This is a genomic window from Nocardia sp. NPDC049737 (assembly GCF_040674755.1).
Classification (GTDB): domain Bacteria; phylum Actinomycetota; class Actinomycetes; order Mycobacteriales; family Mycobacteriaceae; genus Nocardia.
This window is the reverse complement of record NZ_JBFANH010000001.1, coordinates 401,704-588,675: the sequence shown is the minus strand read 5'-3', so window position 1 is coordinate 588,675 and position 186,972 is coordinate 401,704. Positions and strand designations below refer to the sequence as shown.

186 protein-coding genes, 1 tRNA gene and 3 pseudogenes (1 of these 190 only partly in view) are annotated in these 186,972 nt (G+C 64.7%); 83 read left to right on the top strand and 107 right to left on the bottom strand.

Features of this window, described 5'->3' with window-relative positions; genetic code table 11:
* Positions 1–347: 347 nt before the first annotated feature.
* Positions 348–1,739 (bottom strand): amidase, encoded by a 1,392-nt coding sequence (locus tag AB0J47_RS02845; RefSeq protein WP_364339738.1) that lies wholly within the window; start codon positions 1,737–1,739, stop codon positions 348–350.
* A gap of 89 nt (positions 1,740–1,828) precedes the next feature.
* On the bottom strand, positions 1,829–2,794 hold the full coding sequence (locus tag AB0J47_RS02840; protein ID WP_364339736.1) for a D-2-hydroxyacid dehydrogenase: 966 nt from the start codon (positions 2,792–2,794) through the stop codon (positions 1,829–1,831).
* Between the two features lie 85 nt (positions 2,795–2,879).
* Between AB0J47_RS02840 and AB0J47_RS02835 the strand changes: the two genes are divergently transcribed.
* From AB0J47_RS02835 to AB0J47_RS02815, 5 genes are all read left to right on the top strand, one after another.
* Positions 2,880–3,620 carry an Asp/Glu/hydantoin racemase gene (locus AB0J47_RS02835; RefSeq protein WP_364339734.1) on the top strand — a complete coding sequence of 247 codons (741 nt, stop codon included), beginning with the start codon at positions 2,880–2,882 and terminating at the stop codon, positions 3,618–3,620.
* Between the two features lie 10 nt (positions 3,621–3,630).
* Entirely contained in the window at positions 3,631–4,362 is a 732-nt protein-coding gene (locus tag AB0J47_RS02830) for a maleate cis-trans isomerase (RefSeq protein ID WP_364339732.1), read from the top strand.
* A complete protein-coding gene (locus tag AB0J47_RS02825; protein ID WP_364339730.1) occupies positions 4,349–5,029 on the top strand; it encodes a GntR family transcriptional regulator in 681 nt (226 codons plus the stop codon). The genes AB0J47_RS02830 and AB0J47_RS02825 overlap by 14 nt, the downstream gene beginning before the upstream one ends.
* 561 nt (positions 5,030–5,590) lie before the next feature.
* Positions 5,591–6,994: a cellulase family glycosylhydrolase gene (locus tag AB0J47_RS02820; protein ID WP_364339727.1), complete on the top strand. Its 1,404-nt coding sequence runs from the start codon at positions 5,591–5,593 to the stop codon at positions 6,992–6,994.
* A gap of 198 nt (positions 6,995–7,192) precedes the next feature.
* Complete coding sequence (locus AB0J47_RS02815) at positions 7,193–8,083, top strand: MurR/RpiR family transcriptional regulator (protein WP_364339725.1); 891 nt, start codon at positions 7,193–7,195, stop codon at positions 8,081–8,083.
* 13 nt (positions 8,084–8,096) lie between these two features.
* Here AB0J47_RS02815 and AB0J47_RS02810 read toward each other — a convergent pair whose 3' ends face one another.
* Complete coding sequence (locus AB0J47_RS02810; RefSeq protein WP_364339723.1) at positions 8,097–9,476, bottom strand: amino acid permease; 1,380 nt, start codon at positions 9,474–9,476, stop codon at positions 8,097–8,099.
* Positions 9,477–9,635: 159 nt separating this feature from the next.
* On the opposite strand from AB0J47_RS02810, the gene AB0J47_RS02805 reads away from it, so the two are divergent.
* Genes AB0J47_RS02805 through AB0J47_RS02795 form a run of 3 tightly spaced genes read left to right on the top strand, consistent with a single transcriptional unit; the run spans position 9,636 to position 13,361 of the window.
* Entirely contained in the window at positions 9,636–10,397 is a 762-nt protein-coding gene (locus AB0J47_RS02805) for an enoyl-CoA hydratase/isomerase family protein (RefSeq protein WP_364339721.1), read from the top strand.
* A gap of 2 nt (positions 10,398–10,399) precedes the next feature.
* On the top strand, positions 10,400–12,568 hold the full coding sequence (locus tag AB0J47_RS02800) for an acetate--CoA ligase family protein (RefSeq protein ID WP_364339719.1): 2,169 nt from the start codon (positions 10,400–10,402) through the stop codon (positions 12,566–12,568).
* Positions 12,561–13,361, top strand: coding sequence for a crotonase/enoyl-CoA hydratase family protein (locus AB0J47_RS02795; protein ID WP_364339717.1), 801 nt, complete (start codon positions 12,561–12,563; stop codon positions 13,359–13,361). Before AB0J47_RS02800 ends, AB0J47_RS02795 begins: the two co-directional genes overlap by 8 nt.
* Before the next feature lie 41 nt (positions 13,362–13,402).
* Here the strand turns inward: AB0J47_RS02795 and AB0J47_RS02790 are convergent, their stop codons facing one another.
* Complete coding sequence (locus AB0J47_RS02790; RefSeq protein WP_364339715.1) at positions 13,403–14,065, bottom strand: response regulator transcription factor; 663 nt, start codon at positions 14,063–14,065, stop codon at positions 13,403–13,405.
* 573 nt (positions 14,066–14,638) lie between these two features.
* Entirely contained in the window at positions 14,639–15,727 is a 1,089-nt protein-coding gene (locus AB0J47_RS02785) for a histidine kinase (RefSeq protein WP_364339713.1), read from the bottom strand.
* A 305-nt stretch (positions 15,728–16,032) separates the two neighbouring features.
* Here AB0J47_RS02785 and AB0J47_RS02780 point away from each other — a divergent pair, with 305 nt between their 5' ends.
* The gene (locus AB0J47_RS02780) at positions 16,033–16,371 is read left to right on the top strand and encodes a MazG nucleotide pyrophosphohydrolase domain-containing protein (protein WP_364339711.1); all 339 of its coding nucleotides are present in this window, start codon (positions 16,033–16,035) and stop codon (positions 16,369–16,371) included.
* Positions 16,372–16,573: 202 nt separating this feature from the next.
* Here the strand turns inward: AB0J47_RS02780 and AB0J47_RS02775 are convergent, their stop codons facing one another.
* A complete protein-coding gene (locus AB0J47_RS02775; RefSeq protein WP_364339709.1) occupies positions 16,574–16,891 on the bottom strand; it encodes a hypothetical protein in 318 nt (105 codons plus the stop codon).
* 203 nt (positions 16,892–17,094) lie between these two features.
* Positions 17,095–18,492, bottom strand: a complete 1,398-nt coding sequence (locus AB0J47_RS02770; RefSeq protein ID WP_364339707.1) for a nucleobase:cation symporter-2 family protein — start codon at positions 18,490–18,492, stop codon at positions 17,095–17,097.
* Positions 18,493–19,800: 1,308 nt separating this feature from the next.
* Here AB0J47_RS02770 and AB0J47_RS02765 point away from each other — a divergent pair.
* The gene (locus AB0J47_RS02765) at positions 19,801–20,604 is read left to right on the top strand and encodes an SAM-dependent methyltransferase (protein ID WP_364339705.1); all 804 of its coding nucleotides are present in this window, start codon (positions 19,801–19,803) and stop codon (positions 20,602–20,604) included.
* A 208-nt stretch (positions 20,605–20,812) separates the two neighbouring features.
* Here AB0J47_RS02765 and AB0J47_RS02760 read toward each other — a convergent pair whose 3' ends face one another.
* Both AB0J47_RS02760 and AB0J47_RS02755 read right to left on the bottom strand, forming a co-directional pair.
* The gene (locus AB0J47_RS02760; protein WP_364339703.1) at positions 20,813–20,968 is read right to left on the bottom strand and encodes a hypothetical protein; all 156 of its coding nucleotides are present in this window, start codon (positions 20,966–20,968) and stop codon (positions 20,813–20,815) included.
* A 720-nt stretch (positions 20,969–21,688) separates the two neighbouring features.
* Entirely contained in the window at positions 21,689–21,922 is a 234-nt protein-coding gene (locus AB0J47_RS02755) for a hypothetical protein (RefSeq protein WP_364339701.1), read from the bottom strand.
* An 818-nt stretch (positions 21,923–22,740) separates the two neighbouring features.
* Here AB0J47_RS02755 and AB0J47_RS02750 point away from each other — a divergent pair.
* The 5 genes from AB0J47_RS02750 to AB0J47_RS02730 all read left to right on the top strand — a co-directional run bounded on the left by AB0J47_RS02750 (position 22,741) and on the right by AB0J47_RS02730 (position 27,164).
* Positions 22,741–22,998 (top strand): YbaB/EbfC family nucleoid-associated protein, encoded by a 258-nt coding sequence (locus AB0J47_RS02750; RefSeq protein ID WP_364339699.1) that lies wholly within the window; start codon positions 22,741–22,743, stop codon positions 22,996–22,998.
* A complete protein-coding gene (locus AB0J47_RS02745) occupies positions 22,995–23,288 on the top strand; it encodes a type VII secretion target (protein ID WP_364339697.1) in 294 nt (97 codons plus the stop codon). The genes AB0J47_RS02750 and AB0J47_RS02745 overlap by 4 nt, the downstream gene beginning before the upstream one ends.
* A gap of 2 nt (positions 23,289–23,290) precedes the next feature.
* A complete protein-coding gene (locus AB0J47_RS02740) occupies positions 23,291–24,508 on the top strand; it encodes a hypothetical protein (RefSeq protein ID WP_364339695.1) in 1,218 nt (405 codons plus the stop codon).
* Positions 24,509–24,728: 220 nt separating this feature from the next.
* Positions 24,729–25,070: a hypothetical protein gene (locus tag AB0J47_RS02735; RefSeq protein ID WP_364339693.1), complete on the top strand. Its 342-nt coding sequence runs from the start codon at positions 24,729–24,731 to the stop codon at positions 25,068–25,070.
* Between the two features lie 720 nt (positions 25,071–25,790).
* Positions 25,791–27,164: a DEAD/DEAH box helicase gene (locus AB0J47_RS02730; protein ID WP_327096571.1), complete on the top strand. Its 1,374-nt coding sequence runs from the start codon at positions 25,791–25,793 to the stop codon at positions 27,162–27,164.
* A 599-nt stretch (positions 27,165–27,763) separates the two neighbouring features.
* On the opposite strand, the gene AB0J47_RS02725 is transcribed toward AB0J47_RS02730, so the two are convergent.
* Together AB0J47_RS02725 and AB0J47_RS02720 are read right to left on the bottom strand one after the other, a co-directional pair.
* Positions 27,764–28,531 (bottom strand): tetratricopeptide repeat protein, encoded by a 768-nt coding sequence (locus tag AB0J47_RS02725; RefSeq protein WP_364339690.1) that lies wholly within the window; start codon positions 28,529–28,531, stop codon positions 27,764–27,766.
* Between the two features lie 468 nt (positions 28,532–28,999).
* Positions 29,000–29,359, bottom strand: coding sequence for a hypothetical protein (locus AB0J47_RS02720; protein WP_364339688.1), 360 nt, complete (start codon positions 29,357–29,359; stop codon positions 29,000–29,002).
* A 465-nt stretch (positions 29,360–29,824) separates the two neighbouring features.
* Between AB0J47_RS02720 and AB0J47_RS02715 the strand changes: the two genes are divergently transcribed.
* The 3 genes from AB0J47_RS02715 (at position 29,825) to AB0J47_RS02705 (ending at position 32,552) form a co-directional block, all read left to right on the top strand.
* Positions 29,825–30,742 carry an aminoglycoside phosphotransferase family protein gene (locus AB0J47_RS02715; protein ID WP_364339686.1) on the top strand — a complete coding sequence of 306 codons (918 nt, stop codon included), beginning with the start codon at positions 29,825–29,827 and terminating at the stop codon, positions 30,740–30,742.
* A gap of 590 nt (positions 30,743–31,332) precedes the next feature.
* Positions 31,333–31,695: a hypothetical protein gene (locus tag AB0J47_RS02710; protein ID WP_364339684.1), complete on the top strand. Its 363-nt coding sequence runs from the start codon at positions 31,333–31,335 to the stop codon at positions 31,693–31,695.
* Between the two features lie 212 nt (positions 31,696–31,907).
* Positions 31,908–32,552 (top strand): tyrosine-type recombinase/integrase, encoded by a 645-nt coding sequence (locus AB0J47_RS02705; RefSeq protein WP_364339682.1) that lies wholly within the window; start codon positions 31,908–31,910, stop codon positions 32,550–32,552.
* A 533-nt stretch (positions 32,553–33,085) separates the two neighbouring features.
* Here the strand turns inward: AB0J47_RS02705 and AB0J47_RS02700 are convergent.
* The 3 genes from AB0J47_RS02700 to AB0J47_RS02690 form a co-directional block, all read right to left on the bottom strand.
* Positions 33,086–33,742, bottom strand: a complete 657-nt coding sequence (locus AB0J47_RS02700) for an RloB family protein (protein ID WP_364339680.1) — start codon at positions 33,740–33,742, stop codon at positions 33,086–33,088.
* Positions 33,739–35,019, bottom strand: a complete 1,281-nt coding sequence (locus AB0J47_RS02695; protein ID WP_364339678.1) for an AAA family ATPase — start codon at positions 35,017–35,019, stop codon at positions 33,739–33,741. The genes AB0J47_RS02700 and AB0J47_RS02695 overlap by 4 nt, the downstream gene beginning before the upstream one ends.
* A gap of 209 nt (positions 35,020–35,228) precedes the next feature.
* A complete protein-coding gene (locus AB0J47_RS02690; RefSeq protein WP_364339676.1) occupies positions 35,229–35,852 on the bottom strand; it encodes a hypothetical protein in 624 nt (207 codons plus the stop codon).
* Positions 35,853–36,219: 367 nt separating this feature from the next.
* On the opposite strand from AB0J47_RS02690, the gene AB0J47_RS02685 reads away from it, so the two are divergent.
* From AB0J47_RS02685 to AB0J47_RS02665, 5 genes are all read left to right on the top strand, one after another.
* Entirely contained in the window at positions 36,220–36,855 is a 636-nt protein-coding gene (locus tag AB0J47_RS02685; protein WP_364339674.1) for an XF1762 family protein, read from the top strand.
* A complete protein-coding gene (locus AB0J47_RS02680; RefSeq protein WP_364339672.1) occupies positions 36,852–37,346 on the top strand; it encodes a DNA adenine methylase in 495 nt (164 codons plus the stop codon). Before AB0J47_RS02685 ends, AB0J47_RS02680 begins: the two co-directional genes overlap by 4 nt.
* Positions 37,250–37,840, top strand: a complete 591-nt coding sequence (locus AB0J47_RS02675) for a hypothetical protein (RefSeq protein WP_364339670.1) — start codon at positions 37,250–37,252, stop codon at positions 37,838–37,840. Before AB0J47_RS02680 ends, AB0J47_RS02675 begins: the two co-directional genes overlap by 97 nt.
* A gap of 186 nt (positions 37,841–38,026) precedes the next feature.
* Positions 38,027–38,851 carry a DUF6082 family protein gene (locus AB0J47_RS02670; protein WP_364339668.1) on the top strand — a complete coding sequence of 275 codons (825 nt, stop codon included), beginning with the start codon at positions 38,027–38,029 and terminating at the stop codon, positions 38,849–38,851.
* Positions 38,852–39,333: 482 nt separating this feature from the next.
* The gene (locus AB0J47_RS02665; RefSeq protein ID WP_364339667.1) at positions 39,334–40,740 is read left to right on the top strand and encodes a hypothetical protein; all 1,407 of its coding nucleotides are present in this window, start codon (positions 39,334–39,336) and stop codon (positions 40,738–40,740) included.
* A gap of 164 nt (positions 40,741–40,904) precedes the next feature.
* Here AB0J47_RS02665 and AB0J47_RS02660 read toward each other — a convergent pair whose 3' ends face one another.
* Positions 40,905–41,060: a hypothetical protein gene (locus tag AB0J47_RS02660; RefSeq protein WP_364339666.1), complete on the bottom strand. Its 156-nt coding sequence runs from the start codon at positions 41,058–41,060 to the stop codon at positions 40,905–40,907.
* Between the two features lie 127 nt (positions 41,061–41,187).
* On the opposite strand from AB0J47_RS02660, the gene AB0J47_RS02655 reads away from it, so the two are divergent.
* Both AB0J47_RS02655 and AB0J47_RS02650 read left to right on the top strand, forming a co-directional pair.
* Positions 41,188–42,177 (top strand): DNA adenine methylase, encoded by a 990-nt coding sequence (locus tag AB0J47_RS02655; RefSeq protein WP_364339663.1) that lies wholly within the window; start codon positions 41,188–41,190, stop codon positions 42,175–42,177.
* A gap of 82 nt (positions 42,178–42,259) precedes the next feature.
* A complete protein-coding gene (locus tag AB0J47_RS02650) occupies positions 42,260–42,763 on the top strand; it encodes a GNAT family N-acetyltransferase (protein ID WP_364339661.1) in 504 nt (167 codons plus the stop codon).
* Between the two features lie 1,319 nt (positions 42,764–44,082).
* On the opposite strand, the gene AB0J47_RS02645 is transcribed toward AB0J47_RS02650, so the two are convergent.
* The 18 genes from AB0J47_RS02645 to AB0J47_RS02560 all read right to left on the bottom strand — a co-directional run bounded on the left by AB0J47_RS02645 (position 44,083) and on the right by AB0J47_RS02560 (position 55,313).
* Complete coding sequence (locus tag AB0J47_RS02645) at positions 44,083–44,532, bottom strand: hypothetical protein (protein WP_364339659.1); 450 nt, start codon at positions 44,530–44,532, stop codon at positions 44,083–44,085.
* A 199-nt stretch (positions 44,533–44,731) separates the two neighbouring features.
* Complete coding sequence (locus AB0J47_RS02640) at positions 44,732–45,526, bottom strand: DUF2637 domain-containing protein (RefSeq protein ID WP_364339657.1); 795 nt, start codon at positions 45,524–45,526, stop codon at positions 44,732–44,734.
* Complete coding sequence (locus AB0J47_RS02635; RefSeq protein WP_364339655.1) at positions 45,523–45,957, bottom strand: hypothetical protein; 435 nt, start codon at positions 45,955–45,957, stop codon at positions 45,523–45,525. The genes AB0J47_RS02640 and AB0J47_RS02635 overlap by 4 nt, the downstream gene beginning before the upstream one ends.
* Positions 45,954–47,078, bottom strand: a complete 1,125-nt coding sequence (locus tag AB0J47_RS02630) for a hypothetical protein (protein ID WP_364339653.1) — start codon at positions 47,076–47,078, stop codon at positions 45,954–45,956. The genes AB0J47_RS02635 and AB0J47_RS02630 overlap by 4 nt, the downstream gene beginning before the upstream one ends.
* The gene (locus tag AB0J47_RS02625) at positions 47,075–47,578 is read right to left on the bottom strand and encodes a hypothetical protein (protein WP_364339651.1); all 504 of its coding nucleotides are present in this window, start codon (positions 47,576–47,578) and stop codon (positions 47,075–47,077) included. The genes AB0J47_RS02630 and AB0J47_RS02625 overlap by 4 nt, the downstream gene beginning before the upstream one ends.
* Positions 47,575–49,029, bottom strand: a complete 1,455-nt coding sequence (locus AB0J47_RS02620) for a hypothetical protein (protein WP_364339649.1) — start codon at positions 49,027–49,029, stop codon at positions 47,575–47,577. The genes AB0J47_RS02625 and AB0J47_RS02620 overlap by 4 nt, the downstream gene beginning before the upstream one ends.
* Before the next feature lie 2 nt (positions 49,030–49,031).
* Positions 49,032–49,355 carry a hypothetical protein gene (locus tag AB0J47_RS02615; protein WP_364339647.1) on the bottom strand — a complete coding sequence of 108 codons (324 nt, stop codon included), beginning with the start codon at positions 49,353–49,355 and terminating at the stop codon, positions 49,032–49,034.
* A 60-nt stretch (positions 49,356–49,415) separates the two neighbouring features.
* Positions 49,416–49,934 (bottom strand): hypothetical protein, encoded by a 519-nt coding sequence (locus AB0J47_RS02610; protein ID WP_364339645.1) that lies wholly within the window; start codon positions 49,932–49,934, stop codon positions 49,416–49,418.
* A gap of 28 nt (positions 49,935–49,962) precedes the next feature.
* Positions 49,963–52,047, bottom strand: a complete 2,085-nt coding sequence (locus AB0J47_RS02605) for a hypothetical protein (protein ID WP_364339643.1) — start codon at positions 52,045–52,047, stop codon at positions 49,963–49,965.
* Positions 52,048–52,049: 2 nt separating this feature from the next.
* Positions 52,050–52,817: a hypothetical protein gene (locus AB0J47_RS02600; RefSeq protein WP_364339641.1), complete on the bottom strand. Its 768-nt coding sequence runs from the start codon at positions 52,815–52,817 to the stop codon at positions 52,050–52,052.
* Positions 52,814–53,239 (bottom strand): RRQRL motif-containing zinc-binding protein, encoded by a 426-nt coding sequence (locus tag AB0J47_RS02595; protein WP_364339639.1) that lies wholly within the window; start codon positions 53,237–53,239, stop codon positions 52,814–52,816. The genes AB0J47_RS02600 and AB0J47_RS02595 overlap by 4 nt, the downstream gene beginning before the upstream one ends.
* Positions 53,236–53,499 (bottom strand): hypothetical protein, encoded by a 264-nt coding sequence (locus AB0J47_RS02590; RefSeq protein WP_364339637.1) that lies wholly within the window; start codon positions 53,497–53,499, stop codon positions 53,236–53,238. The genes AB0J47_RS02595 and AB0J47_RS02590 overlap by 4 nt, the downstream gene beginning before the upstream one ends.
* Positions 53,496–53,930, bottom strand: coding sequence for a hypothetical protein (locus tag AB0J47_RS02585; RefSeq protein ID WP_364339635.1), 435 nt, complete (start codon positions 53,928–53,930; stop codon positions 53,496–53,498). The genes AB0J47_RS02590 and AB0J47_RS02585 overlap by 4 nt, the downstream gene beginning before the upstream one ends.
* Positions 53,927–54,076, bottom strand: coding sequence for a hypothetical protein (locus AB0J47_RS02580; protein ID WP_364339633.1), 150 nt, complete (start codon positions 54,074–54,076; stop codon positions 53,927–53,929). Before AB0J47_RS02580 ends, AB0J47_RS02585 begins: the two co-directional genes overlap by 4 nt.
* The gene (locus tag AB0J47_RS02575; RefSeq protein WP_364339630.1) at positions 54,073–54,576 is read right to left on the bottom strand and encodes a hypothetical protein; all 504 of its coding nucleotides are present in this window, start codon (positions 54,574–54,576) and stop codon (positions 54,073–54,075) included. The genes AB0J47_RS02580 and AB0J47_RS02575 overlap by 4 nt, the downstream gene beginning before the upstream one ends.
* Complete coding sequence (locus AB0J47_RS02570; RefSeq protein WP_364339628.1) at positions 54,569–54,817, bottom strand: hypothetical protein; 249 nt, start codon at positions 54,815–54,817, stop codon at positions 54,569–54,571. Before AB0J47_RS02570 ends, AB0J47_RS02575 begins: the two co-directional genes overlap by 8 nt.
* On the bottom strand, positions 54,814–55,086 hold the full coding sequence (locus tag AB0J47_RS02565; RefSeq protein ID WP_364339626.1) for a hypothetical protein: 273 nt from the start codon (positions 55,084–55,086) through the stop codon (positions 54,814–54,816). The genes AB0J47_RS02570 and AB0J47_RS02565 overlap by 4 nt, the downstream gene beginning before the upstream one ends.
* A complete protein-coding gene (locus AB0J47_RS02560; RefSeq protein WP_364339624.1) occupies positions 55,083–55,313 on the bottom strand; it encodes a helix-turn-helix domain-containing protein in 231 nt (76 codons plus the stop codon). Before AB0J47_RS02560 ends, AB0J47_RS02565 begins: the two co-directional genes overlap by 4 nt.
* Before the next feature lie 149 nt (positions 55,314–55,462).
* Between AB0J47_RS02560 and AB0J47_RS02555 the strand changes: the two genes are divergently transcribed.
* Positions 55,463–56,731, top strand: coding sequence for an XRE family transcriptional regulator (locus tag AB0J47_RS02555; protein WP_364339621.1), 1,269 nt, complete (start codon positions 55,463–55,465; stop codon positions 56,729–56,731).
* Between the two features lie 6 nt (positions 56,732–56,737).
* Here the strand turns inward: AB0J47_RS02555 and AB0J47_RS02550 are convergent, their stop codons facing one another.
* Together AB0J47_RS02550 and AB0J47_RS02545 are read right to left on the bottom strand one after the other, a co-directional pair.
* Entirely contained in the window at positions 56,738–57,394 is a 657-nt protein-coding gene (locus AB0J47_RS02550; protein ID WP_364339619.1) for an HAD family hydrolase, read from the bottom strand.
* A 45-nt stretch (positions 57,395–57,439) separates the two neighbouring features.
* Positions 57,440–57,913 carry an HD domain-containing protein gene (locus AB0J47_RS02545; RefSeq protein ID WP_364339805.1) on the bottom strand — a complete coding sequence of 158 codons (474 nt, stop codon included), beginning with the start codon at positions 57,911–57,913 and terminating at the stop codon, positions 57,440–57,442.
* On the opposite strand from AB0J47_RS02545, the gene AB0J47_RS02540 reads away from it, so the two are divergent.
* Positions 57,827–58,018 carry a hypothetical protein gene (locus AB0J47_RS02540; protein ID WP_364339807.1) on the top strand — a complete coding sequence of 64 codons (192 nt, stop codon included), beginning with the start codon at positions 57,827–57,829 and terminating at the stop codon, positions 58,016–58,018. The genes AB0J47_RS02545 and AB0J47_RS02540 overlap by 87 nt on opposite strands.
* Positions 58,019–58,104: 86 nt before the next feature.
* Here AB0J47_RS02540 and AB0J47_RS02535 read toward each other — a convergent pair whose 3' ends face one another.
* Positions 58,105–59,037 carry a tyrosine-type recombinase/integrase gene (locus AB0J47_RS02535; RefSeq protein ID WP_364339617.1) on the bottom strand — a complete coding sequence of 311 codons (933 nt, stop codon included), beginning with the start codon at positions 59,035–59,037 and terminating at the stop codon, positions 58,105–58,107.
* Between the two features lie 99 nt (positions 59,038–59,136).
* Positions 59,137–59,210 (bottom strand) — tRNA-Ile (locus tag AB0J47_RS02530).
* Between the two features lie 148 nt (positions 59,211–59,358).
* Here AB0J47_RS02530 and AB0J47_RS02525 point away from each other — a divergent pair.
* Positions 59,359–59,790 (top strand): nitroreductase family deazaflavin-dependent oxidoreductase, encoded by a 432-nt coding sequence (locus AB0J47_RS02525; protein ID WP_364339615.1) that lies wholly within the window; start codon positions 59,359–59,361, stop codon positions 59,788–59,790.
* A 2-nt stretch (positions 59,791–59,792) separates the two neighbouring features.
* On the opposite strand, the gene AB0J47_RS02520 is transcribed toward AB0J47_RS02525, so the two are convergent.
* Together AB0J47_RS02520 and AB0J47_RS02515 are read right to left on the bottom strand one after the other, a co-directional pair.
* On the bottom strand, positions 59,793–59,942 hold the full coding sequence (locus AB0J47_RS02520; protein WP_364339613.1) for a hypothetical protein: 150 nt from the start codon (positions 59,940–59,942) through the stop codon (positions 59,793–59,795).
* A 67-nt stretch (positions 59,943–60,009) separates the two neighbouring features.
* Positions 60,010–61,008, bottom strand: a complete 999-nt coding sequence (locus AB0J47_RS02515; protein ID WP_364339611.1) for a zinc-binding dehydrogenase — start codon at positions 61,006–61,008, stop codon at positions 60,010–60,012.
* Between the two features lie 1,493 nt (positions 61,009–62,501).
* Between AB0J47_RS02515 and AB0J47_RS02510 the strand changes: the two genes are divergently transcribed.
* A complete protein-coding gene (locus AB0J47_RS02510; protein ID WP_364339609.1) occupies positions 62,502–63,017 on the top strand; it encodes a hypothetical protein in 516 nt (171 codons plus the stop codon).
* Here AB0J47_RS02510 and AB0J47_RS02505 read toward each other — a convergent pair.
* Genes AB0J47_RS02505 through AB0J47_RS02495 form a run of 3 tightly spaced genes read right to left on the bottom strand, consistent with a single transcriptional unit; the run spans position 63,010 to position 66,813 of the window.
* Positions 63,010–64,782: an SDR family oxidoreductase gene (locus tag AB0J47_RS02505; protein WP_364339607.1), complete on the bottom strand. Its 1,773-nt coding sequence runs from the start codon at positions 64,780–64,782 to the stop codon at positions 63,010–63,012. The two genes, AB0J47_RS02510 and AB0J47_RS02505, sit on opposite strands and share 8 nt — an antisense overlap.
* A 25-nt stretch (positions 64,783–64,807) precedes the next feature.
* Entirely contained in the window at positions 64,808–65,899 is a 1,092-nt protein-coding gene (locus AB0J47_RS02500) for a PDR/VanB family oxidoreductase (protein WP_364339605.1), read from the bottom strand.
* 11 nt (positions 65,900–65,910) lie between these two features.
* Positions 65,911–66,813: a metal-dependent hydrolase gene (locus AB0J47_RS02495; protein WP_364339603.1), complete on the bottom strand. Its 903-nt coding sequence runs from the start codon at positions 66,811–66,813 to the stop codon at positions 65,911–65,913.
* A gap of 226 nt (positions 66,814–67,039) precedes the next feature.
* Between AB0J47_RS02495 and AB0J47_RS02490 the strand changes: the two genes are divergently transcribed.
* The gene (locus AB0J47_RS02490) at positions 67,040–68,437 is read left to right on the top strand and encodes a wax ester/triacylglycerol synthase family O-acyltransferase (RefSeq protein ID WP_364339601.1); all 1,398 of its coding nucleotides are present in this window, start codon (positions 67,040–67,042) and stop codon (positions 68,435–68,437) included.
* On the opposite strand, the gene AB0J47_RS02485 is transcribed toward AB0J47_RS02490, so the two are convergent.
* The gene (locus AB0J47_RS02485) at positions 68,434–69,399 is read right to left on the bottom strand and encodes an alpha/beta hydrolase (protein ID WP_364339599.1); all 966 of its coding nucleotides are present in this window, start codon (positions 69,397–69,399) and stop codon (positions 68,434–68,436) included. The genes AB0J47_RS02490 and AB0J47_RS02485 overlap by 4 nt on opposite strands.
* 326 nt (positions 69,400–69,725) lie before the next feature.
* Here AB0J47_RS02485 and AB0J47_RS02480 point away from each other — a divergent pair, with 326 nt between their 5' ends.
* Positions 69,726–69,917 (top strand): hypothetical protein, encoded by a 192-nt coding sequence (locus AB0J47_RS02480; RefSeq protein WP_364339597.1) that lies wholly within the window; start codon positions 69,726–69,728, stop codon positions 69,915–69,917.
* A gap of 105 nt (positions 69,918–70,022) precedes the next feature.
* Positions 70,023–70,766, top strand: coding sequence for a glucose 1-dehydrogenase (locus AB0J47_RS02475; RefSeq protein WP_364339595.1), 744 nt, complete (start codon positions 70,023–70,025; stop codon positions 70,764–70,766).
* Between the two features lie 162 nt (positions 70,767–70,928).
* On the opposite strand, the gene AB0J47_RS02470 is transcribed toward AB0J47_RS02475, so the two are convergent.
* Genes AB0J47_RS02470 through AB0J47_RS02460 form a run of 3 tightly spaced genes read right to left on the bottom strand, consistent with a single transcriptional unit; the run spans position 70,929 to position 71,962 of the window.
* Positions 70,929–71,264: a hypothetical protein gene (locus AB0J47_RS02470; RefSeq protein ID WP_364339593.1), complete on the bottom strand. Its 336-nt coding sequence runs from the start codon at positions 71,262–71,264 to the stop codon at positions 70,929–70,931.
* 6 nt (positions 71,265–71,270) lie between these two features.
* Positions 71,271–71,609, bottom strand: a complete 339-nt coding sequence (locus AB0J47_RS02465; protein WP_364339591.1) for a hypothetical protein — start codon at positions 71,607–71,609, stop codon at positions 71,271–71,273.
* Positions 71,609–71,962: a hypothetical protein gene (locus AB0J47_RS02460; protein WP_364339588.1), complete on the bottom strand. Its 354-nt coding sequence runs from the start codon at positions 71,960–71,962 to the stop codon at positions 71,609–71,611. The genes AB0J47_RS02465 and AB0J47_RS02460 overlap by 1 nt, the downstream gene beginning before the upstream one ends.
* A gap of 325 nt (positions 71,963–72,287) precedes the next feature.
* Between AB0J47_RS02460 and AB0J47_RS02455 the strand changes: the two genes are divergently transcribed.
* From AB0J47_RS02455 to AB0J47_RS02440, 4 genes are all read left to right on the top strand, one after another.
* Positions 72,288–73,178 carry a helix-turn-helix transcriptional regulator gene (locus AB0J47_RS02455; protein ID WP_364339586.1) on the top strand — a complete coding sequence of 297 codons (891 nt, stop codon included), beginning with the start codon at positions 72,288–72,290 and terminating at the stop codon, positions 73,176–73,178.
* On the top strand, positions 73,175–73,384 hold the full coding sequence (locus AB0J47_RS02450) for a DUF397 domain-containing protein (RefSeq protein WP_364339584.1): 210 nt from the start codon (positions 73,175–73,177) through the stop codon (positions 73,382–73,384). The genes AB0J47_RS02455 and AB0J47_RS02450 overlap by 4 nt, the downstream gene beginning before the upstream one ends.
* 607 nt (positions 73,385–73,991) lie before the next feature.
* Positions 73,992–74,846 (top strand): NAD(P)H-binding protein, encoded by an 855-nt coding sequence (locus tag AB0J47_RS02445; protein ID WP_364339582.1) that lies wholly within the window; start codon positions 73,992–73,994, stop codon positions 74,844–74,846.
* 9 nt (positions 74,847–74,855) lie between these two features.
* Positions 74,856–75,437: a DUF1772 domain-containing protein gene (locus AB0J47_RS02440; protein WP_364339580.1), complete on the top strand. Its 582-nt coding sequence runs from the start codon at positions 74,856–74,858 to the stop codon at positions 75,435–75,437.
* On the opposite strand, the gene AB0J47_RS02435 is transcribed toward AB0J47_RS02440, so the two are convergent.
* Positions 75,434–75,637 (bottom strand): hypothetical protein, encoded by a 204-nt coding sequence (locus AB0J47_RS02435; RefSeq protein ID WP_364339578.1) that lies wholly within the window; start codon positions 75,635–75,637, stop codon positions 75,434–75,436. The two genes, AB0J47_RS02440 and AB0J47_RS02435, sit on opposite strands and share 4 nt — an antisense overlap.
* A gap of 304 nt (positions 75,638–75,941) precedes the next feature.
* Here AB0J47_RS02435 and AB0J47_RS02430 point away from each other — a divergent pair, with 304 nt between their 5' ends.
* Genes AB0J47_RS02430 through AB0J47_RS02415 form a run of 4 tightly spaced genes read left to right on the top strand, consistent with a single transcriptional unit; the run spans position 75,942 to position 78,715 of the window.
* Complete coding sequence (locus AB0J47_RS02430; protein WP_364339576.1) at positions 75,942–76,292, top strand: WXG100 family type VII secretion target; 351 nt, start codon at positions 75,942–75,944, stop codon at positions 76,290–76,292.
* Positions 76,289–76,591 carry a WXG100 family type VII secretion target gene (locus AB0J47_RS02425; protein WP_364339574.1) on the top strand — a complete coding sequence of 101 codons (303 nt, stop codon included), beginning with the start codon at positions 76,289–76,291 and terminating at the stop codon, positions 76,589–76,591. Before AB0J47_RS02430 ends, AB0J47_RS02425 begins: the two co-directional genes overlap by 4 nt.
* Entirely contained in the window at positions 76,592–77,857 is a 1,266-nt protein-coding gene (locus AB0J47_RS02420) for a polymorphic toxin type 34 domain-containing protein (protein WP_364339572.1), read from the top strand. It abuts the gene before it with no gap.
* 30 nt (positions 77,858–77,887) lie between these two features.
* Positions 77,888–78,715, top strand: a complete 828-nt coding sequence (locus AB0J47_RS02415; protein WP_364339570.1) for a HEAT repeat domain-containing protein — start codon at positions 77,888–77,890, stop codon at positions 78,713–78,715.
* A 118-nt stretch (positions 78,716–78,833) separates the two neighbouring features.
* On the opposite strand, the gene AB0J47_RS02410 is transcribed toward AB0J47_RS02415, so the two are convergent.
* The 5 genes from AB0J47_RS02410 to AB0J47_RS02390 form a co-directional block, all read right to left on the bottom strand.
* The gene (locus AB0J47_RS02410; protein ID WP_364339568.1) at positions 78,834–79,514 is read right to left on the bottom strand and encodes a TetR/AcrR family transcriptional regulator; all 681 of its coding nucleotides are present in this window, start codon (positions 79,512–79,514) and stop codon (positions 78,834–78,836) included.
* The gene (locus tag AB0J47_RS02405) at positions 79,511–81,775 is read right to left on the bottom strand and encodes an MMPL family transporter (protein ID WP_364339566.1); all 2,265 of its coding nucleotides are present in this window, start codon (positions 81,773–81,775) and stop codon (positions 79,511–79,513) included. Before AB0J47_RS02405 ends, AB0J47_RS02410 begins: the two co-directional genes overlap by 4 nt.
* A 115-nt stretch (positions 81,776–81,890) precedes the next feature.
* Positions 81,891–82,688: an N-acetylmuramoyl-L-alanine amidase gene (locus AB0J47_RS02400; protein ID WP_364339564.1), complete on the bottom strand. Its 798-nt coding sequence runs from the start codon at positions 82,686–82,688 to the stop codon at positions 81,891–81,893.
* 44 nt (positions 82,689–82,732) lie between these two features.
* Positions 82,733–83,533, bottom strand: a complete 801-nt coding sequence (locus tag AB0J47_RS02395; RefSeq protein WP_364339562.1) for a hypothetical protein — start codon at positions 83,531–83,533, stop codon at positions 82,733–82,735.
* 86 nt (positions 83,534–83,619) lie between these two features.
* Positions 83,620–84,243, bottom strand: a complete 624-nt coding sequence (locus AB0J47_RS02390; protein ID WP_364339560.1) for a LysE/ArgO family amino acid transporter — start codon at positions 84,241–84,243, stop codon at positions 83,620–83,622.
* Between the two features lie 71 nt (positions 84,244–84,314).
* On the opposite strand from AB0J47_RS02390, the gene AB0J47_RS02385 reads away from it, so the two are divergent.
* Positions 84,315–85,208, top strand: a complete 894-nt coding sequence (locus AB0J47_RS02385; RefSeq protein WP_364339558.1) for a LysR family transcriptional regulator ArgP — start codon at positions 84,315–84,317, stop codon at positions 85,206–85,208.
* On the opposite strand, the pseudogene AB0J47_RS02380 reads toward AB0J47_RS02385, so the two are convergent.
* A pseudogene (locus AB0J47_RS02380) lies at positions 85,188–85,321 on the bottom strand (cytochrome P450); the annotation flags it as partial. The gene AB0J47_RS02385 and the pseudogene AB0J47_RS02380 sit on opposite strands and share 21 nt — an antisense overlap.
* Before the next feature lie 31 nt (positions 85,322–85,352).
* On the bottom strand, positions 85,353–86,324 hold the full coding sequence (locus tag AB0J47_RS02375; RefSeq protein ID WP_364339556.1) for a DMT family transporter: 972 nt from the start codon (positions 86,322–86,324) through the stop codon (positions 85,353–85,355).
* Positions 86,325–86,362: 38 nt separating this feature from the next.
* Between AB0J47_RS02375 and AB0J47_RS02370 the strand changes: the two genes are divergently transcribed.
* The 3 genes from AB0J47_RS02370 (at position 86,363) to AB0J47_RS02360 (ending at position 88,443) form a co-directional block, all read left to right on the top strand.
* Positions 86,363–86,893: a CGNR zinc finger domain-containing protein gene (locus AB0J47_RS02370; RefSeq protein WP_364339554.1), complete on the top strand. Its 531-nt coding sequence runs from the start codon at positions 86,363–86,365 to the stop codon at positions 86,891–86,893.
* An 83-nt stretch (positions 86,894–86,976) separates the two neighbouring features.
* Positions 86,977–88,182: a lipase family protein gene (locus AB0J47_RS02365; RefSeq protein ID WP_364339552.1), complete on the top strand. Its 1,206-nt coding sequence runs from the start codon at positions 86,977–86,979 to the stop codon at positions 88,180–88,182.
* A 51-nt stretch (positions 88,183–88,233) separates the two neighbouring features.
* Positions 88,234–88,443, top strand: a complete 210-nt coding sequence (locus AB0J47_RS02360) for a DUF2510 domain-containing protein (protein WP_364339550.1) — start codon at positions 88,234–88,236, stop codon at positions 88,441–88,443.
* 20 nt (positions 88,444–88,463) lie between these two features.
* Here AB0J47_RS02360 and dgoD read toward each other — a convergent pair whose 3' ends face one another.
* The 8 genes from dgoD to AB0J47_RS02320 are packed head-to-tail and all read right to left on the bottom strand — an operon-like array spanning position 88,464 to position 96,479.
* Positions 88,464–89,609: a galactonate dehydratase gene (gene dgoD / locus AB0J47_RS02355; protein ID WP_364339547.1), complete on the bottom strand. Its 1,146-nt coding sequence runs from the start codon at positions 89,607–89,609 to the stop codon at positions 88,464–88,466.
* Positions 89,606–90,361 carry an SDR family oxidoreductase gene (locus tag AB0J47_RS02350; RefSeq protein ID WP_364339545.1) on the bottom strand — a complete coding sequence of 252 codons (756 nt, stop codon included), beginning with the start codon at positions 90,359–90,361 and terminating at the stop codon, positions 89,606–89,608. Before AB0J47_RS02350 ends, dgoD begins: the two co-directional genes overlap by 4 nt.
* An 8-nt stretch (positions 90,362–90,369) precedes the next feature.
* Positions 90,370–91,314 (bottom strand): sugar kinase, encoded by a 945-nt coding sequence (locus AB0J47_RS02345; RefSeq protein ID WP_364339543.1) that lies wholly within the window; start codon positions 91,312–91,314, stop codon positions 90,370–90,372.
* A gap of 55 nt (positions 91,315–91,369) precedes the next feature.
* On the bottom strand, positions 91,370–91,984 hold the full coding sequence (locus AB0J47_RS02340) for a bifunctional 4-hydroxy-2-oxoglutarate aldolase/2-dehydro-3-deoxy-phosphogluconate aldolase (protein WP_364339541.1): 615 nt from the start codon (positions 91,982–91,984) through the stop codon (positions 91,370–91,372).
* Positions 91,981–92,865, bottom strand: a complete 885-nt coding sequence (locus AB0J47_RS02335; protein ID WP_364339539.1) for an SMP-30/gluconolactonase/LRE family protein — start codon at positions 92,863–92,865, stop codon at positions 91,981–91,983. The genes AB0J47_RS02340 and AB0J47_RS02335 overlap by 4 nt, the downstream gene beginning before the upstream one ends.
* 19 nt (positions 92,866–92,884) lie before the next feature.
* Complete coding sequence (locus AB0J47_RS02330; protein WP_364339537.1) at positions 92,885–93,925, bottom strand: ABC transporter permease; 1,041 nt, start codon at positions 93,923–93,925, stop codon at positions 92,885–92,887.
* A complete protein-coding gene (locus AB0J47_RS02325) occupies positions 93,922–95,442 on the bottom strand; it encodes a sugar ABC transporter ATP-binding protein (RefSeq protein WP_364339535.1) in 1,521 nt (506 codons plus the stop codon). Before AB0J47_RS02325 ends, AB0J47_RS02330 begins: the two co-directional genes overlap by 4 nt.
* The gene (locus tag AB0J47_RS02320; RefSeq protein ID WP_364339533.1) at positions 95,433–96,479 is read right to left on the bottom strand and encodes a substrate-binding domain-containing protein; all 1,047 of its coding nucleotides are present in this window, start codon (positions 96,477–96,479) and stop codon (positions 95,433–95,435) included. Before AB0J47_RS02320 ends, AB0J47_RS02325 begins: the two co-directional genes overlap by 10 nt.
* A 148-nt stretch (positions 96,480–96,627) precedes the next feature.
* Between AB0J47_RS02320 and AB0J47_RS02315 the strand changes: the two genes are divergently transcribed.
* Positions 96,628–97,848 (top strand): ROK family protein, encoded by a 1,221-nt coding sequence (locus tag AB0J47_RS02315; RefSeq protein WP_364339531.1) that lies wholly within the window; start codon positions 96,628–96,630, stop codon positions 97,846–97,848.
* Between the two features lie 8 nt (positions 97,849–97,856).
* Here AB0J47_RS02315 and AB0J47_RS02310 read toward each other — a convergent pair whose 3' ends face one another.
* The 3 genes from AB0J47_RS02310 to AB0J47_RS02300 all read right to left on the bottom strand — a co-directional run bounded on the left by AB0J47_RS02310 (position 97,857) and on the right by AB0J47_RS02300 (position 100,625).
* Positions 97,857–98,633 (bottom strand): DUF4913 domain-containing protein, encoded by a 777-nt coding sequence (locus AB0J47_RS02310; RefSeq protein ID WP_364339529.1) that lies wholly within the window; start codon positions 98,631–98,633, stop codon positions 97,857–97,859.
* Positions 98,634–98,834: 201 nt separating this feature from the next.
* Positions 98,835–99,533: a hypothetical protein gene (locus AB0J47_RS02305; RefSeq protein WP_364339527.1), complete on the bottom strand. Its 699-nt coding sequence runs from the start codon at positions 99,531–99,533 to the stop codon at positions 98,835–98,837.
* Between the two features lie 159 nt (positions 99,534–99,692).
* Positions 99,693–100,625 carry a PDR/VanB family oxidoreductase gene (locus AB0J47_RS02300; protein WP_364339525.1) on the bottom strand — a complete coding sequence of 311 codons (933 nt, stop codon included), beginning with the start codon at positions 100,623–100,625 and terminating at the stop codon, positions 99,693–99,695.
* 144 nt (positions 100,626–100,769) lie between these two features.
* Between AB0J47_RS02300 and AB0J47_RS02295 the strand changes: the two genes are divergently transcribed.
* The 8 genes from AB0J47_RS02295 to AB0J47_RS02260 are packed head-to-tail and all read left to right on the top strand — an operon-like array spanning position 100,770 to position 108,543.
* Entirely contained in the window at positions 100,770–101,927 is a 1,158-nt protein-coding gene (locus AB0J47_RS02295; protein ID WP_364339523.1) for an acyl-CoA dehydrogenase family protein, read from the top strand.
* Between the two features lie 9 nt (positions 101,928–101,936).
* Positions 101,937–102,515, top strand: coding sequence for a YiiD C-terminal domain-containing protein (locus tag AB0J47_RS02290; protein ID WP_364339521.1), 579 nt, complete (start codon positions 101,937–101,939; stop codon positions 102,513–102,515).
* Complete coding sequence (locus AB0J47_RS02285; protein WP_364339519.1) at positions 102,512–103,405, top strand: alpha/beta fold hydrolase; 894 nt, start codon at positions 102,512–102,514, stop codon at positions 103,403–103,405. Before AB0J47_RS02290 ends, AB0J47_RS02285 begins: the two co-directional genes overlap by 4 nt.
* Before the next feature lie 8 nt (positions 103,406–103,413).
* On the top strand, positions 103,414–104,541 hold the full coding sequence (locus tag AB0J47_RS02280; protein ID WP_364339517.1) for an ABC transporter ATP-binding protein: 1,128 nt from the start codon (positions 103,414–103,416) through the stop codon (positions 104,539–104,541).
* A gap of 36 nt (positions 104,542–104,577) precedes the next feature.
* A complete protein-coding gene (locus tag AB0J47_RS02275; protein ID WP_364339515.1) occupies positions 104,578–105,951 on the top strand; it encodes an ABC transporter substrate-binding protein in 1,374 nt (457 codons plus the stop codon).
* Complete coding sequence (locus tag AB0J47_RS02270; RefSeq protein WP_364339513.1) at positions 105,948–106,799, top strand: metallophosphoesterase; 852 nt, start codon at positions 105,948–105,950, stop codon at positions 106,797–106,799. Before AB0J47_RS02275 ends, AB0J47_RS02270 begins: the two co-directional genes overlap by 4 nt.
* Positions 106,800–107,741, top strand: coding sequence for a sugar ABC transporter permease (locus tag AB0J47_RS02265; RefSeq protein ID WP_364339511.1), 942 nt, complete (start codon positions 106,800–106,802; stop codon positions 107,739–107,741).
* Positions 107,731–108,543: a carbohydrate ABC transporter permease gene (locus AB0J47_RS02260; protein ID WP_364339509.1), complete on the top strand. Its 813-nt coding sequence runs from the start codon at positions 107,731–107,733 to the stop codon at positions 108,541–108,543. The genes AB0J47_RS02265 and AB0J47_RS02260 overlap by 11 nt, the downstream gene beginning before the upstream one ends.
* Positions 108,544–108,646: 103 nt before the next feature.
* Here AB0J47_RS02260 and AB0J47_RS02255 read toward each other — a convergent pair whose 3' ends face one another.
* The 12 genes from AB0J47_RS02255 to AB0J47_RS02200 form a co-directional block, all read right to left on the bottom strand.
* The gene (locus AB0J47_RS02255; RefSeq protein WP_364339507.1) at positions 108,647–109,459 is read right to left on the bottom strand and encodes an SDR family oxidoreductase; all 813 of its coding nucleotides are present in this window, start codon (positions 109,457–109,459) and stop codon (positions 108,647–108,649) included.
* A 292-nt stretch (positions 109,460–109,751) separates the two neighbouring features.
* A complete protein-coding gene (locus AB0J47_RS02250) occupies positions 109,752–111,314 on the bottom strand; it encodes a PfaD family polyunsaturated fatty acid/polyketide biosynthesis protein (protein ID WP_364339505.1) in 1,563 nt (520 codons plus the stop codon).
* Complete coding sequence (locus AB0J47_RS02245) at positions 111,311–113,662, bottom strand: beta-hydroxydecanoyl-ACP dehydratase (protein ID WP_364339503.1); 2,352 nt, start codon at positions 113,660–113,662, stop codon at positions 111,311–111,313. Before AB0J47_RS02245 ends, AB0J47_RS02250 begins: the two co-directional genes overlap by 4 nt.
* Positions 113,659–120,174 (bottom strand): SDR family NAD(P)-dependent oxidoreductase, encoded by a 6,516-nt coding sequence (locus tag AB0J47_RS02240; protein WP_364339501.1) that lies wholly within the window; start codon positions 120,172–120,174, stop codon positions 113,659–113,661. The genes AB0J47_RS02245 and AB0J47_RS02240 overlap by 4 nt, the downstream gene beginning before the upstream one ends.
* Before the next feature lie 29 nt (positions 120,175–120,203).
* Complete coding sequence (locus AB0J47_RS02235; protein WP_364339499.1) at positions 120,204–120,803, bottom strand: SGNH/GDSL hydrolase family protein; 600 nt, start codon at positions 120,801–120,803, stop codon at positions 120,204–120,206.
* Positions 120,800–122,050 carry an NAD(P)/FAD-dependent oxidoreductase gene (locus AB0J47_RS02230; protein ID WP_364339497.1) on the bottom strand — a complete coding sequence of 417 codons (1,251 nt, stop codon included), beginning with the start codon at positions 122,048–122,050 and terminating at the stop codon, positions 120,800–120,802. Before AB0J47_RS02230 ends, AB0J47_RS02235 begins: the two co-directional genes overlap by 4 nt.
* Before the next feature lie 50 nt (positions 122,051–122,100).
* Positions 122,101–123,777 (bottom strand): AMP-dependent synthetase/ligase, encoded by a 1,677-nt coding sequence (locus tag AB0J47_RS02225; RefSeq protein ID WP_364339495.1) that lies wholly within the window; start codon positions 123,775–123,777, stop codon positions 122,101–122,103.
* An 88-nt stretch (positions 123,778–123,865) separates the two neighbouring features.
* On the bottom strand, positions 123,866–124,798 hold the full coding sequence (locus AB0J47_RS02220) for a LysR substrate-binding domain-containing protein (protein ID WP_364339493.1): 933 nt from the start codon (positions 124,796–124,798) through the stop codon (positions 123,866–123,868).
* A 238-nt stretch (positions 124,799–125,036) separates the two neighbouring features.
* The gene (locus AB0J47_RS02215) at positions 125,037–126,299 is read right to left on the bottom strand and encodes a cytochrome P450 (RefSeq protein ID WP_364339491.1); all 1,263 of its coding nucleotides are present in this window, start codon (positions 126,297–126,299) and stop codon (positions 125,037–125,039) included.
* Between the two features lie 91 nt (positions 126,300–126,390).
* Positions 126,391–127,743 carry an NAD(P)-binding protein gene (locus AB0J47_RS02210; protein WP_364339489.1) on the bottom strand — a complete coding sequence of 451 codons (1,353 nt, stop codon included), beginning with the start codon at positions 127,741–127,743 and terminating at the stop codon, positions 126,391–126,393.
* 153 nt (positions 127,744–127,896) lie between these two features.
* Positions 127,897–129,156 (bottom strand): cytochrome P450, encoded by a 1,260-nt coding sequence (locus AB0J47_RS02205; RefSeq protein ID WP_364339487.1) that lies wholly within the window; start codon positions 129,154–129,156, stop codon positions 127,897–127,899.
* Positions 129,153–130,391 (bottom strand): cytochrome P450, encoded by a 1,239-nt coding sequence (locus tag AB0J47_RS02200; protein WP_364339485.1) that lies wholly within the window; start codon positions 130,389–130,391, stop codon positions 129,153–129,155. Before AB0J47_RS02200 ends, AB0J47_RS02205 begins: the two co-directional genes overlap by 4 nt.
* A 225-nt stretch (positions 130,392–130,616) precedes the next feature.
* On the opposite strand from AB0J47_RS02200, the gene AB0J47_RS02195 reads away from it, so the two are divergent.
* The 6 genes from AB0J47_RS02195 (at position 130,617) to AB0J47_RS02170 (ending at position 135,665) form a co-directional block, all read left to right on the top strand.
* Positions 130,617–132,266 carry an AMP-binding protein gene (locus tag AB0J47_RS02195; protein WP_364339482.1) on the top strand — a complete coding sequence of 550 codons (1,650 nt, stop codon included), beginning with the start codon at positions 130,617–130,619 and terminating at the stop codon, positions 132,264–132,266.
* Between the two features lie 30 nt (positions 132,267–132,296).
* Positions 132,297–133,085: a ferritin-like domain-containing protein gene (locus tag AB0J47_RS02190; RefSeq protein WP_364339480.1), complete on the top strand. Its 789-nt coding sequence runs from the start codon at positions 132,297–132,299 to the stop codon at positions 133,083–133,085.
* A gap of 3 nt (positions 133,086–133,088) precedes the next feature.
* Entirely contained in the window at positions 133,089–133,616 is a 528-nt protein-coding gene (locus tag AB0J47_RS02185) for a PaaI family thioesterase (RefSeq protein WP_364339478.1), read from the top strand.
* Entirely contained in the window at positions 133,613–133,873 is a 261-nt protein-coding gene (locus AB0J47_RS02180) for an acyl carrier protein (protein WP_364339476.1), read from the top strand. Before AB0J47_RS02185 ends, AB0J47_RS02180 begins: the two co-directional genes overlap by 4 nt.
* A gap of 64 nt (positions 133,874–133,937) precedes the next feature.
* Positions 133,938–134,813: a class I SAM-dependent methyltransferase gene (locus AB0J47_RS02175; RefSeq protein WP_364339474.1), complete on the top strand. Its 876-nt coding sequence runs from the start codon at positions 133,938–133,940 to the stop codon at positions 134,811–134,813.
* A 9-nt stretch (positions 134,814–134,822) separates the two neighbouring features.
* The gene (locus AB0J47_RS02170) at positions 134,823–135,665 is read left to right on the top strand and encodes an acyl-ACP desaturase (protein WP_364339472.1); all 843 of its coding nucleotides are present in this window, start codon (positions 134,823–134,825) and stop codon (positions 135,663–135,665) included.
* Positions 135,666–135,709: 44 nt separating this feature from the next.
* On the opposite strand, the gene AB0J47_RS02165 is transcribed toward AB0J47_RS02170, so the two are convergent.
* The 7 genes from AB0J47_RS02165 to AB0J47_RS02135 form a co-directional block, all read right to left on the bottom strand.
* Complete coding sequence (locus AB0J47_RS02165) at positions 135,710–136,168, bottom strand: PaaI family thioesterase (protein ID WP_364339470.1); 459 nt, start codon at positions 136,166–136,168, stop codon at positions 135,710–135,712.
* Positions 136,169–136,274: 106 nt separating this feature from the next.
* Positions 136,275–137,141, bottom strand: coding sequence for an LLM class F420-dependent oxidoreductase (locus AB0J47_RS02160; RefSeq protein WP_364339467.1), 867 nt, complete (start codon positions 137,139–137,141; stop codon positions 136,275–136,277).
* A 48-nt stretch (positions 137,142–137,189) separates the two neighbouring features.
* On the bottom strand, positions 137,190–138,431 hold the full coding sequence (locus AB0J47_RS02155; protein WP_364339465.1) for a cytochrome P450: 1,242 nt from the start codon (positions 138,429–138,431) through the stop codon (positions 137,190–137,192).
* Positions 138,432–138,571: 140 nt separating this feature from the next.
* Positions 138,572–139,726: an HEXXH motif-containing putative peptide modification protein gene (locus AB0J47_RS02150; protein ID WP_364339463.1), complete on the bottom strand. Its 1,155-nt coding sequence runs from the start codon at positions 139,724–139,726 to the stop codon at positions 138,572–138,574.
* Positions 139,713–142,106 (bottom strand): FxsB family cyclophane-forming radical SAM/SPASM peptide maturase, encoded by a 2,394-nt coding sequence (locus AB0J47_RS02145; protein WP_364339460.1) that lies wholly within the window; start codon positions 142,104–142,106, stop codon positions 139,713–139,715. Before AB0J47_RS02145 ends, AB0J47_RS02150 begins: the two co-directional genes overlap by 14 nt.
* Positions 142,107–142,175: 69 nt before the next feature.
* Positions 142,176–142,328: a hypothetical protein gene (locus tag AB0J47_RS02140; RefSeq protein ID WP_364339458.1), complete on the bottom strand. Its 153-nt coding sequence runs from the start codon at positions 142,326–142,328 to the stop codon at positions 142,176–142,178.
* Positions 142,329–142,497: 169 nt separating this feature from the next.
* On the bottom strand, positions 142,498–145,524 hold the full coding sequence (locus AB0J47_RS02135; protein ID WP_364339456.1) for a glycoside hydrolase family 38 C-terminal domain-containing protein: 3,027 nt from the start codon (positions 145,522–145,524) through the stop codon (positions 142,498–142,500).
* Positions 145,525–145,750: 226 nt separating this feature from the next.
* On the opposite strand from AB0J47_RS02135, the gene AB0J47_RS02130 reads away from it, so the two are divergent.
* From AB0J47_RS02130 to AB0J47_RS02110, 5 genes are all read left to right on the top strand, one after another.
* Positions 145,751–146,176 carry an SRPBCC family protein gene (locus AB0J47_RS02130; RefSeq protein WP_364339454.1) on the top strand — a complete coding sequence of 142 codons (426 nt, stop codon included), beginning with the start codon at positions 145,751–145,753 and terminating at the stop codon, positions 146,174–146,176.
* 276 nt (positions 146,177–146,452) lie between these two features.
* Positions 146,453–146,689, top strand: a complete 237-nt coding sequence (locus AB0J47_RS02125) for a hypothetical protein (protein WP_364339452.1) — start codon at positions 146,453–146,455, stop codon at positions 146,687–146,689.
* Between the two features lie 12 nt (positions 146,690–146,701).
* Positions 146,702–147,397, top strand: a complete 696-nt coding sequence (locus AB0J47_RS02120; RefSeq protein WP_364339450.1) for an NAD(P)H-binding protein — start codon at positions 146,702–146,704, stop codon at positions 147,395–147,397.
* A gap of 606 nt (positions 147,398–148,003) precedes the next feature.
* Positions 148,004–148,870, top strand: coding sequence for a class II glutamine amidotransferase (locus AB0J47_RS02115; RefSeq protein WP_364339448.1), 867 nt, complete (start codon positions 148,004–148,006; stop codon positions 148,868–148,870).
* A 117-nt stretch (positions 148,871–148,987) separates the two neighbouring features.
* A complete protein-coding gene (locus tag AB0J47_RS02110) occupies positions 148,988–150,637 on the top strand; it encodes a bifunctional 3'-5' exonuclease/DNA polymerase (protein WP_364339446.1) in 1,650 nt (549 codons plus the stop codon).
* Here the strand turns inward: AB0J47_RS02110 and AB0J47_RS02105 are convergent.
* The 5 genes from AB0J47_RS02105 to AB0J47_RS02085 all read right to left on the bottom strand — a co-directional run bounded on the left by AB0J47_RS02105 (position 150,619) and on the right by AB0J47_RS02085 (position 153,428).
* Positions 150,619–151,257, bottom strand: a complete 639-nt coding sequence (locus AB0J47_RS02105) for a glyoxalase (protein WP_364339444.1) — start codon at positions 151,255–151,257, stop codon at positions 150,619–150,621. The two genes, AB0J47_RS02110 and AB0J47_RS02105, sit on opposite strands and share 19 nt — an antisense overlap.
* A 203-nt stretch (positions 151,258–151,460) precedes the next feature.
* A complete protein-coding gene (locus tag AB0J47_RS02100; protein WP_364339442.1) occupies positions 151,461–152,105 on the bottom strand; it encodes a DUF1109 domain-containing protein in 645 nt (214 codons plus the stop codon).
* 77 nt (positions 152,106–152,182) lie between these two features.
* Positions 152,183–152,440 (bottom strand): hypothetical protein, encoded by a 258-nt coding sequence (locus AB0J47_RS02095; protein WP_364339440.1) that lies wholly within the window; start codon positions 152,438–152,440, stop codon positions 152,183–152,185.
* A gap of 413 nt (positions 152,441–152,853) precedes the next feature.
* Positions 152,854–153,111 (bottom strand): hypothetical protein, encoded by a 258-nt coding sequence (locus tag AB0J47_RS02090; protein WP_364339438.1) that lies wholly within the window; start codon positions 153,109–153,111, stop codon positions 152,854–152,856.
* Positions 153,112–153,116: 5 nt separating this feature from the next.
* Positions 153,117–153,428, bottom strand: coding sequence for a hypothetical protein (locus AB0J47_RS02085; protein ID WP_364339436.1), 312 nt, complete (start codon positions 153,426–153,428; stop codon positions 153,117–153,119).
* Positions 153,429–154,244: 816 nt separating this feature from the next.
* On the opposite strand from AB0J47_RS02085, the gene AB0J47_RS02080 reads away from it, so the two are divergent.
* The 6 genes from AB0J47_RS02080 (at position 154,245) to AB0J47_RS02055 (ending at position 158,048) form a co-directional block, all read left to right on the top strand.
* Positions 154,245–154,817, top strand: a complete 573-nt coding sequence (locus AB0J47_RS02080) for a 2'-5' RNA ligase family protein (protein WP_364339434.1) — start codon at positions 154,245–154,247, stop codon at positions 154,815–154,817.
* A gap of 114 nt (positions 154,818–154,931) precedes the next feature.
* A complete protein-coding gene (locus tag AB0J47_RS02075) occupies positions 154,932–155,309 on the top strand; it encodes a hypothetical protein (protein WP_364339432.1) in 378 nt (125 codons plus the stop codon).
* Positions 155,310–155,381: 72 nt separating this feature from the next.
* On the top strand, positions 155,382–155,804 hold the full coding sequence (locus AB0J47_RS02070; protein WP_364339430.1) for an NUDIX domain-containing protein: 423 nt from the start codon (positions 155,382–155,384) through the stop codon (positions 155,802–155,804).
* Between the two features lie 78 nt (positions 155,805–155,882).
* The gene (locus AB0J47_RS02065; RefSeq protein WP_364339428.1) at positions 155,883–157,226 is read left to right on the top strand and encodes a family 1 glycosylhydrolase; all 1,344 of its coding nucleotides are present in this window, start codon (positions 155,883–155,885) and stop codon (positions 157,224–157,226) included.
* A gap of 26 nt (positions 157,227–157,252) precedes the next feature.
* Positions 157,253–157,822, top strand: a complete 570-nt coding sequence (locus tag AB0J47_RS02060) for a putative glycolipid-binding domain-containing protein (RefSeq protein WP_364339426.1) — start codon at positions 157,253–157,255, stop codon at positions 157,820–157,822.
* A gap of 46 nt (positions 157,823–157,868) precedes the next feature.
* On the top strand, positions 157,869–158,048 hold the full coding sequence (locus AB0J47_RS02055) for a hypothetical protein (RefSeq protein ID WP_364339424.1): 180 nt from the start codon (positions 157,869–157,871) through the stop codon (positions 158,046–158,048).
* Positions 158,049–158,131: 83 nt separating this feature from the next.
* Here the strand turns inward: AB0J47_RS02055 and AB0J47_RS02050 are convergent, their stop codons facing one another.
* Positions 158,132–158,782, bottom strand: coding sequence for a hypothetical protein (locus AB0J47_RS02050; protein ID WP_364339422.1), 651 nt, complete (start codon positions 158,780–158,782; stop codon positions 158,132–158,134).
* Positions 158,783–159,230: 448 nt separating this feature from the next.
* Here AB0J47_RS02050 and AB0J47_RS02045 point away from each other — a divergent pair, with 448 nt between their 5' ends.
* The 3 genes from AB0J47_RS02045 to AB0J47_RS02035 all read left to right on the top strand — a co-directional run bounded on the left by AB0J47_RS02045 (position 159,231) and on the right by AB0J47_RS02035 (position 162,568).
* A complete protein-coding gene (locus AB0J47_RS02045; RefSeq protein WP_364339420.1) occupies positions 159,231–159,650 on the top strand; it encodes a YciI family protein in 420 nt (139 codons plus the stop codon).
* 15 nt (positions 159,651–159,665) lie between these two features.
* Positions 159,666–160,943 (top strand): DUF6596 domain-containing protein, encoded by a 1,278-nt coding sequence (locus tag AB0J47_RS02040; protein ID WP_364339418.1) that lies wholly within the window; start codon positions 159,666–159,668, stop codon positions 160,941–160,943.
* Positions 160,944–161,104: 161 nt separating this feature from the next.
* On the top strand, positions 161,105–162,568 hold the full coding sequence (locus tag AB0J47_RS02035) for a TIGR00366 family protein (RefSeq protein WP_364339416.1): 1,464 nt from the start codon (positions 161,105–161,107) through the stop codon (positions 162,566–162,568).
* 76 nt (positions 162,569–162,644) lie between these two features.
* Here AB0J47_RS02035 and AB0J47_RS02030 read toward each other — a convergent pair whose 3' ends face one another.
* From AB0J47_RS02030 to AB0J47_RS02005, 6 genes are all read right to left on the bottom strand, one after another.
* Positions 162,645–164,018, bottom strand: coding sequence for an MFS transporter (locus AB0J47_RS02030; protein ID WP_364339414.1), 1,374 nt, complete (start codon positions 164,016–164,018; stop codon positions 162,645–162,647).
* Complete coding sequence (locus AB0J47_RS02025; protein ID WP_364339412.1) at positions 164,015–165,145, bottom strand: PLP-dependent cysteine synthase family protein; 1,131 nt, start codon at positions 165,143–165,145, stop codon at positions 164,015–164,017. Before AB0J47_RS02025 ends, AB0J47_RS02030 begins: the two co-directional genes overlap by 4 nt.
* A gap of 101 nt (positions 165,146–165,246) precedes the next feature.
* Positions 165,247–165,666, bottom strand: coding sequence for a hypothetical protein (locus tag AB0J47_RS02020; RefSeq protein WP_364339410.1), 420 nt, complete (start codon positions 165,664–165,666; stop codon positions 165,247–165,249).
* A 288-nt stretch (positions 165,667–165,954) separates the two neighbouring features.
* Positions 165,955–166,155, bottom strand: a complete 201-nt coding sequence (locus tag AB0J47_RS02015; RefSeq protein ID WP_364339408.1) for a DUF6186 family protein — start codon at positions 166,153–166,155, stop codon at positions 165,955–165,957.
* Positions 166,152–166,565, bottom strand: coding sequence for a hypothetical protein (locus AB0J47_RS02010; RefSeq protein ID WP_364339406.1), 414 nt, complete (start codon positions 166,563–166,565; stop codon positions 166,152–166,154). Before AB0J47_RS02010 ends, AB0J47_RS02015 begins: the two co-directional genes overlap by 4 nt.
* A gap of 244 nt (positions 166,566–166,809) precedes the next feature.
* Positions 166,810–167,652 (bottom strand): MerR family transcriptional regulator, encoded by an 843-nt coding sequence (locus AB0J47_RS02005; RefSeq protein ID WP_364339404.1) that lies wholly within the window; start codon positions 167,650–167,652, stop codon positions 166,810–166,812.
* Positions 167,653–167,829: 177 nt separating this feature from the next.
* Between AB0J47_RS02005 and AB0J47_RS02000 the strand changes: the two genes are divergently transcribed.
* Positions 167,830–168,432, top strand: a complete 603-nt coding sequence (locus tag AB0J47_RS02000) for a lipocalin family protein (protein ID WP_364339402.1) — start codon at positions 167,830–167,832, stop codon at positions 168,430–168,432.
* Between the two features lie 15 nt (positions 168,433–168,447).
* Positions 168,448–169,770 carry a deoxyribodipyrimidine photo-lyase gene (locus AB0J47_RS01995; RefSeq protein ID WP_364339400.1) on the top strand — a complete coding sequence of 441 codons (1,323 nt, stop codon included), beginning with the start codon at positions 168,448–168,450 and terminating at the stop codon, positions 169,768–169,770.
* Positions 169,771–169,906: 136 nt separating this feature from the next.
* Here the strand turns inward: AB0J47_RS01995 and AB0J47_RS01990 are convergent, their stop codons facing one another.
* Positions 169,907–170,599 carry a MerR family transcriptional regulator gene (locus AB0J47_RS01990; protein WP_364339803.1) on the bottom strand — a complete coding sequence of 231 codons (693 nt, stop codon included), beginning with the start codon at positions 170,597–170,599 and terminating at the stop codon, positions 169,907–169,909.
* A 112-nt stretch (positions 170,600–170,711) separates the two neighbouring features.
* Between AB0J47_RS01990 and AB0J47_RS01985 the strand changes: the two genes are divergently transcribed.
* The gene (locus AB0J47_RS01985; RefSeq protein WP_364339398.1) at positions 170,712–171,914 is read left to right on the top strand and encodes an erythromycin esterase family protein; all 1,203 of its coding nucleotides are present in this window, start codon (positions 170,712–170,714) and stop codon (positions 171,912–171,914) included.
* Between the two features lie 9 nt (positions 171,915–171,923).
* Here the strand turns inward: AB0J47_RS01985 and AB0J47_RS01980 are convergent, their stop codons facing one another.
* Positions 171,924–172,598 carry a helix-turn-helix domain-containing protein gene (locus tag AB0J47_RS01980; RefSeq protein WP_364339396.1) on the bottom strand — a complete coding sequence of 225 codons (675 nt, stop codon included), beginning with the start codon at positions 172,596–172,598 and terminating at the stop codon, positions 171,924–171,926.
* Between the two features lie 82 nt (positions 172,599–172,680).
* Here AB0J47_RS01980 and AB0J47_RS01975 point away from each other — a divergent pair, with 82 nt between their 5' ends.
* The 3 genes from AB0J47_RS01975 (at position 172,681) to AB0J47_RS01965 (ending at position 174,664) form a co-directional block, all read left to right on the top strand.
* Positions 172,681–173,817, top strand: a complete 1,137-nt coding sequence (locus AB0J47_RS01975) for an NAD(P)/FAD-dependent oxidoreductase (protein ID WP_364339394.1) — start codon at positions 172,681–172,683, stop codon at positions 173,815–173,817.
* A 206-nt stretch (positions 173,818–174,023) separates the two neighbouring features.
* Positions 174,024–174,257 (top strand): hypothetical protein, encoded by a 234-nt coding sequence (locus AB0J47_RS01970; RefSeq protein WP_364339392.1) that lies wholly within the window; start codon positions 174,024–174,026, stop codon positions 174,255–174,257.
* A gap of 119 nt (positions 174,258–174,376) precedes the next feature.
* A complete protein-coding gene (locus tag AB0J47_RS01965) occupies positions 174,377–174,664 on the top strand; it encodes a putative quinol monooxygenase (protein ID WP_364339390.1) in 288 nt (95 codons plus the stop codon).
* Between the two features lie 65 nt (positions 174,665–174,729).
* Here the strand turns inward: AB0J47_RS01965 and AB0J47_RS01960 are convergent, their stop codons facing one another.
* The 5 genes from AB0J47_RS01960 to AB0J47_RS01940 all read right to left on the bottom strand — a co-directional run bounded on the left by AB0J47_RS01960 (position 174,730) and on the right by AB0J47_RS01940 (position 179,121).
* Positions 174,730–175,779, bottom strand: a complete 1,050-nt coding sequence (locus tag AB0J47_RS01960) for an ABC transporter ATP-binding protein (RefSeq protein ID WP_364339388.1) — start codon at positions 175,777–175,779, stop codon at positions 174,730–174,732.
* Entirely contained in the window at positions 175,776–176,588 is an 813-nt protein-coding gene (modB, locus tag AB0J47_RS01955; protein ID WP_364339801.1) for a molybdate ABC transporter permease subunit, read from the bottom strand. Before modB ends, AB0J47_RS01960 begins: the two co-directional genes overlap by 4 nt.
* Positions 176,588–177,367 (bottom strand): molybdate ABC transporter substrate-binding protein, encoded by a 780-nt coding sequence (gene modA, locus AB0J47_RS01950; protein ID WP_364339386.1) that lies wholly within the window; start codon positions 177,365–177,367, stop codon positions 176,588–176,590. The genes modB and modA overlap by 1 nt, the downstream gene beginning before the upstream one ends.
* 5 nt (positions 177,368–177,372) lie before the next feature.
* Positions 177,373–177,771, bottom strand: coding sequence for a TOBE domain-containing protein (locus AB0J47_RS01945; RefSeq protein ID WP_364339797.1), 399 nt, complete (start codon positions 177,769–177,771; stop codon positions 177,373–177,375).
* Positions 177,772–178,107: 336 nt separating this feature from the next.
* Positions 178,108–179,121, bottom strand: coding sequence for an alcohol dehydrogenase catalytic domain-containing protein (locus AB0J47_RS01940; RefSeq protein WP_364339384.1), 1,014 nt, complete (start codon positions 179,119–179,121; stop codon positions 178,108–178,110).
* Positions 179,122–179,623: 502 nt separating this feature from the next.
* On the opposite strand from AB0J47_RS01940, the gene AB0J47_RS01935 reads away from it, so the two are divergent.
* Positions 179,624–180,088 carry a hypothetical protein gene (locus AB0J47_RS01935; RefSeq protein WP_364339382.1) on the top strand — a complete coding sequence of 155 codons (465 nt, stop codon included), beginning with the start codon at positions 179,624–179,626 and terminating at the stop codon, positions 180,086–180,088.
* Between the two features lie 621 nt (positions 180,089–180,709).
* Complete coding sequence (locus tag AB0J47_RS01930; RefSeq protein WP_364339379.1) at positions 180,710–181,381, top strand: MspA family porin; 672 nt, start codon at positions 180,710–180,712, stop codon at positions 181,379–181,381.
* 363 nt (positions 181,382–181,744) lie between these two features.
* On the opposite strand, the gene AB0J47_RS01925 is transcribed toward AB0J47_RS01930, so the two are convergent.
* Genes AB0J47_RS01925 through AB0J47_RS01915 form a run of 3 tightly spaced genes read right to left on the bottom strand, consistent with a single transcriptional unit; the run spans position 181,745 to position 183,519 of the window.
* Positions 181,745–181,942 carry a ferredoxin gene (locus AB0J47_RS01925; protein ID WP_364339377.1) on the bottom strand — a complete coding sequence of 66 codons (198 nt, stop codon included), beginning with the start codon at positions 181,940–181,942 and terminating at the stop codon, positions 181,745–181,747.
* Positions 181,943–181,954: 12 nt separating this feature from the next.
* Positions 181,955–183,142 (bottom strand): cytochrome P450, encoded by a 1,188-nt coding sequence (locus tag AB0J47_RS01920; protein ID WP_364339375.1) that lies wholly within the window; start codon positions 183,140–183,142, stop codon positions 181,955–181,957.
* Between the two features lie 20 nt (positions 183,143–183,162).
* Positions 183,163–183,519 carry a DoxX family protein gene (locus tag AB0J47_RS01915; protein ID WP_364339373.1) on the bottom strand — a complete coding sequence of 119 codons (357 nt, stop codon included), beginning with the start codon at positions 183,517–183,519 and terminating at the stop codon, positions 183,163–183,165.
* 1,791 nt (positions 183,520–185,310) lie between these two features.
* Here AB0J47_RS01915 and AB0J47_RS01910 point away from each other — a divergent pair.
* Positions 185,311–185,406: pseudogene (locus AB0J47_RS01910) on the top strand (hypothetical protein); the annotation flags it as partial.
* Positions 185,407–185,562: 156 nt separating this feature from the next.
* Here the strand turns inward: AB0J47_RS01910 and AB0J47_RS01905 are convergent.
* Entirely contained in the window at positions 185,563–186,675 is a 1,113-nt protein-coding gene (locus AB0J47_RS01905; protein WP_364339371.1) for a hypothetical protein, read from the bottom strand.
* Positions 186,676–186,884: 209 nt separating this feature from the next.
* Between AB0J47_RS01905 and AB0J47_RS01900 the strand changes: the two are divergent.
* Positions 186,885–186,972 (top strand): annotated as a pseudogene (locus AB0J47_RS01900) (hypothetical protein); its annotated part runs 14 nt beyond the window's last position; the annotation flags it as partial.

Sequence of the window (186,972 nt, the reverse complement as noted above, 5' to 3'; positions counted from 1 at the left end):
CGGGGGCGTTCGGCTCCCGGTGCGCGCGTGCCGCAAGGTCGAGACTCGCGCCGGCGGCGCATGCACTTCGACGACTCGGCTGAGTCGATGGCCGCGCCTCCGCGCGGACGCGAGACGGGCCGCGAACGTCGCTCGTAAGACTCGCTCCGTGGTGGTTGGTGATGGCGGGGGCGTTCGGCACCCGGTGCGCGCGTGCCGCAAGGTCGAGACTCGCGCCGGCGGCGCATGCACTTCGACGACTCGGCTGAGTCGATGGCCGCCCCTTCGCGCGGACGCGAGACGGGCCGCGAACGTCGCTCGTAAGACTCGCTCTGTCGGGGGTGGGAGAGGCTTGAAATGGGAATTGGCTAACCCAGCACGTACTCGGCGTAGCGCGCGACCGCGAGGACCAGATCATCGGAATGGCGCGGTCCGATGATCTGCAGGCCGACCGGCAGTCCTGCCGCGGTGGTGCCCGCGGGGATGCTGATCGCGGGTTGCTGGGTCATGTTGAACGGATAGGTGAACGGCGTCCACTGCGGCCAGCTATCGAGCCCGCTGCCCGGCGGGACATCGTGACCCGCCTCGAATGCGGTGATCGGCATCGTCGGGGTGATCAACAGGTCATAGGTGGTGTGGAAGGCACCCATGGTGATACCGAGTTGGGCAGCCACCGCACGGGCGTCGAGATAGTCGACGGCACTGACGGTTTCGCCACGTTCCCAGACCGCGCGCAGCCCTTGATCCACATTTTCGCGCGCACCATCCGGGAATTTCGCCAACATCGTGGCAGCACCGGCGGCCCACAGCACTTCGAATGCGTCGCGCGGATCTTCGAAGCCCGGATCGGTCGCGATGACCCGTAGCTCGGCATCGGCCAGCCGCCGCACCGCCGCATCCACGATCGCGGCGACCTCCGGGTCGACCTTCGCATAACCGAGCGTCGGCGAGTAAGCGACGGTGAGTCCGCGCACCTCGCGCGACATCTGGCCGCGGAAGGTCGTCACCGTCGGCGGCAACGCGGTCGGATCGCGTGGATCCGGCAGCGACAGGATGTCCATGAGCAGCGCGGCGTCCTCGACGGTCCTGGTCATCGGCCCGGCGTGCGCCAGCGGACCGAACGGACTCGCCGGGTACAGCGGGACCCGACCGTGCGTCGGCTTGAAGCCGACGATGCCGCAGAACGCGGCGGGAATGCGAATGCTCCCACCGCCGTCCGTGCCGACCGACACCGGACCCATCCCGGCGGCCACCGCCGCCGCGCTGCCACCGGAGGAGCCGCCCGCGGTTGTCGTGGGATCGACCGGGTTGCGGGTGATGCCGGTCAGCGGGCTGTCGGTGACCGCCTTCCAAGCGATTTCGGGTGTTGTCGTCTTCCCGAGGAACACCATGCCGTCCTCGCGCAGCCGGGCGGCGACCGGGCTGTCGACCTGCCAGGGACCGCTCGGATCGATCGAGGTGCTACCGCGCCGGGTGGGCCAGCCCTCGGTCAGGAAGATGTCCTTGATCGAGATCGGCACACCGTCGAGCAGTCCGCGGGCATAACCCGAATGCCAGCGCGCCTCCGAATCTTTGGCCTGCACCAGTGCGCGATCCGGATCGACCAGACAGTAGGCGTTCACCGCACCGTCGCGCGCCACAATGGCTTCCAGAATCGCCTCGGTCGCCTCGACCGGCGACAGAGTGCCCGCCGCGTAGGCCGAGACCAATTCGACGGCGGTCATCGCGGCCGGTTGAGTATTGACGTCCGGGTAGCTCATGCCTTCGCCTCGCTGACGCTCGGCTCCGGCATGCGCACTGCGCGCTGGCACATGATTCGCTCACTTCGTTCGCTCATGGCAGGGCTCCTTCAGCCGGGCACGTACCCCAGCTCTTTATCGACCACGTTGTCCAAAGTCCGGCCGGCGATCCAATTATCGAAATTGCGGGTGAACGCCGTGACGACCTCGGCTCGCCAGCCGCTGAAATCACCCGAATTGTGCGGAGTAATAAGCACATTCGGCAGATCCCACAGCGGATGCCGCGCCGGTAGCGGTTCCGGATCCACCACATCGAGTGCCGCCCCGGCTATCGATCCGGTGCTGACTGCGGCGAGAAGGTCGTCGGTCACAACGAGTTCCCCACGACCGACATTGACAAACCTGGCATGTGGTTTCATCGCGGCAAATGCCTTGGCATCGAACATTTCCCGGGTCTGCGGCGTCAGCGGTGCGACCGCGACGACATAATCGGCAATGGGAAGTTCAGCGTGCAGGTCGCTATTCACGGTGCCGAAATCCGGGTCGGTGGCCCGCGCGCGCCGGCCCACTGCCCGCACGGTCATCCCGGCAGCGCGCAATAACCGCGCGATGGCGCGGCCGATCGAGCCCGTTCCGACTATCAGGACGGTGGCGCCCGCAATGCGTTCGGATTCGCGATGTCGCCATTCGTGCTGTTGCTGCAACCGAAGCGATCCGGACAGATCCTTGGCAAAGCCGAGAATCTGTCCCAATACGTATTCCGCGATGGCCGTATCGAATACGCCACGTGTATTGGTGACCACGACCTCGCTTTCTCGCAGTGCGGGGAACATCACCGGATCCACGCCGGTCGAACCCATATGCAGCCAGCGCAAACGATCGGCCGCATGCCAGGCGCCGGGGAGCGCGCGAGTCAGGAAGTCGTAGACGAATAACGCGTCGGCGCCGCGCAGTGCGTCGGCGAGTCCGGGCGCTTGCGTGTACCGCACTTCTGCTCGATCGGCCACCGGGGCCATGAGGTCCGCCTCGGGCACACTGTCACTGTGCAGGACGGTGACAATCGGGCCCTGTTCCACATTGACACACTAAAATCGCATCGTATGATTGTCAACAATCCGATCGTTCTCGGAGGTCTAACGGCTGAGCGCGAGAGGGGCCGCATTGGAACTCGGCTTTCCCGATATCGAAGGGCCCGTAGCACAACGGGGGATCGGGATCATCGCACCGTTCGACCTCGCGCTCGAACGCGAACTCTGGCGCTGGGCGCCGCTGGATGTGAGCCTGCACCTGGCCCGCACGCCGTATGAACCGGTCCCGGTTTCGATGGCGATGGCCGAGCTGGTCTCCAATCCCGTACATCTGACGGCGGCGACCCGCGATGTGATGCACGTCGAGCCGGAAGTCGTTGCCTACCTGTGCACTTCGGGCAGTTTCATCAGGGGTCTCGCCTACGAGAAGTCACTGCGCGACACCATTTGTCAGGCCGGAGCGCTGGACGCCGTCACCACCTCCGGCGCACTGGTGGAGGCGATCCGGCACCTGGATATCAGCAGAGTCTCGGTGCTCACCCCATACGACGAAATCCTCACCCACAAACTGCACGACTTCCTCGGCGAGGCCGGCTGCACCGTAATCCGTTCGGACCACCTGGGTTTGGGCGGTGGCATCTGGAAGGTCAACTACCGCACCATCGCCGAACGCATCATCGGCGCGGACGACCCGCAGGCGCAGGCCATCTTCGTCAGCTGTACCAACCTGCCCACCTACGACGTCATCGAGCCACTCGAACAGGCACTCGGCAAACCCGTACTCACCGCGAATCAGCTCACCATGTGGGCCTGCCTGGGCCGGATGAAACTGCCGATGACCGGTCCGGGAAAGTGGCTACTCAACGTTTTCTGATTGGACGAACATGCAGGCACCCACCGTCGGTTTCATCTACCCGGACCACGCGGCCGAGGACGACTACCCGCTCGCCGCGTCGCTGCTCGGCGTGCGGTTTCCGGTGGCTCACATCTACGGCACCGATCTGCACGCCATTCCTGAGCTGCTCGATCTGGGCAGTCCGGACAAGCTGCGCCACGGTGCCTCCTTGCTCGCACCGGACAAGCCCGACGCCGTCGTCTGGGCATGCACCTCAGGGAGTTTCGTATACGGACCGCAGGGTGCGCGCGAGCAGGTGCAAGCGCTGGCTTCGGCAGCTGAGGTACCGGCCTCGAGCACCAGCCTGGCCTTCGTCGCGGCCGCGCAGACGCTCGACGTGCGCCGGGTCGCGGTCGCCGCAAGCTACCCGGACGATGTCGCGCAGCTGTTCGTGGAATTCCTGGCCGATGCCGGAATCGAAGTGGTCGCCTTCTCCAGCGCCGGTATAGACACCGCAGCGGAGGTCGGCACTTTGACCGCCGCACAGGTGCGCGAACTGGCTGTGGCGAATGACCATCCCGACGCGCAGGCGCTGCTGATTCCGGATACCGCCATGCACACCCTCGGGGTGTTGCCGGAACTCGAGGCGCGCTTGGGCAAGATCGTATTGACGGCCAATCAGGTCACCATCTGGGAGGGCCTGCGGCTCACCGGCACCGCTGTGGCATCCGCCGTGCTCGGTTCCCTCTTCTCGGAAAGGCATATCCATGTCGGTCGTTGACTTCGAGCCGGTGAATCGGCAGTCGACCGCGGAAATGATCGCCGACCGGCTGCGCGATGCGATCATGCACGGCAACATGGCCCCCGGCGCCCAACTCGGCGAAGCCGACCTCGCAACCCGATTCGGCGTATCGCGCGGCCCGGTCCGCGAGGCTTTGCAACGCCTGCTCACCGAGGGCCTGCTGTACAGCATCCGCAACCGTGGCATCTTCGTCATCGAGTTGACCATCGACGACGTCGTCGACATCTACCGCGCCAGAACCGCCATCGAAGGCGGCGCCCTCGCACTCATCCTCGACGGCCGCCGAGATATCGCCTACGCGGCTTTGGAACCCAGCGTCACCGCCATGTGCGCGTGCGCCGAAAACGGTGATGCCGCAGGCGTTTCCGATGCCGACCAAGCTTTCCACGAGGCGCTGGTCGACAGCGCGGGCAGCCCCCGCTTGGTCCGAGCGGCCCGCACTTTGTTGATCGAAACCCGAATGTGCTTGGGGGCGTTACAGACAACGTATCCCGACTTGCGCGAGCAGGCCCGAGAGCATGTCGAACTGCGCGATGCGATCGGATCGGGACCGGCGCGCCGGGCGCGCACGTTGCTCGTCGAGCACATGGACGACGCGGTTCAGCGCCTGCACCGCCAGTACAGCCTCGGCGAACAGGCGACCTGACACACTGCGTCGCTCACCGCTCGCGACAGTCGATCAACCCTCGGCAGCAGGGATTCGGCCAGCTCGTCGTCTGGAGAATCGACGACGAGAGATCATGCAGCACAACGGTTCCCGATCCGCCGATGCGTGAATCACATCAACCTCTGGGCGCCTGCCCAATGGCGCGCGAAGGAGGTGGTTCTCGCATACGTACATCTAAACGCATGCCCCCGAAGAATTCAGGCCTGGCCAGACCCAAGTCAATGGCGGCCACCACCTCCTGGTCGCGTACGCCGAAGCAGTCTGTCCGACCGGCAGATTCATGCTATCAACGGGCCCGAACCGTCCACTCCCAAGGTGGTGAGTACAACCGGCTGCCGTCCGACGCGCAACGACACGGTAAGGCCGGGAGCCCCGCCGTCCCGGATGTGCCACGGAGTGTCGTGATCGAATCGGGTCAGCGATATATAGCATTTCCACATCAGAGCCCTCGCCTCGACCGCCTCGTGCACGGATCGATCCACCGCAGTCGTCAGCGCCGTAACAATGCCGTCGGCGCATACTCCTCGAAAGGTTTGCGCGATGACCATCATGGCCTCGACAGCGCGGTGCCTCGGATTGGTCGTGTTACTGCTGGGACTGACCACACCGGCCGCGGCGACACCGACGGCTACCGAACTGGGGCACGCGGGCCGCTGGCTCACCGACGACCAGGGCCGGGTGGTCACCTTGCACGGGGTAAATTTGGTCTACAAGTACCCGCCGTACTTCCCCGCAGCGGGAGGTTTCGGTGAGAACGACGCCAAGTTCCTGGCGGAGAACGGTTTCAACGCAGTGCGTTTGGGTTTCGCATGGAACGCCGTCGAACCGCGGCCCGGCGTTTACGACGATAACTACATCGCGCAAATCGAGCAGACCCAGCAGTTGCTGGCCGGGTACAACATCTACAGCCTTGTCGATTCCCATCAGGACGCGTTCAACGAATCGGTGGGCGCGAGTTGGAGCGGGTTCCCCGAGTGGGCGACGATCACCGACGGGTTCCCCTTGCAGCCCGATCCCGGCTTTCCGCTGGTCTACTTCACGAGCCCCGCGCAAAACCAAACGTGGGCGAACTTCTACCACAACCGCGCCGCGTCCGATGGTGTCGGACTGCAGGACCACTATGCGGCCATGTGGGCGCATGTCGCGCAGCACTTCGCAGACGAGCCGTACGTGCTGGGCTACGACCTGATCAATGAGCCGTGGCCCGGTTGGGAATACCCGACCTGCTTTCCGCAGGGCTGCCCCCAGTTCGAGCGCGGTGTGCTCGCGCCGGCCGAAGCCAAAGCGATGAACGCTATCCGCCGAGCCGACCCGAAACACATGCTGTTCTATGAGCCGTCGGTAACCAACGACCTCGGTACGCCGGACTGGATGCCGAATCCCACCGGCGATCCGAACGCGGGGTTGAGCTTTCACGACTACTGCTTCGGCCCGGTCGACACCTGCGTGAGTAACGGCTTGTATCGCGCCAACGCCGACGGCGTTGTCGGGCTGATTACCGAGTTCGGCGCGACCAAAGATTCGGCGAAGCTGACTCGTCTCACCGACGCATTCGACGACAACATGGCTTCTTGGCTGTTCTGGTCCCAACCGCAGGACCAAACACCCGGTCATCCCCAGGAGCCCCCGACCGGCCCCAACCTGATGGACCCGGCGATCGTCCGCCCATATCCACAGGCAATCGCGGGCACCCCTCAGCAGTGGCACTACGACAGCGCGACCGGGACGTTCACCATCCAATACAGTGCCCGCCGAGCCGATTCCGGACAATCGTTCCCACCTGGAGTCCGCACCGTGGTGTATCTGCCGCAGAGCACCTACCCCAACGGCTACCAGGTCCAAATCCAGGGCGCCGACATCGTGTCGGCACCCGATGCTCAGCTACTTCAACTCACCACCAGCCCCGGACAGGACACCGTGCAGGTGACCGTGACGCGTCGGTGATTCCAGTACCTACCTCAGGATGGGCACTCGGCTTACCGGACGACCAGCTGTCTCGTGGGTAGACCACATGACATGAACGCGCCGTTGTCGGTGCCCCCAGCCGCTATTGCACCTGGTGATCGGCCATCAGCGGGATCGGCTAACTTGGCAGACAACCGTGCGGCAAGGCACGCGGTGCGAGGTTGCGGAGGAGGTTCGGTGGATACGAACGCGGAGACGACGGGTACCGCGAGTTTCGACGAGCTGGCCGTCGAGATACGTCGCCGGATGGATTCGCTGTCCACCGCGCACAAGAAGTTGGCTCAGCGAGTGCTGTCGGATCCCGAAGCCGTGGCGTTCATGACTGTTTCCGAACTCGCCGGCGCGGTCAATGTCAATGAGGCCACGGTCGTGCGCTTTGCCAATGCTCTGGGTCTGAAGGGATATCCGGGGCTGACGCGACTGTGCCGCGAACGGTTGCAGGAACAAGCGCAACTGTTGCGCCGCTTCGACAATCTCGAGCACCTCACGGCCGAAGGTATCGGGCTGCGCGAACAGACCGTGGGGCTGGATCAAGCGAATATCGCCCGCACGTTCGCGCGTATCGACGACGCGATGTGGGATTCGACCGTCGATCGGCTGGCCCACGCTCCACGGGTGCATGTGATGGGCCTGCGCAAATGCCACGCCCCGGCGTATCTGCTGACCTACCTGTTGCGGATGCTGCGCGAGGATGTGTCGGCGATCGATGCCAGTGTGGGAACGCTGACCGATGAACTGCGTCGGGTGCGTGCGGGCGATTGTTTCGTGGCGATGTCGATCCATCGATACAGCCTCGACACTGTGCGCGCCGCGCAGTGGGCTCGACAGCGCGGTGCCCACGTCATCGCATTGACCGATACCGCCGTCTCGCCGCTGGCGGTCTCGGCGCACGATACGTTTTACGTCGATGCGTCCAGCGCCAGCATCCTGCGATCGATGACCGCCTTCACCTCCCTCGCCCAGGCAATGACGGGTGCCGTCGCACAACTCCTGGGGCATGAAGTGCGCTCGACACTGCTCGAGGAGGAAAAGCTGTTGAGCGAGTTCGGCGTCTACGCACCCGATTGATCGGCGCGGTCGGCTACTCCGCCGTAGCCAGCTGTGCCGCACCGGCCCGGCGCTGATGAATCAGGCCGGCAGTGACCGCGGTCGCGGTGACCAGGAGGGTCAGCGCGAGCGGCGTACGGGTACCGGAATTCAAAGCCATTCCACCGACGATGGCCAGCAGGACGACTCCGACCGCGTAGGACAGGTACGGGGCACCCCACATTTTCACAGGCAGTGCGGTGATCTGCGCCGCGGTCTTATGGCGACGCCCGACGATCTGGGTGGCACAGATGCACAGGTAGACCACGACCGCGACCGCACCCGAGGAGCTGAGCAGGAAGGTGAAAACCGCTCCGGTGGGCAGGAAGTAGTTCGCCACGACCGCCAGGAATCCGGCACTGGAGGCGGCGAGAACACCGGCGACCGGCACCCCGGAGCGGGCGGTCCTGCCCAGCACGCGTGGGCCTTCACCGCGGCGCGAGAGCGAGAACAGCATCCGCGATGACGAGTAGAGACCCGAGTTCAGGCAAGACAGCACGGCCGTGAGTATGACCAGATTCATGGTGGTCCGCGCACCGGGAACGCCGAGCTGGTCCAGCACCGCGGTGTACGGGCTCTGCGTGACTTGCGTTGCGTTCCAGGGCAATAGCGTGACGACAACAAGTACCGAGCCGACGTAGAAGATCAGGATGCGTCCAGCGACGCTGCGCATACTCGCGCGCACCGCGCTGACCGGATCTTGCGCCTCACCCGCGGCGATCGTTACCAGCTCGGTGCCGAAGTAGGAGAAGAACACCGTCAACGACGCCACGAGCAAAGGTGTCGCGCCATTCGGGAACAGGCCGCCGTGCCCGAGCAGGTTGGCCGTTCCCGGCGCCTGGTAGTGCGGAAGCAGGCCACAGATGGCTGCGATGCCGATTGCGATGAAGGCGACGATCGCGACGACCTTGATCATGGCGAACCAGAACTCGAAACGCGCGAAAGACGTTACCGCCGCGAGGTTTACGGCGGTCAAGGCGCTCATGAAGATCAGCGAATACAGCCAGGTCGGCACCGACGGCAGGAGTTGATTGGCGACCGCCGCGCCGGCAATGGCCTCGAAAGCGACTGTGACACACCAGTGATAGGCGTAGACCCAGCCCACCGACAGTCCTGCCCAGGTACCGAGTTCGCGGGAGGCGTAGCTCGAGAACGATCCCGTTTCGGGGCTGGCCGTCGCCAGCTCGGCGAGCATGCGCATAACCAGAATGATCACCAGGCCGGTGAGTAGGTAGACGATGACGATGCCCGGACCTGCTGCGGAGATCGCTTTGCCGCTGCCGACGAACAACCCGGCGCCGATCACTCCACCGATACCGATCATCGTCAGCTGCCGAGTGTTGATGCTGTGCTTCAGATTTCCCGAGCTAGGCACGATGCCTTCTTCCATAAACCGTGGGCCGGTGCCCGATGCAAGTAGTGACATAGAACACGCCCTGCCGATTCGACGCAATAGTAATTGCAAACTGTGTGATGTCTGCAAATTCTATGGCATAGTGCTGACATAGAACCCGCCGAGGAAGAAGTGAGGCCCATGTCCACCGTGCTGGTGAGCAGATCCGGTTCCATCGCAACGCTCGTTCTCAACCGCCCCGAACGGCTCAATGCCGTCAGTGAAGAGCTGTACCGGACGCTGGTCGACGAACTGAATGCCGCCGACTCCGATCCCAGAATCCGCTGCGTCGTCCTCACCGGTGCCGGGCGGGCGTTCTGCGTGGGGGCCGACCTGAAAGCGCACAAGTCCGGCACGAGGACTCCCGCGGAGCAGGCGCGCTACGTCGATTTGGGCCAGCGTGCCTGCGAGCAGATCCAGACGATGGGCACCCCGGTGGTGGCGGCGGTCAACGGATATGCCCTCGGTGCCGGTGCGGAACTAGCGATCAGCGCGGACTTCATGGTCATAGCCGAGGACGCGCAGATGGGGTTTCCCGAGGTGAGCATCGGCACCTTCGTCGGTGGTGGTGTAACCAACCGGCTGCCACGTCTGGTCGGTCTGCGTAGAGCCACGGACATGCTGATCCTCGGAGAGCGATTCACCGGTCGGCAGGCACTCGATTGGGGGTTGGCCCATTCCGCGGTAACCAGTGATCTTCTGCTAGGGCTGGCCGAAACCCTCGCAGCGAAGGCGCCACTCGCACTGGCCCGGATGAAGGCGGCACTGCGCCGCGATGACCCCCTCGACGTCGCGTTCGCCACTGAGCAGCACGAGCTCCTGGCATTGATGGCCACCCGGGATTGGGCAGAAGGCGTCGCCGCATTCGCCGAACGCCGCACCCCCGTCTTCGAAGGAAGGTAGAGATGACCAGCATCGACGACCGCACGTCCGGCCTCGGCGCGCCCGCCCGCACCGCACTCGAGCGGCTGTTCGACCCACATTCCGTCGCCATCGTCGGCGCATCCGCCAATCCGGCCAAGCGCGGCTTCCAGGCCATCCGCGCCCTGCAACAGTCCGGCTACGCACATCCCATCTACCCGGTCCACCCGACGGCACTGCAGATCCTCGGCCTCGGCGTGTACTCCTCGGTCGATCGGCTCCCCCACGGCGTCGACGTCGCGCTGATCGCTTTACCCGCCGCCGCCGTCCCCGACATGCTGCGCCGTTGCGCCGCCGCCGGTATCGCAGGAGCCGTCGTGCTCGCCAACGGTTTCGGAGAGATCGGGGGAACCGGCGCCGAACTCGCCGCCGCGCTCGCAGTGGCGATCGCCGAGACCGGCATTCGGGTCATCGGGCCCAACACCTCCGGCCTGCTCAACGTCGCCTCGGGCGCGAATCTCGTTGGCCTCGAGCATGTTCCGTGCGGCCCGATCAGTGTGATCACGCAGAGCGGAAATATGCTGCTGTCGCTGGTCAACGATGATCGGGCGACCAAAGGCCCCGGTTTCCACATCTGTGTGGGGCTGGGTAACCAGGCCGATATCCGGTACGACGAGTGCCTCACCGAATTCGTCCGCGATCCGGGTACGGGCGTCGTGGCCATTCATTCCGAGGGGTTTACCGACGGACGGTCGTTCCTGATCGCCGCCGCTCGTGCCATTCCGGAAAAACCGGTTGCCGTATTGCGCGGTGGCCGTTCGGAAGGGGGGCGCCGCGCCGCGCGGTCGCACACCGGCTCGATCGCCGGACTCGACGCCGTGGCGACGGCCGTGCTGCGGCAGGCCGGGGTGGAACTGGTCGACCGCTCCGACGAGCTCGCGGTCGTCGCCGGCGCCCTTGCCGACTCCGCCCCGATCGCGCCAGGGCGCAAGGTCGCGATCCTCAGCGACGGTGGGGGCCACGCCACGCTGGCCGCCGACGCCCTCGCCGCCAACGGCATCGAACTAGCCCAACTCGGCGATCGGACACAGAAACGGCTGCGGCATCTACTCGGCGCTAATGCGGCCGTGGCTGATCCAGTCGACGTGGCGGGCGCCACCGACGCCGACCCATTGGTGTTCGCCGAGGCCGCCGAGATCCTCATGGGCGATCCCGATGTCGGTCTCGTGCTGGTCATCGGTCTCTATGGCGGCTACCACCTGCGCTTCGACCCACGGCTGCGCACGATCGAGGATGCCGCCGCCGGAGTGTTGCTCACACTCGTCGCCGAACACGATGTCCCCCTGGTGATCCAGAGCTGCTACGCCGGCCTCGACATCGCCAACCACGACCGCCTGCGGGCCGGCGGCGTACCGGTGATCACCTCCATCGATCACGCCGTACGGGTCGTAGCGGCCCTGGAGCGGCGTGGTCGCCTGCTGGCGACTACCCCGCAACGCTCCACACTTGTACTTCCACCGCCAGCCGCCGCCATCCCCGGATCGGGACTTCTCGATGAACCCACCGCACGGCGGGTGGTCGCCGCCGCCGGAATCGACCTCGGCGCATGGACTTTCGCACGCACCGTCAAGGATGTGGCCGCGGCTGTCGCCGACTATCAGCGACCGTGCGCGCTGAAAGTTGTTTCCCCGCAGGTCATCCACAAATCCGAGGTGGGCGGGGTCAGGGTCGGCGTGCCGGCCGCCCAGGCGGCCGAGCAGGCACAGGCGATCATCGACTCCGTCCATGCGCATGTGCCAGACGCCCACATCGATGGGATGATCGTCGCCCCAATGGCCGATGCCGGAATCGAACTGTTGGTCGGCGCCACTCGCGATCCGATTTTCGGGCCGGTGGTGGCCTTCGGTAGCGGTGGCGTGATGGTAGAGGCATTGCGCGACGTCACATTTCGTGCTGCGCCCTTCACCGAGTTCGAGGCCCGCGAAATGATCGACGAGACGATCGCCGCCCGCATGCTCGACGGCTACCGTCATCTCCCCGCAGTCGACCGGCACCAGCTTGCCCGATTTCTGGTCCGCGTCGGCGATTTCGTAGCCGCGCACCCGGAGATATCCGAACTCGATCTCAATCCGGTGATCGCATCCGGTTCCGACCTAGTCCCGGTCGATATTCGAATTGTATTGCGCGAGAATTCCGGAGACGATGATGACTGAGCCGATCCGCGTCGACCGTGTCGGCCATGTCGTCGTCTGGACACTGAACCGCCCGGCGGCGCGCAACCCGATATCCGCGCAAGACACGATTACCGCCCTCGAGGACGCGGTGACGGCGGCCAATCACGACCACAGCGTGCGGGCGGCGATTCTCACCGGCGCAGGGACAGCCTTCTCCTCCGGCGGCGACCTGAAACAGATGCGCGATCGTGCCGGAATGTTCGGTGGTGCACCGGCGCAGCTGCGCCAAGGGTACCGGCAGGGTATCCAGCGTATTCCAAAAGCGTTGTACGACTGTGAGATCCCCACGATCGCCGCCGTCAATGGTCCGGCCATCGGCGCGGGGTGTGATCTGGCGCTGCTGTGTGATCTGCGGATCGCCGCACGCACTGCGGTATTCGCCGAGAGCTTCGTCCGGGTCGGACTTGTGCCCGGCGACGGTGGCTCATGGCTGTTGCCGAAGGCAATCGGTATGGCCCGAGCGTGCGAGATGGCCTTCACCGGTGAACCGATCGACGCGCACACCGCGCTCGATTGGGGCCTGATCTCCGATGTCGTCGAACCCGACGCCCTGCTCGATACTGCCCACCGCCTCGCCGCCCGCATATCCACCAACCCACCGCACGTACTCCGGATGACGAAGCGATTACTGCGCGAGGGCCGACACCAGAGCCTCGACAGCCACCTCGAGCTGGCCGCCGCGATGCAGGCGGCCGCTCACCACACCGAAGATCACCGCGAGGCCGTCACAGCCATGCTGGAGCGTAGACCGGCCGCCTTCAACGGCCGATGAGCGGTCGGGCATGGCTGACCTCCCCCTATGCGCGTTGCGTCCTAGAAATGCCGAGGCCGGACCAGCCCGATGTCGTAGGCGAGCACCACCGCCTGCACTCGATCCCGCAGCCCGAGTTTGCGCAGAATCGCCGAAACATGGCTTTTTACAGTGCCTTCGGTGACATCCAGTTTCGTCGCTATCTCGGCGTTGGAGGCAGCTTGCGCGATGAGTGTGAGGACCTCGACCTCTCGATTCGTGAGATCGGCGAGATCCGGCATTGCCGCCGTTTCGGGGCGCATGTCGGCGACGAACCGATCCAGCAGCCGGCGCGTCACCCGCGGCGCGAGCAGCGCCTCTCCGCTGGCCACCACACGTATCGCCTCGACCAGTTCGGCGGGCCGGGTGTCCTTCAGCAAAAATCCGCCCGCACCGGCGCGCAGGGCCGCGTACAGCAGTTCGTCCTCGTCGAAGGTGGTCAGGATGATGACCGAGGGCCGGGGCTGGAATGCGGAAAGTCGTTGCGTCGCCTGCACACCGTCGACACGAGGCATCCGCAGATCCATCAGCACGATATCCGGCTGTGTCTGTGCTGCCAGGTGCACCGCCTCCGCCCCGTCCCCGGCCTCGCCGACGACCCGGATATCCTCGCGTGCCTCCAGGATCATCCGAATCCCGGTGCGGACCAAGGCCTGATCATCGGCGACCAGCACACTGACTGTCATCCCCGCCTCCGTGTGATCTGCCGCGCGCACGCGCGTCGCGGCGGCCGGCCCATCGCGAGCATCCAATCATCCGAGTGTCCGGATCCGGACCTGCGGGCATGTCAGTCCTTCACCGGATCCGCTCCCAGGTGCTTGGTAACTGAATCACCGGCTTCCACCGTATTCCATAGTGCCCGGTTCACCCGGAGCTTCACGGTACTGCCGTCCTCTAGCCGGACTATCAAGCGCCGGTACAGATTTGCCCCGTCGAACAACCCACGCGACTTCTTGATAACCGTCCCCCGCCATTCCTGCTGTACCACTGATCGACTCCTTCCTCCGCCAGGCGTTCATGCCGCAGGTTCCTTGCGGCGTACCTCCAGTGTTTCTTGTCGCCGAGCCGAGAACATCAACTTGCAGGCTTGTATTTGTCTCTGTCGAAAGTTGGAGACCAGCCTCGGATGGCCGGCGGTCAGCGGCGATGACATCAGGCGGGAGATGATCGGCGTCCGTGCCGAGCTGCTGCGTGGGAACGGATTCCGGGTGGTGAGGTAGCGCCGTTCGGGTGGGCGTGAGGCCCGATTCGAAACTTGCTCATCGTGGTTGCGACCGGACCGGAAGCCATGCCGCGACGCGGAAGCCACCGGCAGCGTTAGGGCCGGCTTCGAATCGTCCGCCCAGCTCTGTGACACGTCGCCGCATCCCGTCCAGGCCCCGACCACTACCGTGACCGAGTCGGCTACCGCCGCCGTTATCGGTAATCGCCACCACGAGTTGCCCCGCGGCGATCCGGACGTCGACCTCGGCTCGTTCGGCTCCCGCGTGCCGCAGGACGTTGGTCAGCGACTCTTGCACGATCCGGTAGGCAGCTTCGGCAACTCTCGACGCGACAGCGATGCCATCTGTCCCGTGCCGGTTCACGACCACCTCGACTCCGACCTGTGACATCGACTCCACCAGCCTGTCCAGATCCCCCAGTCCAGGCGAAACGCTCGAGTCGCGGTCGATCACCTCGAGCAGTCGACGTACTTCGCCGAGGGCTTGTCGGCCAACGGACTCCAATGCGGCAACGGCATCCCGGGCCTTGTCGGGGTGAGTGTCGAAAACATCGTTGGCCGCTGCGGCTTGCAGCACCATCAGCGACACCGTGTGCGCGAGCACATCGTGTAGCTCACGCGTGATACGGGCACGTTCCTGCTGGACCATACGCCGGGCTTCGGAGTCGCGCTGGGCGGATCTCGCGCGTCCCAATGCGCCCCAGGTCCAGGCCAGCAGAGCGGCACCAGACCACAGCAAGGCTTGCAACCCTCGCCCGGTGGTTCCCAGCGCGAGCACGAAGAACAACACCGCCGCGGCAAGACCCAACAACGACGTGCGCGCGGGACGCAGCCACGAAAAGGTCGTCAACACGATCAAGGCGACGCCCGACCCCACCGGAACGTGCAGCAGTTCCAACGTTGCTCCCACGAGCAGGGAGGAAATCGTGACGAAAACAGGCCGACGGTCCATCCACCAAACGACGACCGCCTGGCACACCACCAACCCGATCACGACGACGCGGCCCGTCGCCATGGGCACCGCCTGAGGAACGAACAACCCTACCGGCAACAACGTGGCAATGGTGCAGGCGACCAGCAGCACCCTCCAACGCCGCGACAGCCCCGTCTCGAACTGATCCCGCACGTCACCGACGCTACCGGCTCCGACACCTCGACCGCCGCATCTCCCACCGGGCCGTCGGCTACTCCATCGACTCGCGCATGACGTCGGGAGATCGGGAACTCCTTGCGCCAGTTGACACCCCACGCAGCGGCGAGAAACTGGTAGTGGGTGGCGCCCGATTGGTGCGGCCTGGCCCTCTACGCGACATGGGCCTTTTCGAGTGGTCGACATGCTCGGAATGCTCGCGGACGAGACCAACGACTGATCAAACGCGAAATCCGGCCTGCGTGCACCGATGTTTTGAAAGATGTTGGTAGACAAGGGACATGGACATTCAGGAACTTCAGACCCGCGCGATCGCGATTCACGACCTCTACGACGTCCTGAACCTCGCCGAGCGAGGCCGCACATGGACTCGCCAGGACTTCATGCTCGGGTTCGTCGGCGATGTCGGTGATCTCGCGAAGCTGGTTATGGCGGCCGAAGGCACCCGGTCGATGCCCGGGGGCCGCGCTGCATTGGAACACGAACTCGCCGACTGCCTTTGGTCAGTGCTGATCCTGGCTCACCGATACGAGATAGATCTCGAAACCGTCTTCACCAAGACAATGGGCGAGCTCGAGGAGACCATCCAAGCCCGGCTGGTCAATCATCCTCCTGCATAGCGACATGGCGAAGGATGGCATCCCTGTACGCAGACGACGTAGGCTCTTGGGGTATCGCTGGCCTGACCAGTCGAAACGCTGGCCAGGACAGAGCATTCGAGCGAAATACATCGCTGTCGAGCCGCCCATCCAGCGATCTTGACGAGCCTCGAAATTACATAGCTATAGCCCCATCAGCTCACCAACTCAGGCCCAGTAGCGGTCAGGCGCAGACGCGATTGAGCTCGTCGGTGTAGGGGTCGAGGCTGGCGACGTTCTCATCTACCAGCGCGTCGGCGTAGGCGGTGATGGCATCCTTCTCCGTGCCCTGGGCCAGATCGGCCAGGCCGCTCAGCCTGTCGGACAGTGCTGTCGCTGTCGACTCATCCAGGGTGCCGCCGCTCGTGTCGATCGCGATATTGATCAGCTCAATGGCCTTGGCGCAGTGGGGGGACTGCGCGTGCGCGGGTCCGGCGGGCAGGAAGAGTACAGCGGCAGCGGCCGCACAGAGCACAGCGGCGAAGGCCGTCGACTTGGTCATGATTTCCTCTCAGAACGTTGGTCTGATCGTAGTGCCACAGCGTGAGACCCTGATCGCCTGCCTACCCAGGACAGCCCTCTTCGGAGGTGGGCAGGTCCCCCCCAAATCGGCGCCGTCACACTGGGAAAGAAGTTTCTTCACTATGGGCCGGGTGAGTAGATCCTCGATGTGGGCGCGAGTGATGTCGGGCGAGGACCGGGTGCTCATGGCTTGACGTCGTTTTCGAGCCGGTCCCGCTCGTCGACGGCTGCGGTGAGGACGGAGGAACCCGGTCGTTTGCCGAATTTCCATTCGTTGAAGGCCAAGTTGAGCAGGACGGCGGCGACTGCGGCGGCGCTGATTCCGGAGTTGAGGACCACTGCGATTCTTTCGGGGAGGGCGTCCCAGAATTCCGGTGCCGCAACGGGTATGAGGCCGAAGCCGATCCCGACCGCGACGATGATCATGTTGAGGTTGTCCTGGTAGTCCACCCGGGACAGAGTTCGAATCCCGCTCGCCGCAACCGATCCGAATAGCACGAGTCCGGCGCCGCCGAGTACCGGGTACGGAATTCCGGCGACTATCGCGCCGACCACCGGGAGCAGGCCGAGCAGCAGGAGAATCAGGCCGCCGGTTGCCACTACGAACCTGCTTTTGATTCCGGTCAGTGCGACCAGGCCGACGTTTTGCGCGAATGCGCTGCAGGTGAAGGATCCGAAGACCGGCGCAACCGTCGTCGACAGCATGTCGGCTCGCAACCCGTCCGCCACGCGCCTGGCATCGACGTCGGTTCCGACGATTTCGCCGATCGTGAGGATGTCGGCCGTGGTTTCGATCAGGGTCACCAGGATCACGATTGTCATCGCGACTATGGCCCCGACTTCGAAGGTCGGCGCCCCGAAGTGCAGCAGCTGCGGCGGCGCGACCAGGCGGGAGTTGCCCACCTCGGAGAAATCGACCTTGCCTGCGCACCCCGCGATGACGGTGCCGAGCACGAGCCCGATAAGAATCGACAGTCGCGACAGCGCGCCCTGGAACAGGCGACTGATCACCAGGATGATCAGCAGCGTCAGGCCGGCGAATCCGATGTTGGCCAGGGAACCGTAGTCGGGTGCGGCGGAGTTGTTGCCCATTGCCCAGTTGAAGGCGACCGGCATCAATGAAAGGCCGATCACGGTGATGATCGTGCCCGTCACCACCGCGGGGAACATTCGCACCAGTTGCGCGAAGAACGATGACAGCACCAATCCGATTACCCCGGCGACGATGATGGAGCCGAATACCGGACGTAACCCGCCGGTGGTGGCAATCGCCACCATGGTCGATACGCCGGCGAAGGAAACCCCCTGCACGATGGGCAATCGGCTGCCGAACGGTCCGATTCCGAGGGTTTGCAGCAGCGTGGCGAGGCCCGATACGAATAGGGCCGCCGTCACCAGTAATCCGATCTCGGCGGCGGACAGCCCGGCCGCGCCGCCGACGATCAGCGGTGGCGCGATCACACCCCCGTACATCGTCAGAATGTGCTGGGCTCCGTAGGCGGCCAACTGTCCCGGCGAGTGTCTTGCGTCCTCCGGTCGTCCACTGTCCGCCCGGCCGCGACGCCAAGTCGACTTCCCCATACCCTCATCCTCTCCGAACGCGGAAATCATGTTCCGCACCACGGAAATGTGACAGGCATCACTCGAGTGTGGCTACGGTAGGTATGTCCAGTCTTCGGTCCCGCGGCGGCACACCGCATTGTTGGTTCGGCTAGTTGCCCCTGTCTCTACTATCGCCCCAGGCCTATTGCGAGTCGACGTGATGCAACCAGGTGACGCTCCGTCCATCCGCTGTTCTGCACCCCCGACCGAGGGCCCTCTGAGAACTCAGGTGTCTTGGCCCGCGGTGCGGACCTTGATACCGTGAAGGCTCATCGCATCACCGCGGAGGATCACGTGCACCGTCTCATGCCGAAAATCATTGCTGCCGCAGCGATCTCGCTGGCACTCGGTCTGCAGCCGACGATCGCGGCCGCAGCCCCGGACGGCACGCCGCCGGAGCCTGCACTCACAGCCCGAACCCCCACGACAGCTCCTTTCGACCCCATCTGCCCCCTCTGTTTCCTGCGAGAACTGATCGAGAGCGGCTCCAGCCACCAGTAACATTCTCGCGGTCCGCTGATGAGAACTCGGTGGTAGTCCGACCTCGAAGCCACGAAACCCCCGTGTCCTGATCGAGGGCACCGTCGTATAGCTGCGCCCTGTCATTCGTACGGTCGGTAGATCCATTCTCCGACATTCCTCATATCCAGCGCATACGGAATCGATTCGCGCACAACCACTCACAAGCAACCTGCACGTGTCGAAGGGTGAGCCCGCGTCATTCCAACCGCCGCTCAGTTGCAACCAGCCGCCGGGCAGCCCGATCTTCGAGTCGACCGCGACGTTGCATTTTGGTTCGGGGTGCTCGTCGCGCCAGCGGATGTAGGCGGCGATGGCGTCGTCCTGCTCGCCGCAGCTGCGGTGATCGGTGCCGTTAGGAGCGAAGTACCGCAGTGCGGCAAACTCGGACCCGATCGAGTCCAGCAACGAGCAGTAAGTCGGCAGGAACACCAACTCGACGTCGTTGACCGGGCACCACTTTCGTGCATCTCGCGGCGTTTGTGCGGGGAGAGGTTATCAACGATCACATACAACTTCTCGCCCGGCCAGCGGTGACGCAATGACTGCAGAAGGGACCCGAAACTCGGTCCAGCGCTTTCGATCTCAGGTCCGACAGTAGAGCTGACCGGTAAATCCAAGGCGCCCAGTAGATTAGCGTGGCAAGCATGGAATCAGTTCTCGTCGCACGCTTGTAGTGGGCTGCAAGGTGCAACCCTCCCAACAAGATTGAAACAACACGCCCGCTTGCTACCTTGACGTTGCCTCGACTCCGAAAGGACTCCGACCGTGAAACCCGGCCCTCCTGTCGACCTGCGGCAGAATCAGCCCCACACCGCCCGAATGTATGACTACTACCTCGGCGGCAAGGACCATTACAGCGCGGACGAGGAAGCGGCTGAACAGGTCGTGACCATCTGGCCAGGAGTGCGGGTGGCCGCGCAGAAGAACAGGGCGTTCATACACCGCGTGACACGGTTCCTCGCAAACGCGGGCATACGTCAATTCCTCGATGTCGGAACCGGTATCCCGACCGAGCCGAATCTGCATCAGGTGGCCCAACAGATTGCGCCCGACGCGCGAGTCGTCTACGTCGACAACGATCCGATCGTGCTCGTCCACGCCAGGGCATTGATGGTCAGCTCACTGGAGGGTCGTACCAACTACGTCTCCGCCGACGTCACGACACCCGAAAAGATTCTCAACGCCCCGGGATTGCGCGAGACACTGGACCTGACCCAACCGGTCGCGCTCAGTCTCAACGCGCTGATGCATTTCATCCCCGACGAGCAGGACCCCTACGGAATTGTCGACACTCTGATGGACGAGCTCGTTCCTGGCTCGTATCTAGTGATGACACACGTCACGCCAGACTTCGACCCGACGGCAATAGGAACCGTGGTCGACATCTACCGCCGCAGCGGCTTGCCATGCCAAGTCCGAAGCCGAGACGAATTCATGCGGTTCTTCCAGGGACTACAGTTGGTCGATCCCGGTGTAGAGGTGCCGCACCGCTGGCGCCCGGACGGTGTCGAACCCCCGAAGACAATGGACGCACAAGTGTCCGCCTACGCGGGCGTTGCACGCAAGTAATGCAACCCCCGCACCCAGGAGACTGCCCCGTTACGAAGTCGAAATCCAGTCCCTGCAACACCTTTCGATGCTGAGGTCGCAACCACCACTCGTACCTCGAGGTCGATGGGCGAAGAGCTCGACAAGCGAAGCCGGTCCGACACTGTGATTTGCGAGCCGAGCAGTACGGGTGCATATGAAACGAGCCCCCGTCCGCCGGTCCGGGAATTCAGAACTTGTCCGGGAACTGGGTGATGATGCCCTGGCTGAGGATGTCGGCGACATCCATCATGTGTGCCTTGGCCTCGTCGAACTTGGCGGTCGCGTCGCTGTACTTGCCGCCGATGACGGCGGCTGCGTAGGCGACGGTCTGGTCGATGTGCATGCTCATCGCCTCACGCATGTCCTGCTGCGACCAGTGGGTTGATCGAGGCGACCGCCGACCGCAAAGCCACCAGCACGCGCACGGCGCACGCCCGCGGCGATCGCACGCTGCATATCGTGATCCAGCGTGATCGAACGCAGACCTTCGTCGTAGGAGTCGAGCGGCGGGCCGCTTTGAGAGGCTCGTTGCAACGGACCTCGTGAAGTAGTTGCAGGCGTATGGGTTTGCGGCCTATAGCCATGAAGGTCGGCTCGTCACAGACGCATTCGATCAGCAGCCATTACCCGGACTGAACGTTGGCGTTGGCCATATGGGGTTGGACGCGACGCCGCAATGCCCCGTCCGAACCTGCGCGGTCCCCCTCACTCGGCCTGGGGGAACGCTAGGGGTCGACAGCCTGATCGGCACCGAATTCGAAGGCTGGACCCGCGACGCGAACTGCCGTGGTACGACAAGGACGGCCACCCCACCAGCCACGACCGCGACGCCAACCCCGGCAACTGAGCCGCAATCAGCGCCGAGCACAGAACGGCGGGCCGTTCGGCCCGCCGTTTTCGCATCCTGACCAGGGCCTCCGTAGCGGCGCTGCCGTTGAACATGATCCGCCGCCCGGACGTGCACAGCCGCAGCCCAGCGAGACGGTACCGCGGCGAGTTCATCGCCCCGACACCGAGCGGCTGGAACTCCATGCGACTGACCGGTTCCGGGACGACCTCGCTCTCACACGTGGTCGACCAAGCCTTTGGCACCCTCGGACACGGCGCAGTGCACGCAGCAGAAGAATCGGCCGTCCGACTCCACACCGTGGCCGATGATCTTGCAATTGCAGTGCTCGCAGATGGGTGCCATGCGGTGGATCGCACATTCGAAGCAGTCGAAGACATGCCGCATTCCCTGAGCCTCGACGACGATCGGCATAGCGTAATCGTTACCGCAAACCTCGCATGCGCTCATGGACCGTAGGCTACTCCGCGACACCGGCACCATATAGCTAATTTCGGGTTATCTGCGCATGACCACGTCGAACTGCGCAGTGGACGTCACCGCCTCGAGTTCGGCACCAATGTCCGGGCCGTCGACTTACCCTGGCGGCTGCCATCGCGACGGCTCCGGCGGCCGTACCGGCCGCCGTCGTGAAGGTCACCATTGTCCTTTACGCACTGAGAGGTGTTCCGCTGGGCGAGCGCCCCGCAGTGATCCGTGCGCTGACACCGCTACTCGCGCCCCACAGAAACAAGGGGTCGTAGGTTACGCTCGCCTCCGACCATCGGATCGCCGACTTCAGAGTTCGCGACTGTCCACCGCAATAGGGGCATGGCTAGCGCTAAAAACGCCGCAGTAGACGCAGCCCGTCCTTGCCCTCACATATCAACCCCACCGCCACAGCGCGGGGACGAGTCGACTCCAACCCACCCCTGCGGGGAACCCCTGCAATACTCCGACAACCACTCTGCGCCTCACCCACCGAAAACGCCTCCCGAGCCGATACCTCAATGTCAGAACTTCTGCTTCTGGCACAACAGGATTCAGCTCTCTGCGACCTCCTTCGCTTACATACTCCTACAAGTATGAATAGCCCATGGCTATCTTCTATTGAATCATGCTGCGCCGCATCGTATTCGGGCGGATTCGGCTGAAAATAAGGAGCAAATACGGAGTGCCGTACCGTCCATGCCGCGACCTTTGCGAGGCGCCTTGAAGGCACCTCCGGGCAGTAGCCGAGGCCCGATCTAGGTAGGCTCTCGGGGAGCGCCACTCGACGGGGGACAGTGATGAATAGCGATGAGCGAATGCTCGAGATCCAGCGGATCAATGAGCGACTCGCGGCGGTGCGCGGCTCCGCGCGTTCCCGAGACGGCAGCGTGAGCATCGAGACGGATGCCGGCGGTCGGATCACCGACCTCTATATCGCCGACTATGCGATGGACAACGGCCCTCAGCACCTGGCCAACCTCATTATCGACCGTCACCGTGCCGCACTCGGCAACGCCGAAGCCGCAGCCGTGCAACTGTTCGAGGAGTCCAGGTGAACGTCGACCCCGTGAAGATGCGCGCACTCGCGGCGTCCGTACGGATGAACGCGGGCAGGATCACGACGAAGACCCCGATCGCGAAGGTGAGCCGTGATCTGGCCCGGGAACGGATGGCGAATTCGAACCTCGCTGTCAAAGTCGAGGAATCACTGAAGGCGCTGGACACCGTGCTGGCATACCACAATCGCCGCCTGAGCAGCTTTTGCGACAGCGTGGAGACCGCCGCGGGTGTCTATGAGCAGACAGATGCCGACTGGGCTACTGAACTCAAGCAGCTGGGGGGCTAGCGATGGCAGATGGACAGGCGCTGACCATATCGAAGGTGCTCGGCTGGGATCTGCGCTATCTCGGTCAGGTTGTCGACATGATGAACGAGACCTACAAGTTCATCGAGACCGAGGCCACCGCAGCGGGAAACGCGATAGAGCAGTCCGACGACTACTTCGACAGTTCGGCGGGTGACGCGGCACGACGGCGCGGCCAGGAGGATCGCACCGACACGATTCAGACCTCGGACGTCATCGAACAGATGGCGTCGAAGCTCAGCTCCCTGGTCTCGACCCTGGAAACCAATATTTCGACGATCCGCACCCGCAAAGCCGAAGCCGAGGACTCGAGATGGGATCTGTTCGTCACCGAGGACGGCCACGTCAAGTCCCGCACATCGAACGCCGAAACCTACAGCGATTACTTCCCATTCGGTGATGTCGCAGTAGTTGCGAAGGAAATCGTCACCCGGCGTCTGGACAACTTCATCTCCGCCGCCTTCACGCTCGTGCAAAGAGCAGATCAGGAAGGCGCGGAGATCTACATCAAGGAAATCGAGAAGCTGTCCGACCGGGTGAAGCAGGGCCTGGTTGTCAAGCCGGACGATCCGGAACTCGCGAAAATCCTCGAGGACTATCAAACAGAGGTCTCCACCGGGCTGCCGAGACTCTGGCCGGTCGGGTGGCCAGCCGACATCCTCAAGGATCACGGCATAGAAGTGAGCCCTTCGCTGATGACCGCCGAAGAAATCTCGGCCATGGAGAACCTGCTGCAGAACCAGGGCGTCGACGCGGTCGCAAAAGCCCTCACCCTCCCCGACCTGGCCAGGAACGCCGCCTTAGCGGAGTATCCGGACTCCGTAGCCGATGGCCAAGGCGATGCCTATCGGCACATGTACTGGAACGCCCTCATGTCGCAACAATTCGGCGAGGACTGGGCGCAAACATACGCCACAGCACACGAAAAGACCGGCGGCAATACGCCGCAACGTGAAGCAATGGACCTCTACAACAACGAAATCGGGCGCGCGATCGGGGCAGCCAACCCCAAAGCCAGCCCCGAAGAACTGGCCGCGCTGGTCGGACAGCAGATCAAAGATGGCAAAGCAGTAGTCATCCAGACTTCGAATACCGATGGCAGTCAACTGCCCGCCCCGCAGATCACCTGGAGCAATCGGGTGACCGAGGCGATGACGGGATCGCCAGCTGGCGTTGGCATTCCACTACCCGGGAGCAAGTGATCATCAGATGAGAGTCGGAGCCCTTGCGGTCGCCACCGGTTTGGTACCGGTGCTGCTCGCTGCCGGATGTGGGCCGGACCAGTCTCCTGGTAATCGGGAGGCCGCGAGTACCGACTGTCGTGCTTCGTTCGATGTGCGGTCGGGCGGATCATCGCCGAGCGGCGGTTTCACTCTTCTGACTGCCGCGAGGCATGCGGCTTCCGGTGAGGTGCCGGTCAAGATGGTGGAAATCACCCGAGCCGCCGGTCTCCAGGACGAGTGGGACACCATGGTGGTCCTTACGCCGGGCATGAAAGCCGACAAGTTGAACGAACTCGCGAATACCCCCGGAATGTGCTGGCAGAACTTGCCCGGTCCATACAACGACGACAAGCCGACGACGGCCTACTACCTGTTTCTTCGTGGCGGGAACCCCTTGCGGGCTGCGACCTGGTGGTTCCCCACCGATGACGAACTGGACTTCCGTTGGACCAGTACGAAAGTGGTGTACCCGGATACCATGCTCACCCCGCTCCACTCACCCGGCGCCGATCCCAAACTCCGTGTGGCTCCGGCGAATTGAGTTGAATCGTGGATAGCGTCCTCGGCGCAATCGGAAGTGCCAGATCAGGCGCAGCTTGGGGCGCAAGCATGCGTGCCACTACGGCAACCTCTAGGGCTTCAGCTCAAACCTTGCACCGACGAAGGATGGACGATCAACTCCAAAACTTCGACCACTTGGCCGGTCCCCGATGCGTGGTTCGGATCGCGATGAACTGATGGAACCGAACGTGCGTGGTCCGCGTCTAACCTACTGAGACCAAGAGGATGGGATGGTCCTCGTCGGACGGCCAAGTACCAGAAGTCCAGGAACCATCCCACAACGGGTCTCGCTTTCGGTCTACCAAACTGAGCAATGTCGCACTGGTAACCGCGATAGCCCGGGGGCCAGTTGCAGATCATGCGCCGAAGTCTGACCTCGCACTCTGTTCCCTTACCGCCGACCAATACGGTTCCGGCCTAGAAACACGAGCCTGGCGGCCCATCCCTGGCCAGAGGCGAGAAACCTCACCCGATGAGTACGAACCGCCCATCACAGGCTATTGTTGATCAAGTGCGTGACATGTCACGCCAAGCGTCGTAGATCGCATTCGCTTCGCAACCAGCGCTTGCCGTATCCGCTCTTCTTACGGCGATCGATTTTGCCCATTGGCAATCTCGCCATTTCGTGCCCCGGCGCGGACCCGGAAGGTCCACAGACGGCTCGGGCACCACCTGATGCCCGAAAGGCACCGCAACACCTATGAGTTCTGCTGACATTTCTTTTGCCGCGCTCGGCGTGAGCGCACCGCTGGTGAAGGCGTTGACTCGCGCCGGGATCACCGAACCTTTTCCGATCCAGACCGACACCCTGCCTGATTCGCTGGCCGGACGCGACGTGCTGGGCCGTGGCCGGACCGGCAGCGGCAAGACGCTCGCCTTCGCCATCCCGATGGTCAACCGTCTCGGCGGCGGTCTCGCCGGTAGGCGCGCACCGAGCCGCCCGACCGGCCTGGTGCTGGCGCCGACTCGGGAATTGGCCACCCAGATCACGGCCGCGCTGGAACCCCTCGCCGCGGCCTATCGCATGACCGTCACCACGATTTTCGGTGGGGTCCCGCAGAACCGGCAGGTCCGGGCGCTGCGCGCCGGTGTCGACATTGTCGTCGCCTGCCCCGGCCGGCTCGAGGATCTGATGAACCAACGTCTGATCTCGCTGGATGCCGTCGAGGTCACCGTGATCGACGAGGCCGACCACATGGCCGACCTCGGGTTCCTGCCAGGCGTGACCCGCATTCTCGCGGCCACCCCGAATGACGGTCAGCGCCTGCTGTTCTCAGCCACCCTGGATAACGGCGTCAACAAGCTGGTCAGCCGCTTCCTGCCGGATGCCAAGCTGCATTCCGTCGATGAGGCGAACTCCCCGGTCGCCGCCATGACCCATCACGTTTTCGAAACCGCGAGCGTCGAAGCCAAGCGCGAGGTCGTACACCGGCTCGCCTCCGGCTCGGGTCGGCGAATCCTGTTCATGCGCACCAAACATCAGGCTCGCAAACTGGCCAAGCAACTGACCCTCGCCGGAATTCCGGCCGTCGATCTGCACGGCAACCTCTCGCAGGGCGCCCGCGACCGCAACCTCGCGGTCTTCGCCGCCGGTGATGCCCTGGTGCTGGTGGCGACCGATGTGGCCGCGCGCGGCGTGCACGTCGACGGTGTCGAGCTGGTCGTGCACGTTGATCCGCCCGCCGAACACAAGGCGTACCTGCACCGTTCGGGCCGTACCGCGCGGGCTGGCAACTCCGGTGAAGTGATCACCCTGGTGCTGCCCGGCGAACGACGCGACCTGGCCGACATCATGCGCAAGGCCAAGATCACTGTGACCCCGCAACGGGTCACCGCCGATTCGCCCGTGGTGGCCGAACTCGTCGGCACGATTGCCCCATTCGTCGCGCCCTCCTACAGCGAGCGGGCGGCACGTGAAGACGACCGCCGCAGCAGCAGCGGACCGTACCGTAGCAGTGGCGGAGCGCGAAGGGGCAGCGGCGGACCGCGCCAAGGCAGCGGTCGTCGCAACGCGGCGCATGGTCAGTCGCGCGCCAAGCCGCGCGCTCACTCCGCGCGCGGAACGGCCGCATAAGGCCCGTTTTCGGTCGCTCCCCCAGACAAGCCCATGCCGAGATCGCCGAATCGCTGAGCATCGCCGGCCAACTGCCAGGCATCGAATGCTGGTGAACGTGGCTGATGACGCCGGTACTGACGGGCAACCCATCGAGTGCGAGGCAGTCGCGCCTGATGGGTTGCCGTGCGATTGCGTAGCCGGGAAATCTGCGGGCGTGGCCAAGAGGAACACGCCGGGACACGACACTTGGACCTTTCCGATCCAACCCGGCCATCTACCCCACGCCCGGCCCCGCGGCTTCGACCGCGCGAACGGCCACCGATCCTCCCACACAGCGAATCCAACTCCGCCGCAACAACATCCAACACCGCCCCCAGCACACTACCGAACCGAGTGCCGTTGCAGTACTAGCCCCGAGAGAATGCACGGCCATGCCGTTGAGCGGTCGGTGAGAGGCTTCTGAACTATTGTCCCGCAACGGAACTCGACCTGTGGCCGAACGCGCCCACATGCCGATTCCGAGTCTTCGCATGCGCCAACGACGAACACTCCGGACGTGCACGTAGTGCGGAAAGTCTCGACGTGCCGCACCGCCCCCGTGCAAGTTCGAGATGCCGTCACTCCTGTGTCGACGAGGGCCGTCGGTGCGGTCCTGCTTCGGACAAGGCGGCAGCCTCGTCGGGTCGGTCCGCCGACCGGTACACGCGAACGAGGTCGTCGCGGGCGCGCTGTGCGAAGGGATCATTGTGCCCGACAAGCTGTTCCCGGTAAGTCAGGAGCTCTTCATACAACGGGATCGCCTGATCCCAGCGACCCGCAGCCTCATAGGCGGCAGCGAGATTGCAACGATCTTCGTAGGTCTCGGCGCCGCCTCTGTCGACGTACGTCAGGTTCCGTTCGAACAACGCGACAGCCTCGGCATATCGGCACGCCCGGTAGCACGCCACGCCAAGCACGCGGCGAGCGCCCACGACGGAATACACCTCGGGCCCGAACATTTTCTCGCGATACGCGAGAAGTTGTTCGAAGTGCGGAATGGCTTCGTCCCATCGACTCAGCGACATATAGGTGCCGCCGAGTCGATTGTGAACGGCGTTGGTGTCGTGGTGATCGTGACCGAGGACCCGCTCCCGGTACGCCAGAAGCTGCTTCAAAAGCGGAACTTCGTCATCCTCCCGCCCTGCCCGGTGATAAGCGTCGGCGAGACGATCGCGCGTCTCGTTGGTGTCCGGGTGGTCGTGACCGAGGCTTTGCTCCTGCAGTGGCAGAAGTTCTTCCATCAGCGAGATGGGATCGGCCTCACCAGATGTGGCGGCGGTCCCACTCGACGTGGCCTTCAAGCGCCGGCTCAGAGCGGCCGCTGCCCGTTTGATCGGTTCCAACACGCTGGCCCCTCCTGGTCCAACTGGCGAGCGGGAACCTCACCGCTCCAGCCTAGAAAACCTATCTCACTCGAAGTCACGACACCCACGAAGACAACGAGCCGATGCTTCACTGACGATCCGTGCGGCAGGCCCACGGAAACGGAACTGGGGCGGCGGCAGCCTCACTCATCAAAGGAAAGCGATACGAGGTCATGAAGCGACACCGATGCTGCAATCCGAAACACGCGGTAATAGCCGATTACAGGATCCCTCTCGGCCTCGACACCGCCCGCTCCTGACCGCCGATAGACGTGCCTGTCGGATGCTGCCGCTACACGGCACCACAGGGATTTCGCCAGACCCATCGCAGGTCAAAGCGCCCGGCCAAGACCGCGGTTCGCAATGTTCATTTCCGAGCATCACTCGGCTCGAAGTCCCGGTGTCGGTCGGCGGACGTTATCGACGGCCAGAGGCACCCAGTGACCGCCCTTATTCGCCGGCGCTCTCGTCTTTACCTTTACCTTTACCTTTACCTTTGCCTTTACCCTTGCCTTTGCCTTTGCCTTTACTACCTTTGCCCCCGCCCTTGTCCTCGTTCCCGGCACCGCCCGTGCTGCCGCCATCGTCGGAACTCGGCGGCGCAGAGGGCCCGAAGACCTGCACGGGTTCGACAGCACCGGCCTGATTCCCGAAGTCGATGCCCGTGCCCGTGGCACCACTTCCGGGGATCGGCTCCCCCGCCTGCCCTTCTCCCGGTCCCGGGTCCAGCGCCTGGGCGGTGGCGACGCCTGCGGACAGGAAGACAGACAGGATGCCGACCGCGGCGGCGGTCGCGATTTTGTGAGTCACCGTATAGCCCCTTCTCGTGCCGGAAGTGGTACATGTCTGATCAACCGATCCAGCCTAAAAGCGGGCAGGAGCCACGTTCCTGATCCTCAGTCCTGCGGCGATTCCCGCTACCGGTCTGCTGTGCTGTCCGGCGGGGAAAGCGTCGCGAGCCTGGTCGGGTTGAACATCCGCCCTCGGGAAGGGAACCGCCAGTCCAGTCCCGCCGAAGCGGTGTCGATAAAACGTGTCGAAGGGTATGGAGCTGCGAGGTGGCATCCCGCCCGAACGAACGTCCCGAAATGCCGCTGGTCGCGCTTTCCGTATACGAGATGGATTGCAGCTCGCGCCGTCCTGTCATATCCGACTGTGCGCTTTGCGCTGAAAGGTGCTGGAAGGCATGCGAAGTCCAGGCGCCTGAGTCTTCGTGACCCTGTCCCCTCCAGCAGTCGGAGCGGGTCGGCTGCCCTCTGGCTACTGTTGATCCGCATGACGCACACCGGGATCGAGATCACCGCGGAGTTGGTGCGGGATCTGCTGCGTGAGCAGCACCCCGACCTCGCTGACTACCCTGTGCGGCTCGGCGCACGCGGCTGGGACAACCAGCTGTGGCGGCTCGGCGATGACCTCGCCGTCCGGTTGCCCTGGGCGACCGAGTCCGCAGATGCGCTGCTGCGCAAAGAGCACACCTGGCTGCCTGTCCTCGCCCCACACCTTCCTCTGCCGGTTCCCGTTCCCCAGCGGCTCGGTGAGCCCTCCGAGCGGTTTCCGCGCCCCTGGATCGTCACCACCTGGGTGCCGGGCACGCCTGCCGACCACGCCCCCGTCACCCACGCCATGGAAGCGGCCACCACCCTGGCCGCCTTCCTTACCGCACTTCACCACCCCGCCCCCGAACAAGCACCCACCGGCCGGAACCGCGGAGGGCCGCTGGCCGAGTACTCCGTAGGGTTCGCCAAGCAGCTAGCCTCGGCCACCGAGCTGGGGCTGATCCCCGATCCAGACGCCGTCCGCGCGGTCTTCGAAGACGCCGCCGCCGCGCCCGACTGGGCCGGTCCGGCGCTATGGCTCCACGGCGACCTGCATCCAGCAAACGTCCTGACCGCGGAGGGCACGATCTGCGGCGTGATCGACTTCGGCGACCTCTTCGCGGGCGATCCGGCTTGCGACCTCGCTGCCGCTTGGCTTCTGCTGCCCGACGGCGCCGCCGAACACTTCCATGCCGCCTACCAGCCGAACCCGGACACCGCGACCCTGCGTCGCGCCCTCGGATGGGCGGTGCTGCGCGCCCTCAGCGGCATCTTCATCGCGGACGCCGGTGTCCACGGCCGCCCCGGCGGCAAGCCCACATGGGGCCCACCCGCCCACGCCGCACTGCGACGCCTCACCGCATCGACTCACCGCTGATCAATCGCTTCCGTGCAGAAGGGAGCGGATTCCATCGGTCAGGCCATAAACGGACAATCTCGAACACCCAGTGATGCCACGATCCGCGCGTTCGGCGGCGCACAGTCCTTGGCCAGCAGTCGATCTCGCGAACACGACTATCGAGCGTCTGCTCCGGATGCAGACTCAGCCGGGGTTTCCGCAGTACTCGGTTGTTCGGGACCATCGCCCGACTTGGGGTTCGATTCCGCAGTATTGGTCTGTCCGGTGCCATCCGCCCGGCTTGCGTCACAGCGGTGCCGATGGCAGGACGCGGGCCAGATGGCGCCCGCCACGGATCCATCCGAGGTTGGCTTGTCCAATCGGGCTGGGCCAGGTGCCGATGAGCGCGCCGTCAGCACAGCGTCCAGAAGAGGACCGTCCGAGCGAAGGGTGACGCCCCGAACGGTCCACCCGAATCCAATGACTTGGTCGCGCTGGCGGATTCTCCGTAAAACGCTGTGGCCCAGTAGAATTGGAATGCACAAGACCGGCTGGCACCGGGAATTGATGTCTACGGGAGTACAAATGAATAATCGCGCTGTCGCGCGCGCGGTCGGCGGGGATGCCTGATGCCGCGCGAACGAATCAAGCCCGGACGGCACGGGAAGATCACCGCTACAGTCGTTCGGGATGCAGCCGGAAAACCGATCCGGCACATAGCAAAGACCAGACTTCGCGACCTCGACGGCGCCCTGCGGCAAGTGGAGGCGGTCGGACAATCTAAGCCCAAGGCCATAGCGGCACTCGAGGAAAAGCTGGCCCGGCGGGTCGCACCCTCGAAGTCCGAAATCACGGCGGATACGCTCGTGCACCGCCTCGTCGAGCGATGGCAGATAAAGGTCGAGCGCTCCAAGCTGTCTGCGAACACCAAACGCCGATACGGGGAGATACTGGACTGGACCTTCACATCGTCCCCAGAATCGGCAAGCTGACCATCGCTGAGTGCACCACTCAGGTGCTGGAAGGGTTGCTCGAAGACATCGCCGATCAGGTGGGCAGGCCGACCGCGAAACTCGCGAAGACGTGCTTGTCCGGAATGTGGACGCTAGCAAGCCGATACGGCGCCAGTGCCGGAAATATCATCAAGCTGCTCGCACCGATCCAGGTCGAAGACAAACCGGTTGTGGCGTAGTCGCTCAACGAGGTGCAACGCATCCGAAGCGGGCTGCGTAGCGACAAGCGCGCCGTCGCGAACGGTATCGCCGATCTGGTCGATCTCCTGTTGGCCACCGGATGCCGCATTGGCGAGACGATGGCGTTGAAGTGGAAGCATCTCGATCTCGACGCCACCAAGCCCACTGTGCTCGTTGAGGGGACCGTCGTGCGTATACGCGGCGGCAGGATGATCATCCAACCGCATCCCAAGGGCGGCCCGAACGGCAAACGCCGACTGCTGCTGCCCGAGTGGGCCGTAGAGAGACTGACCGCCCGCCGTGACTTGATACCGCATGAGCCCAACGATCTCGTTTTCCCATCCCGAGGAGGGACCTTGCGCGATCCTCGCAATGCCCGCAAGCAACTACAGCGGGCACTCGACCGCATCGGCGTCACGGGAATCCCCCAGAACCCTCATGCGGCGCGCAAGACCGTCGGCACGCATCTGGCCGAAGACGCCGATGGCGGGCAATCCGATATCGGTGTCGCGGCCGCCCAACTCGGCAACACCGAAGCGGTGACACGAAGGCACTACGTCCAACGCACCCATCAAGGCCCGGACGCCCGGAATCGCTTCGCGGCCTTCGCTCTGCCGGATGAGCAAGACGGGACTGCCACGACGAGGCGAACATGACCCTTGAGGGTGACCAGCGATGCCCAGCGTCGGTCATCATTTGCTAGCAAACAACCAGCTCCCGATGCCCTGGCGGGCAGGGTGTCGGGAGCTGGAGGGAGCAGCATGTGCCCGCAATTTGAAAAAGGTGAGTAAGTGGTGACCTGGGTGGTTAAGGCACGACCCAAACACCGACTGCAATCCCCCTGACCAGGGGGTTTGTGGGGCGGGCGGGGCTCGAACCCGCGACCAATGGATTATGAGATCAAACCCTCTCGGCACTGTGCTAACCAGCAAAGAACCTGCATGTCACAGAGCATTTCACCATAATCTATTGGTGCGAGAGCGACGATATCTCCTACCCGAAATCCCGGTGCTCTTCGGGTGCCTCTTGAAGGATGGTTTGACCGAATGTCTCCCTGGGCGCTGAGATAAGAGACTTGGTGCGTGGTGCCGCGGCAGATGGCCAGGTCTTCCACATCACTCGCGATTATGCACTTACCGACGACGCCAAGCGCCTCACGAAGCTGATCTTCCTAACACTGCGTACTCCGCTATCGGTTCACGACAACCTTCGAGGCGGACTTCACCACGTCACGGATGTGTGTCACGAACTCGTCGACAGAGGATGAGGGATTGTCCTCCGGGAAGCGCGTGCCGTCCTGCTGGTGTCTTTTGCGGAGGGCTTGCGCGTGTCGGATGGCGTTGTGCGCAAGCGGCATGTAACGAGAGCCATCAAGGTGTTTGCCGCCAGACCCATCGAGCTTACGCCTGAGTTGAATTGCCTCATCGGTGGACAGGTGGCCTGCGTGTAGTCGATGGTGAAGGATGAGCCAGATCTCGAAGCAGGGGTTACTGATCGCCAAGTGGACGCCGTTGTCTCTCGCCATCTGTCTTGCGCGGTCAAGATATGGATGACGTTGCGGGAACTCCACGTCGAACACGCACCAGTAGAAATCGACATCCAGGTCGGCGCGGCGTTTGTCGGCGCACGCACTTTCCACGAGGTGCATCGGCGTCGCCCCTGCCTCTTCGATAGAGACATCCACCGAAACCACGTCAGTGAGCTCAGGAAGCCGTTTGAGGGCATCGATGTACTCGGGTTCAGTCGAAATGCCCTCCGCGTAGACGCGGAAGGTCGTTCGGACTGGCGTGGTTTCTGTTGTGCGCTTGAGGTTCTTTCCCTTCTTGCCACGGTCTTTGGCGCTCATCCAATCAAGCCCAGGTCGCGCAGAACCTCAAGATGGGACACGTCGGGCAGCGCACCGAAACGGCCGCTAAGGTAGCCGCTCTCAAGGTTCGCCGATCGGCGAACCCGTTCGCCTGCGAAGTCCGACAGCGCTGCAAAGCGAGTCGACCCGTTCGACGCCTTCTCCGTCAGCCATACTTCGTCCCGGTTGAGGTGATTCAAGAGGTTAGTGTCATGTGAGGTGAACAGAAGCTGGGCGCCGTGTGGGTTGGACTTTCTTCCCTTGAAGAGTTTGACGAGCTGTGCGGTGAGTGTCGGATGCAGGCTCGCATCGAGTTCGTCAAAAAGGATGATGGTGCCGCGCCGCAGGGCGTTAAGCACCGGTCCGATCAGATCGAACCATGCCCGAGTTCCAGCCGACTCGTCACGGTACTCGAATGGCAGTCGTTCGCTATTGGCGACGTGGACAAGTTGAACAGTACGGCGGGTGATGGGCTCGCCTCGGACAGATTCGATTTGTGTTTCCTCGATCTCTACATCCGCCACCCCAAGATCAGCGAGTTGTAGCAATGCCATCGCTTGTTGGCGAGTCGATCGCCAATCGGGCTCATCGTAGAGCGAGTCATCCTGGTTCAGGTCAGGCTCTTCATCTTGAGGCATATCGAAGAGACGGAGCGTCGATTGCCTCGGGCCGATTGGTAGGACGCGCCGATACCTATTCAACGGCTGCCCTAAAGCCACAAGACGAACTAGGGCTCGTGAGAATGAAGAGGTGGTTGGCTCGTCAAAGCGTCGCATGATGGACAGAGCTAGTGACCGATCGGTCAGGAGCGTTCGAGTGCCAGAAAGTTCCCCTAGTCCGCGCTGCAGGATCAGCTCGTTCGCTTCGCGTTCGAAGACGCGCCGACGCCGCCCTTCGGGATAGTGGAAGAGCGCCTCGTAGCTAACTCGATGTCTGCCAACATCGAGGAGGTACTCGAAGCGGACCCCGTCAATCTCCAGTTCAAGCACGAACGACGAATCCCGGCTCTTTGCGTCCCCGAAAGCGAATGGATCGACTGGGATCTCGTCGTCCCACGCGCGCAAGGAGTTCTGAACTGCTGTGCGAAGCCAGGCCAGCGCCGCCAGCACGTTCGATTTCCCCGAGGCGTTAGGGCCAAAGATGCCTGCGACCGGCACAAGGGAGACTCCGAACTTCGGATAGGACCGCACTTCCGGTCGGTCGTCAACTGCAACCATCGACAGCTCTGCAGGCTCAAGTATCGAGCGGAAGTTCTCCACTTCGAACCGAATCAGCATAGGGCACCTCGCTGCACTTAGATGGGCATCTTCGTCAAAACCGTACCAAACAGGGGCTTTATCAGCGCCCCTGCAGCGTTCTGACTGATTGATCGTGTCCCGTGCGCGCACACCGGGTGGCTGTCACGGCAGGCTCCCGCAGCCCGAGTATCACCAGCCCGGTTCTTGCCGGGGGTGACTGGCTGTGGTCCGTACCTGGAATCCGATCATTACGGGTGAGCATCGCCCGATTGTTCTAACCGCCGGAGCGCCTCCAGTACAACAGTCTCGTCATCCCACGATCTTTTCAACGGAGGCTCCGGGTACATCGCTTCCCACGCCCAGCGCAGGCGATCTCCTTCGCCCAAGGCGGCATCTATCTCTTGTCCCAACGTACGAACCTGGTCCGCCAACAACTCAACGTCAACGACAGCGACTTCCCGCACCTCGGACGCCCGCTGTAGACGACTACGGGCGACATAGAAAATCCGGTGATCAGCAGGCTTGCCGCTGGGGCGGCGCTCACATTCGTCGTCGTAACACCGCGTGCTCCAGTCGCCGTGAACAAAGAAGTTGCGCTCCTGATTCAGGGCTTTGGCCTGGCTCAGCGCATTCTCGAACCGCTTCACGTCCTGGAGTGCGAAGTTCTCAGCATTCTGACACTCACGGAGCATCGCCTTACCAGTCCTAACCAGCCAGTCAACAGACTGTCCGTCAAAGACGATCCCCGCCGCATCCACCCTCGCGAGCCATGCGACGAGCATCCTGACACGAGACTCCAGGAAGCTACTGTTGACAACCAACCTGCCCATCGCAGGGTAGACATCGTCGAAGTCAGAATGCCGTTCATTCACAAAACCACAATGCCCCAATGAAAACGGTGTCGCAGCTGAGTATTGGGGTTCGCGACCTCCGGCCGCGTGGCCCTGCTAGGAATCAGATTGACTCCTAGATGTGCCATCTCATTAGGTTGGTGCCGCGGGCCGTGTCGGCAATTCGTCGGTCTCGTGTACGAGCCAGCGCATGAACGCTACTACGTGAGCATTCAGGTTCGAATCTACTTCGGCGACTGCGGCTTTCGCGCGCTCTTGTAGATCGGGATCCGCCCGGACGGTTATGACCGGAAATCGGTGCTGACTAGGCATTTTCCCATTATCTCATAGGTGGACGTCCACCTATGAGGAGGGGGAATGCTGCGTGACATCACATCGGGGACCGCGGATGACGACGAAGGTCATCACCCTGCGACCGGCAGCCGAGTTCATCGACCTTCACCATCGTCATCACAAGCGTCCGGTCGGTCACAAATTCTCCATCGGCGTCCGCGTCGACGGCACAGATCATCTCGTCGGCGTGGCGGTAATCGCCCGCCCGAGCGCGCGGTTGCTCGACGACGGCGGCGACACCCTCGAAGTGGTCCGCTCCTGCACGGATGGCACCCGCAACGCGAACTCCGCGCTCTACGGTGCAGCGCGGCGGGTCTGCAAGGCACTCGGTGCCCGTCGACTGATCACCTACACCCAGGACGGGGAGACCGGTACCTCGCTCAAGGCCGCGGGATTCACTCCGATCGCTCATCGCCGCCCGCATTCAGGCTGGAACCGGCCCGGTCGAGCCCGCACGGACGCGCATCCCACCCAGATCGGGCGCACGCTGTGGCTGCGCGGCGAATCGCTCCCGGAGCGTCACAAAACCCGCGAATGTCACGAAACCCTCAAGCCTCAGCAGTGCTCGCAGTGCGGCACGCCGATTGAACAGCCGGCCACCGGACGTCCCCGCCGGACATGTTCGGCCCCCTGCCGAACAAGAGCATCGCGACAGCGCCGAGTCGCCACGAGCAAAGGAAGCCACCGATGAAACCGCCGATGGCGTACTACGGGGGAAAGACCACGATCGCGGCCAGGATCGCCGCCATGCTCCCCGAACACGGGCACTACGTGGAACCGTTCGCGGGATCGTTGGCGGTGCTACTAACCAAGCCCACAGTGCGGATGGAGACGGTCAACGACATCGACGGCGACCTGATGACCTTCTGGCGGGTGCTACGTGACCGACCGGCGGATCTGGCGCGAGTGTGTCCGCTGACCCCGCATTCGCGGGCTGAGCACGAGGCCTCGCATGGTGACTTGTCTGGCCTGGACGAGTTGGAGCGGGCCCGCCAGGTGTGGGTGAAGATCACCCAGTCCCGCACGGGAACCCTGCGCCGCACCGGCTGGCGCCACCACGTCAATCCGCAGGGCTCGGGGTGTCGATGCCCGGGTACCTGGCCGCCTACCTGGAACGCATGTGGCCCGCGGCCGAGCGGCTGGCAGCGGTGTCGCTGGAATCGCGCCCGGCGTTGGATCTGATCGGCGTCCACGGCCGCCACCGGTCCACGCTTCTATATGTGGATCCGCCTTATCTGGGCACGACCCGGGACCGGAACTACCGGCACGAGATGGGTGGCGATGCCGAGCATCGCGAGCTGGCGGCCGCGCTGCACGCCTGCCAGGCCACGGTGGTGCTGTCCGGCTACGCCAGCGACCTCTACGATCGCGAACTGTATCGGCACTGGCACCGCTACGAACTCGCGTCGTTCACCACCCAGGGCGGCACCCACCGGGCTCGGACAGAGGTCCTGTGGTCCAACCACCCTCTCCGCGTTCCGGACGCAGATACCTTGCCCCTGCCGGAGTTTCGTAACAGCGATGCTCCCGGCGCGGGTGCATGTTACGAAACCCGATGCCAGGCACCGGGATGCGAGAAGGTCCTCACCCGCCGCGGCACCGGCCGCCCGGGCCGCTTCTGCTCTACCGCCTGCCGGATGCGCGCACACCGCGCACCAGCACAGCCGACACCCTGAGCTTCTAGTCCTGTGCGGCGTCGTCGATGATGAGCCCTGTACGAATTGACCAACGTCCGACCCAGCCGACCGGCTCTCGTCCCGTCGATGTCGCCGGATCTTTCGCCAGCACGCACGAAACTCCTGCGATAGCCTCTAGATTCGGAATCCGCGAGCAACCGCGGTCGGTAGTTGGGGGATCTACAGATGAGCATCAGTTCCCGTAGACCAGTGTCGCTTCACTGGAGTGCCGGTTGGCTCGGTCACAGGATCACTCGACATGTCGCCTTCGGCGTGGCAGTCGTCACCGGCGTGGTTGTGGTGCTCTTGTCGCCCTTTCTGCTTCTGCTGCTGCCAACGGCAAACATCGACTGGGGCCGACTGCGCGAAGTCAGCCAAACCTACGGGGCGACATCGACAATCGTGTCGGCACTCGCTCTCTGCGGGGTCGCGACTTCCCTCTTCATACAGACCCAACAGTTCAAGGCATCCCGATACGAGACAGTTCGTCGCTACCATCTGGACTTGAACCGTATTGCGCTGGAGGACCCGACGATTTACGGGCCGTGCATCGGGAGGCTAGTCGAACCACCCGGCATCGAGGCTCGCCAGTTCTATTACACCGCTTCGTGGATGCGGTATGGACTGATGGCCTATGAGTCTGGCGTGGTCAGCGAACGGTCGCTGCGCGAGGATCTGTTTGACGTTGTATTCCGTAGCGAGATCGGCCGAGACTACTGGAGTCAGACCGGGTCGCTGTGGGGGGAGACGATGGCGAGCTACAACCACCGGACCTGGGCATTCAAACGCATCGCAGACGAGGAATACCGAAAAGCCATAGCTGCCGGACCGGCGCCGATCACATGGGATGCGATCCGCGCGTCACAGCAGATAGCCGGACCCCAGGAGCTGTCCAACTCCCGTGAACAAACGAAGTGGCTGACGTCTGGTGTAGTCGCCCTCACTATCAGCGCTGGCGTCGCACTCGGCGTCGCGATCGGAAAGTCAAACCTCAGCCACTTCGACCGGTAACTTACAAGGTCAAGCCGCATGAACGCTGTGCCGACGATGAAAGATCCACCATATCGGCGAGCGCAGATCCGCAAGTTTAGTGTTGTTCAAAGAGCCTGGTCAGCGTCATTATTCCCGGCTTTGCACCATACGGCCGCGCGGGCTGAGCCAAGTGGCGGTTGAACAGGTCTCCGGATTCCAAAGCGGTACGGCCGCCAGAAGTCCCGACCTCTTCGCCGCAAGATTGCCCGCGTAATTGAATGATGTTCTATACCGCCGGTCACGCAGCCGGGGTCGCCCAACTGCCGCTATTCGGCGAGGGCGACCCCTGCGACACCGCTGGCCCTGCTACTCCCACGGCCGGGACTCGCCGCGCGCCCGTGCGGTGGGAGCCGATCTGGATAAAAGATCCATCGCTGGCGGGACCGTCATCCGGGGTAACACAGCGGCGCAGCGAGCGATACGTCCACTACCTCCGCCCAACCAATCTTCGGGGAGAACGAGTGGCTGACATCACGGCATTCGGCGGTACCTTTTGGGAGCCTGGAGTGGACCGCCAATCGGCTGGAAAACTCACGCTCTCGTCTGATGGCAAACCAGAGCTGCGCGTGGACAATATGATCACTAACGAGACGACGGTGGTGATTCAGCAGCATGCCAACGGCGAGACTCATGTGTATCGCAACGAGAAAAACGCCCAAGCCGTCGTGCGCGACCAGCTTGCGCGCACCCTGCACGGTATGACAGTCGACCATATCCCGATGACGTTACTCGAATCGCATGGCGGGAATACCACCTGGGCGGGGCTAGGGCAAGAGTTCACGTGCCGATTTGTAATTATCGGTGGGCATTTCAGGCAACACCAGGGATACCAACGCGTCCGCTTCTCTACTATACGGGCAATAGCCGAACCCATGAGCCGCGAGGACGCGACATTCGAAGCTTACGGCGGAGGTACAATAAGCGCCTACGAGGAATCGGATAAATGGTGGATTGAATTCTCGCTCAACGCCTCCGCAACAGTGAGGATGATCGGTAGCCACCTGCTTCTTCCATGCAATACCCTTACATCTATCGCGTTGCGGCGACCCTTCCCTCTCATGGAAAGTCAGCTACGCACAGCAGCTGACTCGGCTTGGCTGACTTACTTTTCACATAGGAGCACTCGGACCAATCCTACTCTCGCGACGGGACAAAAACTTCTGCCGCACGGATCAATAACGGCTGGCCGACTGGCAGACTGGACAGACCTAAGCGCAAAGGCAGAGGCCCTCGTTGACGCGCTAGCAGGTCACGACGACGCTGCGCCAATCGAAGCCCAAATTATTACACTGACGTCGATATGCGAAGGAGTGGATCGGCGGGTCTACGGCGAGCAGCCATTCTTTGAGAGCCTAAGCGCGAGCGCCTTAAACAATGTCAAAAAAGCTGCTCGAAAAGCAGTGCGGGAGAAACTTGCCACTTACTCCATACTTGAAACCGAGCCTGTCCAAAAGCATATAGCGGACGTGATGGTAATGCTCGGAAAGATGCCATTCACGAATAGACTAGCCAGGCTTGCAGCAGTCGCATCCGCAGTAGACCCCGCCATGCTGCGAAGCTTCAAGAATTGGCCCGCATCGGTCCATTCCGTACGCAATAAGATCGTGCATCAGTACGATATAAGTGCATACCAGAAGCCTCTGGATGTTGACGAAACAGAACGCGATGAGAAGGAGTTCGACCTCAGAATATCGGTTGCATTCTCGTTGATTTGGGTCCTGAAGTTGACATTTTTATCAGCGGCGAACTTCCCATTGGAGATAATTCGCGAAGGACTCTCTGATCATGAACCATACGAGTACGCTTTGGCGAATATCGCAGTATTGATGGAGAACCACCCAGAGGGACTTCCGCTTCAGCAGCAATAGCAATTGTAATTCAGAAGAAGATCCCAAACCGCGTCCCATCTCCAACGCCGAGCATGTGTCGCCGTCAGTCTGGCTCGCAGTTCCGCCGCAACCCGTGCCGAAAATCTCGCTCCACCGTCACGCCCGGGTTCGTTGCGCTCTCTGCCTCAACAAGGTGTGCTATCTCACGAGGTCGGTACTTCCGTCCGTGTCGGCAGTTCGTCGGTGTCGTGCACCAGCCAGTGCAGGAACGCGATCACGTGCGCGTTCAGGTTCGAATCAGCCTGGGCAACGGCGGTTTTCGCGCGTTCGTGAAGTTCGGGGTCGACTCGGACTGTCATAACCGGAAATCGGTGCTGACTAGGCATTTTTCGATTATCTCACGGTGGACGTCCACCCGTGCATAACGGTAGAATTGGGGGTGGACGTCCACCCTTGACCTGGGTAAATGAGTAGGGAGAACCGGGGATGAAACCGCCGATGGCGTACTACGGAGGCAAGACCACGATCGCGGCCCGGATCGCGGGCATGCTGCCCGCCCACGGCCACTACGTGGAACCATTCGCCGGATCGCTGGCGGTGCTGCTGACCAAACCAGCGGTGAGGATGGAGACCGTCAACGACATCGACGGCGACCTGATGACGTTCTGGCGAGTGCTGCGCGACCGCCCGACTGAGCTGGCGCGGGTATGCGCGCTGACGCCGCATTCGCGGGCCGAGCACGATGCCTCGCACGGCGACCTGTCCGGCCTGGACGATCTGGAGCGGGCCCGCCGGGTGTGGGTGCGGATCACCCAGTCCCGCACCGGAACCCTGCGCCGCACCGGCTGGCGCCACCACGTCGACCCGAACGGATCCGGAGTCTCGATGCCCGGCTACCTGGCCGCCTACCTCGAGCGGATGCTGCCCGCCGCGGAGCGACTGGCCGCGGTCTCGCTGGAATCCCGACCGGCGCTCGATCTGATCGGCGCGTACGGCCGCCACCGCACCGTGCTGCTGTATGTGGATCCGCCGTACCTGGGCACGACCCGGGACCGCAACTACCGCCACGAGATGACCAGCGAGGCCTCCCATCGGGAGCTGGCGTCCGCCCTGCACGCCTGCCAGGCCACCGTGGTGCTGTCCGGGTACGCCAGCGAACTGTACGACCGCGAGCTGTATCTGCACTGGCACCGCTACGAGCTGGCATCGTTCACCACCCAGGGCGGTGCACACCGAGCCCGCACCGAAGTGCTGTGGTCCAACCACCCCCTGCGCACCCCCAACGCCGATACCCTGCCGCTCTCGGAGTTTCGTAACAGCGACGTCCCAGCTGAGGATGCAGGTTACGAAACCCGATGCCAGGCACCAGGATGCGAGAAGGTCCTCACTCGTCGCAGCACTGGCCGCCCGGGCCGCTTTTGCTCCACCGCCTGCCGAATGCGCGCCCATCGTGCATCAGCTCAGCCCGCATCATGAGCCGGGCCTACCTCACACCTTCGGGTATGACGTAAGCGGCGTCGTGTCGGGCACACACCCCCGTCCGGTACGGTGTGCCGCTATGGTGCGACTGCGCTACTTCACCGACTGCGACGAAACAGTCCAAGCGAAAGTCCGCGGCTGGACACATACCAAAGAATTCGTCGAACGAATCGGGATGTCCGACAGCAATCTTGGGTGCGCACCCGGCGCCGAAACCGGCATCGGCCGAATCCACAACTGGGTCATCTTCGCTGATGAGCAACCGGTGGGATTGGTATCGGCGATGGTCCAGGACCGGCCGCTCAACCAGCTCGAGACGGAACCCGACGATCCTGCCGACTACCCGTCGCTCGGGACGGTGACCTATATCGACCGAGAGCACCGCGGCCGCGGATACGCGTCAGCGTCCAAACGTGCCATCAGCGAACACGATGCCGCGAACGGAGTACGTTCCTTCGGTTGCGCCATCGCCGCTGACAACACAACAAGCCTGAAATCGATCAAGAAAGCCGGATACGAGAGCGTCCGTGTCGAGAAGCGCGACGGCAAGCCGGATAACCTTCATTTCCGGCTGCGGCGGTAATCGCATCAGCGTTCTGTGTAGAGCTGGGGCGTGATCGAGGCTGAATCCCCCATTCCCCGCAGCCACAAGTGACACGTTCCGATTTCTGCCCCTACCAGTGTGTTCGAGTAGTCCGAGTCGCAGGTTTTTCGCCGCGCATTGGCGGCCATATCTACAATGATTCGCCTCCAGCTGCGATCTATCGCCGAGTGATCGCTATCTCAATGCTGTTGCGTTGCTGGCTGATTCGCTGCCCGGCTTGGCGGCCGAAACGCCTTGCCCTCCTGCGGTAGGCCAACTGGCCGCCCGAGCCTTCGGACCACGTCCCTTGCTTTTGGCCCTGGTGTGGGTCGGGTTGCACAGATAGGCGGGCAGGCACCGCCTGCCCGATAAGGCCTGCCTTTTTCGCGTAGAGGCTCCAGGGTCAAGGGTGGCCGTCAGGCCATCGGCGCAGCCGACGCCGCCAGGCGCCCTTGACGCTGGAGGGGCGCGGAAACACAATGCAGGCCGACCCACCACCAGGGCCACGCGACCGGAGGCCGCGGAAGTTCTTCCACGAGCATCGCTCGTGCACGCGGGCGCCCAACGCCTGCGCACCAACCACCGCATCGCGATCCGTCGTCCGATGACTCACGCCGTGCAGTAGTCGCGGATCTGTAGACCGCCACCGATGCAGACGAGTCGACCTGCTGGAAGCGACACCGCCAGGTGTCGATACGTATGCCAACGGAACCAACCAGCTAACGCACCGATACGCACCCAACGCAACCACTTCTCTTTCTCTCAACCACCACCCCAACCTCCCTCTTTTGATCTTTTGATTTCTGATTGCTCCCCCACCCCCACCCAGTCCGACATCTCATTGACCACGAAGTGGGTGATGAGATGTCGGACTGGGTGGGGGTGGGGGAGTGAGCAGAAATCCCGCCCTTTGCCCAGCTCACGGGAGGGTTGGGGTGGTGGTTGAGCCCGCGAAAAGCTAGCACGACACAGGTGCTGGGTTTTCGCTAGAAAGTCGCGCGCTTTTCGCCCACCGATCGGCACCAAGATCGACTCCTGAAATGCTGTCGACGCGACACGAGATGACCCCTTCCTCAGCCGGATAGTGTGAGTCCGGCTCGTCGGTTGTTCAAGGGCGCTCCTATCGTCGCGTCGGCTGCGCCGATGGCCTGGCGGCCACCCTTGAGCAACCGCCGCTCCGGACTCGTTTTGCCTGCGGAGGAAGGGGCCGGGGAACAGTCAGTGCAAAGCACAACCACGGGTACTCAGGTGGCTGACCGGCTGTGAATACGACGTAGCCCCGGCCGAAATCTCGGCCGGGGCTTCGTGGGTGGTGCGGTTTAGTCGGTGGGCGGGATGTAGGCCACCAGTTCGTAGACGCGGCCGTAGCCGCCTCCCTCGACCGGGCCGACGTAGACCAGTTGATCGAGGCGACCGCCAAGCGCGAATCCACCGGCGCGAGCACGCCGCACGCCCGCGGCGATCGCGCGCTGCATATCGCGATCCAGCGTGATCGAACGCAGACCTTCGTCGTCGGAGTCGGCACGCTCGCCGGTCTCCAGGATCAGTGCGGAGTCGATGACCGGGTCCCCGGCCTGGGCGACCATCGGCTTGCGGTTGACCCAGTACAGCGGCTGCCCCTGGCTGTTGTGGCGGTGGCGCCGCACCACGGCCACGATCTCACCGGAGATCGTTGTGTTCGGTTCGACGTCGCGTCCGAACGGGTTGCGGGCGCCTTGGCTCATCAGCTCGGCGTTGATCTGGTCCAGGTCGGTCATTGCGTTGGTCATGAGAATTTCCTTCATGGTTGAGGTGGTGAAAGGGGGATTGAGGGGCAGGCTCACTGCCTGCCCTCGAAGGGCTCTGCCCGTGTGGCGGTGGAGGCTCGCGGGTCCAGGGTGGCCGCCAGGTCATCGGCATCGCCGATGCTGTGCGCCCTTGACGCGGGAGAGACCGCCGCACACCCTCCCGCACCACCAGGGCTATCGATCAGCGAATCAAGCTCAGCACCTCCCCACCGGGGTCCTGTGTGTGGGCGGCGGCGATGATCTGCGCGACCCGCGACTTCGACAACCCGACCGCGGCACCGATCCGGCGCGTCGACTCGCCCGCCGCCACACGGCGAAGGATCTCCGCGTCGCGGTCGGCGAGTGCGTCACTGTCCACCGTGACGGCCGCGACGGTCTGCCCGCTGTCCAGCTCCGGCGCGGCGTTGTCCAGTGGTGGACGGTCGCTGTCCAGTCCTGTCCGGTCGGTGTCCAGCCGTGTCGAGTCGGCGTAGATCGGCGTCAACTCGGGATCCGCGCTCGGGTCGGGGATTCGCGGGACTTCGATCAGCGCGGTCAGGCCGTGCGTGGCGGCCAGGCCGAACAGCGGCGCCGCGCCAGCCACGCACGCCGCGATGGTGGCGGGCAGGATGCGTTGCCCGGATTCCGCAGCGTGCAGGCCATTTCCGACCACCGAAATCAGTTCGGCGGCGAACAACTCACCCCAGAAGAAGAACACCGTCGAGTTCTTGACTCGGACACCGGTTCGTTCGCGGCGCTGCAGCGAGACCAGGGCGACAACGGACTGGACAATCGCGCCGTCGACGAAAATCGGACCGGCCCACGCTAGACGCCGTGTGATCCCGGCCATCTGGCTCAGTTCGGTCAGCGCGGCGAACGACCATGCGAACGCACCCAAGCCGATAATGATCGTCATTGCCAGTGCGGTCAGCTCGGCCAGGTCGAACCGGCCGGTGGACGGCTGGTGGACAGGGTGGACGGTGGTTGTCGAGTTCATCGGTCGTATCCCTCTCGATCGGTGGACGCGGTCCACGGGCTCCACGCAGGTGTACGGATCAGGCGTTCCTGCTCGGCGTGCAGGGCGTGCCCGGCCAGCTGATCCAGGGCGTTGTCCAGGTCGCTGGCCAACTCCCGGTTACGGTCTTCCAGCTGCGCGGCTTCGTGTTCGGCGGCGTCACGGGCCGCGACCGCTGCGGCGAGCTGCTCCTCCAGCTCGGCGGTGCGCTGATGCGCCGCGATCAGCCGCTGCGCCAACTCCTTAGCGCTCAGGCCTGCCACCGGCTCCGCCACCGAACTGGCCTGCACCTGCGGCACGGGTGCCGGGGATCCGGTCGGGGCGGACTCCCGCATCGGTGCCGGCAGGGCCGGGATCGCCCAGATCTGTGCTGCGGAGGCGGGCATGGTCGCCTCGATGGCCGGGGCGCTCACCGCTCGGCTCCGTCACGCTCAGCATTTGCCATAGACATGGCCAGTGCGTTGCCCGGCTGGTAGTTCGCCAACGGCGACACACTGCTGGCCAGCTCGCGGGTACGAGCCGCGGCGAAGGCCGAAGACACCGGAACCGGTGCGCTGGTTCGGATTTCGGCGGCATTCGCCCACGGCATATCCCGAGCGGGCTCGTTTCGCCGTCCCGCCTCGGCGTTCCAGGTGCCGTGGCCGGTCAGCTCGGCGGCCTGCTGCAAGCTGCGCCACCGGATCGGTTCCATCCACTCCGGATCGCGGCCCTGACGCTCCACGATCACCTCAGTAGCGCGACGCATCGCGTCCGGTGCGGCTTCCCATGTTGTGACCGCTTCATCCAGGTGGTTCCACACATCCCGCCAATACCGCGACTCGTGCTTTTCCCACCGGGCGGCGATATCGTCGGCGGCATCGGAGTGACCCTCAGCCACGGGACCGTCACCAGCCGGGTCGTCAAGGTCGATGGTGAGCGCCGCGTTGTTCAGTTCATCGACGTGGCGGACGTAATCCGCGCGCAGCTGGCGTTCGTCATCCGATTCGGCGGTGCTGTAGTACTGCGGATCGGTCATCGGAATGAACCGGTCATCCGAAGCCGATACGGCCCGGTTGTCCACGCGGGTCACATAGTGGGAGGTCAGCAGACCGGACTGGTCGCGCTCGATACCGTGTTCGGCGATCCAGCGGGCCTGCTCCTCGCTGCGTACCTCGATCGGTGACAGGGCGCGCTGATGCATGGCAAGCATGCGCTCGGCGTAGGCGTGGTCATCGCGCCACCGCTGCGTCGCGTCCGACAGGTACATCCAGTGGTCGGCCCACTCGTCGTTGCGGTCCAGCCATGGCGAGGCGTACTCGCGGTAGTCCAGCTCGTCGGCCGGGTCGTAGTCTTCCGAGTCCCGCGAGCTGTACAGCTCGGCGTGCATGAAATCGCTGCGCATCACCTGCTCGAGACCGGTCACCAGGTACTGGTGTGCGGCGGCGGTAGTGTCGGTCATTGGTTCGGCTTCCTTCTCGATCTGGTAGTTGGGGTTGGTGTCGGGCCGATCCATGCCGGGCGGTCGCACGCCCGGCATGGCTGTTTCGGTACTCACCGCTCGGCCCCGTCCCGCTGGGAACCATTGCGGGCCACGGCATCGGCCAACGCGTGGCCGGGCTGGTAGTCCGCCAGCGCCGACTCGGATGCGGACTCGGCGGCCTGCTCCCAGGAACCGTGGCCGGTCATCTCCCGCGCCTGCAGCTGACTGCGCCATTCCATGTCGCTGATCGCGTCGACGCCTTGGTCCTGGTCGTGGCGGAACTGGTCATAGAAGCGGCGCATATAGTCCGGTTCGCACTTCCAGTCGTGAAGCGCGAAATCCAAGTAGCACCAGGCTTCGCCGAGGTCGTCGGCGCGGCCATGCCATCGCGCGTCAACCCCGCGGGCCTGGCTCAACAGCAGAACCCTTTGCTCCTCGGTTTCGGCATACACAGAGGTTCGCCGCAGCTCTTCGGCGCGAGCGAAGTCCGCGCGCATCAACACCTCCTCCGGGTCGGTGACCTTGTCGGCGTACTGGTTGATGAACGGGTCATCGAGATCGTCGGCGCGGCTCATCGCTCCATCCCTTCCCGATCGCGTCCGTTACGGGCCACGGCATCGGCCAACGCGTGACCGGGCTGGTAATCCGCCAGCGGGGACCGCGGTCCGGACTCGCTGGCCGCTTCGGTGGCCTCGCGGGTTTGGTTGCGTGCCTGCTCGGCTTGGCGTTCGGGGCTGCCGTAGCGCTGCTCGGCCGGGGTGCGTTCGGCGAGCTTGCGTACCGCCTCGTCCCGCTCCGACAGCAGCTGATCCCGCTCGGCGCTCAACGCGGTCAGCTGCCGCGTCAGCTGGGCATTGCTATCGGCCAGTTCGCTGTTGTGCTCGATCGACAGATTCAGCCGGGCCTTCAGCGAATCCCGTTCCGCGGCAAGATCCTGCCGATCGCGGCCGGTGCTACGAGCCGGGCGTCCGTTGCGGTCCGGATCTCCGAACGGAGTGTGATCAGTCCGATCCTCGTCAGTGTCCATCCCGAGCGGGCCGTCGACCCTCTCGGCGCTGTCGCGCCGATCGGACTCGCGGGATGCCGCATGGGTGTGTTCCTGCTCGGCCGTTCGGCGGTCGGTCAGGACCTCGATCCGATCGTTCAGCTTGTCGGTCAACGCCTGCGGCTCGCCGTAGCTCCAATGCGTAATGCGGTCGTGTACCGAGCTGGCCTGGTTGTCGGCAATATGCGTGGAAAGGCTGGTACCCGTCGGCCACCGCCCTTCGGCCACAGCGTGTTTGAGCCACTGCGTGGCTGCCTCCTCGCTCGCGAACTCGCGCCGCTCGACAGCCACCGGACGCCACGACACAGGTCGGCCGGTCCGAGCCGCGCGGGCACGGTCAGCGGCGGGGCTGTTCCAGCCGAGTTCAGCGACGAACCGCAGGGGTTCACCCTCACGGCTGAGCTGGGCCGTCTGCTCGCTCGTCCTCGCGGTTCGCTGCGCCGACTCTCGCCCGACCCCCTGGGTGTTCTGCTGGTACGAGACTTCACGGGCAACCTGAGCCCGATAACGCAAGGCCTCAATACCTTTCACCTTGTGGGCGCGGTTGAACAACTTGCCCGTCTCGAACTCCGGGAACGCTGTCGCCGCGTCCAGACCGTCGAGCCCGATACCTTTCTCGACCTCGGTCAGGTGCGGGTTGCGCAGCACCAGATCCCGCATATCGGCCCGATGCCGGGCCAGCACCTGCTGATCACGGAAACGGCGGGTGTGGTCGACGGTCGGATCGTTCGCGCGCTGGTTCACCGCCAGCGCGTGCACCCGGTACTTGTCGACGGCCTGCTCGGAATACACCAGGTTCCGTTGACGGGCGGCCTGCTGCTCGCGCGCCTCCTGGCGGGTGATCAGGCTGACCTCACGCCGTGCGCGGCGGCGCTCCAACCAATTCGAGGCCTGCGCGTAGTGGCGCATCGCCGCCCGCATCGAGGCACTGAATTTCCTTGCCTCGGCCGCTAATTCGTCTTCGACACTGCGATCGGACATGATCAATTTCCTTCCTTCTTGGTGGCCGCGGTCGCGGCCTGTTCGGCTTCATAGGCGCGGATATCGCTGGCGAAGTACTCGCAGAAATGGGTCCAGCCCTCCGGCCACAGCCGCAGCGCGCGCTCGATGACGACATCGGCGGCCATGGCATCAACCTCGGCGGTGTGAGCCTCGGTCCAGCGCGGCGCCATCTCGACACAGGCACGCAGATAGCCGCGGGCGGCATCGATCTCGGCGAGGTTCGGCGACGACGGCACCTCGATGCCTCGCAGCCGCGGTATGCCGCCCATTTCCTCGACTACTTCGTCAATGGCGTTGTCACACATCAGTTCTCACTCTGTTTCTCTCGGTGGGACGGCCGGTTATGCCGACTTCTTCGGGACCCGTTACTCGGCGTTGGGTTCGGTGTTCGCACGGGTGCGGCGCTGCTCGTAGCGGGCGCGACGGCCAGCCACCTGCTCGACGTGACGCTTGATCCAGGCGCCGGCATCAGCGAGGGCGTAGACGAGCATCCGCACGCTCTCGATCGCTCCCGGTCGTCCGGCGCAGTGCCACCACGCGAACGCGGCCAAAGCGAGCACGTACAGCGCCAGCGGACCGGGCAGCGGCAGCACCGCGACCGCGGTTGTCCCCGCCGCCGTGGCCGCGACGGCCGGTCCCCAAATCCGTGCCCAACCACGAATTTTCGTGAGCCGGTCGATATGGGGTGTGACGGTGCGCCCGACCGATCCGCCGTCGGGAACGACCGGAACCAGCTGCTGGGCGAGCTTCTCGGCGGCGGTGCCTTCCATGTCGGCGGTGAGCGCTTCGAGGATCTGCTGCTCGCGGGCCTGCTCGGCGCCGCGACGGCCACCCAGTTCCTCGCCGTGGTCTTCCGGATCAACCGGAGGGTTGGGCATAGTCATGATCTGAATCTCCTTGCGGTAAACGGGATTACGCCGGACGACGCTTGGGCAGGTCGATCACCGACGCCAGAGCATCGGCGTTGGTGTCGGGGTCGGGGTCGGTGAAGCGGTCCAGGCCCGGCAGCGGGCGCATACGCTCGCGCTCGTCGTCATCGAGCGGCGAGATGAACCCCCAACGGGCTCGTCCGCCCGAGACCTGCACCACGTCGCCTTTCTTCATGGCGCGCAACCGGTTCGGTGGAATCAGGAACTGATCCGAGGACTGGACGTTGCCCTCGTCGCCGTCGCGGTTACCGCTGATCAACTTGCGCGACAGCTCGAACTTCGGGCGGGTGCCGTACTTCTTGGCCAACGTCTCCGGATCCGGAGACCGCATCAGCAGCGAACCACCGGAGGCAGCGGAGACCAGGGCGTCGCGGTTGTCGTCGTCGTGGCCCAAGCCCTGCCAGGACTGCGCAATCCACCACGACCCGATACCCGCCTTACGCAGCCGCTCAACCCACTTCACCGCGCGGGTCTTCCCATCAGAAACCGCGCTGAACTCGTCCACCGCCATCAGCGCGGTACGTCCGTGCTGCTTGTCGGCCAACTGCTCGAACATCGTGCCGAGCGCACCGAACTGAGCACGGGCACGATCAGGGGTTTTCACGCCTTCGAGCACGATGTAGATCAGGTCGAAATCGGTCAACGACTTGTCGCCGTCGAACGCATCGCCCAACGACCGGTACAGGTTCGCGAACTCGGCACGCGCGGAGTTCATGACCGGCTGTTTGCCATCGAGGGTTGAGGCGATCTCCATGTCCACGCCCATGACACCGGTCCACGGCGTCGCCCCGAGCTCACCGCCCCACAGCCGCGCCAGTTTGTCCGGATTGAGCCGCGACAGGAACTCGATCCAGGAGCGGGGCGGGTTCTCACCGATCGGAGTCGGGATCCCGTTGATCAGCTCGACACGGGCCGGGGCGTCCACAACCAGATGGATCAGGGTCTCGCGGATCTCGTGGAAGTACTTCTCGGTGTCGGTGGTCGGGGTCGATCCGCCGGAGATCATCGCCGACAGGATCGAACGCAGGTCATCGACACTGGCGTTCCACAGTCCCAGTGACACGTCATCGGGGAACACGCCGATGCGATCGGCGGGAACACCCAACGCGCGGAACCACTTCCGCAGACTGGCCGCGATCTTGCGCGACTCCGGTCCGCCGTTGCAGTCGACCACGATCGCGAGCGGTCGGCCGGGACGGTCCAGCCGCCACCACTGCCGATGCCGCGTCCACGTGGTGACGAACCACGACACCAGCACCCGCTTGAGCAGCGTCGTCTTACCCGAACCGCTAGACGCGACGGTGCTGAAGTGCTCGGCGACGTTGATCCACGGCAGGATCAGCCGGGTCTCGGTGCGCCCGGTCAGCGACCGCAGCGTCGAACGCGGTGGCGCCTGGTCGCACTCGACCGCCAGGCGCCCGATCACCAACTCCGGGTTCAGTCCGCCCGTCGTAAACGGCAAACGCCGACGCGACAACCGGGTAGCCGCACGCTGCTCACGCTGGGCCTGCATAAACAGCGCCCGCTCGGTGCGGGCCGGGGACGCCAAACCCACCGTTGCCAGCTGCACACGCTTACGGGTGTAGGTGATGGTCGCGGTCAACCACGCGGCCGGGACCAGCAGCGACGCCATACCCAACAACCCGCCGACGTAATGCCCCGCCATGAACTCGGTTGCGGCCTGGGCGAAGTCGCGAGCGGGCGCGAACACATCCCACGCCCACAACGCCGCCGCACCCGGCATCACCAACACGGCACCGAACAACCAATTCCGCAGCCGCTGCGGCTTCCAACCCAACAAAGTCGCCGGAACCAGAATCGCCAACGTGCCGATCAGGACCGTCACCAGGACCGCCGCACCCAACAGGGCACCATCGCCCACGCTGTCCCAGCTCCACGACGAAAAATCGGGCAGCCAACCGAGCGGGTCGTGCTTGAGCCCGACCGGCGGCATCGTCGGATGGACATCGATCCGCGGCACCTCGGTCGGCGTCGGAACCGGTGTGGCCGCTGGAGTCGGCGCATACGGCGCGCAATCGGCCGGGGTGATCATCGGAGTGCAGGTCATGATCAGACCGCCTTTCCATCGTTGTGGTCTGTGACCTGGGTGTCTTCGTGATCAGCGGCACCGCCCGCGATCACCCGTAGCCCGGGTCGCGGAACAGGCGAGGACTCGGCAGGCTTGCCGGCCAGCACTGTGTCCAAATCCTTGAGGGTCAAACTCGGCGCGCCCGACAGATCCAGACCGGCCGCAACAGTTCGGATCACGTTTTTGGTCGCCTCACCACGGCAGTAGAAGGTCAAGCCCGCACAGTCGGCGCGGTCAGCGACCTGCAACGCTTGGGCCACCGAACTACGTGCCGCAGCAATGCTTTTCGCGGTCAGCTCAACCTCGACCGCCCACCATTCACCGTCGTTGGTGAGGTACCGGCCGTCATGGATATGCGGACGCTGCTGCCCGGCCTTCAACAGACCGACCTCGGCGCGCAGCTGCCGCTCAGAAATCCAGCGATCCAGATCCATCCCGGTCAGCGTCAGGCGCAGCTGGAATACAGCTTTCGTGTGAGCGGCCATCTTCGGAGTGGGCACCCAGTAGCGGACCGGCCGTCCCAACAGCGCTTCCGCTGACGACTTCGTCGGAAAGATCCACGCTGGCCCCAACACAGGACGCAGCCGCTTGTCACTGATCATGCCGGCAGCGGCCCATTTCGACACGATGCGATAGGTCCGCGAGCTACTCACGCCTAGCATCTCGGCAACCACATCCATTGGTGCGCCGTACATCTCGGCCAAGATCGTCAGCCCAGCCATGTCGCGCGGCGAAAATCGAATGCTCATCGATCCATCCCCTCTCGGTCGGCGCCACGCGCGAGCGAGTCAGCCAAGGCATTGCCTGTGGCCTTGTAGCCCGCGAGAGCGCTGGTGGATGTGTTCCAGCCCGGACCCGGATCCCCGACCTGCTCGAACTCGGCGCGATCCACGCCGTGACGTTCCGCCGCACGCAACTGGTGCTCACGAGTCGCCTTCTCCAAAGCGGCCAGCTGCGCGGGCGTCGCCTGCCGCTTCTCGGCGGCAAGATTGATGTCGTACAGGTGCGCTACCTGATCACGCCCATAACGGCGGAACGGGATCTTGCCCGCGATGTCCTGACCGTTGCGGCGCAAACCCTGCGCCTCGAGCTGGCGACGCGTCCGCAAATGCGAAGGCGCGCAACGCCACTGGTAAACCGGGATACCGCCCTCGGTCGGCTGCTCGGTCATCGCCGCCACCCCGTAGGCGTCGGAATATCCTGCGGCGGAACACAACCCAGCGCCGAGGCATGCGCTACCTGATCATGGCGGCACACATTCGGCGACGGCACATAATCCTGGTAATCGATCCACGCCTTCCCACACGCCGCGAACGCGATCAACAGACCGAACATCAGCAGCCCAAGCCGCACAAGCGGCGGCAGCAGCCCAAACAATTGCCCACCCGCGCGAGCGACCTGAGCATCGGTCTTCACCACCGGCCCGATCACCGCTCGGCCCCGTCCCGCTCATCCCGCTCACGACCGTTGACCAGGTCCGCGAGCGTGTGCCCTGTGACCGTGGCGAGGGCGGAGGTCGGCGCGGTCGCCCCCGCGGGCTGCTCTCGCTCCGGCTGCGGGTACTCGCGGACCTTCTCCGCCAACTCACGAGCCGGATGCAAGTGGAACTCCGCCGTGCCGGCCATAGCTTTGACTGCATCGCCAAGCCGGATCGCGGTGTACTTGACGTTGATGCGGCCGTACTCCTCGATAGGGCTCCGATCACCGCTTGGTGGCGGATTGTTGTACCGCTCCGCGTGAGGCTCCAGCGCCGCATAGCGGGCCTGCAATGCAATCGCGCACTGCCGCAACAGCTCCTGCGCCTGGATGATCGAATCCAACTCATCCAGCAACTCGACCGGATCGTGGAACGGCTCGCTCATCGCCGCACCCCCAGCCGCGGACGAAATCGCCACACAGCCACCAGAAGCAGAAGCATCACCGCGACCCCGACAACCTCGGGTTGCGTCAGCAGCAGATACCCGACAGCCACCGCCGCGAGAACCGCACCGAACGTCCGTGCCCTCATCGCTGCCCCTCCTCATCGGCTTCGGAGTCGACGTAGAGGTGGCCCAGATCAGTGCTGACATGGCCGAACTCGCGGCCGACCAGCTCCATAAGCGCCCGTGCCTCGTTCAGCCACTCGGCCGCGTCCGTGGCCGCGTTGATGGCCCACCAACGTTCGCCGCGGTGCGCGTCATGGGTGAGGTCAGAATCGGAAGCCAGTCGCCCGGCCCACACCGAGAGCTGGCGGCATACCTGCTCAGCGCTGTGCGCGGCGGCGGTGAGACTGCCAACAGCGACGTACACATCGGCAGGATCAGCGAGTGCCTTGCTATCGGCGCGAAGGGTGGCATGGGCGAGGTACCGCCACAGTTCCGCGATTCCGCTAGCGGCGGTGATGATGCTGTCGGCCGTGTACGGGCCAACGGTCGGCCACAGAATAGAAATTGCGTCCGATCGGTCAATCTCCTTGGGAGACAAGGACTTGTCGTGCATCTCGACTGGATCGCGGAGTGGCTCATTCATGTTCATCGTTGCCCCCCAGTCGCATCAGCTGCTCATCGACCTCAGTGATGTCGATGGCCCGCTGCGCAGCGGAGAGAACTACATCCGGTGCCCAGCCACACACGAAACCCATTGCGTAATCACGCTGCTCAGCCGTCAGCGATTGCCATGCCGCCAGCGCTTGTCGCACGTATGGGTCAAGACCCTCGAACGGATCGGTGACTACGTCCGGTGCGACACCAAAACTCCGGGCGCGCATCACGATTCACCGCCTTGGAGGTTCCGCACGCGACGACGGCGAACCTGCGCAGACTTCAGCGCGAGCCGCGAGTAATGCGCCTTACGAGCCTGATCTGCCCTGTAAGCGCGTTCTTCAGGGCTCAACAACCCGTCCGGGTCGACCAGACGGTCGAACTTGGTCAGCAGCGCTTCGCGCGCTTTCGCGGTGCGCGCCGCCCGGTCCGGCGTCCGCGCCCACGATTCGTGGGCCGCAATGCGTGCCCGAAGCGCGCGCTCCACCGGGGTGCTCATGCCGCACCGCCAGCGACGGAAGTAGGCGCATCAACCGGTTGAACGAGAGCAAGCACCGCCGCGCGACGAACGCGCCACCGGCGGCCGTTGACCAGCCATCCCTGGAGGTCACCGGCCTTGATCCAGTTCTTGATGGTTTTGGCGTCGACGTCAACAAGGGACGCCGCGGTCCTGACAGTGATGAGGTCCTCGGGGACCTGGATAGAAGAAGGGAGATTGATTGTCATCGAGAGTCCTCCTGGGAAATCCGGAAAGTTCTTCCAAGACAGGCTCTCTCGGCACAAAGTCCTATTAAAGGCCAAAATATGGGCCATTGATGGGACAAATCACGGCCGCTTTTACTGCAACGGCCGCTCTAAGGCACTAGACTGTCCTCATGTCAACCGCAGGTAACGCAGCACTTCGCGCCGCCAGGCAGGCCCTCGGCATCAGGTCTCAAGCCGATCTGGCGAAGGCGCTGACTGACACGGCCCGCGAGATTGGGCTGCGGGCTGAGGTCGCTCCCCGGACCGTGCGTAGATGGGAATCGGCAGAACCGCCATGGCCTCACCACGATCATGTGTCGGCGCTTGAGGCACTGTTTCGACGCCCGATCACCGAGCTTGGATTCACCCCTCCATGGGCAGATGAACGCCAAGCATCCGATCGCAGCGGGCTGCCTGAGCCCCGAGTCTCAGCCAGTCAACGGCTACCCAATGCGGCGTCGCATCAGCTTCCGCCTTCCGTTGCAACGGATTTCGCAACCGTGACTGTCTCGCATCGCCACATGTATTGGTCCATCTCCGCAGCGCGACTTCATCGGCTCGTTGCCGAGCACGCGCAGCTCGGAATCGACCTTTTGCCACAGGTGCCTGGCGCTGCGAAAGAGGTCCTCGCCCGCGCAGTTTCAGAATCAAACTTGCTCGCTGGCAGGTTGGAGTTCTTTGACCTTCAGCAGCCAGAGTCAGCGCACACAAGCCTCGTTCTCGCTCTCCAGGCCGCGCACGAGGCGTCCGACTCACTCCTCGGCGCGGCAGCGCTCGCACACATGGCATTCGCTCCCGCCTTCTCCGGCGAACCGGCACGCGCGGAGGAAGCGCGCGAACGACTCCGCGCTGCCCGCGCCTTCGCGCGGCGCGGCGGTGCGAACGCCGAATTCACGGCTTGGCTTGACGCTGTCGAGGCCGAGGTTGAAACCCGGTTCGGAGATACGCGACGCGCGCTAACACTGATCCATCACGCCGAAGATGCATACAAGAGCCACAGCCCCGACACCGATCCGTCTCCGTCGTGGATGGACTGGTTTTCGCCGACCCGCCTGGCTGGCTTCAAGGGCAACACGCTACTCACCGCTGGGAGAGGCCGTGAAGCGCGCGAGACGCTCACAAGCGTGATCGGCGACCTGCCTCCAGAAGAGGTCAAACAGAAACCGATCTACCTCGCCGATGCGGCAGCTGCATGTGTTCTGGAGAAGAACCCGGAGGCCGCGTGCGGTCTTCTCGAGGAAGCGCTCGACCTCCTCGCCCGAAATTGGTACGCCACCGCGCTTGATCGAATCAAAGCTGTGCGGCAGTCACTTCGACAGTGGGACTCGTTGCCTGCGGTCCGCGCGCTCGACGAACGTCTGTACGACTGGCACACGACGGTGAACTCACTGATCAGCTAGTTGTGGCTAGTTCGCCACGTTCTCAACACCGACGATCCCCGGCAGCTCGTTGAGGTCACGAATTCTCCAATCGGAGAGTTCCGTGACCTCTTCTTTTTCGCGATGGATCCAACCCCACGGACCACGCTGTAGATACGCAGTCCGCATCCCGACTCGCTTTGCTGGTGCTACGTCGTTGTCAATCCGATCCCCCACATAGACAATTTCAGCCGCAGCGCAGCCCGCCGCCTCGATTACCTTGCGGAAGAACTCGGGGTCCGGCTTCTGGATTCCCCAATCATCGGACGTGGCAATGAAATCGGTCGGCAGATCCAGCCCGCGCAGCAGACCTCCGGCACGGACTGTCTGATTACCGACGACTCCGACCCACACGCCCATCTCGCGGAGCTTCGACAGTGCAGGCCTCACGTCGGGATACAGGTCGTCTTCTCCGAACCACTCGGGCTGGCCAGCATCAGCCCGAGCCTGCCGCTCGAGGTCGAGATCGAACCCAGGCCGAAACACCTGGAAGGTCTCGCGGTAGTCGAGGCCCGACGCAATGACGGCACCGAAAACTGCAGCGAACGTGTGCCGCGGCACCCCCAACCAGTCAGCCCAAGTTCCATATTCCCGGGTCTCGTCGACCAGCGTTTCGCCCACATCGAAGACCACAGCACCGATCACGTCTCTACCCGTTCCTTCCATCGAGTTCGAACTCCCAGGATCTCATCAATCCCGACGTATGGTCCTGCCCGCCCCCGTCCTCGAGCGGCCGGGTGACCATTTACCGGAGCGATGGGCGGCCTCCATGGTCCGCGCGCCTGCGGCCAACAGTTCCGGCGCAGCCTCGGTTACAGAACGCGAGACGATGTGGTCTGGTCCATAGCGCTCGCACACTTCGGCGAGGCGGCTTGAAATATCGGTGGTATCGCCAGTCGGCGTGGTGGTCATGTCAGCCCACCAAAGGGCATCGCGAAGCGGACCGCACTCATCCGGCCACGGCATGGGAACCTTGCGGTTCCGCGCCTCGACTCGTGCGCATGAGTGATTTGCGACGAGCGCGCACAGCCGGGGCGGCGCCCCCTGGTCCCGAAGAAACTCCGCACCGTCAACAGGATGAAACCCTGTGCGCACCAACTGCGGCGAATAACCGACATCGTGCAGCCAAGCGGCGGCGACAAGCAGGTCGCCATCATCGACCAAGCCTGCAACAAGCTCAGCACGACGCGCGACGCCCGCGACATGCGCGAGTCGGGTGGGGAGGTCGCTCAGCAGTTCTTGCGCGGTCCGTTCGGCCCATTCCAGTAGCTCTCCAGCCATGTCGTCACCGTAGCCGCTCTGAGGGCGACGGCCGGTCGTCAAACCCAACTCGCACCCGCCGCTGTACGGGTATCTCACAGCTTGTCCCCGAGACGTGCTCGGCGGTGGGCTGCTTTTGCGCGTTCGTCGGCAACGGACTTGCCGTATCGATCGAGCATCTGCCTCGAGCGCCATCCGGCCAGCATCATGAGGTCCTGCTCCTGGCCGCCGTTGGCGAGCCAGTTGTGGGCGAACCAGTGTCGCAGCATGTGCGGGTGAATGTGGTCGATGCCCGCGGCCTGGGCCCGGCGTTCCAGCATCTGCCGTATGCCATGGTCGGTCATCGGACCCTGCCGACCGAGCCAGAGCCGGTCGCTCTTCTTCGCGAACGGGTGTTGGTTACGGGCCCGCAGGTACCGACGCAGTGCGATGCGCGTCTTGTCGCCGAACGGAGACGATCGTGGCCGGCCGCCCTTGCCGACGACCAGCGCGCTGTCTTCCTCGAAGTCGAGATCGTCCACACCGAGGTTGGCGACCTCGCCGCAGCGACATCCCGTGTCCGCGAACAGACGGATGATCGCGTTGTCCCGCCGCGAATCGAAGTCGGTTCCGGCGCACTGGTCGAGCAGGGCGCGCAGGGATTCGAGACTCGGTACCGGCACGAGCTTGTCCGGAGCGTCCGGCAGACTCAGCTTGTCGAACGGGTTGGAGTCGATAATGTCCTCGGCCGCAAGGTATTTGAAGAACTGCTGAAGGCTCCGATACTGGCTGCGCGCGTACTGGGGGGACAGCGGCTCGCCAGTGCGGCGGTTCGTTCTCGATAGCAGCGTCTCGATGTACCCGCCGATGTGGTCACGGGTGATCTCGGGTGCGTCCGTCGGCAGAGCTTCGGAGATCAGGTAATCGGCGAAGTAGCCGATGTGGACCAGGTAGACATCGATCGTCTTCTTGGCGCGGTTCTTCCGCCTCAGCTCGGTCGCGAAGTCGTCGCGCAACTCGCGGATGTCGTCCAGCGAAACGGTCCCCATACCGCCCGATGGTACCGCAATAATCTATTCGTGGAAGAGCGCTGTTCTAGATCGAAACCTCTCGTGAAAAACAAAAACCCCCTGCTCAGAGGGGGTTTGTGGGGCGGGCGGGGCTCGAACCCGCGACCAATGGATTATGAGTCCACGGCTCTAACCGACTGAGCTACCGCCCCTTGTGTGGTGGATATCGATAGCGTTGGGGATGGTACCGGGTGGGGTGGGGTGGGCACCACTCGGATAGGGGGTGGTGTGGTGACCTGGTGGTGAGGGTGGGGGTGGTTAGGGTGGGGTGTAAACCGGGAACAGGCTGGAGGGTGGGCTGTGGCTAGTGTGTTTGCGAATGTGCTGAAGGTGCATCAGTGGGTTTATGAGAACAGTGGTGGGGTGGTGGGGCATCGGGTGCTGTTCGGGAATCCGACGTTGTTGTTGCGGACGGTGGGGCGGAAGACGGGGCAGGGGCGGACTTCCGCGCTGACGTATGGGCGGGATGGGGCGGATTATTTGGTGACCGCGTCGAATGGTGGGTCGCCGCGGCCACCGGGGTGGTTGGCGAATGTGAAGGCCAAGCCGGAGTGTGAGATTCAGGTCGGCCGGCGCAAGATAGCGGTGATCGCGCGGGCGACGCTGCCCGACGATCCAGATTATGCGCGGCGCTGGGCGATTGTCGACAAGGTCAATCGGGGACGTTACAGCGCGTACCAGAAGATGACCAAGCGGCCGATCGCGGTGGTGGTGTTGACTCCGGTCGGGTGAGTTCAGTCGGCTTCCCAACCGTCGTAGTCGTCGTCGACATCACCACGGTCCCAACCGGTCTCGCTGCGCGGCGGGCGGCTGGCCCACTGCACGCTGAGAGCGACGAGACCGAGCACTGCGAGGACGACGACTACGACAATCAGCGTTTGCACGCGGGCACCCTAGCGCCCCGAAGGGGTTACTTGCACGTACGTGAGACAAGTTGTCACGGAAGGCCGTTCAGACCGTAAGAACTGTGCGTCCTATGGCGGTTCGCGATTCTATTGCCACATGCGCGCGATCGGCTTGCTCGAGCGGGAAGGATTGGCCGATAACGACTTCCAGCCGTCCGGCCGCTGCCTCGGCCAGTGAACGGGCGGTCAGGGCGAGCCAATCGATATCGCCTTTCCCGGTCAGATCGAACAGTCCGAGCGCGTCGATTCCGCGTGCTGCCACCGCTTCTCGATCAAAGTCGGCGAATTGTCCTGCGGCAGCACCATATCCGATGAAGCGACCGCCGTCGGCTGCGGCTTCGATGGCGCCCGCACCCAATTCGCCACCCGCACCGTCCAATACAACGTTCGCACCGGGCCCACCGGTCGCGGCACGCGCCTTCGTCGACCAGCCGGACTCGGAGTAGTCGATGACAGCATTCGCGCCGAGACGCGCCGCGAGCTCCAGCTTGGCGCTGCCACGTGCCGCGGCCACTACATTCGCTCCGGCCGTGCGGGCCAGCTGAATCAGCAAGGTGCCCAATCCCCCACCCGCCGCGGTGATGAGCACCCATTCACCGGGCTGGATCGCGGCTCGATCGAAGATGGCCAACGCGGTCTTGCCGTCGTGGGCGAGTGCTACCGCCGCCGACATGCTCAGTCCTTCGGGTACGGTGACCAGGGTTTCGGCCTTGGCGAGTGCCTGCTCCGCGTAGCCGCCGATCGGCTGGCCGCCGCCGATGCCGCTGGCGGCGGTGTCGGTGACAACGCGTTTGCCGATCCAGCTCGGGTCGACGTCCGGACCGACCGAGGTGATTACCCCGGCGACCGCACCACCCGGCACATACGGCGGTTCGAGCGGGAAAAACTCGGTGCCCCAACCACTTCGAAGCTGGACATCGAGGAACATGACGTCGGCGGCCGCGACGTCGACGACCACCTGTCCCGGCTCGGCAACCGGCTCCGGCACTTCACGCACCAAAAGAACCTCGGGCCCACCGAATTCCGCAGCGTGCACAGCGCGCATGACAACCTCCATCAATTCCTGAATCGATCCGACGTGGACCAGCCTGGAACCTGAAGCAGGATTGAGGTCAAGCCCAGGGCGGCGATTACGCTCAGCGCAGAACTTGGAATAGAAGCGACCTCAGATCCCAACACGCCCGCCGGGCACCCACTCGCACTGCGTCCAGATAGCTTCTGCCGTATCGCGCCCTGGTTCGGAGGGTCCGTCGAACGCAGTCGAATGGCGGTCACCCACGCCGCATTCGACCGCCGAATCACTACGCTCGGCGAGCCGCCGGAGCGGGTGGCGCAGCAAAGGCGAGGCACTAGAAGCCAAGGGGAGCACGATGCAGTGGAACCAGCGGGTCAGGAACCGATGCCACGACAGCTGCTGCCACCACCACAACCGCCTCTGCAGCTACCGCTGATACGGCCGCTACCGCTGCCGGCGCTACGACCCCGCTACCGCTGCCGGCGCTAGAACCCCGCTACCGCTGCCGGCGCTACGACCCCGCTGCTGCTGCCGGCGCTGCTACCGCCACAACGCCCCGGCCGTTGGTACCACCGCCGCCACTGATACCGCCCCCGCCGCAACGCCGCCGCCACTGATACTGCCCCGCCACAACCACTACTGCCTCCCCTGCAACCGCCCGGACCCTCGAGTCGTTGCTGCCCGAATCTCCTACATCCCACGACGAACTAGGCCCGCCGACCCACGCGAACCCGTGGCGCGGCGTCCGACTCGGCAGGTCGGTCACCAGCAGCACGAACCCAGCGGTCCCCCACGATGAGGTAATCAGCAAGTCCAACAGCAGAGCCAGAATTCAGGACCCGCCACCAGCACAGCTACTCCAGCCCCTGCCACAGCCGCCACTGATACTGCCCCGCCACAACCACTATCGCCCTCCCCCGCAACCGCCCGAGCCATTGCTGCCCGAACCTCCCACATCCCACGACGAAGAACTGGCGAACCCGCGGCGCGGCGTCCGACTCGGCAGGAGGACACCAGCAGCACGAACCCGGCGATCCCGCCCATCAGCGAGAGCAACAGCAGAGCCAGGATTCAGGACCCGCCACCACCACAGCTACTCCCGCCACCGCCGCAACTACTACTGCTCCCACCACCACAGCTGCTACCGCCCCCACAGCTACTTCCGCCGCCACCACCACAACTGCTGCCGCCGTGGTCATGTCCATGTCCGTGGTGGCCATGCCCATGGCTTCCACCACTGCCCGGATCGAACCCCGCTCCTGACTCGAACCCCGCGGCCCCATAAACCCACGGTGATTCACTGGAACCCCCGTACCCCGCCCGCCCGGGCGGCAACGGCCTGCGGGTCGCCCGCGTGATCAGATACGCGACCAATGCCGCAATGCCGCCGCCGACCACAAGGATGACCAGGAGTACAACGAAGAAAACCGCCATTCCGAAATGGTATAGGCCCTCTCCCGCACACTGAACCCATGAAAAGCAACGGCTCGCCGAACAGTCACCCATTAGCCGTAGAGTGAATCGTGGCTTTCTTACGAAACCGTCCCGACCGCCGAATCGACCTGAGCGATGTCGACCGGGTAGTGGCCGCACTCGAATTTCCGGACGCGGTTTTCAAAACCAGCCCGTGGCAGCCTCGGGAACTGGTGGAAACCGGGCTGCGGCAGTGGCTGCGCTGTTGCGGCGCGGCCATGCGCGACGGTCAGGTTATCGGCATGCCCTCCCATGCGGTGGACGAGGCCTGGCACGGATTCATTCTGTGCACGCAGATGTATGCCGCATTCTGTGCCGCGGCATACGGCCGGTTTCTCCATCACTTCCCGGAAGGCGTTGCGACGAAAGGTGTTTCGCACGGATCCATGGGCGAACAACTCGGCCGCACGGTAGTCGCGTGGTCGATGGTCGCAAAGCCCGGCGAGCGGTGCGTGCTCTGGGATCTCGACAGCAAGGTAGGCGTCGAACACCCCTGGGGCATCGGTGTCGAGCGAGTTGCGGCCATCGAGGCCGAACTCGCGGGCACACGTCAGGCGCTCAGGTGAGCTTCACCCGCGCGGCGAAGAACCGCACCACCGCCGGGGCGAACTTGTTGAACTGGTACTGCAGCCGCGCCTCCGGGGTGACCGGCACGATGCTGCGATTCCGTTCGACCGCACGCACGATCTGCGCCGCCACCTTCTCCGGCCCGTAACGTCGTGCCTGGTACAGCTTGTCGTACCGCTCCTGTTTGCGCTGCTCCTCCTCCGCGCTGACCCCCGAAAACCTTGTCGTGGCAACGATATTGGTGTGCACGATGCCGGGGCAGATGGTGTGCACGGAAATGCCGCGCCCGGCCAGTTCCGCACGCAGGCAGTCGGAGAACATGAATACCGCCGACTTACTGGTGGAGTATGCGCTGAACCCCTGCTGCGGACTATAGGCCGCCATGCTGGACAGGTTGACGATATGCCCGCCGAGTCCGCGCTCGGCCATCGCCGAACCGAAGGCGCGGCACCCGTTGACCACGCCGCCGAGATTGATCCGCATGACCCGATCGAACTCGGCCGACGGCGTATCCAAGAACCCACCGGCCTGGCCGATTCCGGCATTGTTGATCAGAATGTCGGGCACACCGTGCGCGGCGAGAACATCGACCGCGTGCAGGTGCACCGCTTCCTCGTCGGAGACATCGAGCTGATAGGCATGCGCCACACCGCCTTCGGCGGCGATCAGCTCGCGCGTCTGCTTGGCCGCATCCAGATTGATGTCCGACAGCACGATTTCCGCACCGAGCCGGGCGAATGCCAGGCCCGTCTCGCGACCGATACCGCTGCCGCCGCCGGTGATCACCACGAGCTGATCCTCGAACGGCTTTCGGCCGCGCCCGATTTCGGCACGACGCAGGCCGCGCGGCGCCACACCGCCGTTGACCGCGTCGATGAGCTCGGTGGTCGCGGTGGCGAGCAATTCGGGATGGGAGAACGGCATCCAATGTCCGGCGGGCACATCGCGGCGCCACAGCCGCGAAACCCATTTGCGCGCATCGTCATAGCCTGCGGGCCGCACCGCGACATCGCGGCCGGCGACGATCAACTGCACCGGCACCTCGGTGCGGCGCTCGCGCGGGGCGAGCATCCGCGGCAGGATATTGGCACGGTAGATGAGCAGGCCCGCCACGGCGTCACGACGGAATGTCGGGCCGAGAACGATATTCGACGGCGCGGTGTCGTTCATGATCGAAACGATGCGCTGCCAACGCTTTTCGTGCGCGACAACCCGGAACACCTGACTGAGCCCGGGCGTCATGGAGAAGACCGTGTAGCCCGACGACAGCGCCTGGGTGAGCGGCTGCCACAGATTGCGCGGCGTCGGCCGGGACAGCCTGGCGCGCACCCATTTCGCGAGATGATCCAGGTTCGGTCCGGAGACCGAGGTGAACGAGGCGACCCGCTCAGCCGCGTGCGGTTCGCACACCGCCTCCCACACCTGGACCGAACCCCAGTCGTGCGCGAGGACGTGCACCGGTTGATCCGGGCTCACCGCGTCGGCGACGGCGAAGAAGTCACCGGCCAGCGCATCCAGGCGGAAGTCTTGGGCGCGGCGGGTGGGGGTGGACTCGCCGTGGCCGCGGGTGTCGTAGGTGACGACGTGGAAGCGCTCGGTCAGCAGCGGCACCACCGCATTCCAGAGATAGTGAGTATCCGGCCAACCATGCACCAGCACAATGGTTTCCGCGCTCGGATCGCCGTATTCGAAGACGGCGATATCGAATTCGCCGCTGCGCACGATTCGCCGCGTCGCGGCCGAGTCCAGGTCGGTCGTCGTCATTGAAGTAACTCCTCGAGGTTCCTACTCACAGGTCCAATACCAATCGCCCACTCCGCGCACGCGAGACGCAAACGAGCATCTCCCCCGCCTCGTGATCGGCCGCGCTGAGCACGCTCTCGCGATGCTCCGGTTCACCGGAGAGCACCCGCACCTTGCAGGTCCGGCAGAAGCCCTGGCGACATGAATACGGCCGATCCGGGCGAGTCCGCAGAATCGTCTCCAGCGCCGACTTATCGGCGGGCACCTCGACAACTTCACCGGTGGAGGCGAATTCGAGCTCGAATGGCATACCGTCGACGATGGGCGGCGGCGAAAATCGCTCGGAATGCAGTTCGACGCCGGGCATTTCGCGCACCGCACCGGCTATGACGGTCGTCATCGGAACCGGGCCGCAGCAGTACACGGCGGTATCGCGGGTGATCCCTGCGAGCAGCGTTGCGGCGGCGGGCAATCCGTGTGCGTCATCGGTGCGCACGGTGACCCGATCGCCGAATCCCGCGATCTCGTCGAGAAACGGAAGAGTGTCGCGAGTGCGCCCGGTGTACACCATCGACCAGTCGATGCCGAGCCGCATCGCCAAGCGCGCCATCGGCAGAATTGGCGTGATCCCGATCCCGCCTGCGATGAAATGCAAACGGGCGGCGGGTGATCCGTGTCCGGGAACCGCGAACGGGAACGCATTGCGCGGACCGCGAACCACAATGCGCGATCCGACCGGCAGCTCGTCGTGCACTTCCACCGAACCACCGCCGCCGTCCGGAATCCGGCGCACCGCAATCCGATACGCCCGGGTATCGGCCGGATCACCACACAGCGAATACTGCCGCAACCGCCCCGACGGCAACTCCAGATCGAGATGCGCACCCGGTCGCCACGGCGGAAGTTCGCGCGCATCCGGCGATTCCAGCCGCAGGCTCACTACATCCTGGTCGTGCGCCTCGATGCGTCGACCGGTCACCACCAGCGTCAGCCGATGGTCGTCGGCGCGCGGTGACAGATCGCGGCGGTTGATGATCGTGGTCCACCGCAGCCGCGCCGAGGCGACCGTATCGAGAACCCGGACCGCCCGATCCTGGTCGCGCTTACCGAACAGGTCGGCTGGCCGCTGCTCGGGCATCGGTCGCCAGTTCAAGACGCAACCGCCTGGGCTGCGGGCGATTTGGCCAGATACGCTACCGCCTGCGCAGTCGAACCGACGGCCTGCGGATTGTAGCCGGGCTTGAACGTCGTCAGCGCACTCCACAGCAGTGAGGGCACACCGGGCAGCGCACCGCGCCACATCGAACCGAAAACCCGCGTGATCAGGCGCGGATAACCGAGGTCGGGCAGCGCGGGATCCTGGTGCACCATGAACTTGGTGCCGCGCACCACCAGCGTGATGAAGATCGGGAAGACGATCGTCATGATGGCCGCCCGCCGCACGTAACCCGCGCCGAAGTAGACGGCCACATCGTGTGCGACGTGCCGGTGCTCGACCTCTTCGGCGCCGTGCCAGCGGAACAGGTCGGCCACGCGCGGGTCGGCGCCGAACTTTTCCAGATCGGCATTGAGCACCCAATCGCCGAGGTAGGCGAAGAAATGTTCCAGGCAGGCGATGATCGCCAGTCGCTCCACCATGACCTGCCGCTGCGCGACACCAATGACATCCTTGGGTCCGAGTGACTTGCGGAACAGGTATTCCGCCTGCCGCACGTACGGTTGCGGATCGACGCCGTTGGCGGCGAGCACCTCGTGCAGCACCTTGTCATGCGTCTCGGCGTGCATGGATTCCTGACCGATGAAGCCGAGCATGGCCTCGCGCAGTTTCTCGTCCTTGACGTAGGGCAGCGCCTCGGAATAAGCGGCGCAGAACATGCGCTCGCCCTCGGGCAGCAACAGGTTCAACGCATTGATCAGATGCGAGGCGATGGGTTCGGCGGGCATCCAATGCAAGGGAGTATCCGCCCAGTCGAACCGCACATTGCGTGCGTTGAGGGCGACCTCACCGGGATCGACGTCCACCCGCCGACGTGCCCTACGAAGTAGCTTCATCGATACTCCTTGATCTCACCGCCGCGTCTCAGCCATCCCGCGACATTGCGTACCTTCCTTCATGGCTGTAGCAATCATCATACACATATATGAAACCCTCGGTTACACACATGGACGGCCAGCGCCCATTGCACCGGAAAGCCGGCTTGACGATAGATCGCTCCACTGTGACCGAGATCCCCGCGATCAGGCAGTAAACTAGAACACGTTCTAGTAGGCTTTGGCTATGGAGCGACTAACCGGATTGGATGCCAGCTTCCTGTACCTCGAGACCGGGACCCAGCACCTGCATGTATGTGCACTGCTGATCCTGGATCCCACCGCAGGGGGCGCGCAGTACACCTTCGAAGAATTCAAAGCAGAACTCGGCCGCAGGCTGCCGCTGATCCCACAGATGCGACGGCGGATCCACGAGGTGCCGTTCAATCTCGACCATCCGGTCTGGGTGGAAGACCCGGATTTCGATCTGGACCATCACGTCCGACGCATCGAAACGCCGCGCCCATTGGAACGCCGGGAACTCGCGGACCTGGTCGGCGAGATCGCCAGTGTGCCGATGGATCGCAGCCGTCCGCTGTGGGAGATGAGCGTGGTGGAGAGTCTCACCGACGACAAAGTGGCGGTGATCTGCAAGTACCACCACGCCGTCGTGGACGGCATCACCGGCACCAACATGATGATGCATCTGTGCGATCTGGAACCCGGGATGAGCGAGCCCGAACCGGCCGAGGACTGGCACCCCGAACCCCAGCCCAGCGACGTGAGGCTGGCGGCGGAGGCGGTGCTCAACCTGCCGAACAAGCTCGGCCTGGTCGGCATGCTGCCGAAAACCCTTGGCATGCTCGCCGGTTTCGCGCAGCGACGCCGAAATAATCAGGCGGGCATGGCCTTACCGTTGACCGCACCACGCACCCCGTTCAACGGCGCGATCAGTCCGGATCGGGTGGTGGCCTGCGCCGAGACCGAGCTCGACGCGATCAAGGAGATCAAGACCGCCTTCGATGTGAAGGTCAACGATGTCGTCCTGACCATCGTGGCGGGCGTGCTGCGCACCTATCTCGATAAGCACGACGAACTGCCCGACAAATCCCTGATCGCCTCGGTGCCGGTGTCGGTGCACGACACCTCCCGCCACACCGCGGGCATCAATAAGGTCTCCTCGCTGTTCTCCCAGCTCGGCACCGACATCGCCGACCCCGTGGAACGCCTGCGGCAGGTGGCCGAGGCCAACCGCGACGCCAAACAAGAACACGAATTCGTCGGCGCGGATTTCCTGATGGACTGGTCGAAGTACGCTCCGCCGAATACCTTTCAGTTGGCCGCGCGCGTCTACTCGTCGCTGAAACTGGCCGAGCTTCATCCGGTAGTGCACAACCTGGTGGTGTCGAATGTGCCGGGCCCGCCGATGCCGTTGTATTTCCTCGGTCATCGGGTCGAGGGCATGTATCCGTTCGGACCGGTTTTCCACGGCGCGGGACTGACCGTCACCGCGCTGTCCAACAACGGTGATCTGGACTTCGGATTCATCGCCTGCCGGGAACTGGTGCCCGATCTGCAGGCGATCGCCGATGCGGTCCCCGGCGTTGTCGATGAATTGCTGACCGCGGCACGCGATCTGGGCTAATGTCCACCGCCGCCCTGTTCGCCATCGCCGCCGGACAGGGCCGCATTCGAAGTTTCTTGCTGCCTTGCGGCAACGGCGGCGCATGCCTCCAGCAGTACCGGCACGAAGCGGTCGGCCTCGAGCACGCAGGATGCGTGACCAGCCTTGACCAGATGAATGCTAGCACCGGGAATCATGGTCGCCATCTCCAATTGCCGATAGACCGGAATCGCACGATCCCGCGTCGTGATCACGACGGCGGTCGGCATCCGCAGCGTGGAAAGCCAACCGGTCGCATCGAATCGGCCGACCTCCGCGATGACTTGCGCCATGACCCAGCCACTGCTACTGCGAAATTCGGTGAGCGCCCAGCGATTCAGCTTTCCCGGAGCCCAGGTGTACTCCGGCAATTCGGGTAACCGACCCACATACTCCGCGGCACGACGGTACGAATAGGGGCCGATGGCTCCGGCCAACGCACCGAAGGTCAGGTGAAAAGCGCGCTCGCGCAACTTCTCCTGGAACCGATACGGCGTCGCGCACAGCACCAGGCCGCTCACACGATCCGAATGCCGGTGTGCAGCAAGCAATGCCACGACACCGCCGAGGGAGTATCCGGCCAGGATCGCCCGCTCGATGCCGAGCGCGTCCGCCACCGCGACGACATCGTCGGCACAGTCGCGCACCGAGAACCGCTCCGATCGGATGCCGCGGCCGTGCCAGCGCTGATCGAACACGATCACCCGGTAACGCTCGGCCAGCGCAGCGAGGGCGGGGAACCAGGTCAGGTAGCCCGTGCAGGCGGTGGCATGCAGCAGGATCAGGGTCGGTGCGCCCTCAGGGCCCGCAATATCGACAACGTAGGTGCGCCCACGCCCCGGCAGCTCGACGAGCCGCCCGCCGGGCACCTCTGCGATATCGGGCACCCCGGCACGCCGGGAGAATCGCCGCATGGCGACCACCGCGGGATTCGGATTCGTCATCGTCGACCTCCTCGCGGTCTTACTAGAACACGTTCTACATCGATGATGCCATAGGGGACCGTTCAGGCGCGGGCGCGGACGATGTATTCGGCGATGCAGGCGGACTTAGCGCCACCCTCGCCTTCGATGGTCGCCTGGTCGACGATCTACCGGCCGCCGGGAACCTCGTCGACGTTCACGATCCGGGCGGCGGCCACAGACGCGGGAACCGCCGGGCACGGGCGCGGGGAAGCACACCTTGTTCAGGCCGTAGTTGATGCGTACCGAGGCGTCCTCGAGGGTGATCAGCTCGGCCATCAGCGACGGAAGCAGCGAGTGGGGTAGCCATGCAGGATCGTGGTGCCATACAGGCCGGTGGCGGCACGCTCGGTATCGATGTGGATCCACTGCCGACCCTCGGTTGGCTCAGCGAAGGCGTCGATGCGGGCCTGGGGGCCTCGATCCAGCGGCTCACGCCGAGAGCTGTGCCCGCTACGGTGCGCAGCGATCCCATGCCGAAGACGGCGGTTCACTCATAGACCGAACAGTAGTGCCGAGTTCCACTGGCCGATACCGAGGCGAGATTCGATCGAGAATTATCTGTAACGTGTTTCACTAGTCGACGGGATCGAGAGGAGGCCGCGATGGGGCGGTTGACCGGCAAGGTGGCACTGATCAGTGGCGGGGCGCGGGGCATGGGCGCCGCGCACGGGCGGGCACTGGCGGCCGAGGACGCGCGGGTGGTGCTCGGCGACATCCTCGACGAGGAGGGCGCGGCACTGGCCGAGGAAATCGGCGACAATGCCGCGTATGTCCACCTCGACGTGCGCGAAAAGCAGCAGTGGCAGGATGCGGTCGCCGAGGCCGTGCAGCGCTTCGGTTCGCTGAATGTCCTGGTGAACAATGCCGGGATCGTCAATGGCAATCTGCTCGTCGACTTCGAATTGTCCGAGTGGCAAAGGATCATCGATATCAATCTGACCGGCACCTTCCTCGGCATGCAGGCCGCCACACCCGCGATGATCGAGGCGGGCGGCGGTTCGGTCATCAATATTTCCTCGGTCGAGGGGATGCGCGGCAGCCCCGGCCTGCACGGGTACACCGCCACCAAATTCGCGGTCCGCGGACTCACCAAATCGACCGCACTCGAGTTGGCGCAGTACGGAATTCGGGTGAATTCGATTCATCCCGGGCTGATCCGGACCCCGATGACCGACGGTATTCCGGAGGATTTCCTGCAGATCCCGCTGGGGCGCGCCGCCGATCCGTCCGAGGTGTCGGCATTGGTGACCTATCTGGCCAGCGATGAATCGTCCTATTCGACAGGCGCTGAATTCGTCATCGACGGTGGCCTGACCGTGGGAGTTCCGCACAAGACGTTCTCCTGATCGATACTGCGTGCCGGGCAGGGCGCATGAGCCCGCGGCCGACCGTCGTCGAAGGCCAATAGTCGCCACCCGTACGGCGGCTGCTCGGCACGGATCAGTCGATATCCGGCACGGGCGGCCCGAGGAAACGCACTGCGTAGCAATCGCATCCGGATGCGGTGTTCACCATGGTCTCCCCCACAGTCTGTGGCGGCGTGCGGAATCGGGATGGATACGTCCGGCCGCCACCAGCGCGTCGAACGCGGCGTGCTTGCGGGCGCAGTCGTGGTCGCGGTGCAGTTGCATCGCGAGATGGGCGTCGGCCAGGGTGAACGGTTGGTCGGGCGGGCCGCATGTCCATGCCTTCGGCCATTCGATCGGACGTAGGCGGCAGCGCCCCGCGGCGGGCCGGTGGCGGCGCGGCCGGTCGACCGGCCACACGCAGGCCACCCCGACCATCGCGAACGCGCCGCCCCCGATGACCGCGAGCACGCTATGCACCACTTGCCACGCGCCCATGGTTGTTCACCGCCCACGATCCTCGCGCGGATGAGTCGGCGGTAGCGCTAGCTGTGTGAGCCCGTCGAGGACCTGCTGGAACATCTGGAGTCCGGGCGTACCGATGGGCAGGCAGCGCTCGATGGTCTCGGCCGGGAAATCGATGCCGCGCCGGTGGGCGCGCTCGCGCGGGCTCAACGCCTGCGGCGCGATCCGGCCATGCCGCACGAGTGTGTAGTAGGCCGCCCACTTCCACGCGCAACGCTCGATCCGGCACGCGCGGTGTCGCCGCATCTGCTGGTGCGCCAACTGCACCTCAGCGCGGCCACAGATGGTGGGCGGGGTGAGGATCGTGTCGTCGGTCATCACGCCGCACCCGGTTCGACGCCGGGCCTGGAGCGCATCCAGATACCTTGCGGGCATACGGTTTCCAGATCGAAACCCGCGTCACAGACCGATGCGGGCCGACAGCCGACATGCTCGAGGTCGAAGACAACGATCACCTCGACCTCGAGACCGGCCGCCATCGCGAGTGCATATCCGATCGGATCGTCGATATCGTCCGGTGGTCTAACGGTGTAGACGTACTGATAGCCGCGCGTGTTCGCATGCCGCTGTATATCGATGGCGTGGCGTGGCGCATCCGGACCGGACACGTCATCGCGGACGAACCCGATGGCCTTCGGCTTGGCGCTGCTGGCGGTTTGCGTATGTGTCATGGCTCCCCCGGAACCTGGTCGGTGGGCTGGGTGTCGGGCGTCCGGCGACAACGATCGCGGTATTCGCTCGCGGGAACTTCGAGCCGCGAGGCGGACAGCTGAAGTTGTTGTGGTTGCGGCGGATTGGCGCTGTTCTCGGGGCGCCAACCTGCGGTGTCATCCGAACGTCGGGGCCAAGCACACCACGAACGCTATGCTCAGAGGAGCTATCTGGGACTCCCAAACATAGTCGTCCCAAATCCCCAGGACGTATCCCGAATCAGACCGACAATGCGTGCCACATTCGAGTCACGAACGTCCCAGATCTGCAGGAGGTGCAAGAACTTTGACCAGCGAAGATAATCCTTCGACCCTGCCCCGGCGACAGCTTGGACGCTTCCTTCGCGAAACCCGCGAGGGGCAAGGGCTATCCATCGACAAGGCCGCGAGGCTGGCCGAGCTGAGCAAGAGCGGGCTACACCGCATCGAAACCGCGCAAGTGGCGAAGGTCAAGGTTCGCGAGATCCGAGCTCTGTGCGAAACGTACGGGGTCCCACAGGGCGAAACCAGCCGCGTGCTCAAACTCGCTGAGCAGGCGCAGGTAAAGAGTTGGCACACGGCGTTCGACGGCCTCTACACCGATTCCACATTCAACATGTACCTCGGGCTCGAAGCCGCTGCGCGCCAGCTGATTGCCTACCATGAGATCGTCCCGGGGCTGTTACAGACAGCCGACTACGCGCGTGCGCTGATCAGCTCTTTCTACCGCGACAGCAGCCCGGAAGATATCGACCGCCGCGTAGAGCTGCGACTGAAACGGCAGGCCATCCTCACCCGCAAGTCCGACCCAGTGAAACTCGAACTGTTACTTCACGAATCAGCTCTACACCGCGTCGTCGGCAACCCTCGCATCATGGCCGCTCAGCTGCGACACCTAGCCGAAATCGGCAAACTGCCGAACGTCTCAATTCGGATCCACCCGTTCACGAGCGGGTGCATGCAGGGACTGTTGCACGGCCCGTTCATGATCCTCGACTTCGGCACCGATACCAAAGGCCAGACCGTGGAGCCACCGCTGGTCTATTTCGAAGGTGCCGGTAAGGCTGACCTTTACCTCGAGAATGTCGACGATGTACAGCGTTATGCTGAGCTCGCTACAGCCATCCGGAGTGCATGCCTGGATGAAACGAGATCGCGTGACCTGCTCAGGCGGGCAGCAAGGAGTTATGCAGCGTGAATACCGACCTGTCCAGGGCGAACTGGTTCAAGAGCAGCCACAGCAGCGGTCAAACCGAATGCGTCGAGGTCGCGTGGCTCGACGAGGGCAGCGTCGGCGTTCGCGACTCGAAGAACCCGACCGGCCCGGCGCTGATCTTCACGCCCGGCGAATGGGATGCCTTCACAGCTGGCGTCACCGACGGTGAGTTCAACCTCCCTGCCTGAGCCGGGCAAAACCGAACACCACAAAGCGGCCCCGCACGACGAAACCATGACATCGACGCGGGGCCGTGTTGTTGGCGGAAGACCCTCCCGCACAACAGATTCAGTGGCATGCGAGTAGCGAACACCGCGTAGCCGAAGTCACGCTTCAGCGCGGATCGGCCGCGCTCCTTACCCCTAGACCCTCCCCCATCTCCTGCTTGCGATGGTTCAGCCAGCGTCTACCGATCATCGGTAGACACCGTGACCCCGAACGTTTTGGCGCCGCACTCTTCGGAATCGGCCCAGCCGCACGCGGCAGGCCAGACTACTCCTGCGCAACTCCCACAGCGCCGCCACCAATAGTGCAGGCACACAACGCCATACGAACCCCATAACCCTTCCCGCAGGTCCCGGGGCAACTAAACGGCACACGAACAAGCGGTAGGACCCGGCGAGCACGCCTCTGCCGCCGACCGCAGCGGCGATGCTCTTGCGTGTGGCGGTGTCCGCTGCCGCGTTGAACGGCTTGTTGCCAACATTTCGATGTTACGGAAGTCATATCTCAGGACTCGCGCGATAATCTAATATGAGATTCGTATGATACGATTCTCAAAGAGATGGGAATGTCATGATCGTTGTCACCGGGGCCACCGGAGCAGTCGGCCGTCCGCTCGTCGAACTGATTGCCGCGCAGGGGGTTCGAGTACGAGCTATCACCCGGTCGCCCGAAAATGCCACGCTGCCCGCGGGTGTCGAGGTGGTGGCCGGGGATCCCGCCTGGCCGGACACGCTTGCCGATGCTCTCGGCGGTGCGTCCGCGGCATTCCTGCATCCACGCGCCGTCGGCGACGCGGCCTTCGAGTTCGCGGAACTGGCTGCTAAGTGTGGCGTGCGCCGGCTTGTCGCCCTCTCGGCCATCAATATCGACGACCCGCTCGACGCACAGCCGTCCCGCTTCCGCGGCGATCGGAACAGGGAGGCCGAGCAGGCGGTGGTCGACAGCGGTATGGAGTGGGTGAGTCTGCGCGCCAGCAGCTTTGCGAACAATGTCGTGCAGAGCGGCTGGAATGCTCAGATTCGCGCGGGTGATGTGGTGCGCGGACCCTACGCCGGATTCGCCGAGAGTCCGCTACACGAAGGCGATATCGCGGCGGTCGCGGCGCATGCCTTCCTGACCGACGATCTGCTGGGGCAACGAGTGGAATTGACCGGACCCCAATCACTTACCCATGCGGATATGGTTCGGATCATCGGAGAGGTCATCGGCAGGCCGTTGCGCTACGAAGAAGTCCCCGCCTCCGTGGTGCGGCAGGGCATGGTGGCGCGCGGCTTTCCGGAGGATTTCGTCGACTCCTTGCTGGCCCGCTACGCCGACGGCGTCGGCCAGCCCGCACCCGTCACCAACGATGTCGAGAAAATCCTCGGCCGCACAAGAACTTTCGCCGACTGGGCCGCCGATAACGCTGCCGCCTTCCAGAATTGAGTGCCAGCCATGCGCACAATCGCCCATTTTGCGGCCCAGATATTCAGCGGTATCTTCGCCGGATTCCTGATCGCCGTCCTCGTCCTCGAACTATCTATGCGTGATGCCAGCGCCGCCGTCTATACCCAGGTCCGGCAGATCGAACTGGAATGGCTCGACGTCCTCGCCACCGTCACCCTGCTACCCGCTCTGATCGCCACGGCCCTCATCATCGCGATTCGTCTCCGCGACCGAGGCTCGACCCGTTGGCTCCCGATCACCGCGTTCGCCCTGCTCGCGGGCGTGTTGATCCTGACGATTATCGTCAACCTGCCGATCAATGCCGACCAACGCGACTGGATCGTCACCACACCACCCGACGACTGGGCGAACATCCGTGACCATTGGCAGCTCTCGCATGCGGTGCGCACAGTAGCCGCCACTCTCGCCTTCGCAGCCTTGAGCGCAGCGGCACCGTCAGCTCGGAAACTCCCAGCACCGATAACATCAGAATCGGAGACCGCGATCCGGCTCCAGCGCCGGGCAGCAGGTGATCGCCGAGGTCGCTCGATTGCACAGCTGCACTCGGATCAGCGGATCACGCAACCTTAGCCGCGTTGGTTCATCAATGTACTCTCCAGAGTTGTTGTCGCCGTGTGGAATCGGCGCCGATTCCACACGGCGGCCGCCAGCGCATCGAAAGCCGGATGCTTGCGCTCACAGTCGTGATCGCGGTGCAGTTGCATCGTGAGATGGGCATCGGCGGGGGTGAATGGTTCGGCGGGACCGGCGCGCCGTGCACCATTTGCCATGCGCCCATTGGTGTCTCACCGCCGATTATCATTGCCCGGGGACGTCGGCAGCGGTGCTAGCGGTGACCTGCACGCGAGGTGAATGGGATGCCTTACGGATGGCACCACGGATGGACAGTTCAGCCTCACTGCAGTTCAGCCTCACTGCTTGAGCCCTGGCAAGAACACATCAAGACGGCCCCGACGAACCTAGGAAGTCGTGACGTGGCCGTCTGCCATCAGAGTGAGCATGAGTCCAACGAGTAACCCCCATGGCGAATTTGGATGGCTACGCAGAAGAGTTCGGCTGGTAGAGTTCGGTGCTATGAGTACACCAGGGGGGACGCCTGGTTCTAGCCAGGCGTTGTCGGTCGTTCCTGATCAAGTCCGTGACATCGGTGCCTATGTGTTCGGTATCGCCGACACTCTCGGGTCGGCGCTCGACTCGGCTGCCCGCGAGGTCGAATCTCTCACGACGAGCAGTTGGACCGGCGACGCGGCCACCGGCTTCAATACGGGGTGGAACGAAGTCAGCGACGGCGGCAGACAGATAATCTCCGCTCTTACCGGGCTGGCAGAGAAGCTCGGTGTCACAGCCGAAACCTACCAGCATCGTGACGAATCGAACGCAGGGGCCTTATCCACGTCCAGCCTCGATCTGCCATCCCAATCATGACCAATCCTTTCGCCGTAGAGCTCGACGAACTCGAGCAGATCATTGCTCGACTGTCCGGTTTGGCCGCATTTATCGTCGACCACCTCGATGAAATCGACCAACGGATCGCGACCCTGCGCGGCACCGGATGGGAAGGTATCGCCGCGCAAGCGTATTCGGAAGCTCATCAGCAGTGGATCACGGGTGCGCGGGAGTTCGCGGAAGGAATCCGCGACATGACTGATGCAGCAAAGGCGGCACACGAAGCGTATTCCGAAGCGGCGGAAGTAAATTCCAAGATGATGCGGAGCGGAGCGTAGGTGGCTATCAATGTCGATCCGCAGACATATTACGACGCCGCCGCCAAGTGCGGGACAATAAACAGCGAGATCCTGACCGCGCTGTCGACGCTGTGGAACTCGCTGCAGGATTCCGGCCAGATGGCGGGTAGCTACGACAAGGCGGCCAAGTGGGCCGCCGAATACGACGACAACGCAACAGATCTCCTAAGTACCTGCGCCTCGATGTCGAACGCTCTCGCGAATTTCTCCAATATTCTGAATACCGCTGGCAACAATTGGGTGTATTCGAATTGGAAGGCGAATCCGGATCCATCGAAGGGCGCCGCACCGACTCCACCGTTTCACGTTCCGCAAGGTGTGGTGTTCCAGAACGACATCACCCCAGCACCGTCAGCTTTTGGCGGTACAGCCAAAGGGCTTGACACAAGTGTGCCCGGCCTGTTGGACCAGATCGGATACACGGTCCCGAACGGCGACACAGATCGTGTGAAGTCCGCTGGGGAAGCCTGGAAGAAGTTCGCTGAATCATCGGCCATCAAGAACGCACAGGCAGATATCAAGGCGATCATCGCCGCTATCCACTCAGCCAAAACCGAGGCGCCGGATATTGCCGACGTCGAGGCACACCTCACCACCTTGGCCAACGGCGCAGCCGCTATCGCGTCGGTATCGATGTCCCTGTCCGGAGCAGTCGGAGATCATCATACGAATCTGGTGGCATTCAGGTCGGATCTGGACAGTCACGTCAACAGTTTGATGAAGGAGTTGTTCTGGATTGCGGTCGGCACTGTGGCAGCAGTTGCCTTGACCGAGATTCTGACAGCTGGTCTGGCAACCCTGGGCCCCGCCGAAGCCGAGGCCGCCGCCGGAACAGCCGCCGGAACAGCCGCGGTTGCCACCGCTGCGACACGGATTCGCAACCTGTGGAACATATGTAGATTGTTCCAGACCCTCGAGGTCGGCGTGGGAATCGCCGCAGCCGTGAACTCTGTTCATCCTCTCAATATTCAAACATCGTTGGACGAGATAGCCTCGCTTACTGCGGTGAGCGTTGCGGGAGTCTTCGTCGCCGAAATGGCGAAGGGCGGAAAACAGAGGGTGGCCGACACAGGCATCGAAAACGAAATGCGGGCGCTAATAGAATCCGGCGCGGCCAGCGGAGCGTGCGAGGCCCTGGCGAAGCTGTGGGACGAGGCAGAAAACGATGCCAAGAGGCGACAGAGAATCAAGAAAACGCAGAAGCAACACGAGTGCCGACAGTCTAGTGGCGGCGGTGGGCGATAGTGGATCGCAGTGGCCTGGGTCAAGTTGTACATGTCGATGGCGATCGAAGGATGTGAGGACAAAATGGACGGAGCTTCCCAGCTCAATTCAGCGCTGACATCGGGCGATCCTGGTCAGCAGGTCCGTGCGATGATCGAATTGATCAAGCTCGGCGACGATCGGGCCGTCGCAGACATCCTGCCGCTCGTCGAATCGGGTGATGTCGCCGTTCGAAGTGAAGCGGCGCGCGCGATCGGATTTCTGGGGGTGGCGCAGGTTTCAGTTGTCGGGCCAGTGTTGTTGCGGATGCTGTCGGACTCAGACGAGATGGTTCGCAACGAAGCGGCAGAGTCGCTCGGCCTCGTTCGGTTCAGTCCCGCAGTCGACGTCCTCGTGGATCTGCTGCGCGCGGACCCGTCGTGGCTGGTGCGCGCTTCCCTGGCCGAAGCGTTGGGCAGCTATCCAGGGCACGGAACCGCTGCTCTGGTCAAGTGCGTGCGCGATATTGACGAGTATGGGGCGGTGCGGCGGTATGCAATCGACTCTCTGGGCCGGACGGGTGACCTATCGCGTGCCGAAATGTCCGCTCTGGCAGAGGAATTCGGCCGGGATGAGGAGATCGGACCGCAGGTTCGAATCGCCGCCTATCGGATGGGCGATCAATCACAGCTAGCGGAGATCACCCGCGAGGCAGCTCATATGGATGAAGAGGACTCGTCCCGCTTACTCACCGACATCGAATATCTGTTGCGCCCGCCTGTACCACCGACGTTGTTGGAGGACGCGGCGCGCATCGGGACAATCCTCGATGTGGTCGCGATGCGCTGGCCGCTATACTCGCGGCACGTCCAGAACATCCGCGACAAGCTACCGACATGATGGGCGGTACCGCGGGCGACTCCTTCTGCTTCGCGGCAGTTCGCTCGGATGGTTGCCTTATCCCCCGAATCGACAAGATGAAGCATATTCGCCGCGCGGTGCTGATCAGAGCCGGACGTCAGCTCTGACGCCGGTTCGCCACCGCCCACTGGGCGACGGCGTCGGGGGACACATCTTCGCCGAGCACGTTATCGATGACAACGCGTCCGACGCAGATCGCGCGCAGTACGCGATCGGTGAACGCCTCCACATCTCCCCACGGCAGATAGGGTTTCGCGATCAGCAGGGAGGCGATGCCGTGCGCGCTCGACCACAGCTCCAAGACGACCGGCACCGGGTCACCCGGCGTGACCACGCCGAGGTTCATGCACTCGGTGACGGTCGCCGCGAGATGGGCAAAGGCACTGCTGGTCAGCACCTGGTCGACCGCGCCCGCCGTCTCACCAGGCGTCATGGCCAGGCGGTACTGCTCCGGATGCTCCCTGGCGAACCGGACATACGCCTGGCCCTGCTGACGCAGACGCTCCATCGGCGACTCATTCGGATCGGATGCGGCCAGCATTACCGCGTCCAGATCTTCGAATACCTGGGCCACCACGGATTCGATCAGCTGATCCTTATCCGCGAAATGGCGGTAGATCGACGGCGCGGTGACGCCGACGATCTTGGCGATTTCCCGAATGGAAACCGCGTCGACGTGACCTGCGTCAGCCAGCAGTTTCTTTGTGGCATCGAGGATTTCGGCGCGTAGCTCCGCACCGGAGCCACGTGCCGAACGCTGCCTGCGGGTAAAATTCATGTACGTCCGGCTAGTAGATGATTATCTGATTCGGATGTACCCGTTGCGGTTTCGCCCTCGCTCAAGCCGATCTTGGCATGCAGCCGGGCGAGTGGCGCGGGCGCCCACCAGTTCGCGGTGCCGAGCAACCGCATGAGTGCGGGCGCGAGCAGGCCGCGGATCAGCGTGGCGTCCGCGAGCACCGTCAAAGTCAGCCCCAGGCCCGTCATCTGGATGAACGATACCTTCGAGGTGACCATGGCGGCCATCACGATGGCCATCAATAGCGCGGCCGCGGTGAAAATCCGGCCGGTGCGCGCGACACCCAGCGCGACCGCGCGAGTGTTGTCCGCGGCGGTGCGTCCCGAGGCCACCCACTCCTCGCGGATGCGCGAAAGCAGGAATACCTCGTAGTCCATGGACATTCCGAAGGCGAGACAGAACATCAGGATCGGCATGGTCGGGACCAGATAACCGGTCGCGTCATTGCCGAAAACGCTGGACAAGTGCCCATCCTGGAAGATCCAGACCATCGCACCGAACGCTGCGGTCAACGAAAGCGTATTGAGGGCAAGGGCTTTCAGCGGCAGCAACACACTTCCGGTGAACAGGAACAGCACCACGAAGGTGGCGAGCACGATCAGCGCGCCGGCCAGTGGCAGTCGCGCACCCAGTGCTTCGAGGGAGTCGCGGTTTATCGCCGCACTGCCCCCGAAGAGCGCCGGTCCCGGGCTCGGGACGTCACGAAGCCGCTCCAGTTGCGACTTGCCCGCGGCGGTGAAGGGATCGACCGTCGTTGCCACAGTGAGGAATGCGCCGGTGTCATTCGTCATCTGCGGCGATCCGGCCGCCACCTTCAGTCCGCCGGTGTACAGACCGACACCCGAGAGCACTCCGGACACGCCATCCGCCTTCGACAGTGTGGCGGCGTAATCGCCGATGGCGGACGGATTTCCGTGGTAGTCGTCGAGCACCACGGTGACATTGTTCGCGGCATTGGACTGGAAGTCCGAGCGCAGTGCGTCGCCGACCGTGCGGCTGGTGGCGGAGGTGCCCGCGTTGAGCACTCGATCGTCCGGATAGCCGAATTTCACGCCGAGGAACGGGGACCCGATCGCCAGCATCAGCACGACGATCGCGATGGCGACCGGTGCGGCATGGCGCATCACCCACTGCACCGTGCGATACCAGAAGGTCTGCTCGGGTGCGCGCGCAGCATGCAGGTCACGGCCGAGCAAGCGGCCCAACGGCTTTCGCAGATCCAATGCATTAACCCGATGTCCGAGCAACATCAGCACCGCGGGCAGGACCAGGATCGATGCGGCGGCGGCCGCGGCGACCACCGCAACGCCGGCGTAGGCAAAGGATTTCAGGAAGTACAGGTTGAAGACGCCCAGCGCGGCCACCGACAGCGCGACGGTCAGCGCCGAATACAGCACGGTGCGTCCCGCGGTCTGTACCGCCCGCACCACTGCCGCCTCGATATCGAGTCCATTGCCGAGTTCCTCGCGATAGCGGCTGACAATGAACAAGCTGTAGTCGATCGCGAGCGCAAGACCCAGTGCCGTGGTCAAATTCAGCGCGTAGATCGACACATCGGTGAAAACCGTGAGGGTGCGCAGGATGGCCAGGGTGGTCAAGATCGCGAAGATGCCGACGGCCAGCGGCAGGAAGGCCGCGACCAGGCTGCCGAACACCAGGATCAACACGATGAACGACAGCGGGATGGCCACACTCTCGGCGACCGCGAGATCGTGGGTGATCTGCTCGTTGGAGTCGTGGTAGATGGAGCTGAGGCCGCCCTGATAGATGCTGACGCCGTCATTGGTGCCGGTGACCTCTGCGGCGATCGCACCGGCGGCCTTCTGGGCCACGGACTCCTCGCCGGTGATGTAACCGAGCACCAGCGCGCTCTTACCGTCCTTGCTGCGCAATGCGGACGACAGGGACTGCGGAGCGTTCCAATAGGACTGGACGCCGATCACATCGCCGCGCGAACGCAAGGTGTCGATCAACTTCGCGCCCGCCGCCTTCGCGGCCGGACTGTCCGCACCGGCATCATCGCGAACCAGCAGGATGAGGTTGGGTTCCGCGCCGCCGAAGTTATCCGCGACCAGCTTGGCGACCCGCGACGACTCGGCGTCGCCCGGGGTGAAACCGGCGGTCTTCATATGCGAGGTCGCCGAGGCGCCGAATACGCCGCAAAGTATGGCCAATAGGGCGGCGGCGAGCAGGATTGTGCGCGGATGTCTGGTGGACAGATGTGCGATCCGTACGAGCATGAGCGGCTCCCCTGTTCGACTGCATCTCACGTAACAGCGTTAGCGTAACGTCGTTAACTCAATGACGATAGGGGTACATAGCGAACAAGTAGTGATCCCGATCACCAGCACGGGCCTATCCGAGATACGCCGAGATCGCATTGGCGATGGCGCCGGCATACCTCGCCCGCCCATCGGGCGATTCGATCAGCGCCGCATCACCCGGATCGCGCATATTTCCACATTCCACGAGCGCGACCGGACGTTCGGAGAGGTTGAGCCCCGCCAGATCCGCGCGCGGATTCATGCCATCGGAGCCGACATAGGTCGACGGGACGAAGCCGGACCCGATCATGATGTCGCGCAACGTCGTTGCCAGTCGCTGCGACGGCTCACCCTGTGCCGGATTCAGTGGCGGCGACGAGTACGCGACGTGGAAGCCGTGCGCGCCCGCGACAGCGCCGTCGGCATGGATCGAGACGACAGCCGCCGCACCACTGCGGTTTCCGATCGCGGCGCGTTCGTCGACACAGGGGCCGACACCGGCATCGTCGTCGCGGGTCAGCACGACGCGAATTCCGCGGGCGGCCAAGGTATCCCGGACACGGATGGCGACATCCCAGGTGAATTCGTGCTCGGTATAGCCGTCGGTGGCGGATGTGCCGGTGGTGTTGCACGCCTTGGTTTTTCCGCGACCGTCCGGCACCTGACGGTTGATCTCGCCAGGCTGGGCGGCATTGCCGCCATTATGTCCCGGGTCGATGACGACGACGCGGTCATCGGCGATGAAGCTCGGCGGGTTCGTCGTCGGTTCGTCGCTTATCTGCGGCGTCGTGGTGCGCGCCGCTGAACCGGATGCGTCGTGCGCGCATCCACCGAGCAACATGCCCCACGCGCAGATCGCGGCGGTCGTCTTCCAGCTTCGCCATCGCATGGCACCGACACTGCCACAGCCTTGCAGCCGGTTCATCGGCACAGCTATCGGAACGCCAGCGCGCCGAGCGTATCCGCGTGCCGATATTGCAGATACTTTTTGACCGTGTCCGCGGCGACAGCCGCATTGGCGGTGACCACGGTGACCACGACGAATTCCTTTTCGGTCCCGTCGCGCCATTTGCCGGTGACGAAATTGTCGATGTAGGTGCCCGGTCGCAGGTGCAGGTCCTCATCGGTGAACTTGCCGAGCGCGGCCGTGGCCTGGCCCTGGGTCGACATCGCGAGGACGAATTGGGTGATCTTCAGCCCGCCGCCCTCGGCCCGGTACACCATTTCGGCGGCGTACTGGCAGCCCAAGCCGGTGAGCTTGCCGTTCACCTCGAAATCGCGGCAGTTGGCGTGATCGCGGCCCTCAACCCAGTCGGCGTGCAATTCCACGCTGTCGAATTTGAAATTCCAGTCCCCGGCGAAGTCGGCGTAGGTGAGCTTGCCCGAGGACGGTTGGCCAGGGGGCGGCGTTGTCGCGGTCGTTCGCGGGGTGGTCGCGCGCGGCGCGCTCGTGGCCGGGACCACAGTGGCCGTCGCATTCGACGCCTGCGGTTGGTCCTTGTCGCGCGCGGCGATAACGACCAGTCCGACGCCGAGCACGGCGACCAGCCCGAGCACCACCGCGACGATCACACCGGTCTTCGATTTGGGCGGCGGGCTCGGCGGCGGCGCGCTGGGATACCCCATCGGATAGCCGGTCTGCCCCCAGCCCTGCTGCGCCGGATAGCCCACCGGCTGTCCCCACGGCGCCGGATCCTGCCGCGGCGGCTCCCCATAGCCGTACGGATAACTCACAGCCTGCCCACCTCTCCCGCCGGGGCGGCGACCCCCACCACGTACTGATCGCGATCCGATCCCCCAGCGTTGCAGGTTCTGCCAGCTTAGCCGGTGAGTAATAAGCCCAGCGCAAGACCGAACATCAGGACCGCGATCACCGAATCGAGTACGCGCCAAGCGATCGGACGGGCGAATAGCGGGGCGAGTTTGCGGGCGCCATAGCCGAGCGAGGTGAACCAGATAATGCTGGCGACCATCGCGCCCGCGCCGAGGAACCAGCGGTCCGGGCTGGTGTAGGTATTGGCGAAGGAGCCGAGCAGCAGCACCGTGTCCAGGTAGACGTGCGGGTTGAGCCAGGTCAGGGCCAGGCAGGTGAGGATGGTCGCGCCGAGTGCGACGGTGGCGCCGGTGGAGTCGGCGGTCAGACTCGATGCCGCGACGGCGCGGCGGGCGGCGAGAATGCCGTAGCCGAGTAGAAAAGCGGCTCCGGCGTAGCGGATCACCGTCAGCAAGACGGGGGCGGATTCGACTACGACACCCAACCCCCCGACTCCCGCCGCGATCAGCACGATGTCGGACACGGTGCAGACCGCGACCACCGCGAGCACATGCTGGCCGCGCAGACCTTGGCGCAAAACGTAGGCGTTCTGCGCGCCGATCGCCACGATCAAGGAGAGTCCGAAGCCGAGTCCCGAGATGGCCGCCAGGGCCGCCGATGATGCCGTCACATGTATCGACGCTAGGTTCGAAGACCTGACCAGACCAGCTAAAGATTCTGAAGTACCTTTAGGATTTCTTAATGGACCTGCAGTTCGATCAGCTCCGCGCGCTCAACGCGGCCGTCACCGAGGGCACCTTCGACGCCGCCGCGCGCAGTCTGCGCGTGACGCCGTCGGCGGTCAGTCAACGCATCAAGGCGCTCGAGGATGCCGCAGGTCGCATCCTGCTGCAACGCACAAAACCGGTGCGGCCCACCGAATCCGGGCTCGCGGTGCTGCGTTTGGCGCGACAGATCGAGCTGCTCGCCGGGGATGCCGCACGCGAACTCGGCGATGTCGATCGGCCGGCGGGTCGCCCGATCCGGGTGCCGATCGCGGTCAATGCCGACTCGCTGGAAACGTGGGTGATGCCCGCATTGCGGCAGGCGCCCGCCGGTGTGTGTTTCGAGATACATCGCGAGGATGAGGAACATACGACTCGATTGCTGCGCGACGGGACGGTGATGGCGGCGATCACCGCCACCTCGTCGGCAGTGCAGGGATGTCGAGTAAAGCGGCTTGGTGCCATGCGGTATCGGCCCATGGCGAATCCGCGGTTCGCGCGGACCTGGTTCGCGGATGGGCCGACCGCCGAGGCATATTCCGTTGCACCCGTTGTACTTTTCGATCGCAAGGATGATCTGCAGGATCGGCATCTACGGCGGCGATGTGGACAGCCGGTGGATCCGCCGCGGCATTATGTGCCGTCGTCGGCCGGATTCGCGGAGGCGATTCGGATCGGGCTGGGGTGGGGGATGTTGCCCGATCTGCAGACTCGAAGTGGTCGGGACCTCGTGCCGATCGATGGGGATTCGTATATCGATGTGCCGCTCTATTGGCAGCAGTGGAAGGTCGATTCGCCTGCGCTCAGTGGCGTTGCGGGCGCCATTGCGGCTGCTGCGGCTGAGGCGCTGTCAGATGGTCCACGGCGGTGACTTGGGGAATGTCACGGGAAGCGCGGTCAATGCGCGGTGAATGGGCCCGGTCGCCATGTCAGGTCCGCTGCCGGGGTGGCGAGTCCGAGTTCCGGTATCGCATCGAGTAATTGCCTGTGTGCCGCATCGCCCGAATGCGCCGCGTCACCCCTCCAGATGAAGCTTTCGGCTCGAGGTCTCCGGCGCGAGGGTGGTTTCGCCTTGGCGGACGGTGATTACTCCTATGAGGATCAGGGTGCCGCCGAGGAGTTGGAGGGGGCGGGGGGATTCGCCGAGGAGGACCCAGGCGAAAGCGAGGGCGGCCAGGACTTCGAAGAGGGCTACGAAGGAGGCGAGGCGGGAGCCCAGGAGGCGGGTGGCGGCGATGCCGGAGACGTAGGCGAGGGCGGCGGTTATCGTGCCGAGCGCGAGGACGGGGAGCCACCACGAGACGGTGAAGTATTGGAAGACAACGGGATTGGTGGTGGCGTCGAGGGGGACGATGCCGATCGCGCCTGCCGCGAGGAGGGCGAGTCCGCCGAGGAGGAGACCACCGGCGGCGAGTACCGTGCCCGGCAGGGTGCCGTCGCCGTGGGCGGAGAGCAGGAAGTAGGCGGCGGCGCCGATCATGGCAGCGAGGGCCCATGCGATGCCGATGCCGCTGGCGGCCAGGCCGGAGCGCAGGTCGATGACCAGGATCAGACCGGCCATCCCGAGTACTGCGCCGAGAACCGTTGCGGCGCTCGGACGTTGGCTATTACGCAGCCATAGCCAGCCAACCACGGCCACCGGCGCGGTGTATTCGATGAGCAGCGCCACGCCGACTTGCATATGGGCTACGGCGTTGAAGTAGGCGAGTTGGGTACCGGCCACGGCGAGCAGTCCATACGCGGTGATCAAGGATGCGTTGCGGCGCAACAGATCCCAGTCACCGTGCAACTGCACCAGTGCGATCGGAACCAGAACCGCCGCGGCAACCAGCACCCGGACCGCCACCACGGACGCGGAGCTCCAGCCCGCATTCATCAAGCCGCGAGCCAGTGATCCCGATAGCCCGAACGAGGACGCGGACACCACCGCGCAAAGCAGTCCGGTCCGCAGCCGCTGCGCAGTGCTGTCATGAGTCATCGCAACCATGACTAATGACGCTAAGGTCGGCCAGGTAATATGTCAACATGGCCTTTGCCCATGACACTGAGGCGGCGTTGGTTGCGGCGGTGGAGCTGGTGAATTCCGCGGAGGAGCCGGATACGTTGACCGAGATCGCCCAGCTCGACGAGTTTTTCGACAAACACGTCTACACCGGCGTGCACGCCGGCGACGCCGCCGAGCTCGCCGCGGTGCGCGCCTTGCGCACGCCGCTACGTCACATGCTGACCAGTGATCGCGACACGACGGTGCGGCTGATCAACGAGACGCTGGCAAAGCATCGTGCCCTGCCACAGTTGGTTCGGCACGGCGATGTCGATTACCACATCCACGCGGTGCCCGCGCAGGCTCCGCTCCCGGTTCGCATCGCCGTCGAGACCGCAATGGCAATGATCGATCTGGTCCGCTCCGACGAGCTGAGCCGGCTATCCCTCTGCGCCGACGAGGGCTGCGAAGGCCTCGTTCTCGACCTGTCACGCAATAGATCGCGCCGCTACTGCAGCACAGCCTGCGGAAATCGCAACGCTGTCGCCGCCTACCGTGCGAGGAAGAAGTGAATCCCGGTCAGTGGAAGCACTAGCGCAGTCGCGCGAGTCGCGTACTACCTTGCTGGCACTAATTCCCCCAGAGAAGGTGTGTCATGCGATTTCTGGTGCTCATCGTCGGGGCCATCTGCGCACTCGCGGGCTCGCCAACGGTGCATGCGGAACCAGCCACATCCGAATCGACTGGTCCGCAGCAGGACTCGTTCTACCAAGCGCCCGCGTCGCTGTCGGCATTCACACCAGGCGCAATCGTGGCAGCCAGGCCGGTAGAACTCGCCATTCCCGACTTACCGGCGGACACCCAGACATGGCAGATCTCCTTCCGCAGCAACGACTCTCACGACCAGCCGATACTGGGGGTCACCACCCTTCTCGTACCCACAACGCCATGGCCGGGTCCGGATCCGAGACCTGCGGTCTCGGTCCAATTCGCCGAGGACGCGGTATCCGAGCAATGCGCGCCCTCACGCACTATGCACAGCGGCTCCGGTATCGGTTTGCAGGCCAACGAAACCTCGATTCCCGTCGCGTTATTGCGCCGTGGGTGGGCGGTCGCGGTGCCGGACCACGAGGGACCGAGGTCGGCATTCTCGGCGGGTTTCTCCGGCGGTCACATCGTGCTCGATGGCATTCGGGCGGCCAGACAATTCGAGCCCGGAGGTCTGACAGCGGCAACTCCCTGGGGACTGACCGGGTATTCCGGTGGTGCGGCCATCTCGGGGTGGGCGGCCCAGTTGCAGCCGTCCTACGCACCCGAACTTCCCCTCGTCGGGGCAACCCTGGGCGGCATACCCTCGGACCTGATGCTGCTCAGCCGATTCAACGGTACGGGCCCGGCCAGCCCGCTGGTGATCGCAACGCTGGCGGGTATAGATGTCGAGTATCCCGAGGTCGGTATCGCGTCTTTGCTCAATACCCAAGGCACGCAGGTGTTCGCAAAGATTCGGCAGATGTGCACCGAGCAATCGTTGACCAGTCTCGCCTTCACCAGCCTACCCAGCTTGGCGGCCGTGCCGGACCTCCTCGGTGATCCACGCGTCGCTGATGTCCTGGCGCGCAATACACTCGGCCGATTCGTGCCACGTGTACCGATCTACAGCTTTCACGGCGTTCTCGACGAAATCGTGCCGGTGAGTCAAGCCGACGATATGACGCGTCAGTGGTGCGCAGGCGGGGCGAGCGTACAGATCATCCGCGACGGTTGGCTCGACCATATATTGGAAGGCCTTGTCCACCAACAGGATGCGGTTGAATATCTCGCGGACCGGTTCGCAGGAGCTCCGGCACCAAACGGATGTTGATGGAACTCCCATGGTGTGAGGTGGTTGTTGGGCGTACTGCATACTGACCGCATGGGTGCTGTCAGTTTTCTGCACATCTTGATTCTGCTTGCGGTCGTGGCGGTGCCGGTGGTCATCGTGTTGATCGTGAAGTCCGGGTCGGGAGGGGGATCGCCGACGCCTGCGATGGCACCGGGGTGGTATCCGGACCATGCGAATCCAGGGCTGGTGCGGTGGTTCGATGGGTACCAGTGGACGAATTACACGCAGCCGCGGCAATGAAGGGGTTCAGCTGTGGAGCGTCACCACTCGGCGAAGGAACCGTCCTTGCGGTGCCAGATCGGGTTTCGCCAACGGTGGCCCTGTTCGGCAGCGCGAGTCACCGCAGCTTCGTCGATCTGGATGCCGAGGCCAGGAGCCTGGAGCAGGTCGACATAGCCGTCGTGGTAAGCGAAAACCGTCGGGTCGACGAGGTAGTCGAGCAAGTCCGAGCCGGTGTTGTAGTGGATGCCGAGGCTTTGCTCCTGAATGAGCAGGTTGGGGGTGGCGAAGCCGACCTGGAGGCTGGCGGCGAGGGCGATAGGGCCGAGGGGGCAGTGTGGGGCGAGGGCGATATCGCGAGCCTCGGCAAGGGCGGCGATGCGGCGGACCTCGGAGATGCCACCCGCGTGCGAGAGATCGGGCTGGACGACGGCGATGCCCTGATCGAGCACCACATTGAAATCCCAACGCGAGTAGAGTCGTTCGCCGGTGGCGATGGGAATGCTTGTCGCGCGGGTGATCTCGCCGATCTGGCTGCTGCACTCCGGGACGAGCGGTTCCTCGACGAAGAACGGCAGATACGGTTCGAGTAGCGGTAGCACACGCCGCGCCATCGGAATGGACAGGCGGCCATGGAAATCGACGGCGATATCGAAATCGTCGCCGGTTGCCTCACGCACCGCCGCGACGCGATCGACGATGCCTCGGGTCGCGCGCGGCGTATCGATCAGCTCCAATTCGGCGGAGCCGTTCATCTTGATCGCGGTGAACCCCTGTTCTTTTCGTTCTACCGCCGCGCGCGCGACATCGTCGGGACGATCGCCACCGATCCAGCTGTATACCCGGACACGATCGCGCACCGCACCGCCGAGCAACTGCCAAACCGGTACGCCCAGTGCCTTTCCTGTGATATCCCACAGCGCCTGGTCGATGCCCGCGACCGCACTCGACAGGATCGGTCCGCCCCGATAGAAGCCGCCCTTGGTAAGCATCTGCCAGTGCGCTTCGATGCTCATTGGATCCTTGCCGACAAGGTAGTCGGCCAGTTCGTCGACCGCGGCGGCGACGGTGTGAGCGCGGCCTTCGAGGACCGGTTCACCCCAGCCCGTGATGCCCTCGTCGGTCTCGATCTTCAGGAAGCACCAGCGCGGGGCGACCAGGTAGGTGGTGAGTGCGGTGATCTTCACCGGGACTCCTTTCGCACGCTCCAGCCGCCGTCGACGACCAGGTTGGCACCGGTGATGAAGGATGCGTCGTCGGAGGCGAGGAAGGCGACCGCGGCGGCGACCTCCTCGGGTGCGCCCATCCGGTCCAGCGCGGTGGCCTGGGCGGACAGCCGCCGACCTGCCTCGTCTACGTCATCCCATACCGGGGTGAGAATCGGGCCGGGCAGCACGGCATTGACCCGCACGCGTGCGCGCCCGTACTCCACGGCCAGCTGCCGGACCAAGGCGGTCAAACCGCCCTTGGCGGCGGCATAGACCGGATAACCGGGAAGCCCGAAGTGGGCGTGCACGCTGGAGACCGCGACCACATTGCCGCTGCGGCTGCGCAGATCGTCGATGAAGGTGTGCAGGCCGAGGAACAGCGGGGTCAGGTTGACCGCGAGGCCGTCATCCCATGCCTGCCTGGTCAATTCGTGGGCCGGGATAGTGGCCTGTCGGGACGCGTTGCTGCACAGGAAGTCCAGCGGTCCGAACAGCTCGTTGACACTATTGCGTAGCTCGATCCAAGAATCCTCCGAAGACACATCGCAGCGGACGAATTCGGCTCGATGACCGGCCGCACGGATCTTCGAGGCGACCTCGCGCCCACTCGCCTCAGCGATATCCGCGATGACGACCGCCGCGCCATCGGCGGCGAGCCGGTGGGCGGTGGCCGCACCGATGCCGGACGCACCCCCGGTGACGACCGCGACCCGGTCTGCCAGACGACTCATGCTCTTCCCTATCGGTTGATGTCGGCGCCGATGAGCAGGCCGAGTTCGTGCCGGAACGGCAGACCAGCCCAATCACCGGGTACGGATACGGCGAATGCGCCGCAGGTGGCGGCCAATTGCAGGCTGTGTCGCACGGAGCCGTTGTCGAGCACACCGGCGAGGTAGCCCGCGACGAACGCATCGCCCGCGCCGACCGGGTCGACGCTGCGGATATCCACCGCTGGCTGTCGGATCAGCTCGTCGTTGTGCAGTGCGAGTGCGCCTTCGGATCCGAGTTTGATCACAACTTGCGAAGGCCCCAGTGCGGCGAGGGATTCCGCCATCATGCCGGGGCTCGCGGACGGTACCAGGAGGGCTGCTTCGTCCGTACCCGCGAAGACGATGTCGGCGTGGGACACCAGCTTCGAAACTTCCACGGCCGCATCCGCTTCCGACCACAATGCGCGGCGGTAGTTGATATCGAGAGAGACGGTGACCCCGGCGTCGACGGCGGCGTCGAGTGCGGTGTGGACGGCGTCGCGGGCGGATGGGCTCAGTGCCGGGGTAATGCCGGTGAGATGCAGCACCCGTGCGGCGGCGATCTGGGCAGTGTCGATATCGGCGGCCGCTAATCGAGATCCTGCTAAATCCTTGCGGTAGTAGGTGACTCGCATGTGGTCGGCGGTTCGCCGCTCACGCAACATCAGCCCGCTCGGCAGTTCCGGATCGATTCGGCATCGCGAGATGTCGACCTGTTCGGCGCGGAGTCGATCGAGCATCATGGTGCCGACCGCATCGGCACCGATGCTGCCCACCCATGCGCTCTCGTGCCCCAACCGGCGGACGCCGATGGCGACCGTCGCTTCCGCGCCCGCGAAATCCATCCGCATTGTCGCACCGGGAGCCAAAGGGCCTGGCTCCGTGGCGGCGACGACACCGAGTGCTTCGCCCAAAGTTACCAATCCGCCTGTCATCGCCGTGACCTTCGCGCGCTGCGGTGCTCAGCATTCGGATCCCGCGAAACAGCAATCACAGCAACGCCTTCCGGACCGCGGACGCACGCTCACGCAACGCATCCAGATCACCGCCGGTGCACGCGTCACCGACGAGCGGCGAGCCCATGCCGAGCGCCCTGGCACCCGCATCCAGATACGCCCTGGCATCGGCGAGCCCGATACCGCCCGTCGGCACCAGCGGGATCTCCTTCAGCGGACCCCGAATCGCCTTCACATAGCCGGGACCGCCGACCGAGGCAGGAAAGACCTTCACCATGGTCGCGCCCGCCTGCCACGCACCGTGGATCTCGGTGGGCGTGAACGCGCCGCAGATCACCGGCACACCCATGCGGCGGCCCTCCGCGATGACCTCGGGGCATACCGTCGGGGTGATCAGATATGCCGCACCCGCGTCCACAGCTCGAGCGGCATCGGTCGCCGTGAGCACTGTGCCCGCGCCGACCGCGTGGGCAAATCCGGCGCAGTCGCGCAGTGCCTCCAGTGCCCCCGGCGAGTTGAGCGTGAACTCCACCGCCGTGATGCCCGACTCGTGCAGTACGGCGGTCACCTCGGCGAACCGAGCGGCCGTCGGAGCGCGCAGGATTGCGATTACCGGCGGATTCAGGGTGAGGACGCGATCAGCGGTCATGGGTTACTCACCAACCTCGCATCGGAGTAGGTATTCGTCGCAAGACCGGTCACGCCCGGCTCACAGGTGAACAGCCGCCCAGCATCCGGATCAGCGGAACCCTCCGCGGCCGTGGTGATTACGAGAACATCCAGGTTCGGTCCGGCGAAGGCGCAACTGGAGACCTGCGCCGGGCCGACATCGATCACCGCATGCGGCCGACCCGATGGATCGAACGAACGCACCTGCCCCGCACCCCACACCGCGACCCAGACGAAACCCTTTGCGTCCACAGTCAAACCATCGGGCAGACCGTCCGGAAACTCCGCGAAGGTGCGTCCATTGCTGAAAGTGCCGGTGGCCGAGTCGTAGTCGAAGGCTTCGACTCGATGTGTCGGGCTGTCCGCGTAATACACCGTGGCACCGTCCGGGCTCCAGCCGAGACCATTGGAGATCGTCACCTGCTGACGCACGGTACTCAGCCCCCCATTGGGATCGAGTCGATAAAGCGCTGCGGTGCCCGGGATTTCGTCCTCGGACATGGTCCCGGCGAACAGTCGCCCGCACGGGTCGGCCTTGGCATCGTTCATACGCCGCCGTACCCCGTCATCGGGCAGCGATAGCGTCGCTACTTCGGTCATTGTGCCGTCAGCGATATGCAGGAAGGTGTCGACGGCAGTCGCGATCAGCCCGCCCGATGCGCACGGCACGACCGCGCTGACCCGCTTTCCCACTGCCACGGTGGACCTCTGCACGAGGTCACCGTCGCGCAGTGTCGCGCGATGAATGCGTCCCGCCGGAATATCCACCCACAGCACCTCATCGGTGCGGTCATCCCAGACCGGTCCCTCACACAACCTGCCCGGCCTCGGCGAGCACCGAGCGGCTTTCAGTTCGATCATCATTCGCTCCTGACGGGTTCTAGGTCGGCAACCCGACCGCACGTTCCCCGCTGCGCCGCTGCTGAATAACAACCGCCGCCACCAGCAATGAACCCTGAGCGACGTTCTGCCAGAACGTATTCACACCAACAACGTTCAGCCCGTTGTCCAGCGCACCGAGCAGCACAACGGCCAGCAGAGTGCCACCGATCGTGCCCTTACCGCCCTTCAGCGCACACCCACCCAACGCCGCCGCGGTTATCGCCTTCAGCTCGAGCCCTTCACTACCCGAGACCGGCTGCCCGGAACCGGTCCGCGCGGTCAGAATGATCCCGGCAATCGCCGCCACCGCACCCGCGAGCACGAATACCGCGATCAGGTACTTGTTGATATTGATCCCGGAAAGCCTTGCGGCCGTGTCGTTCCCGCCGATGGCATAGATATTGCGGCCGATATCGGTGTACTTCAGCAGCACATGCATACCGATCGCGACCACCGCGAGAATGACCACCGGCACCGGCAGACCCAGGATCTTGCCGCGAGCGATGAAGATGAACACATCGTCGCCCAGCACGAAACCTTGTGCCTTACCACCGGATATCAACTGCGCGACGCCCTTGAACGCGGCCAGGGTGGCCAGTGTCGCGATCACCGGATTGACGCGTCCGTAGACGATGATCAACCCATTGATCGCTCCGAGCACCAGCCCGACACCGATCGCGGCAAGAATGCCCAACCAGGGGTTGTCAGCGGTCGCGGTGAAGGCCATCGCGCTGATCACCGACGCGACACCGGCCTGCGAGCCGACCGAAATATCGAGCGCACCACAGATGATCACAACCGTCTGGACCACCGCGAGCAGACCGAAAACCGTTACCGCTTCACCGATTCCGGCCAGATTCGCCGGATCCAGATAGCCGTCGTTGAGCCAGGCGAAGATCGCGACGACCACCACCAGTGCGCCGATCAGACTGAGATTTCCGGTGCCGATTGCCTGCACCAGCCGACGCATTGCCGCGCCGCGAGCCAGCACCGAAGGCGAGGCTACGGCGGCTGGGATCGAAAGTTGTTGGTCTGTCATGGGTTTCCTCGCGATGTATGCGATAGGTCGGCGGCCATGGCCAGCGCGAGAATCGCCTCCTCGCTGGCCTCTTCACGGTCCAGTTCGCCGGTGACCCGGCCGTGTTGCATGACCACGATCCGGTCGGCCAGGCCGAGCACTTCGGGTAGCTCCGAGGAGATCACCAGTACCGCGACGCCGGATTCGGCCAGTTCCTCGATGATGTGGTAGATCTCGATTTTCGCGCCGACATCGACGCCACGGGTGGGCTCATCCAGGATGAGCACCTTTGGTTTTCGGGCCAGCCAGCGGGCCAGCACGACCTTCTGTTGATTGCCACCGGAGAGCTTGCGCACCTCCTGCTCGATGGAAGGCGTTCGCACCCTGAGCGAGTCGACGTACTGACGCGCGAGTCGCCGCTCCTCGCCGCCCCGGACGAACCGCAGCCGCCGTAGGCGGTCGAGCATCGCGAGCGAAATATTGTCGCGCACACCGCGATGCAGCAGCAGCGCTTGCGCCTTGCGCTCCTCCGGCGCGTACCCCATCCCGGCCCGCACCGCATCTCGCGGTTGCCGCAGACGCAGTTTCTTACCGTCCACTCGCACCTCGCCGGAGCGGATCGGCAGATCACCGGCCAGCGCCCCGGCCAGTTCCGAGCGACCCGCGCCGACCAGCCCGGCCAGCGCGACCACCTCACCGGCGCGCACCCGCAGACTCACCTCCGTCACATCGTCGGTGGTCACCGCATCCGCGTCCAGGACCACCCGGCCCGGCGTATTGTGCTTGCGCGCGAATAGCGTCGACAGATCCCTGCCGACCATCATCCGCACGATCTCGCGATCGGTGGTCTCGGCCGTGGCCCGCTCACCGACGAGCGCGCCATCGCGCAGCACCGCGACCCGATCGGCCAGCCGGAAGATCTCGCGCATCCGATGCGACACATAGATCACCGCGAGGCCCTGCTCGCGCAATCGACCGATCAGCGCAAACAGCGATTCGGTCTCGTGGTCCGATAGCGACGAGGTGGGCTCGTCGAAGGCGATCACCTTGGCATCGGTGGTCAGCGCTCGCATGATCTCCACCAATTGGCGTTGCGCCGCAGTCAGTTTCGAACCGACGGTGTCCGGATCGAGGTCACGGTCGAAGCCGAGTCGGGCGAGGTCGGCGCGCATCCGTTCGCGCAGGGCGGCTCGGTCGAGCAGACGGCCCGAGCGTCGCGGCAGCGATCCGAGATAGACATTCTCGGCGACGGAAACATGCGGCACGATCTCCGGTTCCTGGCCGATGACCCGGATTCCGGCCGACCGCGCGTCGGCGGGGGTGGCCAGCTCGAGTCGCACACCATCCAACTCGAGCCGGCCACCATCCGGGCGGTGATCGCCACCGAGGATGCGGATCAGGGTGGATTTACCCGCCCCGTTCTCACCCATCAGGGCGGTCACCGCACCAGCGGGAAAATCCAGGCTCACTTCGCGCAGGGCCGGCACCCCGGCGAAGCTCTTGCTCAGCCCGGAGACCCGCAGTCCGGTCAGCTGCATGTGACGCCCGCCTGCTGCCAGTTGGTCGAGTCGACCATCTTGGTCGGCGCGTAGGCCTCGGGCGGCATCTGCTTGCCGTTCTTCAGGTAGTCGTAGATCGTCTGAACCGACAGTGCGCCAACGTCTTTGCCATTGATGAACAGCGCCGCCTTGAAGCCGGTCGGCTTGCCGCCGCGCCATTCCTTGCAGGCCAGATAGGCGCCGAGGCCGACGCCGAGCACATTGTCGGCGGAGTATCCGGCGTTCTGGATCGCCGCGACGCCGCCGCTGACGTTCTCGTCGTTGCAGCCCATGACAATCCAGTTCTTCACCGACCGATTGCCCGATACCGTCGCCGAGATCTTGTTCTGGGCGTCCGAGGGGGTGTTGTCGGTGCCGACCTCGATCACCTTGACGTCCACGCTGGCGGCCTCCTTGAAGGCCTTCTCGTTGGCCTTGACCCGGTCGGTGCACACGGTCACATCCTGTTTCCAGGCATCGATGATCGCGGTCTCCTCCGGCTTCCACCCGGCCTTCTTGAAGTCCTGACCGGCGCGGGTGCCGACCTCGGTGCCCATCTGGGTGCCGCTGAAGCCGACCCGCGGCACCAGATTGTCCTTCGCGCAGGACGACGGATCCGGCCCGTTCGTACAGACCTGGTCATCGGAGGTCAGCAGCGCGACACCACCGGCCTTCGCGAGCTGGGCGACCTGCGGACCGACCGACGGATCGGGCACCACGACGATCACACCGCTGGCCTTCTGGTTGACCGCGTTCTGTACCTCGGTGACCGCCTTGTTCGCGTCATTGCCGAGATTCACCACCTTCAGATCGATGCCCAGCTCCTTGGCCTTCGCCTTCGCGCCCTCGGCCTCACCGATGAAGTACTCCTGATCGCCTTGCTTCTGCGCGTAAACCAGGCTGATCGCACCGGTGGTGTGCTGCGGACCGGTCGCCTGCGAATCGTCCTTGCCCGACGAGCAGGCCGATGCGGCCAGCGCGAGCGATACCCCGCAGAAAACGGCTCTGGTCCAACGGCTTCGGTGGGTCCAGGACATGGGGTGCTCCTCTGAATACTGCGCCGGGCACTCGGCGTCTTGTAGTGACCTGGGTTACAGTAGGACTTCGGATAACCGTTGTAAATAGTGTTGTCAGAAGTGCTCGGGTAGCGTCTGCGAATATCAATCGGAAGGAGATGGCCCGACCGTGTACCAGCTGACCGCGCGCGATATCCGCCGCCGGAATCGGTTCTACGTACTGCAGGCGGTCTACGCCGCCGAGGGCCACACCAGCCGTCAGGAGATCGCCGGCGCCACCGGGCTCTCGTTCGCGACCGTGGGCAATATGATCGCCGAACTGCTCGATGTCGGGGTGCTCGCCGAACTCGGCTACGACGCGCCCGGCATCGGGCGGCCGCGCGCACAGCTCGCGATCAATCCGGCGCGCGGCACCCTCGTCGGGGTCGATATCGCCGAAACCAGTATTCATTTCGACCTTTTCGACCTGGCGATGTCGGTGCTGCGGTCGGTGGAGATTCCGGTGGATCCCGCGGCCACCCGGCCCGAGGATGTCACCGAGCTGATCGTTCGCGGCATCGACGAGCTGACCGCCGACGATGCGGAGCGGGTGCTCGGCGTCGGATTGAGCGTGCCGGGATTGGTGGAACCCGAAGACGGTGTTTCGGTGTTCTCGCCGTACTGGGACTGGCACGACGTGTCGTTGAAATCGCTGCTGCAACCGCGGGTGCCGCATCCGCTGTATCTCGACAATCCACTGAAAGCCAGTACGGCAGCACATCTTTGGTTCGGAGCCGGGCGGGATGTGGACGATTTGATCGTCGTCACGCTGCGCGCCGGAGTCGGTATCGGCGTCGTCATCGACGGCACGCTCTATCGCGGCGTGACCAATAGTGCCGGCGAGTGGGGGCACACCAACCTCGTCATCGACGGACGCGAATGCCGCTGCGGACGTCACGGCTGCGTCGAGGCCTATGTGAGCGCACGCGGCATCGTGCGGACTCTGCGCGAAATCGCACCGGCCAGCCCACTACTCGCGGCCGACGATACCGCCACCATCGCGGCCATCGCCGCCAGCGACGACCCCATCGCCAGCGCGGTCATCGAAAGGACCGGCAACTACCTGGGTGTCGCCGTCGCCAACCTGGTCAACCTCTTCAACCCCCGCACCATGGTGTTCGGCGACCTCGTCGCGAACGTCCTCGGCGAACGTCTGCTCGACGCAACCCGCCGCGTAGCCGCCCACCACGCCATGTCCGACCCCTTCGCCGCGGTAACCCTGCAACTGTGCACTCTCCCCCACAACCCCGTCAGCCTCGGCGCCGCCACCTTCGCCCTCGAAGGCTTCCTCGCCGACCGCGAAACCTTCGGCTCCATCGCCGCCCGCCGCGCCATCCGCTCGACCACCTAGCCGATGACTTATGCACTGTCCGATTCGGTTTCGAGATCCGCCACGATCGGATCACGGAATATGTTCGGTGGCGGTGACCGCAATGGCAGCGGAGCGAGCGTGTTTTGGTGACCGCCGAGCTCGCCGCAGTATTCGAACGGGCCGCGTCGATCGAGCAATTCGAACATGTGTGGGTCTGCATGCTCGAGAAACCACACGCTGATACCTGCTCTGCCATCGAGTCGGTAGTACTCCCAAGCCCGCCAGAGGGCGTCCAGGCGGGCGATGGCTTCGGCATGCTTCCACCATTCCGGACACCACACCACGTAGCCGCTCACTTGCCGCCGATAGACCAAGCTCAGATAGTTCTCGACATACTCGACGACATCCCTGTAGACAGTGACCCGCCCGCTGTCGGTAGCGGTTTCGGAGTCGGACCGGATGGGATCGGGAAACAGATGTGGTGGCGGCGATTTCAAGGGCATCGGATCGAGCATGTCTTGGTGACCATCACCTACGTTGCAGTACGTGAAGGGGCCGCGTTGGTCGAGTAGTCTGCGCATGTGCCGATCGGCGTGATCGTTGAGCCACACGCTGATGCCTGCTCCGCCATCGAGCCGGTAGTACTCCCAAGCCCGCCACAGGGCATCCAGACGTATCGTGGCCTCGGCGTGCTTCCACCATTCCGGACACCACTGCGCGTCACTGAGATCACTCACGTGCCGCCGATAGACCGGGCCCAGGTAATTCTCGACGAACTCGACTACGTTTTCATAAATCGTCGACGACGGTTGCGCTTCGCTCACCGCGGACGCACCTCCCGAATTCTCGATGTCGCGGCCGCGAAACATCCTGCCCCCACATACATTTGAAATCCGAGAGTACTCGTGGCCGCCGACATTTTCGCCGACTGGGCCGCCAGCACAGCGCGAAGACCCCGCCCGGGGTGAGGAACCGGGCGGGGTCGGGTGTCCCCCAACGAACGCCGTTGGGTTCTTCTTCGCTATCTACTTGGCCGGCGGGAACGGCGGCTGGTTGATAGTGGAGAAGTATTGGATGGCCGCGCCGATGGCGACCGGGGCTGTGATGAAGATCTGACCGGCCAGGGTGCCGAGGGCGCCTACCGCGACGATGCCACCGAGGCAGCCGATGGCGGCAGCCGGGATGAACGCGCCGAACAGGCCGATGATGGCGGCCGAGGCGACCGTGGCGCCGGCGATACCGCCGAGGACACAGCCGATGGCGCCGCCGCTGAGGCCGCCGACCAGGGTGCCGATGGTGGCGCCCATGGTGATGGTGCTGGTCATGCGGGACCAGGCGGCCTGCTCACGGTCGTACTCGTTCTTCCAAGGCGCCTTGTCCTCGAAGGGCAGCGCGACCGGCTTGTAGGTCGCGTGCCCCATGTCGAACTGTGGCGTCAGGGTGGCGGAGTGGTCGGCGATATCGGCGACGATCGGGAATTCGAAGTCGTCGACGCGGAACTTCAGCGGCATGCCGGTGAGCACGGTGCCGTTGCTCGCCTTGATCTTGAAGACGCCGTCCTCGACGACCATGGCGCCCGCGTCGGTCTCGATGATGGTCTGGGTATCGGTGGCGGCGGCGGTGAATCCGACCGCTTCGTCACCGTCGGGCTGCGCACCGGCCGTACCGGCGGCGATCCCGACTGCGGCGACCAGTCCGGCGGCCGCCGCAACGATTTTCCTCATCGTTATTACTTTCCTCTCGGATTTTCGGGGACGTCGGCGCGCGAGCGCGCCGCATGCCGGTCGCGGATCGCGCCGACAGGTTCAGAGGTCACACAGCTCTGCCTCGCTGGCGCTCGGCTCGACTGCGACCCGTCAGGTGGTTTGCCTCGCTGCGCTCGGTCACAGGTCGAGGACGAGCACCTCCGACCCCGCCCGGGAGACGCACAGCATCATCGTGTCGCCGCGTGCCTGCTCTTCGACGGTGAGCACTGAGTCGCGGTGGTCGATATCGCCTGCGAGCACAGCGGTTTCGCAACTGCCACAGGTGCCTTCGCGGCATGAGGTGATGATCTCGATCCCTGCGGCATCGAGGACGTCGACAATGGACTGAGTGGCGCCGACGCGGAAAGTTTCTCCACTACTCGCTAATCGGACCTCGAAGGAGTCGCGCGCTACGGATGCCACCGGCCGCGGCACGAACCGTTCGACATGCACGTCCGAATTGCGCCGCGCCCCCTCGGTTTCCACGGCCGCCAGCAGCGGTTCTGGCCCGCAACAATAGATCGCGGAATCGGAGTGCTCGGCGAGGATGTCGCCGATCGGCAGTAGTCCGTGCTCGTCCTGCGGCAGCAGTCGCGCCCGTGGATAGCGGCGTGCGATCTCGTCCGCGAACGCCATATGTCCTCGAGTCCGGCCGCCGTAGTACAACTCCCACCGTGCCTCCGAAGCCTGCGCAGCGGCCAGCATCGGCAGAATCGGGGTGATCCCGATACCGCCCGCGACGAATACATAGCTGTCGCGCACAAGAAACTCGAAGTTGTTGCGAGGGCGTGAAATACGCAGCTCGGTATTCGGAAATGCGGTCAGGTGCAGATATTCCGACCCACCACGTCCCTCGGGTTCGCGCAGCACCGCGATCCGCCAGTGCCGCCGATCCGCCGGATCACCGCAGAGCGAGTATTGGCGGACCCCCGCGCCGCCGACCGCCACGTCGATATGCGCGCCCGGTGTCCACGACGGCAGTTCTCGGCCCGCAACCGCGCACAGCTCGAGTGAGAACACACCCTCGGCCTCGTCACGGCGGGCCGACACCCGCACCGGAAACTCCGTCATCTGGTCCCCTCGGCTATCTCGTCTTCGCGACTACCGTCGCCGAGACAGCACCGATCCGCACCGGACGAATGCGCAGTCGATTCGCACAATCGACGTTGACTATCGACCCGACTCGGACGCCGCCCGCCCACCGAAACTGACGCCATGACCACTGTGGCGCATTTGGTGGACAAGACCACCCAGTTCATACGTGACCAGGTAATTCCGGTGGAACGCGAGGTCGTCGTCGACGGGCGCGTCATGGACGACGCGCTGCGGCTCGAACTACAGAAGAAGGCGAAGGAGGCGGGCGTCTTCGGCCCGCTGTCCGCCCCGGAGTACGGCGGACTCGGCCTGGACACCCGGGCCCAGGCGCGGGTGTTGGAAGCGGCCGGTGCCAGTCTGCTCGGCCCGATCGCGGTGAACGCCTGGGCACCCGACGACGGAAACATCCACCTGCTCGCCCATGTGGCCGATGCCGAACAGCAGCAGCGCTATCTCGCGCCGCTGGCTGCCGGTGAGGTGCGTTCAGCCATTGCGATGACCGAACCCGCACCGGGCGCCGGATCCGATCCCGGCATGCTGCAGACCGTTGCCGAAGAGACCGATGACGGCTGGATCATCAACGGCGCCAAGCATTTCACCACCGGCGCGCAGGGCGCCGCCTTCACCATCTGTGTCGCGCAGACCAGTGACGGACCCACCATGTTCCTGGTGGACCAGGACAATCCGGGGCTGAAGATCGGTCGTCGGATGCCGACGCTCGACCATTCCAGTGCACCGGGCGGACACTGCGAGGTCGCCTTCGTCGATTGTGCGGTACCGGATTCCGCCGTATTGGGCGCGGTCGGTCAGGGACTTGTACTCGCCCAGGTTCGGCTCGCGCCGTCGCGCCTGGTGTTCTGCATGAACTGGCTCGGCCTCGCCGTGCGCGCGCACCACCTCGCCATCGAACACATCAGCACCCGAAAGGCCTTCGGTGTGCCGATCGCCGATCACGGTCTGGCGCAGGGACTCGTCGCCGATAACGAGATCGACATCGCCGCGGCCCGTGGCGTGATCCGCACGGCGGCCGAGACCATCGACGAGCAGGGGCCGACATCCTCGCAGGCGCGCCACGATGCGTCGATCGCGAAAACCTTCGTCTCGGAGGCGGTCTGGCGGGTGCTCGATCGGGCGGTGCAGCTACACGGCGGACTCGGTGTCTGCGAGGACTACCTGGTCGCCCGATTCCTGGTGGAGGCCAGGGCCTTCCGCATCTATGAGGGGCCATCCGAGGTACTGCGCTGGTCCATTGCCCGTCGCGCACTGCGCAATCGCTGAAGGAGAGAAATGACTACGATATCGCGAAGCGATTCCATGAGGGGTGGCGGCCGGGTGACGGGTGGGCCTACGCGTGAAATCGTCGGATTCGCCGCCGCCTATCCCGAACTCGATTGTGCTGCGGTCGATTACGAATATCTACGGGCGGTATCGCAGGAGATGGTGCCGTTCGGACGACACGTCGGCACTCTGATCACCGAGATCTCACCGGAGCGGGCGGTCGTCGAGATTCCCGCCGTGGACACCGTGCGCAACCATATGGGCACCGTGCACGCCGGTGCGTTGTTCACCGCCGCCGATATCGGTGGCGCGGCGGCCTTCGTCGGTGCGGCCGCGACTCGCCTGGACACCGTCGAGCGACTGGTGCTGCGCGCTGGCACGGCGTCCTATCGCAAACCGGCGGTCGGGCGGATCCGCGCCATCGCCACCGTCGATCAGCGTGAACTCGCCGGTGTGCTGGCCGCCACCGCTTCGAACCGTTTCGAATTGTCCGGCAAGGCAGTGCTGCTCGATGAGGCCGATGTGATCGTCGCGAAGTTCACCTTCGACTACGTCTGCGATATCGCGATCACGGAGGCGGACCAATGACCAGCGCCGCACCCCAGAAAAATTCGGAATTCAGCACTTTGGAGTCGACCACGGTATCGACCGCCGATGGCGTCGAGTTCATCGTCCGCTTCCTACCCGCCAAGAAGTCCGATGCGCCGGTGGTGCTGATACTGCCCGCCATGGCGTTGAAGGCGAAGAGCTATTTGCGCCTCGCCAAAGAACTACATGCCCAAGGCCTTTCGGTCGCCACCTGTGATCTGCGGGCCCACGGTGAGGCAAAGCCGGAGTTCGGGCAGCACAGCGATTTCGGCTACCGCGAAATGTTGGAAATCGATTTGCCCGCAGTAGTTTCCGAGGTCCGCGCCCGTTTTCCGCAGGTGCCGATCCACCTGTTCGGGCACAGTCTCGGCGGCCAGCTCGCGCTGTTGTTCGCGGCCGCCGAGCCCGACCAGGTCGCCGGAGTGACCGTGATCGGGACCGGCACGGTGTTCTGGTGGGCATTCGGGCCGCGCCGCTGGTTCGAGGCGCTGAGCCAGATCCAGTGGATCGGCTTGGTTTCGCGCTGGAAGGGGCACTGGCCCGGCGGCGTACTGATCCCCGCACCGATGCCGGGCCGCGTGATGCGGGACTGGTCGATGCACTCGCTGACCAGCTATTATCGTCCGAAAGGCACAGCGCGGCAATATAATACGTTGCTGCGCAGGATGACGTTGCCGGTGTTGGTCATCTCGCTGTCGGAGGATGTGCTCGGGCCGAAGTCCAACGTCGACTTCCTGGTCTCCCGGATGCCGAACGCCCGGGTCACCCAGTGGCATATCGACGAGCATGCGCCGGTCGAGCACCGCGATCACTTCCAGTGGGTCAAGGATGCACCGGCGATCGCGGCCCGGGTGGCGACCTGGGTCGTCGCGGGCGAGCTGCCGGTCTAGGGGATCTGGTGGCACGACTGCGCATCGAGCGGGTATCCAAGCACTTCGGCACGACCTATGCCGTGCGGGAGGTGAGCCTGGAGATCGCCGACGGTGAGTTCATGGTGTTGCTCGGACCGAGCGGCTGCGGCAAATCCACCCTGCTGCGAATGATCGCGGGTCTGGAGGATCCGACCGGTGGCCGAATCCAGCTGGACGACACCGATATCACCCATCGGGCACCGCAGCAGCGGGACCTGGCCATGGTATTCCAGAGCTACGCGCTGTATCCGCATCTGACGGTGGCGAAGAATATCGGCTTTCCCTTGCGGGCGCGGCGCACACCGCGCGCGAAAATCGCTGCGCGGGTTGCGGAGGTGGCGACAGCGCTGGGATTGGACGAGTTGTTGCGCCGCAAACCCGCCGCGTTATCAGGCGGACAGCGACAACGAGTTGCCTTGGCTCGAGCCATGGTTCGTGATCCCGGTGCGTTCCTGATGGACGAACCTTTGTCCAATCTGGACGCAAAATTGCGCAGTGCCACTCGGGCTGAACTGATTGCGCTGCATCGGGGATTGGGAGCGACATTCCTCTACGTCACCCATGACCAGGTCGAAGCGATGACCATGGCGGACCGGATCGCACTGCTCAATGACGGTCAGGTCGAGCAGGTCGGCACCCCGACCGAACTCTACGACCGTCCCCGCTCGACCTTCGTCGCCGGATTCCTCGGTGCGCCGCCGATGAATCTGTTTCCCGCGGCGGTCACCCAGCGCGACGGCCGCCTGTTCCTGGTGGCCGATGGCATTGACACCGAATTGGACATCACCGCAGCGGATTTCGATGCTGACGTCGACGTCGTCGCCGGGATCCGCCCCGAACAACTGCGCATCGACTCCTCCGACCCCGCCATCCGCGGGCACGTGACGATGGTCGAGAACCTGGGCAGCGAGGAACTGATCCATTTCAGCACCGGCGAGCAGACATTGTGCGCCCGCGCACCGCGTCCGGCCGGCGTGCGCGCCGAGGAGCCGATCGGGTTGCGCGTGGATCCCGCGCACCTGCACCTGTTCCACCCCGAATCCGGACTGCGCCTGAATTGGCGAGAGCCGCAGGAGGATTCGGTAGCCGATGGCACTGTCGTCGCCGTCGCCTGATTCGTAACAACCCCTTCATCGATGAGGAGAACCACCGTGAAACGCACCGTGCCCGTATTGGGCTTGGTGTTCGCAACCACCGTCGCGCTCAGCGCCTGCGGCGGACTCGGGAGCACCACCACCGACTCGAATGCCGACACCGCCCAGATCCCGGAACTGAAGCCGGATCAGCAGGTGTCCATCGTGTTCGAGTCCTACAACTACGGTCTCGCCGGGGCGTGGACCGACACCTTCAACGCGCTGATCGCCGATTTCGGCAAGAAGTTCCCGAATATCAAGGTGACCGCGCAGAAGCCGCAGGGCAATAGCCCGAATCCAGCCACCGACACCATCTCCAGCATTCAGAACCAGATGGTCGCGGGCACCCCACCGGATGTCGCGCAGCTCGGCTTCAGCGATCTGGACTACACCATCCACCAGCTCGGCGCCAAACCGCTGGACACGCTGGTTTCCGAGCCGGAGGTGCAGCGCAACTTCGACGGGGCCAAGTACCCGTTCGCCCCGAAGGCGCGCACGCTCGCGGATTGGGACGGCCACACCTACGGTGTCCCGTTCGTATTCTCCACGCCCGTCCTGTATTTCAATGCCTCGCTGTTCACCGAGGCCGGGCTCGATCCGGCCAAGCCGCCCGCCACCTGGCAGCAGGTCTCCGATGCGGCCGCCGCGATCACCGGGAAGACCGGCAAGGGCGGTGTGTATATCGATTGCCTGACCAAGACCGCCAAGGACTGGTGCTTCCAGTCGATGGTGCGCTCCAATGGCGGCCGGGTCATCTCCGACGACCGCAAGGCGCTGTCGTTCGCGGACGCGCCCGCGGTCGAGGTCACCCAGATGAGCAAGCAGCTGGTCGATTCGGGCAGTATGCCGAAGTTCAACCAGAAGCAGGGCTATGAAGCGTTTGCACGCGGTGAGATCGGCATGATCCTGGAGACCAGCGCGATCCAGGGCACCTTCGTCACCGGCGCCAAGGACAAGTGGGATCTGCGCGCGGCACCAATGCCGAGTTTCGGCAGCAAGCCGACCGTGCCGACGAATTCCGGTGCGTCGCTGCACATTCTGTCCAATGACCCGGCCAAGCAGCGGGCGTCGTGGGAGCTCATCAAGTTCCTCACCAGTGAGGACGCCTACACCAAGATCTCGCAGGGCATCGGATATCTGCCGTTGCGCACCGGCTTGATGGACGATCCGAACGGGCTGAAGACCTGGTCGGAGCAGAACCCATTGCTGAAGCCGAACGTCGCGCAGCTGGCGAATATGGAGCCGTGGACCTCCATGCCGGGCACCAACTATCTGCAGATCCGCGACGGCATGATGGACGCGGTCGAGTCGATCGTGTTCCAGGGCAAAGATCCCCAGCCAACCTTGACCACCGCCCGGGACCAGGGCGCCAAACTCCTGCCCGCGTCATGAGCACGGTGACCGTCGTTCAGCTGACCGATACCCACATCCGGGCCACCGGGGAACGGGTACACGGCATGATCGACACCTACGCCAACCTCACCCAGGTGCTGCAGCAGCTGCGGGCCTCGCGGCAGCGCATCGACGCGCTGGTGTTATCGGGAGATCTGACCGATAACGGGTCACCGGAGGCATATCGGCGGCTGCGTGATGCGGTGGAGCCGGTGGCCGCCGAACTCGGCGCACGGACGGTGTACACGATGGGCAATCACGACGAGCGCACCGCGTTCGGCATCGAGTTGCTCGGTCTGGATTCGGTCGACCCGGACGTCACCCACGACCAGGTGGTCGACGTCGCGGGACTGCGGATCATCTCGCTCGACAGCAGCACACCACACAGGCACGACGGGCGGCTCGAGCCCGAACAGCTCGACTGGCTGACCGATCAGTTGCGCGAACCCGCACCGCACGGCACGTTGCTGGTGCTGCACCATCCGCCGATTCCGTCACCGGTCGCCGCGACCGAATATCTGCGGCTCGAGCAGCCGGAGTTACTCGAGGAAGTGCTTGCGGGATCGGATGTGCGGCTGATCATCTGCGGGCACAACCACCTGACGGGTGCGGCCGCGCTCGGCGGCATTCCGGTGTGGATCGGGCCCGCACTGGCGTACCGCATCGATACGATCGCGCCGCTCGGACGGCACCGGGGCCTGACCGGATTCGGTTACAGCCGCATCGATCTGCTCGGTACGACACTGGTGGCCACCGCGATCGAGGCGACGCCCGCCGAAACCGTCTACGACCGCGCCGAAGCCGATGTACTCGAACAGCTGGCCGCGCTGGCCGCTGAGGCCAGGTAGATGTTCGTAGTCGAAATGCCCGCTGCGGCACCGGATACCGTGCCGGTGCCGCAGACCCGCCGCCGCGCCCGGTTCCGCCGGGCGGGGCAGTTCGTGGTGCCCTACCTGTATCTCGCGCCCGCGCTGTTTCTGCTGGTGGTGTGGATCTATCGGCCGCTGGTGCAGGCATTCGAGTTGTCCACCTACTCGTGGAATCTCCTGCCGACCTCGCCGATGAAGCCGGTCGGCACCGGCAATTACGCACGGCTGGTGGCACTTCCGGCATTCTGGGATTCGGTCGGGCGGACCGGGGTGCTGATCGTGGGCATGCTGCCGTTCACCGTTGTCCTGCCGGTGCTCATCGCGCTGGCGAGCAGAAGGGTGCGGGGCCGGACCATCTATCACGCCTTCATATTCGTGCCGTTCCTGGTGGCTCCCGTCGCGGCAGCGGCGGTTTGGCGCTGGCTGTTGCATCCCGGCAGCGGCTTCATCGATCAAGTGCTCGGCTCGAATCGCAACTGGGTATATGACGCGGGCACCGCGCACGCAGTCGTCATCGGGATCACCGGCTGGCAGCTGCTCGGGTTCGCGGTGCTCGTGGTGTGGGCCGGATTGGCCGGTATCAGTGGCGATTACGACGAGGCGGCGCAGGTAGACGGCGCGAGTCCGGGACAAATCCGGCGCTGGATCACATTGCCGCTGCTGTCCCCCACGCTGCTGTTCCTGGTGCTGACCACCGTACTGCTCAGTCCCACACTGACCTTCCCGCTCATCGACTCGATGACACAGGGCGGGCCGGCCCAGGCCACCACCAATATCTATTACCTGCTGTGGGACTACGCCTTCCACAGTTTCGACGCCGGACTCAGTGCGGCGGCCGGCGTGCTGTTGTTCGCCGGATTCGGAGTGATCGCCGGGATCCTGGTGTGGATCTCGGAAAGGGTTGCCTTCCATGATGATTGATCGTTTGCGGACCGCGAGCAGCCATCTGCTGCTCGCGGTCACCGCTGTGGTGTGCGTCTTTCCGATCTATTGGCTGTTCGCCACCTCGCTGCAGCGGCCCGAGGATGTCACCTCGCTCTCGCCCTTCCCCTGGCCGATCTCGTTCGCGAACTACACCGATGCCGCCGAGAAGGTCGATGTACTCGGCTTGATCGGCAATACCTTCTTCGTGGCGGCATTGTCCGCGGCCGGACAGCTGCTGGTGGCGCTGTTGGCCTCCTACGCGTTCGCGATGTACACCTTTCCGTTCCAGCGGATCCTGTACCTCGCGTTCGTCGGGACCTGGCTGGTTCCGTTCCAGGTGACGATGCTGCCGAACTATGTGCTGCTCACCCGGCTCGGGATGGTCAACTCCCTGATCGGCGTAGTCTTGCCGACCTTGTGCTCGGCACTCGCGGTGCTGCTGATGCGCCAGCACATGGCCAGCTTTCCGAAGGAACTCGTCGCCGCCGCCAAAATCGACGGCCGCTCCTCCTGGTCCATCCTGTGGACCGTCGTCGTCCCCAACCTCCGCCCCGCCCTCGCCGCCCTGGCCATCCTGCTGTTCATCAACGCCTGGAATGAATACTTCTGGCCCGCAGTCGTTCTCCGCCAATCCAACAGCGTGCTCCAGCTGGGTTTACGCAGCTTCATGGGCACCGAAGGTGATCAGTGGGGGCCGATGATGGCGCTGGCCAGCCTGGCCTGCCTGCCGGTGTTGCTGATGTACCTGCTGCTGCAGCGGCACATCGTGAACGCCTTCGTGCGGTCGGGGTTGAAGTAGTGAAGAACCGTGGTGTCACCGCGAGCGCCGGTGTCGATGTTGTGCCAGGCTCAGGCGCGCCTCCCGGGCCATGCCGACTCCGTCTGCACCTCGAAACCGAAACTCAGTCGACAAGTGCGCCGCCGGACAGATTGGCGATTGCTCCCGTCATGGCTCCAGCTCGATCTGAAGCCAGGAACGCGGCCGTCTCCGCAATATCAGACAGCGTAGGCAGCCTTTTCAGAAGCGTCCCCTGCGCCATCGCCCCGTCTTCGAGCAATTCCTGGACCGACAGCCCGGCCGCTGCCGCGGTTTGTTCGAAGAGATCCTTGGTGTAGGAACCCGCTGCCGGCGCATCGACGACAGCGTGTGGACGGATGCCGATGACCCGGATGTTGCTGGGTGCCAGCTCCGCGGCCAGGTTCCGCGAGAAGGCCTCCTTGCCGGCCGCGCTCACGCTGTGCCCCAAGATGCCGCCTACAGCCAGCTTGGAACCCGGCTCGGACAAAGTCAGGATGACGCCAGGACGCTCGCGACCCATGTGCCGTGCCACAGCCTTGCTTGTGATGAACAGCGTCCGCAGAAAGCCGTCGATCGGCCGCATGAACTCCTCCAGCGAGAGGTCCGCGAGCAATGTCCCCTGGTCGTGCATGACACTCACGGCGTTGAGGGCGATGTCGATGTTGCCGGCCGTCGCCGCGATCGCATCGGCGTGCTTTTCGACCGCCTGCTGATCGAAAACGTCAACTTGCGCGGTCTCGACTTTTCCGCCCGTGGCGGCGATATCGCGCGCCACGGCGTCGAGCTTCGCCTGCGTCCGCCCGGCGATGAAGACCCTCGCGCCTTCCCGCGCGAATACCCGTGCGGTAGCGCCGCCGATAGCGCCCCCGCCTCCATAGATCACAGCGCACTTATCTTCGAGCAGCAATCCACTCATATCTGATCAGACCTCCAATACGCAACCATCTGTTGCGCATTACTCTGCCATGAGGATCAGAAACGCGCAACCTTTCGTTGCGCAAACATGGCGAAGTGCCGCACGGGCACTGTGATGCCCAACCGGAGACCGACAATGTCGGGATTGCGGTTGCGCTAGCTACCATCCGCTGTGGTGTGGATAGGGCGAGCAGCCGGGACGTGCCCCCTCGGCGTCGGACTCGAAATACACCGCGACCGTGGTGATTCCGAGTCCGACGCGGATCATTCGGAGGACGCGCTCGTTGCGCTGGTCAGCGCTGCTGCATAGGTTGCGGCAGGAAGCGGGTGCATTCGGCTGGTAGGCGTGCGCCCGCGGTCCGGAGTTGGGTGATTCGGGTGAGGTAGGCGGCGCCCAGCATCATCTGATCGGCGATATCGGCTACGTGACGGTTGTTGAGGCCGGCGAGGTAGGTTCCGGCTACCCAGTTGTTGAAGCCGCCCATGGCTGGTCCGCACCATACCTGGTAGTCGGTGGCGCGGTCGGCTTCGCCACGGATGCTCCAGCCGGAGGACAAGCCGAGATACCACCGGAATACCAAGGCCATCTTGCGTTTTGGATCTTCGTCTGCGCCGATCAGTTGGCCGGGGTCGCGTTCGGTGAAATAGGTGACGCAGTCCTGCCAGACCGTTTCGAGTGGGCGGCGGAAGAGGGCGCCCTCGAGATCGCGGCGTAGGTCGGTGGGGATGTCGTCCAATCCGGTGTGGGCGCGGTAGGTGTCGTACAGGCGTTGGGCGCGGGCGGCGAACATGGTGCCTCGACGCAGGACCTGGACCTGCACACCGAGTTCGAACATGTCGGAGGACGGTGCCATTGTGCAGTCGGCGAAATCCGCTTGGGCCAGTAGTTGTTTGGTTGTTTCGCATTGGGCGGCTTCGCGGGTGGCCTGGTTGATCGAGCCGGTCACCACATATGCGGCACCGAGTGCGAAGGCCGCTGCTGCTGCGGCGGGTGTGCCGATGCCGCCTGCGGCGCCGATCCGTACCGCCGCCGCTGCGGGGACGGCGGTGGCAATTCGATCGCGTGCGGCGACAAGTTCCGGAAACAGCACGAGCAGAGGTCTGCGGTCGGTGTGGCCACCGGAATCCGCTTCCGCGGTGATGTCGTCGGCCATCGGCACAAGCTCGGCCAGGCGAGCCTGTTCCGATGTGAGATCACCGGATTCGACCAGTCGGCGCAGCAGCGCGACAGGTGCCGGCCGTAGGAAGGGTTCCGCGACCTCGACTCGGGACACCTTGGCTATCAGGCGATTGCGTACCTCGATCCGGCCGTGCCGATCGATGCCGAGGCCCGCCGCTCGGTATCGCACGACCTCGGTGGTCAGGCTCATGAATGCCGAGGCCTCGACGCAACGTACGCGGTGGCGCAGGCAGGAATCGACGATGGCGCGCTCCAGCGCCGGTTCGGACGGACTGTGAATCAGGTTGCAGGCAAACGGTTTTCCCAGCGCACTGAGTTCCGACAGTGCCACATCCACGGCCGGGGGCGTCACCCCGGCCGCACCATATGACGCCAGGTAGCCCGCACGCGCCATCGCCGCAACCAAGGCCGGTGCGGCGATGCCATTGGCCATCGCACCTGCCGCGTATGCCGCGCGCACGCCGTGGGTCGCGTGGAACTGCCTGTCCCCGAGCGACTCCGGTGGCAGTGGTGCGACCGCGGTGAGCACCTGCGATCGTGCCGCGACCGCCGCATCGGATGTGGCTCCCACTCGGCCGTCGTGCCGCACGATCCAGCACGGTTGCCGCACATCGAGTAGTACGGACATGATGTCGTCAGCGCTTTCCGCGACGACGCTGGTCGACGATACGGTCACGGCCGCTCCTCTCGCTCACCGAGTTCGACCGCCAGGTCGATGAGTTCGTAGATGCGCAGACCTGGCTTCCACAGCGAACCGTCCACAATGACGGTGACACCGTTTGCGCCCCTGCGGATTTCCTTGATGTGCGCCTCGAGCCGCACCGTTGCGTCGGTCGGCAGGAATTGGCCGCGGTAGCGCCAGCTGAAGGCGATATCGCTGGGGATGCGGAAGACGGGATCGGCGATCGTGTCTGCGTATCCGGCGTCGAGCATCCACTCTTGGATAGCGTGGATGACCGATTCCACCCCCAGCGATCCCGGGATCACCGGGTCCAGGTGGAAGTGCCGGGCGAAATACCAGTCCGACGGGTTGATTTCGCGCAGCGAATGCAGATATCCCGCACTGTATTTCCCGCCATCATCGACTACGTCGATGCGGTCGATCAGTGCCAGGGTGCGCCGGGCGCACAACGCCGCGTTCGGATCCGCTCGGCGAGTCGCGACATCGATGGTCCGGGTTGCTTGCGGATGCTCATCCAGCCAGGTCGGTACCGAGCGCCCGGCGTCGAGGCCGGTTTGGTTCGCCAGCGCTTCGTCGCTGAAGTACCCGAACATGGTCTCGCCGGTGTAGAAGGGTTCTCCGTCCACGCTCAGCGTGTAGTCGAAGTTCTGCAGTGACGAGCCGGGCAGGATCGTCGTAGACAGCAGGCGCGATGTCTGCTCGATCGTCTTGTCCCGCAGATCTACCCGGCGCAGGACGGTTGCCGTGCCGCCGAGGTTGCGCAGGCTCAGGGTGACACCCGGCTGAGTGAGAGTGGGACCGGCGTAGTACCCCATCAGCAGTGCCGCTTGCAGCGAGGTCTCCATGTACACGAAATGCGGCATGGATTCATTCGCGGTATCGCCGTAGTACCAGGAATCGGCGGGTGAGTCGTATTCCGTGCGGTACGTCGCGCCATCCAATTTGCCTCGGGCACCGTCGAATTCGAGGACACGGTCGACCAGGAGCAACCCGCCCGTCGGCAGACGGGTTGCTCGGACACCGGTGTATTCACCGAATTCGGGGCCCATGGCGATGGCTTGATCGCCGCGGGCGAGGTGGGACATGTGGAATTCATTGAGCAATAGACCCGGTACCGCCGCACCGGGGCCGACGCCCGTGCCTGCCGGTTCGGCCACCGTCACGGTGACCTGTAGCGGAGCGGAACCCGCGATGGTCGCGGTGCCGGTGACATGCGGCCGGGGCACCAGGTCGATTTCTGTGACAGTGAATTCGACTGTGCCAGTGTCGCTTTCGCCGATACCCGGAGCACTGACAAACATGCTCCGCGAGAGGTACAGCTGCATGCCGGTAAACAGTGCGAATACCTCCGCCGCCTGTACTGCGGCCGCTCGTGTATCGCCGTCGAAACGCGCTACCACGCGGCCGTTTCCGGTGCCGCCGCGCAGTTCGACGGTTACGACCTCGGTGAGGACCAAGGGGCCTGCCGCCGCGAGTCGTGCCACGGACTCGACGCCGGAGCGACGATATCCGAACACACCGGTGACATCGCCCTGGGTGAGGCGTACCAGTGCCGCTCGATCGAGGCTGGTGCGGGCGGTGCGGGCCAGCGGCTTGAATGCACACTCCGGTGCGGCAGCGATGGTTGCGGCGGAGATGGACGGGCCACTGTGCCCCTTATCCGTCGCCGGGCCCTGAGGGTGCACCGTCCGGTGCCATATCGCCCGTTGCAGCGCGACCTGAGCGGTGAGCGCGGCGCGGTGGGCGGCCACGACGCCGGAGCGGATCTCGGTGAGAGGTCCCGGAGCCTGCGGACGTGCCTTTGCCACAGCAGTCGAGATTGCAACTTCTCGCACCGCAGGCGTTTCATGCCCCCTTGACGTTTCACGCTCCGCAGATATTTGGTGCGCGGCCAGGATCTCGTGCACCGGGGGTTTTTCGTGCACCGCTGCGCTCCTGTGCTCCGCCGAACTTCCCTGCACCGCCGAACTCCCGTGCACCGCTGAACTCCCCTGCACCGCCGAACTCCCCTGCACCGCCGAACTCCCCTGCACCGCCGAACTCCCGTGCACCGCCGAACTCCCATGCACCGCCGAACTCCCGTGCACCGCCGAACTCCCGTGCACCGCCGAACTCGCGTCCACCGCCGAACTCGCGTCCACCGCCGAACTCGCGTCCACCGCCGAACTCGCGTCCACCGCCGAACTCGCGTCCACCGCCGAACTCGCGTGGACCGCCGAACTCGCGTGGACCGCCCGGCTTCCGTGGACCGCAGGGCTCTCATGGACCGCCGTCGCCGTGCCCCTGGCCGAGACAGTGCCGATCGGATCGAAAGGCACCCCGTCGAACTCGATAGCCGTCATGACAACCACCCCCGCACCGAAGCCTGGAATTTCGCGGTCAAATCCGGCGTCGTCACCACGGTGACGTCCGAGAAGCGTTGCAACACTGTTCCATCCGATGTCGTAGCGGTGGCGTCGATCCGGACGTCGAAGCTGCTGGTCCGTGGGTTGTCCACGGTGAGCAGGAACGGCTCGTCCGTGGGCAACTGCCGGTAGTAGTCCACGCGGCCGACACCCAATGGCAGACAGGCTGCCCCGAGGAGTCGGTAGCCGAGTACCGGCGGTCCCTGCAGGATCAGGTCGGCGAGGACCGGATCGTGCAGGCGGCCGCCGTAGGCTCCGTCGGCCACGCTCGCGGCGGGCAACGCGCAATGGAAGACGATCGCCTCGTCCGACGCCGCCAGTACCGTGCGCAGGCCCTGGAGGGCCGGTGCGTGGAATTGGATGGCATCGCGGTAGATATTGGCGTCGCTGACCGATCCGGTCGGGATCGCCTTGGTCGGTGGCTGATCTGGTTCGGCAGCCAGCAGCAGCGTCGCCCGGAAGTGCAGCGCATCGCCACTGCGGACAGTCGCCTCGACCAGCACCACGCCGTCGACCGACTCGGCCGGCACGAGTTCGAGTTCGAGTTCATCCATCGGATGGTCGAACACGATTCCCTTGAGGACCTGGAAATCCCTGGCACCGATAACCGTTCGACCGGGCAAGCTGCGCTCGGCCAGATTCACCATCGCGCCGATACCAAAAGTGGCTGGCAGCACGATATGTTCGCCGATTCGGTGCGCCTGGATAATCGGATCGTCGGTGAGCCCGGTGATGATCCGCCGGGCCTTGGCCGCGGGTGGATGCACTGTCGTATCACCGGTAAGGCTTTCGGCCGGACCGATGAGAACCACGGCGTCGTCGCGCCGGTCCGCCGTGAACTGCTCGGTGAAGGCCGTCGCGCCCGTCTGGGGGTCCAGCAGGGCGATGCCGCGAGCGTGGAAATGTTCGCGCAGTTCGGGCGTCACCATGCCGCCGTCCCAGGCGCCCCAGTCGATGGCGGTGACGTGGCAGTCGGGATGGCGTCGCCGATAGCTCACCGCGAATCGGGACAGTGCCTCGTTCGCGGTCGCGTAATCGGCCTGACCCGCATTACCGAACAGTCCGGCCACCGAGGTGAACAGCACTAGATGCCGTAGTTCGCCGAGCGCGGCCAGCACAATGGCCAGCCCGGAGATCTTGGGATCCAGCACCCGCTGAATGGATTCGGCCGTCTTATCGGTGAGCATGGAGTCCGCCAGCACACCTGCCCCATGCACAACGCCGGTTATGGTGTCGTGCCACGGTGCGAGTGCGGTGCGCACCGCCGCTTCATCGGTGGCGTCGACGGCCAGATACTCCGCCCGCGAACCCAATTCGGTCAGAGTGTCGCTGATTTCGCGGGCGGCCCTTACCTGCGCGCACGCACGCTCGATATCCCGTGGCTTTGCTCCGGTGCCGACCAGTGCACGCACCGCCGCCGACTTGAGTTCGGCGTCGGAAACGTTTGCAGCCCAGTCTGGTTCAGGTGTCAGCTCGGAGCGGCCGACGAGCACGAAGCGCGCCTCGCTGTGCTGTGCCAGCGCCCGGACACATGTGGCGGTGACGCCGCGCGCACCGCCGGTGACGAGCAGAACATCCTGTGCCGTAAGCACACTCGGCCCTTGCTCGTCACTCGAATGCACGATGGTGACCGAACGGGCGGGCGCATGTGCACTCGGCACAAGCGTCCGCCGCTGCTCCGCCGCATCGATACCGACCTCGAGCGTGTCACGCGCGGCATCGTGCAACTCCGCGGTGACCAGCTCGGCCAGTCGGGCCGGTGTGATTTCCGGGTCGATGTCGAGCGCCCGGCAGAACAGCTCGGGTTGTTCGGCCGCAAGGGTTTTCACCACACCGCCGACACCGCCGAGCAAGGCGGCGATCGGACCCGCCGTGCCGAGGAAGCCGAGGTGACCGTCGATCCGGGTAACCGTGACGAAGGCCGCCCGATTATCGGTCTTCGCCAAGCGTGGCACCGCGTGACCGGCGGTCAGCACCGCCGCGCCGAGCCATCGCTGCGCGGCCTCCCAATCGGCGAACTCACAGCTCAGCACCGCGAGGCAGATATCGACGGAATCGAGATCCGATAAGCCTGCCGAATCCGTCCGCTGCACCGACCATCCCTGCTCGGTGAGCACGGATTCGATGGCGGCGCAGTCCGCATCCGCCTGGCCGGTGAGATCGATCAATGCGACCGCAGCGCCCTCGCGATACGGGGCAACGGCCCGGTCCAGCGACGGCAGGGTGATCAGTTCGACGGTATACCGCGGCGTTTCGGCCGCGGCCTCAGCTTTTGGGTAGACATCACCACCCACCGACGTCGCGAGTTCGTCGACAATCTGATCCACTGTGCGTAGCGTGCCAAGCTGCTCCGGACCGAGGCTGGGTAACTCCGGAAACCGTTCCTGCAGCGCGCCGATCACCTGGACTCGCTTGATCGAATCCACCCCGAGATCGGCCTCCAGATCCATCGACGGATCCACCATTTCGACCGGATACCCGGTCTTCTCGGCAACTACCTCACGCAACGCGATCCGCAGGTCGTCGCCCGTGGGTGCGGCCGCCGTAGCAGCTCCGGCACCGACCGTGGCTGCGGCTGTGCCACCAGTTCCGGCACCAACCGTAGGTGCAGCCACCCCAGCAGCCGCGGCACCAACCGTGGGGGCGGCCGTAGCACCAGTTCCGGCACCAACCGTAGGCGCAGCCACCCCAGCAACTCCGCCAGCAGCCGTGGGTGCACCCGGGACCCCTGATGCCGCCCCACTCTCACCCAACAAACTCGCGATCTGATCGAGCGTGCGCAACGTCCCCAACTGCTCCGGCCCGAGATTCGGCAGCTGCGGGAACAGCTCCTGCAGCGCACCGATCACCTGAACCCGCTTGATCGAATCCACCCCGAGATCGGCCTCCAGGTCCATCGACGGATCCACCATTTCGACCGGATACCCGGTCTTCTCGGCAACTACCTCACGCAACGCGCTCAGCAGTGCGTCGGCGGATGCCTGAGAGCTGGATGCCGCGCCGGACGCGCCATTCCCTGCCGCCGTAGCAACCGAGCCACTATTGGCCCGCAACTCGGTAGCAGCGCCACGGTTGAATTCGGGAGCGGCGGAAGTGCCACCGTTGGACCTCGGAGCAACCGGTCCACCGTTGGTGGAAACCCCCGAATGCGCCGCATCGGTTTCGGCAGCACCCGATGTATCCACATCCCCCGAAACCAACGGCCGTCGCTCAGGTGCCGATTCGATCGCCGCCTGCCGAGTGGACTCCACCCGCCGCGTCACGGCCGCCGTCCGCGCAACAGGCGAGAATCCACTCTCCAGCTCCGCCAGCTGCGCGAGCACTTCACTTGCCCGCGAATGACTTTCACTGATCGCCACGCCGTGATCCTTCACGGCTTCGATCGCACGCAAGGTCGCCTCATCGAGCGATCCGCCGCCCAGCGCACCGGCCAGGCCGCGGGCCATATCCAGCTGACCGTCGAGGAACTGACGGTGGGTCTGTAGGTGCTGCACGAGCGCACTGTCGAGCGCGTCCGACTCGTAGGGCTGATACACAGTCGTCTCCGTAGGTTCGGCGAACGTCGCTGCCACAGGCAGCGTTTCGGGCTGGGGATCGACCACGGTGTCGACGGGAGTCGGTGCGGCTACACCGACGCGATAACCGTCATCGAGTGCGGCCGCGTACGCCGCACGCCGACTCTCGGGCACATACTCGGGGGCCGAGATCGTCACGGTCATGGCACGATTCGAGGTGCGCGGGGAAGGCATCGGCGCGGCATGCCGATTGATGCCGTGCAGGCCGAAGCCGAGCACGGCGAGCCGCACCGCCGCCCGTACCAGCGCGAGATCGCTATTGCCGATGGGACCGGAATCGGTCGGGATGGCGATGACATCGTCGCCGAGGGTGCGCCGCACCAATGAGGTCAGCACCTGCTTCGGCCCGAATTCCACGAATACCGTGCAGCCATCGGCGCGCAGCGCGGTCAGCGCGGCGACGAATTCGACCGGCTTACTGAGCTGTCCGGTGAGCAGCGCGCGATTGGCCGCGACATCGCCGCCATAGCGGACATCAGGGGTATTCGCATAGACCGGCGCGTCGGGCGCACCGATCGTCACCGCCGCGGTCGCGCCGGCGAACGCGTCCACCGCATGCGCCACATACGGCGTGTGGAACGCACCCGACACCGGCAGTGCCCGCGTCGCCACCCCACGCGCGCCGGCCCGCTCGACTACGGCGGCGATCCCACCCGGGCCGCCGCCGACAACGACCTGATCGGGCGCATTATGGTTGCAGATCCACACATCGTCGACGCCGGCGAGTAGTTCCTCGGCGATATCCCTCGACGCGCCGAGCGCCACCATGGTCCCGGCCTCGACACCGGCTGCCGGTGTCATCGCCGCACCGCGCGCCCGAGCCAGGGCGAAGAAGTCCTCGGTCCCGACCGCACCTGAAGCCCACAGCGCGGTGAGTTCACCGAAGCTGTGCCCCAGATATCCGTCGGCGCGCAACCCGCACTCCGCCAGCGCCCGGAACTGTCCCGCCGACAGCGCCCCGATCGCAGGTTGCGCGAATTCGGTTCGGCGCAAAGACTTTTCCTGTTCCGACGACGTCTCCTCGTCGAAAGCGGGCGGCGGAAACACCACCGAAGACAGTCGCACCGACGCCTCGGCGAATGCGATATTGGCCGCATCGAAGGCCGCGCCGACCGCCGGATTGCTCAGCGCCGCATCCGCTCCCATATCGACGTACTGACTGCCCTGTCCAGCGAACAGCGCACCGATCTTGCGCTCCGGCAGTGCGGCGGCCCGGAAGTACACGCCCTCCGGGTGATCCCACGTCACGGCCTCGGGGTTGCGCACCAGTTCGTCCACCGCCAGCGCCCGCAGGTGCGCCGCATTCTCATCGTCCACCGAGACGAATCCGATGCGTGCGTGGTGCTCCGGAATATCGCCGCCGTCAACGCCATCCGCGCTTCGAACCGCATCAATCAACCCAGCCACATCGGGCGCATGCCACAGATGCGCCCGCGCGGTGCGGTGCAATACCGGTTCGGTGCGAGCCGAGTCGGCTTCCTCCAACACGACGTGGAAGTTGGTGCCACCGAACCCGAATGCCGACGCCGCCGCCCGACGCACCGGCCGCTGCGGATCCCGGATCCACGGCCGCGTCCGGGTATTCACGTAATAGGGCGCGTCGTCCGGCATGATCTCCGCATTGGGTGCGTCCACATTGATGGTGCCCGGCAACACCTTCTGATGCAGTGCGAGCGCCAACTTCATGACCGAGGCGGTGCCCGCCGCACCCTTGGTGTGCCCGATCTGCGACTTCACACTGCCCAGCGCTGCGAAGCGGGACTCCGAAGTCGCGTCCGACAGCAGCGATTTCAGGGCGGTGAGCTCGGTCTTGTCCCCGACCGGTGTGCCGGTCGCATGCGCCTCGATGAGCGCGACATCCGCCGGTGAGCAATCCGCATCGGCATAAGCCCGATCGAGGGCGACGCGCTGCCCGCCCGCACGTGGCGCGTAGATGCTCTTCGCCCGGCCGTCACTGGAGGAACCCAGACCGCGGATGACGGCGTAGATCCGATTGCCGTCGCGACGTGCGTCTTCCAGCCGCCGCAGGGCGAGCATCGTAATGCCCTCACCGAGCAGGGTGCCGTTCGCGTCGGAGGAGAACGGGCTGATTCGCCCGTTCGCCGACAGCGCCCCCACCTTGCTGAAGCACATGTAGATGAAGATGGTGTTCTCGGTATCCACACCGCCGGTGATCATCATGTCGGCCCGGCCGTCCTGCAGTTCGGCAACGGCCGTCCGCAGTGCGGCAAGCGATGCCGCACAGGCCGCATCGACGGTGCAGTTGATACCGCCGAGACCGAGCCGATTGGCGACCCGACCCGCGGTGATATTGGCCAGCAGGCCCGGGAACGAATTCGCTTCCCACGGCGCGAAAGCCGCGACGAACTTATCGGCGATCGCATCGGCGTCGGAATCGGAGAGCCCGACCGAGCGCGCCGCCTCCTTCAACACCGGTGTCGAAAGTCGTGCCGCCAGTGGATGCATCAGCGGCACCGGTCCGGTGGTGCCGAGCACGACGCCGGTCTTGCCTGGGTCGTACCACGCGGAATCGACCGCGCCCGCGTCGATCAGCAGATCGCGCGCCACTCCGAGGCTGAGCGTCTGCATAGTGCTGGTGACTTCGAGCTGATTGGGTGGCAGCCCGAATTCCAGTGGGTCGAAGTCGATATCGGGCAGAAACGCACCGCGACGCGAGTAGGTCTTATCCGGTGCGTCCGGATCGGCGTCGAAGTAATCGTCGAGGCTCCAGCGCGAGGTGGGCACCTCGGTGGTGCAGTCCACTCCGTCGACGATGTTCTGCCAATACTCTCGATGATTGTGCGCGTTGGGCAACAGCCCGGACATCCCGACAATGGCGATCGGGTTGCGCGCCAGGCGTCTGTCGTCTGTCACGAAAGTTCCTCTCGAACCGGGTGGAAAGATCAAGCGGCTACGGTGGTCGCGGTACGCGATGCGATGAGTTCGGCCGCACCCGCGGCGAACATGTGGTGACCGAGGGAGCTCGGGTGCAGACCATCGGCGGTCCACACTTCGGGCCGCTCCCACTCGGACTGCGCGGCGATATCCAGCAGCAGCGTGCCGGTTCGAGCGGTGACATCGGCCAGCACGGTATTGGCGAAGACGAACCGTTCGCGCAGCAGTGCGCGGAAGCCCTCCGGCACCGGCAGCCGAGCCGGAATATCCGGGTAGCTTGCCGTGAAAACCGTTGCGCCAGTGCTACCTAGCGTGTCGAACAGCGTCCAGAGGTTGCGTTCGAACCGATTCGGATCGAAATCGCTGACCAGATCGTTCACGCCGACGACGACACCGAAGAGGCCCGAACGCGCCGAAACAGCCAGGCGCAGTTGCTGTTGGAGCACAATGCTGGTGGTGGCACCGTGCGCTCCCAGGTTGCGCACGGCAGCGGGTCGCAGACCGAGCTGGCCGCCCAGTCGGGGCACCCAGCCGCGGTAACCGCCACCGGCCGTGGCGTCGCCGCGACCCTCGACGAAGCTGTCCCCCAGGGCTGTTAATCCACTCACGCCGACACCCCGTCCTTGGTGACATGCCGCGCTTCGACCGGGAAGTCGACCTTCTCATACAGCTCGGTCAGCTCCTGCTCGCCGAAGTACTTGTCCGGCGAGTAGATTCCGGCGATCATTCCGAAGAACTTCTTCGAGTAGTCCTCGTCATAGCTGGTCGCGCGGAATACCGAATCGTAGTAGGGCGTCAGCGACAGCTCCGAAATGCTCTGTGTCAGTTCATAAGTGCTCGCGCTCTGCGCATCGCGCTGCAGCTGGTACTCGGCCAGCGCGGCATCGAGCGGCCGGGCGCCGGACAGGCCCGCGTCGACCAGAGCGGCCAGCAGCTGGGCGTACTTGAAGGCATCGGTAATGCCCCAGCCGGTGAACGGGTCCTTGTGGTAACCGGCGTCCCCCACCAGCGCCCAACCGGGTCCGTAGGAGCGGCGACGATAGTTGTCCGGGTAGAGCATGGGCCGGAACTGCTCGACCCGCTTGCCGGTATCCCGCAGGCGCGCACCGAGTTCCGGGTCGATCTGGTCGACGATCTCCTGCACGCCGGCATCCGGATCGGTGCGGAAGTCGCGGAACCGGTCCCGTTTGCGCATCACCGCGACCAGCGAGAGTCCGTCATTGGTCGGCCACGCCGCGAACTGCTGCTCACCGAATCCGGTGCGGTGCTGCATACCCCAGTCGACGCCGTCGTAGTAGGAGTAGTAGACGAAGCACGCCGCCGGGGAGCCGTCGTAGACCTCGGTGCCGACCGCCTTGGCCACGGTCGAATTCGATCCGTCGGCGCCGATCACCAGACCGGCACGGAACTCCTGTTCGGCGCCGTCGCGGACGCGCCCGCGAATGCCGACCACCCGATCCTCGTCGAATACCAACTCGGTGACGGAGAACCCGTGGATCACCTCGACGCCGGCGTTACCGGCCGCGTCGACCAGGATCTTGTCCAGCACGGTGCGGCGCGGGCAGTACACGGCGTCGATGCCGTCGGCCGACACATCGGCGAAACCCTTGATTACGATGTCGGTGTAAGAGAAGTTCAGGTGCCGGATCGGCGGGCAGCCGGAGGCCACCACCTGGTCCAGCAAACCCCACGACTGCAGCAACCCGAGTCCGGTCTGGTGGATGTAGTGGGTCGAGGGGGTGTCGCTCGGGAAGGTCGCGCGGTCCACGGCGAGGACCCGGTAACCCTTCCTGGCGAGCAGCATGGCCAGCGGGGAACCCGCAACCCGAGTTCCGACAACGATGACGTCGTACATGTTCGCATCACTTTCCGGTAGTCGAATTCGATTTCGAGATCGCACCGCGCCTATTGCGCGGGTTGGCGTGCCGGGTAGAGGTAATCGATATCGGTGGAGTAGGCCGCGACGATCGCGGCTCTGCGCAGCTTCCGAGACGAGGTGAGCAATCCGTCGTCGACGGTGAAGTCGCCGCCCACAATTCGGAATGCGCGGATCGATTCCGCGCGGGAGACAAGGGAATTCGCATCGTCGACCGCGGACTGCACGGCAGCTTCGAGATCGCCTTCGGGATGGTCACGGCGCCAGCGCTGCACCTGTGTCGGATCCAGCGTCACCAACGCGGTGACGTAATCGCGGCCGTCACCGACCACCATGCAGTTGCTCACCAGCGGATGCAGGCGCACCCGGTCCTCCAGCGGCGCGGGCGCGACATTCTTGCCGCCGGAGGTCACCAGGATCTCCTTCTTACGGCCGGTGATCCGCAGATAGCCGTCGGCATCGAGTTCACCGAGATCGCCGGTGTATAGCCAACCTGCGCCGTCGACGACGGCCTGGTCCGCCGCCGCACCCCAGTAGCCCGGCGAGACGTGCGGTCCGCCGACCAGCACCTCACCGTCGGCGTCCGCAATGGCGACCGAGGTGCCGGGGATCGGCCGCCCCACGGTGCCGAGCCGGTTGGTTTCCGGGGCACTGACCGTCACGGCGGTCGCCGCCTCGGTGAGCCCGTAGCAGTTCAGCAGCACCACACCGAATCCGGCGTAGAACCCGATCGTCGATTCGTCGAGCGAGGCGCCGCCGGAGATGACGTAGCGCAGTTGCCCACCGAGCGCGGCCGCCACCGGATGGTCGGACGGCTCCGGTGGCGCCTGGTCACCTAGCAATGCCAGGCCGCGCGTCACCGCTTCCTGCTCCTCGGTGCCGGAGAGCAGGGTGCGGCAGTACTTGCGAATCTTCTCCAGCCCGTAGGGAATCAGCGCCAGGAAGGTCGGCCGCAGCGTCGGCAGCATCGGCACCAGGTCCGGGATACCGGGCAGCAGATGGGTGCGGCTGCCGCCGAATAAGCATGCGAACAGGATGGTCTGCCCGAAGACATGCGACAGCGGCAGCGCCAGTACGGTCGTGCCGTCGAAGAGCGCGCCGGTCTGCCGCACGGTATTGGCCGAGGACACGAACATATTGCGGTGCGTGATCAGGCACCCCTTGGAGACACCGGTGGTGCCGCTGGTGTAGACGATCATGGCCAGGTCGTCGGCGTGCACCGCGGCGATGCGGGCATCGAGATCGGCGTCGATCTCGGTCGCCGTCCACTCCGCGATCAGCGCGAAGGTCCAGACCTCGCCCGCACCCGCGGCACGCAGGCGCGCCGCATCGGACTCGTCCTCGCCGACGAAATACGCGCTGCCACTATCGCGCAGGATGTGCTCGATCTGCGCCGCCGAGGAGGTCGGATACACCGGAACGACCGCCGCACCGAGCGCGAGCAGCGCGCAATCCAGCAGCGCCCACTCCAGACTCGTGCGGCCGAGGATCGCGACCCGATCCCCGGCTCGCACCCCACGCCCGGCCAGCGCCGAGGCCAGCGCCCGTGCCCGCCGGTCCACCTCGGCGCAGGTGAGTTGGGTTCCGTCCGCGCCGCACAGCGAATGCCGTTGCGGATGTGCCGCGGCCGCACCGGAAATCACCGAGTACAAACTCGCGTCGTCCGGTAGGTCGATTCCGTTCTCGGTCACTGACACTGTATTCACAATGTCGAATTCTGGTCGGCGGCAATGAATTACGTCCCCGCCGATACAGAGGTTCCTACCGCGCGAATGTCATGGCCTATCGAAGCACTCAGGCCGAGAGCGCACGGGCAATATCTATACGGGCCGGTTCGGGGGAATCGACGCACTCCAGGAAAAACGAAACCGCCGGATTCGTTTCATCCGTACGCCACACCGCGTACAAATCCAATGTCGGCACCGGATCGAATAGTTTGACCGCCACCGAGCTACTGCCCGGCGCACCCATCCCCATCGAGATCGCGCGCGGTAACGAGGCGAATCCGACGAACGGACGCACCGAAACCACGTGGGCGGTGGCACCGGGATCATCCGCGGTATGCGCGACGGCCAGGCTGATCCTGGTGTCCGCGGCCGCGCGGAAGATGGAGTCGTACATGGCCGGACACTGTTCGCGGGCGAACAGCACACACTCCTGTCCGGCCAATTCCGCGAAGGGCACGCCGGGCCGGTCGGCCCAGCGGTGTCTGCGCCCGACCACAGCCACCAGTGGAACCCGGTGCAGCAATCGGCGGTACCCGAAGTCCGGGGTGCTCGGGTGGCCGTACACCAGCGCCAGGTCGAGCGAGCCGTCGGACAGCGCCGCCAGCTGCGGGCCGGTGCGCTTCTCCCACAGCGACACCACGATATCGGGATGCCGTTCGGTCATTCTGGTTAGCGCCTCCGGCAGCACATGTCGGCTGGCCGGAAGGTTGTAACCGATATTGAGGGTGCCCGCGCGCCCCTCGGCGGTCGCCTTGGCGACCTGGGCGGCCCGGTCCATCTGGGCGACGATGAGGCGGGCTTGACTCTCGAATTCTCGGCCCGCCGGGGTCAGTTTGACCTCGTGGGAGTTACGTGCGACCAGTTGCACGCCGAGTGATTTCTCCAGCTTCTGCAGCTGGGCACTGAGACTGGGCTGCGTGAGATGCAGGCGCTGCGCTGCGCGGCCGAAATGCAGCTCTTCGGCAATAGTGATGAATGAGACCAGATGTCGGAACTCCATGCCGCCGGCTCCTTATTCCGCGTACCCGAAACGTTAGCGGAGCCAGGTAACCGCGGATGAACCGCGATCGGACGGATATCGCCGAGACCATTGCGGCCGGGTGAACTGACCCCGGTGCGTGCGCGGGTGTGCTATCGCGGGCCGCGACCATTCAGCATCCCCGAAACGATGGGCCGAGACAATAGCGAATATCTCACCTTCGGACCCGGTGTGCTATCACACCGGGTCCGAGCACAACTCACTTGGCGGTGAACCTCGTCGGCAGGGCTTCCAGGCCGCGAATGACCACATTCGGCTTATAGGGCGGTTCGTCCGAAAGTAGTTCGATATCACGCACTTTGCGCAACAGAACGTCGAGCAGCACCTCCATTTCCAGCAGTGCCAGGGGCGCGCCGAGACAGTAGTGGATACCGAGGCTGAAGCCGAGGTGCTTCTTGGCCGGACGCATCGGATCGGAATACCTGGCCACGTCGACCCGGTCGGGATCGGGGAACACGGCATCGTCGCGGTTAGCCGAATTGATCAGCACCACAACCCCTTCGCCGGTTTCGAACTCATGGCCCGCGACGGTGATCGGCCGGGTGGCGGCGCGGGTGGTGATCTGCACCGACGGCTCCAGCCGCAGCAGTTCGTCCGGCGCGGACGCGGTCAGCTCGGGACGTGCGCGCAGTGCGGCGATTTCGCCCGGATTGCGCAACAGCTGCAGCATGCCGGTGCCGATCAGATTGGCGGTGGTCTCATGTCCGGCGACGAAGGTAGTGATGCACGTGGCCAGCAGTTCCTGTTCGGTGAGCACATCGCCGCGGTCCTCGACCTGCGACAGCGCGCTCAGCAGGTCGTCCTTCGGATCGTGGCGCCGCTGGTTCAATAACTCACGGAAGTAGCCCATGAACCCGCGCGAACCGGCGCTACGGGCCTTCAGCGCCGCCTCGGGCAGCGTGTAGTCGTGATCGAAGCCGCGCGCCAAGTCCTGGGACCACCGGTGCACCTGCTCGTAGGCCTCCGGCGGCACACCGATCAACTCGCAGGCGATGATCAGCGGGAGCGGGTAGGCGATCAGCTCGACGAGATCGAATTCGCCCGCCGCCAGGGCATTGTCGACGAGTTCCTCGGTCAGCTGCTCGATGCGCGGGCGCAGCCTGGTCACCATGCGCGGGGTGAAGCCCTTGGTCACCAGATTGCGCAGCCGGGTGTGGTCAGGCGGCTCCATCCAGAGAAACGAAGTCGGCAGTTCCTCCGGCGCATCCTCCGCTGACACGGTGGGGTGCATCATCGCCGCCTCTTCCGCATGACTCCACGCGGTGGTCGACAGCACGGCCGCGCAGTCCTCGTAGCGGGTCAGCAGGTGGTGGCCGAGTGGGGTCTGATGCAGCGGGCCCGCTTCGCGCAGGACCCGTGCGAGTGTGTACGGGTCGGGTCTGCCTTCCGGACCGAATAGCTGAGCGATGGCGGTCTGGATGGCGGAATCCTGTTCCGCCACCGCCGTATTCGCATGCGACATTTCAGGGTGGTCCCTTCTGTGCGGTGCACCGCCGAACTGGCGGTGCGGCCGGTCGGAATGTGGCGGTGCGGGGCGCGACATTGCGGACCCGTCACCGCGTCGGTTCGATGAGGATCGGTGCGCGTTCGGGCGCCGCGTCCGGTTTCATGTTGCCGCGCAGCAGGATTCGGCTCGCGACCAGCGGATGCAGCAGTGCTGCTGGCGGTTCGACGAGGTTCGCGACCCGCAGAAAGGTGCGCGCGACCTGCGGATCGATATGTGCGGCGCGGTGCGCTCGGGCGACATAGGCATTGGTGAGGCGCGTGCGCGTCGTTCGCGGGCCGATGACGCCCAAATGGCTGAGATCGGCACCGGCCGCGAGCTGCCACGCGACATCGACCACTCTGCCTGCGGCGGAGTAGAACCGGGCAGGTAGCTCGGCCTCGGATCCGGCCCGCAGACATTCGCGCAAAACCAGGGCCTGTTGCGCGGCCACAGCCATGCCCTGCGCGTACAGCGGATTGAAGCTGCACAGCGCGTCACCGAGAACCAGAAAGCCTTGCGGCACAGCAGGAAGACGCTCGAAGCGGCGGCGCACCGGGGATCGGAACCGGTGCGGTACGGCGGCATCGAGCGGTTCGGAGGTGGTGATGAGTTCGTGGATATCGGTTGCGGCGATGGTTTCGGCGAATTCGGCAAAGCCGTCCGGATCGGTCGGCGGGTGGTCGCCCAGCATCCCGGCCAGTGTGATGTGCCAGCGGTCGTCCTCGACCCGAATCGCGCCGCCACCACGACCATTCGGGCCGGTGGAGATGATCACCGAGGAATGGCCGCTCAACTGGCCCGGCCGCCAGCGGAAGAGTCGGGAGGCGTAGCCGAGATCGACCTCGAGGCGTTCTTCCAGCGGTATCCGCGCACCGAGGGCGGCCAGCCATACGCAAGCGCGGGAGCCGCGGCCGGTCGCGTCGACGATGAGGTCCGTGGCGTACGCCTGCGCGCCGTATCCGCCCGAGACCGATACCGCACGCACCCGCTGCGGGTCGCCGATGAGGCCGCGCGCCATGCCTTCGCACAGGCGCACACCGGGCACGGCGAGTGTTCGTTGCCGCAGTACCTCTTCCAGTAGCGGTCTGGTCGCCATTACCGAGGTGAGTCCGGTCGAGGTGGGCGCGACGCGCAATCCGCCTACGTACCAACGGGTTCCGACCAACGCTTCGGCGGTGGTAGCGCCCCGAGCGGCCATCTCGGAGGTGAAACCCGGATACAGCTGTTCGATGATGGTCCGGCCGCGATCCAGCAGCCCGTGCAGATGCCGTGCCTGCGGTACGCCGCGCCGCGGCTCGGTACCGACCACCATGTCGCGCTCGAAAATGGTGACCTGGGCGTAGTGCTCGGAAAGCACACGGGCGGCGAGCAATCCGGCGATGCCCGCGCCCAGCACCACCGCGTGCCGCCGCTCGTTCATGACTGCGCCTCGCGGGCGCTCGGTTCCGTCATGACCGAGCGATGCTCGGCCGCGCCTATCGTTGGCTCACTGCGCTCGCTCATGACTCCGCCTCGCTGACAGTCGGCTCCACCACGGCCGAGCGATGTTCGGCCGCATCGATGGTTCGCTCGCTCACAGGGACACCGGCAGCGACATGATGCCGCGGTGGATCAGGCTGGGCCGGTATTCGACGGCATCGGTGGCGAGTTCGAGTTTCGGGGCCCGGTCCAGCAGAGTGCCGAGGGCCGCCTCCGCCTCGATTCGCGCGAGCGGCGCGCCGACGCAGTAATGGATGCCGAGACTGAAGCCGAGATGCTTACGCGCCGGGCGGTTTCCGGAATAGCGGGTGACATCGAAGGTGTCCGCGTCCGGGTATACCCGATCGTCTCGGCTGGCCGAGGCGGTGAGCACGACCACGCCGTCACCGCGACGGAATTCGTGCTCGCCGACGGCGGTGTCGGCCAGGGCCACTCGGATAGTGAACTGGGTCGGGGCGTCATAGCGCAGCATTTCGTCCAGCGACGGCCCGATCAGCGCCGGATTGTCCCGAAGCATTCGCAGCTGAGCCGGATTGCGCAGCAGTGCCAGCATGCCGTTGCCGATCAGGTTGATCGAGGTCTCCATGCCTGCGACCAGCGTCAACAGCGACATGCCGATCACCTCGGGCTCGGTCAGCTGCTCGCCGTCGGCGCTCGCGGCCACCAGCGCGCTCAACAGATCCGGCGTCGGATGCGCCTTCTTCTGCTGGATCAGCCGGGCGAAGTAACCCATGCACTCCATTGCCGCGGTGCCGCGGGCGGCCACCTCCCGCGGGTCGAGCAGTGAATCCGGATCGCTGCCCCGTGCGATCGCCAGCTGCCACTCGCGAAACAGCGCGCCATCGGCCGGATCGGCGCCGAGCAGCCGGACCGGCACCATCGCCACCGCGAGGGGTACCGCGAGATCGTCGAGTACATCGAGTTCGCCACGCCGCACCGCCGCGTCGACCAGATCGCTGACAACCTGACCGGCGACCGGAACCAGCTGCGCCATCAGTCGCGGCGTGAACGCCTTCGCGACCAGCTTGCGGTAGCGGCCGTGTTCGGGCGGATCCATTCGGACGAACGAGCCCGGAATCGCGGCGGTGGTGTCCCGGAACGGGCTGATTCCGGCTGCATAGCCGTGACCCCAGTCCGATCCGGTGAGGATGGCGGCGCATTCCTCATAGCGGGTGATCAAAGTGACCGGCACATCGCCGAATTCGTACGGGAACAGTGCGGCGGCATCGCGCACCCGACGGTATGCCGGATACGGGTCCGCCCGTTCGCTGGGATCGAAGGCGTCGAAAGTGATGGGAACGGCCGCGCGCCCACCCGTCCGACCGCCACCCCTCACGGAATCTGCTGTATTCATTTTTCCTCCAGCCGCACATGAAGTTCGGACATGCCGCGCACGACCACATTCGGCCGATACGACGGTTCGTCGAGCAGAGTCATGGCCGCGACGCGGTCGGCGATGGCACGCAGCACCACCTGCATCTCCAGCCGGGCCAGCGGCGCACCGAGGCAGTAGTGCAAGCCGAGGCCGAAGGACAAGTGCCGCTCGGCCTTTCGGCCCCTCGCATACCGCGCGATATCGAACTTGTCGGCGTCCGGGAAGGCGCGCGCGTCGCGATTGGCCGAGGCCAGCAGGACGATCACCGCATCACCGGGTGCAAAAGTCCGCCCGGAGACGGTGATCACGTCATGCGCGGTGCGAGTGGTGAGGTGCACTGGCGCGTCATAGCGCAACACCTCGTCGACGGCGGATTCGCACAGCTCCGGAAATTCGCGCAGCCGCTCGAACTGCTCGGGATTGCGGATCAGCGCGAGCACACCGTTGCCGATCAGGTTGACGGTCGTCTCGTGCCCCGCGACGACGAGAATCAACAGCGTGCCGAGCAATTCGGTGCGGGTCAGCCGGGCGCCCGCATCATCGGCCTGCACGAGCGCCGTGATCAGGTCCTCGCGCGGGGATTTGCGGCGCTGCTCCACCAGATCGCCGAAGAACTCCAGGAAGGCGTGAACTGCGGCGGTGCGTGCGGCCAATTCAGCCGGGGAGAGCAGCAGGTCTGGATCGAGGCCGCGGGCGATGCCGGTCGAGATCCGGCGTACGTGCTCGTGCGCGTCCGCCGGAACACCGAGCAGTTCACACACCATGGTGAGCGGCAGCGGATAGGCCAGCGCATCCAGCAGATCGACCTCGCCCGCGGCGAGCATCTTCGCCAGCAGAGCGTCGACCAACTGTTCGGCCCTGGCCCGCATGCCGCTGACGGTGCGCGCGGTGAATGCCTTGCTGACCAGTCCGCGCAATCGGGTGTGCTCCGGCGGCTCCATCCAGAGGAACGATCCGGGCAGTTCGACATCGCTGTCGCCGTGCAGCAGTTGCGGTTCCTCGGCGTGGCTCCAGCGCGGATCCTGCATGATCGTCTGCGCCTCGTGGTGACGGGTCACCAAGTGCATATCGTGCGGTCCGGGCACAAACGGCCCCGCGTCGCGCAGCACCGCATAACTGTCATACGGATTGTGTCGCAAATGCGGTGCGACGCTCTGGACGACCGCCAGCTGAACCGGGGTCAACTCCTCGACCGCGGAATGGTCGGAACTCACCGGCAACTCCTGAATGGAAAGCGAAATGGACACCGGGCGAAAACAATTCCGGTCCATCGTGGTGCCGTCGCACCCGGCGGTACGGCGCCGATTGTCCGTTCCTATCGCGCCATAGCGCGAATACCTTATCGGGCAACGCGATTGAATGATCGCGGATGTTTATCGCAGACCGTAATTCACAATGCGTTCAATGCGCTGTCACAATTCACTGTTGTCGTGGCGGACATGAATTCTGCGGAATCGGTCGAAACGCTGCCGGGGCGGCTGGCCCGGATCGCGGCCGAGCACCCCGAGGTGACCGCCACATTTTGGTCGGTTTCGGAAACGCTGACCTACGCCGAACTCGAGCGACTCTCCCGCGCAGCTGCCACGGCGCTGGTCCGGCGTGGGATACGCCGCGGCGAGCCGGTGGGCATTCTGTGCCCGAACGCGCCCGAGTTCCTGATCGGTCTGTTCGGTGTCGCTGCGGCGGGCGGTGCCGCGACTCCGCTGCCCCTGCCCGCCGGTTCCGCGCAGCTGAGCGGATATCCGCAGAAGCTCGCCACCATTGTGGCGGCCGCCGGGATGCGCACGGTTTTGGTGTCGCACCGGTTCGCCGAGCTGGCAGCTCTGCTCGACACGGCGGTGGACGTCGAATTGGTGGACACCGCAACGCTGTTCACCGAGGACGGCACTGCGCTGCCAGCCATCAACGCCGACGACCTGGCCATCGTGCAGTTCACCTCCGGCAGCACCGCCGCTCCCAAAGGCGTTCGCCTCACTCATCACAACGCCCTCAGCGGGCTGGCCTCGATCCGCACCGGCATCGCGCTCGACCTGACCGATCAGGGCGGGTTCTGGCTGCCGCTGTTCCACGATATGGGCCTGTTCGGTACGTTGTCCGCGATCCTGCGCGGAATTCCGGCGCATGTCTGGTCGCCGCTGGCATTCGTCAAGGATCCGGCACGCTGGCTCGCCGAATTCGCGACCAGCGGCACCACGATCACCGCCATGCCCAATTTCGGCTACGAGGCACTGCTCAACGCTATCCCGGCGGACGAGGTCACCGACTACGACCTGCGGCGCTGGCGCATTGCCTGCAACGGTTCCGAACCGATCTCCCGCGACGTAGTCGACGCGTTCTGCGAGCATTTCGCGCCCGCCGGCTTCGCGCCCGCAACCATGTTCGCGGTCTACGGCATGGCCGAGGCGACCCTCGCCGTCGCCTTCCCACCGCTGGGCCGGGAACCGCTGTTCGAATGGGTGGATCGCGCAACGCTCGCGGATGATGCTCGGGCACAACTTGTTTCACCGGGCACGCCTGGTGCGCGTGCCGTTGCCGGTGTCGGCTCCGCCGTGACCGATCTGCGGCTGCGGATCGTGGATCTCGGTACCGGCGAGGAACTCCCGGATGGCGCTGTCGGCGAAATCCACATCCAGGGTCCCTCGGTCACCGACGGCTATCTGACCGCCGACCCGTCGAGCGTGGTCGAACTGCATACCGAAGGCTGGCTGTGCACAGGCGATCTCGGCTACCAGCGCAATGGCGAACTCTTCGTCACCGGCCGGTGCAAGGACATGATCACCGTGCGCGGCGTCAACTACTACGCCCAGGATGTCGAAGCCGCCGTAGGTGACCTCGACGGCATCTACAAGGGCCGCTGCACCGCCGCAACCGATCCCGCCGGCGCGGATGTGATGACGCTGATCGCCGAATCCGAGTGCACCGGCGCGACAGCCGATGCACTCGTAGAGCAGATCCGCCGCCGCATCGCCACAGCGCTCGGGCTCGCCGCAGTCGAGGTGTATCTCGTTGCGCCACGCAGCATTCCACGCACCAGCAGCGGCAAATTACAGCGCCTCGCCGCCCGCGACCTCATCTCCCAACGGCAATGACAAACGCACTCGACCGAACTGGAGTCTCCTGTGCACAGCTATGACGTCTTCCGTCACTACGAGCGCCTGCATTGGCGGCTGACCGATCTGGACCTCGATGTCGTCGACCGCGCATTGGTGCGGCCCGAATACGTGACGCTGGCCAAGAGCGCGACGATGGGCGAATCCAATGTCATCGCCGCGGTCCACGGCTTCATGAACGAATTCGTCGACGACTACGACTTCTCCACCTTCGCCGTGGTGTGGGGCTATCAGGAAGTGCAGCACCACTATGCTTTTCGCTCCTGGCTCGGCGCGGTCGGCGAGAGCGTGGACGAGAAGGCCGTCGACTCCATGCGCGAGCCGTACGCGCCCGGCACCACCCCCTCGGCCACCCTGGCCACGAATATCATCTCCGAACTCACGGTGAACCACATTTACCGCGCCGTCGCGAACTGGGTGCAGGAACCGGTGCTGAAGGGCCTGCTGCTCAATGCGAGTCGCGATGAGGCCGGACATGCCCGCGAATTCATCCACTACGCCACCAAACGGCTGCAGCAGCGGCCCGAGGAACTGCCCTCGGTGTTGGAGACCCTCTACGTCTACAGCTCCGAGGCCAAGATCAAGCATCCGGTGAGCACCTTCAAGGCGGGCATCAGCGAACTCGGCGACCACGAGACCATCGACACCGGATTCGATCTGTTCCTCGAACAGGTCGCCGCCGAGGGCGAGCTGGATGTGCTGCACGACAAGGTGCGTCGCACCTTCGCCAATATGACCGGCCTCGACCTGTCCTCCAACGCGAGGGTCCGCCGGGCCCTCGCCGACGCGATCGCCTAGCTCATGGAGCGACATAGTTCGGTTCAGGTGCCATGGTCGGTGATTCCGGACTACCACTGCTTCGGCTGCTCCCCGCACAACGCATCCGGGCTGCGGCTCGAGTTCGAACCGCATCGGGACGGTCTGCAGGCCCGGTTCCGGCTCGGACGCAGCTTCGAGTCCTATCCGGGCGTGGTGCACGGCGGACTCATCGGCGTGATCTGCGATGAGGTGATGGGCAATCTGATCGTGCTGGCCCGCCACCATCCCGCATTCACGGTCTCCCAGCGAACCCGGTTCATCTCGCCGCTGCTGATCGACCACGAATACCACTGTGTGGCAACGCTATCCGATTCCGAGCAGCCGATTCAGGCATCGGCCGAGATCCTGGACGCCGAGGGCAGCGTGTGCGCCACCTCCAGCGCGGCCTATCAGCCGTTCGAACTCGATGCGGTCCGCCATCAACTCACCCTCCGCGACGACGAGGTCGCCCTGCTCTCGCACGCATTGACCACGGCGAATGCCCTCTCTTCGAATGGAGTCCAACAATGACCCGCACCGCCGACGACATCCTGCGCACCGTCACCGATATCGCCGCCACCGAGACCGGCATCGCCGAGGCCGACCTACGACCCGACGTCGACCTGCGCGGTATGGCGGGTGTCGATTCGGTGCGCGTGCTGCGCATGGTCGCCAAGATCGAACGCACCTACGACGTCGAACTGGAGGACCAGGATGTCTTCGGTCTCGCCACGCTCGCCGATGTCGTCAAGGTGGTCGATCGGGCCCTGCACGAGGTGCAGTCATGAGCGTGCGAACCAAAGACACAGCTCGAGCAGTCATGGCGAAGCCGACCGCTAGCGAGGTGCAGCCATGACTGTCACGGCCGATACCAACCAGCACTACGACCTGGATCCGGATATCTTCGGCCAGTTCCTCGATCCGCTGCGTAAATACAGTTCGGCGCTGTACAACTCGCCGACTGTGGGACGGCAGCCAACGGAGTCGGCGGGGCGGGTAAACACCGAAACCCTCGAACAAGCGCAGCGGCAGAAGCTGCGCTTCGTCGCCGATCGGCTCGGATTGCGCGGCGGGGAGCGACTGCTCGATGTCGGATGCGGTTGGGGTTCGCTGATCCTGTTCATGGCCGAGGAATTCGGTTGCGACACAATGGGAGTCAGCCCGGCACCGCGCCAGCACGAGTACATCGCCGAACAGGCCCTCGCACGTGGTGTCACCGAACGGGTGCACACCAGGGTCGGCCACTTCGAAGAGCTCGACCTGCCGGTTCGCAGCTTCGACGCGGTGACCCTGCTCGGCTCGATCGTGCACATGCCCGACCTCGGCGCGGTCTTCCGGCGCGCACGGTCGGTGCTGCGGCGTGGTGGCACACTCTATGTCTCGGAGAGCTGTTTCCGAAATGCCGCCGCCCGCAATGCCTTCGACACCCGCGTCGGCACCGAGTTCGTCCGCGAGGACATATTCGGCTGGGGTGATCTACGCCCACTGTCGGAGTTGCTGACCGCCGCCGAGGACGCCGGTTTCTCGATCATCGCGGTGGACGATCTCACCGAGCACTACCGCCGCACCATCGACGACTGGATCGCCAATGTGGACGCGGCCGCCGAACGCATCGACGCGCACGGTCCGGGGCACGCCGCGAAGCTGCGGCACTACCTGGAGATCGCCAATGCCGGATGGGGTTATACGACCAAGCATTACGCGCTGACCTGTCGCAATGCCCGGTAGGAGAGGCAGATGAATATGAAGTCAGCACTGATTCCGGTCGACGAAGTGGCGGCCGCGGTCGACGGCTTCCTCGCCGCCTCCCCGGCCGCGCGGGCCTGGGATGTGGAGACCGCCTTCGACTGGTCGCTCGCGGATGCGGATCGGCTCACCGAGGGGCAGCGCTCGGCGGTGCAGTTCGTCACCCTCATCGAGGACCATCTGCCCGGCTATTTCGACGTGTACCACCGGCATTTCCCGGTAGACGACACCGTGGATCGGGCCACCTTCATCCACAACCGCGAGCTCTACCACTTCACCGCGCGATGGGCGCTGGAGGAGGACACCCACGCACGCGCCCTCACTCGATACCAGGAAGCGTCCGGCCTCGCCGAACGCCGGTCTCTCCGTGAAGAATTGGCGATCGAAGGACAGAAGCCGTTCGATCTGCCCTACGACCATCCGGTGCAGTTCTTCGCCTATGCGCTGGTGCAGGAGAAGGCGACGCAGATGTACTACCAGCACCTGCGCGATGTGGTCGACGAACCTGTTCTCGCGGCGGTACTGGCACGGTTATCCCGTGACGAAGCAAGGCATTTCAGCTTCATGGCCGATGTGGTAGGGCGCTATCTGCGGGTGCAGGGCGATGCGACGGTAGAACCGATCCGCGATGTCATCGCCAATTTCCGCATGCCACTGGCCGATACCATGCGCGGCTACTGGCGGTGGGCACTGAAGATCGCCGATGTGGCCTCCTACGACCACACCGAGGCCTATGAGCATCTGGTGAAGGTGATCGACCGGACGGTAGATGCCAGATCCGACCGGCTCGACGAATTGGTTCGCTTCATCGGCGAGTGCAACGCGCTGGCCTGATAAATGGCCCTGCCTCCACATACTCGGAGGCAGGGCTATTTGCTTCACTGCTCCTGATTCAGCACCAGAATCGTGGTCGAACCATGTGCGATCAACTTGCCGTTCGCATCCACGATCCGCCCCTCCGCCGTCGCGGTGCGACGCCCGAGGTGAATCGCATTGGCTTCACACGTGAGTCGCGATCCGTCCAATGTCACCGACCGAATGAAATTCACCTTCAGCTCCAACGTCGTATAGGCCACGCCGTCACCGAGTTTCGTGAAGACCGCACTGCCCATCGCGGTATCCATCAGCGTCGCGATCACCCCGCCGTGCACGGTGAACATGGCATTGATGGTGGCCGGATTGGGATCCAGGTAGTACCGCGTGTACCCGTCCCCCGCGGTCTCCAGCCGAATCCCCAGCGACGCGCCGACCCCCAGATTCTCCTGCAGCCCCCGCTCGAATACGGTCGTCAATTCCTCGACGCGGTTGGCGACGGTATGAGTATCAATGCTGGTCATGGACTCTTCCTCCCTGGCGAACAATGCCACCCCATTCGACCAGCGCCCGGTGAACTCCACCTGGCCACCTCCCACTGCATACCGAGCTTCGATCGGCTGATCGAAATCAGAGGTCGGCGACAGCGTGTACCAATTCGGCGATCTGCTCGAAGTCCTCGTCCACGAACGGGCCGGGGCGGCCGAGTACGACGTGCTGTATGCCGACCTCGGCGAAGCGGGCGAATGAATCCGCCTGTTCGCTAACCGATTTATCTGGATACCAGTACGCGACCATGGTCTTTTCGATGTCCGCATATGGACGGCCGACGGCTCGGCAATGTCCCCGCAGGACTTCGAGTTTGGCTGCGACGGTGTCGACGGATCCGCCGAAGAGGTTGCAGGCGTCGGCGTATTGGGCAACCAGGCGCAGTGTCTTTCGCTCGCCTTGACCGCCGATCATGATCGGCGGGTGCGGGCGGGTCAGCGCATTGGGTACGTTGAGCGGGCGTTCGAGGGTGTAATGCTCTCCGTGGAAAGGCTCTTCGGAGCCCGTCCACATCTGCTTCGCGATTCGCAGCGTCTCCTCGAGTCGCTCGTATCGCTCGGAGGTCGGCGGGAAGAACAGGCCCAGACCCGCGGCTTCATCGCCATTCCATGCCGCGCCGATGCCGAGCCAGGCGCGGCCACCGGAGAGCACGTCGAGGGTCGTGACGCTCTTGATCAGTAGCCCCGGATCCCGGTAGCTGACGGCGGTGACCAAAGCACCGAACCGGACTCGCTCGGTCCGCGCAGCGATATATCCCAGCGCGGCATAGGCCTCGAGCATGTCGTGTTCCGCCGGGCCGTTCGAACCGATCTGGAATAGGTGATCCATGACGAATACCGAGTCGAGCCCGGACTGATCGGCGGCGCGCGAAATCCGGTCGACCCGCGGACCGATCGCGTCCGGCGAATCCGGCCAGGTGAAGTCGGCGAGGGAAATACTCAGTCGCATGAGCCGAGCCTGACACGCCCGGCGCGTGTCGGGGAGGCATCGCCGGTCCTAGGACAGCAGTGGCGGGGAAGGCGGGAAGGTGATCGGGAGTGCGGTGAGTGCGCGGTGGAACGGTCCCGGCCGCCAGGTCAACTGTTCGTGCGGCACCGCTAGGCGGATCTCGGGCAACGCGTCGAGTAGTTGGTCGATGGCGTCCTGCGCGATCAGGTAGGCCATCGAATTCGCGGGGCACACGTGTGGTCCGGCGCCCCAGGACAGATGGGAGCGATTGCCCGCGTACTGATTCGCGACGATCGCCGGGTCGGTATTGCAGGCGGCGATGCTGATGACGACCGGCTGATGGGCGGGTAGCCAGACATCGTCGACGAGGATCGGCTGGCGCGGAAAGCTGAAGCAGAAATTCGCCATCGGCGGATCGTTGAACAACACCTCGTCTAGCGCGTCCCTGGTGGACAACGTTCCGCCGAGCACACTGCCGCCAAACCGCTCGTCGGTGAGGATCAGCAGGAGGGTGTTGATGATCAGATTCTGTTGCGGCTCAATACCCGCGCCGTACAGCGTGCCGAGCTGATGCACCATTTCGATATCGCTGAGTGCCGCCGCGTGCCGCAGCATCCGCGTGGTGATGTCGTCGCGGGGCTCGGCACGCTTGAGCTGGGTCAACTCCAGCATTGCCCCAGCCAGTAACTGATTGCCGTGCTCGGCATCGATGCCCTCGAAGATCGCGGCCATACCGGTGGCGGCCTGCTGTGCGATATCGGCCGGACAGCCGAGCATGGCGTTGAGCACCGCGAAGGCGAGCGGAAACGCGTACTGGCGCACCAGATCCGCCGACCCGTCGGCGCAGAACGAATTGATCAGCGGAATAGCGAGTTTCGCCACCGTCTCGTGCAGTCGGTACTGATCGACCTTCTCCAGGCCCGCGACATTGGCCTGCCGATACCTGGCATGTGCTTCACCAGCATTGCGCAAGGCATTCGGTCGCCACTGCATCATCGGCAGCACCGGGCATTCGGCGGCCACACTCCGCTGCCAGGTGCGCGGATCGGCCGGAAAATGATCCGGGTCGTTGAGGATCTGCAGTGCGGAGTAGTAGCTGACCACCAGTGTGGCGGGCACCCCCGGCGCCAGATCCACCGGCACCAGCGCCCCATACCGCTCCCGCATCTCCCGATACGCCCGATGCGGATCCGTCGCGAACTCCGGCGTATACAACGCCACCCGCGGCCCATCGGTATCGATCGGCGAAGTGAACGGTGCACGGCCGTGCGCCGAAGACGGCATCGTCATCGAGAAACTCCAGGCATTCGAACAGACAAACTCCGTGAGCCTATGCACTCACCCCGCCCCACCGCACCCCGAACGCAAATAAATGGCCGTGCGCCGGTGGTGGCATCACCCGAGAGACCGCCTACACCGACGCATGATGGTCATCGGTCCAAATCAGCCCTGGTTCGCATGGCGGCGACGATGGTGTGGCCCAAGGGGGTGAGGGATGCGGCGGCCTCCAACTGGGTAATACCTTCGACGGTGAGCGTGTGGGCCTCGACGTAACGACGCTCGGCGGCCTCGGCGGCGGCTCCGGTCGCGATGGTGCGCTGGACGCGCCGGAAGTCGGTGATGGCGAGGTGAGCATAGGTGCTGTGCAGAAGGCCTTCGATCGGGCGTGGATGCGAAAAGCACGGTGGGTGGTAGCGCGGGTCGATATCGGCGCGGTCGTACAGTTCGAAGGCATCCATCATCGCGCCGAGCTTCACGTGCTGGAATTCGTGTACCAGCAGTTCGGCGAGTGATTGCGGATCCAGGTGTCGGGCCGCGATACCTACCGCACCGAATGCCAGCCTGGCCGAGGCGCTTCGGTCGGTCGGGCCATCCGGTTGCAGCGGCAATATCGTGCACAGACCCACGCGCAAGCCGGGCATATAGGCAGGCAGATGCGCTTCGAGGAATTCGACAGCGCCCCCGAATGCCTGCTGCCAGAGCTCGGCCTCCGCATCGCTCAACCGCCCGGTCGGGTGAATTTCGCTGCCGAGATAGGGCAGCGCCCGATAGGGATCCGTGTCTTCCAATGTCACGGTCAGCTCGCCGTAGGTCAGTTTGCGCACCGCCTCGGCCAACGCGAGCTCCCGACCGGTATCGATCCACACCCGCTCGGAGGCCCGCAACGCACCGAACATCGGCAATGGCGCCATACCGTCGCGCACCGGCACCGGAAGTCGCAGATCCGCACCTGCCAGCAGCGCGGCGCTGGCCGCAATCGACTCCAGGTGATAGACATCCGCGGCGACGAACTCCCCGCGACTGATGTTTTCGAGCAGTGCCGACGCCCACACCCGGGTGTAGGGATGTGCGAGCACCGCCGCCACCGCATCCGGTGCCGATGCGTCCAAACCCACCAACACATCCCACGCGGCGGCGAAGCGCGGATCGTCGTGCGGGCCGAACCCGCCTACCGCCGCCAACAATTCACGTTGCACCGACGCTTGGGCCTGCACCAGCCAACCGACCGTTGCTGTATCACCGAAACCCGCTGCCAGCTGCGCGAATTGATTCTCCGACAGACTATGCGCCTCAATCGCGGTCACGGCTGACCTTCATGCGCTCATCGAATGCGGCGCGGTGCGCTCGGGCGGCACGCACGGCAGTAGTTTCCGCGGCTGAATCCACCGATTCGGCGAGCCATCGCTGCACCGTCGCACTCATGCCCGCGACGAACCGCTCCCCCAGCGGGGTCAGTGATCCGGATTCCTGAAGTTGGCGAATCGCTTCCGCGGTCATCATGCGCCACCGCACGAATTCCCGCTCCGACTCCTGACGCTGCGCTCCCTCGGCCTGTGCACGATGCACCCGCCAGAAGTCGGTCACGCCGATATGCGCGTAGGTGCCCTGCAACAGCCCCTCGATCGGACGCGGATCCGGCCGCCACGGTGCGTAATACCGCAGCGCCGTATCGGAGCGGTCGAACAATTCGAACATGTCGAGGATGGCGCCCATCTTCACGTGCTGGAATTCGTGGATCAGCGGCAGTGCCGCCGATACCAGCGCCCGTCGCAACCCGATGCCCACAGCGCCGAAAGCCAGTCGCATGGAAGCACTTCGGTCGTATTTCTCATCCGGCTCCATCGGCATGACCGCGCGTAAGCCGACGCGCAGGCCTGGCGCGTATATGGGCAGATGTGTGTCGATGAAGTCGATGCCCTCGGCGAAGGCGAGCTGCCACCGGTGCGCCTCGGCATCGCTGAGCCGATCGGCGGCATAGCTGTGGCCGACGCGGTAAGGGTCGGTGTCCTCCAGCGGGACGGTCAGGTCGGTGGCCGTCAGCCTACGCAATGGGTGTAGCAGATCCAGTTCCTCGGCCGAGCCGGTGTCTATCCAAACCTGTTCGTCGACACCAGCTTTCAGTGCACCGAAGGTCGGAAGTGGTGCGAGGCCATCGCGCACGGGCACCGGCAGCCGCAAGTCCCTACCCGCGTGCAGCGCCGCACTCGCGGCGACCGCTTGCAGGTGATAGACATCCTCGGCCGCCGTCTCGCCCTTGCTCACCCCCTCCAGCAGGGCGATGGCCCACACCCGGGTGTACGGATGGGCGAGCACCGCGGCCACCGCTTCGGGAGCCGAAGCGTCCAGCGAGACGAGCACATCCCATGCGGCCGTGAATCTTTCGTCATCCTGTGGACCGAATCGGCCCACCGCGGCCAACAATTCGCGTTGCAGCGAAGATTGCGCCTGCGCCAGCCAGCGCACCGTGGCCGCGTCACCGAAACCGGCTGCCAGTTGGTCGAATTCGTCATCGGACAAGCTGTGCGCCGCCGCAACGGCGTCATGTGCGGAGGTTTGCGCGCCGCCTCTACCCGCTGCGGCTTCGGACTCGGCCACGTGATCGATCATCTCCTTCAGATCGGCGCAATAGACGGACGGGTTGTCGAAGTCCGCGCCCGGGCGGTATCTATGCGGATAGAAGCCACCACCGCAGACCTGAACCACGTCACAGGACCGGCACGTGGCGCTGACGCCATCGATGCCGTCGCGACGCACGGTGATTCCCGGGAGCACGGCGGCCTCGTCGAGGCTGTTGTCCCATACGTTCAGTCCGGTCGCCGCGGCGCCTTCGAAGGCGGTTTTGAGCGAATCGACCTGCTCGAGTGTGCCATCGGTTTCGATCACCAGCAGATCCACCGGATCCAGTCCGATGGCCTCAGCGGTACTCGGACGGCCGTACATGGCCGCCACCACCGATTCGAAGGTGCGCAACGGCACTGGTCGCCCGTCGGCATTCCATGCGTCGAACATGGCGATGAGCCATTGCGCGTACTCGCCACCACCCCGCGTCGGATTCTCCGGGTCACGTGGTATCCGCAAGCCAGGCGGCTGATGCTCCCAATTCGAGTGCGGCAGTAGGAGATCCATGCGTGGCGGTTCCTGCTCCAGCAGCCCGCGATAAACGGCGATCGGATCGTTGGCGATATCCACCGTGCACAGCAGACCGGAATACAGCGGGCGGTACTGCGGCTTACGCAACAGCTCGAGGCTCGCGATCACCTGGTCATAACTGCTGCGTCCGTTGCGGTACAGCCGGTGCCGGTCGTTGGCGGTGCGATCGCCGTCCAGCGAAACACCAACCCGCACATGGTATTCGGTGAACAGGTCGAGGTATGCCTCGCTGAGCAGGATCGCGTTGGTATGGATATGCAGATTCAGGCGGGCCACCGGAGCGATGGCCGCGTGCAGCCCAGCCAGGAATTGCCTGGTCCGGTCCACACCGAGCAACAGCGGTTCGCCGCCGTGCAGCACGATGGCGACCTCGGGCAGCCCATGGGCCGCCGCATGTTCGGCGATGCGGAACGCAATCCTGGTGGCCGCCTCCGGGGCGAGCCCCATCGGGCGGCCACGCCAGGATTGGTCGACGTGCTCATACATATAGCAGTGATCGCACGCCAAATCGCACCGGCTGTGCACCTTGATCACAAACTGACGAAAGGGAAGCGGTTTACGGTTCACGGGCCAGCCGGTATCGACGGTGAATACCTGATCAGATCAGATCAGAGCGGAGCTGAACGAAATACCGGTGGTCGAGGAGTTGGCCAGATTCGCCAGCAGGTCCGTCAGGCTCTGCCCCGAAAGCTGCCCGAGCGGAGTGCCCCGCAGGTCAGACACAGCGGACACCACGGTGCGGTTGGTTGACTTCATCAGTAATTCTCCTAACGAGCGAAATCGTTTGTCGCTCATGTCAAATGATACGAAATAGCTGTTGCGGCCCTTCCCAGTTTTGAGAGTCCAGTCAGGCGTTGGTGGCGTCGCCCGAGATAGCAACTCGACCAGTGCGTGCCGGTCCAGGCGCGGCCGTACCGACCGATGTTCACCCGCCTTCAGCGGAACGGGCGAACCGAAGGGTGACGAGTTGGAAAGGCCGCAGCCGCAAGCGAACTCCAGCGCCCTCGGGCACAGCGGCGGCGTCTGTTCGCAGCGGGCGTTCGAGTAGATCGCAGGTGTGGAACCCAGCGACACCGAAACCTGCGGTGACCAGCGCCGAGGCTCGGCCACCGTGAGCCTCGTAGACGCGGAGCACGACATCGCCACTGCCGTCGTCGGCGAGTTTGACGGCGCTGGTCACCACCGCGTCATTGTCGATAATGAACAGTGGCTCAACCGATTCGGCGACACCGGGGCGCGAGGTCGCGAGGTTGATGCGATAGCCCGCACGCACCGCATCCGCGATCGAAGCGCCCGGGAGCAGTGCGTGCCGGAAGTGGTGCGTACCCTGGTCGGTCTCCGGATCCGGAAATCGCGGTGCCCGCAGCAGTGAAAACCGGAATGTTGTCGTCGTTGCACCATCGGCGCGAACGGTTCGAGTGACGTCGTGGCCGTAGGTGGAGTCGTTGACGAGCGCCACACCCCAGCCGGGCTCGGCGAAGTGGACGAAGCGGTGATTGCAGGCCTCGAACTTCGCGTACTCCCAACTGGTGTTGGTGTGGGTGGGCCGGAAGATATGCCCGAACTGGGTCTCGGACGCATATCGGTCGGCGTGAATGTCCAGGGGGAAGGCGAGTTTGAGAATTTTCTCGGTCTCGTACCAGTCGACGGTGGTGTCGATATCCAGTCCGAGCGCGCCCGCCCGCAGTGTCAGGGACTGCTCGACCTTGGAAGACCCGAATGAGCGGCCGACCCGCACCACCGCCGCGCCCTTCGAATCCGTTTCTACTGCAACGAATTCCGCTTCGGTAAGGTCGGTGACCCGGTTTCGGTAGAAGAGATCGACATCCCAAGCGTCCCAAGAATTCGGGAAATCCGGGTGCAGCTGCAACAGATTCGCGGCCGAACCCGGTGGCAACGTCTCGCGCTGATGGTCGAGGTCGAATACCGATATGACGAGGCCGCGCGCGTCCACCTCGATCCGCACCAGGCCGTTGTCGAGGACGAACCCGCCACCCGCACGCTCGACCACCGAGCACGGGTCACCCGCATCCATCGCAGCCGCCGCACCGGCCGGAACCGATCGCCAGGTGTGCGGCGTCGGGTTGAACACATTCGGCCCCGCCCGCTCACCGCCGAGCACCCATTGCGACCGCTCGATAATTCCCGTCAATTCTTCGGCCACCGCCGCGTACGTCCGCTCCGCCTCACGGTGCACCCATGCGATCGAAGAGCCGGGCAAAATATCGTGAAACTGGTTCAGCAGCACCGTCTTCCAGATCCGGTCCAATGCCGCGTACGGGTACTCGAGGTTCTTGCGCACCGCCGCGGTGGCGGCCCACAGCTCGGCTTCCCGCAGCAGGTGCTCACTGCGCCGGTTTCCCTGCTTGGTCTTCGCCTGACTGGTCAACGTGCCGCGGTGCAACTCGAGATACAGCTCCCCCACCCATACCGGCGGGTTCTCGTATTCGGCCTCGGCCTTGACGAAGAAGCCGGATGGGGAGTCCCACAGCACTTTCGGCGAACCCTCGAGGTCGGCCATCCTGGCGGCCTTGGCGATCATCTCCCGTGTCGTACCGCCACCGCCGTCACCCCAGCCGGTCGGGGCGAGTGACATCGACGCGCGGCCTTTTTCTTTGAAATTCCGTGCGGCATGGGCGATCTCACGCCCGTGCATCGAGCAATTGTAGGTATCGACCGGCGGGAAGTGGGTGAAGATCCGGGTGCCGTCGATCCCCTCCCAAAGAAAGGTATGGTGCGGAAACTGATTGATCTGGCTCCACGAAATCTTTTGTGTCAGTAGCCATTTCGAACCGGCCGCCTTGATGATCTGCGGTAGCCCGGCGGCGAACCCGAAGGTGTCGGGCAGCCAAGCCTCTTCGTTCTCGACACCGAATTCCGCCAGAAAGAACCGCTTACCATGCACGAACTGCCGCGCCATCGCCTCCGAGCCCGGCATATTCGTATCCGCCTCGACCCACATCCCGCCGGTGGGTACGAACCGCCCCTCCGATACCGCCTGTTCGACCCGCTCGTAGACCTCGGGACGGTGCCGCTTGATGAAGTCGTACTGCGCGGCTTGAGACATCGCATAGATGAACTCGGGCTCGTCGGCCAGCAACGCGGTCATATTCGCGGTCGTACGCGCGACCTTGCGCACCGTCTCGCGCAGCGGCCACAGCCACGCTGTATCGATATGGGCGTGCCCGACCGCGGAAATCGTATGCGCGGACGGTACCGCGGGCTTCGCCAGCACATCGACCAGGCATTCACGCGCCGCCGTGGCGGTGGCGTTCACGTCCCGCAGATCGACGGTATCGAGTGCGTGCTCGATCGCACGCACGATGTCATAGCGGCGAGCAGGCTCCTCGGGCAGCTCGTGCATCAGCTCGCCGAGGACCTCCAAGTCCTGTACCAGCTGCCATACCTCGTCGTCGAAAACCGCGAGATCCATTCGGCCCAGCCGGTATTGCGGCTCGTCATCAGCTGTGGACTTGTCACCGAGAGCCATCGGCGCAAAGAAGGGGATGATCGGATTCGAAGCCGCCTCGACATGCAACAACACCTGCTCGCCACCGACCGCCGGGGACGCCACCCGCACCCACTGGTTGCGCGGATGCAGCCCCTTCACCGGCGATCCGTCCGACCGATAGACCAGACCCTCGCATTGAAAGCCCGTCATATTCCGGTCGAAACCCAGATCGATAATCGCCTCGACGGTTTTGCCCGCCCACTCGGTAGGAACCGTGGCTTCGACCGTCAACCAGCTGGTCCCCCAGGGTGCGCCCCACCTGGCACCGGATTCGATAGGCGTCCGGGGCGCGGCCAAGCCCTCGGCAACCGGCACCGGCTCATCCGGCGCGACCCAGATCGACGCCCGCAGCGGCACCGATTCCGGATATATCGCCGGAACGATCCGCTCTGTAAGAACCCGCCCGAGGCGGCTTTCGATCAACCGACGGTCATCGTGCACAGCGCTGGCTCCCATCGGACCGGAGGAGTGATCACCAACCGCCCTATTCTCCGACACCACAGTAAATTCCGGGCGATAACCACCAGCCACCCTTCCACTGTTTGACGTGCCGTTACTTAACGGCTCAATAGATTCGGTTCATCGGATCAGGCGGAACCGGCTCCGGCGACGCCGACGGACATGCAGCTCTGCGCGGCTCCACCCGAGATGAGGAAGACTCGAACCCATGGCCACCATCCGCACCGAAATCGTCATCGATGCTTCCCCACAACACATCTGGGATGTGGTACGCGATGTCGGCGCCGTGCACACACGCCTGCTCCCAGGCCGAGTCGCCGACACCCGCATCCAGGGCGTGGAACGCTTCCTCACCTTTCCCGACGGCCACGTCATCCGGGAACTGATCATCTCCATCGACGACCGAACCCGCCGCCTGGCCTACTCCGTCATGGAAGGCGCCAGACCATCCCTGGACTACCACCACGCATCCTTCGAGGTCCACAGCGAGGGTGAGCGCGGCCGCCTGATCTGGACAACCGACATCCTGCCCGACACCATCGCCTCCGATATCCGAATCCGCACCGAATACGGCATCAAGGAAATGAAACAGGCGATAGAAGCATCAGTACTGGACGGCATCGCTCGGACATGATCGACGTCCTCGGCGTCGGCGGCCGAGCCGAGCATCTCGTAGGCGACGGTGAACAGCAGCTTGCGGTGCGCGACGAACGCCTCGGTGGCGGGGTCCAGGCGCTCGACTTCGCCTGCGTCACTCGTTGCTCTCGACTGTGCCATACACACAGGACGCCGGTCCCGCCCGCTTTGTGACACCACTATCGGTGATGCACGTCACGTAGCCGCGGGTGTTACAGGACCGCGGCCGCGAGCGTCTTGTGTTCGTCCAGTTACCAAAAAACAGGAGGCCGACATGCAGGTCGTCGTTGTGGGCAGCGGTTACTCGGGCACGCCGGTGGCGAACCGGGTGGCCAGGAAGGTCAAGGATGCCGAGAGGCCGCAGGTGGCGCTGACACTGCGCGAAGACTTCGTGAACTCCGCCGACTTCCAACCGCGTGAGCTGCACATTGCGGCAGTACACGGGCTGATCGACGAGCTGTTGGCGTGGGCGCGGGCGCTGGCCCCGCTGCGCACGGCTCTGGTGTCGTAAGGACCAATCTTCATGCGTATCACAGTCTTCGGAGCAAATGGTCCCACCGGCCGCCTGCTGACCGGCCAGGCGCTCGCCGCCGGACATGAGGTCGTCGCGGTCACCCGGCAGCCGGATTCGTTTCCGCTGCATCATGATCGGCTCGAGATAGTTGGTGCCGATGTGCTCGATCCGGGTGCCGTCGACGCCGTTGTCGCGGGCCGGGATGCGGTGCTGTCAACGCTCGGGGTGCCCGCCGGTAAGGAACCTATCAGCACCTATTCGCGTGGTGTGGCCCATATCGTCGCCGCGATGGAACGGCATCGAGTGCGTCGGCTCACCGTCGTCAGCTCGAGCGGGGTCGATCCGCAGCCGTACTCCGACGGCGGGTTCCTGTTCAACCGCGTCCTACTGCCATATGTGACGCGGGTGGTGGGTAAGACCCTGTACGACGACATGCGGCGAATGGAATCCCTGATCCAGGCCACCGATCTGGACTGGACGATCGTGCGCCCGAGCGGGCTCTACCATCTGCCGTCGGTCACCGACTACACCGTCGTCGAGGGCCACGCCGACGGCAGGTTCACCGCCCGCGCAGACCTGGCCGCGAGCATGCTCGCCCTGCTGGACGACGACCGCTACATCCGCACCACCATCGGCGTCATCACCACCGCCGACAACCCGACCCTGCTCGAGTGGATCCGCGGCGAAGCGCTCGCCAAGAGTTGAGCCGACCAGGGTTCGGCGTCGCCACCGTCTGCTGCGACGCCGAGCTCGATACGCTCGAAAACGTGATCATCTGGCTGAACGGCACCTTCGGAGTCGGAAAGACCACGACAGCAGGGGAATTGGCCGCACTGCTGCCCGCTCGGCTTGCTCATCACTGTCAGTCGAATCTTCCCCACCGTTGTCCTCAGCTGCGGCGCAACCCCCGTTCGCGGCACATGTGCTGCCTGGTACAGCCTCAGGTTCCGGGTCGCAAATCGTCGGTCGGTACACCTCCTGTCGACGGGTCCACGCCGCAGCCGCGGCGTGCTCGGCGACATGTTTGCTCCACTCCCACATAACCAGTCCCCCTCAGGATCGAAATCACTTGCGCACACGCGGTTTACAGACAGCCCGCCCCGCGCTGATGCGTCGTGATCACGATATGAGCGCGCTCCTTCTCGATCGAGAAGTCGCACCGGCTCACACCCTGAACCCCCTGGTCCACCGGCCGGACAGGAATTCCGGACCGGACCCCGGGATTCCGGACCGGAACGCAAAGATCGGCTGACCTGGGACTACGATCGCGGGACAGTCATCACACGCGGACAACGCCCAGGCAGGAGTCCCATGTGTCGCTTGTTCGGTTTGTCGGCCGCACCGCAGCGAGTGCGGGCCACATTCTGGTTGCTGGATGCTCCGGACAGTCTGTCGATACAGAGCAGACGTGAACCCGATGGCGTCGGTCTCGGCACCTTCACCGCCGACGAAGCCCCACTGGTGGAGAAACAACCCATCGCCGCATACGAGGACGTCCAATTCGCTCGGGAAGCGCGCGAACGAGAATCGATGACGTTCGTCGCACACATCCGCTACGCCACCACAGGCGGCTTGCAACCACGCAACACCCACCCATTCGAACAACGTGGCCGCCTGTTCGCCCACAACGGTGTGCTGCACGGCCTCGACGAACTGGACTCCGAACTCGGCGACTACCTCGACCTGGTACACGGTGACACCGATTCCGAACGATTCTTCGCACTGATCACCCAACGCACGGACCAACACGACGGCGACGTCACCGCAGGCATCACCGACGCCGTCAGGTGGATCGCGGATCGCCTACCGGTCTACGCCCTCAACCTGGTACTCACCACGGCGACAAACCTATGGGCACTGCGCTACCCCGACACCCACGGCCTCTTCGTCCTCGAACGCGCCGCAGGCGGCCCGCAAGGCGATCGTCACCTGGACCAGGCCGGACGGGCCGGAATCCGCACCCGCAGCGGACACCTGCGCGACTTCCCAGCGGTCGTCGTAGCCAGCGAACGCACCGACGAGGACCCGCGCTGGCGAGCACTCGCCCCCGGCGAACTACTCCACGTCGACGACCACCTGCGCGTCCGATCCAGCACCGTACTGGATCACGCACCACGCCATCCGCTGACGCTGGCGCAACTCGATAACCGCGCCGCGGCAGCCCAGTCCGGGCGATGACCACCCGTCGTCCCCCTCGACGGCCGTCGCTGGATGCGCCTAGATCCCCGACGGCGACACGGCAGCGGCCGACTCCGCTATCGAGGGATGTCTGTCCCCGGTGCAAGACTCAGCGACGTGAGATGGGCAGTGGCGGAAACGGGCGACGGTGGTGCGCGCCTGTGTCCACTCGATCAGGACGGTCGGCCCGCGGGACCAGTGGTACGTGAGCCCTCGCTAGCCGAGGCAGTGCGCTCACGCCCGGAGGTCGAGCGGTGGGTGTGGCGGTCCACGGCCGAGATCTACCGGCCGTTGTCGGCGGCGGGGGTGCGGGTCGAGCGGTGCTATGACGTGCAGGCCGCGGAGGCGCTGCTGATCGGACATGAGGAGGGACAGTCGGGGCAGGCTCGCTCGTTGGCGGCGGCCTGGGCACGACTGCACAACCTGCCTGTCCCGCCGGATGCGCCCACACGTGCCGCCGAGACCCAGCCATCGCTGTTCGAATCGGGTCCGGTACCTCTGCCACCAGGCACGGATGAGTTCGACGCTCTGCTGGCGGTCTACGCGGGTCAGCTAGCACGCACGGCGAAGACCGAACATCCGGAGCGGATGCGGCTGCTTCTCGCTGCCGAATCGGCGGGCATGCTGGTTGCCACGGAGATGTCCCGAACCGGTATACCCTGGCGCGCCGACGTCCACCGCGAGTTGCTGGAAAAGCTGCTGGGTGAGCGGTTTCCGGGCGGGATGGAGCCGCGCCGGATGGCGGAGTTGGCGGATGAAGTGTCGCGGGCATTCGGGGAAGGTGTGCGCGTTCGGCCAGACCTGCCCAACGACATCATCAGAGCCTTCGCCCGCGTCGGGATCTTGTTGTCCTCCACCCGAAAATGGGAGCTCCAGCGGATCGACCACCCTGCGGTTGCGCCGTTGCTCGCGTACAAATCGCTGTACCGCTTGTACACCGCCCACGGCTGGTCCTGGCTCGAGCAGTGGGTGCGCGGCGGCCGCTTTCGTCCCGAATATCTGCCCGGCGGAACGGTTTCCGGCCGCTGGACCACCAATGGTGGCGGCGCCCTGCAGATTCCCAAGGTGATCCGTCAAGCGATACGCGCGGACCCGGGATGGCGGCTGGTGGTCGCCGACGCCGACCAAATGGAGCCACGAGTACTTGCCGCGATCTCCCGCGACCCGGGATTGATGGAGGTTGCCGGTCGCGGCGAAGACCTATACGCCGGTGTCTTCGGCGGCGACCGCGCCCAGGCCAAAATCGCCCTGCTGGGCGCCATCTACGGCCAGACCTCCGGCGATGCCCTGACCCACATGGCCGAACTCCGCCGACGTTATCCGGCCGCGGTGGCATACGTCGACGACGCTGCCCGCGCCGGTGAAGAGGGCCGCTTGGTGCGCACTTGGCTGGGCCGCACCTGCCCGCCAGCCTCCATCGCATCGCCCGAGGCGGAGGCGGAGGCGCAGGGATATGGCAGTACCTCCGCCACGCGTGCTCGTGGCCGCTTCACGCGCAACTTCGTCGTGCAGGGCAGCGCCGCCGACTGGGCCCTGCTGGTGCTGGCGGGCGTGCGTCATGCGATGACACACGCCGGACTCCGCGCCGAACTGGTCTTCTTCCAACACGACGAGGTAATCGTGCACTGCCCCGCCGAGGAAGCCCCGACGGTCGCCGAAATGATCGCGACCGCGGCCGAGACCGCAGGCCGGATCGCCTTCGGGACGACACCGGTGCGGTTCCCGTTCACGACAGCGGTGGTGGAGTGCTATTGGGACGCCAAGTGAGATTCCCACGCGAACCCATCCGGATCGGTGAAGGCGCCTGCATTGCCAGCGATGACGATCCGATGCGACCCGGTTCCCTCCTGGGACACACCGGCATCCTTGGCGGCGGCACGTCGTCCGTAGAGCGCCAGCTTGATCGAGGATGCGGGGGTGTCGAACTCGACATACTTGCTGCCGAAGCTCTTTGCCACGGTCAGGCCCCGATCGACGTAGAACTGCTTGGTCGCCTTGACATCGTCGACCCCGAGCAGAACCACGAAATCGTCGATCTCACGGGTGGCCGGGCCGGTGTCCTTCTTCGACGACGTCGCGATCTTCCAGATCGCCCCATCCGGAGCCTGGACGACGCCGCCGTAGCCCCAGAAGCTCTTCTTGGCAGGCTTCACTATCGTCGCGCCCGCGTCGACAGCGGTGCCGATGAGGTTGTCGACGGTACTCGGCTGCGAAACCACGAGCGACAGGATGAAGCCACGAAAGCCGGTCGTCGGCGCCTCCGATGCGCGGACGCGCAGCTTGTCGCCGAGACCGAACGCGGCGGTGTAGAAGGCCTCTGCGGCCGCGGTGTCGGGCACCTCGAGGATGACGGATTCGATAGCGGCTTGGTTAACGGTGATGTTCATGTCAGCAACGCTATTTTCTACCCCGTAACCGGCGCTTCTCGATTCCTGATCGCTTCCGGTCCGCGCTCTGGATCAGATCCGGGCCGTGACTGTGTCCCACCGCCATCGCCCACACGCCCGATGATCGGGTGATAGTCGTGCAGATGGGCACTGCCACTTGATATTTCACGATCGCGCACGGTGGAGTCGAGCCACCGACGACGTCATTCGATATCGAAGACGAACGAATACCAATCTCCAGACAGCTTTTCGAACCGTCGCCCGCCACTGCCTACCGGTTCGCTATCGGGCGAATAGACCCAACCGCGGACAGTCGAACCCACGAAACCATCGGCGTCATAGAAGTAGACGCGCCCATCGGACTCACGGTGAACCAAACTGATGTCGAGCCCGCCGGGACTCACGTCGCGGCGGGTACTCGGGCCATCCTCGCGCAGCATCTCGACCGCGACACCTTCCATCTCCGCCCGTGCGGAGCCGAAGCTCGCAGGCCGAAGAATCAACCCGGCCACCAGCCCCGCGACCACAATCACCGGCACCGCAGCGACTTTCCAGGACCACCGATGCTCTCGCCCGAGCAGATACAGCGTCTTGATCGCCCACCTCAGGAGCGAAACACCCAGCAGAACCCCGCCGATCACCAGAACTACAAGCTGATCAGGACCGGTTAAGTTCCCAACGAACGGAGCCCAGTCGAGGTGGACGCACAGAAGAAACGCAACACCAACGATTGCCCCGGTCAGGACTATGGAACCCGGCGCCGTGGCAGCGCCTTGCCCGCCGTCGGACTGCCCATGATGAGCGAATGATGTTTCGATCGGGAATCCTGTCTCGACTACTGCAACCAACGCATGACTCGCGCTCAGTGATCCCTCAACCGAACGGCGAACTCGGCCGGGCCAGGCTCCGGTGGCCGGTAGGGTCGCTATATACCCAGGCGCCCCATCCCCCAGTCCAACGCGGCATTCTCGTCGCTGGCCGGGATAGCGCGGGTGTAGTACATCGGAGGCGTAATCCACCGCCACCGACGCCAGCCACGCAGTGGGCGCACGGCCCACCCACCGAACTCCCGACGCACCGGGTAGCCGGTTCCTGCACTCGGCGCTAGGCGTTCGGTCAACACCCCGATATCGCGTCGGAGCCAGTACCAACGCTGTGACCAGGTAGCTCGTCGGAGCTTCATTACCGGTCCCGTCTTTCAGCAAGTGATGATGGTGGGCATGGTCTGTGCCCCGGGTGAGCTGACAGTCACACCATTCACGGCCACCCACATCGTAGCCACGCCCTGCCATGCTCCGGGCTCACATTGGGTCCAAGTCGCGATGTTGAGGCGCGGATCGGGCATCTTGGAATCGGTTGCGGCCGCATAATTCGCAAGGTGAAGTACCACGTTCGGCAGCCACTACTGGCTGTTGGATTGCCAGGCCGACGGCTAAAGCGGCGCCGATCGTAAGGAATTGGACGAGTTTGGTCATGACTTCCCCTGAGAATGACCGAACCGGGACGTTCGCCCGGCGGTTAGTTGCAAGGTCTGTTCCCCTGTAATCCCTTGGTGGGCAGCAAATCTCGCGTACCTGCAACGGCCGCCGATCACACTCATGACCTTTCTGTGTCGTGAACGCTGGTCGGCATGACGGTGATCGCGTCGTCTTTATCCAAATCCGCGTCCAAATCGGAAATCCAGCCGTTTTCGTCAACCCGGCTCAGCCAGCCATCGGAGAACCACTCATAGATCGGAGTGCTGTCAGTAGGCGCGAGCGCGAGCTTGTGGTGCGTGTCCTCATGGAAGACGGCGAGCAATGCCCGCACGGATGGGGCGATTTCGCTTCGATGGGACAGATCTATCTCCAACATCTGATCTACGCCTCCAACGAGTTCGGCAGGTCCGTCAGATTGATCAGCGCTGCCCAGTAGTCGTCACGAAGCGCATCCCACAGGTCGCCGTGCTTGGGAAGTAACTCCCGAGCAGCGGCCAGATCTGGGTACGGCTCGAATATGACTGTTCCCGGTTGCACTTCCGGAAGCGGTGTGCGCGAAGGCAAGCGGTACGCGGTGAAAGATTCGGAAATGAATTGCACGCGCACGATGCGCGCGGACTTCCCCGCCAACCGCCACACCGCGACCTTGCGTCCATCCCGAGTTCGACTGGTGCGCAACCTATCTCGGCGCATCACACCCCTTTCTGGTTGGTACGCCCGATGCCGGAGGAATCGACACCCCGGCACCGAGACGACTGTGCGGACACAGACCGCTCGGCCCACTCACGAACCGCATCCGCGAACATCTCGACCACATCCACAGGTGCGCCGCTATATCCCGCTACCGGCCCGATTAACGGAACACGTTGCGGCAGACTTGCATTCGTCATGGTTTCCTCCCGCCGATGTTGCGATCGTGGTACCCGACGCCGAGAGATGTACGCCATGATCGCGGGCTCGGATCAGCGGATGACATCGGAGAGACGGCCGAGTGCCGCGCGGAACGGCCGGCACGGCGGTCCACGTCCGCTATGAGTAGTGACGATGGACGGGGCTTGCTCCCGGTCGATGTCCTCGATGAGAGCTGCGCACCGCAGTCGCGAGTCGTCAGTTCTGCGATGTCCAATCGCGTCGGCATCTTGTCCCCTCTTACGGCAATCGATGCAGCCCCGGCAGTAGCGTCCAACCGCGTGCCTAGAGCTCGGACATCTCGCGCATTGGATGGAAATTGCCTGCGACCTGCGTCAGGTGTTGAAATGAGCCTGCAGCAAAGGAATCGGTCCATAACAGTGCGGAACCGGCGTGAGAATGGTTAAGAGCGGGTAATTTGCTGTTCTGCACTGGTCTACATGTCGCGTCGGCATTTCGACAACTCGCCGATCTCGGGCCCTTGCCAGCGCTTGCAGCCGGGACGAACGGAAACTGACTCACATGGCTGAAGGTTCAACGCATGATCATTGGTGGTGGCGTCCAGGTTGGAGAGTGGGCCGGTCGTTCTATACCTGGCACGTGACCTTCACCGACAACTCCCAGGTTCGACGTCTCGTCGACCTGTTCGAACCAATGCTGGCGCAAATTCCGACGATGGACCCTGTTGGCAAAGAGGGACTACACATCACGATCCAGGGCATCGGGTTCACCGATGAGGTCGCGGCGCGAGACACCGAGCGAATCGCTGATGCCGCCGCCGAACACCTTTCCCGGCGTCAACCGTTCGACGCGCGGATCGGGCCGCCCACAGTGGATGCAGAAACCGTCGGGATGCCGATTTCGAACACCGAAAGCTTCCAGCAAGTGCGCCACGCGCTCCAACAAGCCATCGCGGACGTGTGGGGCATCGACAACGTGCCCGAACGCCACGACCGGTTTCAACCCCACCTCACTCTCGCCTACTCCACCGGCGCGGCACCGATGGCCGTCCTGCGTGACCTACTCACCCGAAATCAGTTGAGCGACATCGAGGTTGTCGAGCAGGTGAAAGCCGTATCACTGATCGAGCTGAATCGGGACAACCACAAATATGAATGGCGCGAGATCGCCAAGGTGCCGCTGGGCACCTCCAACTCAGTCGGAATCCAGTAACAGTTCGACGCTGTCGACTATCACTGGTACTCCAGGAACACACCGAGATCGTACGGACGACTAGTACCGATACGCTCGAACCGACGGTCTTCACACCTGGGGGGGTCGATTGCGATGTCAGAACACCGCGAGGCGGAGGTCAGGTTGCGGCTCGCGGACGCTCGCGCCCGCCTGCTGTCGACCGGCGAGACGCTCGCACGCGCCAAGGGCGGTCGCGAACCAGAGCGCTCGGAAGTATTCCGAGCCGCTCAGAACGAGATCCACGCGGCCGAGCAAGCCCGCAACCGTCTGCTCGTCGAGCTGATCGGCGACGCTGAAACAGTGCCGCTCGAGCTGGCAAAGCGACTCGGGCTGACCGGGCGCGAGGCCGCGCACATCATCGACACCGCGCGAGCGGGTTCGCAGCGGATGAAGGCTCACCTGTTGGGAGAAGCATCGAACTCCGAGACCGCCCGGCCCGTCTGGACTAGCGAGACGGACTCGAAGCAGTAGGCGCTTCTCCCTTTTCGCTCCCCGAGCGGTGGGCACCGTGCCCGGTGCGATCTCTGACACGATGGGCAACCGATGAACGCCACCACCGAAATCATCGCCCGCGCTGTCATCCGTGACGGCGCTCGGATACTCGTGGCACGCGAACGCGGCAAAAGCTGGGTCTTCCTCCCCGGCGGGCACGTCGAGCCCGGCGAACCGGTCGAATCCGCACTGATCCGCGAACTCGCCGAAGAACTCGGGACCGCCAGCAGGATCGTCGGCTTCGCCGGTGTAGTCGAGCACGGGTACAACGATCGTGGCACTGCACACCACGAAGTCAATCTCATCTTCGATGCCGAACTCGACGGCACACCGGTCAGCCAAGAAGACCATCTCGAATTCGATTGGCTCCCAATCGATCAGATCGACAGAACCGACCTGCGCCCAGCAGCTGTGAAAACCGTCGTCGCACGGGGCACGCGGGCGTTCTGGCACGGCTGGAAGGCCGACGAATAGCACGGCTGCAAATGCGGCAAATCAGGCCAGCATTCGTGATTCGTCCAGCGCTGGCGGCGACCGAGCTACCCTGAATTGATGCGATCCCGGTTCCGTCGGTACGTCCTGGCCGCGCTCGCCGCCGCCGCGTCGACCTTGTTGCTCTGCACGAACTCCTCCGCCGTCCCGCCGATCCGCTCGAACGCCCTACCGGCACTCGACTCGGATTTCCTCTGGGGTGTCGCTTCCTCCGGATTTCAGTCCGAAGGTCATGCGCCGGACAGCAATTGGACGCGTTACATCGCGAATTCCGGTGCCGACGCACTGCAGGATTCGGTCGACTTCTACGACCGATATGCCTCCGACATCGACCTGGCGGCCGCGCTGGGTGTGAAGGTGTTCCGGATCGGAATCGAATGGGCTCGTGTGCAACCCACGCCGGGCACCTGGGATGCGGGCGCGTTCGGTTTCTACGACGCGGTGATCGCGAAGATCGTGGCTTCCGGGATGCGACCGATGATCACCCTGGACCACTGGGTCTACCCCGGCTGGGCGGCCGACCGCGGCGGCTGGCGCAACCCGGGCATGGTCGGGGATTGGCTGGCCAATATGCGTACGGTCGTCGACCGCTACGCATCGCGAAATCCATTGTGGGTCACTGTGAACGAGCCGGTCGCCTACATCGTGCACGAGACCAGCCGAGGCGCGGCGAGCGGGCCCGAGATGCTCGACCGCCTCGCGCAGGCCCACAACGCCATCTACGACTACATCCACGAGGTCGAGCCCGGTGCTCAGGTGACCAGCAACGTCGGTTACGTCGCGGGCTCGGAGGCGCAGGTCAACGGCGAGTTCGTCGATCGTATCGCGAACCGGCTCGACTACGTGGGCGTAGACTACTACTTCGCCTACGATCCGGTGCAGTCGCTGCTGAGTTCCATCACCAGGGCCATCGGGTCGGCGATGCCGCAGCTGCCCGGACAACGCATCTGGGAGCTGCCCGTGCGCACCGAGGGCATTTACTATGCGCTGCAATACTATTCGCGCCGGTTCCCGAACAAACCGCTCTACATCGTGGAGAACGGCATGCCTACCGAAAACGGCATCCCCCGCGGCGACGGCTACACCCGCAGCGATCACCTCCGCGACACCGTCTACTGGATCCAACGCGCCAAAGCCGACGGCATGAACGTCATCGGATACAACTACTGGAGCCTCACCGACAACTACGAATGGGGCAGCTACACACCACGTTTCGGCCTCTACACCGTCGACGTGCGCACCGACCCTTCCCTCACCCGCCGCCCCACCGACGGCGTCGGCACCTACACCCAGCTCATCGCAGCAGGCGGCCTCCCCGCCGACTACCGCCCCACCCGTCCCCCATCGTTCTGCGTCCTCGTCGACCCACCGGCCAGCTGCCTGAGCCCGGTCGCAAACCCGTAGCCTGCGGCACCGACTGCCTATTGCCGATGACTTTCCTAGATTTGCCGAGTGTTGCGTCGTGGCGGCACGTAGGGGCTCGAACGGGTTTCGAGGTCGCTTACTTCACCGCAGACCATGGCGGACGGCGGGTTGCGGGCGTCACCACGGCCACCGAGGGCAGTCAATCCTGGATTGTGGACTATGTGATCGACGTGGACCAATCGTGGTTGACCAGGTCAGCGCGAATCACCGGCCGGACTGAGGGCGTAACCCGCACCATCGTTATCGAGGCGGATGGCATAGGCCACTGGCAGATCGATGGGGTTCCCGCGCCGCATCTGCGTGGTTGTCTGGATCTGGACCTGGAGGCGTCAGCGGTGACCAATACCTTTCCGGTGCACCGGCTGAGCCTGCCGATCGGACATGCGGCGGCCGCACCGGCCGCATACGTCCGAGCGGTCGGGCTTGCGGTAGACCACTTGGAGCAGACGTATTCGCGTGCCAGCGAACAGGTTTACGACTATGCGGCCCCCGCATTCGACTTCGCCTGCAGCCTCACCTACGACCAACACGGCCTGATCCTCGACTATCCAGGCATCGCAACGCGTGTCCAATGAGACCGACACGTCCCCATCACAACTGGCCCAGGCATGCGCGCGGGGCATGACCCATCTGTCGACAGTGCTCGACCGCGCGCGCCGCGACGGGACGCTACGCGCCGACGCCACCGACGACGACGTGGTGAAGCTTGTCCGGGCCCTGTCGCTGCTCGGTGACAACGCCGGCGAATCGGAATGGCAGCGATCCCTGCGGTTCGTGCTGGACGGACTCCGCGCTTCCTAAAGCCCACCGCGTAGCGACGACCTACGCTCTCGTGCAGCATCTCTCATGTGAACACCGGGAATTGCGCACACCCTCGTCCGCGGTCAGGCGCTGGCGGGTGTTTGCACGGCTATTTCGCCACCCAGTTCATAGCCGCCACTCAGCTCCAGTCCGTCGCCACTCCAAAACCGACCGGGGTCATACCAATTGGGGCTTCGCTGTTGCGATAACAGTCCCATCGACTGGTAGGTCGCGGCCACGATCTCCGCGCAATACGCGTTTTCCAACTCCTGGACAACCGCTCGACCCGCCCGGCGGCGTGGGAGCCGCACTCGACCGCGTAGCCATCGTCCAGCAAGACCGGCGGTGGAAGGAAAGGGAGTTCCATCGAGTCGAGCGATGGTGCGCAGCACGCCGTCTTCCATCTCTTTGGTTGCCGGACGGTTCAATTGGCGCAACCACGCCTGCTGACCGTAGCGATGTGTCCACACCAACACCGCGTCACGCAGGTTGTGCAACTGCACGCCGCGGTGCGCCACACCCGACCACATGTCGGGCAGTGATCGACCGAGCTCCGCATGCCAGATCAACGCGGGCAGATCATCGAGCACAACCGACATTCCCACATGGTTCACCGGACTGTTCGTCGTCATCCGAATCGCACGGTCGGCCGTCGAATGCCCACGGAACAACCAGATATCGCCAGTTCTGGTGAGCTCGAGCGCCCGATCGAGACTGATGCTCGTCCCCGTCATGGACGTAGCCTATTCGTATGAGGTGGTGGAAGGCAGTGGGATTGGCAGGTGCCGCCGGTGTAGTCGCAACCGGTGTAGTGATCGTGCGCGCCGAACGACGCCGCCGCGCCTACACTCCGGACCAAGTCCGCGAACAACTACACGTGCGATTCGCTCGAGCAACCTCGACCGAGGAACCCGTCACTCCCCTCCCTCAGGACACCCCCGGCATCCGAAGCCGAATCCGCCGCCTGTTTCAACGCCGACAAGCCGGTCGGCAAGGGTGAAGCCAGGCCAGCGGCTCACTTACCTGCGGCATCAGCACAACAGCTGACTGTCGAATTCCGCCCCTGGCCATGCTCGTGGCCTCGCAAAGAATTTTCGGCGGCGCGTCGATCTTCGACGTTCCCCGTTCGACTAAGGGGTGAGAGGGTCCGAGAGGGACCCGACTAGTCGAGGAGACAAACCCATGAAGTACATGCTGATCTGGCGCGCCACCGACGAGGCCTATGCGGGGATGGCGAATATCGACTTCGACAAGATGCTGGAGACCGTTGGTCGGTACAACGAGGAGATGATCCGGGCGGGCGTGCTGGTCGCCGCGGAGGGGCTCGATGATGCCGCCGATGGCGTGGTCGTCGACTATTCCACGGAGACGCCCGTGGTCACCGACGGACCGTACGGCGAGACCAAGGAGCTGTTCGGCGGGTTCTACATTCTCAACGTGGCATCGAAGGAGGAAGCCGTGGAGTGGGCCAAACGGTCGCCGCTCACCGGTCCCGGCTTCAAGACCGAGATCCGCCGGGTCACCACGATCGATGAGTTCCCGCAGGACAACGAGTGGATCCAGAAAGAACGGAAGTGGCGGGAAGCGACCGGTCAGCTCTGAGCGGATCGAACGGCGATGGCTGATCACACCGACCGTGCGGCCGTCGCCGCCATCTGGCGGATCGAGTCGGCGCGGATCGTCGGTGCACTCGCGCGGTACACCGGCGATTTCGCGCTGGCCGAGGACCTCGCCCAGGAGGCGCTGGCCGAGGCCCTGGTGACATGGCCACGTGACGGCGCGCCGCGCAACCCCGCGGGGTGGTTACTCACGGTCGGGCGGCGTCGGGCGATCGACGCGTTCCGCCGGCGTTGCGCCCTCGACGAGAGATATGCCGCCCTCGCCCGGGATCTGGGCGAGGGCGATGTGGTCTCCGGGAGCGAACCCACTCGCGAGTCCGAGGACATGCTGTGGGATCCGGACCGGATCGATGACGACGTGCTCGCATTGATGTTCATCTCCTGCCACCCCGTGTTGTCCCGGGAGGCGAGGGTGGCACTCACCCTACGGGTGGTCGGCGGTCTGACCAGCGATGAGATCGCCAAGGCATTCCTCGTGCCGACTGCCACCGTGCAGGCCAGGATCACCCGCGCGAAGAAGACCTTGGCGGCGGCGCGGGTGCCGTTCGAGGTGCCGTCGGCCCAAGAGCGAGCCGAGCGCCTCGGCTCGGTGCTCAGCGTGATCTATCTGATCTTCACCGAAGGTTCCTCGGCCAGCTCCGGTGGCGAGCTGATCCGATTCGAGCTCGCGGGCGAGGCACAGCGCCTCGCGCGGGTGCTGGCCCGGCTGGTGCCGAACGAGTCCGAGGTCTTTGGTCTGCTCGCGCTGCTCGAACTGACCGCGGCGCGCTTCCCGGCCCGCACCGGACCGGACGGTGAGCCGGTCTTATTGGAGCAGCAGGACCGTCGTCGCTGGGACCGCGCCGCGATCCGCCGGGGGCGGGCTGCCCTGGCCCGCGCGGGGCAGGTCGGCCGTGGCCTCGGGGCCTACGGCTTGCAGGCGGCGATCGCCGAATGTCATGCCGTCGCAGCCTCGGTCGAGACGACGAACTGGGAGCGCATCGTGGTCATTTACGAGGCGCTCGGCAGACTGGCCCCGTCGCCGGTGGTCGACCTCAACCGGGCGGTGGCGGTCTCGATGGCCCAGGGACCCGCCGCGGCGCTGCCGATCGTGGACAGATTGGCGGCGAGTGGGGCGCTGTCGGATTCGCATCTGCTGTCGAGCGTTCGCGGTGAGCTGCTCACCCGCCTGGGACGCACCGATGAGGCGCGCGCCGAACTGGAGCGCGCGGCAAAGCTGTGCGGCAACGAGCGCGAGCGGACGGTGCTGCGGCGCAAGCTCGCCGAACTCGGCTGAGCGCCATACCACCGCCTGTTTCTGCATTTTTGCAGACCGTACCTGCGCATTTCTCTCTTGTCTGGACGCAAGGGGCCCTCGATACTCGCCAAGCGAGCCTTGTGCGGTGCGTCACATGCATCGGGCAGCCTCGTGCGGAGAGAAAGATGAGGAACCACGAGATGACGTCCACCAGCACGGAAACCGGCCCCGAAAAGGCTGAAGCAATCAGCCGTGAGAAGGGCCTTGCGCGGGTTGCGCAGTCACTGGCCAGGTGGACGGAGAAGTGGTTCCCGGACGCCTACGTCGTCGCACTGGCGGGTGTATTCATTGTGGCCGTCGCCGCACTGGCCAATGGCTCGTCGCCGCGAACAGTAGCGAACGCCTTCGGCGACGGCTTCTGGGATCTGACCGCGTTCACCCTCCAGATGGCAATGGTGGTGCTCACCGGATACGTCATCGCCACCTCCCCACCTGTCGCCCGGCTGATCGACCGACTCGCCACCGTGCCGCAAACTGCCAGCAGCGCAGTGAGTTTCGTGGCATTCCTGTCGATGTCGATATCGTTTCTGAACTGGGGACTCAGCCTGGTCTTCGGCGGTCTGCTGGCCCGTGCCATCGCCCGCCGGACCGATCTGCGCGTGGACTATCGCGCGCTGGGCGCGGCGGCGTTCATGGGGTTGGGCGCGGTGTGGGCGCTGGGAATATCCTCCTCGGCCGCGCAGCTACAGGCCACCGCAACCTCGTTGCCTCCGGCCCTGCTGAAAATCACGGGTGTCCTCGACTTCGGGCACACGATCTTCACCTGGCAGTCCCTGCTCATGTGCGCCCTAATCATGGCGCTCACGGTGGTTATCGCACACTTCTCGGCGCCGAAGGACGCCGCGATCAGGACCGCACAGGATCTGGACATCGATCTGGATGACCAGCCCGAGGACGTAGCACCACGGTCCCGTCCCGGGGAATGGCTCGAGTACAGCCGTGTCCTGCCGATCCTTGCCGGGGTGATGACGGTGGGCTGGTTGATCTCCCAGTTCACAAGCAAACCGGTACTTACCGTGGTCAGCAGCCTGAATGGTTATCTGCTCGTCTTCCTCATGCTCGGCTTGGTGCTGCACGGGACCCCGCGTAAGTTCCTGCAGGCCATCTCCCTCGCCGTACCCGCCACGGCCGGAATTCTCGTCCAGTTCCCGCTGTACGCCGCCATGGCCGCGATCCTGACCAAAGCCAAAGGCCGGGGCGGACTCACCATCTCCGAACACCTCGCGCACTTCTTCACGAACATCGGCGGCGGCGGAAGCTTCGCCATCGTCATCGCCGTCTACACCGTCGTACTCGGCGTTTTCGTCCCGTCCGGCGGCGGAAAATGGCTGGTCGAAGCACCTTACGTCATGCAGGCATCAACTGATGTCCACATGAATCTCGGCTGGACGGTACAGATCTACAACGTGGCCGAGGCACTGCCGAACCTGATCAACCCGTTCTTCATGCTGCCGCTGCTGGCAGTGCTCAAATTGCGGGCACGCGACCTCGTCGGATTCACGTTCCTGCAGTTCCTATTCCACCTGCCGGTAGTACTGCTTCTCGTATGGTTGCTCGGAATGACATTCGAATACGTTCCCCCGATCCTGCCCACCACTCCATGACCCCTGCCCCGATACGAGTCCGCAATAGACCTCGTCGCCGAGTGGGAGGCCGGTTGGTTCCGGCCTCCCACCGTGGTTACCGCCGTGCGGCCGGGGTGGGCGGCATCCGACGTCGGCCCGTGGATTCCGATGTGCGGCTTGTCGATTCCCGCATCACGCTCGCTGCCTGTACGGTTCCTCGATAGCGGCCCACGTGCGGGTCCGAATGTGGCTGCGCCACAGTGTGTTTTCCTGCCGAACTGCGGTCCAACCGGTGTAGCGCGAACGCCGCGACGATCCCAATGAGCGTTAGTCCGATCCACACCGCCCAATCCAAGCCTGCTGCGCGGGCCGCACCCACCACAACGCCGGTGGCCAGATTGCCGACCAGGATTCCGATGCCGACCACGGTGTTGTAGAAGCCATAGTGGGTCGCCACCAGCTTTCCGCCGGACAGCGATACAACCGTGTCCATCTCGAACGGGAATACCGCGGCCGTGCCGACCGCGAGCAGCGCCGCCACCAGCAAAAGCACCGCTGCCGCGGCGGCCACACCGAATCGCCCCGGGCCAGGTACTACCGCCAATGGCACGAACGACACCGCCAGCACGCCCATACCGACGACCAGACTGCGCCCGGACCCCCACCTAGCACGGAACCACGCTGTGATACGTAATTGTCCGGCAACGGCAACCGCGCCCGACACCACGAACATCGCGGAGGTCAGCGTGTCCGAGCGAGCACCGGCGATGAATTCGGCCTGCAGCGGCAGCGCGAGATAGACCTGGAACGACAGCACGTAGGAACCGATCATCGCCACCGCGAATGCGACGAAACGCCGGTCGCCGAATACCGTGCGCCAATCCTCCAGCACGGTGGTTCGCTCCGTGGTCTGCTCGCCGCGCCGGGTCGGCAGCGCGCACAGCTGCGCCACCGTCAGCCCGGCGAAGACCACCGCCGCCGCACCGGCCGTGACTCGGAAATCGAGCGCCATCAATGCCAATCCGACCAGCGGACCCGCCAGGGTCCCCGCCTGGTAGAAGATGTTGAACACGGCGAACGCCGCTACCCTGCGCTCACCGGTATCGGCGGCAAGGTACGCGCGCACCGCTGGATTGAACAGTGCGCCCGCGAAACCTGTTGCGGCCGAGGCGATCAGCAGGCCGGGCAATGAAGTCGCGAACACCAGTAGCACGAAACCTACTGTGCGCAAAAGACATCCAGCGACGATCAGCGGCTTGTACCCCAGGCGGTCAGCCAATGTGCCACCAACCAGGAACATGCCCTGTTGGGAAAAGTTGCGCACTCCGAGCACGAGCCCGACGGCCCACGCCGCCAGGCCCAATGGGCCCGCCAGATACCCGGCCAGGTACGGCATCAACATGTAGAAGCCGAGATTGATGCCGAACTGGTTGATCATCAGTAACCGCGCGGCGAGATCGAAGCTGCGGAACTTCGCGAATACCGTCACGCCGCTGGCCCCTTGTCCCGCACGAGGTTTCGTGGGTCGACGACTGTGCTGCAGCGGGTCCATGAGCGAACCACCCGCTCCGCTGGATGACCGATGGTGTCGGGCTCGATCGGTGGCGTGGCATCCAGCAGGCCGTGCTCCGCGCAGTACGCGTCGTTGTAGACGGTGTCGAAATATCGGTGTGGGCCGTCCGGGAAGACAGCGGCGATGCGGGTGCCCGCGTCATGCGTTCGCGCCGCCCAACCCGAAACCAACGCGACCGCACCGACACTCCATCCGCCGCTGGCATGGTGAGTCGCGGCCAGGGTTCGGCAAGCCCACACCGATTCCGAGGGCGCGACCCAGTGCACTTCGTCGAATGCGGCGTAGTCGACATTCGACGGATGGATGCTCGAACCGAGGCCGCGCATCAGGCGCGGACCCGCCGGTTGACCGAAAATGCTGGACGCCACCGTATCCACGCCGATCAGCTTCAGGTCCGGATTGAACGCGCGCAGCACCCGAGCCACCCCCGCCGAGTGCCCGCCGGTCCCGACCGCGCATACGAGCACATCGATCCGGCCGAGCTGCTGTACCAGTTCCAGCGCAAGGGATTCATAGCCGATGACATTGTCCGGATTGCTGTACTGATCCGGACACCATGCGTCCGGCTCGCGATCGAGCAGTTCCGCGACCCGTTCGCGGCGGGCCTGCTGCCAGCCTCCGGTCGGATGCGGTTCGGATACCAGATCCACCCGCGCACCGTAGGCGGCGAGCATTCGCGCGACGATGGGCTCCAGTCCCGGATCGGTCACCACGGTGACCGGGTTCCGATAAACCATTCCGGCCAGCGCCAACCCGAGACCGAGTGTGCCGCTGGTAGATTCGATAATGCGCGCACCCGGCGCCAAATCACCACGTTGCTCGGCACGGCGCACCATATGCAGTGCGGGCCGGTCTTTCATCCCCCCGGGATTGAATCCCTCGAGCTTGGCCCAGAATCCGCGATCTGCGGGCGCCAGCGGCGCGCCGACCCACACCACCGGAGTGTTGCCCACCAAAGCTTGTGGATGTCGGGCCGCCATCGGTGCGGTGACCAGAGCCAGCGCGGGTGTCTCGACGCGCTTATCGAGCACGATCTTGTCCATGACTGTCGCTTCCTGTATCGAATCCGCCCTTGGGCGGTAAGGACGTGAGCGGGCAGCGGACACCGGCCGACGAAAGCAAACGTCGGCCTGGCGCTGACCGATCAGCGTCGAGCGATACAGAGATGCGTCAGAATGACGCGGCCGCGAGCAGCGGGCACACGGATGACCGGCGGGCCGCGCACGTTCAGCCCGGCCGGGGTCGCCGCGGCGACGGAACCCATGGCCGCCACCAGGGCCAACATAACCAACAGCAGGGCAGGAACCTGACCAATTCCGTTGGGCAGCAATGACTTCAGCACACAATGCCCGGCATGTAGCGAACAGGCACAAATGGGCGGATGGATGGCGGCGGCGTGCAGATCTGCCGAGAGCGGAATAGCCGATTGCGCCGCAGCGTGACTCGCGTGTGCGTGGGAGTGCTCTTCCGCCAGCGCACAGTCGAACATCGGCGCTACGAGCAGCACTGCGGCAAGCAGTGCGAGCGCAGAGCCACCGAGCCGCAACCGACCGATGAGGCTCACGATGGCGCCGCTGCCGCTCCCTCGCCATCCGAGTACGGACTGCGATGGCAGAGACAACACTGCGGTTCGGCGACGACAACCCGTCCGACTCACCTATGCAGCTCCTGCCCAACGAATCAACTTGACCACGAACAACTTTGGGACATTCAGCCTCGACGCCTCCAGGGTACCCGATCGACATCCCGCAGCAATAATCTACTGTCTCCGTACGTAGCTAGTTGGATTAATGTGATCAGATCCACGAACCGAGTTCGGGCACGTTCGACGGCAACGACTCCCCGGCTACCCCTACCGTGCGAGAAAGTGCCAGCCGACCCACGCCCACACGAGGACACCGGCAATCCTCGCCACCCGAGTCCGCGTGAGGTACGCAATCGTTTCACCCACCGGCGCGACCAGATCCCGGCGCACATGCGTGATCACGACTACGCCGAGCGTAACCACCAGCACCAGCACGAACCCGACGATGACGACCACCCGATCGCTCATCTCGACACCAGCCACCAGCCGGCGCCCAACCACACCAGCCATCCGACCACCCGCAGCGGCCAATGCTCGAGTGCCGGATCCAGCAGTGTCGACAAAGTCGGGTGCAGGTCGCTCGGCCGTGTCCAATCTGTTTGCCGCACAAAGGCATACACTTCCCACGCCGAAGCGCCGACCAACAGCGTTGACCAAACAGCCACTCCACGCCGCAGCCGGACGGTGCGTGGAATCTGCTCGGGTCTCGTGCGGAACGCCAACACCAACACCAACACCACCGGCACCACCACCAGCACGGTTGCCGACCAACTGAACGGTCGGGTGGCGGCCCCACCCACCGCCAGCACAGCACCGACGGCCAGCAGCAGCATCCGCCGTCGGATTGGTCGCGCCGAGAGCGCCGGTGCCCCTGCCATGTGGGCAGAATAAGTCCCGTAGCGCCGGATTCGGGCAGCTATCGGTGGCATCTCCACATCGAGTCGGTGACGAGAAGAGCAGCCACGTCGACCAAGCAGTCCCGCGATTCCAGCCGCGGCCAGCGCCACAGCACCGACAAAATGCATCGAGTATGCATCGTTTGATGACTGTCGTGAAGCAAGCCGACGCGGGGTATTCGGGCAGGGGTTCGCAAATCGGTCCAGGTCGACCCTAGTGCGGAAATCAGGCGAATTGTGCGATGGCGTCGTCGAGACTGCCGAGTGTGCGAACCGGCGCCGGCAGCCGCACCGCCTCCCACCCCGGACCCCCGACGAATACGTCCGCGCCCGCGTCGACGCAGGTACGGACGGCGGAGACGAGCGCAGTCGATTCCTGGTGGGACCACAGCATCACGGCGGTCGGTGCCGGCCGCCGGGTCAAGGCGTTCGCCAGGGCGCCGGCCGGTACGTCGGCGCCGAGCATGAGTGCGCCGACACCGCGTTCGACCAGGGCGGCGCGCAACGCCTCCAGCGGCAGCGCGTGCGCCTCACCGCTGGTGCAGGCGAGCACCACCGTGGGCTGTTCCGGAGCCGGCAGCGGCGGATAGTTGCGCTGCAGCACCGCGGTGACGCACCAGGACAGTAAGTGTTCGACGTCGATACAGCCGACGCCACGCCGCTGTTCGGCGACGATCTCGGCGAACGCGGGGCGGCACAGTTCGTTCCAGGTTTCGAGCACGCCGTAGTCGCGGAAATGCGCGGCCAGCTGCCCGGACACCGTAGCGGAGTCGAGGGCGAAGGCCGCTGCCAGCAAAGGTTTTCGGTCGCCCGCCGCGACGGCCGGCCCCTGCACCGCCGCGGCGGCACCGGCCGGGCTGGCACCGGCGCGCACGAGCGCGATCATGCGTTCCAGCGCCGCGATGTCGGCCTCGGTGTAGAGCCGGTGCTGCCCCGGTCGTCGGCGAGTCGGTCCGATGTCATATCGCTGGTTCCAGCTGCGCAGGGTGGCGATCGGGATGCCGAGGCGGTCGGCGACCGCACGCACGGTGTACCCCACTGCGGAATCGGAGGTGGTACCGGCGGTCATGGGCTCATTCTGCCTGCCCGCCACCGGATGTCGTGGACGGCACCACGTACCCAGTGGATTCGCATCGGGCTCTCCTACGATTCCTCGGTGTCGGGCCGGAGTCTACTCGCTCCGACTGCATCGATTATGCATCGATAGGTGGTAGGGTGGGAATTCCATCGACCTCGAAGGAGAACAGTGATCGTGCCTGGTCTACGTCCGCTCCGCCGACTCGCCGTCGTCGCCGCGTCCACGGCCGCGGCACTATCCCTTACCGCGCCGGCGGCCTGGGCCGGCCCGGCTCCGGTAACCCACCTGGATCTGAACCGCTATCTCGGCACCTGGTATCAGCTCGCGGCGGTGCCTCAGTTCTTCAATCTCAACTGTGCCCGCGACACCCACGCCGAATACGCGCTGGACCCGCAGGGCAACGTATCGGTGCACAACAGTTGCACCACCTGGGCCGGTACCCCGAACGAGATCACCGGCACCGCCACCGTGTCCGATCCGGTCACCGAAGCCCAGCTGCACGTGAGTTTTCCGGGTGTGCCCACGCAGGACCAGCTCTACGGCCAGCCGAACTACATCGTGACCTCACTCGGGCCGGACTATTCCTGGGCGCTGGTCACCGACCCACACCGGATCTCCGGGTTCGTCCTGGCGCGGACTCGAACGCTCGATGCCGACGAATGGCGCAGCGTACGCGCCGCGATAGGCGCGGCCGGGGAAAACGATTGCCTCTACCTGACCTCGCCCACCACAAGCGGAGTCGAGGCTGTCGCGCCACTGTGCACGGCCTGAGCGAGGTTCGATTCGATGACCATCACCATCGCACTGTTCACCCGCGACCTACGGGTGCGCGACAATCCGATGCTCACCGCCGCGGTCGGGGAAGGTGCCGCAGTGGTGCCGCTGTTCGTGGTCGACGAGCAGATCGTCGCCGGTCGCTCGTCACCGAATCGGGCCCGATTCCTGGCGGCTGCGCTGGCCGAACTGGACACCGAATTGCACGCTGCCGGTGGCCGGCTGGTGGTTCGCTACGGCGACGTCGTCGATGAAGTGGATCGGATCGTGCGGGAGGTTCACGCCGACAGCGTGCACGTCGCCCGTGATGTCAGCTGGTACAGCCGCAAACGCGAGGCCGCGCTGCGGGAGCGGCTGGCCGCACGCAGTTGCCTGCTGCACGCCCATCCCGGCTCGATCACCGCTGTCGATCCGGCGGAGCTGTCCCCATCGTCCGGCCGGGATCATTTCGCTGTGTTCACCCCGTACTACCGCCGGTGGCTGAACACGCCGCTGCGCCGCCCGCTGCACGCACCACGGGAACTCATTGTTCCGACGCCGGTGACCGGTGAGCCGCTGCCGGACTACGCCGCCCGCGACCGTACCGGGTCGCCCCGGCTCGCGGTCGGCGGCGCGATCACCGGCCGAAAGTTGTTGACCGAGTGGCTGTCCGGGGCGGTCCTCGACTACGCGAACCACAGCGACGATCTGGCCTCCGACGCCACCTCGCGGTTGTCCCCGTACCTGCATTTCGGCTGTTTGTCGCCGACCGAGGTGCGCACTCGGACGGATCTGTCGAGCGCGGGCGGTCAGGCGTTCGCCCGCCAGCTGGCGTGGCGGGACTTCCACCACCAATTGCTGGCTGCTCGGCCCGATGCCGGATGGCACGACTACCGGTCGCGGCGCACGGCCTGGCGGGAGGATCCCGCTGCGGCCGCGGCCTGGCGCGGCGGCCGAACCGGCTATCCCGTCGTTGATGCCGGGCTCCGCCAACTGCTGGAGGAGGGTTGGATGCCCGGCCGGGCCCGGTTGATCGCCGCCAGCTTCCTGACCAAGACGCTCGGAATCGACTGGCGCATCGGCGCCGAGCACTTCCGGGACTGGCTGGTCGACGCCGATGTCGCAAACAATCAGCTCAACTGGCAGTGGGTGGCCGGCACCGGCACCGATACCCGGCCGAATCGGGTGCTGAACCCGCTTCGGCAGGCCGAGCGCCATGACCCGGATGGCGAGTACGTCCGGCGCTGGATTCCGGAGCTGGCCCATCTGCCGGGCGCTGCGGTGCACCGGCCCTGGCGTGCCGCAGTGCCGGCGGATATCTATCCCGCGCCGTTGGTGGAATTTCCCGGGATGTGATCGGTATCCCGATCGGATGGCCGGAAGGAGTTCCGGCAGCCCGCACCAAAGCCACGATCCCACACCGTCCGCCCACACTGCTGGAGCTCGGCCGGCGTCCGACATCGACGTCGCTCTCGCTCGTCGGCCACGCTCGCTAGGTCAGATCGAGCAGGGCGAGGTAGGCGTCGAGTTGGGCCGCGCCGGCGAGAAGGTTGCGGCTTCGTGTGGTCAGCCGATCCTGCCAGGCGTCGAGGAAGGCGCTCAACGCGTCCGTACCGCCTGCGTCGCGCAGCGCGTCGAGGAACTGCGCGACCTGGTGCAGCAGGTATCCGCCTCGGCGGAGTTGTTGTGCGATCTGCGCGTCGCGCACGCAGTCCGGTCCGTATTCGCGATAGCCCGTTACCCGGTCGCGTTCGGGGCGCAGGATGCCCTCGGTCTCCCAGGTGCGCAGGGTTGCCGGGTGCACGCCGAGCCGGCGCGCGAGTTCGCCCACGGTCAGGGGTCGACCACTGATGGGAGTGGGAGTAGTGGACAGGGCGCCGAGGGCGGTGGCGACCTCGGTGCGGGTGTTGCGCTCGGCGAGTAGCGCAACGTGCGCGGCGTCGATGAGCCGGTAGGCGGACTCGCTATCGCCTCGATTGGTCGAGCGCATGATCTCCATCGCCTGCTGGTGCCCGTGGCCGCCGCGCAACGCGAGGAAGGCACGCAGAGCTTGTGCGTGCAGGGGCGTGTAGCGCCGGTAGCCGGTCTGGCTGCGCTCGGTCGGCGGGAGGATGCCCGCGTCGTCGTAGTTGCGGATCGCTTGGGCGGACAATCCGTGTTCTCGGGCGAGGTCGATGGGCCGCAGCTCGAACCTCCGATTGAGGCTTTGATGTATTGATTCCAGGTAGAAGTCCTAGAAGCTTCACCCGATTCTTCAACGATAGCGTTGAGGGCAGTTCCTTCCGGAAGGGGTGTTCATGTCTACTGCCGCGTCACTACGTGGAATCGGCCACCAACTCGACGACCCGGCAAGCCTCGGCCAAGCCCTCGACGAACTGCTCGCCGCACACACCGAGCCGCCGACCCTGCTCGCCCTCGGCGAACCCACACACGGGATCGAGGCATTCCCGTTGCTGCGCAACGAAATCCTCACTCACCTCGTCGAACGGGGGTATCGATCGATCGTGCTGGAAACCGATTTCTTTGCCGCATCCGTTGTCGACGACTACGTGGACGGATCCACCGCCGAAATCGACGAGGTGCTGGCGACCGGGTTCAGCCACGGGTTCGGCGCTGTGCCGGGCAACCGCGAACTCGTCGAATGGCTCCGCACGCACAACGCCGGCCGCACACCGTCGGACCGGGTTCGCTTCTACGGCTTCGAGGCACCGGTGGAGTACGCCGGTGCACCGGGCCCGCGACACGCACTGTCCTCGGTCAACGACTACCTGCCCGCGGCGCTGCGCCCCGAATCGGCCCGCGACCTCGACACGTTGTTCGGCCAGGACACGGACTGGTCGAACCCGGCGGCCATGTTCGACCCGGCAGTGTCCATCGGCAACTCCGATCGCGCCCGCGCACTGCGCATCATCGCCGACGACCTCGCGAGTGCGCTGCGCCGCGCGGCACCCGACCTGCACGCCGCCGACCCAACCGGCTACGCCAGCGCCGTCGCACATGCGCGCACCGCCCAGGGCCTGCTGCGCTATCACGCGGCCATGGCCAGTCCCGTGCCCGATCGCATCGCGCTGTTGCTCAGCGTGCGCGCCGAGATGATGGCCGAGAACCTGCTCGCGATCGTTGCCCAGGAGCAGCAACGCGGGCCTAGCCTGGTGTTCGCGCACAACGCCCACCTACAACGCGCGCATGACGAGGGCGAGGTGAGCTGGGGAAGCGCCGGAGCACTCGTCGGACTCACCCTCGGCGAGCGCTACGCATTCCTGGCAACCGACGCCAACCCCGACAGCGCCCCGGGCACCCTCCAGGGCATGTTGGCCGAGGCGACGACCCGTCGTGCTCTGTTCCCGACACCGGCCCTGCGTGCCGCGCTGCCCCCGTCGATCGGCACGGGCAAACCGATTGTGCCCGGCCACATCCCACTGAACCCGGCAGAGCTGGGCGGCGCCGATGCGGTCATCTTCATCGCCGACACCGATGGAAAACGGTATCAATACTGGTAGCAGCAAACTCTAGCTCGACCGGGAACGGCGCCCGAGCATGCGGATGCCGGTGAGGATGAGGTCGATGCCGTCGAGGAACTGCTCACGATCGTCATGGTCGCGCAGCTGCCCGGCAACGTCACGGGTGAACGGGTACTGCTGGGGATCGAGGTTCGCCCACGCGACCGACACCGTGGTGAGGAAATCGGTCCGGTTCGTGCCCTGCTCCAGGACGCGGGCGTTCGCGGCGTTGAGCCCACCGACGCCGAGGATGTAGTTCAGCAGCGCGGACGCCGAGGTGAACTCGGCGGTTTCCGGAACGCCGAGCGCTCGAACCTGCCGTCCGATGCGTTCGAAGATCCGCAGCATCGCCGGCTGCGACGGGGTGCGGGAGAGCTGCGTGCCGACCCACGGATGCGCGTCGATCGCGTCGAAGACGGCGAGCGCGACCGCTCTGACCGCGTCCTCCTCCCGCACGTCATCGGCTACACCGGCGGTCATCGCGGGCGCGAGAACGGCATCGGTGGCGGCGATGAGCAACTCGCTCTTGTTCGCCACGTGGTGGTAGATCGCGCCGGGCCCGGTCCGCAGGTGCCCGGCGAGTCGGCGGAAGGTCAACCCGGCTTCACCCTCGGCGTCGAGCAACTCCACGGCTGCTTCGACGATGCGCTCCTGGGACAGAGCGTCCGCACGCCGCTGTGTCATGTCCTCATCTTGACATGTTTGGAACGCCGTACCAAACTATATTGGAACACTGTTCCAAAGCTGCCCGGCGAAAGGAATCGAGATGGCCACACCAGTCACGATCATCGGCGCAGGACTCGGCGGGCTCACGCTCGCGCGCGTCCTGCACATCCACGAGATCCCGGTGACCATCTACGAAGCGGAGGCCTCCCCGACCGCCCGCGCACAAGGCGGCATGCTCGACATCCACGACCACAACGGCCAGCTCGCCCTGAAGGACGCCGGTTTGTTCGACCAGTTCCTCGGCCTCATCCACGAGGGCGGCGAGGCGATCCGGGTGCTCGATATGCACGGAACCGTCCTGTTCGACCGGCCCGACGACGGCACCGGCGGGCGGCCCGAGGTGCTCCGCGGTCGGCTGCGCCAGATGTTGCTCGACTCGCTGCCCACCGACACGGTCGCCTGGGGGCGAAAGGTCGCCGCTGTCGGTTCCCTCGGCGACGGCCGGCATGAGCTCACCTTCGTCGACGGATCGACCCGGACGACCGGCCTCCTGGTCGGCGCGGACGGCGCGTGGTCGCGCGTGCGTCCCCTGCTGTCCGGCGCTGAGCCCGAGTACTTCGACACGGTGTTCATCGAGACGTACCTGTTCGACAGTGACGAGCGCCATCCTGCGAGCGCGAAGGCCGTCGGCGCAGGCTCGATGTTCGCGCTCGCGCCGGGGAAGGGGATCGTCGCCCACCGGGAACCGGGCGGCGTCCTGCATACCTACGTCCAACTCAACAAGCCCCGAGAGTGGGGCGACGGCATCGACTTTTCCAATCCCGGCACGGCCACCGCCCGGGTCGCCGAGGAGTTCGACTGCTGGGCGCCGGAGCTCACGGCGCTCATCACCGACGGTGAGACCGCACCGGTCCTGCGGACCATCCACGCCCTACCGAGCGACCACCGGTGGGACCGTGTCCCGGGCGTCACCCTGCTCGGCGACGCCGCCCACCTGACGGCGCCCTCCGGCGAAGGCGCCAATCTCGCCATGTTCGACGGCGCCGAGCTCGGCAAGGCCATCGCCGCTCGCCCCGACGACATCGAGGCCGCACTCACCGAATACGAGGATGCCCTGTTCTCCCGTAGCGCCGAAGCCGCCGCCGATGCCGCACAACTTCTCCCGCTCTACCTCGACAGCAACGCCCCACACAGCCTTATCGACATGTTCACCGGCGCTGAACCTGTCGAGCGCTGATCGGACGCCCGTCGGCCCGGCCCGGCAGCAGCTGCCCGGCCAACGACGCCGGCCAAAGCGGCGTCTCACATACGACCGGGAAACCACCGGTTCGCCCGCGGCCGCGCGACCGACAGCCCTCGCCGAGTGCGTCGACGGCGTCGCTTCGGCCCCGTCGACGCTGGGCATTCGCAAATCCATCACCCTTCGGTCTCGCGCTGTCGGCGATGCCGCGACTGCTGTTCGTCGCCGCGATCGTGCTGAGTCTGCGCCGCATGAGTGCGCCCGGCGTGCGGTGGCTGCACCGCGCCGGCACAGCGGTGCTCGCGCTGAGCCTGGCGGGCAGCGCAACACTCATCCACTCCGCGCTGTTTCCGGTGCTGGCCGTGAGCACGCTCGCTTTCCAACTGTGGGTCGGTGTCGTCGCATGGCACTGGCTGCACACCGATTCCCCTCGCTGATCCCCTCCTCGAGGAGAGAACCGATCCGCGTTGGTTCGACGCCGCCGAGCGGGCGGGCATCGCGGTCCGCAGCATCGATGACACCATCAGTCCGTCATCTACTCACCCTGAGGAGAACCATGCTCGCCGTAACTGCCGATGTGACCGTCAAGGACGGGGCCGGCCCCGAGTTCGAATCCGTCGTCGCCGACCTCGTCACGCAGGTCCGGGCCAACGAGCCCGGCAATCACACCTACCAGCTGACCCGCTCGCAGGCCGATCCCAACAATTACCGCTTCTTCGAAATCTATTCCGACAAGGAAGCTTTGGAGGCGCACACCCGCTCCGACCACTTCCGCGCCGCCGGTAAGCTCATGACGCCACTTCTGGCCGCACCCCCGAGGCTCGAGTTCTTCGACACCCTCTGAACCCCAACCCTCTGCGGACCCGAACCGTCCGCAGAGGGAAATTTAACGTGCGTAACTAGGGCATTTCACGCCGGATAGGTGTGCGTTTCGGTGGCCTTGACCGCGGCCCACAAAGGCACACCGGTCTGCAGACGCAAATCAGCGACGGTCGCGGGAGTGACATCGGCGAGCACGGACGGGCTGCCATCGAGGCGAACCCGGGTGGTGTTGGCGTGCTGTTCGAGCCCGACCACGGTGACCGGCCAGGTATTTCGCGGGCTGCCCGTCGGCTGCTCAGGGTGCAGGCTCACCGCGGTCGGCGGGAACGCGACATGGACAGCGCCCTCGGCCGGTTCGGCCACAGTAAGTGTGCCGCCGTCGTCGAGATCGATCGTGTTGCCGTGGGCTGTGCCGCGATAGAGGTTGAGGCCCACCAGGTTTGCGACATAGTCCGAGCGTGGTCTGCGGGCGACTTCGCTGGGTGGACCTTCCTGGATGATGCTGCCGTTTTCGACGATGACGAGGCGGTCGGCCAGCACCATGGCATCGAGCGGGTCATGGGTGACCAGCACGGTATGTCCGTTGTAGTCGGCGAGATGGTGGGCCAGATCCGAGCGGACCTGCAAGCGGGTGCTGGCGTCGAGTGCCGCCAACGGTTCATCCAGCAGCAGCAGTCGCGGATCGGTGGCGAGCGCGCGGGCCAGCGCGACGCGTTGAGCTTGGCCGCCCGACAGCGCGCGCGGTTTGGCGTGCAGATGCTCGGCGAGGCCGACTCGTTCGAGCCAATACTTCGCGCGCTCACGCGCGGCCCGGCGGTGGTGCCCACGAGCGCGCAGTCCGAAGGCGACGTTGTCTTGGACGGACATGTGCGTGAACAGCAGATAGTCCTGGAATACGACGCCGATCGCTCGCCGCTCGGCCGGGATGAACAGCTTCGGCGGTGCGTCCCACGTATTTTCGTCGAGACGAATGTTGCCACCGGTGAGTGGGGTGAGTCCGGCCAGTGCCCGCAATGCCGTGGTCTTGCCCGCACCGTTGGGGCCCAGCAGTGCGACGACTTCACCCGGTGCCACGCTGACGGCGATATCGAGTTCGAATTTGTCTCGGGTGATGCGTATTTCGGCCTCGAGTGTCATACCGCTCCTCGCGTCCACCGATCCCGCAACGCCGCCAGTACGACCACCGACACCGTGAGCAGCACCAAGCTGAGCACGATCGCGTCCTCGGGATCGGTTTCCAATGCGAGGTAGACCGCCAACGGCATGGTCGTCGTCTTACCCGGAAAGTTGCCCGCGAAAGTGATCGTGGCACCGAACTCACCGAGCGCACGCGCCCAGCACAGCACCGCACCCGCGATCACCCCCGGCATCACCGACGGCAACGTGACTCGCCGGAAAGTCAGCCAACGCGACGCACCCAAGGTAGCCGCGGCTTCTTCGTAGCGGGGGTCGGCTCCCCGCAGCGCACCTTCGACGGAAATCACCAGGAACGGCATCGCCACGAATGCCTCTGCGACGACGACCCCGGCGGTGGTGAAAGGCAGTGAGACATCGAACCACTCATACAGATAGCGCCCGATGATCCCGCGCCTTCCCAATACCAGCAGCAGTGCGACACCACCGACCACCGGCGGCAGTACCAGCGGAACCGTCACCAGTGCCCGCACGAACCCGATGCCGCGGATCTCACCGCGGGCGAGCAGCCATGCCAACGGAATCCCGAAAAGAACGCAGACGACAGTCGCCGAGCTCGCACATACCAGCGACAGCCGCAGCGCCTGGCCGACCTCGGCACTGAACAACCGCTCGGGCAGACCACGCCAAGGCGCGCGCAGCAATAGCCCAGCCAGCGGCAACAATAAAAACGCCAAACCGCAGACGGCGGGCAGCACGAGAACGAGCGGTCGCCGCCCGCGCGCTGCCCGCCCTCGCGCCGACGTCCGGATCACGGGTTGTCGAATCCCGCTTCGGTGAACACCGTGCGCGCTCGGTCGGACCGGACGAAATCGACGAACGCCGCAGCGGCTGCGGCGTTGGGAGCCTTGGCCAGCGGCGCGACCGGATAGTCGTTGATCGCCATGTCCGCCTCGGGGAAGTCGATGCCCTCCACCTTGTCACCGGCGGCCTTGACATCGGTGCGGTAAACGAGCGCCGCATCCACCTCTCCGAGGGTGACCTTCGTCAGCACTGCCTTGACGTCGGCCTCACGGGTATCGGGCCGCGGGTGCACACCGGCGACCTCGAATACGGTCTTCGCGGCGGCACCACAGGGCACCTGCTCGGCACACAGCGCGATCTTGGGTTCGGTCTTGCCGAGGTCCGCAAGTCCGGTGATATGGCCGGGGTTGCCCTTGGGGACCGCGATTTCGAGACGATTGCGTGCGAACGTCACCGGCGGCGCCGTGATATCGCCTGCGTCGAGGACCTGCTGCATATTCTTCGGCGCCGCCGAGGCGAATACATCGACCGGGGCGCCCTGCTTGATCTGCTCCGCCAACGCCGAACTCGCACCGAAACTGTAAACAACCTCGACGCCGGGGTGGGCGGCCTCGAACTGCTTGCCCAACTCGGTGAACGTCTCGGTCAACGACGCGGCCGCGAATACCGTCACCGTTCCGGAGATCTTGTCGGTGCGGGCCGTATCGGACGACTTGTCCGATCCACAGCCGATCAATGTCAACGCGACAGCCCCGGTCAGAGCAACCGCGCTCAGCGAACGAATCATCCTCGTCAACTTTCCGGGATTTCTACAACAACATGAGTGGACTTGACCGACGCGACCGCGACGCTGCCGACCTCGAGGCCGAGCTCGTCGACCGAGTCCCGACTCAGCAGCGACACCAACCTGAACGGCCCGGCCTGCATTTCGACCTGAGCCATCACCGTGTCCTTCACGATGCGTGTGACGATCCCGCGCATCCGATTCCGCGCCGAGATCGCGACCGTGGCACCCGGCTCCGGGGCGTCGGAGTTGGCTCGCAGAAATTCCGCCAGCTCTCGGCCACTCACACCCATGCGCCCGTTATCCAGCTGAATAGCGTTGAGTCGGCCCTGATCGATGTACCGCCGCACGGTGTCATCGCTGACACCCATCAACGCGGCAACCTCACTGATCCGCAGATTCGACACGATCAGCAGCATATTGCCGTATCCACGGAATGCATAGCCGAATGCACCCGCACGTCCACGGGGCGTCGCCGCGGCGTTTGCGGCGCGTCGTGGTGGGCACGGCGGTCTCCTTCGTTGGGTGCAAGGTTCAGGCGGTGCGGCGAATGAGCAGGACGTGTCGACGCCGTCCCGTCGCGACCAGGTGTTCTGCGTCCCAGGCGCTAATTCTTGCCACGCTCACCACGATCTGGCACGCAATCTTGCTGTTCCGGCAAGATGGCCTCATGGGTCGGGCACGGCCGACGTTCTCGGCGCGGTGGGGGCCACAGCTGATCCGGAACCGTCAGCACCAATCGGTCAGACCGTGAGGACCATGCGGTATCGGGCCCGTCCCCGTTCCATCTCGGTGTATGCCTCGGCGGCTTGATCCAGCGGCCGTTGCTGGATCCGTGTGCGCACGCCCGATTGGACCGCGAATTGCATTGTTTCCTCGATATCGCGGGCGGTGCCGGAGGCGTGGCCGGTGATGCTGAGCCCGCGGGCGATCAGCTGCATCGGGCTGATCGGCAGCGGTTCGGCGGAGACCCCGATGGCGATGAGCTCGCCGCGCGGTAGTAGCCCATCGACGGTTTCGCCCATGGCTTCGGCGTTGCCCACGGTCCCGAGGACAACCGACGCACCGCCGAGTCCCCGTAGTGCTCGGCTGACATCGCCAGCGGTCGAGTCGATGTAGTGGTGGGCGCCGAGCGCGCGGGCATCTTCGGCTTTGTCCGCGCCGCGTGCGATCGCGATCGTTTCAAAGCCCATCGCGTGAGCGAATTGCACGCCGAGGTGGCCCAGTCCGCCGACACCCAGAATGGCGACGCGGTCGCCGGGCACCGCCCGGGTTTCGCGAAGCGCGTGGTAGGTGGTGACACCGGCACAACCCATCGGCGCGGCCTCGGCCAGCGAGAGCGCGTCGGGGATGCGGGCCAGCGCATTGGCCGGTACGGTCACCGACTCGGCGTATCCGCCCGGGTACTGCCAGCCGGGGACCTGCATGTTCTGGCAGTGGATGAAGTCGCCTTCGCGGCACGGCACGCATTTGCCGCAATGCCCACCGAACCAGCCCACGGCAACGCGGTCACCGACGGCATAGTTGTCGACGCCGGCACCGAGTTCGGCAATGGTGCCGGCAATCTCATGCCCCGGTGTCAGCGGCCACGACATATTCGGAAATGCTCCACTGACGAACGCGCGGTCGGTGCCGCAGATCCCGCAGGCCGAGACCGCGAGGCGCACATGGTCGCGCGGCGGTGCGTCTGTTTCGACATCGACCAGTTTCAACGCCGCACCGGCGGACTGCACGTGAACAGCCTGATGAGTAGACATCGGTATGCTCGCTTTCCCTTGGGGAGCGGCGGCGTCGCGGACCTCACCAGAGCGGACCGAGGTAGCGGCACCGGCATTTCTCGAACTATCGCCTGCAACGACGGTGCCAACAGCACCGTGTCACCCTCGTCGCACCACTTGGTCGTGCCAATGTGCAACCGACGAGCCGTCATCCATCCCGCGCGGCGTCGCACCCCCACTCGGCCCATTACGACGCCGTGAAAATCATACGTCCGCAGTTCTTGGCCCCAGGTGACAATCGTTGCGAGCTGGTAGATCATTCGCTCGATAACCCATCGATGGTCTCGATGCGCTATCGGACGGCCTTGCGCTGGCATGTACCGAAGCTCATGCTTCATCAATAGGAACACCGCGCACGTCGAGGGCGATCACTCGGTCCGAATTACCTCCGGCGAACGGGTGCTGTGGGCCGGTGCCAGCGTGCGCTACGACGTGCGCGAATACCCCGATGCAGCAGTCACCCAAAAGCAAAGGAGCAACGATGTCCACGATCCACTTCAAGGAGACCACGAGTTCGACACCGGAGCAGTTCGTGGCGGCGCTCACCGATTTCGGGCCTGGCCGCTCACAACTGTTCGGCAACAGCGCCGACAAATACCTCCAGGTGCACGACCAGGGCCGACGCGACGCTGATGTCACGGAGGGCTCGCATGGCATCTGGGAACGACTGCACTACGACTGGTCGAACCCCGACCGCGTCGTCATGACGACCACCGACTCGAACATATGGGGCGGACACTCGGGTCACACCTACACCTTCACGCGCCGGTCTGACGGGAAGACCGATGTGGATGTGGTCATGGTGCGCGAGGGAAAGAATCTCAAGGGACGGGTCCTCGGAGTCGTGGTCGGGACCGTCGGCAAACGTGTACTGAAACAAGCCCTCGATAAGACCGTCAAGGCTATCGAAACCCGCGGCAACGACCGGGGTGAGTCGCCTCGGTGAGTTCGAAGCCTTCCTAGTGCCGTGTCCAGATAGCTTCAGCCGTACCGAGCCTTGGCTCGGAGGGGTCCGTCGAACGCAGTCGAATGGTGGTCGACCACGCCGCATGCGACCGCCGCATCACTGCGCTCGGCGAGCAGCCGGAGCGGGTGGCGCGGGCAAGCTTTCTGGACGAGGCACTTGCGTGACAGCCCAGCAGGTTTGGGTGAGCGGGTTCTGAGCATGTGGTCGGCGCTGTGCCAGGGGCACGCAGCTTGATCAATTCCGTTTGATACCAGCCGTTTACGGTATCGGCGACACATCAACCACCACCGGCGTGGCGAATGCCGAGCACAACTATCCGCAACCGTATCGGCGGGCAGTGCCGCGACGATCGACGTCGTCCTCCGCAGGATCGGGACGGTCAGTTCGCGCCACCGCTGTGAATATCCCGGGTGGTCGACAGGCCGAATGAGTAACACCGCGCATGAGATCGGTTGTCCCGTAGGTGCGGTAGGGTCTGCCGACAGGTTCGAGTGCTGGTCCCGTATCGAACCTACTGGGCGGGTAAACACTTCGAGTCCGGTGTCGCGAGCGATCTTTTTTCGGAACAGTCTGTGTCGGTAATTAGTCGACTGGAGTGCTATGACCAGGAAGTATCTGAGGAGTATTGCAACGCTCACCGCGATTGTCGGTGCAGCGACTTGCATTGCCATCACACCCGCTGATGCGGCATCCGGAGAAGTCGATGCCGGTGGCATGCACGTCGTCGCAGCGGTGGATATGAGCAATGTCGTCCCGGCCGGAGGCGATATAGCAACGGGAATCCCGTTCGTGCACGCAGTCAAAGTGTCCGGAAATTACTCGGTGTCTGTCGACGGCGTTTCATCCGTTCGCGACGGGGAAATTGCGATCGGATATCTGGTCGGTTGCGCCGTGGATATCAGCCAAGGCGTCTCCATCGGGATTGCGCCGAGCGTCGGTGTCAGCGCGGGTATCGCACCCGAGCTCGCATTGACCCTTGGCGATTCGCCCAGCGTCACTGTCGCAATTTCACCGAATGTCGGCGTCAATGCCAGTCTCACCGGAGCGATTACAGTAAGCCTCGCACCGGGAAACGTCACGGCGGTGGTTATCGGTGCCGCCAGCCTGGATCAGGACGTCACGTTCCCATACACATTCGGCCACACCAACACGCCACTGAACATCAGCGGATGTATATCGCCCGCATCAGCCATGCCTTTCGTCACCGTACGCGCCGACGGTACCGGCGGAACCGCCCAGACAACCGGCTACGGAACAGAATTCACGTTTTAGTACCGCGACCGGATGGCGTCTGCGGTATCGATCCTTGGTTCGGAGGGTTCCGTCGAACGCAGTCGAAGGGTGGTCGCCCACGCCGCATTCGACGAGCAGCCGGAGCGGGTGGCGCAGCAAGCTATCCGGACGAGGCGCTAAGGGGCACTGCCGCAAACGCCTCCCCGGATTCCCGGACGTAACGACCCACAAGTAAGGAATCGAGCGCTGGCGCCACCGAGATCGGCCCACCACAGACTCGATAATCGATCACAAGCGGTGAGCGGCCCGTCGTGACGGGCCGCTCACAGTGTTCAGTGGTCTAAGCGGCGTTTTCGGCGTCGAACCGCGTGATCCATTTCGACCGCAGCAGGCGGGTGGGACTCATGAGATCTCCCGTAGCGCCGCGACTGGGCAGGAGTCCACGGCTGTACGGGCGGCGGTCACGAGATCACCGGGCACCTCGGCACCATCGAAACGGTAGATGAGCTCAGCGTTGTCACCGAGGCTGAATATCTCGGGCGCCTGCACGGCGCACAGACCGTGTCCCTCGCACCGCGAGTAGTCGATGGAGATCTTCATGATGGATTCCTTCTATCGAGCTGGAATGAGTTGCAGTGGAAGGCGTTCGAAGCGGTGAATGATGTTGTTGATCGCCCATTCGGGCTCACCGGCGATCTCGATGCGCTCGACGCGCTCGACGAGTGCGGCGAGCATTGCCTGGGTTTCCAGCCGCGCGAGACCTTGACCGGCGCAACCGTGCGTGCCGTGACCGAAGCCGAGTTGGCGGGTCGCGTCGCGGCGGATATCGAAGGTGTCGGGGTCATCCCATTCCAGCGGGTCACGATTGGCCGAGGAATAGATCACCACCACCCGTGCGCCCGCCGGGATGCTGGTTCCGGCGATGTCGGCATCACGAATTGTCTTGCGGGAGAACGCACGCAGCGGTGATTCGAAACGCACAACCTCGTTCACCGCGTTCGGGATGCGGGTGGGATCGTCCTTGAGCAGCTGCCACTGCTCGGGGTGGCGTGCGAACAGATACATGGCGCTGGCGATAGCGCTGATCGTGGTATCCAACGACGGGGCAAGGTAATCGATCAGCAGGGCCGGGCATTCAGCTTGGGACAGCTTGCCGTCGTCGGTTGCCTGCAGCACGTCCACCCCGACGCTGCCCGGCAGCAGGTCCCGCTCGCGGGCGAGCTGCCGCGTGAACTGCATCATCCCGACCGCCGACGGCGCGGTGCGAATGGACTGCCGGTTGAGTGGCCCTAGCGCGTCGAATGTTGCTCCCGCCCACCGCAGCAAGTGTTCCCGACCGTGCTGGGGCCAGCCGATCAGATCCGGTACCACCGACATCGGCAGCGCGGCCGCCAGTTCGGCCCCGTCGATACGTCCCCGCGCGAGCGCCTGCTCGACGGCCGCGACCGCCTGCTGGTCGACCGATTCGCGCATCGCTCGCAGTGCACGCGGGGACAACCGGCGGGCGAGCAACGCGCGGCGGCGTTTGTGCTCCTCGCCGTCACTGTTGAGGGTGGTGCCCTTCGAGAGTCGGTTGGCCACCGGGTTCAAGGCGACGCCGGCTCCGGAGACGAAGGTCTGATCGTCGAGCAGGACGGCTTTGCATTCGCCATAACGCGGCAGCGCATAGGCGCGTTGCTTGGCAAGCCACACCACCGGCCCGAGCTCGCGCAGCCGCGCGTAGTGCGGATAGGGATCGAGAATCCCCTGGTGCGAGTAGATGTCGGGGCGGTAGGCCGGGACATGGGCTCGATTACGCATCGGAATTCCCTTTCGAGCGGTCATAGGTGCGCACCGAACGCAGTCACGACATAGGCGACCGCCAGCACGCCGACGCCGATCGACGGTGCGTACTCACCGACACTGTCACCGGCTTTCATATGGGTGATAAGAGCGCCGATCATCAACAGCATCAGTCCGATTCCGGCCGCCGCCCCGAGCGGCCACCACATCGTGCCGGCCAGTATGCCCAGCGCCCCGGCAATCTCGAGGACGCCGATGCCGCGGAAGGCGGTCACCGAGTAGCCGAAATGTTCGCCACGCTGACGCATGTCCGCCACGGCCAACACCTTGACCGCGCCGAGCGGTAGAAACCCGATCGCCAACAGCACGGCGAACACGATGGATGCGACTGTCATCGGCGCACACCTACTTTCCATTCGATTGCATAGCCAGCTACGTCAGCCACCGACCTTCGTCGATGCCGGGGCGAGTTCGATGGTTGCGACGACACCGTCTTCGACCGCGGTGGCAAACGCCCCGCACTTGCGCGTTCACTGACGATATCGTCACTCACGAAGATACAGTCAGTCAAGAGCTTCTGAATATTTCGTCAGCGACATTCGTTCGGCCGTTGCCCGAGGAAGCCCAGACCATGACGGCACGACGCATGGCTCCGGCTCGGAAGTGTTGGGCACCATCCGGCTGGGCGGCATGGTTTTCGACTACGCCGCCACCGCGGCCGCGACACGCAACGTATTCCCGATGGGACACGAAAGCGTTTGGTTCACAATCGAATTGATCCGCGATGTGGCCGAGGAATGCCAGCAGCCGTGCTGTGGCTCCCGTACGAACGATTGTTTCTCGGGCCATGCCACGCGAGTTCCGTGCGGCCTACGGGGGATGCGAAGGTGCCGGAAGGCAGGAGTATCAGAGCGCGGGCGGGGTTCACGGGCGTGCTGCTGCCGTGCCGGTGACGCGTTCTCGCCGGCCGCTCAGGCAGCCGTACAGCAATTCCAATATGACCGAGTGACGCTGGGCAGCGAGGTCACCGCACACGCCAGTGCCGTCGGATTCACTGACCGCTCGGGTCGACGTCGGCCGCAGGCGCGAGGTCGCATGGGCTATCCGGGATTTTGATCTCCTGCGGATCTTTCAGCGCGCGACATCGCTCGACTCGGTACGCGCGCTCGTCTGTGAGAGCGGTTCGGCGAGTGTTACTCGGCTCGAGGAGCTCGAATCACGGGATCGACTGGTCCGGCGGAGGCTGCTCAGGCTGGGTCTGCTCTGGATTAGGCCGCTCTGGGTGAGGCTCGAGCAGCGGCTCATCGGGCGACGGCACGTGCGGCGGAGGCGGCACGGTTAGTGAGTAGACGGACTGAAGGTAGCCGGACCGGGTCACTGTGGCCGACGTAGCGCCGACTTGCGCGATCGCGGTTCCCCCGAGCACGAGCGCCACTGGAACCGCTGCCGCCACGACAATCGATACCATCTTCTGTCGACGCGGGTCGGAAGCCCGGCATTTGCTTGTGCCCATAGATATATCCCTTTCATACGAAAAGAGATTTGGAACCATATATTTATATCCGCCAGCCACACGAATTATCGAAAGACTTCGGAATATCTCCGAGCATAGGTGACAGTTTGCCGCATGTCCATGGCATATGTTCGATCCGTATGGTCGATGAAATAGGTAACCCACGGCTCTGCGCAAATGTACGCTCATCGGCATTTCTGGATGCTCGGGAGGCTCAGCGGGAACCGGCAATTCCCTGCCGCCACGCTGCACCATGACCGGGCGGACCGTCGCCCAGAGGATCTCGTCAAGGTGCAGATCGCAGCGAGCGCTATTCAGGGCCGCCATCGGTCACCACCCGCACCACCATCTCCGTGCGCATCACCTGACACCAGACATGCCGAAACCTCAACGCGCCCTAGCCCCACCAGTCGAGGCGCGTCAGTCGTTTCACGATCCGTCGGCCAACTCGAAGTGTTCAGCGACAATGTCGTCCGGGTACTCGGTCAACACGCGGCGATAGGGAAACGTTCGACGACCCGGTCATCGAGGAAGCGAGAGCGATTGCGGACGGCCCGAAGCTCTCGCTATCCATTGTTTCCCTCATGAAGGCAAAAGGACGTCCTACGGTGCAACTCGCGCAGGATGAGGCGTTCGACCGCCTATTCCACTCCTGCCAGCGTAGGCGTTCCACCTGGAAGTTCAGGACACCTACAAGCCTCCAGAGGAGTCCGAGCCGTTCCAGAAGTTCCTCCAGGACGAACCCGACGACTGTTCATGGTTCCGACCGTGGCTCGACCTCACGCTGCCCGCTGCCTTCTCGACACCTGCTAACACGGAGTCGAAAATGTGCACTAGGTCGATCAAACACTCTGGTTTATCCCCTGGTCCGCGTGGCCGCTACATCTTCCGTCCGGAGAGCCGTTGCGCTACGCGGACCGCGTGGTCAGCGAGGTGCGCCGACGTCGGCACGTGCCGTGGTGACCGTGGCTGCGGCGGCCGCCCGAGCGTCCTCGACGGTTCGTCGGCCGAGCCCGCACGCGGTGGCTACCCCATGTGTGGCTCGGCCGGAGGCCTGTTCGAACAGTGTCAGCGCGCGGATGCTGTCGTCGACATCGTCGGCAGAGACGACACCGGCGATCAGTTGCCAGCCGGGATCCAGTCGCCGCAGCGGGCGATAGAACGCCGGATCCAACGGGGCCGGATCGGCACCGTAGGCGCAGGGAACATGTACGACCGGCAGGGGCACTCCGCGTTTGCGCAGTAGCCGGGAGAGGTGGCCGAGTAGGTTCACCACTGGCGCCAAGCCGCGGGGGGTCAGCAGGTTCTTGTGCTTGTAGTCGCCGTAGCACAGGTGCAGGGTTGTTGCCGCGCCGATCTCGTGGGTGCGGATGAGAAAGCCGCCGAGCTGGCGTGCCAGCAGCGGTCCCAGTGACCACTGCGCCCGCAGTTGCTCGGCTTTGACCATGCCGAGCGTTGCGATCGGTGATTCCACCTGCCACACAACGCGATCGCCGTACCGAGCGGTCACCTCGGACATCTCCTGCAGCACTGCGTCTATGAATACGGGCAGATGCTGGAGAGCGGTGACGACCACACCGAGGTTGCGGACTGCGGGCCCCATGGGAAGGCCGAGCGAGACCGCCGCGCCGGCGAAAACGTACAGGGCCAGATCCAATGGGTTGGGCTGGCTGATCTGAACCCGCTTGTCCGCCAACTCTGGACGGCTGCGCTGCAGCGACTCGAACTCCGAGACAATCGCACCGATCCGCTCGATTCGCCCCATCGCCGCATCGCGTGGTTCGAGGATGTGGCCGGGCCGCACACCGTAGCTGCGCATGTCGCTGTAGTCGGCGTAGTCGCCCGTGCGGACGATACTGAAGGCGTCGCGTGCTTCGAGAGTACGCAGATAGGCGACGACCCAGTCGGCATCGAGGTCGCGCGGCACTGCGGTCAGTGGCCAACCGTCACTCTGATCGGCGAACCATTCCAGGACGTCTCGATCGCTGGTCATCAGCGCCTCGGGCAGGCTACCGACGAAATGCGCGTATCTGGTCATGGCGGCTCCTTCGATCGAACGCAGGCAGCTGAGGGGGTCTCCTTCGACCGACGAAATCCTTTGGCGCACTGCGTGAACGATGCGCATCGTATATCCGCCCGCGTGCGGCGGACTCACCACTGACGGGAAGCGGAAACACTGTCGGGCCTGCATATTGCGCAGTTCGGATCCCAGCGCATTCGGACCTCAGTCGCTACGCCGTGACGGGCATGGGACTTGAGCATCGCATCCACCCGCTGGCTGCAGCCCTTGCACTGCAACAGCTTTCACATCTGGATGACTACCTCGTAGGCCGTC

What these genes read in the sequence shown, in the direction of transcription:
- AB0J47_RS02845 (WP_364339738.1), bottom strand. Translation starts at nt 1,739, where the DNA reads ATGAGCTACCCGGACGTCAATACTCAACCGGCCGCGATGACCGCCGTC.
- AB0J47_RS02830 (WP_364339732.1), top strand. Translation starts at nt 3,631, where the DNA reads ATGCAGGCACCCACCGTCGGTTTCATCTACCCGGACCACGCGGCCGAG.
- AB0J47_RS02825 (WP_364339730.1), top strand. Translation starts at nt 4,349, where the DNA reads ATGTCGGTCGTTGACTTCGAGCCGGTGAATCGGCAGTCGACCGCGGAA.
- AB0J47_RS02820 (WP_364339727.1), top strand. Translation starts at nt 5,591, where the DNA reads ATGACCATCATGGCCTCGACAGCGCGGTGCCTCGGATTGGTCGTGTTA.
- AB0J47_RS02805 (WP_364339721.1), top strand. Translation starts at nt 9,636, where the DNA reads ATGTCCACCGTGCTGGTGAGCAGATCCGGTTCCATCGCAACGCTCGTT.
- AB0J47_RS02800 (WP_364339719.1), top strand. Translation starts at nt 10,400, where the DNA reads ATGACCAGCATCGACGACCGCACGTCCGGCCTCGGCGCGCCCGCCCGC.
- AB0J47_RS02795 (WP_364339717.1), top strand. Translation starts at nt 12,561, where the DNA reads ATGACTGAGCCGATCCGCGTCGACCGTGTCGGCCATGTCGTCGTCTGG.
- AB0J47_RS02790 (WP_364339715.1), bottom strand. Translation starts at nt 14,065, where the DNA reads ATGACAGTCAGTGTGCTGGTCGCCGATGATCAGGCCTTGGTCCGCACC.
- AB0J47_RS02780 (WP_364339711.1), top strand. Translation starts at nt 16,033, where the DNA reads ATGGACATTCAGGAACTTCAGACCCGCGCGATCGCGATTCACGACCTC.
- AB0J47_RS02775 (WP_364339709.1), bottom strand. Translation starts at nt 16,891, where the DNA reads ATGACCAAGTCGACGGCCTTCGCCGCTGTGCTCTGTGCGGCCGCTGCC.
- AB0J47_RS02770 (WP_364339707.1), bottom strand. Translation starts at nt 18,492, where the DNA reads ATGGGGAAGTCGACTTGGCGTCGCGGCCGGGCGGACAGTGGACGACCG.
- AB0J47_RS02760 (WP_364339703.1), bottom strand. Translation starts at nt 20,968, where the DNA reads ATGCACATCGACCAGACCGTCGCCTACGCAGCCGCCGTCATCGGCGGC.
- AB0J47_RS02755 (WP_364339701.1), bottom strand. Translation starts at nt 21,922, where the DNA reads ATGAGCGCATGCGAGGTTTGCGGTAACGATTACGCTATGCCGATCGTC.
- AB0J47_RS02750 (WP_364339699.1), top strand. Translation starts at nt 22,741, where the DNA reads ATGAATAGCGATGAGCGAATGCTCGAGATCCAGCGGATCAATGAGCGA.
- AB0J47_RS02740 (WP_364339695.1), top strand. Translation starts at nt 23,291, where the DNA reads ATGGCAGATGGACAGGCGCTGACCATATCGAAGGTGCTCGGCTGGGAT.
- AB0J47_RS02735 (WP_364339693.1), top strand. Translation starts at nt 24,729, where the DNA reads ATGGTGGAAATCACCCGAGCCGCCGGTCTCCAGGACGAGTGGGACACC.
- AB0J47_RS02730 (WP_327096571.1), top strand. Translation starts at nt 25,791, where the DNA reads ATGAGTTCTGCTGACATTTCTTTTGCCGCGCTCGGCGTGAGCGCACCG.
- AB0J47_RS02715 (WP_364339686.1), top strand. Translation starts at nt 29,825, where the DNA reads ATGACGCACACCGGGATCGAGATCACCGCGGAGTTGGTGCGGGATCTG.
- AB0J47_RS02710 (WP_364339684.1), top strand. Translation starts at nt 31,333, where the DNA reads ATGCCGCGCGAACGAATCAAGCCCGGACGGCACGGGAAGATCACCGCT.
- AB0J47_RS02700 (WP_364339680.1), bottom strand. Translation starts at nt 33,742, where the DNA reads ATGAGCGCCAAAGACCGTGGCAAGAAGGGAAAGAACCTCAAGCGCACA.
- AB0J47_RS02695 (WP_364339678.1), bottom strand. Translation starts at nt 35,019, where the DNA reads ATGCTGATTCGGTTCGAAGTGGAGAACTTCCGCTCGATACTTGAGCCT.
- AB0J47_RS02685 (WP_364339674.1), top strand. Translation starts at nt 36,220, where the DNA reads ATGACGACGAAGGTCATCACCCTGCGACCGGCAGCCGAGTTCATCGAC.
- AB0J47_RS02680 (WP_364339672.1), top strand. Translation starts at nt 36,852, where the DNA reads ATGAAACCGCCGATGGCGTACTACGGGGGAAAGACCACGATCGCGGCC.
- AB0J47_RS02675 (WP_364339670.1), top strand. Translation starts at nt 37,250, where the DNA reads ATGCCCGGGTACCTGGCCGCCTACCTGGAACGCATGTGGCCCGCGGCC.
- AB0J47_RS02670 (WP_364339668.1), top strand. Translation starts at nt 38,027, where the DNA reads ATGAGCATCAGTTCCCGTAGACCAGTGTCGCTTCACTGGAGTGCCGGT.
- AB0J47_RS02660 (WP_364339666.1), bottom strand. Translation starts at nt 41,060, where the DNA reads ATGACAGTCCGAGTCGACCCCGAACTTCACGAACGCGCGAAAACCGCC.
- AB0J47_RS02655 (WP_364339663.1), top strand. Translation starts at nt 41,188, where the DNA reads ATGAAACCGCCGATGGCGTACTACGGAGGCAAGACCACGATCGCGGCC.
- AB0J47_RS02650 (WP_364339661.1), top strand. Translation starts at nt 42,260, where the DNA reads ATGGTGCGACTGCGCTACTTCACCGACTGCGACGAAACAGTCCAAGCG.
- AB0J47_RS02645 (WP_364339659.1), bottom strand. Translation starts at nt 44,532, where the DNA reads ATGACCAACGCAATGACCGACCTGGACCAGATCAACGCCGAGCTGATG.
- AB0J47_RS02640 (WP_364339657.1), bottom strand. Translation starts at nt 45,526, where the DNA reads ATGAACTCGACAACCACCGTCCACCCTGTCCACCAGCCGTCCACCGGC.
- AB0J47_RS02625 (WP_364339651.1), bottom strand. Translation starts at nt 47,578, where the DNA reads ATGAGCCGCGCCGACGATCTCGATGACCCGTTCATCAACCAGTACGCC.
- AB0J47_RS02620 (WP_364339649.1), bottom strand. Translation starts at nt 49,029, where the DNA reads ATGTCCGATCGCAGTGTCGAAGACGAATTAGCGGCCGAGGCAAGGAAA.
- AB0J47_RS02615 (WP_364339647.1), bottom strand. Translation starts at nt 49,355, where the DNA reads ATGTGTGACAACGCCATTGACGAAGTAGTCGAGGAAATGGGCGGCATA.
- AB0J47_RS02610 (WP_364339645.1), bottom strand. Translation starts at nt 49,934, where the DNA reads ATGACTATGCCCAACCCTCCGGTTGATCCGGAAGACCACGGCGAGGAA.
- AB0J47_RS02605 (WP_364339643.1), bottom strand. Translation starts at nt 52,047, where the DNA reads ATGACCTGCACTCCGATGATCACCCCGGCCGATTGCGCGCCGTATGCG.
- AB0J47_RS02600 (WP_364339641.1), bottom strand. Translation starts at nt 52,817, where the DNA reads ATGAGCATTCGATTTTCGCCGCGCGACATGGCTGGGCTGACGATCTTG.
- AB0J47_RS02595 (WP_364339639.1), bottom strand. Translation starts at nt 53,239, where the DNA reads ATGACCGAGCAGCCGACCGAGGGCGGTATCCCGGTTTACCAGTGGCGT.
- AB0J47_RS02585 (WP_364339635.1), bottom strand. Translation starts at nt 53,930, where the DNA reads ATGAGCGAGCCGTTCCACGATCCGGTCGAGTTGCTGGATGAGTTGGAT.
- AB0J47_RS02580 (WP_364339633.1), bottom strand. Translation starts at nt 54,076, where the DNA reads ATGAGGGCACGGACGTTCGGTGCGGTTCTCGCGGCGGTGGCTGTCGGG.
- AB0J47_RS02575 (WP_364339630.1), bottom strand. Translation starts at nt 54,576, where the DNA reads ATGAATGAGCCACTCCGCGATCCAGTCGAGATGCACGACAAGTCCTTG.
- AB0J47_RS02565 (WP_364339626.1), bottom strand. Translation starts at nt 55,086, where the DNA reads ATGAGCACCCCGGTGGAGCGCGCGCTTCGGGCACGCATTGCGGCCCAC.
- AB0J47_RS02560 (WP_364339624.1), bottom strand. Translation starts at nt 55,313, where the DNA reads ATGACAATCAATCTCCCTTCTTCTATCCAGGTCCCCGAGGACCTCATC.
- AB0J47_RS02555 (WP_364339621.1), top strand. Translation starts at nt 55,463, where the DNA reads ATGTCAACCGCAGGTAACGCAGCACTTCGCGCCGCCAGGCAGGCCCTC.
- AB0J47_RS02540 (WP_364339807.1), top strand. Translation starts at nt 57,827, where the DNA reads ATGAAACCCTGTGCGCACCAACTGCGGCGAATAACCGACATCGTGCAG.
- AB0J47_RS02535 (WP_364339617.1), bottom strand. Translation starts at nt 59,037, where the DNA reads ATGGGGACCGTTTCGCTGGACGACATCCGCGAGTTGCGCGACGACTTC.
- AB0J47_RS02515 (WP_364339611.1), bottom strand. Translation starts at nt 61,008, where the DNA reads ATGCGCGCTGTGCACGCTGCGGAATTCGGTGGGCCCGAGGTTCTTTTG.
- AB0J47_RS02505 (WP_364339607.1), bottom strand. Translation starts at nt 64,782, where the DNA reads ATGACGACGACCGACCTGGACTCGGCCGCGACGCGGCGAATCGTGCGC.
- AB0J47_RS02500 (WP_364339605.1), bottom strand. Translation starts at nt 65,899, where the DNA reads ATGCCCGAGCAGCGGCCAGCCGACCTGTTCGGTAAGCGCGACCAGGAT.
- AB0J47_RS02495 (WP_364339603.1), bottom strand. Translation starts at nt 66,813, where the DNA reads ATGAAGCTACTTCGTAGGGCACGTCGGCGGGTGGACGTCGATCCCGGT.
- AB0J47_RS02490 (WP_364339601.1), top strand. Translation starts at nt 67,040, where the DNA reads ATGGAGCGACTAACCGGATTGGATGCCAGCTTCCTGTACCTCGAGACC.
- AB0J47_RS02485 (WP_364339599.1), bottom strand. Translation starts at nt 69,399, where the DNA reads ATGACGAATCCGAATCCCGCGGTGGTCGCCATGCGGCGATTCTCCCGG.
- AB0J47_RS02480 (WP_364339597.1), top strand. Translation starts at nt 69,726, where the DNA reads ATGCAGGATCGTGGTGCCATACAGGCCGGTGGCGGCACGCTCGGTATC.
- AB0J47_RS02475 (WP_364339595.1), top strand. Translation starts at nt 70,023, where the DNA reads ATGGGGCGGTTGACCGGCAAGGTGGCACTGATCAGTGGCGGGGCGCGG.
- AB0J47_RS02470 (WP_364339593.1), bottom strand. Translation starts at nt 71,264, where the DNA reads ATGGGCGCGTGGCAAGTGGTGCATAGCGTGCTCGCGGTCATCGGGGGC.
- AB0J47_RS02465 (WP_364339591.1), bottom strand. Translation starts at nt 71,609, where the DNA reads ATGACCGACGACACGATCCTCACCCCGCCCACCATCTGTGGCCGCGCT.
- AB0J47_RS02460 (WP_364339588.1), bottom strand. Translation starts at nt 71,962, where the DNA reads ATGACACATACGCAAACCGCCAGCAGCGCCAAGCCGAAGGCCATCGGG.
- AB0J47_RS02445 (WP_364339582.1), top strand. Translation starts at nt 73,992, where the DNA reads ATGATCGTTGTCACCGGGGCCACCGGAGCAGTCGGCCGTCCGCTCGTC.
- AB0J47_RS02440 (WP_364339580.1), top strand. Translation starts at nt 74,856, where the DNA reads ATGCGCACAATCGCCCATTTTGCGGCCCAGATATTCAGCGGTATCTTC.
- AB0J47_RS02435 (WP_364339578.1), bottom strand. Translation starts at nt 75,637, where the DNA reads ATGGCAAATGGTGCACGGCGCGCCGGTCCCGCCGAACCATTCACCCCC.
- AB0J47_RS02430 (WP_364339576.1), top strand. Translation starts at nt 75,942, where the DNA reads ATGAGTACACCAGGGGGGACGCCTGGTTCTAGCCAGGCGTTGTCGGTC.
- AB0J47_RS02425 (WP_364339574.1), top strand. Translation starts at nt 76,289, where the DNA reads ATGACCAATCCTTTCGCCGTAGAGCTCGACGAACTCGAGCAGATCATT.
- AB0J47_RS02415 (WP_364339570.1), top strand. Translation starts at nt 77,888, where the DNA reads ATGTCGATGGCGATCGAAGGATGTGAGGACAAAATGGACGGAGCTTCC.
- AB0J47_RS02410 (WP_364339568.1), bottom strand. Translation starts at nt 79,514, where the DNA reads ATGAATTTTACCCGCAGGCAGCGTTCGGCACGTGGCTCCGGTGCGGAG.
- AB0J47_RS02405 (WP_364339566.1), bottom strand. Translation starts at nt 81,775, where the DNA reads ATGCTCGTACGGATCGCACATCTGTCCACCAGACATCCGCGCACAATC.
- AB0J47_RS02400 (WP_364339564.1), bottom strand. Translation starts at nt 82,688, where the DNA reads ATGCGATGGCGAAGCTGGAAGACGACCGCCGCGATCTGCGCGTGGGGC.
- AB0J47_RS02385 (WP_364339558.1), top strand. Translation starts at nt 84,315, where the DNA reads ATGGACCTGCAGTTCGATCAGCTCCGCGCGCTCAACGCGGCCGTCACC.
- AB0J47_RS02375 (WP_364339556.1), bottom strand. Translation starts at nt 86,324, where the DNA reads ATGGTTGCGATGACTCATGACAGCACTGCGCAGCGGCTGCGGACCGGA.
- AB0J47_RS02370 (WP_364339554.1), top strand. Translation starts at nt 86,363, where the DNA reads ATGGCCTTTGCCCATGACACTGAGGCGGCGTTGGTTGCGGCGGTGGAG.
- AB0J47_RS02365 (WP_364339552.1), top strand. Translation starts at nt 86,977, where the DNA reads ATGCGATTTCTGGTGCTCATCGTCGGGGCCATCTGCGCACTCGCGGGC.
- AB0J47_RS02360 (WP_364339550.1), top strand. Translation starts at nt 88,234, where the DNA reads ATGGGTGCTGTCAGTTTTCTGCACATCTTGATTCTGCTTGCGGTCGTG.
- AB0J47_RS02350 (WP_364339545.1), bottom strand. Translation starts at nt 90,361, where the DNA reads ATGAGTCGTCTGGCAGACCGGGTCGCGGTCGTCACCGGGGGTGCGTCC.
- AB0J47_RS02345 (WP_364339543.1), bottom strand. Translation starts at nt 91,314, where the DNA reads ATGACAGGCGGATTGGTAACTTTGGGCGAAGCACTCGGTGTCGTCGCC.
- AB0J47_RS02340 (WP_364339541.1), bottom strand. Translation starts at nt 91,984, where the DNA reads ATGACCGCTGATCGCGTCCTCACCCTGAATCCGCCGGTAATCGCAATC.
- AB0J47_RS02335 (WP_364339539.1), bottom strand. Translation starts at nt 92,865, where the DNA reads ATGATCGAACTGAAAGCCGCTCGGTGCTCGCCGAGGCCGGGCAGGTTG.
- AB0J47_RS02330 (WP_364339537.1), bottom strand. Translation starts at nt 93,925, where the DNA reads ATGACAGACCAACAACTTTCGATCCCAGCCGCCGTAGCCTCGCCTTCG.
- AB0J47_RS02325 (WP_364339535.1), bottom strand. Translation starts at nt 95,442, where the DNA reads ATGCAGCTGACCGGACTGCGGGTCTCCGGGCTGAGCAAGAGCTTCGCC.
- AB0J47_RS02320 (WP_364339533.1), bottom strand. Translation starts at nt 96,479, where the DNA reads ATGTCCTGGACCCACCGAAGCCGTTGGACCAGAGCCGTTTTCTGCGGG.
- AB0J47_RS02305 (WP_364339527.1), bottom strand. Translation starts at nt 99,533, where the DNA reads ATGAGGAAAATCGTTGCGGCGGCCGCCGGACTGGTCGCCGCAGTCGGG.
- AB0J47_RS02300 (WP_364339525.1), bottom strand. Translation starts at nt 100,625, where the DNA reads ATGACGGAGTTTCCGGTGCGGGTGTCGGCCCGCCGTGACGAGGCCGAG.
- AB0J47_RS02295 (WP_364339523.1), top strand. Translation starts at nt 100,770, where the DNA reads ATGACCACTGTGGCGCATTTGGTGGACAAGACCACCCAGTTCATACGT.
- AB0J47_RS02290 (WP_364339521.1), top strand. Translation starts at nt 101,937, where the DNA reads ATGACTACGATATCGCGAAGCGATTCCATGAGGGGTGGCGGCCGGGTG.
- AB0J47_RS02285 (WP_364339519.1), top strand. Translation starts at nt 102,512, where the DNA reads ATGACCAGCGCCGCACCCCAGAAAAATTCGGAATTCAGCACTTTGGAG.
- AB0J47_RS02270 (WP_364339513.1), top strand. Translation starts at nt 105,948, where the DNA reads ATGAGCACGGTGACCGTCGTTCAGCTGACCGATACCCACATCCGGGCC.
- AB0J47_RS02265 (WP_364339511.1), top strand. Translation starts at nt 106,800, where the DNA reads ATGTTCGTAGTCGAAATGCCCGCTGCGGCACCGGATACCGTGCCGGTG.
- AB0J47_RS02260 (WP_364339509.1), top strand. Translation starts at nt 107,731, where the DNA reads ATGATGATTGATCGTTTGCGGACCGCGAGCAGCCATCTGCTGCTCGCG.
- AB0J47_RS02255 (WP_364339507.1), bottom strand. Translation starts at nt 109,459, where the DNA reads ATGAGTGGATTGCTGCTCGAAGATAAGTGCGCTGTGATCTATGGAGGC.
- AB0J47_RS02245 (WP_364339503.1), bottom strand. Translation starts at nt 113,662, where the DNA reads ATGACGGCTATCGAGTTCGACGGGGTGCCTTTCGATCCGATCGGCACT.
- AB0J47_RS02230 (WP_364339497.1), bottom strand. Translation starts at nt 122,050, where the DNA reads ATGTACGACGTCATCGTTGTCGGAACTCGGGTTGCGGGTTCCCCGCTG.
- AB0J47_RS02220 (WP_364339493.1), bottom strand. Translation starts at nt 124,798, where the DNA reads ATGGAGTTCCGACATCTGGTCTCATTCATCACTATTGCCGAAGAGCTG.
- AB0J47_RS02215 (WP_364339491.1), bottom strand. Translation starts at nt 126,299, where the DNA reads ATGTCGCATGCGAATACGGCGGTGGCGGAACAGGATTCCGCCATCCAG.
- AB0J47_RS02210 (WP_364339489.1), bottom strand. Translation starts at nt 127,743, where the DNA reads ATGAACGAGCGGCGGCACGCGGTGGTGCTGGGCGCGGGCATCGCCGGA.
- AB0J47_RS02205 (WP_364339487.1), bottom strand. Translation starts at nt 129,156, where the DNA reads ATGAATACAGCAGATTCCGTGAGGGGTGGCGGTCGGACGGGTGGGCGC.
- AB0J47_RS02195 (WP_364339482.1), top strand. Translation starts at nt 130,617, where the DNA reads ATGAATTCTGCGGAATCGGTCGAAACGCTGCCGGGGCGGCTGGCCCGG.
- AB0J47_RS02185 (WP_364339478.1), top strand. Translation starts at nt 133,089, where the DNA reads ATGGAGCGACATAGTTCGGTTCAGGTGCCATGGTCGGTGATTCCGGAC.
- AB0J47_RS02180 (WP_364339476.1), top strand. Translation starts at nt 133,613, where the DNA reads ATGACCCGCACCGCCGACGACATCCTGCGCACCGTCACCGATATCGCC.
- AB0J47_RS02175 (WP_364339474.1), top strand. Translation starts at nt 133,938, where the DNA reads ATGACTGTCACGGCCGATACCAACCAGCACTACGACCTGGATCCGGAT.
- AB0J47_RS02170 (WP_364339472.1), top strand. Translation starts at nt 134,823, where the DNA reads ATGAATATGAAGTCAGCACTGATTCCGGTCGACGAAGTGGCGGCCGCG.
- AB0J47_RS02165 (WP_364339470.1), bottom strand. Translation starts at nt 136,168, where the DNA reads ATGACCAGCATTGATACTCATACCGTCGCCAACCGCGTCGAGGAATTG.
- AB0J47_RS02160 (WP_364339467.1), bottom strand. Translation starts at nt 137,141, where the DNA reads ATGCGACTGAGTATTTCCCTCGCCGACTTCACCTGGCCGGATTCGCCG.
- AB0J47_RS02155 (WP_364339465.1), bottom strand. Translation starts at nt 138,431, where the DNA reads ATGACGATGCCGTCTTCGGCGCACGGCCGTGCACCGTTCACTTCGCCG.
- AB0J47_RS02140 (WP_364339458.1), bottom strand. Translation starts at nt 142,328, where the DNA reads ATGAAGTCAACCAACCGCACCGTGGTGTCCGCTGTGTCTGACCTGCGG.
- AB0J47_RS02130 (WP_364339454.1), top strand. Translation starts at nt 145,751, where the DNA reads ATGGCCACCATCCGCACCGAAATCGTCATCGATGCTTCCCCACAACAC.
- AB0J47_RS02125 (WP_364339452.1), top strand. Translation starts at nt 146,453, where the DNA reads ATGCAGGTCGTCGTTGTGGGCAGCGGTTACTCGGGCACGCCGGTGGCG.
- AB0J47_RS02120 (WP_364339450.1), top strand. Translation starts at nt 146,702, where the DNA reads ATGCGTATCACAGTCTTCGGAGCAAATGGTCCCACCGGCCGCCTGCTG.
- AB0J47_RS02115 (WP_364339448.1), top strand. Translation starts at nt 148,004, where the DNA reads ATGTGTCGCTTGTTCGGTTTGTCGGCCGCACCGCAGCGAGTGCGGGCC.
- AB0J47_RS02105 (WP_364339444.1), bottom strand. Translation starts at nt 151,257, where the DNA reads ATGAACATCACCGTTAACCAAGCCGCTATCGAATCCGTCATCCTCGAG.
- AB0J47_RS02095 (WP_364339440.1), bottom strand. Translation starts at nt 152,440, where the DNA reads ATGAAGCTCCGACGAGCTACCTGGTCACAGCGTTGGTACTGGCTCCGA.
- AB0J47_RS02090 (WP_364339438.1), bottom strand. Translation starts at nt 153,111, where the DNA reads ATGTTGGAGATAGATCTGTCCCATCGAAGCGAAATCGCCCCATCCGTG.
- AB0J47_RS02085 (WP_364339436.1), bottom strand. Translation starts at nt 153,428, where the DNA reads ATGCGCCGAGATAGGTTGCGCACCAGTCGAACTCGGGATGGACGCAAG.
- AB0J47_RS02075 (WP_364339432.1), top strand. Translation starts at nt 154,932, where the DNA reads ATGTCAGAACACCGCGAGGCGGAGGTCAGGTTGCGGCTCGCGGACGCT.
- AB0J47_RS02070 (WP_364339430.1), top strand. Translation starts at nt 155,382, where the DNA reads ATGAACGCCACCACCGAAATCATCGCCCGCGCTGTCATCCGTGACGGC.
- AB0J47_RS02065 (WP_364339428.1), top strand. Translation starts at nt 155,883, where the DNA reads ATGCGATCCCGGTTCCGTCGGTACGTCCTGGCCGCGCTCGCCGCCGCC.
- AB0J47_RS02060 (WP_364339426.1), top strand. Translation starts at nt 157,253, where the DNA reads ATGACTTTCCTAGATTTGCCGAGTGTTGCGTCGTGGCGGCACGTAGGG.
- AB0J47_RS02055 (WP_364339424.1), top strand. Translation starts at nt 157,869, where the DNA reads ATGACCCATCTGTCGACAGTGCTCGACCGCGCGCGCCGCGACGGGACG.
- AB0J47_RS02050 (WP_364339422.1), bottom strand. Translation starts at nt 158,782, where the DNA reads ATGACGGGGACGAGCATCAGTCTCGATCGGGCGCTCGAGCTCACCAGA.
- AB0J47_RS02045 (WP_364339420.1), top strand. Translation starts at nt 159,231, where the DNA reads ATGAAGTACATGCTGATCTGGCGCGCCACCGACGAGGCCTATGCGGGG.
- AB0J47_RS02040 (WP_364339418.1), top strand. Translation starts at nt 159,666, where the DNA reads ATGGCTGATCACACCGACCGTGCGGCCGTCGCCGCCATCTGGCGGATC.
- AB0J47_RS02035 (WP_364339416.1), top strand. Translation starts at nt 161,105, where the DNA reads ATGACGTCCACCAGCACGGAAACCGGCCCCGAAAAGGCTGAAGCAATC.
- AB0J47_RS02025 (WP_364339412.1), bottom strand. Translation starts at nt 165,145, where the DNA reads ATGGACAAGATCGTGCTCGATAAGCGCGTCGAGACACCCGCGCTGGCT.
- AB0J47_RS02015 (WP_364339408.1), bottom strand. Translation starts at nt 166,155, where the DNA reads ATGAGCGATCGGGTGGTCGTCATCGTCGGGTTCGTGCTGGTGCTGGTG.
- AB0J47_RS02010 (WP_364339406.1), bottom strand. Translation starts at nt 166,565, where the DNA reads ATGGCAGGGGCACCGGCGCTCTCGGCGCGACCAATCCGACGGCGGATG.
- AB0J47_RS02005 (WP_364339404.1), bottom strand. Translation starts at nt 167,652, where the DNA reads ATGACCGCCGGTACCACCTCCGATTCCGCAGTGGGGTACACCGTGCGT.
- AB0J47_RS01995 (WP_364339400.1), top strand. Translation starts at nt 168,448, where the DNA reads ATGACCATCACCATCGCACTGTTCACCCGCGACCTACGGGTGCGCGAC.
- AB0J47_RS01985 (WP_364339398.1), top strand. Translation starts at nt 170,712, where the DNA reads ATGTCTACTGCCGCGTCACTACGTGGAATCGGCCACCAACTCGACGAC.
- AB0J47_RS01980 (WP_364339396.1), bottom strand. Translation starts at nt 172,598, where the DNA reads ATGACACAGCGGCGTGCGGACGCTCTGTCCCAGGAGCGCATCGTCGAA.
- AB0J47_RS01975 (WP_364339394.1), top strand. Translation starts at nt 172,681, where the DNA reads ATGGCCACACCAGTCACGATCATCGGCGCAGGACTCGGCGGGCTCACG.
- AB0J47_RS01970 (WP_364339392.1), top strand. Translation starts at nt 174,024, where the DNA reads ATGCCGCGACTGCTGTTCGTCGCCGCGATCGTGCTGAGTCTGCGCCGC.
- AB0J47_RS01965 (WP_364339390.1), top strand. Translation starts at nt 174,377, where the DNA reads ATGCTCGCCGTAACTGCCGATGTGACCGTCAAGGACGGGGCCGGCCCC.
- AB0J47_RS01960 (WP_364339388.1), bottom strand. Translation starts at nt 175,779, where the DNA reads ATGACACTCGAGGCCGAAATACGCATCACCCGAGACAAATTCGAACTC.
- modA (WP_364339386.1), bottom strand. Translation starts at nt 177,367, where the DNA reads ATGATTCGTTCGCTGAGCGCGGTTGCTCTGACCGGGGCTGTCGCGTTG.
- AB0J47_RS01940 (WP_364339384.1), bottom strand. Translation starts at nt 179,121, where the DNA reads ATGTCTACTCATCAGGCTGTTCACGTGCAGTCCGCCGGTGCGGCGTTG.
- AB0J47_RS01935 (WP_364339382.1), top strand. Translation starts at nt 179,624, where the DNA reads ATGTCCACGATCCACTTCAAGGAGACCACGAGTTCGACACCGGAGCAG.
- AB0J47_RS01930 (WP_364339379.1), top strand. Translation starts at nt 180,710, where the DNA reads ATGACCAGGAAGTATCTGAGGAGTATTGCAACGCTCACCGCGATTGTC.
- AB0J47_RS01925 (WP_364339377.1), bottom strand. Translation starts at nt 181,942, where the DNA reads ATGAAGATCTCCATCGACTACTCGCGGTGCGAGGGACACGGTCTGTGC.
- AB0J47_RS01920 (WP_364339375.1), bottom strand. Translation starts at nt 183,142, where the DNA reads ATGCGTAATCGAGCCCATGTCCCGGCCTACCGCCCCGACATCTACTCG.
- AB0J47_RS01915 (WP_364339373.1), bottom strand. Translation starts at nt 183,519, where the DNA reads ATGACAGTCGCATCCATCGTGTTCGCCGTGCTGTTGGCGATCGGGTTT.
- AB0J47_RS01905 (WP_364339371.1), bottom strand. Translation starts at nt 186,675, where the DNA reads ATGACCAGATACGCGCATTTCGTCGGTAGCCTGCCCGAGGCGCTGATG.